Annotated in this window: 201 protein-coding genes, 3 tRNA genes and 2 pseudogenes (1 of these 206 running past the window's edge); 73 read left to right on the top strand and 133 right to left on the bottom strand. The window is 73.0% G+C overall.

The window, feature by feature from the left end; genetic code table 11:
• The 14 genes from KBX63_RS01930 to rimP form a co-directional block, all read right to left on the bottom strand.
• A protein-coding gene (locus KBX63_RS01930; RefSeq protein WP_210907204.1) for a polyribonucleotide nucleotidyltransferase crosses the window boundary here: on the bottom strand, positions 1–747 show its start. The gene continues 1,644 nt to the left of window position 1, outside the view; only the first 747 of its 2,391 coding nucleotides appear in the window; it begins with the start codon at positions 745–747; its stop codon lies beyond the left edge, outside the window.
• A gap of 226 nt (positions 748–973) precedes the next feature.
• Complete coding sequence (gene rpsO, locus KBX63_RS01925) at positions 974–1,243, bottom strand: 30S ribosomal protein S15 (protein ID WP_074317913.1); 270 nt, start codon at positions 1,241–1,243, stop codon at positions 974–976.
• A 199-nt stretch (positions 1,244–1,442) separates the two neighbouring features.
• Positions 1,443–2,372, bottom strand: a complete 930-nt coding sequence (locus tag KBX63_RS01920) for a bifunctional riboflavin kinase/FAD synthetase (RefSeq protein WP_210907197.1) — start codon at positions 2,370–2,372, stop codon at positions 1,443–1,445.
• 145 nt (positions 2,373–2,517) lie between these two features.
• Positions 2,518–3,402 carry a tRNA pseudouridine(55) synthase TruB gene (gene truB, locus KBX63_RS01915; protein WP_210907195.1) on the bottom strand — a complete coding sequence of 295 codons (885 nt, stop codon included), beginning with the start codon at positions 3,400–3,402 and terminating at the stop codon, positions 2,518–2,520.
• Positions 3,403–3,457: 55 nt separating this feature from the next.
• Positions 3,458–4,771: an MATE family efflux transporter gene (locus tag KBX63_RS01910; RefSeq protein ID WP_210907193.1), complete on the bottom strand. Its 1,314-nt coding sequence runs from the start codon at positions 4,769–4,771 to the stop codon at positions 3,458–3,460.
• A gap of 549 nt (positions 4,772–5,320) precedes the next feature.
• Positions 5,321–5,530: a DUF6186 family protein gene (locus KBX63_RS01900; protein ID WP_210907634.1), complete on the bottom strand. Its 210-nt coding sequence runs from the start codon at positions 5,528–5,530 to the stop codon at positions 5,321–5,323.
• Entirely contained in the window at positions 5,530–5,937 is a 408-nt protein-coding gene (locus KBX63_RS01895) for a hypothetical protein (protein ID WP_210907191.1), read from the bottom strand. The genes KBX63_RS01900 and KBX63_RS01895 overlap by 1 nt, the downstream gene beginning before the upstream one ends.
• A gap of 118 nt (positions 5,938–6,055) precedes the next feature.
• Positions 6,056–7,114 carry a bifunctional oligoribonuclease/PAP phosphatase NrnA gene (locus KBX63_RS01890; RefSeq protein ID WP_210907183.1) on the bottom strand — a complete coding sequence of 353 codons (1,059 nt, stop codon included), beginning with the start codon at positions 7,112–7,114 and terminating at the stop codon, positions 6,056–6,058.
• Positions 7,111–7,593, bottom strand: coding sequence for a 30S ribosome-binding factor RbfA (gene rbfA, locus KBX63_RS01885; RefSeq protein ID WP_210907181.1), 483 nt, complete (start codon positions 7,591–7,593; stop codon positions 7,111–7,113). The genes KBX63_RS01890 and rbfA overlap by 4 nt, the downstream gene beginning before the upstream one ends.
• A gap of 126 nt (positions 7,594–7,719) precedes the next feature.
• Positions 7,720–8,016 carry a DUF503 domain-containing protein gene (locus KBX63_RS01880; protein ID WP_210907179.1) on the bottom strand — a complete coding sequence of 99 codons (297 nt, stop codon included), beginning with the start codon at positions 8,014–8,016 and terminating at the stop codon, positions 7,720–7,722.
• Positions 8,017–8,106: 90 nt separating this feature from the next.
• Positions 8,107–11,124, bottom strand: a complete 3,018-nt coding sequence (gene infB, locus KBX63_RS01875) for a translation initiation factor IF-2 (protein ID WP_210907178.1) — start codon at positions 11,122–11,124, stop codon at positions 8,107–8,109.
• A gap of 93 nt (positions 11,125–11,217) precedes the next feature.
• Entirely contained in the window at positions 11,218–11,550 is a 333-nt protein-coding gene (locus KBX63_RS01870; RefSeq protein WP_210907176.1) for a YlxR family protein, read from the bottom strand.
• Between the two features lie 16 nt (positions 11,551–11,566).
• The gene (gene nusA / locus KBX63_RS01865) at positions 11,567–12,610 is read right to left on the bottom strand and encodes a transcription termination factor NusA (RefSeq protein WP_210907173.1); all 1,044 of its coding nucleotides are present in this window, start codon (positions 12,608–12,610) and stop codon (positions 11,567–11,569) included.
• Positions 12,607–13,293, bottom strand: a complete 687-nt coding sequence (rimP, locus tag KBX63_RS01860; RefSeq protein WP_210907171.1) for a ribosome maturation factor RimP — start codon at positions 13,291–13,293, stop codon at positions 12,607–12,609. The genes nusA and rimP overlap by 4 nt, the downstream gene beginning before the upstream one ends.
• 154 nt (positions 13,294–13,447) lie before the next feature.
• On the opposite strand from rimP, the gene KBX63_RS01855 reads away from it, so the two are divergent.
• The 7 genes from KBX63_RS01855 to KBX63_RS01825 all read left to right on the top strand — a co-directional run bounded on the left by KBX63_RS01855 (position 13,448) and on the right by KBX63_RS01825 (position 19,930).
• Entirely contained in the window at positions 13,448–13,975 is a 528-nt protein-coding gene (locus tag KBX63_RS01855) for a ferritin-like domain-containing protein (RefSeq protein WP_247661445.1), read from the top strand.
• The gene (locus KBX63_RS01850) at positions 13,972–14,409 is read left to right on the top strand and encodes a ferritin-like domain-containing protein (RefSeq protein WP_210907168.1); all 438 of its coding nucleotides are present in this window, start codon (positions 13,972–13,974) and stop codon (positions 14,407–14,409) included. Before KBX63_RS01855 ends, KBX63_RS01850 begins: the two co-directional genes overlap by 4 nt.
• Before the next feature lie 52 nt (positions 14,410–14,461).
• Positions 14,462–15,064, top strand: coding sequence for a PadR family transcriptional regulator (locus KBX63_RS01845; RefSeq protein ID WP_210907166.1), 603 nt, complete (start codon positions 14,462–14,464; stop codon positions 15,062–15,064).
• A complete protein-coding gene (locus KBX63_RS01840) occupies positions 15,061–15,795 on the top strand; it encodes an ABC transporter ATP-binding protein (RefSeq protein WP_210907164.1) in 735 nt (244 codons plus the stop codon). The genes KBX63_RS01845 and KBX63_RS01840 overlap by 4 nt, the downstream gene beginning before the upstream one ends.
• Positions 15,792–18,593, top strand: a complete 2,802-nt coding sequence (locus tag KBX63_RS01835) for an FtsX-like permease family protein (RefSeq protein ID WP_210907162.1) — start codon at positions 15,792–15,794, stop codon at positions 18,591–18,593. The genes KBX63_RS01840 and KBX63_RS01835 overlap by 4 nt, the downstream gene beginning before the upstream one ends.
• 64 nt (positions 18,594–18,657) lie before the next feature.
• Positions 18,658–19,158: a nitroreductase/quinone reductase family protein gene (locus KBX63_RS01830; protein WP_210907160.1), complete on the top strand. Its 501-nt coding sequence runs from the start codon at positions 18,658–18,660 to the stop codon at positions 19,156–19,158.
• A 34-nt stretch (positions 19,159–19,192) separates the two neighbouring features.
• Positions 19,193–19,930, top strand: a complete 738-nt coding sequence (locus tag KBX63_RS01825; RefSeq protein WP_210907133.1) for a nucleotidyltransferase domain-containing protein — start codon at positions 19,193–19,195, stop codon at positions 19,928–19,930.
• A 6-nt stretch (positions 19,931–19,936) separates the two neighbouring features.
• Here the strand turns inward: KBX63_RS01825 and KBX63_RS01820 are convergent, their stop codons facing one another.
• Both KBX63_RS01820 and map read right to left on the bottom strand, forming a co-directional pair.
• Positions 19,937–20,650 carry a VIT1/CCC1 transporter family protein gene (locus tag KBX63_RS01820; protein WP_210907131.1) on the bottom strand — a complete coding sequence of 238 codons (714 nt, stop codon included), beginning with the start codon at positions 20,648–20,650 and terminating at the stop codon, positions 19,937–19,939.
• Positions 20,647–21,504 (bottom strand): type I methionyl aminopeptidase, encoded by an 858-nt coding sequence (gene map / locus KBX63_RS01815; protein ID WP_210907129.1) that lies wholly within the window; start codon positions 21,502–21,504, stop codon positions 20,647–20,649. The genes KBX63_RS01820 and map overlap by 4 nt, the downstream gene beginning before the upstream one ends.
• A gap of 95 nt (positions 21,505–21,599) precedes the next feature.
• Here map and KBX63_RS01810 point away from each other — a divergent pair, with 95 nt between their 5' ends.
• On the top strand, positions 21,600–21,914 hold the full coding sequence (locus KBX63_RS01810; protein WP_210907127.1) for an STAS domain-containing protein: 315 nt from the start codon (positions 21,600–21,602) through the stop codon (positions 21,912–21,914).
• A 61-nt stretch (positions 21,915–21,975) separates the two neighbouring features.
• Here the strand turns inward: KBX63_RS01810 and KBX63_RS01805 are convergent, their stop codons facing one another.
• From KBX63_RS01805 to KBX63_RS01780, 6 genes are all read right to left on the bottom strand, one after another.
• Entirely contained in the window at positions 21,976–25,635 is a 3,660-nt protein-coding gene (locus KBX63_RS01805) for a SpoIIE family protein phosphatase (RefSeq protein WP_210907125.1), read from the bottom strand.
• A 189-nt stretch (positions 25,636–25,824) separates the two neighbouring features.
• Positions 25,825–26,376 carry a pyridoxamine 5'-phosphate oxidase family protein gene (locus KBX63_RS01800; protein WP_210907123.1) on the bottom strand — a complete coding sequence of 184 codons (552 nt, stop codon included), beginning with the start codon at positions 26,374–26,376 and terminating at the stop codon, positions 25,825–25,827.
• A gap of 47 nt (positions 26,377–26,423) precedes the next feature.
• Entirely contained in the window at positions 26,424–27,176 is a 753-nt protein-coding gene (locus tag KBX63_RS01795) for a gamma-glutamyl-gamma-aminobutyrate hydrolase family protein (protein ID WP_210907116.1), read from the bottom strand.
• Positions 27,173–27,940 (bottom strand): 3-oxoacyl-ACP reductase, encoded by a 768-nt coding sequence (locus tag KBX63_RS01790; protein ID WP_210907114.1) that lies wholly within the window; start codon positions 27,938–27,940, stop codon positions 27,173–27,175. Before KBX63_RS01790 ends, KBX63_RS01795 begins: the two co-directional genes overlap by 4 nt.
• 5 nt (positions 27,941–27,945) lie before the next feature.
• On the bottom strand, positions 27,946–29,307 hold the full coding sequence (locus KBX63_RS01785; protein ID WP_210907112.1) for an aldehyde dehydrogenase: 1,362 nt from the start codon (positions 29,305–29,307) through the stop codon (positions 27,946–27,948).
• Positions 29,308–29,415: 108 nt separating this feature from the next.
• The gene (locus KBX63_RS01780) at positions 29,416–30,780 is read right to left on the bottom strand and encodes a glutamine synthetase family protein (protein WP_305798319.1); all 1,365 of its coding nucleotides are present in this window, start codon (positions 30,778–30,780) and stop codon (positions 29,416–29,418) included.
• 90 nt (positions 30,781–30,870) lie between these two features.
• On the opposite strand from KBX63_RS01780, the gene KBX63_RS01775 reads away from it, so the two are divergent.
• Positions 30,871–32,013, top strand: a complete 1,143-nt coding sequence (locus tag KBX63_RS01775) for a sorbosone dehydrogenase family protein (RefSeq protein WP_210907104.1) — start codon at positions 30,871–30,873, stop codon at positions 32,011–32,013.
• 18 nt (positions 32,014–32,031) lie between these two features.
• On the opposite strand, the gene KBX63_RS01770 is transcribed toward KBX63_RS01775, so the two are convergent.
• The 5 genes from KBX63_RS01770 to pcaF all read right to left on the bottom strand — a co-directional run bounded on the left by KBX63_RS01770 (position 32,032) and on the right by pcaF (position 38,860).
• On the bottom strand, positions 32,032–33,618 hold the full coding sequence (locus KBX63_RS01770; RefSeq protein ID WP_210907102.1) for an amino acid permease: 1,587 nt from the start codon (positions 33,616–33,618) through the stop codon (positions 32,032–32,034).
• Positions 33,619–34,019: 401 nt separating this feature from the next.
• Positions 34,020–34,520: a DUF456 domain-containing protein gene (locus KBX63_RS01765; protein ID WP_210907100.1), complete on the bottom strand. Its 501-nt coding sequence runs from the start codon at positions 34,518–34,520 to the stop codon at positions 34,020–34,022.
• The gene (locus KBX63_RS01760; protein WP_210907092.1) at positions 34,517–36,685 is read right to left on the bottom strand and encodes a bifunctional diguanylate cyclase/phosphodiesterase; all 2,169 of its coding nucleotides are present in this window, start codon (positions 36,683–36,685) and stop codon (positions 34,517–34,519) included. Before KBX63_RS01760 ends, KBX63_RS01765 begins: the two co-directional genes overlap by 4 nt.
• A gap of 4 nt (positions 36,686–36,689) precedes the next feature.
• Positions 36,690–37,502, bottom strand: coding sequence for an SAM-dependent methyltransferase (locus KBX63_RS01755; RefSeq protein WP_210907075.1), 813 nt, complete (start codon positions 37,500–37,502; stop codon positions 36,690–36,692).
• Positions 37,503–37,654: 152 nt separating this feature from the next.
• On the bottom strand, positions 37,655–38,860 hold the full coding sequence (gene pcaF / locus KBX63_RS01750) for a 3-oxoadipyl-CoA thiolase (RefSeq protein WP_210907073.1): 1,206 nt from the start codon (positions 38,858–38,860) through the stop codon (positions 37,655–37,657).
• Between the two features lie 106 nt (positions 38,861–38,966).
• Between pcaF and KBX63_RS01745 the strand changes: the two genes are divergently transcribed.
• The 4 genes from KBX63_RS01745 (at position 38,967) to KBX63_RS01730 (ending at position 43,284) form a co-directional block, all read left to right on the top strand.
• Positions 38,967–39,932: a glutathione S-transferase family protein gene (locus tag KBX63_RS01745; protein ID WP_210907072.1), complete on the top strand. Its 966-nt coding sequence runs from the start codon at positions 38,967–38,969 to the stop codon at positions 39,930–39,932.
• A complete protein-coding gene (locus KBX63_RS01740) occupies positions 39,925–40,575 on the top strand; it encodes a DUF998 domain-containing protein (RefSeq protein ID WP_210907070.1) in 651 nt (216 codons plus the stop codon). The genes KBX63_RS01745 and KBX63_RS01740 overlap by 8 nt, the downstream gene beginning before the upstream one ends.
• A gap of 270 nt (positions 40,576–40,845) precedes the next feature.
• Positions 40,846–42,150, top strand: a complete 1,305-nt coding sequence (locus KBX63_RS01735) for a dicarboxylate/amino acid:cation symporter (protein WP_210907630.1) — start codon at positions 40,846–40,848, stop codon at positions 42,148–42,150.
• A gap of 66 nt (positions 42,151–42,216) precedes the next feature.
• Positions 42,217–43,284: an NADH:flavin oxidoreductase/NADH oxidase gene (locus KBX63_RS01730; RefSeq protein WP_210907068.1), complete on the top strand. Its 1,068-nt coding sequence runs from the start codon at positions 42,217–42,219 to the stop codon at positions 43,282–43,284.
• 45 nt (positions 43,285–43,329) lie between these two features.
• Here KBX63_RS01730 and KBX63_RS01725 read toward each other — a convergent pair whose 3' ends face one another.
• A complete protein-coding gene (locus tag KBX63_RS01725; protein ID WP_210907066.1) occupies positions 43,330–46,845 on the bottom strand; it encodes an ABC transporter ATP-binding protein/permease in 3,516 nt (1,171 codons plus the stop codon).
• Between the two features lie 1,440 nt (positions 46,846–48,285).
• Between KBX63_RS01725 and KBX63_RS01720 the strand changes: the two genes are divergently transcribed.
• Positions 48,286–48,870 carry a hypothetical protein gene (locus KBX63_RS01720; protein WP_210907064.1) on the top strand — a complete coding sequence of 195 codons (585 nt, stop codon included), beginning with the start codon at positions 48,286–48,288 and terminating at the stop codon, positions 48,868–48,870.
• A 173-nt stretch (positions 48,871–49,043) separates the two neighbouring features.
• On the opposite strand, the gene KBX63_RS01715 is transcribed toward KBX63_RS01720, so the two are convergent.
• Together KBX63_RS01715 and KBX63_RS01710 are read right to left on the bottom strand one after the other, a co-directional pair.
• The gene (locus tag KBX63_RS01715; RefSeq protein WP_210907062.1) at positions 49,044–49,883 is read right to left on the bottom strand and encodes a DUF4081 domain-containing GNAT family N-acetyltransferase; all 840 of its coding nucleotides are present in this window, start codon (positions 49,881–49,883) and stop codon (positions 49,044–49,046) included.
• Between the two features lie 57 nt (positions 49,884–49,940).
• Positions 49,941–51,164, bottom strand: coding sequence for an MFS transporter (locus KBX63_RS01710; RefSeq protein WP_210907060.1), 1,224 nt, complete (start codon positions 51,162–51,164; stop codon positions 49,941–49,943).
• 111 nt (positions 51,165–51,275) lie between these two features.
• Between KBX63_RS01710 and KBX63_RS01705 the strand changes: the two genes are divergently transcribed.
• On the top strand, positions 51,276–51,848 hold the full coding sequence (locus tag KBX63_RS01705; RefSeq protein WP_210907058.1) for a PadR family transcriptional regulator: 573 nt from the start codon (positions 51,276–51,278) through the stop codon (positions 51,846–51,848).
• 116 nt (positions 51,849–51,964) lie between these two features.
• Here KBX63_RS01705 and ispG read toward each other — a convergent pair whose 3' ends face one another.
• The 5 genes from ispG to KBX63_RS01680 all read right to left on the bottom strand — a co-directional run bounded on the left by ispG (position 51,965) and on the right by KBX63_RS01680 (position 60,789).
• Complete coding sequence (gene ispG, locus KBX63_RS01700) at positions 51,965–53,137, bottom strand: flavodoxin-dependent (E)-4-hydroxy-3-methylbut-2-enyl-diphosphate synthase (protein ID WP_210907056.1); 1,173 nt, start codon at positions 53,135–53,137, stop codon at positions 51,965–51,967.
• An 8-nt stretch (positions 53,138–53,145) separates the two neighbouring features.
• On the bottom strand, positions 53,146–54,396 hold the full coding sequence (locus tag KBX63_RS01695; protein ID WP_210907054.1) for an RIP metalloprotease: 1,251 nt from the start codon (positions 54,394–54,396) through the stop codon (positions 53,146–53,148).
• Positions 54,396–55,607: a 1-deoxy-D-xylulose-5-phosphate reductoisomerase gene (gene dxr / locus KBX63_RS01690; RefSeq protein ID WP_210907052.1), complete on the bottom strand. Its 1,212-nt coding sequence runs from the start codon at positions 55,605–55,607 to the stop codon at positions 54,396–54,398. The genes KBX63_RS01695 and dxr overlap by 1 nt, the downstream gene beginning before the upstream one ends.
• Before the next feature lie 223 nt (positions 55,608–55,830).
• A complete protein-coding gene (locus KBX63_RS01685; protein ID WP_210907050.1) occupies positions 55,831–59,802 on the bottom strand; it encodes a CARDB domain-containing protein in 3,972 nt (1,323 codons plus the stop codon).
• Positions 59,803–60,237: 435 nt separating this feature from the next.
• Positions 60,238–60,789 (bottom strand): GNAT family N-acetyltransferase, encoded by a 552-nt coding sequence (locus tag KBX63_RS01680; protein WP_210907048.1) that lies wholly within the window; start codon positions 60,787–60,789, stop codon positions 60,238–60,240.
• Positions 60,790–60,840: 51 nt separating this feature from the next.
• Here KBX63_RS01680 and KBX63_RS01675 point away from each other — a divergent pair, with 51 nt between their 5' ends.
• Positions 60,841–61,698, top strand: a complete 858-nt coding sequence (locus KBX63_RS01675) for a YhjD/YihY/BrkB family envelope integrity protein (protein WP_210907046.1) — start codon at positions 60,841–60,843, stop codon at positions 61,696–61,698.
• On the opposite strand, the gene KBX63_RS01670 is transcribed toward KBX63_RS01675, so the two are convergent.
• The gene (locus KBX63_RS01670) at positions 61,668–62,831 is read right to left on the bottom strand and encodes an alkaline phosphatase PhoX (RefSeq protein ID WP_210907045.1); all 1,164 of its coding nucleotides are present in this window, start codon (positions 62,829–62,831) and stop codon (positions 61,668–61,670) included. The genes KBX63_RS01675 and KBX63_RS01670 overlap by 31 nt on opposite strands.
• A 168-nt stretch (positions 62,832–62,999) precedes the next feature.
• Between KBX63_RS01670 and KBX63_RS01665 the strand changes: the two genes are divergently transcribed.
• A complete protein-coding gene (locus KBX63_RS01665) occupies positions 63,000–64,595 on the top strand; it encodes an NAD(P)/FAD-dependent oxidoreductase (protein WP_210907043.1) in 1,596 nt (531 codons plus the stop codon).
• Here the strand turns inward: KBX63_RS01665 and KBX63_RS01660 are convergent.
• Complete coding sequence (locus KBX63_RS01660; RefSeq protein WP_210907628.1) at positions 64,584–65,228, bottom strand: TMEM175 family protein; 645 nt, start codon at positions 65,226–65,228, stop codon at positions 64,584–64,586. The two genes, KBX63_RS01665 and KBX63_RS01660, sit on opposite strands and share 12 nt — an antisense overlap.
• Before the next feature lie 197 nt (positions 65,229–65,425).
• Entirely contained in the window at positions 65,426–67,006 is a 1,581-nt protein-coding gene (locus KBX63_RS01655; protein WP_210907041.1) for a Rieske 2Fe-2S domain-containing protein, read from the bottom strand.
• A 198-nt stretch (positions 67,007–67,204) separates the two neighbouring features.
• Between KBX63_RS01655 and KBX63_RS01650 the strand changes: the two genes are divergently transcribed.
• Positions 67,205–67,426: a DUF2631 domain-containing protein gene (locus KBX63_RS01650; protein WP_210907039.1), complete on the top strand. Its 222-nt coding sequence runs from the start codon at positions 67,205–67,207 to the stop codon at positions 67,424–67,426.
• A gap of 75 nt (positions 67,427–67,501) precedes the next feature.
• On the opposite strand, the gene KBX63_RS01645 is transcribed toward KBX63_RS01650, so the two are convergent.
• The 8 genes from KBX63_RS01645 to KBX63_RS01610 all read right to left on the bottom strand — a co-directional run bounded on the left by KBX63_RS01645 (position 67,502) and on the right by KBX63_RS01610 (position 76,481).
• Entirely contained in the window at positions 67,502–68,689 is a 1,188-nt protein-coding gene (locus KBX63_RS01645) for a DivIVA domain-containing protein (protein WP_210907037.1), read from the bottom strand.
• Positions 68,690–68,720: 31 nt separating this feature from the next.
• A complete protein-coding gene (gene rlmN / locus KBX63_RS01640) occupies positions 68,721–69,878 on the bottom strand; it encodes a 23S rRNA (adenine(2503)-C(2))-methyltransferase RlmN (protein ID WP_210907035.1) in 1,158 nt (385 codons plus the stop codon).
• A 104-nt stretch (positions 69,879–69,982) separates the two neighbouring features.
• Complete coding sequence (locus KBX63_RS01635) at positions 69,983–71,383, bottom strand: phosphatidate cytidylyltransferase (protein ID WP_210907033.1); 1,401 nt, start codon at positions 71,381–71,383, stop codon at positions 69,983–69,985.
• Positions 71,384–71,677: 294 nt separating this feature from the next.
• Positions 71,678–72,235, bottom strand: a complete 558-nt coding sequence (gene frr, locus KBX63_RS01630) for a ribosome recycling factor (protein WP_203149044.1) — start codon at positions 72,233–72,235, stop codon at positions 71,678–71,680.
• A gap of 83 nt (positions 72,236–72,318) precedes the next feature.
• Positions 72,319–73,086 (bottom strand): UMP kinase, encoded by a 768-nt coding sequence (pyrH, locus tag KBX63_RS01625; protein ID WP_247661444.1) that lies wholly within the window; start codon positions 73,084–73,086, stop codon positions 72,319–72,321.
• A 159-nt stretch (positions 73,087–73,245) separates the two neighbouring features.
• On the bottom strand, positions 73,246–74,073 hold the full coding sequence (gene tsf / locus KBX63_RS01620) for a translation elongation factor Ts (RefSeq protein WP_210907031.1): 828 nt from the start codon (positions 74,071–74,073) through the stop codon (positions 73,246–73,248).
• A 138-nt stretch (positions 74,074–74,211) separates the two neighbouring features.
• Positions 74,212–75,132: a 30S ribosomal protein S2 gene (rpsB, locus tag KBX63_RS01615; protein WP_210907029.1), complete on the bottom strand. Its 921-nt coding sequence runs from the start codon at positions 75,130–75,132 to the stop codon at positions 74,212–74,214.
• A gap of 260 nt (positions 75,133–75,392) precedes the next feature.
• Positions 75,393–76,481 (bottom strand): hypothetical protein, encoded by a 1,089-nt coding sequence (locus KBX63_RS01610; RefSeq protein ID WP_210907027.1) that lies wholly within the window; start codon positions 76,479–76,481, stop codon positions 75,393–75,395.
• Between the two features lie 592 nt (positions 76,482–77,073).
• Here KBX63_RS01610 and KBX63_RS01605 point away from each other — a divergent pair.
• From KBX63_RS01605 to KBX63_RS01585, 5 genes and pseudogenes are all read left to right on the top strand, one after another.
• Positions 77,074–77,433, top strand: a complete 360-nt coding sequence (locus KBX63_RS01605; RefSeq protein ID WP_210907025.1) for a YraN family protein — start codon at positions 77,074–77,076, stop codon at positions 77,431–77,433.
• A 48-nt stretch (positions 77,434–77,481) separates the two neighbouring features.
• Positions 77,482–78,991 (top strand): annotated as a pseudogene (locus KBX63_RS01600) (YifB family Mg chelatase-like AAA ATPase).
• Positions 78,901–80,259 carry a DNA-processing protein DprA gene (dprA, locus tag KBX63_RS01595; RefSeq protein ID WP_247661443.1) on the top strand — a complete coding sequence of 453 codons (1,359 nt, stop codon included), beginning with the start codon at positions 78,901–78,903 and terminating at the stop codon, positions 80,257–80,259. Before KBX63_RS01600 ends, dprA begins: the two are co-directional and overlap by 91 nt.
• A gap of 81 nt (positions 80,260–80,340) precedes the next feature.
• A complete protein-coding gene (locus KBX63_RS01590) occupies positions 80,341–81,441 on the top strand; it encodes a tyrosine recombinase XerC (protein ID WP_210907021.1) in 1,101 nt (366 codons plus the stop codon).
• Positions 81,442–81,565: 124 nt separating this feature from the next.
• Complete coding sequence (locus KBX63_RS01585) at positions 81,566–82,747, top strand: aminotransferase class V-fold PLP-dependent enzyme (RefSeq protein WP_210907019.1); 1,182 nt, start codon at positions 81,566–81,568, stop codon at positions 82,745–82,747.
• On the opposite strand, the gene KBX63_RS01580 is transcribed toward KBX63_RS01585, so the two are convergent.
• A complete protein-coding gene (locus KBX63_RS01580; protein ID WP_247661442.1) occupies positions 82,668–83,348 on the bottom strand; it encodes a murein hydrolase activator EnvC in 681 nt (226 codons plus the stop codon). The two genes, KBX63_RS01585 and KBX63_RS01580, sit on opposite strands and share 80 nt — an antisense overlap.
• A gap of 142 nt (positions 83,349–83,490) precedes the next feature.
• Here KBX63_RS01580 and KBX63_RS01575 point away from each other — a divergent pair, with 142 nt between their 5' ends.
• Together KBX63_RS01575 and KBX63_RS01570 are read left to right on the top strand one after the other, a co-directional pair.
• On the top strand, positions 83,491–84,123 hold the full coding sequence (locus KBX63_RS01575) for a class I SAM-dependent methyltransferase family protein (RefSeq protein WP_210907017.1): 633 nt from the start codon (positions 83,491–83,493) through the stop codon (positions 84,121–84,123).
• A gap of 133 nt (positions 84,124–84,256) precedes the next feature.
• On the top strand, positions 84,257–85,432 hold the full coding sequence (locus KBX63_RS01570; protein ID WP_247661441.1) for a sulfite oxidase: 1,176 nt from the start codon (positions 84,257–84,259) through the stop codon (positions 85,430–85,432).
• Between the two features lie 63 nt (positions 85,433–85,495).
• On the opposite strand, the gene KBX63_RS01565 is transcribed toward KBX63_RS01570, so the two are convergent.
• The 12 genes from KBX63_RS01565 to proS form a co-directional block, all read right to left on the bottom strand.
• Entirely contained in the window at positions 85,496–85,819 is a 324-nt protein-coding gene (locus KBX63_RS01565) for a DUF2469 domain-containing protein (RefSeq protein ID WP_007075222.1), read from the bottom strand.
• Positions 85,816–86,628 carry a ribonuclease HII gene (locus KBX63_RS01560; RefSeq protein ID WP_210907015.1) on the bottom strand — a complete coding sequence of 271 codons (813 nt, stop codon included), beginning with the start codon at positions 86,626–86,628 and terminating at the stop codon, positions 85,816–85,818. Before KBX63_RS01560 ends, KBX63_RS01565 begins: the two co-directional genes overlap by 4 nt.
• Positions 86,622–87,110 carry an NUDIX hydrolase gene (locus tag KBX63_RS01555; RefSeq protein ID WP_210907013.1) on the bottom strand — a complete coding sequence of 163 codons (489 nt, stop codon included), beginning with the start codon at positions 87,108–87,110 and terminating at the stop codon, positions 86,622–86,624. The genes KBX63_RS01560 and KBX63_RS01555 overlap by 7 nt, the downstream gene beginning before the upstream one ends.
• Before the next feature lie 49 nt (positions 87,111–87,159).
• Entirely contained in the window at positions 87,160–87,795 is a 636-nt protein-coding gene (lepB, locus tag KBX63_RS01550) for a signal peptidase I (protein ID WP_210907011.1), read from the bottom strand.
• Between the two features lie 10 nt (positions 87,796–87,805).
• A complete protein-coding gene (lepB, locus tag KBX63_RS01545; RefSeq protein ID WP_210907009.1) occupies positions 87,806–88,675 on the bottom strand; it encodes a signal peptidase I in 870 nt (289 codons plus the stop codon).
• A gap of 181 nt (positions 88,676–88,856) precedes the next feature.
• Complete coding sequence (rplS, locus tag KBX63_RS01540; protein ID WP_074317771.1) at positions 88,857–89,213, bottom strand: 50S ribosomal protein L19; 357 nt, start codon at positions 89,211–89,213, stop codon at positions 88,857–88,859.
• A 142-nt stretch (positions 89,214–89,355) separates the two neighbouring features.
• Positions 89,356–90,129 carry a tRNA (guanosine(37)-N1)-methyltransferase TrmD gene (gene trmD / locus KBX63_RS01535; protein WP_210907007.1) on the bottom strand — a complete coding sequence of 258 codons (774 nt, stop codon included), beginning with the start codon at positions 90,127–90,129 and terminating at the stop codon, positions 89,356–89,358.
• A gap of 15 nt (positions 90,130–90,144) precedes the next feature.
• Positions 90,145–90,696 carry a ribosome maturation factor RimM gene (gene rimM, locus KBX63_RS01530; protein WP_210907005.1) on the bottom strand — a complete coding sequence of 184 codons (552 nt, stop codon included), beginning with the start codon at positions 90,694–90,696 and terminating at the stop codon, positions 90,145–90,147.
• Positions 90,696–90,956 carry an RNA-binding protein gene (locus tag KBX63_RS01525; RefSeq protein ID WP_172862164.1) on the bottom strand — a complete coding sequence of 87 codons (261 nt, stop codon included), beginning with the start codon at positions 90,954–90,956 and terminating at the stop codon, positions 90,696–90,698. The genes rimM and KBX63_RS01525 overlap by 1 nt, the downstream gene beginning before the upstream one ends.
• Positions 90,931–91,434, bottom strand: coding sequence for a 30S ribosomal protein S16 (gene rpsP, locus KBX63_RS01520; RefSeq protein ID WP_210907003.1), 504 nt, complete (start codon positions 91,432–91,434; stop codon positions 90,931–90,933). The genes KBX63_RS01525 and rpsP overlap by 26 nt, the downstream gene beginning before the upstream one ends.
• Positions 91,435–91,676: 242 nt before the next feature.
• The gene (locus KBX63_RS01515; RefSeq protein WP_210907002.1) at positions 91,677–92,324 is read right to left on the bottom strand and encodes a DUF402 domain-containing protein; all 648 of its coding nucleotides are present in this window, start codon (positions 92,322–92,324) and stop codon (positions 91,677–91,679) included.
• A gap of 72 nt (positions 92,325–92,396) precedes the next feature.
• A complete protein-coding gene (gene proS, locus KBX63_RS01510; RefSeq protein WP_210907000.1) occupies positions 92,397–93,803 on the bottom strand; it encodes a proline--tRNA ligase in 1,407 nt (468 codons plus the stop codon).
• 142 nt (positions 93,804–93,945) lie between these two features.
• On the opposite strand from proS, the gene KBX63_RS01505 reads away from it, so the two are divergent.
• A complete protein-coding gene (locus tag KBX63_RS01505) occupies positions 93,946–94,548 on the top strand; it encodes a TetR/AcrR family transcriptional regulator (protein WP_210906998.1) in 603 nt (200 codons plus the stop codon).
• 72 nt (positions 94,549–94,620) lie between these two features.
• On the opposite strand, the gene KBX63_RS01500 is transcribed toward KBX63_RS01505, so the two are convergent.
• Entirely contained in the window at positions 94,621–95,700 is a 1,080-nt protein-coding gene (locus KBX63_RS01500) for an amidohydrolase family protein (protein ID WP_210906996.1), read from the bottom strand.
• A 142-nt stretch (positions 95,701–95,842) separates the two neighbouring features.
• On the opposite strand from KBX63_RS01500, the gene rpsD reads away from it, so the two are divergent.
• The gene (gene rpsD, locus KBX63_RS01495) at positions 95,843–96,454 is read left to right on the top strand and encodes a 30S ribosomal protein S4 (protein WP_210906994.1); all 612 of its coding nucleotides are present in this window, start codon (positions 95,843–95,845) and stop codon (positions 96,452–96,454) included.
• Positions 96,451–96,612, top strand: a complete 162-nt coding sequence (locus KBX63_RS01490) for a hypothetical protein (RefSeq protein ID WP_159451090.1) — start codon at positions 96,451–96,453, stop codon at positions 96,610–96,612. The genes rpsD and KBX63_RS01490 overlap by 4 nt, the downstream gene beginning before the upstream one ends.
• 93 nt (positions 96,613–96,705) lie before the next feature.
• Here KBX63_RS01490 and ffh read toward each other — a convergent pair whose 3' ends face one another.
• From ffh to ftsY, 8 genes are all read right to left on the bottom strand, one after another.
• Positions 96,706–98,274, bottom strand: coding sequence for a signal recognition particle protein (ffh, locus tag KBX63_RS01485; RefSeq protein WP_210906992.1), 1,569 nt, complete (start codon positions 98,272–98,274; stop codon positions 96,706–96,708).
• 171 nt (positions 98,275–98,445) lie between these two features.
• Positions 98,446–99,102, bottom strand: a complete 657-nt coding sequence (locus KBX63_RS01480; protein ID WP_089017283.1) for a response regulator transcription factor — start codon at positions 99,100–99,102, stop codon at positions 98,446–98,448.
• Positions 99,099–100,265 carry a sensor histidine kinase gene (locus tag KBX63_RS01475; protein WP_247661439.1) on the bottom strand — a complete coding sequence of 389 codons (1,167 nt, stop codon included), beginning with the start codon at positions 100,263–100,265 and terminating at the stop codon, positions 99,099–99,101. Before KBX63_RS01475 ends, KBX63_RS01480 begins: the two co-directional genes overlap by 4 nt.
• 566 nt (positions 100,266–100,831) lie before the next feature.
• Positions 100,832–103,108, bottom strand: a complete 2,277-nt coding sequence (locus KBX63_RS01470; protein ID WP_210906988.1) for a [protein-PII] uridylyltransferase — start codon at positions 103,106–103,108, stop codon at positions 100,832–100,834.
• Positions 103,109–103,124: 16 nt separating this feature from the next.
• Positions 103,125–103,463 carry a P-II family nitrogen regulator gene (locus tag KBX63_RS01465; protein WP_174537509.1) on the bottom strand — a complete coding sequence of 113 codons (339 nt, stop codon included), beginning with the start codon at positions 103,461–103,463 and terminating at the stop codon, positions 103,125–103,127.
• 25 nt (positions 103,464–103,488) lie between these two features.
• A complete protein-coding gene (locus KBX63_RS01460; protein WP_210906986.1) occupies positions 103,489–104,901 on the bottom strand; it encodes an ammonium transporter in 1,413 nt (470 codons plus the stop codon).
• A gap of 223 nt (positions 104,902–105,124) precedes the next feature.
• Entirely contained in the window at positions 105,125–105,988 is an 864-nt protein-coding gene (locus KBX63_RS01455) for an aminoglycoside phosphotransferase family protein (RefSeq protein ID WP_172898993.1), read from the bottom strand.
• 6 nt (positions 105,989–105,994) lie between these two features.
• Complete coding sequence (gene ftsY / locus KBX63_RS01450) at positions 105,995–107,185, bottom strand: signal recognition particle-docking protein FtsY (protein WP_210906984.1); 1,191 nt, start codon at positions 107,183–107,185, stop codon at positions 105,995–105,997.
• A gap of 83 nt (positions 107,186–107,268) precedes the next feature.
• Between ftsY and KBX63_RS01445 the strand changes: the two genes are divergently transcribed.
• From KBX63_RS01445 to KBX63_RS01425, 5 genes are all read left to right on the top strand, one after another.
• On the top strand, positions 107,269–108,981 hold the full coding sequence (locus tag KBX63_RS01445) for an alkaline phosphatase D family protein (protein ID WP_210906982.1): 1,713 nt from the start codon (positions 107,269–107,271) through the stop codon (positions 108,979–108,981).
• A gap of 25 nt (positions 108,982–109,006) precedes the next feature.
• Entirely contained in the window at positions 109,007–109,450 is a 444-nt protein-coding gene (locus tag KBX63_RS01440; RefSeq protein ID WP_307871577.1) for a MarR family transcriptional regulator, read from the top strand.
• Between the two features lie 144 nt (positions 109,451–109,594).
• Positions 109,595–111,214 carry an MDR family MFS transporter gene (locus tag KBX63_RS01435; RefSeq protein WP_210906980.1) on the top strand — a complete coding sequence of 540 codons (1,620 nt, stop codon included), beginning with the start codon at positions 109,595–109,597 and terminating at the stop codon, positions 111,212–111,214.
• Between the two features lie 11 nt (positions 111,215–111,225).
• Positions 111,226–111,720, top strand: coding sequence for a universal stress protein (locus KBX63_RS01430; RefSeq protein WP_247661438.1), 495 nt, complete (start codon positions 111,226–111,228; stop codon positions 111,718–111,720).
• A 118-nt stretch (positions 111,721–111,838) separates the two neighbouring features.
• Positions 111,839–112,363 (top strand): DinB family protein, encoded by a 525-nt coding sequence (locus KBX63_RS01425; protein ID WP_210906978.1) that lies wholly within the window; start codon positions 111,839–111,841, stop codon positions 112,361–112,363.
• 91 nt (positions 112,364–112,454) lie between these two features.
• Here the strand turns inward: KBX63_RS01425 and KBX63_RS01420 are convergent, their stop codons facing one another.
• The 3 genes from KBX63_RS01420 to KBX63_RS01410 form a co-directional block, all read right to left on the bottom strand.
• Positions 112,455–113,075, bottom strand: a complete 621-nt coding sequence (locus KBX63_RS01420; RefSeq protein WP_210906976.1) for an HAD family hydrolase — start codon at positions 113,073–113,075, stop codon at positions 112,455–112,457.
• Positions 113,075–116,689, bottom strand: a complete 3,615-nt coding sequence (gene smc, locus KBX63_RS01415) for a chromosome segregation protein SMC (RefSeq protein ID WP_210906974.1) — start codon at positions 116,687–116,689, stop codon at positions 113,075–113,077. Before smc ends, KBX63_RS01420 begins: the two co-directional genes overlap by 1 nt.
• Positions 116,690–117,057: 368 nt before the next feature.
• Complete coding sequence (locus KBX63_RS01410) at positions 117,058–117,252, bottom strand: hypothetical protein (protein ID WP_007456482.1); 195 nt, start codon at positions 117,250–117,252, stop codon at positions 117,058–117,060.
• 371 nt (positions 117,253–117,623) lie between these two features.
• Between KBX63_RS01410 and KBX63_RS01405 the strand changes: the two genes are divergently transcribed.
• The gene (locus KBX63_RS01405; protein WP_374102172.1) at positions 117,624–118,745 is read left to right on the top strand and encodes a CAP domain-containing protein; all 1,122 of its coding nucleotides are present in this window, start codon (positions 117,624–117,626) and stop codon (positions 118,743–118,745) included.
• A 117-nt stretch (positions 118,746–118,862) separates the two neighbouring features.
• Positions 118,863–119,705 carry an endo alpha-1,4 polygalactosaminidase gene (locus KBX63_RS01400; RefSeq protein WP_210906972.1) on the top strand — a complete coding sequence of 281 codons (843 nt, stop codon included), beginning with the start codon at positions 118,863–118,865 and terminating at the stop codon, positions 119,703–119,705.
• Positions 119,706–119,889: 184 nt separating this feature from the next.
• On the opposite strand, the gene KBX63_RS01395 is transcribed toward KBX63_RS01400, so the two are convergent.
• The 9 genes and pseudogenes from KBX63_RS01395 to rsmD all read right to left on the bottom strand — a co-directional run bounded on the left by KBX63_RS01395 (position 119,890) and on the right by rsmD (position 127,986).
• Positions 119,890–122,109 carry an MMPL family transporter gene (locus KBX63_RS01395; RefSeq protein ID WP_210906970.1) on the bottom strand — a complete coding sequence of 740 codons (2,220 nt, stop codon included), beginning with the start codon at positions 122,107–122,109 and terminating at the stop codon, positions 119,890–119,892.
• Between the two features lie 231 nt (positions 122,110–122,340).
• Positions 122,341–123,198 (bottom strand): bifunctional DNA-formamidopyrimidine glycosylase/DNA-(apurinic or apyrimidinic site) lyase, encoded by an 858-nt coding sequence (mutM, locus tag KBX63_RS01390; RefSeq protein WP_210906968.1) that lies wholly within the window; start codon positions 123,196–123,198, stop codon positions 122,341–122,343.
• 304 nt (positions 123,199–123,502) lie between these two features.
• Positions 123,503–124,258 (bottom strand): annotated as a pseudogene (rnc, locus tag KBX63_RS01385) (ribonuclease III); the annotation flags it as partial.
• The gene (locus KBX63_RS01380; RefSeq protein WP_210907609.1) at positions 124,255–125,241 is read right to left on the bottom strand and encodes a phosphate acyltransferase PlsX; all 987 of its coding nucleotides are present in this window, start codon (positions 125,239–125,241) and stop codon (positions 124,255–124,257) included. The pseudogene rnc and the gene KBX63_RS01380, both read right to left, overlap by 4 nt.
• Positions 125,242–125,355: 114 nt before the next feature.
• Positions 125,356–125,529, bottom strand: coding sequence for a 50S ribosomal protein L32 (gene rpmF / locus KBX63_RS01375; RefSeq protein ID WP_074317731.1), 174 nt, complete (start codon positions 125,527–125,529; stop codon positions 125,356–125,358).
• A 5-nt stretch (positions 125,530–125,534) separates the two neighbouring features.
• A complete protein-coding gene (locus KBX63_RS01370; RefSeq protein WP_089017299.1) occupies positions 125,535–126,098 on the bottom strand; it encodes a DUF177 domain-containing protein in 564 nt (187 codons plus the stop codon).
• Between the two features lie 110 nt (positions 126,099–126,208).
• Positions 126,209–126,706: a hypothetical protein gene (locus KBX63_RS01365; protein WP_210906964.1), complete on the bottom strand. Its 498-nt coding sequence runs from the start codon at positions 126,704–126,706 to the stop codon at positions 126,209–126,211.
• 237 nt (positions 126,707–126,943) lie between these two features.
• Positions 126,944–127,426 carry a pantetheine-phosphate adenylyltransferase gene (coaD, locus tag KBX63_RS01360; RefSeq protein WP_210906962.1) on the bottom strand — a complete coding sequence of 161 codons (483 nt, stop codon included), beginning with the start codon at positions 127,424–127,426 and terminating at the stop codon, positions 126,944–126,946.
• The gene (gene rsmD / locus KBX63_RS01355) at positions 127,423–127,986 is read right to left on the bottom strand and encodes a 16S rRNA (guanine(966)-N(2))-methyltransferase RsmD (RefSeq protein WP_210906960.1); all 564 of its coding nucleotides are present in this window, start codon (positions 127,984–127,986) and stop codon (positions 127,423–127,425) included. The genes coaD and rsmD overlap by 4 nt, the downstream gene beginning before the upstream one ends.
• Positions 127,987–128,291: 305 nt before the next feature.
• Here rsmD and KBX63_RS01350 point away from each other — a divergent pair, with 305 nt between their 5' ends.
• Positions 128,292–129,800 (top strand): cell wall anchor protein, encoded by a 1,509-nt coding sequence (locus KBX63_RS01350; RefSeq protein WP_210906959.1) that lies wholly within the window; start codon positions 128,292–128,294, stop codon positions 129,798–129,800.
• A 326-nt stretch (positions 129,801–130,126) separates the two neighbouring features.
• Entirely contained in the window at positions 130,127–131,116 is a 990-nt protein-coding gene (locus tag KBX63_RS01345) for a cell wall anchor protein (RefSeq protein WP_210906957.1), read from the top strand.
• A gap of 273 nt (positions 131,117–131,389) precedes the next feature.
• Here KBX63_RS01345 and recG read toward each other — a convergent pair whose 3' ends face one another.
• On the bottom strand, positions 131,390–133,588 hold the full coding sequence (gene recG, locus KBX63_RS01340; protein ID WP_210906955.1) for an ATP-dependent DNA helicase RecG: 2,199 nt from the start codon (positions 133,586–133,588) through the stop codon (positions 131,390–131,392).
• Entirely contained in the window at positions 133,585–135,198 is a 1,614-nt protein-coding gene (locus KBX63_RS01335; protein ID WP_210906953.1) for a DAK2 domain-containing protein, read from the bottom strand. Before KBX63_RS01335 ends, recG begins: the two co-directional genes overlap by 4 nt.
• Positions 135,199–135,494: 296 nt before the next feature.
• Between KBX63_RS01335 and rpmB the strand changes: the two genes are divergently transcribed.
• Entirely contained in the window at positions 135,495–135,686 is a 192-nt protein-coding gene (gene rpmB / locus KBX63_RS01330) for a 50S ribosomal protein L28 (protein WP_007456456.1), read from the top strand.
• Between the two features lie 178 nt (positions 135,687–135,864).
• The gene (locus KBX63_RS01325) at positions 135,865–137,121 is read left to right on the top strand and encodes an ATP-grasp domain-containing protein (RefSeq protein ID WP_210906952.1); all 1,257 of its coding nucleotides are present in this window, start codon (positions 135,865–135,867) and stop codon (positions 137,119–137,121) included.
• Positions 137,122–137,155: 34 nt separating this feature from the next.
• Here the strand turns inward: KBX63_RS01325 and KBX63_RS01320 are convergent, their stop codons facing one another.
• A complete protein-coding gene (locus tag KBX63_RS01320) occupies positions 137,156–137,617 on the bottom strand; it encodes a GNAT family N-acetyltransferase (protein WP_210906950.1) in 462 nt (153 codons plus the stop codon).
• 29 nt (positions 137,618–137,646) lie between these two features.
• Positions 137,647–138,579: a thiamine-phosphate kinase gene (locus KBX63_RS01315; RefSeq protein ID WP_210907606.1), complete on the bottom strand. Its 933-nt coding sequence runs from the start codon at positions 138,577–138,579 to the stop codon at positions 137,647–137,649.
• Positions 138,580–138,732: 153 nt separating this feature from the next.
• Here KBX63_RS01315 and KBX63_RS01310 point away from each other — a divergent pair, with 153 nt between their 5' ends.
• Positions 138,733–138,966, top strand: a complete 234-nt coding sequence (locus tag KBX63_RS01310; RefSeq protein WP_013284547.1) for an Lrp/AsnC ligand binding domain-containing protein — start codon at positions 138,733–138,735, stop codon at positions 138,964–138,966.
• Positions 138,967–139,653, top strand: a complete 687-nt coding sequence (locus KBX63_RS01305; protein WP_307871576.1) for a DUF3515 family protein — start codon at positions 138,967–138,969, stop codon at positions 139,651–139,653.
• Positions 139,654–139,703: 50 nt separating this feature from the next.
• Here KBX63_RS01305 and KBX63_RS01300 read toward each other — a convergent pair whose 3' ends face one another.
• Complete coding sequence (locus tag KBX63_RS01300) at positions 139,704–140,804, bottom strand: D-alanine--D-alanine ligase family protein (RefSeq protein ID WP_210906946.1); 1,101 nt, start codon at positions 140,802–140,804, stop codon at positions 139,704–139,706.
• 198 nt (positions 140,805–141,002) lie between these two features.
• A complete protein-coding gene (locus KBX63_RS01295) occupies positions 141,003–141,221 on the bottom strand; it encodes a hypothetical protein (protein ID WP_210906944.1) in 219 nt (72 codons plus the stop codon).
• A 276-nt stretch (positions 141,222–141,497) separates the two neighbouring features.
• Between KBX63_RS01295 and KBX63_RS01290 the strand changes: the two genes are divergently transcribed.
• Both KBX63_RS01290 and KBX63_RS01285 read left to right on the top strand, forming a co-directional pair.
• Positions 141,498–142,343: a helix-turn-helix transcriptional regulator gene (locus KBX63_RS01290; RefSeq protein ID WP_210906942.1), complete on the top strand. Its 846-nt coding sequence runs from the start codon at positions 141,498–141,500 to the stop codon at positions 142,341–142,343.
• 5 nt (positions 142,344–142,348) lie between these two features.
• A complete protein-coding gene (locus KBX63_RS01285; protein ID WP_210906940.1) occupies positions 142,349–142,549 on the top strand; it encodes a DUF397 domain-containing protein in 201 nt (66 codons plus the stop codon).
• 58 nt (positions 142,550–142,607) lie between these two features.
• On the opposite strand, the gene KBX63_RS01280 is transcribed toward KBX63_RS01285, so the two are convergent.
• The 5 genes from KBX63_RS01280 to KBX63_RS01260 form a co-directional block, all read right to left on the bottom strand.
• Positions 142,608–143,657 (bottom strand): ROK family protein, encoded by a 1,050-nt coding sequence (locus KBX63_RS01280; protein ID WP_210906938.1) that lies wholly within the window; start codon positions 143,655–143,657, stop codon positions 142,608–142,610.
• Positions 143,658–143,981: 324 nt separating this feature from the next.
• Positions 143,982–144,770, bottom strand: coding sequence for a putative protein N(5)-glutamine methyltransferase (locus KBX63_RS01275; protein ID WP_210906936.1), 789 nt, complete (start codon positions 144,768–144,770; stop codon positions 143,982–143,984).
• Between the two features lie 8 nt (positions 144,771–144,778).
• Positions 144,779–145,897: a cystathionine gamma-lyase gene (locus KBX63_RS01270; RefSeq protein WP_210906934.1), complete on the bottom strand. Its 1,119-nt coding sequence runs from the start codon at positions 145,895–145,897 to the stop codon at positions 144,779–144,781.
• Positions 145,898–145,904: 7 nt separating this feature from the next.
• On the bottom strand, positions 145,905–146,924 hold the full coding sequence (locus KBX63_RS01265; RefSeq protein WP_210906932.1) for an NAD(P)H-dependent glycerol-3-phosphate dehydrogenase: 1,020 nt from the start codon (positions 146,922–146,924) through the stop codon (positions 145,905–145,907).
• Positions 146,921–147,655, bottom strand: coding sequence for a 1-acyl-sn-glycerol-3-phosphate acyltransferase (locus tag KBX63_RS01260; protein WP_210906930.1), 735 nt, complete (start codon positions 147,653–147,655; stop codon positions 146,921–146,923). The genes KBX63_RS01265 and KBX63_RS01260 overlap by 4 nt, the downstream gene beginning before the upstream one ends.
• Before the next feature lie 127 nt (positions 147,656–147,782).
• Between KBX63_RS01260 and cofC the strand changes: the two genes are divergently transcribed.
• From cofC to KBX63_RS01235, 5 genes are read left to right on the top strand one after another with little or no spacing between them, the layout of a single operon-like run.
• Positions 147,783–148,430, top strand: a complete 648-nt coding sequence (gene cofC / locus KBX63_RS01255; protein ID WP_307871575.1) for a 2-phospho-L-lactate guanylyltransferase — start codon at positions 147,783–147,785, stop codon at positions 148,428–148,430.
• Positions 148,431–148,452: 22 nt separating this feature from the next.
• The gene (locus KBX63_RS01250) at positions 148,453–148,650 is read left to right on the top strand and encodes a cold-shock protein (RefSeq protein ID WP_007456426.1); all 198 of its coding nucleotides are present in this window, start codon (positions 148,453–148,455) and stop codon (positions 148,648–148,650) included.
• Between the two features lie 54 nt (positions 148,651–148,704).
• Positions 148,705–151,059 (top strand): RNA degradosome polyphosphate kinase, encoded by a 2,355-nt coding sequence (locus KBX63_RS01245; RefSeq protein WP_210906926.1) that lies wholly within the window; start codon positions 148,705–148,707, stop codon positions 151,057–151,059.
• A gap of 25 nt (positions 151,060–151,084) precedes the next feature.
• Positions 151,085–152,605 (top strand): CYTH and CHAD domain-containing protein, encoded by a 1,521-nt coding sequence (locus tag KBX63_RS01240; RefSeq protein WP_210906924.1) that lies wholly within the window; start codon positions 151,085–151,087, stop codon positions 152,603–152,605.
• Positions 152,593–153,471 (top strand): NUDIX hydrolase, encoded by an 879-nt coding sequence (locus KBX63_RS01235; RefSeq protein WP_210906922.1) that lies wholly within the window; start codon positions 152,593–152,595, stop codon positions 153,469–153,471. Before KBX63_RS01240 ends, KBX63_RS01235 begins: the two co-directional genes overlap by 13 nt.
• A 13-nt stretch (positions 153,472–153,484) precedes the next feature.
• On the opposite strand, the gene KBX63_RS01230 is transcribed toward KBX63_RS01235, so the two are convergent.
• The 4 genes from KBX63_RS01230 to leuC form a co-directional block, all read right to left on the bottom strand.
• Positions 153,485–155,410 (bottom strand): endonuclease/exonuclease/phosphatase family protein, encoded by a 1,926-nt coding sequence (locus tag KBX63_RS01230; protein WP_210906920.1) that lies wholly within the window; start codon positions 155,408–155,410, stop codon positions 153,485–153,487.
• Between the two features lie 138 nt (positions 155,411–155,548).
• Positions 155,549–156,241 carry an HU family DNA-binding protein gene (locus tag KBX63_RS01225; RefSeq protein WP_210906918.1) on the bottom strand — a complete coding sequence of 231 codons (693 nt, stop codon included), beginning with the start codon at positions 156,239–156,241 and terminating at the stop codon, positions 155,549–155,551.
• Positions 156,242–156,413: 172 nt separating this feature from the next.
• Positions 156,414–157,001, bottom strand: coding sequence for a 3-isopropylmalate dehydratase small subunit (leuD, locus tag KBX63_RS01220; RefSeq protein ID WP_210906916.1), 588 nt, complete (start codon positions 156,999–157,001; stop codon positions 156,414–156,416).
• A gap of 14 nt (positions 157,002–157,015) precedes the next feature.
• A complete protein-coding gene (gene leuC / locus KBX63_RS01215; RefSeq protein ID WP_210906914.1) occupies positions 157,016–158,461 on the bottom strand; it encodes a 3-isopropylmalate dehydratase large subunit in 1,446 nt (481 codons plus the stop codon).
• Positions 158,462–158,510: 49 nt separating this feature from the next.
• Between leuC and KBX63_RS01210 the strand changes: the two genes are divergently transcribed.
• The gene (locus KBX63_RS01210; RefSeq protein WP_036374687.1) at positions 158,511–159,197 is read left to right on the top strand and encodes an IclR family transcriptional regulator; all 687 of its coding nucleotides are present in this window, start codon (positions 158,511–158,513) and stop codon (positions 159,195–159,197) included.
• Between the two features lie 183 nt (positions 159,198–159,380).
• Here KBX63_RS01210 and KBX63_RS01205 read toward each other — a convergent pair.
• From KBX63_RS01205 to KBX63_RS01190, 4 genes are all read right to left on the bottom strand, one after another.
• Positions 159,381–159,453, bottom strand: a tRNA-Glu gene (locus KBX63_RS01205).
• A gap of 153 nt (positions 159,454–159,606) precedes the next feature.
• A tRNA-Glu gene (locus KBX63_RS01200) sits at positions 159,607–159,679 on the bottom strand.
• 134 nt (positions 159,680–159,813) lie between these two features.
• Positions 159,814–159,885 (bottom strand) — tRNA-Gln (locus KBX63_RS01195).
• A gap of 108 nt (positions 159,886–159,993) precedes the next feature.
• On the bottom strand, positions 159,994–160,797 hold the full coding sequence (locus KBX63_RS01190; RefSeq protein WP_210906913.1) for a fumarylacetoacetate hydrolase family protein: 804 nt from the start codon (positions 160,795–160,797) through the stop codon (positions 159,994–159,996).
• A gap of 174 nt (positions 160,798–160,971) precedes the next feature.
• Between KBX63_RS01190 and KBX63_RS01185 the strand changes: the two genes are divergently transcribed.
• Both KBX63_RS01185 and KBX63_RS01180 read left to right on the top strand, forming a co-directional pair.
• On the top strand, positions 160,972–162,411 hold the full coding sequence (locus tag KBX63_RS01185; protein ID WP_210906911.1) for a hypothetical protein: 1,440 nt from the start codon (positions 160,972–160,974) through the stop codon (positions 162,409–162,411).
• A gap of 34 nt (positions 162,412–162,445) precedes the next feature.
• Positions 162,446–163,312 (top strand): 3-methyladenine DNA glycosylase, encoded by an 867-nt coding sequence (locus tag KBX63_RS01180; RefSeq protein ID WP_210906909.1) that lies wholly within the window; start codon positions 162,446–162,448, stop codon positions 163,310–163,312.
• A gap of 41 nt (positions 163,313–163,353) precedes the next feature.
• Here the strand turns inward: KBX63_RS01180 and KBX63_RS01175 are convergent, their stop codons facing one another.
• From KBX63_RS01175 to KBX63_RS01165, 3 genes are all read right to left on the bottom strand, one after another.
• The gene (locus KBX63_RS01175) at positions 163,354–163,950 is read right to left on the bottom strand and encodes a TetR family transcriptional regulator (RefSeq protein ID WP_074317675.1); all 597 of its coding nucleotides are present in this window, start codon (positions 163,948–163,950) and stop codon (positions 163,354–163,356) included.
• Positions 163,951–164,023: 73 nt separating this feature from the next.
• Positions 164,024–165,022 carry an aldo/keto reductase gene (locus tag KBX63_RS01170; RefSeq protein ID WP_210906907.1) on the bottom strand — a complete coding sequence of 333 codons (999 nt, stop codon included), beginning with the start codon at positions 165,020–165,022 and terminating at the stop codon, positions 164,024–164,026.
• Between the two features lie 95 nt (positions 165,023–165,117).
• Positions 165,118–166,245: an NAD(P)/FAD-dependent oxidoreductase gene (locus KBX63_RS01165; protein WP_247661437.1), complete on the bottom strand. Its 1,128-nt coding sequence runs from the start codon at positions 166,243–166,245 to the stop codon at positions 165,118–165,120.
• A 24-nt stretch (positions 166,246–166,269) separates the two neighbouring features.
• Here KBX63_RS01165 and KBX63_RS01160 point away from each other — a divergent pair, with 24 nt between their 5' ends.
• The gene (locus KBX63_RS01160) at positions 166,270–166,995 is read left to right on the top strand and encodes a TetR/AcrR family transcriptional regulator (protein WP_247661436.1); all 726 of its coding nucleotides are present in this window, start codon (positions 166,270–166,272) and stop codon (positions 166,993–166,995) included.
• Between the two features lie 43 nt (positions 166,996–167,038).
• Here KBX63_RS01160 and arfB read toward each other — a convergent pair whose 3' ends face one another.
• The 7 genes from arfB to KBX63_RS01125 all read right to left on the bottom strand — a co-directional run bounded on the left by arfB (position 167,039) and on the right by KBX63_RS01125 (position 172,571).
• Positions 167,039–167,464, bottom strand: coding sequence for an alternative ribosome rescue aminoacyl-tRNA hydrolase ArfB (gene arfB, locus KBX63_RS01155; protein ID WP_121654221.1), 426 nt, complete (start codon positions 167,462–167,464; stop codon positions 167,039–167,041).
• Between the two features lie 34 nt (positions 167,465–167,498).
• The gene (locus KBX63_RS01150; protein ID WP_210906905.1) at positions 167,499–167,795 is read right to left on the bottom strand and encodes a hypothetical protein; all 297 of its coding nucleotides are present in this window, start codon (positions 167,793–167,795) and stop codon (positions 167,499–167,501) included.
• 110 nt (positions 167,796–167,905) lie between these two features.
• Entirely contained in the window at positions 167,906–168,766 is an 861-nt protein-coding gene (locus KBX63_RS01145; protein ID WP_210906903.1) for a S1C family serine protease, read from the bottom strand.
• Positions 168,767–168,805: 39 nt separating this feature from the next.
• Positions 168,806–169,765, bottom strand: coding sequence for a VWA domain-containing protein (locus KBX63_RS01140; protein ID WP_210906901.1), 960 nt, complete (start codon positions 169,763–169,765; stop codon positions 168,806–168,808).
• On the bottom strand, positions 169,762–170,787 hold the full coding sequence (locus tag KBX63_RS01135) for a DUF58 domain-containing protein (RefSeq protein ID WP_210906899.1): 1,026 nt from the start codon (positions 170,785–170,787) through the stop codon (positions 169,762–169,764). The genes KBX63_RS01140 and KBX63_RS01135 overlap by 4 nt, the downstream gene beginning before the upstream one ends.
• A complete protein-coding gene (locus tag KBX63_RS01130; RefSeq protein WP_210906897.1) occupies positions 170,784–171,833 on the bottom strand; it encodes a MoxR family ATPase in 1,050 nt (349 codons plus the stop codon). Before KBX63_RS01130 ends, KBX63_RS01135 begins: the two co-directional genes overlap by 4 nt.
• Before the next feature lie 231 nt (positions 171,834–172,064).
• A complete protein-coding gene (locus tag KBX63_RS01125; RefSeq protein ID WP_210906895.1) occupies positions 172,065–172,571 on the bottom strand; it encodes a hypothetical protein in 507 nt (168 codons plus the stop codon).
• Between the two features lie 338 nt (positions 172,572–172,909).
• On the opposite strand from KBX63_RS01125, the gene KBX63_RS01120 reads away from it, so the two are divergent.
• Entirely contained in the window at positions 172,910–173,905 is a 996-nt protein-coding gene (locus tag KBX63_RS01120) for an endonuclease/exonuclease/phosphatase family protein (protein WP_210906892.1), read from the top strand.
• 27 nt (positions 173,906–173,932) lie between these two features.
• Here the strand turns inward: KBX63_RS01120 and cimA are convergent, their stop codons facing one another.
• Positions 173,933–175,594 (bottom strand): citramalate synthase, encoded by a 1,662-nt coding sequence (gene cimA, locus KBX63_RS01115; protein ID WP_247661434.1) that lies wholly within the window; start codon positions 175,592–175,594, stop codon positions 173,933–173,935.
• A 338-nt stretch (positions 175,595–175,932) separates the two neighbouring features.
• Between cimA and KBX63_RS01110 the strand changes: the two genes are divergently transcribed.
• The 4 genes from KBX63_RS01110 to KBX63_RS01095 all read left to right on the top strand — a co-directional run bounded on the left by KBX63_RS01110 (position 175,933) and on the right by KBX63_RS01095 (position 178,422).
• A complete protein-coding gene (locus tag KBX63_RS01110) occupies positions 175,933–176,493 on the top strand; it encodes a peroxiredoxin (RefSeq protein WP_210906891.1) in 561 nt (186 codons plus the stop codon).
• 2 nt (positions 176,494–176,495) lie between these two features.
• Entirely contained in the window at positions 176,496–177,026 is a 531-nt protein-coding gene (locus KBX63_RS01105; RefSeq protein WP_210906889.1) for a carboxymuconolactone decarboxylase family protein, read from the top strand.
• A gap of 137 nt (positions 177,027–177,163) precedes the next feature.
• Positions 177,164–177,622, top strand: coding sequence for a PRC-barrel domain-containing protein (locus tag KBX63_RS01100; RefSeq protein WP_210906887.1), 459 nt, complete (start codon positions 177,164–177,166; stop codon positions 177,620–177,622).
• Positions 177,623–177,678: 56 nt separating this feature from the next.
• A complete protein-coding gene (locus tag KBX63_RS01095) occupies positions 177,679–178,422 on the top strand; it encodes a tyrosine-protein phosphatase (RefSeq protein WP_307871574.1) in 744 nt (247 codons plus the stop codon).
• Positions 178,423–178,610: 188 nt separating this feature from the next.
• Here the strand turns inward: KBX63_RS01095 and KBX63_RS01090 are convergent, their stop codons facing one another.
• Both KBX63_RS01090 and KBX63_RS01085 read right to left on the bottom strand, forming a co-directional pair.
• The gene (locus tag KBX63_RS01090) at positions 178,611–179,708 is read right to left on the bottom strand and encodes a branched-chain amino acid aminotransferase (protein WP_210906884.1); all 1,098 of its coding nucleotides are present in this window, start codon (positions 179,706–179,708) and stop codon (positions 178,611–178,613) included.
• A 168-nt stretch (positions 179,709–179,876) separates the two neighbouring features.
• Positions 179,877–180,908 carry a 3-isopropylmalate dehydrogenase gene (locus KBX63_RS01085; RefSeq protein WP_210906882.1) on the bottom strand — a complete coding sequence of 344 codons (1,032 nt, stop codon included), beginning with the start codon at positions 180,906–180,908 and terminating at the stop codon, positions 179,877–179,879.
• Positions 180,909–181,131: 223 nt separating this feature from the next.
• On the opposite strand from KBX63_RS01085, the gene KBX63_RS01080 reads away from it, so the two are divergent.
• Positions 181,132–181,974, top strand: a complete 843-nt coding sequence (locus tag KBX63_RS01080) for an FAD:protein FMN transferase (protein WP_210906880.1) — start codon at positions 181,132–181,134, stop codon at positions 181,972–181,974.
• Between the two features lie 310 nt (positions 181,975–182,284).
• On the top strand, positions 182,285–182,641 hold the full coding sequence (locus tag KBX63_RS01075) for a hypothetical protein (protein WP_210906878.1): 357 nt from the start codon (positions 182,285–182,287) through the stop codon (positions 182,639–182,641).
• Between the two features lie 82 nt (positions 182,642–182,723).
• Here KBX63_RS01075 and serA read toward each other — a convergent pair whose 3' ends face one another.
• The 5 genes from serA to KBX63_RS01050 all read right to left on the bottom strand — a co-directional run bounded on the left by serA (position 182,724) and on the right by KBX63_RS01050 (position 190,945).
• On the bottom strand, positions 182,724–184,322 hold the full coding sequence (serA, locus tag KBX63_RS01070) for a phosphoglycerate dehydrogenase (RefSeq protein WP_210906876.1): 1,599 nt from the start codon (positions 184,320–184,322) through the stop codon (positions 182,724–182,726).
• A 609-nt stretch (positions 184,323–184,931) separates the two neighbouring features.
• Positions 184,932–185,945 (bottom strand): ketol-acid reductoisomerase, encoded by a 1,014-nt coding sequence (gene ilvC, locus KBX63_RS01065; protein ID WP_210906874.1) that lies wholly within the window; start codon positions 185,943–185,945, stop codon positions 184,932–184,934.
• A gap of 56 nt (positions 185,946–186,001) precedes the next feature.
• Positions 186,002–186,517, bottom strand: coding sequence for an acetolactate synthase small subunit (gene ilvN / locus KBX63_RS01060; RefSeq protein WP_089017348.1), 516 nt, complete (start codon positions 186,515–186,517; stop codon positions 186,002–186,004).
• Positions 186,517–188,403, bottom strand: coding sequence for an acetolactate synthase large subunit (locus KBX63_RS01055; RefSeq protein WP_210906872.1), 1,887 nt, complete (start codon positions 188,401–188,403; stop codon positions 186,517–186,519). The genes ilvN and KBX63_RS01055 overlap by 1 nt, the downstream gene beginning before the upstream one ends.
• A gap of 187 nt (positions 188,404–188,590) precedes the next feature.
• The gene (locus tag KBX63_RS01050) at positions 188,591–190,945 is read right to left on the bottom strand and encodes an EAL domain-containing protein (protein ID WP_247661508.1); all 2,355 of its coding nucleotides are present in this window, start codon (positions 190,943–190,945) and stop codon (positions 188,591–188,593) included.
• 128 nt (positions 190,946–191,073) lie between these two features.
• Here KBX63_RS01050 and ilvD point away from each other — a divergent pair, with 128 nt between their 5' ends.
• Both ilvD and KBX63_RS01040 read left to right on the top strand, forming a co-directional pair.
• Positions 191,074–192,921, top strand: coding sequence for a dihydroxy-acid dehydratase (gene ilvD / locus KBX63_RS01045; protein ID WP_210906868.1), 1,848 nt, complete (start codon positions 191,074–191,076; stop codon positions 192,919–192,921).
• Between the two features lie 229 nt (positions 192,922–193,150).
• Positions 193,151–193,978 (top strand): hypothetical protein, encoded by an 828-nt coding sequence (locus KBX63_RS01040; RefSeq protein WP_210906866.1) that lies wholly within the window; start codon positions 193,151–193,153, stop codon positions 193,976–193,978.
• Positions 193,979–194,055: 77 nt separating this feature from the next.
• Here KBX63_RS01040 and KBX63_RS01035 read toward each other — a convergent pair whose 3' ends face one another.
• On the bottom strand, positions 194,056–195,231 hold the full coding sequence (locus KBX63_RS01035) for an ROK family transcriptional regulator (RefSeq protein ID WP_210906864.1): 1,176 nt from the start codon (positions 195,229–195,231) through the stop codon (positions 194,056–194,058).
• 191 nt (positions 195,232–195,422) lie between these two features.
• Between KBX63_RS01035 and KBX63_RS01030 the strand changes: the two genes are divergently transcribed.
• From KBX63_RS01030 to KBX63_RS01005, 6 genes are read left to right on the top strand one after another with little or no spacing between them, the layout of a single operon-like run.
• Entirely contained in the window at positions 195,423–196,151 is a 729-nt protein-coding gene (locus tag KBX63_RS01030; protein ID WP_210907600.1) for an amino acid ABC transporter ATP-binding protein, read from the top strand.
• 19 nt (positions 196,152–196,170) lie between these two features.
• Positions 196,171–197,139: a glutamate ABC transporter substrate-binding protein gene (locus KBX63_RS01025; protein ID WP_210906863.1), complete on the top strand. Its 969-nt coding sequence runs from the start codon at positions 196,171–196,173 to the stop codon at positions 197,137–197,139.
• A 16-nt stretch (positions 197,140–197,155) separates the two neighbouring features.
• The gene (locus tag KBX63_RS01020) at positions 197,156–197,800 is read left to right on the top strand and encodes an amino acid ABC transporter permease (protein WP_210906861.1); all 645 of its coding nucleotides are present in this window, start codon (positions 197,156–197,158) and stop codon (positions 197,798–197,800) included.
• On the top strand, positions 197,797–198,666 hold the full coding sequence (locus tag KBX63_RS01015; RefSeq protein WP_210906859.1) for an amino acid ABC transporter permease: 870 nt from the start codon (positions 197,797–197,799) through the stop codon (positions 198,664–198,666). Before KBX63_RS01020 ends, KBX63_RS01015 begins: the two co-directional genes overlap by 4 nt.
• Complete coding sequence (locus KBX63_RS01010; protein ID WP_307871573.1) at positions 198,663–199,679, top strand: asparaginase; 1,017 nt, start codon at positions 198,663–198,665, stop codon at positions 199,677–199,679. Before KBX63_RS01015 ends, KBX63_RS01010 begins: the two co-directional genes overlap by 4 nt.
• Positions 199,676–200,419: a copper homeostasis protein CutC gene (locus KBX63_RS01005; protein WP_210906857.1), complete on the top strand. Its 744-nt coding sequence runs from the start codon at positions 199,676–199,678 to the stop codon at positions 200,417–200,419. Before KBX63_RS01010 ends, KBX63_RS01005 begins: the two co-directional genes overlap by 4 nt.
• A gap of 108 nt (positions 200,420–200,527) precedes the next feature.
• Here KBX63_RS01005 and KBX63_RS01000 read toward each other — a convergent pair whose 3' ends face one another.
• The 4 genes from KBX63_RS01000 to KBX63_RS00985 form a co-directional block, all read right to left on the bottom strand.
• Positions 200,528–201,064, bottom strand: coding sequence for a hypothetical protein (locus tag KBX63_RS01000; protein ID WP_210906855.1), 537 nt, complete (start codon positions 201,062–201,064; stop codon positions 200,528–200,530).
• Positions 201,061–202,755 (bottom strand): SulP family inorganic anion transporter, encoded by a 1,695-nt coding sequence (locus KBX63_RS00995; RefSeq protein ID WP_210906853.1) that lies wholly within the window; start codon positions 202,753–202,755, stop codon positions 201,061–201,063. Before KBX63_RS00995 ends, KBX63_RS01000 begins: the two co-directional genes overlap by 4 nt.
• The gene (locus tag KBX63_RS00990; RefSeq protein WP_210906851.1) at positions 202,752–203,090 is read right to left on the bottom strand and encodes a helix-turn-helix transcriptional regulator; all 339 of its coding nucleotides are present in this window, start codon (positions 203,088–203,090) and stop codon (positions 202,752–202,754) included. Before KBX63_RS00990 ends, KBX63_RS00995 begins: the two co-directional genes overlap by 4 nt.
• A gap of 142 nt (positions 203,091–203,232) precedes the next feature.
• Positions 203,233–205,674 (bottom strand): glycoside hydrolase family 2 protein, encoded by a 2,442-nt coding sequence (locus KBX63_RS00985; RefSeq protein WP_210906849.1) that lies wholly within the window; start codon positions 205,672–205,674, stop codon positions 203,233–203,235.
• 348 nt (positions 205,675–206,022) lie between these two features.
• Between KBX63_RS00985 and KBX63_RS00980 the strand changes: the two genes are divergently transcribed.
• A complete protein-coding gene (locus KBX63_RS00980) occupies positions 206,023–207,042 on the top strand; it encodes a LacI family DNA-binding transcriptional regulator (protein ID WP_210906847.1) in 1,020 nt (339 codons plus the stop codon).
• A gap of 23 nt (positions 207,043–207,065) precedes the next feature.
• Here KBX63_RS00980 and KBX63_RS00975 read toward each other — a convergent pair whose 3' ends face one another.
• Positions 207,066–209,660, bottom strand: a complete 2,595-nt coding sequence (locus KBX63_RS00975) for a GGDEF domain-containing phosphodiesterase (RefSeq protein WP_307871572.1) — start codon at positions 209,658–209,660, stop codon at positions 207,066–207,068.
• A 217-nt stretch (positions 209,661–209,877) separates the two neighbouring features.
• Here KBX63_RS00975 and KBX63_RS00970 point away from each other — a divergent pair, with 217 nt between their 5' ends.
• On the top strand, positions 209,878–210,255 hold the full coding sequence (locus KBX63_RS00970; RefSeq protein WP_210906845.1) for a PH domain-containing protein: 378 nt from the start codon (positions 209,878–209,880) through the stop codon (positions 210,253–210,255).
• Positions 210,256–210,267: 12 nt separating this feature from the next.
• On the opposite strand, the gene KBX63_RS00965 is transcribed toward KBX63_RS00970, so the two are convergent.
• A complete protein-coding gene (locus tag KBX63_RS00965; RefSeq protein WP_210906843.1) occupies positions 210,268–211,194 on the bottom strand; it encodes a 2-hydroxyacid dehydrogenase in 927 nt (308 codons plus the stop codon).
• Between the two features lie 180 nt (positions 211,195–211,374).
• Between KBX63_RS00965 and KBX63_RS00960 the strand changes: the two genes are divergently transcribed.
• From KBX63_RS00960 to KBX63_RS00950, 3 genes are all read left to right on the top strand, one after another.
• On the top strand, positions 211,375–213,192 hold the full coding sequence (locus KBX63_RS00960) for a SpoIIE family protein phosphatase (protein WP_210906841.1): 1,818 nt from the start codon (positions 211,375–211,377) through the stop codon (positions 213,190–213,192).
• 92 nt (positions 213,193–213,284) lie between these two features.
• On the top strand, positions 213,285–214,457 hold the full coding sequence (locus tag KBX63_RS00955) for a sorbosone dehydrogenase family protein (RefSeq protein ID WP_210906839.1): 1,173 nt from the start codon (positions 213,285–213,287) through the stop codon (positions 214,455–214,457).
• Between the two features lie 61 nt (positions 214,458–214,518).
• Entirely contained in the window at positions 214,519–216,087 is a 1,569-nt protein-coding gene (locus tag KBX63_RS00950; RefSeq protein WP_210906837.1) for a metallophosphoesterase, read from the top strand.
• A 37-nt stretch (positions 216,088–216,124) separates the two neighbouring features.
• Here the strand turns inward: KBX63_RS00950 and KBX63_RS00945 are convergent, their stop codons facing one another.
• The 6 genes from KBX63_RS00945 to ligA form a co-directional block, all read right to left on the bottom strand.
• Positions 216,125–218,482, bottom strand: a complete 2,358-nt coding sequence (locus KBX63_RS00945; RefSeq protein ID WP_210906835.1) for a transketolase C-terminal domain-containing protein — start codon at positions 218,480–218,482, stop codon at positions 216,125–216,127.
• 132 nt (positions 218,483–218,614) lie between these two features.
• Complete coding sequence (gene gatB, locus KBX63_RS00940; RefSeq protein ID WP_210906833.1) at positions 218,615–220,114, bottom strand: Asp-tRNA(Asn)/Glu-tRNA(Gln) amidotransferase subunit GatB; 1,500 nt, start codon at positions 220,112–220,114, stop codon at positions 218,615–218,617.
• A gap of 13 nt (positions 220,115–220,127) precedes the next feature.
• Positions 220,128–221,603, bottom strand: a complete 1,476-nt coding sequence (gene gatA, locus KBX63_RS00935; RefSeq protein ID WP_210906831.1) for an Asp-tRNA(Asn)/Glu-tRNA(Gln) amidotransferase subunit GatA — start codon at positions 221,601–221,603, stop codon at positions 220,128–220,130.
• Positions 221,600–221,905, bottom strand: coding sequence for an Asp-tRNA(Asn)/Glu-tRNA(Gln) amidotransferase subunit GatC (gene gatC / locus KBX63_RS00930; RefSeq protein WP_210906830.1), 306 nt, complete (start codon positions 221,903–221,905; stop codon positions 221,600–221,602). Before gatC ends, gatA begins: the two co-directional genes overlap by 4 nt.
• A 157-nt stretch (positions 221,906–222,062) precedes the next feature.
• Positions 222,063–224,714 (bottom strand): EAL domain-containing protein, encoded by a 2,652-nt coding sequence (locus KBX63_RS00925; RefSeq protein ID WP_210906828.1) that lies wholly within the window; start codon positions 224,712–224,714, stop codon positions 222,063–222,065.
• A 148-nt stretch (positions 224,715–224,862) separates the two neighbouring features.
• Positions 224,863–226,998 (bottom strand): NAD-dependent DNA ligase LigA, encoded by a 2,136-nt coding sequence (gene ligA / locus KBX63_RS00920; protein WP_210906827.1) that lies wholly within the window; start codon positions 226,996–226,998, stop codon positions 224,863–224,865.
• A 209-nt stretch (positions 226,999–227,207) separates the two neighbouring features.
• Between ligA and KBX63_RS00915 the strand changes: the two genes are divergently transcribed.
• Complete coding sequence (locus KBX63_RS00915) at positions 227,208–227,744, top strand: type II toxin-antitoxin system PemK/MazF family toxin (protein ID WP_210906825.1); 537 nt, start codon at positions 227,208–227,210, stop codon at positions 227,742–227,744.
• 116 nt (positions 227,745–227,860) lie between these two features.
• On the opposite strand, the gene KBX63_RS00910 is transcribed toward KBX63_RS00915, so the two are convergent.
• The 3 genes from KBX63_RS00910 to mnmA all read right to left on the bottom strand — a co-directional run bounded on the left by KBX63_RS00910 (position 227,861) and on the right by mnmA (position 230,406).
• A complete protein-coding gene (locus KBX63_RS00910; RefSeq protein ID WP_210906823.1) occupies positions 227,861–228,226 on the bottom strand; it encodes a VOC family protein in 366 nt (121 codons plus the stop codon).
• 36 nt (positions 228,227–228,262) lie between these two features.
• Positions 228,263–229,267, bottom strand: coding sequence for a methionine synthase (locus KBX63_RS00905; protein WP_210906821.1), 1,005 nt, complete (start codon positions 229,265–229,267; stop codon positions 228,263–228,265).
• Positions 229,268–229,332: 65 nt separating this feature from the next.
• On the bottom strand, positions 229,333–230,406 hold the full coding sequence (gene mnmA / locus KBX63_RS00900; RefSeq protein ID WP_210906819.1) for a tRNA 2-thiouridine(34) synthase MnmA: 1,074 nt from the start codon (positions 230,404–230,406) through the stop codon (positions 229,333–229,335).
• Positions 230,407–230,686 lie beyond the last annotated feature (280 nt).

Genomic DNA, 230,686 nt, shown 5'->3' with positions numbered 1-230,686 from the left:
GGCCAGCTCGCTCTGCGCGCGGCACAGCTCACGGATCGCCGGCTTCGCGGCCTCCAGGCCGCTGGCCACGATCTCCTCGGTCGGTGCGGTCGCACCGGCCGAGATCAGGGCGACGGCGTTCGGCGTGGCCTCGGCCTCGACCATCATGATGGCGACGTCGCCGTCCGGCAGGGTGCGGCCGGCCACGACCATGTCGAAGGTGGCGCGGCCCAGCTCCTCCAGGGTCGGGAAGGCGACCCACTGGCCGTCGATGTGCGCGACCCGGGTCGCCCCGATCGGGCCGGAGAACGGCAGGCCGGAGAGCTTGGTCGACATCGAGGCGGCGTTGATGGCCACCACGTCGTACGGGTGCTGCGGGTCGAGCGCGAGGACGGTCTCGACGACCTGGACCTCGTTGCGCAGGCCCTTGACGAACGACGGGCGCAGCGGCCGGTCGATCAGCCGGCAGGTGAGGATGGCGTCCTCGCTGGGCCGGCCCTCACGGCGGAAGAACGAGCCGGGGATCCGGCCCACGGCGTACATCCGCTCCTCGACGTCGACGGTCAGCGGGAAGAAGTCGAACTGCTCCTTCGGGTGCTTGCCGGCGGTGGTGGCGGAGAGAACGACCGTCTCACCCAGCTGGGCGACGACGGAACCGGCGGCCTGGCGAGCCAGCCGACCGGTGGAGAAGGTGATCTCACGGGTGCCGAAGGACCCGTTGTCGATCACGGCGGTGCGGGATTCGGTGCCGAGGTTGGTCTCGGTCATGTGCTGTAGTGCTCCTTCGCGTCGTGGGCCCCACGACACGGGGAACTGCTCAGCCGGCCGGTCTTCGATCGAAGCGCCCGGGTGGCCGGCATGATGCCGGGATTCCCGGGGGCCACTACCGGAGACCGGTACGCTGACCGGCTCCCTGTCGGGTGGTCGCGCGGCCCGTGTTCTTCAGGTGGGACGCCGATCGGGGGAGCGGCCGGTCGGCCACTCCCCCGTCACGTCACCGGCGCAGGCCGAGCCGCTCGATGAGCGACCGGTAGCGGGCAATGTCCTTCTTCTGGACGTAGTTGAGCAGCCGACGGCGCCGGCCGACCAGCAGCAGCAGCCCACGGCGGCTGTGGTGGTCGTGCTTGTGCACCTTCAGGTGCTCGGTCAGCTCAGCGATCCGCTTGGTGAGGACCGCGACCTGAACCTCCGGCGAACCGGTGTCGCCCTCGGCGGTCGCGTACTCCGCGCGGATCGTGGCCTTGGCTTCCTGGTCGAGCGCCATGTTCTCCCTGTTTCAGTGGGTTGATCAAGTAGGTGTCCGTCGTCCCGATGGACCGGGGACGGACCGGCACCTCGCACCCGCGGCGTCGAGCAGGCACGCGAGGCCCCACGCCGGTCACCCGACGTTTCCGCCAGACTACCAGCACTCAGCGGTAGCACCCGGTCAAGGGCCTCGGCGAGAGCCGCGTCGCTCGGAACGATCAGCCCAGAGCGCGCCGGGTGCGCTCGACGTCCTGTTCCATCTGGGCGATCAACGGCTCGATCGAGTCGTACCGGATCTGCCCCCGCAGGTGCGCCACGAAATCCAGGGCCAGCCGCTCGCCGTAGAGGTCGCCGTCGAAGTCCAGCGCGTACGCCTCCACCCGCCGCTCCCGGCCGGAGAAGGTCGGGTTGGTGCCCACCGACACCGCCGCCATCAGCGGCTCGCGCTGCCCGCGGCGGACCAGCCGGGCCGCGTACACCCCGTCGGCGGGCACCGCCGCGTACCGGTGGCACAGCAGGTTGGCGGTGGGGAAGCCCAGCTCCCGCCCACGCTGGTCACCGCGGACCACCACGCCCTCCAGCCGGTGCGGACGGCCCAGCGCCGCCGCCGCCGCGCCCACGTCGCCCGCGTCGACGCAGGAGCGGATGTACGTCGAGGAGAAGACGGTGCCGTCCTCGGCGACCAGTGGGCCACCCTCCACGCCGAAGCCGAAGGTGCGGCCCAGCCGCTCCAGCAGCGCCACGTCGCCGGCCGCCCGGTGCCCGAAGCGGAAGTTGCTGCCGACCACCACCAGCGCCGCGTGCAGGTGCTCGACCAGGATGTCGTGCACGAACTGCTCGGCGGGCAGCCGGGAGAACTCCGGCGTGAACGGCACCACGCAGAGCACGTCCACGCCGAGCGCCTCGATCAGCTCAGCCTTGCGGGCCGGCTCGGTGAGCACCGCCGGATGCGAGCCGGGGCGGACCACCTCGGCCGGGTGCGGGTCGAAGGTGACCACGACCGACTGCACGCCCAACTCCCGGGCCCGGGCCACGGCGTGCCGGATGGTCGCCTGGTGCCCCTTGTGCACGCCGTCGAAGACGCCGATGGTGACGACCGAACGCCCCCACCCGCCGGGCGCCGCGTCGTACCCCCGCCACCGCTGCATGCCGCTCCTCTCCGTAAGGAGGGGCCCCTTCTTAACGCCTCGTGCATAGGAAGGGCCCCTTGTTAACGCTTGCCGTCGGATCCGCATTAACGCTCGCCGGCGGATCCGCGCCGCCGGGCGCGGGCCGGCGCACCAGCGCCCGCCGTCAGGCTGGGGCGAGCACGATCTCCGCCCGGGCCCGCCCGTCCCGCTCGCTGACGATAGCGATCAGGCCGCCCGCCGGCCCGAAGACGGCGTACGGCCCGGCGAGGCCGGCCGGGTCCAGCGGCCCGCCGTGGGCGAGCACCCGCGCCTCGTCGGGCGTCGCCTCCCGGCGTGGGAAGAACCGGTCGGCCGCCGCGTCGAGCGGCAGGTTGACCACGTCCGGGGCGCGCTGCTCCAGCTCGTCGAGGGTGGCCGCCTCGGCGAGGGTGAAGCCGCCCACCGCGGTCCGACGCAGCGCGGTCAGGTGCCCACCGACTCCGAGCGCCAGGCCCGCGTCCCGGGCGATGGCCCGGATGTACGTGCCGGAGGTGCAGGTGACGTCGATGTCCACGTCCACCACGTCCGCCTCGGTGCGGTGGATCGCCAGCACCTCCAGGTGGGAGATGGTGACCCGCCGCGCCGGCAGCTCGACGCTCTCCCCGTCGCGCACCCGCTTGTACGCCCGCTGACCGTCGATCTTGATGGCGCTGACCGCGCTGGGCACCTGGTCGATCTCGCCGGTCAACGCGGTCAGCGCGTCCCGGATCGCGTCGTCGGTGACCTGACCGGCCGGGGTGGTGGCGATCACGTCGCCCTCGGCGTCGTCGGTGACGGTGGCCTGGCCGAGCCGGATGGTGCCGGTGTAGCTCTTGCCGGCGCCGATCACGTAGGTCAGCAGCCGGGTGGCCCGGCCCACGCCGATCACCAGCACGCCGGTGGCCATCGGGTCGAGGGTGCCGCCGTGCCCGACCCGCCGGGTCTTCGCCAGTCGGCGGATCCGCGCCACCACGTCGTGCGACGTCATGCCGCCGGATTTGTCGACCACGATCAGACCATCGGTGCTCACGTCGGCCAAGCCTGCCAGACGCCCCGGACGCCGGAGTGTCTGGGCGGGCCCTGCCTCAGCGGACGGCGCCGACGACGGCCCAGGCGCCGGTGCGCATTCGCAGCAGCAGGGCGACCAGCCGGATCACCACGAACAGGGTGAGCCCCGCCCAGATGCCGCCCAGCCCCAGGTTGAGCCCGTACGCCAGCCAGATGGCGGGCAGGAAGCCGCCGAGCGCCGCCACGATGGTGAGGTTGCGCAGGTAGCGCACGTCGCCGGCGCCGATCAGCACGCCGTCGAGTGCGAACACCACCCCGGCCAGCGGCTGCATGGCCACGAACCAGGGCCAGGCCACCATGGCCTGCTCGCGTACCCCGGGGTCGGAGCTGAACACCGACGGCACGACGCCGGCGCCGGCGGCGATGAGCAGCGCGAAGCCGACGCCGCAGATACCGCCGAACAGTGCGATCCGTCGGGCCAGCGCCCGGGCGCCCGCCTCGTCGCCAGCCCCGAGTGCGGCGCCCACCAGGGACTGCGCGGCGATGGCCAGCGCGTCGAGCACCAGCGCGGTGAAGAACCAGAGCTGGAGCGCGATCTGGTGGGCGCCGACGGCGGCGGCGCCGAAGCGGGCGGCGACGGCGGTCGCGGAGAGGAAGCTGGCCTGGAACGCCACGCCCCGGATCAGCAGGTCCCGGCTGAGCACCAACTGCTGGCGGATCAGCCGGGGCCGGGGGCGCAGCGACACCCGCTCGGCGACCAGCGCCGCGGCGAAGAGCACCCCGGCGAGCGTCTGCGCGATCACGTTCGCCACGGCGGAACCCACCAGGCCGAGCCCAGCGGGGTAGACCAGCAGCGGGCAGAGCAGTGCGGAGAGCAGGTTGGGGCCGAGCACGAAGACCAGTGGGCGGCGGGTGTCCTGCACTCCGCGCAGCCAGCCGTTGCCGGCGGCGGCGAGCAGCAGGCCGGGGGCGCCGAGCGCCGCGATGCGCAGCCACTGCGCGGCGGCGTCGGCCACCTCGCCACCACCTCCGGCGAGGGTACGTGCGAGCGCACCGCCGCCGAGCTGCATGCCGATGGCGACCAGCAGCCCGACACCGAACGCCAGCCAGGACGACTGGACGCCCTCGGCCACCGCCGCCGCCCGGTCGCCGGCGCCGAAGCGGCGGGCCGAACGCCCGGTGGTGCCGTACGCGACCACGGTGCCGAGCCACGCGGTGAGCGTCATGACCGTGCCGCCGACGGCGAGCGCGGCCAGCGGCACCCGGCCGAGGTGACCGACCACGGCCGTGTCGACCAGCACGTAGAGCGGTTCGGCGGCCAGCACCACGAGGGCGGGCAGGGCGAGGCCGGCGATCCGGCGGGGCGACGCGGCAAGCGTGCTGGTGTCCATCGCCGGCGATCCTGTCACGAGCTCGGTAAGGATCACAAGGACAGCCGGCACTTACCAGCGATGACCGGCGGGGCTACCCGTGGGGCGGGTGCGGGATCAGTGCGTGGCGCGGCCCGGGCGGGACGAGGCCGGTGGGACGGTGACGTCGTGGACGGAGGCCGTCGGCGGCGTCACCGCCGGACGGGTCGGGTCACTGACGGGTGTCCATCGACGTCTGCAGCGCGCGGCGGGCCTGCTCGCGGGCGTCCTCGGTGGTCTCCGGCTTGGGCTTGTTCGGCATGGCGGCGCTCCTTCCAGGGTGCGAGCCACCGGCACGCGGCGGCCCTCACGGGCGGTCGTGCTGAGCGCCCCACGGCGGTCCGGGGTTACCGGAGCAGCCGGCTGGGCGGCATGAGCCCGGGTCGGTCCGACCCTGGAGGGAGGCGGCACGAGGTGTGGCACCACCACCCGTGACCTGCACCGCGACACGGCGCCGGCCGCCTCCCAAGCTATCGTTCAGGTCCACATACTGCTCACGATTCCCGCCATCTGGACAGACCGTGACCCGGCTCAGCGGGCCAGAAAGTGCCAGCCCAGCCACCACCAGAAGCCGAACAGACCGATCCGGCCCACCGGCACCGGGCCGACCTCGTAGCGCATCACGTACGCGCAGACCTCGCCCAGCGTCGGGATCCGCGAGCCCTCCCGCCGGGCCAACCACTCGACCACGCCGAAGAGGGCCAGTGCGATGAGGAAGCCGCCGATCGCGAGCACACGCATCATCGCCGCACCAACCCCCAGAACGCGGCCAGCCAGGCGAACCACACCGCCGACCGGGTCAGGTGATCTTCCAGCAGGGGATCGGCCAGCCGGGAGAAGGTGGGGAAGTCGTCGCCCACCGCCAGCACGAAGGTGACGCCTTCGAAGACCCCGAAGACCACCACCGGCAGCGCCCACCAGGCCGCGCCCGTGCCCAGCCGGCGCGGCGCCGGGCGACGGGGCACCCGGTTGCTCAGACCGAGCCAGATCAGCACCCCGCCGGTGCCGAGGGTGAAGAGGTTGGCCTCGGTGGAGAATGACGCGAACCGGCCACCGACGAGCGACAGGCAGACGAGGACCGGTACGGAGACGGCAGGCCGGTCCCAGGCGCGGGGGGCCTCCACGGTGAGGTCGTGCGGCTGCTCCATCCCGCAATTCTTCCCGGTCTCACCGAACGCGGGAAGACCAACACTCCCCGGAGTTGACCCTGATCTTGCCTGTCGCCGGGCGGCCTTTGCCGTCCCGTACGACAGCGCGGGGGCTCGGTCAGCCGCCGGGGCGGATCAGCGCCGCGTCCAACTGGCCACGGATCGCCTCGACCACCTGCTCGACCGTCCCCCGACCGGTGAACCCGGCCGCGAACCTGTGGCCGCCACCGCCCAGCGCGACCGCCACCCGGCTGACGTCGACCGCGCCCTTGCTGCGCATCGAAACGGCCCACTCGCCGGGCGTGGTCTGCTTCAGCACGCAGCTCACGTCCGCCTCGGCGGTGCACCGCACCGAGTCGATCAACGCCTCCAGCACGTACGGCCGCTGGTCGTGCCGGGCCAGGTCGTCGAGGGTGGCGAAGGTCCACACCAGCCCCCGACCGTCCGCCTCGGCCGGCTCCAGCCGGGCCCGGCCCAGCACCTCGCCGAAGAGCCGGACCGCGCCGAAGGGGCGGGTGTCGAAGACCCGCCGGGAGATGTCACCCGGTGAGATGCCGGTGGCCAGCAGCCGGGCGGCCAGCTGGTGCACCGCCGGGGTGGTCGCCTCGAACCGGAACGAGCCCGTGTCCGTGGTCAGTGCCACGTAGAGGCACTCCGCGATGGCCCGGTCCAGCGGCACACCGAGCCGGGCCAGCAGCTCATCGGCCACCACGGAGGTCGCCGCGGCGGCCGGGTCGACCAGGTTGACCGTGCCGAAGCCGGTGTTCGAGGCGTGGTGGTCGAGCACCAGCGCGGCGCGCGCGGACGACAACCGCCCGACCAGCTCACCGAGGCGCGACTCGCTCGCCGCGTCGAAGCAGATCACCAGGTCCGGGTCGGGATCCGCGGCGCTGGCCGGGACCAGCAGGTCCAGCCCGGGCATCCCCCGGAACGGCTCGGGCACCTCCGGCGGCCCGGGAAAGGTCGCCTGCAGGTGGCGTACGCCGAGCTGACGCAGGCCCAGGCCGAAGCCGAGCATGCTGCCCAGCGCGTCGCCGTCCGGGTTGACGTGGCAGATCAGCAGCACCCGGCCGGTCGGCGGAAGGGCGCGCACCAGCGCCTCGGCCGCCGCCCAGTCCGCCTGGGTGGGGCCGGCACCGACCGCCGTGGCGAGCTGGGAGCCGGCGGTGCCGGTCACCGCGCTTCCCCACCCCGTGGGTTCTCCGGGACCTCGGCGCCCTCGTCGGCTTCGTCCGTGTCCTCGTCGACCCGGTACGGCTGCGCCTCGCCCGCGTACTTCGCCTGAGCGGCGAGCCGCTGCACCTCGGCGTCCGCGTTGCGGGCCGCGGCGAGCAGGTCGTCGATGTGCTTGACCTGGTCCTGCACGTCGTCCAGGACGAAGGTGAGCGTCGGCGAGTGCCGCAGCCCGAGCGCCTTGCCGACGGTGCTGCGCAGCAGCCCCTTAGCGCTCTCCAGCGCCGCCGCCGTGTCCGCCTGGGCCACCGCGTCCCCGAGCACCGTGTAGAAGACCGTCGCGTCGCGCAGGTCTGCGGTGATCCGGGCGTCGGTGATGGTGATCATGCCGAGCCGCGGGTCCTTGATCTGGCTCCGCACCACCGACGCGACCAGCTCACGCACCCGTTCCGCGTGCCGGCGTACCTTGGCCGGATCAGACATCTCGCCACCTCCACGGCGTCCTGCTCCCGGCCGACGCGGCGACCCGCGGGCCGCCGGCCGACCGGCCAACATCTCGAACATTACCTTCGCGACCGGCCGGGTCGCCCGGCACCGCCGGCACCCTGGTCAGTCGTCCTCCGCGCCGTACAACCGGCGCCGGACCGACAGCAGCTCGGCCTCGGGGCGACCGGCCACCAGGCGCTCGCAGGAATCCAGCACCTCGCGGACGTGCGCCGCCTCGGCGGCCACCACGGCCACCGCTATCTGCGCTCGACCGCGCAGGTCGAGCGCTCCCACCTCGGCGGCCGACACCTCGAAACGGCGCAGCGCCGCCACGATCGGCCGTACATATGATCTCTTGGCTTTGAGCGACCGGGAGTCGCCCGGCAGCAGCAGGTCGAAGACCGCGGTTCCGGTGAACATCGCCCCGGACGATACCGCCAACCCGCCCCGCATGATCAAGGGGTTTACGCCGAGTGGCGTAAACCCCTTGATCAGCGTGTCACTGCCGGATCAGGCGCGAACCTTCTCCCGCATCTCGAAGGTCTCGATGATGTCGCCGACCTGGACGTTGTTGTAACCACCCAGGGTCAGACCACACTCGAAGCCCTCGCGGACCTCCGTGGCGTCGTCCTTGAACCGCTTCAGCGAGGTGATCGTGAGGTTGTCCGCCACGACCGTCCCGTCCCGAAGCAGGCGCGCCTTCGCGTTGCGCCGGATGACACCCGACCGGACGATACAACCGGAGATGTTGCCGATCTTGGACGAGCGGAAGACGTCGCGGATCTCCGCGCTGCCCAGCTCGACCTCCTCGTACTCCGGCTTGAGCAGGCCCTTGAGCGCAGCCTCGATCTCCTCGATGGCCTGGTAGATGACGGTGTAGTACCGGATCTCCACGCCCTCGCGGTCGGCTATCTCACGGACCTTGTTCGAGGCCCGCACGTTGAAGCCGATGATCGTGACCGGCTCGGACGAGGCGCTCGCGAGCATGACGTTGCTCTCGGTGATCGCGCCGACGCCCCGGTCGAGGACCTTGAGCTGGACCTCCTCGGGAATGTCGAGGCTGAACAGCGCGTCCTCCAGGGCCTCCACCGAACCGGAGCCATCGCCCTTGAGGATGAGGTTGAGCGACGTCTTCTCGCCCTCCTTGAGCTGCTCCATGAGCGTCTCGAGAGTGGCCCGACCACGGGAGTTGGCGAATGCCGCCGCCCGCCGCCGCGCCTGGCGCTGCTCGGCGATCTGCCGCACCGTACGGTCGTCCGCCGCGGCGAGGAACGTGTCACCCGCGCCGGGCGGCGCGGTCAGACCCAGGACCATGACCGGACGCGCCGGCCCGGCCTCGGCGACCTGGTTGCCGTTCTCGTCGAGCATGGCGCGGACCCGGCCGTGCGCCCCACCGGCGACGATCGAGTCGCCCGCCCGCAGGGTGCCCTTCTGCACCAGCACCGTCGCCACCGCACCGCGGCCCTTGTCCAGGTGCGCCTCGATGGCCACACCCTGCGCCGGCCCGTCGATCGGAGCGGTCAGCTCCAGCGACGCGTCGGCGGTCAGCAGGACAGCCTCGAGCAGCTCCTCGATGCCGATGCCCGGCTTCGCGGCCACGTTGACGAACATGGTCTCGCCGCCGTACTCCTCGGCGACCAGGCCGTACTCGGTCAGCTGCTGGCGAACCTTGTCCGGGTTGGCCTCCGGCTTGTCGACCTTGTTGACCGCGACCACGATCGGCACGTCGGCCGCCTTGGCGTGGTTCAACGCCTCGATCGTCTGCGGCATCACGCCGTCGTCGGCCGCGACCACCAGGATCACGATGTCCGTCACCTGCGCACCACGAGCACGCATGGCGGTGAACGCCTCGTGACCCGGGGTGTCGATGAAGGTCACCGCGCGGTCCACGCCGTCGTGCGGCACGTGGACCTGGTAGGCACCGATGTGCTGGGTGATGCCACCGGCCTCGCCGGCCACGACGTTCGCCTTGCGGATCGCGTCGAGCAGCTTGGTCTTACCGTGGTCGACGTGACCCATGACGGTCACCACCGGCGCACGGCTGACCAGACGCTCCTCGGCCACCTCCGCGTCGAGGTCGATGTTGAACTGCGCGAGCAGCTCGCGGTCCTCGTCCTCCGGGCTGACGATCTGGATGTCGAATCCGAGGTGCTCACCCAGCAGCTGCAGGGTGTCGTCAGAGCAGGACTGGGTCGCGGTGACCATCTCGCCCAGGTTGAACATCTCCTGGACCAGCGAACCCGGGTTGGCGTTGATCTTGTCGGCGAAGTCCGACAGCGAAGCGCCACGGGAGAGCCGGACGACCTGACCCTGACCCCGGGGAGCACCCGAGCTCATGGTCGGGGCCGACAGGTTGTCGAACTCCTGTCTGCGCTGCTTCTTGGACTTGCGACCGCGCGTCGGCCGGCCACCCGGACGCCCGAAGGCACCCGCGGCGCCACCGCCACGGCCACGACCGCCCGCACCCGGACGACCGCCACCACCGGCCGGAGCACCCGGACGGAAACCGCCACCGGGAGCACCGCCACCGCCGCCGGGGCCGCCACGGTAGCCACCGCCACCGCCGGCACCTGCGCCGCCACCGGGGCCGCCGCGGTAACCGCCACCGCCACCGGCGCCACCGCCGGGACCGCCACGGAAACCACCGCCACCGCCACCGGGACGACCTGCGCCACCACCGGGACGGCCTGCGCCGCCACCGGGGCCGGGGCGACCGGCAGCCGGACGCTGGCTCGGCATGGACGCCGGGCTGGGCCGCGGCGGCATGGAAGCCGGGCTCGGCCGCGGCGGCATGCCCGCCGGGGTGTTGGGCCGCGGGCCACCCGCGCCGGCGGCCGGCGGCCGCTGCTGGCCACCCTGGATGCCGAACGGGTTGTTACCGGCGCCGCGCGCCGGCGGGCGACCGCCCGGCCGGGCACCCGGACCGGGAGCCGGCGTGCCCGGACGGGCGGCCGGCGAACCGGGACGGGGCGGCATCGCCGTGGGACCCGGCCGAGGGCCGGGGCCGGGGCGGTTACCGTCGGCCGGAGGCTCCCGGCGGACGTTGTCCCGCTGCTGCTGGCGGGCGGCCTGCGCGGCCTTGACCGCGGCCTCCTGCTCAGCCTTCAGCGCGGCGGCACGCGCCTCTGCGGCCGCCACCTCGATGTCGTGGGCACTCGCCGGCTTGGCGACCGGAGCCGGGGCCGCCGGCTGCGGCGCACCAGGCACCGGACCCTTCGGCTTCGGACCCGGGGCCGGCGCGGCCGGCCGCCGTGGCGGCATCGGCTTGGCCGAGACCCGAGGCGCGCCCGGGGTCGGGGACGGCGTCGGGGTCGAAGCCGGCGCCGGCGCGGGCGCCGACGGGGCGGCCGGCGCCGGAGTACCGGCGGACGCGACGAATGCGTTACGCAGCCGTCGGGCGACGGGCGCCTCGACGGTGCTGGACGCGGACTTCACGAACTCGCCCATTTCCTTCAGCTTGGCGAGAACGGTCTTACTCTCGACCCCGAGCTCTTTTGCAAGCTCGTGTACGCGGGCCTTGCCTGCCACTGCACTCCTCACTCCGAGGTCGTGCGGGCAGTACCCGCAGCGACCTCACTCGTGCACTTGAAGCCTGGTCATTTCAGGGACTTCATCGTGTGCTCATGTCGGTCGTCCTACCTTGCTAGCGACCCTCGCCCGGTCGGGCTGACCGGACGTAGTGGTTGGCGCATCGACGTGCTCCGCCAGCACACCGTGGTCAAGGACCTCGGTGATGCGCAGCGCACGCCCGAAGGCGCGGCGCCGCACCGCCAGCGCGAAGCAGGCCGGATCCGGGTGCATGTTCGCTCCCCGACCCGGCAGCCTGCGGAGCGGATCGGGCCGGAGACTGTGACCAGCCTCGTCCCCGATCGCGACGATCCGCAGCAATTCGCTGGCCGGCGCGCGTTGCCGGCAACCCACACAGGTGCGCTCCGGCTGCACGCGTCGTACCACTGGAGGAAGTCTACCCCTAGCTGCCCGAGATCGCGCCGCCCGGTTCCGGCACGTGATCAGCTGCCCCGCGCACGGCCGGGCTGGTCTGCTCCGCGTCGGACCGGATGTCGATCCGCCAACCGGTCAATCGGGCCGCGAGGCGGGCATTCTGCCCCTCCCGCCCGATGGCGAGAGAGAGCTGGAAGTCCGGAACGGTCACCCGGGCGGCCCGGGCGGCCAGGTCCACCACCTCGACCCGCAGCGCCTTGGCCGGCGACAACGCGTAGCCGACGAAGGTCGCCGGGTCGTCCGACCAGTCGATAATGTCGATCTTCTCACCGTGCAGCTCGCTCATCACCGCGCGCACCCGCTGGCCCATCGGGCCGATACAGGCGCCCTTGGCGTTCACGCCGGGGATGGTGGAGCGTACGGCGATCTTCGTACGGTGACCTGCCTCACGGGCGATCGCGCCGATCTCCACCGTGCCGTCGGCGATCTCCGGCACCTCCAGCGCGAACAGCTTCTTGACCAGCGCCGGGTGCGACCGGGACAGGGTGATCTGCGGTCCGCGCATGCCCTTGGCCACGTGCACCACCACGCAGCGGATCCGCTCGCCGTGCGCGTACCGCTCGCCGGGCACCTGCTCAGACTGCGGCAGCACGCCCTCCAGCTTGCCCAGGTCGACGCTGACAATGCCCTTCTCGATCCGCGTCTCGTGCGCCTGCACCACGCCGGTGACCAGGTCACCCTCGCGGCCGACGTACTCGCCGAAGTGCACCTCGTCGGTGGCCTCCCGCAGCCGCTGGAGGATCACCTGCTTGGCGGTCATGGCGGCGATCCGGCCGAAGTCGTGCGGGGTGTCGTCCCACTCCCGCACCAGGGTGCCGTCCTCGTCCATCTCCTGCGCGTACACCAGGGCGGCGCCGGACTTGCGGTCGATCTCCACCCGGGCATGCGGCTCGGCGCCGTCGGTGTGCCGGTAGGCGGTCAGCAACGCGGTCTCGATCGCCGCGAGAATCGTGTCGAACGGGATCTCCCGCTCGCGCTCGAGTGCGCGCAGCGCCGCGAGGTCGATGTTCACCTCTCCTCGTCCTCCACATCATCTTCGTCGTCGATGTCGTCTGAATCGTCGATCTCGTCAGTCTCGTCCGCGTCGTCGAACTCGTCCGGCTCGCCCAGCTCGGCGAGCCTGGTGAACTCGACCTGCACCCGGCCCGGCCCCAGCTGGGCGTACGCCAGGGAGGCTCGACCGTCGTCGGTCTCCAACTGCACGCCCTCGTCGTCGGCGCCGACCACCCGGCCGGTCAGCTGACGGTCCCCGGCAGGCTGCTCACCGCGCTGGCCGGGCAGCGCGGCCGCGCCCCGGACGGTGACCTTGACCAGCCGCCCCACGTTGCGCCGCCAGTGCCGGGGAAGGGTGAGCGGCCGGTCCACTCCCGGCGAGCTGACCTCCAGCTGGTACTCCCCGGCGACGATGTCGCCGCCGGTCTCCTCGGCGGCGTCCAGCGCGGCCGAGACGGCGCGGGAGACGTCCGCGACGGCGTCCAGGTCGATCCCGCCGTCGGCGTCCACGATCACCCGCACCACGTGCCGCCGGCCGGCCCGGGAGACCGACAGGTCCTCCAGGTCGTAGCCGACGCCGTTGACCACCGGCTCGATCACAGCCCGCAACCGGGTACGCCGCGCGGCGAGATCACCACCGCGGGGGCCCGCGCCGTCGCGGGGTCGACCTGTCGACCTGGTGGCACGGCCACGCTGCGTCATCTCCGCACCCTTTCCCTGGTCGACGGTCCCGCTCGTCCCGCCATGCCGGCACGCCACCGGAGCGGACGCGCCGGTGGCTGCGCAGAGCGTAACGCGCCTGCCCGTCGGCGGGCCGGGCGGCGCACCGACGCCGGTGGCCCCCGGAGCGGCGCGGATGGTGTTGACTTGCCCGGTGGGGATCGGCAGAACGACACAGCGCGACCAGGCATCCGGGCATTCCCGGCGAAAGCTCCTGCGTGCCGGGGTGCTGCTGGCGCTCGGCGGCGCCGCGGTGCCGCTGACCGGCTGTGATCTTTTCGACCGTGACGACGAGCCGGCGCCGCCACCGGACCCGCTGCGGCCCATGGTCGACGAGTCGCTCGGGCTGGCCGCGGCGCACCGGGCGAGCGCCGCGGCGCACCCGGACCTGGCCGACCGGCTCAACCCGATCGCCGAGGCGCACACCGCGCACGCCACCGAGCTGGCCCGGGTGATCGGCGTCGCGGTGCCGTCGGCGCCCGCCGCACACCCGACCATCGCCCCGGCGACCGACCCGGCCGGCGCGCTGGCCGCCCTGCGGGCGCTGGAGAAGACCGGCCAGCGGTCCGCCACCGTCGCTTGCGCCTCCGCCCCGGCGGAACGGGCGGCGCTGCTCGGGTCGATCGTCGCCGCCCGGGCCACCCACCAGGAGGCACTGAAGTGAGGCAACCGTCCGCCGAGGAGGCGCTCGCCACCGCCCTCTCCGCCGAGTACGCGGCCATCTACGCCTACGGGCGGATCGGCGTCCGGCTCACCGGGGCGGCCCGGGACGCCGCGCACCAGGCGGAGGCCGTGCACCGACGCCGGCGTGACGCGCTGGTGGTGCAGCTCAGCACCGCCGGCAGCACCGTGCCGCCGGACCGTGCCGGGTACGCGCTGCCGTTCCCGGTCACCGACCGGGCGAGCGCGTTGCGCCTGGCCGTCGAGGTGGAGGAGCGCACCGCGGCGCACTGGCGGGCCGCGTTGGCCTCCACCACCGGCGCCGACCGGGACCAGGCGCTGGCCGCCCTGGTCGAGTACGCCGTGCGCGCCACGAGGTGGCGGAAGGCCGCCAGGCTCACCCCGCCGACTGTCGCGTTTCCCGGCCGCCCGACCTGAACGGGCTCTCCGCGGTTGCGGAGCGCATACCAGGTATGCATACTCCGTTGCCATGTCCATCCGTCACGGGTTGCTCGCCCTGCTCGAACGCGGCCAGATGTACGGCTACCAGCTGCGCGCCGCGTTCGAGGAGTCGACCGGCTCGACCTGGCCGCTGAACATCGGGCAGGTCTACACCACGCTGTCCCGCCTCGAACGGGACGGTCTGGTGCGCCCGCTGCCGGAGAGCGAGGCCGGCCAACGGCCGTACGAGATCACCGACGCCGGCCGGGCGGACCTGGCGCTGTGGTTCGCCACCCCGGTCAGCCGTACCGACCGTCCCCGTGACGAGCTGGCGATCAAGCTGGCGCTGGCGCTGACCACCCCCGGCGTGGACGTCCGCTCGGTGGTGCAGGCCCAGCGCAGCGCGACGATGCGGGCGTTGCAGGAGTTGACCCGGTTGAAGTACGGCAGCGACCGGCCGGAGGACCTGCCCTGGCGGCTGGTGCTGGACTCGATGGTGTTCCAGGCCGAGGCGGAGGTGCGCTGGCTGGACCACTGCGAAAGCAGTCTGGTGCGGCACCAACCCGGGGCGCCCGGGCCACCCGTGCCGAGACCGGGCGACGCCGGCGCGTCCGACGCGGCGCGGTGGGCCGACGAGGAGGCGCGACGGTGAGCGGAGCGGGCGACGCGGTGCTGGAGCTACGCGCCGTCCACCGCACCCACGGGGCCGGCCCCGCGGCGGTGCACGCCCTGCGCGGCGTCAGCCTGGTCGTCCGGCCGGGTGAACTGGTCGCCGTGATGGGGCCGTCCGGCTCCGGCAAGTCGACGCTGCTGGCCCTCGCCGGCGGGCTGGACCGCCCGACCGGCGGCGAGGTCCGGGTCGAGGGGCAGCCGTTGGGGGCCTTGGACCGCAGAGGACTGGCCCAGCTGCGCCGTCGCCGGATCGGCTACATCTTCCAGCAGCTCAACCTGCTGGGCAGCCTGAGCGCGCTGGAGAACGTCGCGCTCCCGCTGGAGCTCGACGGCACCGGCGGGCGCCGGGCCCGCGCCGCGGCCCTCGCCGCGCTGACCGAGGTGGGCCTGCCGGCGCTGGGCGACCGGTTCCCCGACCAGCTCTCCGGCGGCCAGCAGCAGCGGGTGGCCATCGCCCGGGCGCTGGTCGGCGAGCGGCGACTGGTGCTCGCCGACGAGCCGACCGGGGCGTTGGACTCGCAGACCGGCGAGGCCGTGCTGCACCTGCTGCGCCGCCGGGTCGACGCGGGCGCCGCCGGCGTTCTGGTCACCCACGAGGCGCGGCACGCCGGCTGGGCCGACCGGGTGGTGTTCCTGCGCGACGGGGTGCTGGTCGACACGACGGCGCCGCTGGGCAGCGTCGAGCAGCTGCTGTCCGGCAGCGACCGGTGACCATCCGCCGGGTGCTGCGGGCCCCCGACCGCGCCGATGTCCCGGCGGCCCCGCCGGTCGCGCCACCCGCGCCACCGGGCCGACGTCGGTTCGCCGAGCTGATCGGCTCCTGGCGGGCGGCGCTGCGGATCGCCCGGCGGGAGTCGCGCCGGGCCCCTCGGCGAACCGTCCTGGTGCTCGCGATGATCGCCCTGCCGGTGCTGGTGCTGGCCTTCCTGGCGGCGAGCTACGACATGGCCGACCTGACCCCGCAGGAGCGGATCGACCGCCGGCTCGGTGTCGCCGACGCGGAGCTTCGCTGGCTCGCCGACACCCCCATCGGACAGGACGAGTGGGGCGACAGCTGGTATCCCCGGGACGGTGACCACGCGTCGGGCCGTCGGCTGGCGACCGCCTCCGAGGTGACCGCGCTGCTCCGCCCGGGCAGCCGGGTCACCGAGGTGCGCGCACCCCTCCCGCTGGCGGTGCACGGGCCCGAGCGCGACGAGAACGTGGAAGGGCGGGTCCTGGACCTCACCGACCCGTTGGCCCGGGGGCTGGTGCGGTTCCGGGCCGGACGGGCGCCGCTGCAGCCCGGCGAGGTCGCCGTGAGCCCTGCGGCGCTCCGCCGCCTGGACCTGCGCCTCGGTGGGGCCGTGGCGACCGCCGACGGGGCCAGGGCGTACACCGTGGTCGGGGTGGTCGAATTCCCGGACGATCTCGGCCCGGTGGTGGCGCTGCACCCCGCTGCCATGCCCCGAACCGATCCGGAGCCGAGCAGCACCTGGCTGGTGGACGTGCCCGGCGCCGTCGACCCGGCACTGGTGTCCCGGCTCAACGAACGCGGCGTACTGGTCACCCCACGTCACCCGAGCGGCCCGGCGGTCGAACCGTCCCGGCGCTGGCCCGGGCTCATCGGTCCGGCCGACGCGGCCGACCTGAGCACCGGCGTGCTGATCGCCGGCCTCGGGCTGCTGGAGGTCGTGTTGCTGGTCGGGCCGGCCTTCGCGGTCGGCGTCCGCCGTCGGCGACGTGACCTCGCGCTGGTCGCGGTGGCGGGAGGGGACGCCGCCCAACTTCGTCGGGTCGTCCTCGCCGACGGCGTGGTGCTGGGTGTGCTGGGCGCCGCCGCCGGCCTGCTGCTCGGCGTCGGCGCCGCGTTCGCCGGCCGCCCGCTGGTCGAGCAGTACGTCTTCGGCGCCCGCTTCGGCGGGTACCGCTGCTGGCCGTCGGCACTGGTCCTGCTCGGTGTGGTCGCGGTGCTGGCCGGGGTGCTCGCCGCGCTCGCACCGGCCTGGACCGCCGCCCGGCAGGACGTCATCGCCGGGCTCGCCGGGCGACGCACCCCGCCCCCGCCCCGGGCACGGTGGCTGGTCCTCGGCCTGACCCTGGTGGTCGGCGGGGCGGCGCTCGCGGCGTTCGGGGCCACGCAGACCTCACCGGCGGTGATCCTGACCGGCCTGATCCTCGGCGAGCTGGGCCTGGTCTGCTGCACGCCCACCCTGATCGGCGCGCTCGCCCGCCTCGGCCGGGTGCTGCCACTGGTGCCCCGGATCGCGCTGCGCGACGCCAGCCGCAACCGGGCCGCCGCCGCGCCGGCGATCTGCGCCGTGATGGCGGCGGTGGCCAGCAGCGTCGCGCTCGGCGGCTACCTGGCCAGCGACGGGGCCCGCGACGCGCGCGCCTACCAGCCGATGCTGCCGACCGGTCACGTGCTGGTCAGCCCGTCCGAGCCGACCCGGGACCCCGCGCCCACGCTGGCCCAGGTCACCACGGCGGCCCGCGCGCAGCTGAATGCCGAGGCGGTGGCCCCACTGCACGCCGCGGCCTGCAAACCACCGGCCACCCCCGGCGGCTACTGCTTTGTCGAACCGGAGCTGCCACCGGAGCGGGCCTGCCCCTGGCGACCCGGGGACAGCCTCTCGGAGGGAGAGCGTCGGCAGGCCCGGGCGGACCCGCGCTGTGTGGTCCCGGCCGAGGTCTACTACGGCAGCTACGTGCGGACGCTGGTGGACGACGGCAGCGCACTGCCCCTCCTCACCGGCGCGGGTTCGGCGGAGACCGCCGCCGCCACCGCGGTGCTGCGCGCCGGGGGCGCGGTGGTGACCGACCGACGCTATCTGCACGACGGCCGGGTGACCGTGCGGGTCAACCGGGTGGAGAGCAAGTCGGACAAGACGATCGTCACCACCGGTGAACTGCCCGCGTACGCGCTGAGCGCGGCGGTCGGCCAGCCGAGCCTGCTGCTGTCCCCGCCCGCGGCCCGGCACCTCGGCCTGAGCTGGTCCCCGAGCGGCTGGGTGATAGGCAGCCCGAGCCCGCCGGACGTGCACCGGCAGGAGCGCTTCGCCACCGCCCTGCAGTCCTTCGGGACATTCTCGTTGAGCGTGGAGCAGGGGGCCGCGCCACGCGACAACTCACCGCTGCTCCTGTTGCTCGCGGCGGCGGCCGGGCTGATCACGGTGGGCGCGGCCGGGATAGCCACCGCGCTCGCCGCCGCCGAGGGGCGCGCCGAGCTGTCCACCCTCGCGGCGGTCGGTGCGGCCCCCGCGGTACGCCGGCTGCTGGCGATCTGCCAGGCCGGGATCATCGCCGGCCTCGGCTCGGTGCTCGGCATCGTCGCCGGGCTGGGCACCTCCGCGATCGTGCTGCTCTCGGTCAACCGGCAGTACGCCACCGCCTGGCCGGTGCGCGAGCCGTACCCGTTCCTGGTGCCGTGGCCGGCGCTCGGCGTCCTGGTGCTGGTGCCGGTGGTGGCGATGCTCGGTGCGGGCCTGTTCACCCGCGCCCGGCTGCCGATCGAGCGGCGGCTGGACTGACCGGGGCGCTCCGGCGGGCGTTCGGGGGGTGCCGCCGGGACGCGGCAGCCGCCAGACTGTCGGCGTGTCAGTGCTGGGAACCCTCACCCGTCGAGTCGGTCACCACCGCTGGTTCGGTGCCGCCGCCCGCCTCCTGGTGCCCGCCGACCGGATCGTCGGCCGGCTCACCCGGGGCCGGGTGGTCGCGCTCGGCCTGATCCCGTCCCTGGTGATCACCACGACCGGCCGCCGCTCCGGCAAGCCGCGCAGCAATCCCCTGCTCTACGTGCCCGACGGTGACGCGTACGTGGTGATCGGCTCCAACTGGGGGCAGACCCACCAGCCCGGCTGGGCGATGAACCTGCTCGCCGAGCCGGCCGCCGAGGTGGACGTGAAGGGCCGCCGGGTGCCGGTACGGGCCGAGCCGGCCACCGGCGCGGAACGGGACCGGCTGTGGCAGCTCCTGGTGACCGAGTGGCCGGCGTACCGCACGTATGTGCAGCGGGCCGGCGGCCGGGAGATTCGCATCTTCCGGCTGGTGCCGACCGGGCGCGGCGCGCCGGCTGACCCGCCACGGGCTGGCTAGGCTGGCGCTCAGTCGCGAGGCGAGAGGTGGCTCGGTGAGCGCGAGGGGCGAACAGACCGGTGTCGACCGGGGCCGCGACGATCGACGGTGGACGGTGGCGGAGCAGGTCGCCGAGGCGGTCCGGCGGCGTTTCCCGGCCGACGTGCTCGCGGTCGCGGTGCACGGGCCGCTGGCGCACGGCGACGACGACGGCGGCGGGGACCGCGAGGTGGGAATACTGGTGGTCACCTACCGACCCGGCACCGGCCCGCCACCGGCGACTCGGCGGGTGGACGGCGTGCTGGTCGACCTGACCGTGGCCGCCGCCGAGGACTACCTCGGGCAGGCCCGGGTGCTCTCCCCCCTGTGGCCGCTGACGGCGGACCGGTACGTCACCACCCGGGCGCTGCACGACCCGACCGGCTGGCTGCCGACGCTGCGCGACGAGCACCTCGGTCGGCTGGCCCGGGCCCGGCCGGCGGAGTTCAGCACCGCGGCCCGGCAGGCCTGGTACCGGGGCAGCGCGGCCCACGCCCGGGCCGCCCGGTTGGCCGAGTGGTACGAGACGGACCAGGCGCTGCTGATGCTCGGCGAGGCACGGCTGGCCGCAGCCACGGTGACGGGGCTGCTGAGCCGCACCTACTTCCGCGACCCGGGGGACGCGGTGCGACGCACCGGGCTGGCCGGCGCGGACATGACCGAGGTGGGGTTGGTGCTGGCCCGGCAGGCCGAGGAGCTCACCGCCCGTGGCCGCCCGGTCGACGGCACGGTCGACGAGCTGCTCACCGGCTGACCGGCGTCACAGCCCGCCCTGCACGCCGATCAGCGAGCCGATCAGGTAGGTGGCGGCGGCCGCGGCGGCGCCCAGTACCAGCTGGCGCAACCCGCTGGTCCACCAGGACCGGTTGGTGAACCGGGCCACCACCGCTCCGGCGGCGAACAGACCGAGCCCGCCGACGGCGAGCGCCAGCCAGAGCTCGGTGGCGCCGAACAGGTACGTCAGCAGCGGCACCAGCGCGCCCACGGAGAAGAACAGGAACGAGGAGATCGCGGCCGTCCACGGGCTGGGCTGGTCGTCGGGGTCGACGCCCAGCTCCTCGCGGACGTGCACCCGCAGCGCCTCCTCCGGGTCGCGCCGCACCGCTTCCGCGACCTGGGTGGCCAGGTCCCGCGGCAGGCCGCGGGCCACCCACGCGTCGGCCAGCTCGCGGGCCTCCGCCTCGGGGTGCCGCTCCAGCTCGCGCCGTTCCTTGGCCACCTCGGCGGCGACCTGCTCGTTGGCCGAGCGCACGCTGGTGTACTCGCCGAGTCCCATCGAGATCGCGCCGGCCACCAGGCCGGCGGAGCCGGTCAGCACGATGCTGCGCGGCGAGACCCCGCCGCCGCCGACGCCGGCGATCAGGGCGATGTTGGTGACCAGCCCGTCCATCGCGCCGAAGACGGCCGGGCGCAGCCAGCCGCCGGACACGTCCGCGTGGTGCGCCTCGCGCAGGGCCGCCGGGGTGTCGGTCACGGCAGGGTCAGGATCTCGTGGCCGTCGTCGGTCACCACGATGGTGTGCTCGAACTGCGCCGTCCACTTCCGGTCCTTGGTGACCACGGTCCATCCGTCGTCCCACATGTCGTACTGGTAGGTGCCCAGCGTGATCATCGGCTCGATGGTGAACGTCATCCCCGGTTCCATGATGTCGGTGGGCCGTGGGCTGTCGTAGTGCGGCACGTAGAGCCCGCTGTGGAAGGACTCGCCGATGCCGTGGCCGGTGAAGTCACGGACCACGCCGTAGCCGAACCGCTTGGCGTACGACTCGATGACCCGGCCCACCACGTTGATCTGCCGACCCGGGGCGACCGCGCGGATGCCGCGCATCATCGCCTCGTGGGTCCGCTCGACCAGCTGCCGGGCCTCCTCGCTGACCTCGCCGACGCAGAAGGTGGCGTCGGTGTCGCCGTGCACCCCACCGATGTACGCGGTCACGTCGACGTTGATGATGTCGCCGTCCTTCAGGACGGTGGAGTCCGGGATGCCGTGGCAGATGACCTCGTTGAGGCTGGTGCAACAGGACTTGGGGAAGCCCTTGTAGCCGAGGGTCGACGGGTACGCGTCGTGGTCGCAGAGGAACTCGTGCACCACCCGGTCGATCTCGTCGGTGGTCACGCCCGGCTTGCAGTGCTCACCGGCGAGTTGGGTCGCCTGGGCGGCCAGCCGGCTGGCGATCCGCATCTTCTCGATGGTCTCCGGCGTCTGCACGTGCGAGCCGCGCCACTCCTGGGGGCGCTTCTTGCCCACGTACTCCGGTCGGGGAATGTGGGCGGGCACCGGTCGCATCGGGGAGAGCGTGCCTGGGGTCAGCGGCGGACGGACGGTCATGCGCCAAGCCTATCGCCGGACCCGCTGGTGACCCGCGCCACGGCGGGTCCGGACCGGTTGTTGCCCTGCCAGGTCGGCTGTGCCATGGTGTCTGCGTGGATCAAGGAGGAGCACCACCTGTCTTCTCCGCCAGCGCGGAGACCGACGGTGACCACCTCCACGTGGTGGTGGCCGGCGAGGTCGACATGTCGACGGCCGACACCATGCTCCAGACCGCGCTGCGCGAGCCCGCCGAGCGGATCACCCTCGACCTGAGCGCGGTCACCTTCTTCGACTCGGCCGCCATCCACGCCCTGGTCCGGCTCGCCCAGCAGTTTCCCGGCACCCTCACCGTGCTGCCGTCCCGGCAGGTTCGTCGGGTGCTGGACATCTCCGGTCTGGGCGAGCAGAGCTGGCTGAGCCCGGCCTGAGAGGCGCGCGCTCCGCACCCTCCGTCGGGCACCTGCGGTACGCGGCGACCACCTCGCGTGGTCAGGCCTGCAACTGCCGGCGCAGCGTCACCTCGGTGCCCTCATCGGTACGCCGCACCGACAGGTCACCCAACGCCTTGATCAGAGCCAGCCCGCGCCCCCGGAACCCGGAACCGGTCGACTCCCGCCACCGCCCGCTGTCGCGCACCGTGGCGGTCACCGTGCGGTCCTCGATGGCCACCTCCACGCTGATCAACGGCTCGGCGGGGTGGACCGGGTGCTCGATGGCGTTCGCGGCGGCCTCGGAGACCGCCACGGTCAGGTCGAAGAGGTCCGTCTCGCCGACCCCGTGCGCGACCAGGAAATCCTCCAGGCGCTTGCGCAGCACGCTCAGCCGGGTCGGGTCCGCCGGCAGCCGCAACGCGAAACGGTTCAGCTCGGCCGCCTCCAGGGCGAGCACCGCCACGTCGTCGCGGCGCGGCCGCCCGGCGACCCGCTCGACCACCGCGTCGATCAGGTCCTCCACGTGCTCACCGGGGTTGGCCGCGTCGATGCGCAGCTGGGCCAGCGCGTCGTCGATGCCGAGCTGGCGGTCCTCGATCAGCCCGTCGGTGTAGAGCAGCAGCCGGCTGCCGACGGGCAGCTCCCCCTCGACCGCCCGGTACGTCGTGTCGGGAATGGCGCCGACCGGTGGGCCGAGCGCACGGTCGTGCAGGAACGCCGCGTCGCCGCCGCTGATCAGCAGTGGGGACGGGTGCCCGGCGCTGGCGTACCGCAGCCGGCCGGTACGCGAGCTGAACAGCAGGCAGACCGCGGTCGCGAAGGAGCGGCCCTCGGTGGACGTGACGAGCCGGTTGAGCCGGGTCAGCGACTCACCCGGATCGAAACCCTCCAGGACGTACGCCCGCAGCGCGTTACGCAGCTGCCCCATCGCCGCCGCGGCCCGGACTCCCTTGCCGACGACGTCACCGATGACCAGCACCAGCTCGTCGCCCTCGAGCGCGATCACGTCGTACCAGTCGCCACCGACCTCGAGGTCGGTGGTGCCGGGCAGGTAGCGGCTGGCCACCACCGCGCCGGGCAGCTGGGGCAACGACCGGGGCAGCAGGCTGTGCTGCAACGTGGTGGCGATGCGGTGCTCGGTCTCGTAGAGCTGGGCGTTCTCCAGCCGCACCCCGACCAGCCGGGCCAGCTGGGTCAGTGCGGCCTCGTCGGCCCGCGCGTCGTCGCCGGGCGGCCGCCAGACCCGCAACTCGCCGAGCCGCTCGCCGGCGGTGCCGGTCAGCTGGGCCACGAAGGACGGATCGGCTGCGGCGGCGCCCCCGGCATCCGCCTCGGACCGGGTCCCGCTCGCGGTGACCACCACCCGGGCGGCCTCGGCGAGGTTGAGCGCGTGCCGGGCGGCGACCTGGAGCACGTCGGCGGTGGACCGGGCGGTGTTCACCGCCACGGCGGCGTCGGCCAGCGCCCGGAGCCGCCGGATGATCTGCCCGCGCAGCTGGCCCAGCTCGACGTTGGCCCGGACCCGGGCGATCAGCTCCTGCCCGGAGAACGGCTTGGTGAGGTAGTCGTCGGCGCCGGCGGAGAGGCCGGCGACCGCCTCCGCGGAGCCCGCACGGGCGGAGAGCAGCACGATCGGCACGTGCCGGGTACGCGGGTCCGCGCGCAGCGCGCCGACCAGGCCGAACCCGTCCAGCCGGGGCATCATCACGTCCGCGAGCACCAGGTCGAACCCACCCTCGCGGGCCAGCGGCAGGGCCACCAGCCCATCGCTCGCGGTGACCACCTCCCAGGTCGGGGAGAGCAACCGGGTCACATGCTCGCGCAGGTCCGCGTTGTCGTCGACGACCAGGATCCGGCCGGCCGGGGTGGCCTCCGCCGGCTGGCTGCCGAACTCGGGCGTCGGCTCGGCGCCGGTCCACAACGCGGTCTCCGCCACGTAGAGCCGGGCCTGGTCGGGCTCGGCCGCCGACAGGGGGGCGAATGGCGCCACCCGGTCGGCGGGCAGGTGCGCCGATCCGAACGGGATGCTCACCGTGAACGTGCTGCCCTCGTCGATCCGGCTGGTCAGCCCGACCTCACCGCCGTGCATCTCGACCAGCTCCCGGACCAGCGCCAGGCCGATCCCGGTGCCCTCGTGGGTGCGGGCGCGGACCCCGGGCACCCGGTGGAACCGCTCGAAGACGTGCGGCAGTTCGGCCGGCACGATCCCCACGCCGGTGTCGGTCACCTCCAGCCGGGCGGCGCCCTCGACGGCCCGGACCCGGACCCGGATCTCGCCGTCGAAGGTGAACTTGAGCGCGTTCGACAGCAGATTGAGGACGATCTTCTCCCACATGTCCCGGTCGACGAAGACCGGCGCCGGCAGTGGCGGGCAGTCCACCACCAGTCGCAGCCCGGTCCGGTCGGTGGCCGAGCGGAAGGTGCTGGCCAGCCGGGCGGTGTAGCCGGCCAGGTCGGTGGGCTGGTAGCGGGCGGCCAGCCGACCGGACTCCAGCCGGGAGAAGTCCAGCACGGTGTTGACCAGCTTGAGCAGGCGCAGCGCGTTGCGGTGCATCATGGTGAGGCGGTCGGTGTAGCCGGGGGGCAGCATCGGGTCGGCCAGCAGGTCCTCCAGCGGACCGAGCACCAGCGTCAGCGGGGTCCGGAACTCGTGGCTGACGTTGGCGAAGAAGTTGGTCTTCGCCCGGTCCAGCGCGGCCAGCTCCGCGGCGCGGGCCCGCTCCTGCTCGTACGCCCGCTGCTTGCCCACCGCCCGGGAGATCTGGGCGGCGACCAGGTCGAGGAAGTTTCGGTACTCGTCGTTGAGCGGCAGCCGGCGGGCCACACCGACGACGAGCGCGCCGACCCGCTCGTTGGTCGCCGTGACGGGCAGCACGAGCGCCTGGTCGGCCGCGTCGGCCGGCGGCGGGTCGAGCAGCCCCGCCACGTCGATCGCCGCGGGCACGCCGTCGGCGGCCACCTGGGCGAGCACCTCGGGGTCGACGTCGACGGCGGACCCGCCGGTGCCGTCGGAGCCGGTCAGGGTGAACCGTCCGGCGTCGTCGGTCAGGTAGATCAACGCGAACGGTACGTCGGCCCGGTGCCGACCGAGCACCTCGGCGGCGGTCCGGCCGAGTTCAGCCGCGCTGCCCACCTCGGCCAGCTCGGCGCCCAGCTCGGCCAGCGCCCGCAGCCGGCGCTCGCCGAGAACACGGCCGGTGGTCTCGTTGACGATGCAGAAGACGCCGCTGACCGAGCCGTCGGCGCCGCGGATCGGGTCGTACGAGACGTCGAAGTAGGTCTCTTCGAGGAAGCCGTGCCGGTCCAGCAGGAAGGGGTGGTCCTCGCCCCGGTAGGAGCGCCCGGTGCGCCGTACGCCCTCCAGCAGGGGGCCCAGCACCTCCCAGGTCTCCGCCCAATGCTGCGACGCCGGTTGACCGAGCACGCCGGGGTGCTTGCCACCGATCGTCGGGCGATAGGCGTCGTTGTAGAAGGTGAGCTGGTCGTCACCCCAGAACATGGCGATCTGCGCGCTGGAGGCGAGCATCATGCCGACCGCGTTGGAGAGCGCCGGCGGCCAGGCGCCCGGGGCGCCCACCGGTGTCGAGGACCAGTCGAGGCTGCTCAGTCGCTCGCCCAACTCTCCGCCGGCCGCGAACGCGGACGCCAGCATCGGGGGGAGCTCCGCGCCGGCCGCGAAGGGATCCTCCGCGTCCGCGCCCCCCTGGGCCGAGCTCATACAGCCTCCCGCTCCGGCCGTGCCCCAGCCGTTGATCTCCGCGTACCGTGTCCCGAGCTGTACCCCGGCGGACCAGCGACGTAACACATGACGCCGCCCGGACGCTGGTTGTCTGCGCCGGACCGTCGGGCACCCGACAGTGGGGTGGTAGCAGCGTGGGAGCGACCTCTGGTGGAGCGCCCCGGCGGCTCAGAAGACAGGCAGCCCGTCGATGCTCGCCGCGTTCCTGGTGGCCCGGTAGACCACCAGGTCGTCGGCGGTACGGCGCGCGTGTGAGCTGAGCAACAGGCCGCGTTCCTCGCGGTAGTCCATCAGCGGCACCGCGTACCCGCAGGAGTCGCTGACCCGGTCCACCTCGACAGTGATCACGGCCCGCACGCCATGCACGTCCGGCGGTTCGGGAAAGTCGGCGAGCCGGTCGGCGAACGCCTCCTCGGTCACCACGACGCTGCTGCCCCGGCCGTGCAACCGGACGATCTTCGGCGGCCCGTCGAAGGCACAGAACATCAGCGTGATCCGGCCGTTGTCCCGCAGGTGGGCGATGGTCTCCGCGCCGCTGCCGTGATAGTCCAGGTAGGACACCCGGTGCGGACCGAGGATCACGAAGGTGCCCCGCATGCCCTTCGGCGAGACGTTGACGTGCCCCTCGGCACCCGACGGCGCGGTGGCCACGAAGAAGACCGGCTGGGCCGCGATGAAGTCGCGCAGCCGACCGTCGATCTCCGGATAGACCTTCCCCATGTGCCGATCCTCCCACCGGCCACCACGACCGGTGGGTGCGACGTACGTCACGTCGCATGGGGTCGCACCGACCGCACGGCGTCGTCGGGCGCGCTGACGGGCGGCCCGGACGGTCGCTGGCGGGCGGCCCGGACCAGCGCGGTGATCGGGCGGGGATCCGGTTCGTTCTCCGGATGCCACTGCACACCGAGCACGAACGGCCGGCCCGGATCCTCGACCGCCTCGATCACACCGTCCTCCGCCCAGCCGCTGACCGCGAGCCGCCCGGGGTCGGCAACCGCCTGATGGTGGTACGAGTTGACCCGGTCCACCCCGGCCGACACCGTCGCGGCCAGGCTGCCCGGCGCGAACCGCACCGGGTGCGCGCCGTAGACGCCCGGCGCCGGGCGGTGCGCCTCGTGACCGATCACGTCCGGCAGGTGCTGGTGCAGGGTGCCGCCGTAGGCGACGGCGAGTAGCTGCATCCCCCGGCAGACGCCCAGCACCGGCAGCTCAGCGGTGAGCGCCGCGGCCAGCAGGGTCAGCTCGCCGTCGTCGCGGTCGGGCCGGTCCTCGGTCCTGGGGTCGGGCGGCTGGCCGTACCGCCCCGGGCCGACATCCGCGCCACCGGCCAGCAGCAGCCCGTCCAGGACGGCCAGCACGTCGCCGTCCTCGTCGTCCGGCGGCAGCACCACCGCCCGACCGCCGGCGACGGTCACCGCCCGCACGTACGCCTCGGGCACCAGCACCGCCCGCACGCCCCGCCAGACCGCCCAGTCGGCTGGCTCGACGTACGCGCTGATCCCGATCAGCGGCCTCATAGGGGAGTGACGTACGCGCCGGTGATGCCGCCGTCGACCACGAGCTGCGCGGCGGTCATGAACGAGGCGTCGTCGCTGGCCAGGAACGCCACCGCGGCGGCGATCTCCTCCGGTTGCCCGAACCGGCCCATCGGCACGTGCACCAGCCGGCGGGCGGCCCGCTCGGGGTCGGCGGCGAAGAGTTCCAGCAACAGCGGGGTGGCCACCGGGCCGGGGCAGAGCGCGTTGACCCGGATGCCCTCGCGGGCGAACTGCACGCCCAGCTCCCGCGTCATCGCCAGCACTCCACCCTTGCTCGCGGTGTACGCGATCTGCGACGTCGCCGCGCCCATCAGCGCCACGAACGAGGCCGTGTTGATGATCGAGCCCTTGCCCTGGCGGCGCATGTGCGGGATGGCGTACTTGCAGCAGAGGTAGACGCTCGTGGTGTTGACCCGCAGCACCCGTTCCCAGGCGTCCAGGCCGGTAGCCAGGATGGAGTCGTCGTCCGGCGGGGAGATGCCGGCGTTGTTGAACGCGATGTCGACCCGCCCGTGCCGATCGGCCACCCCGTCGAAGAGGTCGCGCACCGCCGACTCGTCGGCGACGTCGGTGGCCACGAACTCGCCGCCGCACTCCTCGGCGGCCCGCTCGCCGGCCGACGAGTCGATGTCCACGCAGACCACCCGGGCGCCTTCGGCGGCGAACCGCCAGACGGTGGCCAACCCGATGCCGCTGCCCGCTCCGGTGATCACGGCCACCCGGTCCCGCAACCGACCCTGCATAGCCGTCACTCCTCTGTCGCGATGAACAGGTTCTTGACATCGGTGAAGGCGTGCAGCGCGTCCGGACCGAGCTCCCGGCCCAGCCCGGAGCGCTTCATCCCACCGAACGGGGTCCAGTAACGCACCGAGGAGTGCGAGTTGACGCTGAGGTTGCCGGCGTCGACGGCGCGGGCGAGCCGGAGCGCGCGGCCCACGTCCCGGGTCCAGATGGAGCCGGAGAGGCCGTACTCGGTGTCGTTGGCGAGCCGGATCGCGTCGGCCTCGTCGTCGAACGGGAGCACCGACACCACCGGGCCGAAGATCTCCTCCCGCCAGTGCCGGTCGGCCGGCGAGCCGGCCAGCAGCACCGTGGGGGCGTGCCAGAAGCCGGGACCGTCGGGGCAGGAGCCGGTGAACGCCACCCGGGTGGAGGACCCGGCCACGTAGGCGGCGACCCGGTCCCGTTGGCCGGCGGAGATCAGTGGGCCCATCTCGGCGGTGTCCCGGGCCGGGTCCTCCACCCGCACCGCGCGGACCGCCGGTTCGAGAAGTTCCAGGAAGCGGTCGTACACCGGGCGCTGGACCAGGATCCGGGACCGGGCGCAGCAGTCCTGGCCGGCGTTGTCGAACACCGCGCCGGGCGCGGTCGCGGCGGCGCATTCCAGGTCGGCGTCGGCGAACACGATGTTGGCGCTCTTGCCGCCCAGCTCCAGCGTCAGCCGCTTCACCTGGGTCGCGCAGCCGGCCATGATCCGGGTGCCGACCTCGGTGGAGCCGGTGAAGCAGATCTTGCGGACCGCCGGGTGGCTGACGAACCGCTCCCCCACCACCGCGCCCTCGCCTGGGACGACCGTGAACACGTCGTCGGGCAGGCCGGCCTCGCGGGCCAGCTCGGCGAGGCGCAGCGCGGTGAGCGGGGTCAGCTCGGCGGGTTTGAGCACCACGGTGTTACCGGCGGCGAGGGCCGGGACGAACCCCCAGGCGGCGATCGGCATCGGAAAGTTCCACGGCACGATCACCCCGACCACGCCGAGCGGCTCGTGGAAGGTGACGTCCAGCCCGCCGGGCACCGGGATCTGCCGCCCGGTCAGCCGCTCCGGCGCGCCCGCGTAGTAGTCCAGCACGTCCCGGACGTTGCCGGCTTCCCAGCGGGCGTTGCCGATGGTGTGCCCGGAGTTGCGGACCTCCAGTGTGGCGAGCTCGTCCAGGTGCGCGTCGACCACGGCGGCGAACCGTCGCAGCATCCGGGCCCGATCCCCCGGCGCCACCGCCCGCCACGCCTCGAACGCCGCAGCCGCCCGCGAGATCACCGCGTCGACCTCCCCCACCGAGGCCCCCGGCACGTCCCGGAAACTCTCCCCGGAAGCCGGATCCACCACCAGAGTCACGTGTCCCACCCCGAGCCCTGGTCGATCATGGAGTTGTGGTGCCGCACGGAAGCCGCGATCACCCGCATTCCGCCCACCACAAGTCCATGATCGACGCAGTGGATGGGGTCACAGGCGCTCGAAGCCACGGGTCAGCTCCCAGTCGGTCACGGCGGCGTCGAAGGCGGCGATCTCCACCCGGGCCTGGTTGGCGTAGTGGGCGACCACCTCGGGGCCGAAGGCGTCCGCGGCGGCGCTGGAGGACTCCCAGAGGGTCAGGGCGTCCCGCAGGGTGCCGGGCACCCGCTCGGCCTCCGGGTCGTCGTACGCGTTGCCGGTGCACTCCGGGCCCAGCTCCAGCTCCCGCTCGATGCCGTGCAGCGCGCCGGCGACCAGCCCGGCGATCGCCAGGTACGGGTTGACGTCGGCACCGGGAACGCGGTTCTCCACCCGCATGCCCTGCCCGTGCCCGACCACCCGCAGCGCACAGGTACGGTTGTCCACTCCCCAGCGCAGCGCGGTGGGGGCGAACGACCCCGGCTGGTAGCGCTTGTAGGAGTTGATGTTCGGGGCGAAGAGCAGGCTGAACTCCCGCATCGTGGCCAGCAGCCCGGCGAGCACCCGCTGCCCGGTCTCCGACAGGTGGGCGGGCCCGTCGCCGAGCATCGCCGAGGCGCCAGTGGTGTCGCGCAGCGAGAAGTGGATGTGGCAGGAGTTGCCCTCCCGCGCGTTCGGCTTGGCCATGAAGGTGATCGCCATGCCCTCCTGGGCGGCGATCTCCTTGGCCCCGTTCTTGTAGATCACGTGGTGGTCGGCGCAGGCCACCGCCTCGTCGTATCGGAAGGCGATCTCGTGCTGGCCGAGGTTGCACTCACCCTTGGCGCTCTCCGGGGTCAGCCCGGCGCCGGCCATCTCGGTGCGGATCCGGCGCAGCAGCGGCTCCACCCGGGCGGTGCCGAGCAGCGAGTAGTCCACGTTGTACTGGTTGGCCGGGGTGAGGTCGCGGTAGCCGCGCCGCCAGGCGTCCTCGTACGAGTCGCGGAACAGCACGAACTCCAGCTCGGTGCCGGCGTACGCGGTCAGCCCGTGTTCGGCCAGCCGGCCCAGCTGTCGGCGCAGGATCTGCCGGGGGGAGGCGACCACGTCACCGGAGCCGTCCAGCCAGGTCAGGTCGGCCAGCAGCAGCGCGGAGCCCGGCTGCCAGGGCATCCGGCGCAGCGTGCTGAGATCCGGCACCATCGCGAAGTCGCCGTAGCCGCGCTCCCAGCTCGACATCGCGTACCCGTCGACGGTGTTCATGTCGACGTCGACGGCGAGCAGGTAGTTGCACCCCTCGCTGCCGTGCTCGACAACCTGATCGAGGAAGAAGGGCGCGTGGAACCGTTTGCCCTGCAGGCGGCCCTGCATGTCGACCAGGGCCAGCACGACGGTGTCGATCTCATCCGCCTGGACGGCGACCCGCAACTCTTCCAGCGTGAACGGCGTTCTGCTCATCAGCGGGCCTCCATCACAAGGTCTACTGGCAATCCGGATCACCGTCAATGCCCCCGGCGCGATCGGCGGCAAACCACGCGAGGAGCGCTCATGCGTCTTCGAGTCATCCTGGCCGTCGCCGTCCTCGCCGTGGAGCTGGGCACGACGGCGAGCGCCCAGGCGGGCGTGCGGCCGGAGCACGGATCGGTCACCACGTTGGGCTCCGGCGACTTCGACTTCGCTGAGCCGCAGGTCGTCGCGACCGGGCTCGAAGCCCCCTGGGGGCTCGGCTTCCTGCCCGACGGCAGCGCCCTCGTCGCCCAACGCGACCGGGGCACCGTGCTGCGGCTGCGACCGGGCCGCCCACCCGTGCAGGTCGCCCGGATCGCAGGCGTGGTCGCCGGCGGCGAGGCGGGTCTGCTCGGCCTGGCCGTCTCGCCCCGGTACCTGCTGGACCGGTGGGTCTACGTCTGCTTCACCACCGCCTCGGACATCCGGATCGTGCGGTTCCGGCTGAGCGCGCCGCAGTCCCAGCAGGTGATCCTCAGCGGCCTGGCGCGGGCGTCGGTCCACGACGGTGGCCGGATCGCCTTCGGTCCGGACGGGATGCTCTACGCCGGCATCGGCGATGCCGGCGTTCCCGCCAGCGCGCAGAACCTGGCCAGCCGGAACGGCAAGATCCTGCGGATCCGGCCGAACGGCGGCGTTCCGGCCGACAACCCGTTTCCCGGATCGCCGGTGTACAGCTACGGCCACCGCAACGTGCAGGGTCTGACCTGGGACGCGCGCGGCCGACTGTTCGCCACCGAGTTCGGCCAGAACACGTGGGACGAGGTGAACCTCATCGTCCCGGGCGGCAACTACGGCTGGCCGATCGTGGAGGGCCGCAGCACCGACACCCGGTTCCGTGATCCGGTCGTCGTCTGGGCCCCCGCCGAGGCGTCCCCGAGCGGCGCCGCGTTCGCCAACGGCACCCTGTTCGTCGCCGCGCTGCGCGGGGCCCGGCTGTGGGCCGTGCCGGTGAGCCCCTCCGGTCAGGTCGGCACGCCGTCCGCCGAGCTCGTGGGTGCCTACGGCCGTCTCCGTACCGTCGAGAGGGCGCCGGACGGCTCGCTCTGGGTGGCCACCAGCAACCGCGACGGCCGGGGCACGCCGACGGCGGCCGACGACCGCGTCCTCCGCTTCACGACCGGCGAGCGGCAACCACCGCCCGCCGGTCGCGTCGGATTCCACGCCGACCCTGCGCAGCCCTGATCCGCCGGTAGGCGCGGGTCAGCCGGGCCCGTCGACCGGCGCCGGGTCGGGTGCCGGCGCCGGGTCGTCGACGGTACGCACCGGGCCGGCGAACCACTTCCGGGCCGAGGCGTACCACCAGACGGCGACCACCAGCAGCACCCCGCCCACGGCCAGCGGCGCGTAGTTCACCGCCGACCAGGTGAACCCGTCGTTGCCGGGCACCCCGGCGGGCACGATCGGCAGCACGAAGTAGACGGCGATGACCGCGATCTCGATCACCGCGATCCAGCCGAGCAGCTTGTACTTCCGCCCGAGCGTCCACGGCCCGGGGACGAACCGGTCGCCCATCCGCAGGCGCAGCGCGATCGGGATGAGGAAGGACAGGTAGAGCCCGAGCACCGCGACGGAGACCACGGCGTAGAAGGCGACCGGGATGCCGGCTGAGCTCTCGTAGAGCGCCGGCAGGGTGAGCACCAGGCCGGCCAGCGTGGCGCCGATGATCGCGTTGACCGGGGTGCCGTTGCGATCCACCCGGGACCAGAGTCGCCAGCCCGGCACGGCGCGGTCGCGGCTGAACGCGTACGCCATCCGGCTCATCGAGGTCACGCAGCTCATCCCGCAGAAGAACTGCCCGATGGTGGAGATGATGATGACGACCTTGAAGAAGACCGGGGTGAGCGCGGACTCGAAGATCGCGCCGGAGAAGCCGCCGGCGGCGTTGATCGCCTCGACGTCGGTGGCCGCGAAGAGGAACGCCAGCAGCAGGATCCAGCCGCCGATCGCGGAATAGAAGATCGACTGCCAGAGCCCGCGGGCGGCGGCCTGCGAGGCGCCCCGGGTCTCCTCGGAGACGTGCGCGCAGGCGTCGAAGCCGGTGATCGTGTACTGGGTGAGCAGGAAGCCCAGCGGCAGCACGTAGAACCAGAAGGTCAGCCCGCCGGTGTCCCCGTCACCGAAGCCGGAGTTGTTGAACCGCTCGGTGAACACGAACTGGAAGCTCTGGTGGTTGTCCGGAACGAGGACCAGGATGGCCACCACGGCGGCCGCCCCGGCCACGTGCCACCAGACGGAGACGTTCTGCAGCACGTCGATGATCCGGTGCCCGAAGATGTTGATCAGGCCGTGCAACACCAGGATGATCACGAAGAGGAAGAACGCCTGGCGCAGCGTGCCGGCCCAGCCGTCGAAGAGCGCCGACAGGGTGAGGTTGAGGAAGGTCGCGCAGCCGTAGTCGACCGAGGCGGTGACCGCGACCAGGCCGATCAGGTTCAACCAGCCGGTGAACCAGCCGTGCACCGGACGGCCCATGGTCGCGGCCCACCAGTAGATCCCGCCGGCGGTCGGGTACGCCGACACCAGTTCCGCCAGGCAGAAGCCGATGATCAGGATGAACAGCGAGATCAGCGGCCAGCCCCAGGAGATGGCGACCGGTCCGCCGTTGTTCCACGCCTGCCCGAAGGTGGTGAAACAGCCGGCCAGGATCGAGATGATGGAGAACGAGATGGCGAAGTTGGAGAAGCCGCTCCACTTGCGGCGCAGCTCCTGTTTGTAGCCGAGTTCGGCGAGCCGTCGGGCGTCGTCGTCCATCGGGTGCTCGGCGGTCGGCACGGGCGTCGTGGCCACTGCACACCTCCCTGAGGTGATTCCGCGTACGAGTGCGCAAAGTGTCGTCCCGCCGATCAAGGTGGTCAATACGATGACCGTGGGAATCTCACCGTCGCCGCGGCTAATTGCGTTGCCGTGCGGCCGGCCCGCCCGCATCCTTGACCTCGTGACCAGGCCCGCTCGCGACGGGCCGACCCCCGGGCGCTCGGACCGCCCGGCACCGCGGCGGCGCGGGGCACAGCCTCTCTCTCACGTACGGCGCACTCCGCCGTACCCGACAGATGCCCCGCGCCGCCCACTCACCCCGAATGGACCTGAGTAACGCCCTGTTGTTCGTCCGGATCGGCCAACCCGGATCGGCGGGGCGATCGAACGCGGCCGCGCGCCAAGAACGAGGCTCACCGATCCGCGCCTACCCGTCAGGTCAGGAGCAGGCCGGCCACCCAGAGCGTGGCGACCACGAGGCCGGCGCCGAACTCGACCAGCATGGACAGGCCGACGGCCTTGACTGCCTGCTTCGTGGACGGCCACGCCAGCCGGGAGTCGCCCAGCCGCAGCCGCTCCGCGATCCACACCCCGAGGACGAAGCCGAGCACCAATCCGACCACCGGGATCACGAAGAAGCCCACCAGCCCGAGCAGCCCGCCGGCGAGCAGCGACGACGTCGGCACGCCGGTGCGTTTCAGGTTCCGCCCGGGCCAGGCGTACTTGATCACCGTGCCGCCGGCGGCGACGAGCGTCGCGGCGGCGAGCACCGCCCACCGGCCGGCGCCGGCCCCACCGAACAGCGCCCAGACCAGCACACCGCCCCAGCACAGTGGCAGCGCCGGCAGGCCGGGCACCACCACGCCGGCCAAGCCGGCGAGAATGGCCAGCCCGGCGAGCACGGTGACCGCCGCCTCGGTGTCGCTCACGCTCATCGCGTCGCCTCTCCGCCGCGCAGCCGGTCGGTGATCCGATCCGCCGGCGCCGGGCCGCCGAAGTACCGCCCCTGCCCGGTGTCGCACCGCAGCGCCCGCAGCCGCTCCGCCTGCACAGCGGTCTCCACCGCCTCGGCGGTGACCCACAGCTCCAGCGCGTGCGCCAGCCGGACCAGCGCGTCGACGATCCGCTCGTCTCGGTGGTCGGCGACCGCGTCCGTCCCGTCGGCGCGGATGCCCTCGACGAACGGGCCGGCCAGTTTCAGGCAGTGGATCGGCAGCCGCCGCAGGTACGCCAGGTTCGAGTACCCGGTTCCGAAGTCATCCACCGCCAGCCGGACGCCCAGCGCGGCGAGCCGGTGCAGGCTGCGCAGCGGCTCGCCCGCGCTACCCATCACGGCGCTCTCGGTCAGCTCCAGTTGCAGCAGCTCCGCAGGCAGCCCGCTGGTGGCCAGCGCGTCGGCCACCGTCCCCACGATCGCCGGGTCGTCGGCCTGCCGGGCGGCCAGGTTGACGCTGACCACCAACCGGGCGTCGGGGAACTCCCGCCACCACCGCTCGGCGTCGCGGCAGGCCCGCCGCAGCACCCACTCGCCGAGCCGGACGATCAGGCCGGTCTCCTCGGCCAGGCCGATGAACCGGTCCGGCCCGATCAGGCCCAGCTCCGGGTGCTCCCAACGGACCAGCGCCTCCACCGCGAGCATGCTGCCCTCCAGCAGCGACACGATCGGCTGGTAGTGCAGCACGAACTCGCCCCGGTCCAGCGCCGCGGGGAGCCCGGCGACCAGCGCCGACCGGGCGATGTCCCGGGCGCTGCGCTCCGGGTCGTAGACCGCCCACCGGCCCCTGCCCGCCGCCTTGGCCCAGTAGAGCGTGGTGTCGGCGGCCTTCATCAGCTCCGAGGCGGTCGTCGCGGCGGCGGGGCACTCCACGATGCCCACGCTGGCCGACACGGCCAGTTGCTGGTCATCCACGTGCACCGGGGCGGCGACGGCGGCCAACGCGGCCTCCGCCACGGCCACCGCGTCGTCGAGGTCGTCCCCGCCGTCGACCAGGATGACGAACTCGTCGCCACCCATCCGGGCGACCAGGTGGCCGTGGTCGGCCACGCACTCGGCCAGCCGCCGGCCGATCATCACCAACAGCCGGTCGCCGAGGTCGTGACCGAGGCTGTCGTTGATCGCCTTGAAGCCGTCCAGGTCGAGGAAGCACACCCCGACCCGCCGCCCGGGCCCGGCGGTGTCGAGGACCCGGCCCAACGTCTCGAAGAACAGCGTCCGGTTGGGCAGCCCGGTCAGCGGGTCGTGCAACGCCTGGAAGCGCAGCCGCTGCTGGAGTTCGTACCGCTCGGTGATGTCCTCGATCATCGCGACGGTGAACCGGGGCCGGCCGTCGTCGTGCCGGATCAGCGAGACGGCCAGATCCGTCCAGACCACGCTGCCGTCCTTGCGGTGGTAGCGCTTCTCCACCCGCGCCGAATCCTGCTTGCCCTCGGTCAGCTGCTGGTACAGCTCCCACATCCCGGCGGCGTCGTCGGCGTGGAACAACGCCGACACGTTGGTCTCACACAGCTCGGCGATCGAGTAGCCGAGCATGTCGGCGAACGCCTGGTTGACGTCGATGATCCGGCCGTCCACCCCGGCGATGCCGATCCCGATCGCGGCGCCGGTGAAGACCGCCCGGAACCGCGCCTCGCTGTCGCGCAGCGCCTGCTCGACCTCGTCCCGCGCCTGCCAGGCCGACCGGGCGATCCGCTCCTGCTGGCTGAAGGTGCGGTCGCGCAGCGCACGGGCGAACCCGGCGGCCAGGCCGCCCTGCACCGCCGCGATCCGCTCGGTCAGGTCCGCCGGCCCGTCGTCGGCGGCCAGCACCCGGCGGGGGAAATCCTCACCGAGGGCACGCAGTGACCACTCGAGCGCCCGGGGCTCGGTGAGGTGCGCCTCCACCAGGGCCCGCCCGACCTCCTCGGCGGGGCGGGCGGAGAACGGGTCGGCCCGTACCGCCTGAGCCAGCCGGACGGTGTGCACCAGCAGCAGCCGCTCGGTCTCGGCCGCGCTGAGCGGCACGAAACCGAGGCGGCGTACCGCGCGGGCCCAGTCGGCGGCGTAGCCCTGGGCGTCGCCCCGGCCGGCGTCGCCCCCGGTCCGATCCGGGACGGCGGCCACGGGATCAGCCGGCGGGCTGGTCGTACCGGGCGACGCCCCCGAAGGCGCCGAACCGCTCCGGGTGCTCGTCCACATCGGACGGTGAGTCCGGACGCCAGAGCGGCATGTGCACCACGCCCGGTTCGAGGACGGCCCAATCGCCGAAGAAGCCGATGACCTGGGCACGGGAACGCAGGGTAATCTCGGTGTCCGTCCGCGACGAGAGCCGCTGGGCGTCCAGCATCTCCTGCGGCTGGTCCTCGAAGGTGGAGTGGGAGATGACCAGGAAGCTGCCGGGTACGGCGGCGGCCCGCAGGGTGGCCAGGATGTCCTCGGGCCGGTCGGCGTCCGGGATGAAGTGCACGACCCCGGCCAGCAGGATGCCCATCGGACGGCTGAAGTCGATCAGCCCCAGCTGGCGGGTCTCGGCGAGGATCCGCTCCGGGTCACGCAGGTCGGCGTGGATCACCCCGGTCAGGTCGTTGCCGGCGAGCAGTTCGCGACTGTGTGCGACGGCCACCGGATCGATGTCGACGTAGACCACCCGCGCCTTGGGGTTCGCCCCCTGGGCCACCTCGTGCACGTTGCCCACGGTGGGAATGCCGGAGCCGATGTCGAGGAACTGGTCGACGCCGGCGTCGAGCAGAGCCCGCACGGCCCGGCGCAGGAACTCCCGACCGGAGCGCATGGTGGCGGCGAGATTCGGGGTCATGCTGGCGATCTGCTCGGCCAGCCGACGGTCGATCTCGAAGTTGTGCGCCCCGCCCAGGAAATAGTCGTACACCCGGGCCGCGCTCGGCCTGGTCAGATCGATCTCGGTCGGCAGTCCGTCCGGCATCAGCGTGCTCCCCAGTTCATCGCCGCGGCGCGGGACGGCACCGGCGTCGGCGGACACGCGCGACCACCGGTCGACCCGCGGGTCGTGTGGTGTCGACCACTCTAAGCCGCCGACTCCCGCGTCCGGGAGATCCCTTCACGCCCTTTCCGCGCTCAGGCGGCCGACTCCAGCAGCAGCGAGATGCCCTGCCCGACGCCGATGCACATGGTGGCCAGGGCCCGCCGGCCGCCGCGACGGCGCAGCTCCAGGGCGGCCGTCAACGCCAGCCGGGCGCCGCTGGCGCCCAACGGGTGCCCCAACGCGATGGCGCCGCCGTTCGGGTTGACGTGCTCGGCGTCCGCGGGCAGCCCCAGCTCGCGCAGCACCGCCACGGACTGCGCGGCGAACGCCTCGTTCAGCTCCACCACGTCCACCGCGCTCAACTCGACGCCGGCACGACCGAGCAGCTTGCGGGTGGCCGGCACCGGGCCGATCCCCATGATCCGGGGTGGCACGCCGGCAGCCGCCGCGCCGCTGATACGGGCCAGCGGGGTGAGGCCGTACCGGGCCACCGCGGCCTCACCGGCCACCAGCAGCGCGACCGCACCGTCGTTGACGCCGGAGGAGTTGCCGGCGGTCACCGTGCCGCCCTCCCGGAACGGGGTGGGCAGCGCGGCAAGCTTCTCCAGCGAGGTCTCCCGAGGATGCTCGTCGGCCTCGACCAGCCGGGTCTCCCGGCGGCCGGCCGGCACCGAGACCGGCACGATCTCCTCGGCGAACCGGCCGTCGGCCTGCGCCTTGGCCGCGCGCTGCTGCGAGCGGAACGCGAAGGCGTCCTGCTCGGCCCGGCTGACGCCGTACTCCGCGGCCACGTTCTCCGCCGTCTCCGGCATCGAGTCGATCCCCCAGCCGTCCCGCATCAGCGGGTTGACCAGCCGCCAGCCCAGCGTGGTGTCGTACACCTCCGCCGAGCGGGAGTACGCCGACGTCGCCTTCGGCATGACGAACGGCGCCCGGCTCATGCTCTCCACCCCGCCGGCGACCACCAGGTCCGCGTCGCCGGCCACGATCGAACGGGCGGCGGTGGCGAGCGCGTCAAGCCCGGAGCCGCAGAGCCGGTTGACCGTGCTGCCCGGCACGTCCTCGGGCAGGCCGGCCAGCAGCGCCGCCATCCGGGCCACGTTGCGGTTGTCCTCGCCGGCCTGGTTGGCGCAGCCGAGCACCACGTCGTCCACCCGGGCCCAGTCCACCGACGGGTGCCGGGCGACCAGCTCGCGGATCACGTGCGCGGCCAGGTCGTCGGGACGGACGCCGGCCAGCGCGCCGGCGTACCGGCCGATCGGGGTGCGGACACCGGCCACCAGGTATGCCACGGTCATCGCGAGTCCTTCGGGGTGGAGACGGCGGGGGGTGGAGGCGCCCGCGAGGGTCGTGCGGGCTACCAGCCGCCAGGATATCCGCGCCCGCAGCGGATAGGTTGACGGCATGGCTCGGGCCCAGTTCAGCGCAGAGACCAGCGGCGGCGGCGCGTTCGTCCGCCAGCCCAACCGGTTCACCGGCCGGGTCACCCCGGACTCGACCTCCCCGCCCGGCGGTGGCCCGGACGAGCAGGACCGCTGGCCGCTGGAGGCCGGGCGCTACCGACTGATCTGGTGCCGCGCCTGCCCGTGGGCGCACCGGGCCCGGATCGTGCGCGGCCTGCTCGGGCTGGACGACGCGATCTCGCTGGGCACCGTCGACCCCATCCGGGACGAGCGGGGCTGGGCGTTCGCCCTCGACCCGGACGGCTTCGACCCGGTGCTCGGCGTCAGCTTCCTCTCCGAGGCGTACCTGGCCACCGACCCGGACTACACCGGCCGGGTGACCGTGCCGGCGCTGGTCGACACGCTGACCGGCCGGGTGGTCACCAACGACTACCCGCAGCTCACCCTCGACCTCTCCACGCAGTGGCGGTCGCTGCACCGTGCGGGGGCGCCGGACCTCTACCGGGAGGCACTGCGCCCCGAGATGGACGCGCTGATGGCCGAGATCCACACCGACGTCAACAACGGCGTCTACCGGTGCGGCTTCGCCACCTCGCAGGAGGCGTACGACGAGGCGTTCCGGGCGCTCTTCGCCCGGCTGGACGCGCTCTCCGAGCGGCTGTCCGGGCAGCGCTACCTGATGGGCGACGCGATCACCGAGGCCGACGTGCGGCTGTTCACCACGCTGGTCCGCTTCGACGCCGCGTACCACGGGCACTTCAAGTGCAACCGGCACAAGCTGACCGAGATGCCGGTGCTCTGGGCGTACGCCCGGGACCTGTTCCAGACCCCGGGCTTCGGCGAGACGGTGGACTTCGACCACATCAAGCGGCACTACTACGGCACCCACCGGCAGATCAACCCGACCGGCATCGTGCCGCTCGGGCCCGACGAGTCCGGCTGGACCACGCCGCACGGACGTGGCTGAGCCCGGCCGGCCCAGCACCACGACCGCACCGGCAGCCCGGGCGGGCGTCGGGCGCCGGGTCGCCGGGTGGGCCGCCGCCGGCTCAGGGCTGGCCGGTGCGGTCGCGGTGACGGTCGCGATCGCCGCCGGTCCCGGGCCGTGGCTCACCGGGTACGTCAGCGAAGCGGGCATCGCCGACAGCGATCACGCCGCGACGTACCGGATCGGGATCCTCGCACTGGCCGGCTCGCTGCTGCTGCTCGCCGCGGCCCTGCCCCCCGGGGTGCGGGCGGCGCCGGCGCTGCTCGCCGCCGGCGCCCTGTTCACCGCCGCGTCCGGGACGGTGACCTGTTCCGCCGGCTGCCCGCTGCCGCCGTTCGAGCGGGCCACGGTGGCGGACCTGGTGCACGGCGGCGCGAGCATCGCGGCGACCGCGTCGGTGGTCTTCGCGATGGTCGCGCTCGCCGTGTCCGGCCCGGCCGGCCGGCAGGTACGCCGACTGGCCGGCGGAGCCGCCACGCTGAGCCTCCCGCTGTGCGCCTCGGTGGGGCTGGCCATGCTCGTCACCGGTCGGGGCGCCGTGGTGGGCGTGCTGGAGCGGCTGATCCTCGCGCTGGCGGTCCTCTGGGGCCTCACCACCGCGATCGCCCTCGCCCGCCGGTAAGGAAGGGCACCTTATTAACGCCTGTTTTATAGGAAGGGCCCCTTCCTAACAGCTGGTCAGTAGGCATGTAAGGAGCGTCACGCCGATCGTTCCTTGCGACGAGCAGCCATCGGCGTATCGTCGGCTGGCGATGACCAATGTCTGGGACCTCACCGTTCGCCTGTATGTCGATCTCCGACTGCAGGCCAGCGGCATCTGTCCAGCGTAGCTGCGCTCCTTCGCCTACCCCGTTCAGACCAGACCATTGGATAGACCTTCATGCCCTTCGGCCTGCGCAAGATTCCCTTCTCCGTGCAGATCCTGCTCGGCCTCGTGCTCGGCGTGGCGCTCGGCTTCCTGGCCCGCACCAACGACCTGAGCTGGCTGACCAGCACCCTGCACACCGTCGGCGGCCTCTTCGTCCAGCTGCTCAAGCTGGCCGTGCCGCCCCTGGTCTTCACCGCCATCGTGGTCAGCGTGGTCAGCCTCCGCGGCGTGGCCAACGCCGCGCGGCTCGCGCTGAAGACCCTGCTGTGGTTCGGCATCACCGCACTGATCTCGGTCGCCATCGGCATCGGCCTCGGCCTGCTCACCAACCCGGGCAAGGGCGTGACCCTCGACCTGGGCGGGGCGGCACCGCCGAAGAACACCGGCTCGTGGACGGACTTCCTCACCGGCATCGTGCCCACCAACCCGGCCGGGGCGTTCGTCGAGGGCAACGTGCTCCAGATCGTCTTCCTCGCCCTCGTGGTCGGCGCCGCGGCGCTGCTGGTGGGCGACGCCGCCGAGCCGTTCGTGGCGCTGAACCGCTCGCTGCTGGAGATCGTCCAGAAGGCGCTCTGGTGGGTCATCCGGCTCGCCCCGATCGGCACCCTCGGCCTGATCGGCAACGCCGTCGCCTCGTACGGCTGGGACCTGCTGGCCCCCCTCGCGAAGTTCACCACCGCGGTCTACGTCGGCTGCGCCATCGTGCTGTTCGTCGTCTACCCGCTGGTGCTGATCACCGCCGGCCGGCTCAACCCGGTGCGCTTCTTCGCCGGCGCCTGGCCGGCGATCGAGCTGGCCTTCGTGTCCCGCTCCTCGGTGGGCACCATGCCGGTGACCCAGCGCTCGGTCGAGCGGCTCGGCGTGCCCCGCGAGTACGCCTCGTTCGCGGTGCCGTTCGGCGCCACCACGAAGATGGACGGCTGCGCCGCGATCTACCCGGCACTGGCCGCGATCTTCGTGGCGCAGGTGTTCGGCGTGGACCTCGGCATCACCGACTACCTGCTGATCGCCTTCGTCTCGGTGGTCGGCTCGGCAGCCACCGCCGGTCTGACCGGCGCGATCGTGATGCTCACCCTCACCCTGAGCACGCTGGGCCTGCCGCTGGCCGGCGCCGGCCTGCTGCTGGCGATCGACCCGATCCTGGACATGGTCCGGACCGCCACCAACGTGGCCGGGCAGGCGCTGGTGCCGACCGTGGTCGCCGCCCGCGAGGGCACCCTCGACCGGGCCGCGTACGAGGCCGCCGGCCGGCGGGACCTGACCGACCCGGAGCCGGTCGCGGACAGCCGGCCCGAGCGGCGGGACGAGCTGAGCCCCGTCCCCGCCTGACCAGTTCTCACCAACGACGACGGGCCCCTCCCAGGGGCCCGTCGTCGTTTCCGAGAGGATGACGACATGAGCTCCCTGTTCACGCCGCTGGCCCTGCGCGCGGTCACCCTGCCCAACCGGATCGCCATGGCGCCGATGTGCCAGTACACCGCCGGTCCGGACGGTCTGCCCACCGACTGGCACTTGATCCACCTCGGCAGCCGGGCGGTCGGCGGGGTCGGGCTGGTGCTGACCGAGGCGACCGCCGTGCTGCCGGAGGGCCGGATCAGCCCGCAGGACACCGGGCTGTGGTCCGGCGCCCACGTGGACGCGTGGCGGCCGGTGACCGCGTTCGTCGCCGATCACGGGGCGGTGCCGGCGGTCCAGCTCGCGCACGCCGGGTTCAAGGCCTCCACCTATCGACCGTGGGCCCCGAGCCGCGGCGGCGTGCCGGACGCCGAGGGCGGCTGGATGCCGGTCGGCCCCGGGTCCGAACCGTTCGTCGCCGACTACCGGGTACCGACCGCCCTCGACGCGGCCGGCATCGCCGGAGTGGTCGAGGCGTTCGCCACCGCCGCCGAACGCGCCCTGGCCGCCGGCTTCGCGGCCGTGGAGATCCACGCCGCGCACGGTTACCTGCTGCACGAGTTCCTCTCGCCGCTGACCAATCACCGCACCGACTCGTACGGCGGCGACCGGACCGCCCGGATGCGGCTCACCCTGGAGGTGGCCCGCGCGGTGCGCGCCGCGGTCGGCGAGAACGTCCCGGTGCTCACCCGGATCTCCGCCACCGACTGGGTCGAGGGTGGCTGGACGATCGAGGACAGCGTGGTGCTCGCCGGCGAGCTGGCCGGTGTCGGCGTGGACCTGGTCGACGCCTCCTCCGGAGGCGTACACCCGGACGCCCGCATCCCACTCGGCCCCGGCTACCAGGTGCCGCTGGCCGCCCGGATCCGCCGCGAGGCCGGTGTGCCGACCGGCGCGGTCGGCCTGATCGTCGAGCCGGAGCAGGCCGAGCAGATCGTCGCTGGTGGCGAGGCCGACCTGGTGCTGCTCGGCCGGGAGCTGCTGCGCGACCCGTACTGGCCGCGCCGGGCCGCCGCGAAGCTCGGCGTCGCGTACAGCGGACCCGCCCAGTACGCCCGCGCCACCTGATCCCCGCCGGTCGGGCGGCTGACGTGCGGGGCAGCCGCCCGACCGTCACCCGGCCAGGTGCGACCAGTCGCCCTCCAGGTCCCGCCAGGCACCCTGGGCGGCGACCGTGCCGCCGATCAGCACCACCACGTGGTCGGCGCGGACCAGCGCGGCGCGCTTCGCGGTCGAGCCGACCACGGTCACCCCGTGCGCGCGCAGTGCCTGCCACAGCGCCAGCTCGGTGGTGACGTCCAGCGCCGACGACACGTCGTCGGCGACCAGCAGTTCGGTACGCGGCGCCAGCGCCCGGGCCAGCGCCAGCCGCTGGAGCTGGCCGCCGGAGAGCCGGGTGCCCTTGTGCCCGATGAGCAGGCCCAACCCACCACCTGCGGCGGCGAGGTCGTGGTCGAGCTGGGCGGTGCTGACCGCTCCGGCGGCGTCCACCTGGTGGCCGAGCGCGATGTTGTCCGCCACCGTGCCGGAGAGCACCCGGGGCAGCTGGCCGACGTAGCCGACCTGGTTGGGGCGCAGGAACAGCTCCGGCTCGGTGACCGGGTCACCGTTCCAGGACAGCTCGCCGGTGTGGTGCACGATCCCGGCCAACGCCCGCAGCAGCGACGACTTGCCCGAGCCGACCGGCCCGACGACCAGAACCAGCTGCCCGCGTTGCACGGTCAGGTCCACGTCCCGGACGGCGGCCGTGCCGTCGGAGTGCACCACGCCGAAGCCGCGCAGCTCCAGCCGGCGCAGCGGGTGCCGGGGCGGCGGCGTCGGCGCGGGGGCCGTCCCGGCGGCCAGGTCGACCGCGGGCACCCCGGCGGAGTACGCGCCCACCCCGGTCATCGCCACCGTGCGCCGGGTCCAGACCCGCGCGGAGGGCAGCTGGGAGATCAACGACGCGGTGGTCCAGGCGAACCAGCGCGCCGCGCCGAGGGTGGAGACGGCCACCAGCACCGCCCCGGCAGAGAGCTCGCCCGTCAGATAGAGCGCCCACGCGCCGATCGGCAGCAGCCCGCTGGCCACCGACGGCGTGGAGCGCGACCACACCTGCACCGAGATCTCCCGCCGCTGCCGGTCGCTGCGCAGCACGTCCAGATCGGCGAGGTGGCGTAGCACCGCCGCGGTCGCGCCGGCGAGCTTCACCGTCCGCGCCGCGGAGAGCGCGGAGACCAGCGCGGTGGCGAAGGCGGCACGCGCCGCCACCGTCGCGCGGGCGGCACGCTCGAGCTTCGGCCCGAACAACGTCGCGGCCAGCCCGGAGACGACCATCGTGCCGAGGAAGAACAGCGCCGGTACGACGCTGCCGGTGACCGCCGTCATGGCGACCACCAGGACCAGCGCGACGGCCTGGTCCAGCACGTTGTCGGCGAGCTGGACCACCCGCTCGGTGTCACCGCCCTGCGCCACCACCTCGGCCGGGGTGTGCGAGCTGACCCGGCGCGGCCCGGTCTGGCCGTGCACCAGGCGCAGGCTGATCCGCAGCATCTGCCGCACCCACCACTGAGGGAACCAGACGTGGGTGTAGAACGGCAGCGGCAGGGTGACCAGCAGCCCGGCCACGATGCCCAGTGCCGGCAGGTACGGGTTGCCGGTCCCGTCAACCAGGTCGGCCCAGAGCCAGGGCAGCACCGGGCCGTCCAGCCCGAGCAGGGAGAGCCCGAGGAACAGCACGATCGCGGCCAGCCCGTACCGGGGGTCGTTGGTGCAGAGTCGGACGATCTCCCGCAGCGTCCGGGCCGGCGGAACCGGCGGCAGCGGCGGCGGATCGGCACGTTTCGGCTCGACCGGCCCGACCGGCTCGACCGGCGCGGTCACCGGCCCGCTCGGCCAGGCATCGGCCGGGTCGGGGCCGACCAGCAGGTCGGTGCCGGCGCCGGTGCGGCCGGCCGGCACCACCGCGGCGTACGCGGCGGCGTGGCTCGTCGCGAGCAGCTCGGCGAAGCGCGTCGACGTTTCGAGCGGGCCGGCCTCGACCACCGTGCCGTCGGCCAGCACCACCACCTCGTCACAGCGGCGCACGGAGGAGAGCCGGTGCGCGATGACGATGCCGATCCGGTCGCGCAGCAGCCGTTCGGTAGCCCGCTGTACCCGTGCCTCGGTGACCGGGTCCAGCCGTGCGGTGGCCTCGTCGAGGATCACCACGTGCGGGTCGCGGACCAGGATCCGGGCGAACGCCACCAGCTGCTCCTGACCGGCGGAGAGCACGTGCCCGCCCTCCCCCAGCCGGGTCGCCAGCCCTTCCGGCAGTTCGGCGATCCAGCCGGCCAGGCCCAGCTCGTCCAGCGCTCGGGCTGCGGCGTCGAGCAGCTCCGGGTCGAAGAGCGCGACGTTCTCGGCGAGCGTGCCGGCCAGGATCTCGGTGCGCTGCGGCACCAGCGCCACCCAGCGGCGCAGCTGCTCGACGTCGAGGTCGCACAGGTCGGTGCCGCCGAGGAAGACCGTTCCGGGTGGCACGTCGACGGCCCTGGTGAGCACCTTCGCCAGTGTCGACTTGCCCGAACCGGTACGCCCGATCAGCGCGTACGAGCGGCCACGCGCGAAGGTGAGGCTGACCCCGCGCAGCGCGGCCCCCCGGCCGCTCTCCGGCCCGCTCACCTCGTACCCGAACGTCAGGTCGCGGATGCGCAGGTCACCATCGGTCGGGCTGGCCCCGCCGAGGGGCTCCTGCCGGGCCTTCTGGAGCAGCTGCACCCGGGCCCAGGCGCCGAGAGCCTCCTGGAGTTCCGGCACCATCCGGCTGACGTGCTCCGCAGTGGCTCCGAAGGCGAGAGCGAGCAGCCAGATGGCGGTGAGGCGGGCAGCGTCGATCCGGTCGGTGGCCAACGCCCAGGCGCCGCCGAGCACGACCACCCCGATGCCGGCCCGGATCGTGGCGGTGGCGGCCGCGGCAACCCGGGCGGACAGCACCCAGACCAGGCGGCCCCGGGACAGCACGGCGGCGGCCCTGCGGGCGTACAGCCGCAGCACGTACGGCCGGGCCAGACTGGTGCGTACGTCGTCCTGGCCGTGCACCGCCTCCTCCATCACCGCCGCCAGGTCCGACCATGCCTCCTCCTCGGCCATCCGGGCGGGACCGATCCGCGCCGTGGGCCGGCGCAGCCCGACGGCGAGCACCACTGTGAGCAGCAGCATCGCGATCCCGGCCGGCCACCACACGGCCAGCGCCACGACCATCGACAGCAGGCCGACGCAGAGGCCCTGGGCGAGCCGGGTGCCCTGGTTTCGGACCGCCGACGCCACCTGGTAGACGTCCCCGTCGATGCGGTCGAGCAGCTCACCCACCGGGGTGGTCTCCAGGGTGGGCAGGTCCTGCCCGAGCGCGACCCGGCAGAGCCGCCGGCGCACGTCGGCGGACCAGTCGGCGGTCAGGCCGGCCATCAGCAGGCTCACCGCCAGGTCGGTGAGCACCACGGCGACGAGCGCCGCGGCCAGTACGGCGAAGAAGCTGGCCGAGCGATGCACCAGCACCGCTCCGGCCAGCGCCGACGCGCCCGCCTGGCCGGCGGCGCCGAGCATGATCAGGACGACCACGATCGTCAGGCGACGTGGCGAGGTGCCCCACAGATCACGGAGCAGGCGCATCGGTGTCCTCCGGACGTGGGTGGCGGAGAACCCAGCGTGCCTGTCGCGACGTGTCCACTCAACCGATTTACCCGCTCTGAGCAGGGCTTCCGGTCAGGTATGGGCAGCCTGACGCGCGATACCGAGAAGCCCCTCCCGCACGTCCTCGACCGGCCGGTCCGGTCGGAAGATCCAGCCAGTTCACGACCACCAGCAGACCCATGAAGGACAACGCCGAGGGACAGTGGGCACGGCGGTCTCCAACCCGCCGGCGGTCGCCGTCCGTCGTGATCCCTGCGCTGGGTCCGCCAAGCCCATCCCCGGCGGGTTGTTCGGTCCGTTCCGATCTGTGCGATGGGCCTGGCAAGCCCCGATCCCCGGCGGATTGCTCGGTCCGTTCCGATCTGTTCGTGCGCCTGGCAAGCCCGATCCCCGGCAGGTTGTTCAGTCCGTTCCGATCTCTGCGAGGGTCCGGCAAGCCCATCCCGGCGGATTGTTCGGTCCGGTCCAGATCTCTGCCCGGGGTAGGGCAAGCGCGATCCCGGCGGCGATCGCCATCGGTTCCGATCCTCGCGACGTGCGGTGAGTCCCATCCCCGGCGGGTCGTCGCCGGTTCTTCCGGTCCCTGAGCGGGGTTCCGGCAAGCCCCGATCCCGGCGGCGATCCTTGTCCGTCCTGATTCCTGCGCGAGGCGCGGTGTGTCCCGTCCTGTCGGGGCGGTCGTTCGTTCGCGTTGATCACTGCCGCCTGGGCGCGTCTCGCCGGCGGCTGCCGGCCGATGCTCGCGGTGGACGTGGCTCATGCCGACCCTTGCCGGGGCGGTCGGTGGGGTGAGCGTTATACCTGTGAGTCATACATATGCCTCTGAGGTATACCGGTCATCGACCACCTCGCCCTCCGGATCGCCCTGCCCGCGATGGTCGACTCGGTACGCGGATGTCGCGGTGTCCACGGCCCTCGGATGCCCCGATATCGCCGATACCGAGTCGATCAACGCCGGCGGGCGCATCCGACGTCGGAACGGTCGGTGATCTCGTGCCGGGTGTCCGGTATCAGGGGGTTTCTGGGTTGTGACCGGCTGCATCCGTGGGGTGGAATCGTGGCGGGCCGGGGGTCGTTACATACCCTGACGATCGCAGCACCACCGGCCCGCCACCCGCCCCGCGGGTTGGCAGCGCGGCCGGGGTTGGAATGCCCGCAGGTGCGCGGTCGTTGCAGACTCCCGACCGACCGCACCAGCACCCCCGAACGGGGTGCCTGTTGGATGCGCCAGCCCTGGAATGGGCTCGGCCCGGCGGTCGTTACACACAGTTCCGGCGCCACGAGCCTCCCGGCTTGTAGGCCGCCGACCGTGAAGACTTTCCCCCCTTGTGTTGAAAGCGCCGGACGAGGTGCTCGCACCCGCACGCCGTTTCCCCCGTGTGGCGGTGGGTGTCTACCCCCTGAAGGAGCTGACCCCTGATGAACACGATCATTCGTAAGAGCGTGCTGTCGGTTGCTGGTCTCGCGTTCGCCGGTGGTGTCTTCGCCGGTCCGATCGCTCACGCTGGCACTCCGACGGTGGATGCCAAGTCGGTTGCTGTGGTGCAGGCGGACAAGCCCGACATGGGCAAGCTGATCCCGCACGGTACTCAGGGTGCGCAGTCGCGCATCGATCTGAACGACGAGCAGACCGGCAATGTCAAGGCGATCATCGCCGCGACGAAGAAGGCCGGGCTGCCCGAGCGGGCCGCGGTCATCTCGATCGCCACCAGCCTGCAGGAGTCCAAGCTGGAGAACCTGGGTCACCTCGGCGACCGCAACGACCACGACTCGCTGGGCCTGTTCCAGCAGCGCCCCAGCTCGGGTTGGGGCACGCCGGAGCAGATCACCGACCCCGAGTACTCCACCACCGCGTTCCTCAAGGGCCTGAAGCAGGTCGACGGGTGGCAGGACATGGCGTTGACCGACGCCGCGCAGACCGTGCAGGTCTCGGCCTACCCCGACGCCTACGCCCAGTGGGAACAGCAGGCCACCGACCTGGTCGCCCAGCACTGGAACAGCTGACCCACCGCAGCACCACCCGCATGACAGTGACCGCTGGCCGGCACCCCACCCCCGGGGCGTCGGCCAGCGGCATATCCACGACCAGATCTTCTTGGACCCATCCCGAACAACCGGGCGGCCGGCGAGGGGACGGACGGGCGCGCTGACGACGGGCGCGCCGACGACAAGAGCGGTCAGAAGAGGACCGTGGCGAGGGTGCCGACCGGCTGGAAGCCGCAGCGCTCGTACACCCGGCGGGCCGGCAGGTTGAAGTCGTTGACGTACAGGCTGACTGTCGGGGCGACCCGCAGCAGCGCGTCGCGCACCACGGTCGCCATCGCGGAGGTGGCGATCCCGCGGCCCCGCCACTCCGGCGCCACCCAGACGCCCTGGATCTGCGCGGTCCGCTTGGTCACCACGGCCAGTTCGGCCTTGAAGACGACCTTGCCGTCGACGAAGCGGGCGTACGCTCGGCCGGCGCGGACCAGGTCGTTGACCCGCCGGCGGTAGCTGCGCCCGGCGTCCTCGGCCAGCGGGGAGACGCCGACCTCCTCGGTGTACATGGCCACCGCCGCTGGAAAGAGCCGGTCGACCTCACCGGCACGGACCTGGCGTACCTCCGGGTCGACCGGTACGGCCGGCAGCGCGTCGGTGGCGAGCAGCGGCTGGTTGGGCCGGACGTCGCGCGCCGGACCCCAGGTGTCGGAGAGACGGTCCCACAACCCGAGGACGGCGTCAGCCCGGCCGACGATGGAGGAGCAGAGTCGCTCCTCGCCGGCGAGCACTTCGGCGAAGGCGGCCACCGCGGCGTCGGTGGCGAGCACCGGGGTGAGGTTCCCGCCGAGCCAGCAGAGCGATTCGAGGTTGCGCCGTGCGCCGTACCCCAGGATCCGGCCCTCGGCCCGCCACCAGGAGAGCCCGCGCGCGGCGATGCGCTCGGCGACCTGCGCGCCCGCGAACGGGTCCAGGTCGAGCAGTCGCTCGACCGCGCGGCGCTCCGATTCCCCCAGTTGCCGTACCGGCACCGTCAGCACGTGTACCAGCCTGCCAGATCGCACCCCTGCGCCGCCGGCCGAGTGGCGAGGCCGGTCTCAGACGGTCACCGGCTCGTCCGCCGGACTGGTCGACCTGGTCCGGCCGGCCCACCGGACGACCGGGGGCACCAGGGCACCGAGTAGGAGGAACAGCCCACCCAGCACCAGCCAGCCCGGCACACCCCAGCCGAGCGCGAGGGTGGTCACCACCACCGGTGCGAGCATTTTGCCCAGTTCGTAACCCATGCCGTACGCCCCCTGGTACTGCCCCTGCGCGTCCGCTGGCGCGAGCCCGAAGGAGATCCCCCAGCCGGCGGCGGAGTGCCACAGTTCCCCGATCACGTGCACCAGCGCCCCGCAGCCGAGCAGGCCGACAGCGCCCGCCGTGGGGAGCGCACCGCTCGCGGCGAAGAGGACGCAGGCCAGCGCGATGGCCACCCCGGCCCGGCGGACGGCGCGGGCGGCACCCGGCAGGGTGACGGCGCTGCGCGCGGCGCGTACCTGAAGGAGCACCACCAGCACGGTGTTGATCAGCGTCAACGCGGAGATCATCCAGGCGGGCGCGGCGGTGTGCCCGGCGATCCACAGCGGCAGGGCGATGGTGAGCAGGCTGAAGTGCATGGACATCAGCCCGTCGAGCAGGGTGAAGGCGAGGAACGGGCGGTCCCGCAGGGCAATGAGCCGGGGTCCGTGCGGCGGGGCGGCGACCGGCGCGACGGTGGGCAGGCGGACGAAGACCGCCGCAGCGGCCAGCGACGCCGCTGCCGCGGTCAGGATCAGCGCGACGTACCCGGCGCGGGTGTCGGCGGCGATGGCGAAGCCGCCGAGGACGGCGCCGACGGAGATACCGACGTTGGTGGTGGCCCGCAGGTAGGCGCGGGTGTGCACCCGCTGGTCGGCCGGGATCGCGCCGGCGATCAGCGCGCCCCGCGCACCGCGCTCGACCGCGTCGGCGAGCGCCGTGGCGGCGCCCACCAGCAGGAAGGCGGGGAACGACCGGACGGCGATCAGGCCTGCGGTCAGGGTGCCGGCGGCGATCAGCCCGCCGACCTGCGCGCCGCGCGGGCCGAGACGGTCGGCCAGGTACCCGCTCGGCGCGCTGGCCAGCACGCCGACCAGCGCCGAGATGCTCAGCCCGACGCCCACCTGGGTCGCCGACAGGTCGACCGACCGGGTGAGGAAGAGCGCGCTGGCCACCAGCCAGAGGCCCCGCCCGACGGCCTTGACCAGGGTGCCGAGGGTGAGGACCCGGGCGGGGCCGGGCGGCGGGAGCAGGCGCATGCCCGACACCCTAGCAAGACGTACGTACGGTTTGTAAAGTTTCCCTCGTCAGCGATGCATTGCCGATATATCGTTGATGCATCAGCGACAGTACGCAAGGAGGAAGAAGGCATGAGGTTCCATCGACAGCAGCACCCGATGCACGAGGCCCGGATGCGCGGCTTCGGCTTCCCGCCCGGCCCCCACGGCCACGAGCACGGCGGCCCCTGGGGCGGCCGGGGTCGCGGGCGCGGCCGGGGTCGACGCCCCAACGTCCGGGGCGCCGTGCTGGCCCTGCTCACCGAGCGGCCGATGCACGGCTACGAGATGATCCAGGAGATCGACTCCCGCACCGGCGGTGCCTGGCGTCCGAGCCCCGGCTCGATCTACCCCACCCTCCAACTGCTGGAGGACGAGGGGGTGATCGTCGCCAGCACGGAGGAGTCCGGCGGCGGGCGGAAGCGTTTCACGGTCACCGAGGCCGGTCAGGCCGAGGCCACCGAGGCCGCGCAGACCCCACCGTGGGCGGACGTCGCCCAGGGCACGGTGAGCAGTTGGCACGACATCCGGGACTCCGGCGCGCAGGCGATGAACGCACTGCGCCAGGTGATGATGAACGGCACCGACGACCAGCGGGAGCGGGCCGCCCAGGTGCTCGACGAGACCCGGCGCAAGCTGTACGCCATCCTCGCCGAATCGGAGTGACACGGAGCAGCGCCGACCGCCCCCGCAGGGGTTGGTCCGGCACGCCACACGCAGAGAGCGGCCGTTCCCTCAGTGGGGAACGGCCGCTCTCTGCGTGTGGGCGGCGGAGCGGTGGATCAGTGGACGGTGACGGTCGGGCCGGTGACCAGCCCGCGCAGCTCCTCGGGAAGCTCGGCGCCCATCTCGTCGGCGATCCGCAGCGCCTCCTCGATCAGCGTCTCCACGATCTGCGCCTCGGGCACCGTCTTGACGACCTTCCCCTTGACGAAGATCTGGCCCTTGCCGTTGCCGGAGGCGACGCCGAGGTCGGCCTCACGGGCCTCACCCGGGCCGTTGACGACGCAGCCCATCACGGCCACCCGCAGCGGCACCGGCAGCCCTTCCAGACCGGCGGTGACCTCCTCGGCGAGCTTGTAGACGTCCACCTGGGCCCGGCCGCAGGACGGGCAGGAGACGATCTCGAGGCCGCGCTCGCGCAGCCCCAGCGACTCCAGGATCTGGTTGCCGACCTTGATCTCCTCCACCGGCGGGGCGGACAGCGACACCCGGATGGTGTCACCGATCCCCTCGGCGAGCAGGGCGCCGAAGGCGACCGCCGACTTGATCGTGCCCTGGAACGCCGGGCCGGCCTCGGTGACGCCCAGGTGCAGCGGGTAGTCGCACTGCTCGGCCAGCTGCCGGTACGCCCGGATCATCACCACCGGGTCGTTGTGCTTGACCGAGATCTTGATGTCCCGGAAGCCGTGCTCCTCGAACAGCGAGCACTCCCACAGCGCCGACTCGACCAGCGCCTCGGCGGTGGCCTTGCCGTACTTGGCCAGTAGCCGCTTGTCCAGCGAGCCGGCGTTGACGCCGATCCGGATCGGCGTGCCGGCGGCGGAGGCCGCTGCCGCGATCTCCTTGACCTTGTCGTCGAACTGGCGGATGTTGCCCGGGTTGACCCGGACCGCCGCGCAGCCGGCGTCGATCGCGGCGAAGACGTACTTGGGCTGGAAGTGGATGTCGGCGATCACCGGGATCTGCGACTTCTTGGCGATGGCCGGCAGCGCCTCGACGTCGTCCTGGGACGGCACGGCCACCCGGACGATCTGGCAGCCCGACGCGGTCAGCTCGGCGATCTGCTGGAGAGTGGCGTTGATGTCGGAGGTGAGGGTGGTGGTCATCGACTGCACGGACACCGGCGCGCCACCGCCGACCGGCACGGAGCCGACCATGATCTGGCGGCTCGCCCGGCGGGGAGCGAGCGGCGGGGGCGGTACGGCGGGCATACCGAGACTGACAGCGGTCACTTCAGCACTCACCTTGGGAAGAGCGTGATCGGGTTGACGACGTCCGCGGTGATGGTCAGCAGCGTGAACACGCCACCGATCAGGATCACCACGTACGTGAAGGGCATCAGCTTGAGGTAGTCGACCCGTCCGGGGTCGGCACGGCCGATCCGCGCATAGAGCCACGACCTGGCCCGTTCGAACCAGGCGATGGCGATGTGGCCGCCGTCCAGCGGGAGCAGCGGCAGCAGGTTGAAGACGCCGATGAAGAAGTTCAACGAGATGAACAGCGTCACGAACAGCAGCCAGGCCTTGTTGGCGAACGCCTCGCCGCCGAGCCGGCTGGCGCCGACCACGCTGATCGGGGTGTCCACGTCACGCTCGCCGCCGGTGATGGCGGTCCACAGGGCGGGGACCTTCTGCGGCAGCCGCTGCAACGCCTGGACCGTGCCGACGGCCAGTTCGCGGGTGAAGTCGGCCGTTGCGCCGAACGCCGCGACCGGACCGTAGGTCACCCGGGTCGGCGTGGTGGGCACGAGGCCGACGCCGAGTGCGGCGACCGGGGCGACGGTGCCCTTCGGGTCGTCGAGCGGCGGGCGCTGGGTCTGCGCGAGCACGGTGCTCGTCTTCCCTGGCTGCCCGTCGCGGACGTAGTCGATCTGGGCGGTGTCGCCGGGCTTGAGCCCGCGCAGGGCGACCAGCAGCTCGCCGTAGTTGTTGATCGGCGTGCCGTTGACCGAGGTGATCCGGTCACCGTCGCGCAGTTGGGCCTGGGCTGCGGGGCTGGCGACGTCACCTGGGGCGCAGGCGCGGGGGGCGTTCTCCGGGACCACGCAGTCGGACAGCGCGATCACGGCCGGCTCCTGGCGGATCTGCGCCTCGGTGCTGGGGAAGTCGCGGTTGGGCAGGCCCAGCGAGACGGCGGCGATCCAGATGGCGATCAGTGCCAGCGCGAAGTGGGTGATCGAGCCCGCGGACATGACGATCGTCCGCTTCCAGACCGGGTAGCGCCACATCGCCCGCGGCTCGTCGGCCGGGTCGACGTCGTCGTCCTGCGCGGTCATCCCGACGATCTTGCAGAAGCCGCCGAGCGGAATGCCCTTGATGCCGTACTCCGTCTCACCCCGCTTGAACGACCAGAGGGTGGGGCCGAAACCGACGAAGTACTTCGTGACCTTCATCCCGAACGCCTTGGCGGTCAGCATGTGACCCGCCTCGTGCAGGCTCACCGAGACGAGGATGGCCAGGGCGAAGAGCGCCACCCCGAGCAGGTTTGCCATCAAGCTCCTTCCACCGAACCCGCGATGATCTCCTGCGCGTGCGCACGCGCCCACGACTCCGCCGCGAGCACGTCCTCGACGGTACCCGGTTCGCTGAAGTCCGGAGCCTCCTCCAACACCCGTTCGAGGGTGTCGACGATCCCCAGGAACGGCAGCCGACCCGCCACGAACGCCTCGACGCACTCCTCGTTCGCCGCGTTGTAGATCGCCGGGCGGCAGCGGCCGGCCTCCCCGGCGGCCTTGGCCAGCGCGACGGCCGGGAACGCCGCGTCGTCCAGCGGCGCGAACTCCCAGGTGTGCGCGGCCGTCCAGTCGACCGCGGAGGCGGCCCCCGGGACCCGGTCCGGCCAGCCCAGGGCGACCGCGATCGGCAGCCGCATGTCCGGTGGGCTGGCCTGGGCGATCGTCGAGCCGTCGACGAACTCGACCATGGAGTGGATCACTGACGTCGGGTGCACCATCACGGTGATGTCGGCGTAGGGCACGTCGAAGAGTTCGTGTGCCTCGATCACTTCCAGGGCCTTGTTGACCATCGTGGCGGAGTTGATCGTGATGACCTTGCCCATGTTCCACGTCGGGTGTGCGAGCGCCTGCTCGGGCGTGACCTGCGTCAACTCGTCGCGGCTCCGGCCCCGGAAGGGCCCTCCGCTGGCGGTGACGATCAGCCGGCGTACCTCGCCGTGCGAGCCGGAACGCAGGCACTGGGCCAACGCGGTGTGCTCCGAGTCGACCGGGACGATCTGCCCCGGCCGCGTCACCGCGGCCTTGACCAGCGGGCCGCCGGCGACGAGCGACTCCTTGTTTGCGAGGGCGAGGGTACGACCACCGCGCAGAGCGGCCAGCGTCGGCGCGAGCCCGAGCGAGCCGACCACCCCGTTGAGCACGATGTCGCACGGCCACTGCGCCAGCTCGGTCATCGCGTCCGGCCCGGCCACGATCTTGGGAAGCTTGAAGTCGCCGGTGGCCCAGCCGCGCCGGCTCGCCTCGGCGTAGAACGCCAGCTGGAGGTCCTGCGCGGCGGATGCCTTGGCCACCCCGACCGCGTCGACGCCCAGTTCGAGAGCCTGCGCGGCGAGCAACTGGACGTTGCCGCCGCCCGCGCCCAGGGCGACCACCCGGAACCGGTCCGGGTTGCGCCGGACGATGTCGATGGCCTGTGTGCCGATCGAGCCGGTGGACCCGAGCAGGACGAGGTCGCGGGGGGAAGTCACGGCGCCATTGTTCCTCAGGCCCGCTGAGCGCCCGCTGGGAGCCTCAGCCCTCCCCGCCCACCTGCGGATCGGCGACCTCCTCCGGCGCCTCCTCCGATGATCGACTCCAGATCGGCGATGTCGGGGTATCCCCGATACCCGGATACCCCGACATCGCCGAAACCGTGTCGATCAAGCCGCCGGCCGGGCGACCGAGGGCCGCCGGAGCGGCCCTCGGTCGGGACTAGCCGCCGTTGATGACGAACTGCGACCCCGGTTGGATGACGATGTTGCCGTCCGCCGAGTTGGTGATGGTCACGTTGGTCAGCGTGGCGTTGCCGCGGGCACCGCTCATCGCGAGGATGCCGGCGCCGTTGTTCGACTTGTCGATCCGCACGTTGGTGATCGCGACGTTCGGCATGTTGCCGCCGCCGTTCTTGAACTGGATGCCGTCGTAGGTGGAGTCGTGGATCTCGGTGTCCCGGATCGTGACCCCCGTGATGTCTCTCGTGGCGGGGAAGAGGGTGATGGCGCCGAACTCCTGGTCCTCGTTCCAGAACGCGCCACCGGTCCGGTAGAGCCCGTTGTTGGCGATCAGCGTCGTCCCGGAGAAGGGCAGCGGGTCGTGGTCGGTCGCCAGCATGATGCCCGGGTAGTTCGCGGTGTCGTAGATCAGGTTGTTCTCGATCGAGTTGTCATAGCCGCCGTAGATGGCGATGCCGTTCGCCCGCCAGGGCAGCTGGATGGTGTTGTTGACGAAGCGGTTGTCGTGGGCGATGTCCACGTTCCGGTCCTTGACGTACGGGTTGGCCCAGACGGCCAGGGCGTCGTCGCCGGTGGTGCGGAAGGACGAGTTGAACACCCGCGAGTTCCGCGTGCCGTTGCTGAAGTTGATGCCGTCGGCGTAGGTGTTGCGGATCCGCATGCCGCTGAACTCCAGCCCGTCGGCCGGGCCCCAGAGGTCGGGGATGTTGTCGTAGTCGCGACCCACCCAGACACCCACGTTGGCGTGCTCGATCCAGACGTTGCTGATCCTGGTGCCCGTCCCGAACCGGCCGTTCAGACCCACGCCACCCTCGGCGTTGCCGTCACCACCACGGATCCGGCCGGAGCCGAAGATGGCGATGTCCGAGATCTGGGTGTTCTTGTCGATGTCGAACCCGAAGTTGCCCTCGTGCGGGTGGTTGATGCCGCCCACCACGTTCTGCGGCTCGGTCAGCGTGTAGAGCTGCGAGTGCCACATCCCGGCGCCCCGGATCGTGACGTTGCTGATGCCGACCTGGTTGTGCGTACCCCGGTTCAGCGGGTCGTCGGTCAGGATCTTCTGCTCCTGCCGCCACTGCCCCGCCGGGATCCAGACGCAGCCGATGACCCCGTTCTGGTCGTCGGTCACCGCACGCTGGATGGCGGTGGTGTCGTCGAGCCCGTCGTTCGGGACGGCACCATACGCGGTGATCGAGGTGCACCCGGCCGGCTGGCTCGCCGCCGGCGCCACCTGCTCCAGGTCGATCATGTCGATGACGTAGAACGAGGCCGAGTCGCCGGCATCGCGCTGCAACCTGAACCGGGTACCGGCCGGGTAGGACTGCGCCAGCAGGGCGTTCGACTCGTCGAACAGCCGTCGGGCGTCCGCCTGCGGGGTGTTGGTCAGCGCCTCGGGGCCGTCGGTGTTGCCGTAGAGCCAACTGTGCCGCGACGACAGGCTCAGCTTCCGGGAGAAGACGTCGTTGATGTAGAGGCTGATCGTCGCCTCGATGCCGCCACCGCCGGGAGCATCCGGGATGGAGTTGCGCACCACGATGGCGTTGGCGGGGTTGGTCGAGGTGAACTGGACGAACTGTCCGGTGCTGTTCAGCCGTACCGACTTGCGGCCGGAGGACTCGGTCGCGAAGTTGGTGTGACCGAAGGTGCGCAATGGGTCGGCCTCCAGCAGCGTGCCCTGGTACTGGGCGGCCTCCGCCTCGTAGGAGACGTACGGGACCGCCGCCCCACGCCCGACCACGATCGACTGGGAGAACGCGTTGTTGGTCTCGTTGGTCTCGACGACCGTGTTGGTCGCGTCGGCGGTGGCGGTGATGGTGGCGCCGCCACTGGTGGCCGTCCAGCTTCCGGCGACAGCCACGTTGACCGTGGCGCCGGCGGCTATCGAGGCGGTGTTGGTGTTCAGCGTGGTGCTGCCCACCGCCAGGCGGGTGACCGTGGTCGCGCCGGTCGCGGTGGTGCCGCGGTTGCGGACCGCCACGGTGAACGTGACGGATGCCCCGACGGCCGGGTTCGGCGGGTTGGAGGCGATGCTGAGGACCTGCAGGTCGGGACCCGGAGCCTGCGCGACCACCAGCGGCGAGGGTGCGGTGTAGCTGTTGTTGCCGTTGTTCTGCTCGACGATCGTGTTCGTCGGGTCGACCACCGCCGAGACGCTGTAGCTGCCCATCGGCCGGGTTCCGGCGTTGAACGAGACCGTGGTCGAGCCCTCGGCGCTGAGCGCGCCCACCGCGGCGCTACCGACGACCGCGCCGGCCAGGCTGAAGTTGACCGTGGTGGCTCCGGCTGCCGCCGACCCCACGTTCTGGACCACGGCCGAGAGGGTGACCGCAGTGGCCTCGCTCGGCGACACGGGCGACCAGGTCGTCGAGCTGATGACCAGGTCGGGGTTGGGTGCCGGCGTGCCGCACACCTCGAGCTCGGCCACCTGGCCCGACGGGGCCCCACTGTTGGCCGTGAACCGCAACTGCACGTCGGCGGTGGTCGCGGTGACCGGGATGCGCACCACGTTGTTGCCCTGGACGAACTGGTAGCTGGCCGCCGACACCAGATTGGTGTACGCCGACGAGGCCTGGTCGCGACCGAGGATCTGAATCGTCTGCGTACGGGTGCCCCAGGCCGGGTCCGGGTTCAGCTTGACGGTGACGGCCGAGATCGAGTGGTTCGCGCCGAGGGCCACGGTCAGGTTCTGCGGGTAGCTCGCCGCGCCCTCCCAGTACGTCGCGAGCTGCCCGTCGTTCGCCTTCTCGGGGGTGAAGGTGAACGTCGAGCCGCTCGCGGTCATGGTCTTGCCCTGCGCCACGTTCGTGCAGGCGGGGGGCACCGTGCCGGTCCGGGTGACCGTGTTGCTGTTGCCGGACAGGTTGCCCGCGCCGTCGCGGGCGCGGACGTAGTACGACACGGTCGCCGTCGACGGCTGCGTGTCCTGGTACGTGAGGACGGTGCTCAGCGTCGCGATCAGGCTGCCGCCGCGGTAGACGTTGTAGCCGGCCAGACCGCTGCCACCGGAGTCGGTGGAGGCGCCCCAGTTGAGGGTGATCGTGTTGCCCGACGTGCTGTGCGACAACGTGCCGGGGACGCTCGGCGCGGTGGTGTCCCCGCCGCCGGTACGGGTCACCGTGTTGCTGTTGCCCGAGAGGTTGCCCGCGACGTCGCGCGCCCGGACGTGATACGACACGGTCGCCGTGGTCGGCTGCGTGTCGTTGAAGGTGGTCACGTTCGCGACGGACTGGAGGAACGTGCCGTTGCGGTAGATGTCGTAGCCGGCGATGCCGCTGCCACCGGGGTTGTCGGTGGACGCGACCCAGTTGAGAGTGATCGTGGTGCCCGACTGGGTGTACGAGAGGTTCCCCGGCACGCTCGGTGCGGTCGTGTCCGGACCGCCGCCGCCGCTGCCGTACACCTCGAGCTCCGACAGCTGGCCGGCCGGCCAGCCGCTGTTGCCCGTGATGGTGATCCGCACGTGGCGGGTGGTGGTCTGGCTGAAGTTGATCGTGACCGTGCTGCCGCTCGCCGGGTTGAAGGTGTAGGTCTGCGACGCGACCAGGTCGGTGAACGACGAACCGTTGGCGCTGCCCTGCACGCTCAGAGTCTGCGTGCGGGTCGCCCACCCGGAGGTCGGCAGCTTCAGCACGACCTGGTTGACGGCCTGCGACGAGCCGAGATCGACCTGCACCCACTCGGGGAAGGAATTGTTGACGCTCTCCCAGTAGCTGCCCGCGTTGCCGTCGACGACCTTGGACGAGTCGTAGACGTCGGCGTGGCCGCTCTCCTGCGTCGGTCGACCCTGGGCGAGGTTGGTCGCCGCCGGGGCGAAGGCGGTGCTCGACGCGGCTGTCGTGTCGGCTGGGCGGGCGGCGCCTGCCGGGTTCGCGACGGCCGCCGACCCGACGGTGGCGATCACCGTGGCCGCGACTGTCGCCGCCACCATCCTGAACAGATTCGTTCGTCTCATCACTGTCCTGTCGTTCGGGGGACGGTGCCGCGGGGACCACGGCGTGGGCGTGACTCGGCGCGTCGTCAGCCGACGCGTGGGGGCGCGCCGGCTGGTGTGGGAGGTGCCGAAGAGGCGAGGTGGTGGGTGACGGCGGGCTCGGGGGAGAAAAACCGCCAAAGAGGCGGTCCGCCAGAACTTGCGACCCCATGCAAAGAATCAAGCACACCTTTGTCGAGATTTTGCATGACGTTGACCAGATGTTACTGACGTGCTACGAGGGCGTCAACACTTCGACCGGCGTGACTATTGATGACTGCCGGTGCGCGGCCCCGGCTCACCACCAGGTGAGTTCGCCGGCCCCGGGTGCGGGTGGGTGCGATGAAAGGAAGGGCCCCTTGTTAACGCCTGGGGTTAACAAGGGGCCCTTCCTTTCATCGCGGCGGGCGGTTCATCTCAGTCGGTCGGGGCGGTCAGGACGAACGTCTCCAACTCCTCGCCGCCGTACCAGTCGGTGCGCCGGCCCACGTGGGCCATCCCGAGTCGCCGGCAGACCGCCATCGACGGATCGTTGCCCGGCGAGACCACCGCGTAGATCTCCGGCGTGCCGGCCGCGAACTCCCGCGACATGACCGCATTCGCCGCCTCGGTGGCGTAGCCGTGACCCCACGAATCCGGGTGCAGATGCCAGCCCGTCTCGATGTCCCCGGTAAGCCGCGTCTCATCGGGCCCCGGCAGTGGCTTGAGCAACGCCGTGCCCGCCACCAGGCCGGTCCCGCGCACCTCGATTGCCCAGGTGCCGTACCGGCCGCCGTCGGCGGCGTGCCGGTCCTGCCAGATACGCAGCCGCTCGACGGCCTGAGCCGGGTCGGTCATCGGCAGCCCCGGTGACACGGCCAGCCAACGGGTGATCTCCGGACGGGAGTAGATGTCGTAGATCCGGGCCAGGTCGGCCGGATCGTCGGTCCAATCGCGCAGGATCAGGCGTTCGGTGGTGAGAACAGTCATGACCGGCGATCTTAAGGAGTGGCGGACCTGACGACAGGGAAAGGGAGCACGGTGGGCAGCGGATGGCAGCGGACGAAGCGGATCACCCGTGCCGCGTTCCGCCCGCTGCGCGGACGGGACCTGTCACTGCACGCCGCCGCGATCACGTTCTACGGCGCGATCGCGGTGGTGCCGGTGGCCCTGCTGGCGATCTGGCTCACCGCGCTCGTCGCCGGGGCCGACCGGGTACGCCGGCTCACCTCGTACGCCGTGGAAGCGCTGCCCACCGCGATCGGCGCGCCCCGCGCGGTGGCCGCGCTGGTCGACGCCGGGGCGAAGTTGACGCCGCTGCTGGCGCTGGCCTCGCTGCTGCCCGCGTCGCTGTACGGCGAGGGCCTGCGGCGGGCGTTCGTCTCGGTGGCCGCGCCCCGTACCGACGAGCACCTGGTCGGCTGGCGCGGCCGGCTGCTGCTGCTGCCGCTGCTCGCACCGGCCCCCGCGCTGCTGCTGTCGATCCTGCTGGCGCTGCCGCTCACCACCGGCCTGGTCCGGCAGGGCGGCTGGTTCGGGACTCTGGGCGTGGTGCTGTCGTTCCTGGCGGTCTGGCTGGTGCTCACGCCGGTGCTGGTGTGGGTGTTCCGGGTGGTCGGGCCCGCGTCCCCGGACTGGCTCTCCACGCTCGGGATGGGGTCGTTCACCGCGGCGAACCTCTCCGGCTTCATGCACGGCTTCGTGCTCTTCGCCTCGCTCCCGCTGGACCTGGGCGTGCCGTTCGGCGGCTTCGACGAGATCGGCGCCGGCGTCGCCGTGCTCCTCTGGCTCTACGTGTTCCACGTGATCGTCCTGGCGGGTTACTCGGCCACCCTGGTCCTCTCCCGATGGCGGGGCCAGCGCGCCGGTCAGCGGCGGAACAGGCCGGTCACCTCATAGGTGAGGCCGCCGGTGCCGGCGGAGGCGCCGGACGCGCCGCGCTGGGAGGAGAAGTAGAGGCGGGAGCCGTCCGGGGAGAAGGCCGGGCCGGTGATCTCGGAGGAGGACTGCCCGGTGATCCTGAGGAACGGCGCGACAACGGCGTCCGGAGTGATCAGGGCGATTTCCATGTTGCCGCCGTCCTCGGCCACGTAGAGGTCACCGCCGGCGGTGCCGGTGATGTTGTCGACCCCGGTCAGCGGCGCCGCCCCGGCCGGCACGAGCGAGTCGTCGTACGCCAGGTCGAGGCGCTGGTTGACCGCGTCGTACGCCCACACCCGGTTGTCGCCCTTCGTGGTGAACCAGCAGGTGCCCCGGTCGTACCAGCAGCCCTCGCCGCCGTCGAAGTGCTTCGCGGCACCGACCTGCCAGCGGGTGGGGATCGGGAAGCCGTCCCGGTCCGGGACGTCCCGCCAGGTGACCGGGCCGGCGACCTGGCTGGCCGGCGCGCAGAGCACCTGCACCCGTCCGGTGCGCAGATCCCCCCAGGTGTCCGGGACGAACCGGTAGAAGCAGCCGTCCTCCTCGTCCTCGGTCAGGTAGACCACCCTGCGGTCCGGGTCGCAGGCCGCGGCCTCGTGGGTGAACCGGCCCATCCGGGTCCGCTCCTCCCCCGTCCGGCTGCCGTCCGGCCAGGTCTCGAAGACCCGACCCAACGGCACCTCCTCGCAGGACAGCCAGGTGCCCCACGGCGTGGCGCCACCCGCGCAGTTGACGTTGGTACCGCCGAGGATCCGGTACGCCGACACGATGGCGCCGTCCGCCGCGAAGCGGACCGCCGACGCGCCACCCACCAGCGGGATCTCCGAGTTCGACACGTAGATCCAGCCGTCGCCCGCCGCGAAACAGGCGCCGCCGTCCGGCGCCGGGTGCCAGAGGTACGAGGTGCCGGCGACCCACTGGCCGGAGCGGGCGATCACCCGGCTGGTGAAGCCGGCCGGCAACTGGATGCCGTTGGCGTCGGCGGCCAGCAGGTCCCCGTACGGGCCGGGGCCGGGCTGGGCGGGGGCGGCCAGCGCGGCGCCGGCCCAGAGGCTGCCGGAGAAGGCGGCGGCGCTGGCGACGGTTGCGCGCAGGACGGTACGACGGTCCATCGGTTTACCTCCCGGAGTGGTCGATGTCCGACCGACGGTAGGCCCCCAGAGGCATCGATCGCAGCCACTGTCCGGTGAACGGATGATGACGGGTCGTCCGGCCGACCGGTCCGGCACCGGGACGAAGGGGCTGACCCGACTGGGCGGCGCGGACTAGGCTGCCGCGGCATGAGCAGCGAACTTCCCGGCCGCGCCGACGTCGTGATTGTCGGTGCGGGGCACAACGGTCTGGTCTCCGCCATCCTGCTGGCCCGCGCCGGCCTGGACGTCCTGGTGCTGGAGGCCGCCGACGTGATCGGCGGCGCGACCCGCACCGAGAACCCGTTCCCGAAGGTGCCGGGTCTGCGCCACTCCACCGGCTCGTACCTGCTCGGGCTGATGCCGCCGGAGCTGCTCGCCACGCTCGACCTGCGGATCCCGGTGCTGCGCCGGGACCCGCACTACTTCCTGCCCACGCCGGGCGGCCTCGGCTCGCCGTACCTGCTCTTCGGCAGTGACACCGCGGCCACCCGGGCACAGCTCGCCGAGTTCTTCTCCCCCGCCGACGTGGCGGCCGACGACGCGATGCAGGCCGAGCTGGCCGCGCTGCGCGAGGATATCGCCCCGGCCTGGCTCGCCGAGCCGCTGGCGGCCCAGGAGACCGCCGACCGGCACGTCCGTCCGGCGCTGCGGCAGGTCTTCGTCGACCTGGTGCAGGGCTCGGTCGCGGACTACCTGGCCCGGTTCGAGTTCCGCTCCGAGCTGCTGGTCAGCATGTACGCGGTCACCGACGGGCTCTCCGGGCTCAACGCCGGCCCGGACGACCCCGGCACCGGCCACAACTTCCTGGTGCACAACATGTGCCGGCTGCCGGGCTCGGGTGGCACGTGGATGATCGCCGAGGGCGGGATGGGCACCGTGTCGCGCACCTTCGCCGACGCCGCCCGCGCCGCCGGCGCGACCATCCTGACCGGTACGCCGGTGACCGCGGTGACCCTGGACGGCGGCGCGGCGAGCGGTGTCGTGCTCGCCGACGGCCGGCAGATCGCCGCCCAGGTGGTGCTCGGCGCGTGTGACCCGTACCGGCTGATGGACCTGTTGCCCGACGGGGCGCTGCCGGCGCCGCTCGGCGAGCGGATGGCGGCGGTCCGCCGCCCCGGCACCACCCTCAAGCTCAACCTGGCGCTGACCGGGCTGCCCCACTTCTCCTGCCTGCCGGCCGGCGCGCCGAGCCCGTTCGGCTCGACCATCCACCTGCTACCCGGCTCGGCGTCCCTGGTCGGCGGCGACGCGACCCCGCCGATGGCCGCGCTGCGCGCGATGTGGGCGGACGTGCAGGCCGGGCGGCTGCCGGCGGAGCCGACCATCGAGTGGTACCTGCACACCACCGTCGACCCGTCGCTCTCCGACGCCGCCGGGCACCACTCGTCGGCGCTCTTCGTGCAGTCGGTCCCCTACGAACTGGCCGACACCACCTGGGACGCGGCGCTGCCCGGCTACGTCGACCGGCTGATCGGGATCGTCGAGCGGTACGCCCCCGGCACCGCCGAGCTGATCGCCGACGCGGTGCCGCTGCCCCCGCCGGGCATCGAGGCACACTTCGGGATCACCGGCGGGCACATCCACCACGTCGACAACACCGTCTCGTTCGCCGACCGGATGCCCTACGCCACCGGGATCGACGGCGTGTACGCCGGCAGTGCCGGCTGCCACCCGGCTGGCAGCGTGATCGGCGCCGCCGGCCACAACGCCGCCCGCCGCATCCTCGCCGACCTAGGCCGCTGACCCGTCCTTCGCCCGGTTGGCGGACGGTCGGAGGTCCCCGGGGCCCCCGATCAGGTAGAAGCCGACCAGCAGGAGATACGCGCAGAGGCTGAGGATGGGGTCGACGAAGACGACGGCGAAGGCGATCAGGTAGAGCAGGGGCTTCAGCAGTATCCGCCGTGCGACCGCCCGGGCCAGCCGGGGATCCAGGTCGGGGTGGAGCAGCCCGCGCCGGCGGGCCCACCACCAGCTCAGGTTGACGAAGAGCGCCTCACCGAGCACGGTGCCGAGGTATAGGGCGGCGGTCAGCCGCTGCTCGGTGGCACCACCGCGCAGGTTGTCCGACAGCAGGTCGGCGGTGAACGGGATCGTGGCGATGAAGAGCAGCACGAGCAGGTTGAGGACCAGCAGCATCTGGTCGACCCGGACGACGTACCGCCACAGGTTGTGGTGGGCGAGCCAGACCTGCCCGGCGAGCGCGAAGGTGATCACGTACGCCAGGTAGGACGGCCAGGCGTGGGCGAGGGCGTCCGGAAGCTCCCGCCCACTCTCCCGGGCCGGGCCGGTCTGGAGCAGCTCTACGGCCATCACCGTCAGCACGACCCCGAAGACGCCGTCGCTGAACGTTTCCACCCGCGCCGCGTCCCGGGCCATCTCCCGGCCACGCCCGTACCGGTACGCACCCTTCTGCGCGTCCGCCGCCGCCACGCCCGCCCCGCTCTCGGTGTGTCCGGTTGGTGCCGGACTGCGGCGTTCGCCGCTCTCCACTGCATCGTGGCGCATGGAGGGGGCGCGCGGACGCGGATCGGGGCTGCGGCCGGGGCACCACGTCGGGTGCCCCGGCCGGCCGGTCAGCTCAGCGCCTCACCCGCGGGGGCCGGTGTGTCGGCGTCGACGCGGTGGGCGCGGACCTTGTGGCCGACGCTCGTCAGACAGCGTCCGCTGGGCAGGTCGAACCGCCAGCCGTGCAGCTGGCAGGTGAGCTGGTCGCCCTCGACGATGCCGAACCGGGTCAGGTCGGCCTTCAGGTGCGGGCAACGCCGCTGCACCACCCAGTCGCCCAGGGTGATGTCCTCCGCGTCGGTGGTCCGCTCGTGCTCGTCGTACCAGCCCTCGGCGTACTGGAGCCGCTCCTCGGAGAGGCACTTGAAGAACGCGTAGACGAACTCGTTGTACTGGCCGATCCGGGCCGCCGAGAACCGGCAGGACAGGAAGAGCGAGTTGACCCAGTCCACCTCGTCGATGAAGAGCAGGTGCTCGATCAGCGCCCGCTCGGTACGGAACCGGTAGCGGACCTTCTCGTCGGCGTACGGCCGGACCTCCTTGCCCGGGAAGTCCACCACGATCGACTCGACGCTCTCACCGTCGTAGCCCACCAGGTCGAAGCGGACCGGCCCGCCGACGCCCTTGGCCAGGTAGATCGACTCGTCGAGCAGCGGCTCGATGCGGCTCTTCATCTGCCCGAGCACGTCCACCTCGGGGTGCCGCCAGGACGCCTTCTCCGCCTCGATGACGGGCCGCTTGCGCTCCCGCATCTCCTCCAGGTGGGCGACCTTGTTCGCGAAGAACTCGTCGACCGGCACCGGGTGGGTGGTGGTCGCGCCCTCGGTGGTGACCTCGGCGACGCTGCCCGGCAGCAGCACGATCCCGTTGGTGCCGCCGACCTTGGCGTACTCCGCCATGAAGACGGACTGGTCGGGGAAGATGTTGCCCTCGTCGCCGTGGATGTCGTTGAACTGCCACAGCGCGTCGTCGAGGAAGCACGGCGGGCCGGCGATCGGGAAGACGTGCGCCGCCTTCAGGTCGTCGATGTAGCGCCACGTCCGGTCGAACTGCCGGTCGCGCTTCTGCTTGCCGAACGCGGTCTTCGCCGCCTGGGGCAGCTCGTAGACCATCGGATACCAGATCGCGCCGGAGAACTGGAGCAGGTGGGCGTGCACGTTGCCCAGCTCGGCGAAGACGCTCAGGTCGGTGGGTCGGGCGTCGTTCTGGTTGAGCAACCGCACCCCGTCGTACTCCACCCAGAGCGAGGAGTCGCCGATCGGGCCGTCGGTGGGGCTGGTCAACGCCTGAATCATGATCTTCAGCCCGCCGTCCAGCTCGACGACCTGCTCGTTCGGCGCCCTGAGGAACTTCGTGAAGCCCAGCGCCCGCAGCTGGTCCTCCATCTCGGAGGTGGGGAACTCCGGCAGCAGCACGGTCGCCTGCTTCGACACGTACTCCTTCAGGTGCGCCGCGTCGAAGTGGTCCCGGTGCAGGTGGGAGACGTACAGGTAGTCGACCTGGCCCAGGGTCTCCCAGTCGAGCAGGGAATTGTCTGGAAATGGAAACCAGGACGCGAAGTAGGCCGGATTGACCCACGGGTCGCACAGGATGCTGCCCGCGGCCGTGTCGATCCGCATGCTGGCGTGCCCGGTTCCGGTCACTCGCACCGCACAGTCCCCCTCAAACAGACAATCAGGTGTACGCCAAACGCTACCGGAGGGAGTCTGACCGCCGCCTCGCGACGCCGGTAGTGGCGTCCGACCCGGGTGGGCAGGGCCCGATGACCGGGAAACACCCACCGCGCCGCCCCGGGCAGGAGGCGTGCCAGACTAACCGGAGATCCGATCGCGAGGGAAGGACCGACAGTGGCAGGAAGCGAGCCGGTAACGTCGCCAGACCAGCACAAGCCCGGGCACCGTAAGTCCGGGCGGATCGGCGCGGTCCTCACCGCGCTGGCGCTGCTGGCGATGATCTGCGGCAACCACGAGGGCAGGGTCGAGGACATCTGGCTGGTCGGCCTGGCCGCGCTGCTGCTGGTCATCGTGATCGGCGACGCCGTGCTGCGGCGCAACGGTCTGCGCTCCTGACCGACCGCCCGCGGACGACAAACGCCGAGGGCCCGCCCCCACCCGGGGACGGGCCCTCGTCCGTACGCGTCGGGGTCAGCGCCCGAAGAGAATGTCCTGCACGTCCTTGAGCGCGGCGTCGACCTCGGCCTCGAAGTAGCCGCCGGGCACCAGACCGAACCGGAGCGTGTCCAGGTCCTTTGGGTTGACCGGCATCGGGTTGCGGCCCTGCATGCCGCCGAGCAGGGTGTCGAAGAACCGGTCGACCTGGTCCGGGTCGTACCCGCTTCCGAACCGGCGCACCTGGAAGCGACGCCGGATCTGGTCGACCCGGTACAGGTCGCTGCCGGGCGGGCCGGCCATCGGCGGACCGCCCATCGGCGGGCCGGGCACGGCGGGCGGACCGGCCATCGGCGGGCCACCCATGCCCTGCTGCGGCATCGGGGGCGGGCCGGCCGGACCACGGCGCATGTCGCGCAGGTCCCGCTCGGGCATCCGGATCTCGGCGGTCATGTCCGCGCGACCGTGCCGACCGGCCTCGAAGCCGTCGAAGCGCGGCTCCTCGGGCGGGTAGCCACCGGGCGCACGCTGGTCGTCCTGGCCGTACCCGCCGGGCGCACGCTGATCGTCGTACCCGCCGGGCATCCGCTGGTCGTCCTGGCCGTACCCGCCGGGCGCACGCTGATCGTCGTACCCGCCGGGCATCCGCTGGTCGTCCTGGCCGTAGCCACCGGGACCGGCGGGCAGGCCGCGCGGCGGGAGACCGTGCCCGCCCATCGGGCCACCGGGACCCATCGGACCGGGACCGGCCGGGCCGCCCGGGCCACGCGGCGCGTCGTAACCGCCGCGGGGGGCGTCGTACCCACCGGCGAAGGCGCCGGTCGGCTCGTCGTACCGGCCGTAGCGGTCGGGCGGGCCGGCCTGCGCCGGCATCGGCCGGGGCGGCATCGGCTGCGGGACCATGCCCCGGTCGTCGCGCATCGGCGGGCCCATCCGGTCCGGCGGACCCATCCGGGGGTCGCCGCCGCGCCCGGCGGCACCGCGCTCCTCAAGCTCGGCCAGCTGCCGCTCGACCCGGTCCAGGTGCAGGTCGACCTGCCACTCGTCGTAGCCGTTGAACCGGACCCGGAAGACGACGTCGTGGACCTCCTGGGAGGCCACCGGCGCGCCGACCTGCCGGCCGTCGAGCGTCGCCTCGACCCGGTCGAGGAAGGCATCCACCTCGTCGACCTTGTATCCCCGGCGGAGCGCCTTGCGCCGGAAACGCTGACCCTGACTCGCCACTATGTCTCCTGGTCTCGTTCGCCACGCCCGGTCACGCCGGTGCCTCTCCGGCGCGGTCGGTGTTGGTGTCGTTGTCCCCGGCGGCGGCGAGCTGGCCACACGCGCCGTCGATTTCGCGACCTCGGGTGTCCCGAACGGTGGTGGACACCCCGGCGTCGCGCAACCGCCGGACGAACTCCCGCTCAACCGGCTTCGGGCTCGCGTCCCAACGGCTGCCCGGCGTCGGATTGAGCGGGATGAGGTTCACGTGGGCCAACTTGCCGGCCAGCAGCCGCCCGAGCAGGTCAGCTCGCCACGGCTGGTCGTTCACGTCCTTGATCATCGCGTACTCGATCGACACGCGACGGCCCGTCCGGGCGGCGTAGTCCCACGCTGCGTCCAGCACCTCGGCTACCTTCCAGCGCTGGTTTACCGGCACGAGTTCGTCGCGCAGATCATCATCGGGGGCGTGCAACGACAACGCAAGGGTCACTGAGAGGTCTTCGCTGGCCAGTCGGTGGATGGCCGGAACCAGGCCGACCGTGGAAACGGTGATGTGCCGCTGCGACAGGCCGAGCCCCTCGGGAGCCGGGCTGACCAGGCGGCGGATCGCCGCGATCACCCGGGAGTAGTTGGCCAGTGGCTCGCCCATGCCCATGAAGACGACGTGCGACAGCCGCGGCGGAGAGCCGGCGACCGCACCGGAGGCCGCCACCCCGGCCAGGTAAACCGCCTGGTCGACGATCTCGGCGGTGGACAGGTTGCGGGTCAGCCCGGCCTGGCCGGTCGCGCAGAACGGGCAGGCCATGCCGCAGCCCGCCTGGCTGGAGATGCAGACGGTGACCCGGTCCGGGTAACCCATCAGCACGCTCTCCACCAGCGCGCCGTCGTGCAGCCGCCAGAGCGCCTTGCGCGTCGCGCCGTCGTCGCAGGCCAGCTCGCGCACCGGTGTGAGCAGCGTCGGCAGCAACTGGTCGGCCAGCCGGTCACGGGTCGCCGCAGGGAGGTCGGTCATCGCCTGCGGATCGCGGACAAGCCGCCCGAAGTAGTGGGTGGAGACCTGCTTGGCGCGGAACGCCGGCTCTCCCAACCCGCTGACCAGCGCCTGGCGGCCGGCAAGGTCGAGGTCAGCGAGGTGTTGCGGTGGCATGGAGGCCCGGCGTGCGGCGGGGGCGTCCGAGGTGGCGGGGATCAACGGCAGGCTCGTCATGGCTGGTCCAGTGTGTCACGCCTTCGGCGGCAGGTACCCGTCCGGAGGTGTCGAACCGACCCCGACCGCCGGGTCGGGATGACCGGGGCGCCGTGATCCATGCCTCAGTCCACCATCGGCACGAAGATCGCCAGCAGCAGGTACGCCGTCGGCACCGCGAACAGGATCGAGTCCAGCCGGTCCATCAGACCGCCGTGGCCCGGCAGCAGGTTGCTCATGTCCTTGACCCCGAGATCCCGCTTGATCATCGACTCGGCCAGGTCGCCGAGGACCGCCGCGCAGGAGACCGCCAGCCCGAACAGCGCACCCCACCAGGGGGCCAGGTCGAACATCAGCCAGAGCAGCAGGGCGCTGCCCAGCGCCGCCGCGGTGACCGAGCCCGCGAAGCCCTCCCAGGACTTCTTCGGGCTCACCGACGGCGCCATCGGGTGCCGACCGAAGGAGACGCCGGCCGCGTACCCGCCGGTGTCGGAGAGGACCACCGCGATCAACGTGGCCAGGATGCGCAGCGGGCCGTCGTCGGGGGCCGCCGCCAGCAGCGCCGCGAACCCACCGAGGAACGGCACGTAGACGGCGATCAGGGTGGCCGCGGTCAGGTCCCGCTGGAAGCCGCCCGGGCCGTCGCCCAGCCGCCAGATCATGGTGCCCAGGACGGTGACCAGCAGGCCCAGGCTGAGCGCGTCCGGGCCGGCGAACCAGGCCAGACCCACAGTCAGCACGCCACCGGCGATCAGCGGCACCAGCGGCGGGTGGGCGCCGCTGCGCCGGACCGCCCGGGCCATCTCCCAGATGCCGACGGCGATGGCGGCGGCGATCACCGGCAGGAACGCCAACGGGTAGAAGACCAGCGGCACCACGATCAGCGCGCCGAGGCCGAGCCCGACCCCGATGGCCGCCGGCAGGTTGCGGCCGGCCCGCCCGGTGCCCGCCTGCTGGGTGGCCGGTCGGTCGGCACTCGCCCGGCGTCGGCCCTTCGGCCGCTTGCCGGACGGAGGCTCCGACCCGGTCACCGCGTCCTGGTCCGGTGCGAGGTCGGCCCGGATGGGCGCGAGCTGCGCGGTCGGATACCCGGACTCGTCGTCGTAGTCGACCGGACCACCGCGGTCGTCGAAGCGCTGCGGGCCGTCGTGCCGGGTCGGGACGTCGCCGCCGGCGGGCGGTCGGTCGCCGTACCGGCCGACACGGCTCCGGTCGTCGTACCGGTCGGGCTGGTTCCGGTCGTCCTCGTACCGGTCCCGGTCGTCGAAGCGGTCGCGCCGGTCCCGGTCGTCGAAACGGTCCCGGTCATCCGGGCGGGCCGTCCGGCCGCGCTCGTCGTACGGGTCCGGCGGGTACGGGTCGGCGTACGGGCGGGTGCGGGGCTCGGCGTACAGCTCAGGGCCGGCGGCCGGACGACTGTTCCACTGGCCCGCTTCGAGCTCCTGCTCGGGCCAGGGCAGGGCCACCGGCCGCTCCGGCCGGTCCCAGCCGCGAGGCTCGCCACTGTAGGGGTCGGGGTGGCTCATCACGCACCGCGACGCGGCACGAGAACCACCACTTGACGCAAGACCACAAGCATCCCCTACAGGCGCGACTTTGTTCCTCTGGTTGACCGCCCCGACGGTCGGTCGATTCCCGGTGTTCACCGCCCGGTGGTCGGGAATCGTGCCGAGCCTACTGCACCCGCCGTGGACGCGAGGCGGACGATGGCGCCCGCGCGACTCCGCGCTGTCGGCGATGACCACACGGCACGAGGCCCGGCCCCGGATCGGGGTCGGGCCTCGTGGCGGCGTCACGCCGGGCGGGTGCCGGGCCGGGTGTCAGACCTCCAGCAGCTCGGTCTCCTTGTGCTTGACCAGGTCGTCGACGCTGGCCACGTACCGCTGGGTCAGGTCGTCCAGCTCCTTCTCGGCGCGGCGACCGTCGTCCTCGCCGGCCTCGCCGTCCTTGACGATCCGGTCCAGCTCTTCCTTGCCACGGCGGCGGACGTTGCGGATCGCCACCTTGGCCTCCTCGCCCTTGTGCCGGGCCACCTTGATCATGTCGCGGCGGCGCTCCTCGGTCATCTGCGGGAGCAGGATGCGCAACTGGTTGCCCTCGTTGTTCGGGTTCACCCCGAGGTCCGAGTCGCGGATCGCCTTCTCCATCGCGTTGATCTGCGAGTTGTCGTACGGCTTGATGATGGCCATCCGCGGCTCGGGAACCGCGATGGAAGCCATCTGGGTCAGCGGCGTGGGCGTGCCGTAGTAGTCGATGATGACCTTGGAGAACATGGCGGCGTTGGCGCGACCGGTGCGGATGGCGCCGAACTCCTCCTTGGCGTGCTCAACGGCACGCTCCATCTTCTCCTCGGCCTCGAGGAGGGTGTCGTCGATCACCGGTCTCCTCGCCTCCTTCTGTGCTCGTGGTGGGCTCTGCTGAAAGTCGTCAGGACCGCCGCTGCCGTCGCCGTCGGCGGGGCTCAGGCCGTGATCAGGGTGCCGATCTTTTCGCCACCCACCGCGCGGATGATGGTGTCGTCACCCTGCGCGCCGAAGACCAGCATCGGCAGGCCGTTCTCCATACAGAGGCTGAACGCCGCCGCGTCGGCCACCCGCAGGTTGCGGCGCAGCGCCTCGGAGAAGGTGATCGAGTCGAGCTTGCTGGCGGTGGGATCGATCCGCGGGTCGGCGGTGTAGACACCGTCCACGCCGTTCTTGCTCATCAGCACCACGTCGGCCCGGATCTCCAGAGCCCGCTGGGCGGCCACCGTGTCGGTGGAGAAGTACGGCATCCCCGCGCCGGCGCCGAAGATGACCACGCGGCCCTTCTCCAGGTGCCGGATCGCCCGCAGCGGGATGTACGGCTCGGCGACCTGCGCCATGGTGATGGCGCTCTGCACCCGGGTCTCGATGCCTTCCTTCTCCAGGAAGTCCTGCAGGGCGAGGCAGTTCATCACGGTGCCCAGCATGCCCATGTAGTCGGCGCGGGCCCGGTCCATCCCGCGCTTCTGCAGCTCCGCGCCACGGAAGAAGTTGCCGCCGCCGACCACCACGGAGACCTGCACGCCGCGGCGGACCACGGTGGCGATCTGCCGGGCGATGGCCTGGACGACGTCCGGGTCGACGCCGATCGCGCCGCCACCGAACACCTCACCGGAGAGCTTCAGCACCACCCGGCGGGCGCGTCCGGGCGGCGGCGCCGTCGGATCCTCCATCGCCAGCGTCCGGTCACTCACAACCTGCGTCATCCGCCCCGCCCTTCCCCACGCGCACGCCCCGTGCGGCGCGTACCGCGAACCTGCCGCTGCCGACCCTATGTGACGAGGAGGCCGCGGTGCCTGTCACGTACACCGGCGGCCTCCTCGTCGACGTCTCCTGGCCGGGCGCCCGCGGCGCCCGGCGGCGGCTCAGGCCTGGCCGACCTCGAACCGCACGAAGCGGGTGACCTCGATGCCGGCCTCGGCCAGCACCTGCTTCACCGACTTCTTGTTGTCAGTGACGGACGCCTGCTCGATCAGGACGTAGTCCTTGAAGAAGGCGTTCACCCGACCCTCGACGATCTTCGGCAGGGCCGCCTCGGGCTTGTTCTCCTCGCGGGCGGTCTGCTCGGCGATGCGCCGCTCGGACTCGACGACCTCGGCCGGAACCTCGTCCCGGGTGAGGTACTTCGGCCGCATGGCGGCGATCTGCATGGCGACACCACGGGCGTCGGCGTCGCCCGCCTCGTCAGCCTTGCCGGTGTACGACACCAGCACGCCGACGGCCGGCGGCAGGTCCTGCGCCTTGCGGTGCAGGTAGACCGCGGTGGTGCCCTCGACCTTGGCGAACCGGTTGAGCACCAGCTTCTCGCCGATCTTGGCGGACTGCTCCTGGATCAGGTCGGCGACGCTCTTGCCGTCCAGCTCGGTGGCGAGCAGCTCCTCGGCGGTGTTCACGCCGGAGCGCTCGCCGTGCTCGACGAGCCGCTGGGCCAGCGCGATGAACGAATCGGTCTTGGCCACGAAGTCGGTCTCGCAGTTGAGCTCGAGCAGCGCTTGGCCGGAGTGGGCGACCAGGCCGTTGGCGGCCGTCCGGCCGGCCCGCTTGCCGACGTCCTTGGCGCCCTTGACGCGCAGGATCTCGGTGGCCTTGTCGAAGTCGCCCTCGGCCTCGGCCAGCGCCTTCTTGCTGTCCATCATGCCGGCGCCGGTGAGGTCGCGGAGCTTCTTGACGTCCGCGGCGGTGAATTGGGACATGGCTCTCTCTTCGGTGTTGAGACGGCGTGTGGATGGTCAGAGGTGCCGGTTACCCGGATCCGGGCCGATCGTGCCCGGCGTACCGTCGCCGCCCGCCGCCCGTCCGGAAAAACGGACAGCGGGGCAGCGACGGTGCGGTCACTCCGCGGCGGCGGTCGCCGGCTGCTCAGCGGCGGCCGGCTGCTCAGCGGCGGCCGGCTGCTCAGCGGCGGCCTGCTGCTCAGCGGCGGCCTGCGCCGGCTGCTCGGCCGGGGCGGCCGACTCGTCGGCCTTCTTCGGCTGCTCGAGCAGCTCGCGCTCCCACTCGGCCAGCGGCTCGTCGCTGGCGACACCCGGCTCGGGCTTCTCGTCGGTGCCCCGGCGACGGCCGGAACGCGCGATGAGACCGTCCGCGACGGCGGCGGCGACGACCCTGGTCAGCAGCTCGGCCGAGCGGATCGCGTCGTCGTTGCCCGGGATCGGGAAGTCGACCTCGTCCGGGTCGCAGTTGGTGTCGAGCACCGCGATCACCGGGATGCCCAGCTTGCGGGCCTCGTCGACGGCGATGTGCTCCTTCTTGGTGTCGACGATCCAGACCGCGGCCGGCAGCTTCTGCATGTCCCGCAGACCACCCAGCGTGCGGGACAGCTTGATCTTCTCGCGGGAGAGCTGCAGGGTCTCCTTCTTGGTGTACCCGGCGGCGGTGCCGCTCAGGTCACCGAGGGCCTCCAGCTCCTTCATCCGCTGAAGGCGCTTGTACACCGTCTGGAAGTTGGTCAGCATGCCACCAAGCCAGCGGTGGTTGACGTACGGCTGACCGACGCGGGTCGCCTGCTCGGAGATCGCCTCCTGAGCCTGCTTCTTGGTACCGACGAAGAGGATGCTGCCACCCTCGGCGACGGTGCCGCGCACGAACTCGTACGCCTTCTCGATGTAGTCGAGGGTCTGGCGCAGGTCAATGATGTAGATGCCGTTGCGCTCAGTCATGATGAAGCGCTTCATCTTCGGGTTCCAGCGCCGGGTCTGGTGCCCGAAGTGGACACCGCTCTCCAGCAGCTGGCGCATGGTCACGACGGCCATGGTGTGGTACTCCTCAAGATCCCTGGTTGTCACGCCCGGCCGGTGGCCGGGCGTCCTGGCGCCTGGTCGCCGGCCATGGTGTTCCCGACCAAGATCGGGACCAGGGAGGCCGTCGCCCCACGACGATTCGTGGAGAGGGCGCGCGAGGTCGACCGCACGAGGCGGTCGCCAGTTGGCCAGTGTACGCCCCTGCCCGCCCGCCGGGCTGCCGGGTGCGCGCCGCCGCCCGCCTCGGCGGCGCAGCCAGTGGCGAGCAGCGCTCAGCCGGCGGCGAGCGCTGCGGCGACGAAGAGCACCAGGCCGACCGTCAGGTAGGCCGTCGGAGGGCGCAGCCAACCCCGACCGCCGTCGGAGAGCGCCAGCCCGCCGGTTCGTAACCCGTACAACCCCGTTGCGAAGATTGGCAGCCCGACGACCAGGAAGATGCCCACCACCACGTTCCCGGCGGACAGCGGATCGCTGGTCACCCCATCGAGCAGCACCCGCAGCGCCGGGATCTCGAAGATCAGCACCAGCAGGGCGAAGAGCACCGCCAGCGCCGGGCGGCGGGTGCGGTAGACGCCATCGGCCGCTGGCGGGTACACCGGCGGCTCCCCCGCCGGCAGATCACCGCCCCGGGGACCGACGGACGGCATCGGGCCGGTCGGCATCTCCAGCGGGTGCGGCTGGTCGCCGCCACGCGCCGGTTCGACGATCGGGTACCCGCCGAACGGGGCGGGACGAGTCTGGTCGGCGAGCACACCGGCCGGCGGATCGCCGACGGACGTCGCCTCGCGGACGCCGGTCGACGGCATCGCCTCGCGGACGCCGGTCGACGGCATCGGCTCCCGGGCGCCGGTCAGCGGCGAGCCCGTCGACGCCGGATCCCGGGCGGCCCGGCGGCCGGGCAGCTCACCGGAGACCTCCGAGGGGTCGCGATCCGCCCGCCGCGAACGGGCAGCCCGGTAACCATCGGCCTCGGGCTCGACCGCCCCGAACCGTCCGGAGTCGGGCTCCGACGTACCGAAGCGTCCAGCCTGGGCGTCGACGGCGCCGAAGCGCCCGGAGTCCGGTTCGCCGAGCCGGTCGGGCACCACGGCGAACCGGCCGGAGTCGCTCTCGGGCGGCGTCAGGTCGGGCCCGGTCGAGCCGAGCCGGGCCGACTCCCGGCGTCGACCGGCGCCGGTGTCCTCGCCGTAGCGCCCCTCGTCGGCGCCGCGCTGATCGGAAATTCGGGTCTCGTCGTCCCGATACCGCGGTTCGCCCGCACCACGCCACTCCGACTCGCCGGAGCCGCGACCCCGCTCATCGGGGTACCAGCGCGACTCCTGATCTTCCGGAAAGCTCCGTCGTCCGTCCACGTCCGGCACCGTATGCGACGGGCTCCCTCCGCGCCATTTCAGGGCGGCGGAAGGACGGGCGACCTCGAGCGGGAGCGGCGCGGGCCCGGGTCGGGCGGCGCGGGCCCGGCTCGCCGGGCTGGGGACAGCGAGTACCGCAGATCCTCCGCCGGCCCCGTTTTCCCGAGCCGCCCGACCGACGACAACGAAGACCGCTGGTCCGACGTTCCGACTTTCCGACGCAGCGAGGACGCACGCCGGCGCCGTCGCATGATGCGGGAACGACGGCACCCACCCTTGTGAGCGCTATACCTCAGAGTCATAAATATGCTTCTGAGGTATAGCGGGGTTCACGGCGCTCGTGGAGCTAGCGAAGCTGGCGGGGTTGGCCGCGAGCATGGGGCGTTGGGTCCTGGCAGGGGCGGTCGGCCCGGACTGCGGCCCCAATTCAGTGTTGCCGCGACGTCAAGGCCTCGGAGTTTCCTGGTTGGCTCGCGTCCACGAGACCCCGCCCTAGCACAGGGCAGGGTTGATCGTCTGGTCGTCCACAGGACACCCGTCGTCCACAGCCCGCCTTCGCAGGGGTCGCGGCGGTCGGGCCTCGGCGGGCACCGTGCCGGCCATGACGAAGCGGAACCAGGCGGTCGGCGCGTACGGCGAGCGCTGTGCGACCCGGCACCTGATCGGGGCGGGGCTACGCCCGGTCGCCCGAAACTGGCGCTGCCCGGACGGGGAGATCGACATCATCGCCTGGGACGGGCCCGTGCTCGCCTTCTGCGAGGTGAAGACGCGCCGGGGCGACCGCTTCGGCACCCCGGCCGAGGCGGTCGTGCCCGCCAAGGCACGGCGGCTGCGCGGGCTCGCCGCGCGCTGGCTGGCCGAGACCGGGACGACCGCCGAGGAGGTGCGGTTCGACGTGCTCTCGGTGCGGTTGCCCGACGCGGGCCCGGCCCGGGTCGACCACCTCAAGGGCGCGTTCTGAGATGCGCGCTCCAGGCGGTCGGGCGGTTGCCGCAGGCGGTGACGCGCAATGAGTTACGCGAAGGTGCTCTCCGTGGGGCTGGTCGGCGTCACCGGCCATCTTGTCGAGGTGGAGGCCGACCTCGCCGCCGGCCTGCCGGCGGTGGTGATCTCCGGCCTGCCGGACACCGCCCTGCACGAGGCTCGCGACCGGGTCCGGGCCGCCGTGGTCAACTCCGGCCAGCGCTGGCCCAACCGGCGGATCACCCTGAACCTGCTGCCGGCGACGCTGCCGAAGTTCGGTTCGGCGTTCGACCTGGCCATCGCGGCCGCTCTGCTGGGCGGCTCGGGTGAGCTGCCGCTGCTCCCCCTGGAGGGGGTGGTGGTCCTCGGCGAGCTGGGGCTGGACGGGACCGTCCGGCCGGTACGCGGGGTGTTGCCGATGGTCGCGGCCGCCGCCCGGGAGGGAGCCAGTCGGGTGATCGTCCCGGCCGGCAACGCCGCCGAGGCCGCCGTCATCCCAGGGATACGGGTGCGGGCGGTGGACACGCTGCACCGGCTGGTCGCCTTCGTCCGGGACGGCAGCCCGCTGATCGACCCACCGGCCGACAGTCCGGCACCGGTCACCGGCGGCCCGGACCTGGCCGAGGTGGCCGGGCAGCAGTTGGGCAAGCGCGCGCTGGAGGTCGCCGCCGCCGGCGGGCACCACGTGGCGCTGCTCGGCCCGCCGGGCGCCGGCAAGACGATGCTCGCCGAGCGGCTGCCGTCGATCCTGCCCGAGCTGGACGACGACGCGGCCCTCGAGGTGACCGCGCTGCACTCGATCGCCGGTCTGCTGCCACCCGGCGGCCGGTTGCTGCGCCGCCCGCCGCTCCAGGCGCCGCACCACACGGCGACCGTGCCATCGCTGGTCGGCGGCGGTTCGGGGCTGGCCCGGCCCGGCGCGGTGTCGCTGGCCCACCGCGGGGTGCTCTTCCTGGACGAGGCGCCGGAGTTCAGCAAGGGCGCACTGGAGGCGCTGCGCCAGCCGCTGGAGCACGGCCGCCCGCAGCGGGGGCGGCACCGAATATCCCGCCCGGACCCAACTGGTGCTGGCCGCCAATCCGTGTCCGTGCGCCAAGCCCGCCGGGGATGCGCACTGCGAGTGCACCCCGCTCGTCCGCCGTCGTTACCTGGGCCGGCTCTCCGGGCCGTTGCTCGACCGGATCGACGTGCAGGTGCGGCTGATGCCGGTGCGGGCGGCGGAGCTGATGGCGGCGGAGAGCGATGCGGAGTCCTCAGCCACGGTCGCCACGCGGGTGGTGGCGGCTCGTCAGGCGGCGGCCACCCGTTGGGCCGGCCTCGGCCGGAGGCTGAACGCGGAGGTGGACGGCCCGCACCTGCGCCGGCCACCGTGGCGGCTGCCCGCCCGGGACACCGCCGAGCTGCGCGCGCGGCTCGACTCCGGCTCGCTGTCGGCACGCGGCTTCGACCGGGTGATCCGGATGGCATGGACGATCGCGGATCTGGACGGCCGGGACCGGCCGGACCGGGAGGACGTCCGGGAGGCGATTCAACTACGGACGGGGGAGGCGACGTGAGCGCTGAGGAGGAACGCCGGGTGGCGCGGGTGGCGCTGACCTGGCTGGCCGAGCCGGGCACCCGCGCGGTGCACCGGCTGGTCCAGCGGCTGGGCCCGGTGGCGGCGCTGGATCTGCTGCTCGACGGCGGGAGCCCGGACGGCTGGCTGCACACCACCGTCGCCGCCCGGTCGGCCGCCGCCGACGCCCGGGCGGTGGCGGCCGAGGCACTGGACCGGGCAGACCGTCTCGGCGCCCGCTTGGTCACGCCCGACGACGACGAGTGGCCGGCCCGAGTGGCCGGCCTTGCCACGCTCCAACTGCCGGACGTCACCCGCCGGGTGGACGGCGAGACCGCGCCGCCGCTCTGCTTCTGGGTGCGCGGGAGCTGGCCGCTGGGCGAGGCGCTGGAACGCTCGGTGGCCGTGGTCGGGGCGCGGGCGGCCACCGGCTACGGCCAGCACGTCGCCACCGAATTGGGGTACGGGCTGGCCGAGCGGGACTGGACGGTGGTCTCCGGAGGCGCGTTCGGCATCGACGCGGCCGCCCACCGGGGCGCCCTCAACGCCGGGGGGCTGACCGTCGCGGTGCTGGCATGCGGGCTGGATCGGCCGTACCCGATGGGCAACACCGCGCTCTTCGACCAGATCGCCGACACCGGGCTGCTGGTCAGCGAGTGGCCGCCCGGAGCGGAGCCGCTGCGACCCCGGTTCCTGATTCGCAACCGGGTCATCGCCGGTGGCACCCTCGGCACCGTCGTGGTGGAGGCGTCCGCGCGTAGCGGCGCGACGCAGACCGCTCGGCGGGCCATCTACACCGGCCGGGCGGCCATGGTGGTGCCCGGGCCGGTGACCTCGGCGATGTCCGTCGGCGCGCACGAACTCCTCCGCGAGTTCCCGAAGGCCCGCCTCGTCACCGGAGTGGCGCACGTGCTCGAGGAGGTGGGCCGGATCGGCGCCGACCTGGCGCCGCTGGCTCGGGGCCCACAGAGACCGGCCGACGCCCTCGACGACGACGCGCGGTCGCTGCTGGAGGCGCTGCCCCGGCGGGGCGCGCTCGGCGTGGACGGGCTGGCGGCCCGGGCCCGTGTCGACGTGCGCACCGCACTGCGCAAACTGTCCCTCCTGGAGGAGCTGTCCCTGGTGGTCCGCCGCGACGACGGCTACGCCCTCGCCCCGCCCGCCAGACAGAAGCGCGCGACGTCCGCCAGCCCGACACCGACACCGACCTCACCGGCACCGACGACACCGGCACTGTCGCGGCCGGCGGTGGGCGACGCGCGGCCGTAGGCTGGTTGCCGTGCCAGCTGTCCCCGGGGGTGCGCGAGCCCATCGACCGGCCCGCACCATGACGCCGCCGGCCTGGCGGCGATGAGCCGACCCGTCCGGGGCACCCGGGCCATCCACCAGGAGCTTCCGCCAACGCTGCGCGACGCGGTCGACGACTTCGCCGACCACCTGTCCCGGGTCCGCAACCGGTCGGCGCACACCGTCCGCGCGTACGTCACGGATCTGGTCTCGCTGCTCGACCATGCCGTTCGGATGGGCTGTGTCGACCTGGCCGAGCTTGACCTGTCGGTGCTGCGTAGCTGGCTGGCCCGGCAGCGGACGACGGGTGCCGCCCGCACGTCGCTGGCCCGGCGGGCCGCGTCGGCGCGAGCGTTCAGCGCCTGGGCGCATCGCGCCGGCCTGCTCGCCGCCGACGTGGGCGCCGCGCTGGCCAGCCCTCGCGCGCACCGGGAACTGCCCACCGTCCTGCGCGCCGACCAGGCCGCCGCCCTGGTCGAGGCCCCAATCCGGCTACCCTCAGCTTCCGCATCGACCGGGCTGACAACGGCTGAGCCGACACCGGCCAGGCAGACACCGGCAGGGCAGACACCGGCAGGGCAGACACTGGCAGGGCAGACACCGGCAGGGGCAACGCCGGACGCGGCGAAGCCCGGCCCGGCGGAAGGGGCGGCTGCCGCGGCGGTGCCACTGCGGGACCGGGTGCTGCTGGAACTGCTTTACGCCACCGGCGTGCGGATCAGCGAGGCCTGCGGATTGGACATCGGGGACGTCGACCACGGCCGCCGGGTGATCCGGGTGTTCGGCAAGGGCGGTCGGGAGCGCTCGGTGCCGTACGGGGTGCCCGCCCAGCGAGCGCTGGACGACTGGCTGCGCCAGGGCCGCCCGGCGCTGGTTGGCACCAGCTCGGGCGGCGCGCTGCTGCTCGGCGTCCGGGGCGGCCGGCTCAACCCGACCACCGCGCGTCAGATCGTCGGCGGGTACGCCGAAGCCACCGGCCTCCCCCGGACCAGCCCGCACGGGCTGCGCCACTCCGCCGCCACCCACCTCCTGGAAGGCGGTGCTGACCTGCGCGCGGTGCAGGAACTGCTCGGTCACTCGTCGCTGGCCAGCACGCAGATCTACACACACGTCTCGGTGGAGCGGTTGCGCGCTGCCTACCGCCAGGCTCACCCGCGCGCCTGACCCGGGCCAGGCCGCCTCGCACCGGACCGGCCACCCGCCGCCGAGCACAGGAGCGCCCCCGGCGGGCGCCCTACCCGATGAGCGAACCACTCAGGGGTGATCGACCGGCGGTTACGATCATCGGGTGAGCGTCCCGCAGCCCCCCGAGCCGATCCCGGGCGCCCGCCTGCTCTTCTCCCTCGACCCGGCGGTCAGCCACCTCAACCACGGCTCGTTCGGCGCGGTGCCGATCGGCGTGCAGCGAGCCCAACAGCGGCTGCGCGACGAGATGGAGGCCAACCCGCTGCGATTCTTCACCCAGGGGCTGGTCGACCGGATCGCGCACACCCGCCGGCACCTGGCCGGTTTCCTCGGCGCCGACCCGGACGGCAGCGCTCTGGTCGGCAACACCACCACGGGCGTCGCGGTGGTGCTCCAGTCGCTGGGGCTGCAGCCCGGCGACGAGGTGCTCAGCACCGACCACGGGTACGGGGCGGTGAGCCTGGCCATCCAGCGGGAGTGCCGCCGGACCGGGGCGGCCAGCCGGGTCCTGCCGATCCCGCTGGCCGCCACCGACGAGCAGATCGTGCAGACCATCCGCGCGGGCCTGCGCCCGGGGCGGACCCGGCTCCTCGTCGTCGATCAGCTCACCTCGGCCACCGCCCGGCTCTTCCCGGCCGCCGCCATCGTCGGGGTGGCCCGCGAACACGGCGTTCCGGTCCTGGTGGACGCCGCGCACGCGCCGGGCATGCTGCCGACCCCGGTCAGCAGCATCGGCGCCGACTTCTGGGTGGGCAACCTGCACAAGTGGGGGTACGCCCCACGCGGTACCGCCCTGCTCGCGGTGACCGCGCCGTGGCGGGACCGAATCGAGCCGCTGGTGGTCTCGTGGGAGCAGGACGCCGGTTTCCCGGCTCGGGTCGAATGGCAGGCCACCCTGGACTACACCTCGTGGCTGGCCGCCCCGGCTGGCCTGTTCACGCTGCGCAGCCTGGGCGTCGACCGGGTCCGCGAGCACAACGCCGCGCTCGCCGCGTACGGCCAGCGGGTGGTGGGGGACGCGCTGGGGGTGCCTCCCGCCCAGCTGCCCGACCCCGGCGGACCCGCGGTGGCTCTGCGCGTCATTCCACTGCCGACCGGCATGGCCACCACCATCGACGAGGCGCGGGCGCTACAGACCCGCATCGCCGAGCGGCTCGCCGCCGAGGTGGCGGTGATGAGCTGGAACGGTCGAGGGTGGCTGCGACTCACCGGTCAGGTCTACAACGCCGCCGACGAGTACGAACGGCTGGCCGTACGGCTGCCGGCACTGCTCGCCCAGCGCTGACCCCGCCAACCGGGAGCAGGCGCACCGGGCCGAGGCCGAGCAGGGCCAGCGGGTCGAGGTATTCCACTCCCCGGCGCAGGCCCCAGTGCAGGCAGGCCACGGCCGCGCAGCCCGGATGCCCGGGCAGCAGCTCGCCCAGCGGCGCACCGGCGGCGACCGGCTGGCCGGGACGTACCGCCGGTCGCACCGGCTCGTGGGTGGTACGCAGCCCGCCGGCGTGCTCCACGGTGACCACCGGTCGGCCGGCCACCATGCCCGCGAAGAGCACCGTGCCCGGCCCGGCGCTGCGGACCACCGCTCCGGGCGGGGCGGCCAGGTCCACCCCCCGGTGCCCGGCCAGCCACGGCCGGGGCGGCGGGTCGAATCGGCGCACCGGGCGGGGCGGCCCGTCGACCGGCCAGCGGAACCGCCCCGGGCCGGCGTCCGTTGGGGCGGGTGCCACGACCGCGACCGGCACGACCAGCGTCGGCGCGCGACCGGGCAGCACCGCGACCAGCAGCGCCAGGCCGCAGAGCTGGACGGCCAGCGCGAGCGGGAACGCGGCGCAGAGCAGGACGGCGCGGCGGATCGAGACGGCACGCGGGGCGGATGGTGGTCGCATGACGTCAGCCTGCGACCGGGCCTGGACCGCCTGCCACGCTGAGCGGCCGAGCTGTGGACAAGTCGAGGTGCTGTGGACGACCACCCATGCCCTCGATGATCTGCTATGTCGCGGGCCGGCTGACGCTGCCTATGCTGGGCAGATGGCTCGGGACTGGCTCGCCTGGCACGACGACTACGACCAGCCGGGGTCGGCGCTGGCCGCCCGCCTGGCCGAGGTGCAGGGGCAGGTTCGGGCGGCACTGGACCGAGCGCCGACTGGGCCGCTCCGGGTGATCAGCGTCTGCGCCGGTCAGGGTCGGGACCTGATCCCGGTGCTCGCCACCCATCCGCGCCGCGACGACGTGACCGCCCGCCTGGTCGAGTTGGACCCCCGCAACGCCGGGGTGGCCGAGGACGCCGCCCGGGCGACCGGACTCACCGGCGTACAGGTGGTGGTCGGCGACGCGGCGGTGACCGACGCGTACGCCGATCTGGTCCCGGCCGACCTCGTGCTGCTCTGCGGGGTGTTCGGCAACGTGTCGGACGCCCACGTCCGGGCCACCGTGGGGCACACCGCCGCGCTCTGCGCGAGCGGCGGCACGGTGATCTGGACCCGGCATCGCCGCGAGCCCGACCTGGTGCCCACCATCTGTGACTGGTTCGCGCAGGAGGGATTCACGCCGGTCGCGGTAGGTACCCCGGCGGACCGGGTCGGCGTCGGCGTGCACCGTCACCTCGGCCGTCCCCGGCCGCTGCCGCCCAAGGTGACGATGTTCCACTTCCTCCCCCGCTGACCCTGCCCGGCGGCGCCGTCACCCGCGCGGGGTCGAAGGGGCCCGCTCACCGGGCCACGCTCGGACCCGCGCAGAGGGCCTAGGCTGGTCCGCGTGCGAGCGCAGCGCCGCCGTCCGAACCGGGGAGGCCCCTATGACCACTGTCGATGACCGGACACCGGGGTCTCAGCAGGACGACTCGACCCCGCACCTCGAGGCCGGCGGCGCGCCGACGGTGGCCGAGGTGAGCGGCCCGTCCCGGCTCGCCGAGCCGGACGAGGCGATCAGCCCCGAGGAGTTGCAGCTCGCCGCCCGCAACCACGGCATCCCGCTCGAGGCGCTGCGCTACGACGTCACCCCGGCGGGGCTGCACTACCTGCTCACCCACTACGACATCCCGGAGCTGGACCCGGCCACGCACGCGCTGGCCGTCGGCGGCGCGGTGGACCGGCCGCTGACCGTCAGCCTCGCGGAGCTTCGTGAGCGGCCCAGGGTCACCCACCGGGTCACCCTGGAGTGCGCGGGCAACGGTCGGGCCCTGTTGCACCCCCGGCCGGTCAGCCAGCCCTGGCTGGTTGAGGCGGTCGGCAACGCCGAGTGGACCGGCACACCGTTGGCGCCGCTGCTGCGCGAGGCGGGTCTCGGGCCGGACGCGGTCGACGTGGTCTTCACCGGCGCCGATCACGGCGTCGAGCGCGGGGTGGAGCAGGACTACCAGCGCGGGCTGCCGGTCGCCGACGCGCTGCGCGAGGAGGTGCTGCTGGCGTACGAGATGAACGGCGCTCCCCTGCTGCCGCAGCACGGTGCGCCGCTGCGGCTGATCGTGCCGGGCTGGTACGGCATGGCGCACGTGAAGTGGCTCCACTCGGTGGAGGTCCGGACCGAGCCGTTCGAGGGTTACCAGAACGCGGTCGCCTACCGGCTGCGCCGCGACGCCGGCGACCCGGGCGTTCCGGTCACCCGGATCGAGCCACGCGCGCTGGTCCGCCCGCCCGGCTTCCCCGACTTCATGTCCCGCCGCCGGGTGCTCCGGCCGGGGCCGTGCACTCTGGACGGTCGAGCCTGGTCGGGGCACGCGCCGGTGGTTGCCGTGGAGGTGACCATCGACGGCGGGACGAGCTGGACGCTGGCCGAGTTGGACGCCGCGGAGGGCGACTTCGCCTGGCGACGGTGGCGGCACGAGTGGACCGCGACGCCGGGCCGGTACGTGCTCAGCGCGCGGGCGACGGACGCCTCCGGGCGGACCCAGCCGGTCGAGCAGCCGTGGAACCGGGGCGGCTTCGCCAACAACCTGGTGCAGCGGGTAGAGGTCGTGGTGCCGGCCGAGTGACCGGCAGCGAGGGCTACGCCACGGGTGGGGGGCTCGTGGCACCGCCGGGCCGTACGGGCGCGGTCAGCCGCCGAAGCCGGAGTCGGCGGGCAGCGAGATGTCGGGCTTCTCCAGCTCCTCGACGTTGACGTCCTTGAAGGTCATCACCCGGACGTTCTTCACGAAGCGGGCAGGACGGTACATGTCCCACACCCAGGCATCGTGCATCTCGACCTCGAAGTAAACCTCGCCGTCGGAGTTGCGCACGTGTAGGTCGACCTGGTTGGCCAGGTAGAACCGGCGCTCCGTCTCCACCACGTAGGAGAACTGGCGGACAATGTCGCGGTACTCCCGGTAGAGCTGCAGCTCCATCTCGGTCTCGTACTTCTCGAGATCTTCCGCGCTCATCGCACTCCGCCTTCCATGACCACATCTTCCCCCACCGGCGCCGGAGGCCGAAGCTGCTCGCCCAACGCCACGCCGACGGTACTCCCTGACGCCCAGGAGCGCTCCATCGGCTCGTCCGGGCCCGGATGGACGGGCCGCCGGGCGCGCGGCGGCCGGCCGTCGCGGCCGGAGACCGCGGCGACGTTGACGTACGAGAACCGGTGCTCCCGGCACGGCCCGTGCTCCCGCAGCGCCGCGGAGTGCTCCGGGGTGATGTAGCCCTTGTGCTCGGCGAAGCCGTACGCCGGGAACACCCCGTCCAACTCCACCATGATCCGGTCCCGGGTGACCTTGGCGAGCACGCTGGCCGCCGCCACGCAGGCTGCCACCCGGTCACCCTTCCACACCGCCAGCCCCGGCACGCCCAGGCCGTCCACGCCGAAGCCGTCGGTCAGCACGTACTCCGGCCGGGTGGTGAGCGAGGCGAGCGCCCGGCGCATCGCGGACAGGTTGCACACGTGCAACCCCCGGGCGTCGACCTCCTCGGCCGGGATGACCACCACGGCGTACGCCAGCGCGCGGTCGACGACCTCCGCGTACACCCGCTCCCGGCTGGCCGGGGTGAGCAGCTTTGAGTCGGCCAGGCCCTCGATCTCGCCGCGTCGCCCCTCGGGCAGCACCGCCGCGGCGGCGACCAGCGGACCGGCGCACGCGCCCCGGCCGGCCTCGTCGGCGCCGGCGACCTGCCGGAAGCCGCGCCGTTGCAACGCCCGCTCCAGCGCGTACAGCCCGGCCTCCCGGCGCACGACGGTGCGCGGCGGGGTCAGCACGTGGCCTCGTCCCGGTCGACGCCGGCGGTCGGTCGTAGGAGCCTGGTCAGCAGGGCGGGCAGCTCGGCCGGGTAGTACCGCTCATCGGTGGCCGCCAGCTTGTCCGGCGACCACCAGCGGTGACCGGCGATGCTGCGCCGCTCGACGTCGTCGAAACCCGCGGTGTCCACCTGCCACGACGGCACCCGGACCAGGAAGAAGACCTGCTGCTGGCGGTACCACACACCGTCGAACGGGAACTCGGTCGTTTCGGACCAGACCGGCTCGCCCAGTTCGGCGGGGTCGAGCCGCAACCCGGTCTCCTCGGCCAGCTCCCGGGCCGCGCCCGCCGCCGGTGACTCCGCCGGATCCAGCCCACCGCCAATGGTGAACCAGTAGCGGTGCCCGGGGCGGGCCGGGTCGAAGCCGTTGAAGAGCAGGACGCGGCCGGCCGCGTCGACGAGCAGCACGCGTGCGGCGCGTCGAGGGGTGTAGACGGTCACGGCCCCCAGCCTGCCAGACCGGCGGCGGATCGCCCACGCCCCCGTCGGCCTACGGCTTCGGGATGCCGTCGTACTGATCCGGCACGGTCAGCCAGGTGGCCCGGTTGACCGGCCAGAACACGGTGAACGCCCGCCCGACCACCTCGTCCTCTCCGATGGTGGCCTCGGTGATGTTCTGCCCGGACTGCTGCCAGTGCTCCAGCGAGTCGCCCGAGGCGGACCGGTGGTCGCCCATCACCCACAGCCGCCCCTTCGGCACGGTGATGTCGAATTCCTGGTCGGCCGGCTTGTCGCGGACCCCGTCCATCGAGAAGATGTACGGCTCGTCGAGCGACTTGCCGTTGATCACCAGCCGCTCCTCCGGGTCGCAGCAGACCACGTGGTCGCCACCGACGCCGATCACCCGCTTGATGAAGTCCTCACCGTCGGGGTTGCCGCTCCACTCGATCGGCGCCTTGAAGACGATCACCTCGCCGCGGTGCGGTGACCGGAAGTCGTAGACCAGCTTGTTGACCAGCACCCGGTCATCGATCTTGAGAGTGTTCTCCATGGACGGGGAGGGGATGAAGAAGGTCTGCAGCACGAAGGCGCGGACCAGCACCGCGACCAGGATCGCCACACCCAGCAGGATCGGCAGCTCCTTCCAGAAGGAACTGCGGGGCTTGTCGGTCTGCTCGTCAATCACGCCAAGGAGCCTACGTTGCCGGGCCGGACGTCACCGTCCGGAACGCGCGGGAACCCCGCAGCGCGGCCACCAGGGGAAGAAGCAGCAGGACACCGCCCTGCGGGGTCGGTCGGACCGGGGGCGCGCCCGAGGAGGCGGCAGCCGGCCCGGACACGTCGTCGAACGTCGACGGCACCGACAGCGGATCCCACCGGGAGGACGGCCAGACCACCATGAAGGCACGGCCGACCACGTTGTCGATCGGCACCGGGCCCTGGCAGCGCGCGTCCTGGGAGACCAGCCGGTGGTCGCCCATCACGAAGATCTGGCCGGGCGGCACGACGACCTCGTCGAAGCGCCGGGAGCGGCACTCCCCCGGGTTGGGCGGCAGCTCCAGCGGGGAGTCGCGCACCACGTAGGGCTCGTTGAGCGGGGTGCCGTTGACGGTGACCCGGCCCTGGCTGTCGCAACACTTGACCCGGTCGCCGGGGAGGCCGATCACCCGCTTGATGAAGTCCTTCTCACCGGGGCGGCTCACCCCCACCAGGTCGCCGACGGTCCGGGTGAGCTTGCCGGTGAAGCCCGGCGCGGGCGGCTCGTCGACCTGCGGCGCCCAGCGGTCGGTGCCCCGGAAGACCACCACCTCGCCGCGTACCGGGTCGCGGACGTCGTAGACGACCTTGTTGACCAGTACGCGGTCGCCGATCAGGAGGGTGTCCTCCATCGAGCCGGACGGGATGTAGAACGCCTGGAGCAGGAAGGTGCGGATCAGCACCGCGAGGCAGAACGCGACGACCAGCAGCAGCGGGAGCTCCTGCCAGAGCGGCATCTGCCGGCGGGTACGGCGGGCCCGCCGGCGCCACGGATCGACGGTGCCGTCCTCGTCAAGCGTCTGCACCACGCCACTCCCCGGTCCGCAGAAACACCACCGCCCGGGAGCCTCGTCGAGGCCCCACGGGCGGTTGTGGACGGCTGCCCGCCACGTGGGCGGGGCCGCCGCCTCGCTGCGCCCGTACGACCAGGGTAGTGCGGTCCGGTCGGTACGGCATACGCGCAGCTCAGGCGGCGTGGCGAGCGGGAAGTCAGCTGGGCTGCTTCTCCCGCTTCTCCTTGATCTTGGCCTTCTTGCCGCGCAGCTCGCGCAGGTAGTACAGCTTGGCGCGGCGCACGGCACCGCGGGTCACGATCTCGATCCGGTCGATGCCCGGGCCGTTGAGCGGGTAGGTCCGCTCGACGCCGACACCGAAGCTCACCTTGCGGACCGAGAAGGTCTCGCGCAGTCCGTCACCCTGGCGGCGGATGACGACGCCCTGGAAGATCTGGACACGGGACCGGTTGCCCTCGACGACCCGCGCGTGCACCTTGACGGTGTCACCGGCACGGAAGTCGGGAAGGTCGGTCCGCTTCGACTGGGCGTCAAGGGCGTCCAGGATGTTCATCGCTGCGTCCTCGTGAGGCTCACGGCGCACCGTGACTCGGTGCGCGGGTGGGTGATTCTGATCCCCGGGTGGTGGTCGGCGAGCCGACCCGGTCGGGGATCCTCGCAGTCGCCCGCGGGCGCGGACGGATGCGGCAACCCCTCTACTTTGCCACATCCCCCGGCGGCGGCTGAAATCCGGCCCGGTCCAGCGCCGCGATGTCCCGTTTGTCGAGCTGATCGGCGGGCAGCACGGCGAGCAGGTCCGGACGCCGGGCGGCGGTGCGCAGCAGCCCCTCCTCGCGGCGCCAGCGGGCGATCTTTCCGTGGTCGCCGGAGCGGAGCACCTCCGGCACGTCGTGCCCGCGCCAGCTCGGCGGCTTGGTGTAGATCGGCGCTTCGAGCAGCCCATGCGCGTGCGACTCCTCGTCCAGTGAGCCGGCGTTGCCCAGCACACCGGGCAGCAGCCGGGTGACCGCCTCCAGGACGACCAGCACCGCCACCTCGCCGCCGAAGAGCACGTAGTCGCCGAGCGAGACCTCGGTGACCGGCATCCGGGTCGCGGCGTGCGCCAGTACCCGCTGGTCGATCCCCTCGTACCGGCCGCAGGCGAAGAGCAGGTGCGGCTCGGCGGCCAGCTCGTACGCCATGGCCTGGGTGAACGGGACACCGGCCGGCGAGGGCACCATCAGCCGGGGCGGCGGAGCCTCGGCCGGCGCGAGCGCGTCCAGCGCGCCGCCCCACGGCTCCGGGCGCATCACCATGCCCGGACCGCCGCCGTAGGGGGCGTCGTCGACCGTGCGGTGCACGTCGTGGGTCCAGGTCCGCAGATCGTGCACGGCCAACTGGAGTACGCCGTTGGCCCGGGCCCGGCCGATCAGCGACAGGTCCAGAGGGGCGAAGTACTCCGGGAAGATGGACACGATGTCGACGCGCATGCGGGGGTGCTCCACCTAAAGATCGAGCAGTCCGGCCGGCGGGTCGACGATCACACGTCCACCGGCCAGGTCGACCTCCGGAACGATCTCCCGGACGAACGGGATCAACGCGGTACGCCCCTCGGGGCGTCGCAGCACCAGCAGGTCGGAGGAGGCTGCGTGGTCGATCCGGGCCACCTCGCCCAGCCGCTCGCCGGCCGGGGTGACCACGGCCAGCCCGACGAGCTGGTGGTCGTGGAACTCCTCCGGGTCCTCCGGCGGCTCCACGTCGGCGCTGTCCACCACGAGCAGGGTCCCGCGCAGCGCCTCGGCGGTGTTGCGGTCCGGTATCCCGGCGAACGCGACCAGGATCCGGCCCTGGTGGAAGCGGGACTCCTCGATGGTCAGCTCGGTAGGAACCCGGAACGGCACCCCGGGCCCGTCCGCGGGCGGCGGAACCGCCCCAGGCTCGGTGCGCAGCACCGAACCTGGGGCGAACCGTGCTTCGGGCTCGTCGGTCCGCACCTCCACGGTGACCTCACCGCGGACACCGTGCGGCTTGCCGATCCTGCCGACGACGAGCTGCATCAGTACGAGTCGACGATGTCGACGCGTACTCCGCGCCCGCCGATGGAGCCGATCACCTGGCGCAGCGCCTTGGCGGTCCGGCCGGACCGCCCGATCACAGTGCCGAGGTCCTCGGGGTGCACGCGGACTTCCAGCCGCTTGCCCCGACGGGAATCGACCATCCGCACCCGGACGTCGTCCGGGTGGTCGACGATGCCCTTGACCAGGTGCTCCAACGCCGGACGCAGAGGCATGTCAGGCCTGCTCACCGGCGTCGGCAGCGGCAGCCGGGGCCTCGGCCGGAGCCTCGGTCTTCGGCGCCTCAGCCGGAGCCTCGGCCTTCGGAGCCTCGGTCTTCGGCGCCTCAGCGGCCTTGGCAGCCTTCTTGGCCGGCTTGGCCGGGGTCTCCGGGGCGAGCCCGGCGGCGGCCTTCGCCTCAGCCTCGTACGCCGCCTTGCGGTCGGCCCGCTCGGGGGCGACCTTCAGCGGCGGCGGGGCCGGCAGGCCCTTGTACTTCTGCCAGTCACCGGTCAGCTCCAGCAGCCGCTGCACCGCCTCGCTCGGCTGAGCGCCGACGGACAGCCAGTACTGGACCCGCTCCGACTTGACCTCGATGACCGAAGGGTCCTCCTTCGGCTGGTACACCCCGACGAACTCGATCGCCCGGCCGTCACGCTTGGTGCGCGAGTCGGCGATGACAATGCGGTACTGCGGGTTGCGGATCTTACCCATCCGCAGGAGCCGGATCTTTACGGCCACAGTTGTTTCGCTCCTGTTGCGATCTCACCAGCCCGGCACGGGCGGTGTGTATGGGTGAGCGCCGACGGCACAGTGGGGTTGGGCCGGAGACTACTCGGTGGACTGGCGACGCGCCCGGGTTAGAGGGCGCCGGACGCGCGCCGGATACCAGCGACCCATTCTGCCAGATCCGACGCCGATCTCTCGCACCGGACCCGGACACCGCACCCGGCTCGCCCGGACCGGTGACCCGGAACACCCTCTCAGCGCACCGGCGGGCGGTCCCAGCCCAGTGGAAGTTCGTCCGGTACATCCCAGTCGGCCGGAGGCACGAAGTCGCACCAGGTGCCGTCGAACGGGAACTCACCGGCCTCGGCGAGCGCGATCACCCGCTCCCCCTCGGCCCGGACCGCCTTCTCGTCGGTCACCCAGTAGTCGTCCGGGAAGTCGAGGCGCTCGACGAACTCCTCCTCGTCCTTCCACTGCCAGCTACGGTCCGGGCGCACCACCACGTCGAGGTCCTGGTCCACCACGTCGACGCCCGCCACCGGGCCGTCGTCCCAGCGCACGCCGGGCTCCTCCAGGTTGACGTACCAGTGGGCGAACCGGCCCTGCGCGTCCCGGAACCACCAGACGGAGTGCGCCGCACCGGTGGGCAGGAACTTCAGCAGCGGCGGCCCGTTCCAGCGCCCGTGCTCCAGCCGGTACGCCGACGAGATCCACTGCGCGAACGGCATCGCCCGCATCCCCAGCCCCGCCTCGGTCACCTCGTGGGCGACCGGCGAGTCCCGGGCGATCCAGACCAGCAGACCCCGCTCGTCGTCGCTGACCACCCGGCCCGGCCGGACCCACCCGATCCGGCCGCGTCGCACGCTGCGGTGCATGATCAACCGACCCGACTCGAAGCGCACTCCACCACCTCCGGGCTGTTAACAGGGGGCCCTTCCTCTACCGCAGGCGTTAAGAAGGTGCCCTTCCTTACCTCAGTAGGCGCGGGCGAGGATGGCGATCAGGTCGGGCTCGTCCTCGGAGTCCGGCACCGAGCCGTCGGCGCGAAGCAGGCAGCGCACCGTGACGCCCTGGCCGTTCGCGGCGGCCTCGCCGGCCACGCCGACCGCCGACCACGGCACCCGGGCCCAGCCGTTCGCGGCGGCCTCGATCGCCTCGGCCAGGGTGGCCACCTCCACCGTGCGCGACTCGCGGTTGGCCAGCGCCTGGTCGTGCAGCACCTGCTGGTCGGTCTCCAGCGCGGCCAGCACCGCGCCGACCACGTCGGCCACCGGCGTCGGGGACTTCGAGCCGTCGGTGCGACGCACCACCGTCGCGTTGCCCACGGCCAGGTCCCGAGGGCCGACCTCGACGCGTACCGGATAGCCGCGCAGCTCGGCGTCGACGGCCCGGCGGCCGAACGCGGTGTCGGTGCGGTCGTCCAGCGCGACCCGGACACCGGCGTCGCGCAGGCCGTCGCGGAGCTTGGCAGCCGCCTCGGCGACGCCCTCACCGTCCTTGACGATCATGACGTACGCCTGGATCGGGGCCAGCCTCGGCGGCACCCGCAGGCCGTTGTCGTCGCCATGCGCCATGATCAGGCCGCCCAGCATCCGGGTCGAGGTGCCCCAGGAGGTCGTCCAGGCGTGCTCCCGGCCGCCCTCGGCGGACGAGTAGCTGATGTCGAACGCCTTGGCGAAGTTCTGGCCCAGCTCGTGGCTGGTGCCCAGCTGGAGCGCCTTGCCGTCGCCCATCATGCCTTCGCAGGTGTACGTGGCGGTCGCACCGGCGAACCGCTCGCGGGCCGTCTTCAGGCCCACCACCACCGGGATGCCGATCACGTTGACCATCAGGTCCTCGTACGCCTCGTGCAGGATCCGCCGGGCGTACGCCCGGGCGTCCTCGCGGGTGGCGTGCGCGGTGTGCCCCTCCTGCCAGAGGAACTCGCTGGTGCGCAGGAAGATCCGTGGGCGCAGCTCCCACCGAACCACGTTGGCCCACTGGTTGAGCAGCAGCGGCAGGTCCCGGTACGAGTCGATCCACTTGGCCATGAACTCGCCGATCACCGTCTCGCTGGTGGGGCGCACCACCACCGGCTCGGCGAGCTGCTTGCCGCCACCGTGGGTGACCACCGCAAGCTCCGGCGAGAAGCCCTCGACGTGCTGGGCCTCGCGCTTGAGGTAGCTCTCCGGAATGAACAGCGGGAAGTACGCGTTCTCCGCACCCGCCGCCTTGATCCGGGCGTCCATCTCGGCCTGCATCCGTTCCCAGATGGCGTAGCCGGCCGGGCGGATGACCATGGTGCCGCGGACCGGGCCGTTGTCGGCCAGCTTCGCCTTGGCGATCAGGTCCTGGTACCAGCGGGGGAAGTCCTCCGCACGGGGAGTGAGCACGCGTGCCATGACCGCACATCCTATGCGCCGCGCGGCAGCCGCCGCGCCCGGGAGTCGACGCGCCGTCCGCCTGGTCTTCCGCACCCGCTCCCGGCAGCGACTGTATCGGCCCCTGCGCATGCTGACGGGGCGATCGTAGACTTCGACCACCATGACTGCATCGACCGACTCCCCGCGCCAGCGGCTGCGGGACACGATCGTGGACGCCGCCCGCGGGCGGGCCATCGCCGCCGGCTGGGACGCGGTACGCATGGGCGGCGTGGCATCCGCGGCCGGGGTGAGCCGGCAGACCGTCTACAACGAGTTCGGCAGCAAGGCCGGCCTGGCCGAGGCGCTCGCCCGGCGGGAGGTGGACCGCTTCGTCGGCGACGTCCGGGGCGCCCTGGTCGCGCACGGTCCCGACGTCCGGGCCGGCGCGTACGCGGCGATCGCGCACACCCTCGCCGCGGCGGCGGACAACCCACTGGTCAAGGCGATCCTGACCAGTGCCCGGGGCGGCTCGGACGAGCTGCTGCCGTACCTGACCACCCGGGCCGAGGTGGTGCTCACCGAGGCGTCCGGCGCGCTGATCGAGTGGGTCGGCGACCACCTGCCGGAAGCCGACCCCGCCGCGCTGGCCTTCGCCGCCGACACCATCGTCCGCCTGGTGGTCAGCCACATCGTGCTCCCCCGGGGCCCGATCGACCAGACCGCCACGGCCCTGGCCGACCTGGCCGTACGTCTTTTCCTGACGGCCGCCCGCCCACCCCGCTGACCCCACGGACCAGCCCGGCACCGGGCGGGATCTTGCAGCGCTGGCACCGTCCGGGAGCGATCCCGCGCAGCGTCAGCGGATGACGCGACCGCGCAGGATGGTGCGGGACGGGGCGCGGACGACGCGCAGGTCGCGGCGCGGATCCTCGGGGTAGACGGTCAGGTCGGCGAGACCGCCCTCGACGAGACCGGGGAAGCCGAGCCATTCCCGGGCGCCCCAGGAGGCGGCGGCCAGCACGTCGAGCGGCGCCATCCCGGCCCGCTCGTGCAGCAGCAGCATCTCCTCGGCGGCCAGCCCGTGGTCGATGCCGCCGCCGGCGTCGGTGCCCACGTAGATCGGCACGCCCGCCTCGTGCGCGGCACGCACCACCTCGGGAAAGCCGTCGCGCAGCGCCAGCATGTGCTCGGCGTACCCGGGGAACTTGGCCCGCGCCTGCTCGGCGATGCCGCCGAAGGTGGCAATGTTGATCATCGTGGGGACGAGCGCGGTGCCCTGGCGGGCCATCTCGTCGATCAGGTCGAGGCTCAGCCCCGTGCCGTGCTCCACCGAGTCCACCCCGGCCCGCACCATGATCTCCACGGCCGACTCGGAGAAGGTGTGCACCGCGGCGCGTACCCCGGCGTCGTGCGCGGCCCGCACGGCCGCGGTGAGCGTGTCCGCGTCCCAGGCCGGCGCCAGGTCGCCCACGCCGCGGTCGATCCAGTCGCCGACCAGCTTGACCCAGCCGTTGCCGGCCCGCGCCTGGGCCGCGACCGTCGCGGCCACCTCGGCGGCGCCGACCTCCACCCCGATGTCGCGCAGGTAGCGCTTCGGCGGCGCGACGTGCCGGCCGGCGCGGGCCAGTCGCGGCAGGTCCGGCTCGTCGTCCAACTCGGGGTACGGGTACGGCGAGCCGGCGTCCCGGATTGCCAGCACCCCGGCGTCGCGGTCGACGCGGGCCAGCTCGCGGGCCTGGTCGAGGGAGGTGATCGGGGCGCCGCCGCGGGCGATGCCGATGTGGCAGTGCGCGTCGACCAGGCCGGGCAGGACGAAACCGCCGTCGACCACCGTCTCCGCGCCGGGCACCGGTTCGAAGGTGACCCGGTCGCCGACCAGCCACAGGTCCCGGACCTCGTCGTCCGGCAGGAGCACACCGCGCACATGCAGAGCCATGTGCACAGTCCTACCGGATCACCCCCCGCCGTGCCGCGCCGGGCCGGAGCCGGCCGGCCACGGCGGCTTCACCCGAACCGGGTGGGGCCGCCTCACCCGGTAGCGGTGGACGGTGGTCGAACCCGAGGACCAGGGAGGAAAGATGGCTGTCCGGACCAAGGCACGACCCTCGCCGACCGACGAGGTCCCGCTGTATCCGGCGTACGGCCACCTGATGCGCCGCCACCGGCACCCGATCGGCGTACGCGGCGGGCCGCGGCGCGCCCCGCGCGGGTACCAGCTGAGCGACAATGATCAGCGGCAGGTCCGGGCGGCGTACGAGCTGCGCGTGCGGCAGCTGGCCCGCGCGGTGGTGACGGCCGGCCGGCAGCCGGGCGACACGACGGAGAACCTGGTCGGACAGTTGGAACAGCGGATCGACGCGCTGGTACACCGGGCTGGTTTCGCGCCCTCGGTCGACGCGGCGCGGGACCTCGTCGCCCACAACACGTTCACCGTCGACGGTGGCAAGGTCAACCGTTCGTCGTACCTGGTCCAGCCGGGGCAGACAATCGAGGTGCGCGCGGACCGGCAGTGCCGAGCGCCGGTCGCCATCGCCATGGCCGAGCACTCCGAGGGTGACGCACCGCCGTACCTGGAGGTCAGTTCGGAGCGGTTCACCGCGACCCTGACCCGGGAGCCGCAACGGCAGGAGGTGCCCGCGTTGCGGGACATCCCCCTCGCCGTCCACTCGAACGAGGAGGTCGCACGATGAGCATGCCGATTCCGAACGACCGGCGGGTGCCCACCTACCTGCGGCAGAGCGGGCGGCCGGAGCTGACGCCGCGGCAACGGCGTCGCGCCGAGCACAAGGAGGCACGGCGGGAGAGCCTCCTGGGTCAGCGTCCGCCGAAGCGGTCGCGGGAACGGTGACCCGCGGTCGGCCCGGCGGCGCCGGGTGCCGGCCGGCCGACCGGGAGGTCCGAAGGGACCCGGGGGCCGGCGACGCGCGCCGGCCACCCGAGGTCAGCGCTTGCCGTCGCCCTTGCCGAGCTTGTTGAAGTCGATCTTCGGGAGCTTGAAGCCGGGCGGCAGGCCCTGACCGCCGGCCAGGTCGTTGGGGTCCATCCCCGGCGGAAGCTGCGGCATCCCACCCGGGAAGCCGCCGGCGCCAACGCGCGGAGCGGCACCACTCTGCCCGGCACCCCGCGAACGCTGCGAGCCCTTCGCGTTTTTCCGCTTGTTCTTGGGGCTCTTGGTCGCCTTGCGGCGGCCACCGCCGGGCAGGCCCATCATGCCGCCCATCTGCTTCATCATCTTCTGCGCGTCGGCGAAGCGGTTGAGCAGCTGGTTGACGTCCATCACGGTGACCCCGGAGCCGTTGGCGATGCGCGCCCGGCGGGAGCCATTGATGATCTTCGGGTTGGTCCGCTCGCCCGGGGTCATCGACCGGATGATCGCGGTGACCCGGTCGAAGTGGGTGTCGTCAAGATCGGCCAGCTGGTCCTTCATCTGCCCCATGCCGGGCATCATGGCCAGCACGTTGGCGATCGGCCCCATCCGGCGTACCGCGATGAGCTGGTCGAGGAAGTCCTCCAGCGTGAACTGCTCACCGCCCATCAGCTTGGCGGTCATCTTCTCCTTCTGATCCGAGTCGAAGGCCTGCTCGGCCTGCTCGATCAGAGTGAGGACGTCGCCCATGCCGAGGATCCGGCTGGCCATCCGGTCGGGGTGGAAGACGTCGAAGTCCTCCAGCTTCTCGCCGGTGGAGGCGAACAGGATCGGCTGCCCGGTCACCTCGCGCACCGACAGCGCGGCGCCACCACGGGCGTCGCCGTCGAGCTTGGAGAGCACCACGCCGGTGATGCCGACACCGTCACGGAACGCCTCGGCGGTGCGGACGGCGTCCTGACCGACCATCGCGTCGATGACGAAGATGACCTCGTCCGGCTGGACCGCGTCGCGGATGTCGGCGGCCTGCTGCATCATCTCGGCGTCGATGCCCAGCCGGCCGGCCGTGTCGACGATGACGATGTCCCGGGCCGCCCGCTTCGCGTGCTCGATCGACGCGCGGGCCACCTGGACCGGGTCACCGACGCCGTTGCCCGGCTCGGGGGCGTACACCTCGACGCCGGCCCGGCCACCGAGCACCTGGAGCTGCCCGACGGCGTTGGGACGCTGGAGGTCGGCGGCGACCAGCAGCGGCTGGTGCCCCTGGCCCTTGAGCCAGCGGGCCAGCTTGCCGGCGAGGGTGGTCTTACCGGAACCCTGGAGGCCGGCCAGCATGATCACCGTCGGGGACTGCTTGGCGAACTGGAGCCGCCGGCCCTCGCCGCCGAGCACGTTGATCAGCTCTTCGTTGACGATCTTGATGATCTGCTGGGCCGGGTTCAGCGCCTGCGAGACCTCGGAGCTGCGGGCCCGCTCCTTGACGTTCGCGATGAAGCCCTTGACGACCGGCAGCGCGACGTCCGCCTCCAGCAGCGCGAGGCGGATCTCGCGCGCCGTGGCGTCGATGTCGGCGTCGGTGAGCCGCCCCTTGCCGCGGAGCTTGGTGAAGATCCCGGACAGGCGGTCACTCAAGGTGTCAAACACACGAACATCCCGTTTGTCAGTGTTCCGGCGGGCACAACGCGGCCGGCAGTGCGGAGTCCGACCACCGCAAGGGTAGCGGGCCGGCCGCACGGCCGCTGTCGCCCGGCCCGGCGCGCGTCCCGGCCGCCCCGGCCGTGCCCGGCCGCCGCCCCCACGGGGCCGCCGTCGCGGTCATCCGGACACCAGCCCCGACTGGTACGCGAAGACGACGAGCTGGGCCCGGTCCCGGGCTCCCAGCTTGCCCATCGCCCGGCTGACGTGGGTCCGCGCGGTCGCCGGGCTGACCACCAGCCGGGCGGCGATCTCCTCGTTGTTCAGCCCCTCACCGACCAGGCCGACCACCTGGCGCTCCCGATCGGTGAGCGCGTCGAGCCGCGGATGCGGACGGGGCACCCGGGACGGCCGGGTGGCGAACTCCCGCACCACCCGCCGGGTCACCGACGGCGACAGCAACGCCTCCCCCTCGGCGACCAGCCGGATCGCCCGCAGCAGCTCGGCCGGCCGGGTGTCCTTGGTGAGGAACCCGCTCGCCCCGTGCCGCAGCGCGTCGAAGACGTACTCGTCCAGCTCGAAGGTGGTGAGCACCACCACCCGCGTGCCGGCCAGGTCGGGGTCGGCGACGATCCGACGCGTGGCCTCGATCCCGTCGATGCCCGGCATCCGGATGTCCATCAGCACCACGTCCGGCCGTTCCCGGCGGGCCAGCTCCACCGCCCGCAGCCCGTCGGCCGCCTCGCCGGCCAGCGCCAGGTCGTCCTCGCTCTCCACCAGCGCGCGCAGCCCGAGCCGGACCAGGTCCTGGTCGTCGGCGATCAGCACCCGGATCACGCGGACGGCTCCACCGGCAGCCGGGCGTACACCCGGAAACCGCCGTCGGGGCGCGGCCCTACGGCCAGCCGCCCACCCAGCGCGTCGACCCGCTCCCGCATCCCGGCCAGACCGTGCCCCCCGGTCCCGTCGTCGGTGGGATCCAGCCCGTCGCCGGCGGCACCGGCGCCCCGGTCGGTGACCTCGACGGTCAACCCGTCGGCGCGGTAGCCGACCGTCACCTCCGCACTGGCCACCCCGGCATGGCGCAGGACGTTGGTCAACGCCTCCTGCACCACCCGGTACGCGGCCAGGTCCACCGCCGCCGGCACCTCCCGGGGATCACCGACCACCCGCAGCTCGACGCCGAGACCGGCCCCGGCGAGCCGGTCGCGCAGCACTGGGAGCCGGGCCAGGCCGGGCACTGGCCCACGCTCCGCGCCCCGCCGCACCGCGCCCAGGGTGACCCGCAGCTCGTCCAGTGCCTCCCGGCTGGTCCGGCTGATCGCGGTCAGCGCGGTCTCCGCCTGCTCCGGCCGTTTGGGCAGCAGGTGCAGGGCGATCTCCGCCTGCATGCTGATCGCGGCCAGCCCGTGCCCCACCACGTCGTGCACCTCCTGCGCGATGCGCAGCCGCTCCTCGTCGGCCTGCCGCCGGGCCTGCTCCGCGCGGCTGCGCGCCTGCTCGGCACGGCTGCGGGCGACCGCCTCGCGGTTGACCCGCACCACCATCCCCACCGCGAACGGTACGACCGCCCAGGCCGAAGCGGGCAGCACTCCGACCCAGCCCGGCGCCGGGCCCCGGGACCAGAAGACGTGCGCCAGCAGCAGCACGAACGCGCCGCCGGTGGCGAGCGCCGCCGGCCGCACTGGCAGCCGCACCGCCACGGTGTACACCGCGATCAGGAAGGTGAGCAGGATCGGCCCGTACGGGTAGCCGAGCACCAGGTACGTCGTGGTGGCCACGGTGACCGCGGCGAGGGTGGCGACCGGGGCGCGCCGCCGGGCCAGCAGGGCCAGCGCGGCGACCGCGATCAGCACCCGGCAGGCGGCGTCCACCGGCCTCGACTCCGGCTGGTTGTCCCCGGCCAGGCCGGTGGCGAGCAGTCCGAATCCGAGCAGCCCCAGGGCGAGCGCGACGTCAGCGGTCGCCTCCCGCCACCCTCGCTGCCCGCTGCGTCGCATGGCCGTCATTCTGCCCGCGCCGATGCCATCGGGCGTGCGTCCACGAGCGGCACCGCAGCTACGCCCCCGGACGTACCCGCCGGGCCCGCGCCACCCGCCGGGCCCATGCCATCCGCCGGCCGCCGTTCCGCCTTGACGGCACACCTCTGGACGGCGTCCTTCCAAACGGCGCCACGGCGTTCCGCCGGGGGTGAGAGCGGCCGGAAGGCTTCAGCGCGGCCGGGCCGGGGGCGGACACCTCCGCGAGCGTTATGACTCTGGGGCATAAATATGACTCTGAGGTATAACGGCTGTGAGCGAGACGGGCTGGCGCGAGGGTCGAAAGGACGATTGTGCGGCGGCACGCGGCAGCTGGAGAGCGGCGGCGGCCGCGGTGCCGGCCGCAGGCATCACTTCTGGCGGGCAACGTCCACCCCCTGGCTGGGGTTGCTGGGCCGAGCGAGGCGATGAGGTCCCGCGGTGGCCCGGGAGCCGCGCAACGCCGGGCAGCGGGCGTCGGACAGCGCAGCGCCGGGCAGCGGGCAGCGGCCGCGGCTTCGGGGCTTCGGGGCGGATTCGATCGCGGGTCAGACGGCGGCGAGGACCGCCGCCTCCAGGCGCGCCCGGGTGGCGTCGTCCGGCCAGCCGCCGACGAGGTAGAAGGCGTCGACCACGTCGGCGCCGAGGGTGGAAATGCGGGCGGCACGGACCAGGGCACCCGCCTCGTCGAGCGCACAGGTGACCCGGTAGAGCAGCCCGGCGGCGTCGGCGGCGCGCAGCTCCAGCAGCACGGCGTCGGTGGCCGCCTCGCGGTGCCAGACCACCCGGGGGTCCGCGCCACCGCCCCGTGCGGTGAGTGCACGACCGCGCAGCCGCTGGGTGACCGACACGTCGCCGGCGACCGCCCGACGCAGGTCGGCGCGGAGCGGGACCGGGTCCGGCGGTAGGCCGTAGCGTGGCTGCACCCGGCACTCGACCAGGGCCCGGCCGTCGACCGCGGAGGCATCTGCGGAGATCACTTCCAGCCGGTGCAGGGCCAGGCAGCCGGCCACGGTGGCGAGCAGGCCCCGCCGGTCCGCCGCGGCCACCGCCACCCGGTCCCCGGTCAGGTGGACGACCGGCAGAGGCCCGGCCAACAGCGCCGGGTCGGGGGCCGGCGGTTCGGGCAGCACGCCGGTGTCCAGCGCGGTGCGGACCCGGGCGACCAGCTCGGCGACCAGTCGGCCCTTCCAGTCCGACCAGGCCGCCGGCCCGGTGGCCGCCGCGTCCGCGCGGACCAGCGCGTGCAGCAGGTCGAGTGTGCCGGTGTCGCCGACCGCCTCGGCCACCGCTGTGATGGTCACCGGGTCGGTCAGGTCCCGGCGGGTGGCCACGTCGGGCAGCAGCAGGTGCAGCCGGACCAGCGTGCCGATCAGCTCGACCTCCCCGGCGGGCAGACCGATCCGGGTCGCCACCGCCTCGGCCAGCGGCACACCGACCGCGCTGTGATCCCCGGGTAGTCCCTTGCCGATGTCGTGCAGCAGTGCGCCGAGGAGCAGCAGGTCCGGACGATCCACCTCGCGGGAGTGCCGGCTGGCCTCGTGAGCGGCCTGCACCAGGTGCCGGTCGAGGGTGTACCGGTGCACCGGGTTGTGCTGCGGCAGGCTCCGCAGCCGGGCCCACTCGGGCAGCCAGCCGTCGACCAGCCCGTACCGGTCGCAGGTTTCCCAGGCCGGCACCAGGCCTGGACCGGCGCCGAGCAGGGTGATCAGCGCGGCCCGGGCCTCGGCCGGCCAGGGCGCGCGCAGCGGCGGGCAGTACGCCGCCAGCCACTCGCAGGTCGCGCGGGCGATCGGTAGCCGGGTGGCGGCCGCGGCGGCGGCCACCCGTAGCGACAGGCTCGGGTCGGGGCGCGCTCCGATCGCCGTACGGGCGAGCACCAGCTCGCCGTCGTGCTCGACCACGTCCCGGGCCACCGGGCGGCGCACCGGGCGGCCGTTCCCGCCCCGGAAGCGGCCGGAGCGCAGCCGGTCGGCGGCCCGGAAGGCGTCGTCCAGGGCGTGGCTGACCGTGCGGGCGTCCCCGGCGACCCGGCGCAGGAGGGCGTCGCCGTCCTCCAGGGCGAGGAGCGCGGCCACCCCGTCGCGCTCCTGGGCGACCAGCCGGTCAACCCGGCGACCGACCTGCTGGTGCAGGGCGTCCCGGGTGTCCAGCAGACGCAGGTGAGCGGCGCGTACGGCGGGACGCAGCGCGTCGGTGATCCCCGCGGCGGAGATCGCCCGCAACAGCCCCACGTCGCGCAGCCCGCCGGCGGCCTCCTTGAGGTCGCCCTCCAGCAGGAAGGCCAGCTCGCCGTGAGCCTGCCAGCGGGCGGCGGTGACCTCCCGCAGACCGGGCAGCTGGCGGACGGCGGTCCGGCGCCAGTGGTCGGCGGCGGTACGGATCAGCGCGTCGGCCAGCGCGCGGTCGCCGGCCACCAGCCGGGCGTCGAGCAGCCCGAGGGCGACCTTGACGTCGTCCTGGGCCACCGACAGCGCCTCGGCGACGGTCCGCACCGAGTGATCCAGCCGCAGGCCGGCGTCCCAGATCGGGTACCAGAGCGCGGCGGCCAGCTCGTCCGTCCCGGACACTCCGGCGTGCAGCAGCACCAGGTCGAGGTCACCGTAGGGGGCGCACTGTCGCCGGCCCAGCCCACCGACGGCGAGCAGCGCCACGCCCTCACGGGCCGGCAGCAACCCGCGCAGGAAATCGTCGTACGCCGCCGCACGGGCCAGGCGGGCCGGCTCGCCGATCCCCCCGGGTACGCCGACGACCTCGTTGATCAGGCGGCCCGCGTCGCCGTCGCCGGCGTGCCCCAACGCGTTCCGCCTGATCAACGAGGTCATGTCGGTCGTGGCCCGGTCAGAGCGCGTCGAGGCCGCGTTCGCCGGTACGCACCCGGACGACCTCCTCGACACCGGTGACCCAGACCTTGCCGTCGCCGATCTTGCCCGTGCGGGCGGCCCCGACGATGGCGTCTACGATCTTGTCCACGTCGATCTCGTCGGTGAGCACCTCGACCCGGATCTTGGGCAGGAACTCGACCGTGTACTCGGCACCCCGGTAGACCTCGGTGTGCCCCTTCTGCCGCCCGTACCCCTGGACCTCGCTGACGGTCAGCCCGGCCACCCCGAGGGCGTGCAGAGCCTCCTTCACCGCGTCCAGCTGGTACGGCTTGATGACCGCGGTCACCAGCTTCATGTCCAACCCCTCCATCCCAGGAACGTTAACCGGCGACCTTCGCGCTGACCGGCTCGGCGGAATCCGCCTCCGGCTTGGCATCGCTCGTCGCGCCGCCACCGGGGGTGCCGATGCCGGCCATCGCGAACGCGCTGCCCGTGCCGCCGCCCGCCGGGGACAGGTCGTAGCTGCTCTCGGCGTGCTCGGCGATGTCGATGCCCTCCACCTCGGCCTCACCCTTCACGCGGAAGCCGATCGTCTTCTCGATGACGAAGGCGAGCGCCCAGGCGATGGCGAACGACCAGACCGAGACGATCAGACCGGCGAGCGCCTGCCGTCCGAGCTGGGTGACGCCGCCACCGTAGAAGAGGCCGTCGGAGGCGCCCACCACATCGCTGATCGCGGCGTTGACCGAGTTGGTGGCGAAGAGGCCGAGCCAGAGCGAGCCGATCCAGCCGCCGACGAAGTGCACGCCGACCACGTCGAGGGAGTCGTCGTAGCCCAGCTTGTACTTGAGGCTGACGGCGAGCGCACACACGACCCCGGCGACGATGCCGAGCAGGACGGCCGCCCAGGGGGCGATGAAACCACAGGCCGGGGTGATGGCGACCAGGCCGGCGACCGCGCCGGACGAGGCACCGACCATGGTCGGCTTCCGGTCCTTGATCCATTCGACCGCGATCCAGCCGAGCACCGCGGCCGCCGTGGCGAGCTGGGTGTTGATGAAGGCGAGCCCGGCGACCGAGTCGACGGTCAGCTCCGAGCCGGCGTTGAACCCGAACCACCCGAACCACAGCAGGCCGGCGCCGAGCGCGACCAGCGGGATGTTGTGCGGCTTCATGCCCTCACGCGGCCAGCCGAGCCGCTTGCCGAGCACCAGCGCCACGGCCAGGGCGGCCGCACCGGCGTTGATGTGCACCGCGGTGCCACCGGCGAAGTCCAGCGCGTGGATGTCGCCGCCGATGATCCCGCCGCCCCAGACCCAGTGCGCGACCGGGAAGTAGACCAGGGTGGCCCAGCCGAAGGCGAACAGCAGCCAGCCGGCGAACTTGGCCCGGTCGGCGATGGCACCGCTGATCAGCGCGACGGTGATCACCGCGAAGACCATCTGGAACGCCATGAACACGTAGAGCGGAACCCCGATGCCGCTGGGGTTCTCCGCCGTGGCGCCCCAGAGGTCGGTCTCGGCGAGGAAGGTCTTGGTGCCGAGGTACGCGCCCGGGTCGCCCCAGAAGCCGTTCACGTCGGTCCCGAAGGCGACGCTGAAGCCGTAGAACCACCACAGAACAGAGATGAGCCCGATGGCGGAGAAGCTCATCATCATCATGTTGAGTACGCCCTTGGCCCGGTTGAGACCGCCGTAGAACAGCGCCAGTCCGGGGGTCATGAGCAGCACGAGCGCGGTCGAAACCAGCAGCCAAACGGTATTGGCGCCGTCGATCGTCGGTGCTTCAGGCACGCTGGCCTCCTAAAGGTGAAGTTCCCTCCTTCGCGGCTTTCCGGGGCAGCGTCGCCCGTAGGCCGGTTGGGCGGAAGCTTCGCGGCCGGCTGTTTCACCCAGGGTCCCGGGCCGGTTTCCGTTTCGTGACGGGTTGTTTCGTACGTGTCACGAAGTCCGCCGTCCGGCCCGACCCATCGATCGACCCGCCCGCGGATTGGACCGGAGCCGACCGGCCCCGCGCTCAGCGGAGGGCGTTCTCCAGGGCGTGCCGCTCGTAGTCGAGCAGCCGCAGATCACGCATCGGCCGGCGCAGGTGCCCCTTGTGCACGATCCGGACGAACGCCGGCTCCCCGGCGGCGGCCATCCGACGGATCCCCTCGACGTGGTCGACGATGCGCTTGCGGATGGTCCGGATCAGCCGGTGCCGGTCCCGGGGAATCAGCCCGTACGCGTCGGCGAAGAGCCGCAGCCGGCGCGGCCGGTCCGGGCGCTTCCAGCCCAGCGTGATCGAGTCGCGGTCGGCGAAGATCGGCACCCAGGTCCAGGCCGCGTACGCCACGTCGTAGATCCGGGAGCCCGGCGAGGCCAGGTCGAAGTCGATCAGCCCGAGCGTGCCGTCCGGCCGCCAGATCACGTTGTGCGGCGCCGCGTCGTGGTGGCAGATCACCTCCGTGTCCGGAGGCGGGGGCCCGAACGAGCGCCAGACCGCCCCGGGCGGTGGGGTGAAGCCGTACTGCGCGTCGTGGAACATCCGCAGCATGGTGGCCACGGTGACCAGCGCCTCGTCGGTCACCCAGTGCGGGGCGAGCGGGTACTCCCCGCACTCCCCCTCCAGGTACGACAGCACCTCGCGGTTGCGCTCGTCCATGCCGAGCGCCCGGGGGGCGCCGGTGAACCCGACGTACTCCAGGTGCCTCAGCAGGGCGTGCACGGACGGGGTCCACGGCCCGGCGTTGCGGCGGACCGTGTCACCGACCCGGACCACGGTGCTCACGTTGCCGCCGTGCAGCGGGATCTCCTGCGAAGTCACGTACGGTCTCCCGAGGCGCTGCGAGGGGTGGCCGGGGTCGCGCCAGCCCGCGTACGCGCGATCGTCAGTGGTCACCCGAGACTACGCGTCCCGTCCGGCGGCCTCGGTGCCCAGCAACGCGTCGACGAACTGCGCCGGGTCGAACGGGGCCAGATCGTCCTTGCCCTCACCGAGGCCGACGAGCTTCACCGGGATGCCGAGCTTGCGCTGCACGGCGATCACGATGCCACCCTTGGCGGTGCCGTCGAGCTTGGTCAGCACCACGCCGGTCACGTTGACCACCTCGGTGAACACCCGGGCCTGCTCCAGGCCGTTCTGGCCGGTGGTGGCGTCGAGGATCAGGATCGTCTCGTCGATCGGGCCCTGTTTCTCCACCACCCGCTTGACCTTGCCCAGCTCGTCCATCAGGCCGACCTTGTTCTGGAGCCGCCCGGCGGTGTCGATGAGCACGGTGTCCACGCCGGTGTCGATGCCGCGCTTGACCGCGTCGAAGGCGACGCTGGCCGGGTCCGCGGCCTCCGGACCGCGGACGGTCTCCGCGCCGACCCGTGACCCCCAGGTCTCGAGCTGGTCGGCGGCGGCGGCCCGGAAGGTGTCCGCGGCGCCGAGCAGCACGGTGCGGCCGTCGGCCACCAGCACCCGCGCGATCTTGCCGCAGGTGGTGGTCTTGCCGGCGCCGTTGACGCCGACCACCAGCAGCACCGCCGGGACGCCGTCCTTCGGGGCGGTCCGCAGTGACCGGTCCAGGCTCGGGTCGAGCGCGTTGACCAGCTCGGCGGCGAGCAGTGCGCGCAGCTCGAAGGCCGAGCGGGTGCCCAGCACGCGGGTGCGCTCGCGCAGCCGGTCGACGATCTCGCGGGTGGCGTCGACGCCGACGTCGGCGGTGATCAGGCTGTCCTCGATCTCCTCCCAGACGTCCTCGTCGAGGTGGTCGCGGGCGAGCAGGCCGAGCAGCCCCTTGCCGAAGACGTTCTGCGAGCGGGACAGCCGCGAGCGGAGCCGGACCAGTCGCCCGGCGGTCGGCTCGGGCACCTCGACGGCCGGCGCGGGCGCCTCGATCACCGGCGGCGGTTCGACCAGGACACCGGTGGACAGATCGGACTCCGGTGCTTCGACCGGCGGGCCGGCGAGGTCCTCTTCGGCCCGGGTGTCGACCTCGGTGCGCGGCAGCGGGGGCTCGGGCCGCCGCCGCAATCGCGGCACGACCAGCCCGACTGTGCCGGCGATCAGCACACCGAGCAGGACCAGAGCGAGGACGAGATATTCGGCCATGCCGGAATCCTGTCAGATGCCGGCCGCGGCGTCCCAGCCACCGCACCCGGCCGGTGCCGGGAACCGGCGGTAGGCTCGGCCGCATGCCCGCCGCACACCTGCTCATCGGCCCCCTCCTGCGGCGCGTGGTGGGCACCCGGGCGACCATCTGGGTGGAGACGGCGGCGCCCGCTGTGGTCACCGTCCGCACCGCGGACGGCGCCACCGGCACCGCACCGACCTTCTCGGCGTACGACCACCACTACGCGCTCGTGGTGGTGCAGGGGCTCACCCCGGACAGCGCGACCACGTACGAGGTGCTGGTCGACGACGAGGTGGTCTGGCCGGTGCCGAGCAGCGGCTTCCCGCCGAGTGTGATCCGCACCCGGGCGGCCGACGACCTGGACCAGCCGGTCAGTCTGCTCTTCGGCTCGTGCCGGGAGACCACCCAGCACGCCACCACCCGCAAGCTCCCGCCGGACGCGCTGGATGCGTACGCCCGGCGGTTGATGGCCGACCCCGAGGCGAGCGAGTTGCCCGACCTCCTGGTGCTGCTCGGCGACCAGGTCTACGCCGATGTCACCTCGCCGACGGTGCGCCGGCTGTTGCGCCGGCGCCGGCGGCGGCCGAAGGGCGCCCCGGCCGACCAGGTGGTGAGCTTCGACGAGTACACGAAGCTCTACCTGGAGTCCTGGCGGGATCCGGAGATCCGCTGGCTGCTCTCCACCGTGCCGAGCGTGATGATCTTCGACGACCACGAGATCATCGACGACTGGAACACCTCGGCGGGCTGGCGGGCCGAGGTCCGCGAGCAGCCGTGGTGGTCCGAGCGGATCGGCAGCGGGCTCGCCTCCTACTGGGTCTACCAGCACCTGGGCAACCTCTCCCCGGACGACATCGCCGCCGACCCGGTCTTCGCGAAGGTCGCCGCCGCCGAGGACGCCACCGGCGTGCTGCGCGAGTTCGGGCACCGGGTCGACCAGGAGTCCGACCTGGCGCACGACACCGAGCGTTGGCGCGCGGTGCAGTACCAGTGGAGTTACGCGCTGGACCTGGGCCGGACCCGGCTAGTGATGCTGGACAACCGGGGCAGCCGGGTGCTCGACCGGGGCAACCGGGCGATGCTGCCGCCGGGTGAGTGGTCCTGGTTCCTCGACCAGGCGCACGGGGTCTACGACCACCTGGTGGTTGGCGCCTCGCTGCCCTGGCTGCTGCCGCAGGGCATCCACCACATCGAGGCGTGGAACGAGAAGCTCGCCGACTCGCGCCGGCCCTGGGTGGCGAGCGGGGCGGAGAAGCTGCGCCGGGCTCTGGACCTGGAGCACTGGGCGGCCTTCCGGCGCTCCTTCGAGGCGCTCGCGGAGACCTTCGCCCGGATCGGCACCGGCACCCCGAGCCGGTCCGGCGCCCGGGTCGGCGCCGGCCCGGCGTACGCCCCGCCGGCGTCGATCAGCGTGCTGTCCGGGGATGTGCACCACTCGTACGTGGCCCGGGCCCGGTTCGCCGACCGGGCGGTGGTCACTCCGGTGCACCAGCTCACCTGTTCGCCGATCCACAACCAGGTGCCGGCCGGTATCCGTCCGCTGATGCGGCTCGGCTGGTCGGCGGGCCCGGCGGGGGCGACGCGGGCGCTGGCCCGCTCGGCCGGTGTCCGCCGCCCGGGGGTGCGCTGGCGCAAGCTGGCCGGCCCCTACTTCGGCAACGCGGTGGCCACGCTGACCCATCGGGGGCGCGCGGCTGAGGTGACCATCGAGGGCACCACGACGGACGGGCGGCTACGCCCGGTGATGCACCGCCAGCTCTCCGGCAACGGCTGAGCCGGCCCGCCGTAGGCTCTACGCCGTGGACGACGAGCACCTGCCGGAGCCGATCCGGGCGGTCGAGCACGAACTGACGGCCCTGCTGCGTCGTGGTCGGGCGGTCTCCTGGGAGATCGCCCGGGAGGTGCACCCGAACCTCGAACCGAACACCTACGGGCTGCTGCTCTGGCTGCGCCGGAGTGGCTCGATCCGGTTGACCGAGTTGGCGGGACTGCTCGGGGTGGGCAAGGGGACGCTGAGCCGGCAGATCAACGGGCTGGAAGCGCTCGGCCTGGTCAACCGCGACCCCGATCCCAGCGATCGGCGGGCCGCGCAGATCAGCCTCACCGAGGAGGGTCAGCGCCGGTTCGATGTCGCCCGGTCCGCCCGGCTGGGTGAGTTCCTGCGTGCCCTGGACGGCTGGCCGGCCCGGGACGTCGAGGAGTTCGCCCGGCTGCTCGGTCGATTCAACGACTCCTGGATCTGACGCCGACGACGGGGGAATGTCGCTCCCCTCCGACATGTTGTTGCTCTAGGCAACTAAAACATGCGGTTGCTCCAGGCAACTCTCAGGCGGTCGCCGTACGCCAGCGCCGCCGCTCCACCTCGATTCCACGCGGAGGCAGCAACGATGAGCCACGCGACAGCGCCCACCCGGGCGACCGGCGTCGACATGACCCACCGGCAGATCCTGGAGGCCCTCTCCGGTCTGCTGCTGGGCATGTTCGTCGCGATCCTCTCCTCCACGGTCGTCTCGAACGCGCTGCCGCGGATCATCACCGAGCTGCACGGCGGTCAGTCCGCGTACACCTGGGTGGTCACCTCCGCCCTGCTCGCGACCACCGCGACCACCCCCATCTGGGGCAAGCTCGCCGACCTGACCAGCAAGAAGGTCCTGGTCCAGCTCTCCCTGGGGATCTACGTGCTGGGCTCGGTGCTGGCCGGCGCCGCCCAGGGCACCGGTGAGCTGATCGCCTGCCGGGTGGTCCAGGGCATCGGCGCCGGCGGCCTCACCGCGCTGGCCCAGGTGATCATGGCGACCATGATCGCGCCGCGCGAGCGGGGCCGCTACAGCGGCTACCTCGGCGCCGTGATGGCCGTCGGCACCATCGGCGGCCCGCTGATCGGCGGCGTGATCGTCGACACCTCCTGGCTCGGCTGGCGCTGGTGCTTCTACGTCGGCGTGCCGTTCGCCATCGCCGCGCTGGTCGTGCTCCAGAAGACCCTGCACCTGCCGGTCGTGAAGCGGAAGGCGCAGATCGACTGGTGGGGCGCCACGCTGATCACCGCGGCCGTCTCGGTGCTGCTGATCTGGGTCTCGCTCGCCGGCGACCAGTTCGCCTGGACGTCCTGGCAGAGCGCCGTCATGGTGGTCGGCGCCCTGGTGCTCGGCGCGCTGGCGATCCGGGTGGAGACCCGGGCCGCCGAGCCGATGATCCCGCCACGGCTGTTCCGCAACCGCACCATCACCCTGGCCGTCGTCGCCAGCATCGCGGTCGGCGTGGGCCTGTTCGGCGCGTCGGTCTTCCTCGGCCAGTACTTCCAGATCAGCCGTGGCCAGAGCCCCACCATGTCCGGCCTGATGACCCTGCCGATGATCCTCGGTCTGCTGGTCTCTTCCACGCTGAGCGGCCGGATCATCACCCGTACCGGCCGCTGGAAGCGGTTCCTGGTGCTGGGTTCGGCGCTGCTCACCGTCGGCTTCGCACTGATGGGCACGCTCCGGGCGGACACCAGCTTCACCCTGCTCAGCCTCTACATGGCCCTGATCGGCGTCGGCCTGGGCATGACCATGCAGAACCTGGTCCTCGCCGTGCAGAACACCGTCGGCCCGCACGAGCTCGGCGCGGCCAGCTCGGTGGTCGCGTTCTTCCGCAGCCTGGGCGGCGCGATCGGGGTCGCCGCCCTCGGCGCGGTGCTCGCCCACAAGGTCAAGGACTACCTGGCCGAGGGGCTGGCCCAACTCGGCATCCCCGCGTCCAGCTCGGGCAGCGGCGCGATCCTCCCCGACGTGCACACCCTGCCCGGCCCGCTGCGCGCCGTGGTGGTGAGCGCGTACGGCCACGGCGCCGGCGACATCTTCCTGACCGCGGCCCCCTTCGCGCTGATCGCGCTGATCGCTGTGATCTTCATCAAGGAGGTGCCGCTGCGGCAGCACAACGGCTCCCCGGTCGGCGCCGAAGTCGAGCAAGAATCGACCATCGCGGCCGGCGCTGGTGCCGCCGTCATCCGTACCGGCGAGCAGAGGTGAGGTAGGCAGCCATGAGCGTGGGAGCACGTGACCGCGAGGAGTACGGGCCCCGGACCCGCCCGCTGCCCTTCGAACGAGGGACGGACGGGCCCCGGGTGATCATGGTGGGCGTGGACGGCACCCGCACCTCCGAGCGGGCCGGCTCCTACGCCGCCGGCCTGGCCCGCCGGCAGGGCGCCGCGCTGGTGGTGCTCTTCGTCAGCTCGGCGAGCGGGCTGACCGCCCTGGTGCCGGGGATGGACGCCGGCGCCGTGCAGCGCACCCACGACGAGCTGGCCGACGAGCTGCGCCGGGAGTGCCGCCGCGGCGCCGAGGAGCTCGGCCTGCCGGTGACCTTCCTGTGCCGGCGCGGCGACGCGTACGGCGAACTGTGCGCGGCGGCCGACGAGTTCCAGGCCGACATGGTGGTGGTCGGCGCTTCCGAGCAGGCGGGTCACCGGCTGGTCGGCTCGGTCGCCACCCGCCTGGTCCGCACCGGCCGCTGGCCCGTCGTCGTCGTCCCCTAGGCCCGAGGCCCGAAGGAAGGGCACCTTGTCAACGCCTGGAGTGGTACAGGGGCCCCTTCTCAACGCGCCGACGGTAATGCGCTCGCCGGTTGTCGGTGGGGACCGTCAGGATGGCCCGATGACCTGGAGAGCACCTGAGATCGACCGCAAGCCCGAGCCCCACCTCGGTGACGAGCGCACCATGCTCGACGGCTGGCTCGACTACCAACGCGAGACCCTGCTGCTCAAGTGCGCCGGGCTCACCGCCGAGCAACTGAAGATCCCGAGCGTGCAGCCTTCCGGGCTGACCCTGCTCGGCCTGGTCCGGCACCTGGCCGAGGTGGAGCGCTGGTGGTTCCGGATCCGCGCCGCCGGCGAGGACCTGGGCGACCTCTACTGCACCGAGGACAGCCCCGACGGCGACCTGGACGACGTCGCCGACGCCGACGCCGAGCGTGATTTCGCCGTCTACGCTGCCGAAGTCACGGCGGCCCGAGCGACCGCACTCTCCCTGGACCACACCTTCGTGCGTCGCCGCCGCGACGGCGGCGCCGACGAGATGAACGTCCGTTGGGTCTACGTGCACATGATCGAGGAGTACGCCCGGCACAACGGCCACGCCGACCTGATCCGCGAGCGGATCGACGGCGTCACCGGCGACTGACCGGATTGGTCCACCGCAGGTCGGCGATGTGGCGGCATCAGGTCGGTCGGATGCCGCCACATCGGCGATACGGCGACGGAGGGCGGTCTGCTCAGTAGTTCAGCGCGGCCCGCAGGTAGCGCAGGTCGGTGTGGCCGCCCCAGCGGTGCGCCGACAGCCCGGCGGCCCGGGCGCCCCGGACGGCCCAGTCCTCGTCGTCGACGAAGAGCACCCGGGCCGGCGGGGTGGCCAGTGCCACGCAGGCGGCCTGGAAGTACTCCGGGGCCGGCTTGTGCACCCCGAGTGTCGAGGAGTTCACCACCACGTCCAGCTCGCCGGTCAGGCCGAGCGTGGCCAGGTCGGCGTCGAGCAGGTCGGTGGCGTTGGTGGCCAGGCCCACCTTGATCCCGGCGCCGCGTACCTCCCGGACGAAGTCGAGCACTGTGGTGTCCACCTCGCCCCGGTAGCGCTGCCACTGCTCCACCGCCGCCCGGGCCTGGTCCGGGCCGCCGGCCGGCTCGGCCAGCGCGTCCGCCACGCTGCTCACCCAGTCGGCGTGGCTGACCTGGCCGGTGAGCACGGGCTGGAGCCGGCCCCACTGCATGGCGATCTCGGTGAGCACCCCGTCGGCGAGGCCGTACTCCCGCTCCACTCCAGCGGCAACCGCCGGGTCGAACCGGCGCAGTACGCCGTCCAGATCCAGCAGGAGCGCCGTCGCGCGTTCCCGAGCCACTACCCGTTCTCCTCGCCGCGGCTGCGCCGCTGGTCGTCCTCGTCGGCCCGGTTGAGCCGCTGACTGATCACCTGGGTGACCCCGCTGCGCATGGTCACTCCGTAGAGCGCGTCCGCGATCTCCATCGTCCGCTTCTGGTGCGTGATGACGATCAACTGGCTCTTCTCCCGCAACTGTGCCAGCAGCGTGATCAGCCGGCCCAGGTTCACGTCGTCCAGGGCCGCCTCGACCTCGTCCATGATGTAGAACGGGCTGGGCCGGGCGCGGAAGATCGCCACCAGCATGGCCACCGCGGTCAGGGACCGCTCGCCACCGGAGAGCAGGGACAGCCGTTTGATCTTCTTGCCCGGCGGGCGGGCCTCCACCTCGACGCCGGTGGTGAGCAGGTCCTCGGGGTCGGTGAGGATCAGCCGGCCCTCGCCCCCGGGGAAGAGCACGGTGAACACCTGCTCGAACTCCCGCGCGGTGTCCTCGAACGCGCTGGCGAAGACCTCCAGGATCCGCTCGTCCACGTCCTTGACCACGGTGAGCAGGTCCCGCCGGGTGGCCTTGAGGTCCTCCAGCTGCTCGGAGAGGAACTTGTAACGCTCCTCCAGCGCGGCGAACTCCTCCAGCGCGAGCGGGTTGACCTTGCCGAGCAGGGCCAGTTCGCGTTCCGCCTTCGCGGCCCGCTTCTCCTGCACGGGCCGCTCGTAGCGGACCGGCTCGGGCACCGGGAGCCCGTCGCGTTCGGCCGCCGCGACGTCGGCCTGGGTGGGGGGGACGGGCTGGCTGGGCCCGTACTCGGCGACCAGGGTCTCCACGTCCAGCCCGAAGTCCTCAGCGGCCTTCGCCTCCAGCTGCTCGATGCGCAGCCGCTGCTCGGCACGGGCCACCTCGTCCCGGTGCACCTGGCTGGTCAGCCGCTCCAGCTCCGCACCGAACCGCTTGGCGGCCCCGCGTACCTCCTGGAGTTCGGCCTCGCGGGCGGCGCGTTCCCGGGCCACCGCGTCGCGGTGCTCCTCTGCCGCCGCGATCGAGGTGGTGAGCCGGGTGAGCGCCTCCCGGGCGCCGCCGGCGACGGCCCGGGCGATGCCCGCGCCCCGGGTGCGGGCGGCCCGCCGGGCCGCGGCACGCTCCCGGGCGGCCCGCTCCGCCGTGGCCTGCCGGGCCAGCGAGTCGGCCCGGCCGGCGATCGAGGAGACCCGCTCCTCGGCGGTACGCACCGCGAGCCGGACCTCCATCTCGTTCTGCCGCGCCTGCGGCACCATCGCGGCGAGCTGGTCCCGCTCCTCGGTGGAGGGCTCGGCGTCGACCGGGGTCTCCTCGGCCAGCCGCAGTCGCTCCTCCAGCTCGGCCAGCGCGGTGAGGTCCCGCTGCCGGGCCGCCTCGGCGCGGGCCCGGGACTCGCCGAGGCGGTCGGTCTCCGCCTTCGCCGAGCGGGCCGCCGCGCCCAGCTCGGCCAGTCGACGGGCGGCGGCGTTCCGGTGGCTCTCCGCCTCGCGCTTCTCGGCGGCGGCGTGCTGCACCGCCTCCTTGGCGGCGGCCACCTCGGCGCGTGCCTCGACGAGTTGCTCGCGCAGCTCCGCGCCGGCGCGCTCGGCGGCGAGCCGGTTGGTGCGGGCCTCCTCGACGGCCGCCTGCACCTCGATGTAGCTGGGCGCCTTGGCCGACCCGCCGGCCGCCGCGTACGCCCCGACCACGTCGCCGTCGGGGGTGACCGCGCGCAGCTCGGGGTTGCCCGCGACGAGGTCGGCCGCGGCGGCCAGGTCATCGACGAGCACCACGTCGCGCAGCGCCCGGTGCACCGCGGGCCGCAGCTCGGCGGAGCATTCCACCAGGTCGGGCGCCCACCGGGCGCCGTCGGGCACCTTCGGGCGCAGCGCGTCGGCGGAGCCGGTCATGCCGGGGCCGGCCGGGCTGCCCACCAGCAGCCCGGCCCGGCCGGCGTCGGAGATCTTGAGCAGCCGCATGGCCTCGACGGCCTCGTCCACCCCGCTGACCGCGACCGCGTCGGCGAGGCCGCCGAGTGCGGCGGCCAGCGCGGCCTCGTGCCCCGGGGCGACGGTGAGCAGGCCGGCGAGGCTGCCGAGCAGGCCGGGCACCTCGCCGGCGCGGGCAAGCAGCGCGCCTCCACCGTCCTTGCGCCGCAGGCCGAGGGAGAGCGCTTCCTCGCGGGCCTTCCAGGTGGCCGCGTCCTTCTCTGCCGCCCGCTCGGCGTCGGCCAGCGACCGGACGGTGGCCTGCGCCCGGTCCTGCCCGGCGACCGCCTCGGCGTGCCGGGCGTCGAGGTCGGCGTTGTCCCGGTCGGCCTCGGTCGACTGCGCGGCCACCGCGTCCAGGTCGGCCTGGGCCTGCTCGGCGCGACCCAGCGCGTCGGCGTGCGCCACGGCGAGGCGTTCGATCTCCTCGCCGGCGCTGGTGGTCCGGGCCCGGGCCGAGTTGACCTGGCCGGTGAGTCTCGCCATCCCCTCACGCCGGTCGGCGATGGCCTTGGCCGCGGCGACCAGTTCCCGTTCGGCGGCGGCGAGCTGACGTTCCAGCTCCTGGCGGTGCTCCACCGCCTCGGCCAGCCGGATCTGGTCGTCGGTGAGCGCCGCGCGCAGCTCGTCCTCCTGCTCGCGGACCCGCTCGGCCTCGGCCTCCAGCTGGTCCGGGTCGCGACCGGGCCGCTCGTCGTCGCCGGAGGCGCTCAGGTGCCGCAGCCGTTCCCGGGCGAGCTGTTCGATCGACCGGAAGCGTTCCTGCAGGGCGGAGAGTTTGTACCAGGTGTCCTGGGCGGCGGCGAGCAGCGGAGCGTCCTCGGCCAGCGCGGCCTCCAGCTCACCGAGCCGGCCCTGCACCTCGGCGTGCTCGGCCTCGACCTGCTCGCGCCGCTCCCGCAACGCGGTCTCGTCGGCGATCTCCCGGTCGAGGGTCGTGCGCAGGGTGGCCAGGTCGTCGGCGAGCAGCCGCAGCCGGGCATCGCGCAGGTTCGCCTGGATGGCGGCGGCCCGCCGGGCCACCTCCGCCTGCCGGCCCAGCGGCTTGAGTTGGCGGCGCAGCTCGGCGGTGAGGTCGGTGAGCCGGTTGAGATTCACCTGCATCGCGTCGAGCTTGCGCAGCGCCTTTTCCTTGCGCTTGCGGTGCTTGAGGACGCCGGCCGCCTCCTCGATGAACGCCCGGCGATCCTCCGGCTTGGCGTGCAGCATGCCGTCGAGCCGGCCCTGGCCGACGATGATGTGCATCTCCCGGCCGATGCCCGAGTCCGACAGCAGTTCCTGGATGTCGAGCAACCGGCACGAGTTGCCGTTGATCTCGTACTCGCTCTCGCCGGAGCGGAACATCCGGCGGGTGATGGAGACCTCGGTGTACTCGATCGGCAGTGCGCCATCGGTGTTGTCGATGGTGAGGGTGACCTCCGCGCGACCCAGCGGCGCCCGGCCGGCGGTGCCGGCGAAGATGACGTCCTCCATCTTGCCGCCGCGCAGCGCCTTGGCGCCCTGCTCGCCGAGCACCCAGGCGATGGCGTCGACGACGTTGGACTTGCCGGAGCCGTTCGGGCCCACCACGCAGGTGATCCCGGGCTCCAGCTTCAACGTCGTGGCGGAGGCGAAGGACTTGAAGCCCTTCACCGTCAGGCTCTTGAGATACACCTTCTCGATCCTCGTCCGGTGGCCGCCGTACCGTCGCCGGCTGCGCGGACCTGGTGAACCCGCAGACTAACCCGGTGACGGGAGCGGTCGGGCACGCGACCCGCTCCGAAGCGCGCGGGTCGAGAGCGCGGGACGTGAGCGCGAGCCGACTTCGCTGTTGTTCGGCAGGCGGCGAGAAAGACAAACACCGTTCATGATCGGTACGCCGAACGACGCGATTCCGGAATCAACTGGCGCGGTTCCAGCGCCGTCCGGCGCAAGATCATTAATCGTCGGCCGGGAAAGGGGCCGGACAGCGTTGCGCGCCGGCACAGAGGTGACGGCGCGCATTTTTGCGATGGTGCGATTCAGTTTTCCGACCCCGAAGATCAGGTCAGCGCGGGCTCGGCCAGACGAAGCAGGTCGTCCGCCTCCGCCGCAGCCGCCGCGAGCCGATCATTGTCGGCGCGCAGACGCGTGATCTCGAACTCCAGTGCCTGAACCCTGGCACGCAGTCGGGTGACCTCGTCGAGCAGACGCCGGTCGGGCGCTGCACCTACGTGGCCGTAGAGGGCCTTCGCCATGCTGACTCCTTGATATGCGCTGCCGGAAAGGCCGGCCAACGCGCGCCCATTCATACGCGACTGTCATTCCAGCTGTATCTGGGCATGACCGGGCGCGACTGGCGACACCTATATATTGAGCCGCAAACCCCTCCTTCGTCAAGTTCTCGCAGGCCGTAGATCATCTCTACGTCGACCTGTCCACTTGTCGGGGGGCTGCCTCAAGGCACGGACACTCTCTGTCCGGACACCTTTACTGTACGCCTCAATTCCGGGAAGTCCGCACCCTGGCGTCCGACTTCCCCTTAACTCTTCCTTAGCCACGTTGCCGCAGGTCGTGGGCGAGTCGTAGCGTCACCCCGGCCCGCAACCGACCCCGTGGAGGCAGTGCCGTGTACGGCTGGACCGACCCGATGGACCCGAACGGCGCCCCCCGGCGCGCCGAGCGGCCGACCGACGAGCCGGACTGGCTGAGGGACCGCCCGGAACCCCGCTCGGCCTACCTGTTCGGTGACGACGACCCCGACCGGCCCGGCGACGAGTGGGACCGCACGCAGCCCACCGCTCGTTGGCAGTCGGAACCAGCGGCCCCCACCGGGCCCGCCGATGACGCCACCGCCGCCTGGCCGGCGTACGAGCCCGCCTACCAACAGGACGACGAGCCCACCGGCGGCTGGCGCGCCAACGCCCCCGTCGAGGAGACCACCGGCGGCTGGCGAGCCGCTCCGACCGGCGCCGACCGGTCGGGCGAGGGACGGCACCGCTCCCCGCGGCGCTGGCGCCGACCCCTGATGATCGGCGGCGCCGCCGCGGCGGCCACCCTCGTGGTGAGCCTCGGCGTCGGCGCGCTCGCGATGCCCGGCGGGGACGACACGGCCACCGAGCCGACCGCCGTCGACGACACCATCGCCGCCGCGCCGGCGGTGCCGACCGAGCAGCCGGCGGGCGACACCCTGGTCGCGCCCTCCCCGACCGCCGCGCCCAGCTCGGCCCGGCCGAGCCCGACGCCGAGCAAGGCCGTCAAGCCCACCCCGGCGTCGTCGCGCACCACCGCCGCCTCGCGGCGCAGCGTCGCGCGCAGCAGCGCGCCGAGCACCACCACCAGCACGGGCTCCAGCGGCAGCGGCAACGTCAGCGCCCAGGCTCGCGAGGTGGTGGACCTGGTCAACGCCGAACGGGCCAAGGCCGGCTGCAAGGCGCTGAGCATCGACGACAAGCTGATGACCGCCGCCCAGCGGCACAGCCAGGATCAGGCCGATCACCAGAACATGTCGCACACCGGCAGCGACGGCAGCAACGCCGGCGTCCGGCTGGACCGGGTGGGCTACAGCTGGCGCACCTACGGCGAGAACGTGGCATGGAACCAGAAGACCCCCGCCGCCGTGATGGACGCCTGGATGAACAGCTCCGGCCACCGGGCGAACATCCTGAACTGCGCGTTCACGGAGATCGGCGTCGGCATCGCCAACAGCAACGGGCCGTACTGGACCCAGGTCTTCGCGGCGCCGCGCTGACCGCGCGTCGTCCGCGCCCCCGCGCTCGTTTGACCCGGTGAGGTACGCCGGGCCGGAGCGTGGGGGCGGCGTGCCGGTGAGGGCGGCGACGGGCCGCCCGGGACCCGGGAGCTGCCGATGCGGATCCGGCCGCGGCGACGCGCCGTCGTATGCCCGCTGCGCCGAATCGTGTCGGCCTGCGTCGCCCTCGTCCTGGTGGCGCCGGTGTACGGCTGCCGGACCGAGTTCACCCCGCCCGGTGCGCCCACCCGGTGGCCGGCCGACCAGGCCCGCCACTGGCAGTGGCAGTGGCAGCTCCATGGCCCGCTCGACCCGGCGGTGGACGCCGACGTCTTCCTCCTCGACCCGGTGGCCACCACCGCCGCCCAGACCGCCGAGCTGCGCTCCCGGGACCGCCGGCTGATCTGCCAGGTGCACGTCGGCTCGGTCCGCTCGGCCGACCCGGACGCCAGCCGGCTACCGGCCGCCGTACAGGGCTCGCCCGGCCGCCAACCCGGCAGCCGGTGGCTGGATGTCCGGCGGTGGGACACACTCGAGCCGGTGCTGGCCGACCGGTTCCGGCTCTGCCGGGGCAAGGGCTTCGGCGCGGTGGCGCTGGCCGACGCCGACGGCTACGCGCAGCGCAGCGGCTTCCCACTCGACTTCGACGACCAACTGCTGTTCAACCGCCGGCTGGCCGAGCTGGCCCGGTCGCTGGACCTCTCCCCCGGGCTGGTCAACGACGTGCCGCAGCTCGCCGCGCTGGCTCCGGACTTCGACTTCGCGGTCAACGAGGAGTGCGTCCGGCTGGATCAGTGCGCCAAGCTGCTGCCCTTCGCCGACGCCGACAAGCCGGTCTTCCACGTCGAGTACACCGGCTCGACCGACGACTTCTGCGTCACCACCGTCGGCTACGGCTTCGCGTCCATCCGCAAGCAGCGGACGCTGGACGCGTGGCGCGAAGCCTGCGCCCTACCCTGACCCCTCCCCCTCCGCGCCCGCCGGCCCGCCGCCGTCTCCCCCGCCCGCGTCGATCTAGGGGAAATCGCCGTGGACGGAGATCCACTAGCGACAATTCTCCCTAGATCGACGCGGAGGGTGCGGGTCGACGCGGACGGTGTGGGTCGGCGGGCGGGCGCGGTCTTGGGGCCCGGGGAGGGAATGGTCAGGACACCGGCACCAGTTCCGGGGTGGGGGCCGGTGGCTCGGTGGGGGCGGGCGCCGAACGCGGGCGCAGGAAGCGGGGGGCCCACCAGTTGGCGTCGCCGAGCATGGTCATCAGCGCCGGCAGCACCACGCCCCGGATGATCGTGGCGTCCAGCAGGATCGCCGCCGCCAGACCGATGCCGAGCTGCTTCATGTCGATCGTGCTCAGCGTGGCGAAGATCGAGAACACCCCGACCATCACGATCGCCGCACTGGTCACCACGCCGGCCGACGACGTGATCCCGTACGCCACCGCGTCCCGGTTGGGCATCCCGGCCCGGATCCCCTCGCGGATCCGGCTGACCACGAAGACGTGGTAGTCCATGGAGAGGCCGAAGAGCACCACGAAGAGGAACAGCGGCAGCCAGGACACGATCGCGCCCATCGAGGTGAAGCCGAGCGGCCTCGCCGCCCAGTCGCCCTGGAAGACCAGCACCAGCAGCCCGTACGCGGCGCCGGCGGAGAGCAGGTTCAGCGCGATCGCGCTGGCCGCCACCACCACCGACCGGAAGGTGAGCACCATGACCAGGAAGGTGAGCACCAGGACGAAGCCCATCACCAGCGGCAGCTTGTCCCGGACGTGCTGCGCGTAGTCCTCGCTGTCGGCCACGCTGCCGCCGACCGCGTACTCGATGCCGGGGATGCCCCGCAGCTCGGCCGGGACCAGGTCCTCGCGCAGCTTCTCCAGCGACCGCACCGACCGGTCGTCCCGGCTGGCGTACGGGGTGGCGACGTCCAGCACCGACACCCGCCGGTCGGCCGACACCTCGATCTTCGGGCCGTCGGCCTCGGTGGGGGCGAACAGCGGATCGCCGGCCGCCTGGGTGGCCAGGTCGGTGAGCGCCGCGCGGACCCGGTCGGCCTGCTCGGCCGGCGCCCGGACGGCCACCACGTGGTTGGTGCCGGTGCTCGGGAAGGCGGCGGTGAGGCGGTCGTACGCCTGCATCGCCGGGGTGGTGCGCGGCAGGTCCTCCATGCCGGGAAACTTCAGCTTCATGCCGAGTGCCGGCGCGGCCAGCGCGAGCAGCAGCCCGACGGAGATGACCAGGGTCGGCACCGGGGCGCGCAGCGCGGGCCGGAGCACCGCTGGCCAGAGCCGGGGCGAGCGGGGCTCGCCGTGCCGGCCGGCGCGCGGTGCGGTCAGTCGCCAGAGCAGCGGCACCCGGGGCCGGTCGACCCAACGACCGAGCTTGGCCAGCAGGGCGGGCAGCACGGTCAGCGAGCCGACCACCGCGACCGCGACCACCAGGATCGAGCCGACGGCCAGCGACGAGAAGACCACGTCGCCAGCGAGCAGCAGGCCGGCCATGGAGATGATCACGGCGAAGCCGGAGACCACCACGGCGTGCCCGGAGGTCTCCGCCGCGATCTCCACCGCGTCCAGCCCGGAGCGGCCCTTGGCGCGTTCCTCCCGCTCCCGACGGACGTAGAACAGCGAGTAGTCGACCCCGACCGCCATGCCGATCAGCAGGATCACGGGGGCTGTGGTGTCGGTGGCCGGCACGAGGTGCGAGGCGAGGGTGGACAGACCCATCGCGGCGGCGACCGAGGAGAGCGCCAGCAACACCGGCACGCTGGCCGCGATCAGCGCGCCGAACGCGACGATCAGGATCGCCAGGGTGACCGGCAGGCTGAGCAGCTCGGCGCGCTTGAAGTCCTTGCCCAGGGTCTCGTCGAGGGCCTGCCCGATGGACGGCCCGCCGACCTGCTCGACGCGTAGCTGCGGGTGCCCCTCCTGAACGGTGGCGGTGGCGTCACGAAGCGGCTGCACCCGGTCGGACGCGGTACCCGCGTCGCCGGACATGGTGATCGGCAGCAGCAGCGCCGAGCCGTCCCGCGCGGCGACCGGCGGGCCGATCTCAGCGACGCCGGTGACCGTGCGCAGCCGGACCGCCGCGTCGTCCGCCGCCGCCTTCGCCGCCGCCGCGTCCAGCGCGCCACCCCGCGACGTGATCAGGACGTTCTCCACGGCCGCGTCGTCGAAGGCGCCGGCATCCACGATCAGGCTGGCGCGTCCCGCCTCGCCGATCGCCTGGTCGTTGCTGGTGGCCTCGTTGAGGCCGGCGGCGTTGCCACCGAGGAAGCACACCGCCACGAACACGGCCCACAGCGCTATCGCCCGCCACGGGTGCTCGGCGCTCCACCGCGCCATCCGCACCGTCACCGGTCTTGTCCCCATCTCGGGTCCCCCTGTCACGTCAACCCCCTGTCAACGGTGCTGACGCTAGGGGCGTGACGAGGCGGTCACATCGGGGGTCTGCCCCGGCCGTCCCCGGAGCCGGTCCACAGAGGTCGGCGGGACCGCTCGGGCGGTGCGGCGGGCATCATCCCGCGATTCGGACAACCGCCCGGGTCCAGCCCGGAGAGGTCGGCCACGACCCGTCGGCACCGACCCCGAACCACCTCCGGGTCATCCCTGAAGGGAACCCCGGGGCCGGGGCTGGCAGCGTGGGCAGCTGTACGAGGAGCGGTTCATGAACGCCTCCCGGCGGACCGGCGCACCACACCGCCGGCACGGCTCACCCTCGCGGCCGTAGACGTTCAGCGCCCGGTCGAAGTAGCCGCTCTCACCGTTGACGTTGACGTAGAGGGCGTCGAAGCTGGTGCCCCCTTCCTTGATCGCCTCAGCGAGCACGTCGCGGACGTGGCCGAGCAGGCGCAGCGCCGCCGGGCCGGTCAGCGCGTCGGTCGGACGGGTGCCGTGCAGCCCGGCGCGCCAGAGCGCCTCGTCGGCGTAGATGTTGCCCACACCCGAGATCAGGGTCTGGTCGAGCAGGGCCCGTTTCACCTCGGTGCGGCGGCGGCGCAGCGCGGCGACGAACGCCGCGTCGGAGAACTCCGGGTCCATCGGGTCGCGGGCGATGTGCGCGATCTCCGCGGGCAGGTCGGCGCCACCCTCGCTGACCGAGAGCCCGCCGAACGTGCGCTGGTCGACGAAGCGCAGCTCCGGCCCGTCGTCGGCGAACCGGAACCGCACCCGCAGGTGGGTCTCGTCGGGCGTGCCGGGCGGCTGGAGCAGCAGCTGGCCGGACATGCCGAGGTGCCCGATCACCGCGTCGCCGCTGTCCAGGGGCAGCCACAGGTACTTGCCGCGGCGGCGGACGTCCAGCACGGTCCGGCCGGCGAGCACGTCGGCGAAGTGCGCGCCGCCGGGGACGTGCCGGCGGACCGCGCGGGGGTGGCGGACCTCCACCGAGGCGATCCGGCGGCCGATGACCCACTGGGCCAGCCCCTGCCGGACGGTCTCCACCTCGGGCAGCTCAGGCACGTCGCAGGCCCGTCCCGCGGTCACCGGCGGCGGCGCCGGTCGCGTCAGCCGTGGCCGAGTCGGCGGCGGCCCGGGTGCCGTTGGCGCCGCCGGCGGTCGGACGAGCGCCGTTAACCGGGGCCTGCTCGACCCCGGTCGGGGCCTCCTTCTCGGCGACGTCGGCCGGCATGGCCTGCGCCAGGTGGTCGGCCTGCTCGGTCTGGGCCGCCCGCTCGGCCCGTTCCATCGGCCCGACCGGCTCATCCAGGTCGGCCGAGCCGCCCCGGTCGGTCCGCCCGTTCGCGCCAGCCTGGCCGCCCTGACCAGCCTGGCCGCCCTGACCAGCCTGGCCGCCCTGGCCGTCCTGGCCGTCCTGATCGGCGAGCGTGCGCCAGGCCGCCTCGGCGGCGCGCTGCTCGGCCTCCTTCTTGCTGCGCCCCTCGGCGCCGCCGTACCGGTTGCCGGCCACCACCACCCAGGCGGTGAACGTCTTGAGGTGGTCCGGGCCGGTTCCCTCGATCCGGTATTCCGGCACACCGAGCCCCTGCGCCGCGGTCAACTCCTGGAGGCTGGTCTTCCAGTCCAGGGCCGCGCCCCGGCCGGCCGACTCCGCCATCAGCGGATCGAAGAGCCGGTGGATGACGATCCCGGCGGTGTCCAGCCCGTACTGGAGGTAGATCGCGCCGAGCAGCGCCTCCAGGGTGTCGGCGAGGATGCTCGCCTTGTCCCGACCGCCGGTGGTCTCCTCGCCCTTGCCGAGCAGCAGGTACGCGCCGAGGCCGTCCGGGCCCAGACCACGGGCCACGTCGGCGAGGGCGCGCATGTTGACCACGCTGGCCCGCAGCTTGGCCAGCTGCCCCTCGGGCAGGTCCGGGTGGTTGTGGAAGAGCGCCGTGGTGATCACCACGCCGAGCACCGAGTCACCGAGGAACTCCAGCCGCTCGTTGGTGGGCAGACCGCCGTTCTCGTACGCGTACGAGCGGTGCGTCAGCGCGCGTTGCAGCAGGTCCGGGTCCAGGCTCACGCCGAACGCGGCTTCCAGGTGACCGACGGACGCCCGCCGCCGCTTGTCGTTGCTCATGATGTGCGTACCTCGGTGTCGGTGGAGCGGTCGGTGCGGTGCGTCGCGGCGTCGCCGTCGAGCAACGCGGAGACCAGGTCGGTGGCACGCCGCCGCCACAGGTGGGCGGCGAGGGCGATGCCGGAGGCGACGTCGGCGGCGCGAGCGGAGCCGTGGCAGACGACCACCGTCCCGGCTACGCCGAGCAGGGCGGCGGCACGGGGGGCGCCACCACCGACGGGCGGGCCGCCGGCCATCGCGTACGCGCCCTCGATCGCCTTGAGCAGCACGTTACCGGTGAAGCCGTCGGTGACCACCACATCGGCGCGCGCGCCGAAGGCCACGTCGTACCCCTCGACCAGCCCGACGTAGCGCGCCCCTGGAGGCAGCGGCTCGACGGCGAGCAGCGGATCGGTGGCCCGACGGACCCGGTCGCCCTTACCGGCCTCGGTGCCGACCGAGAGCAGGCCGACACGGGGCTCGGCGATCGAGTGTGCCACCGCGGCGTACGCGGCGCCGAGCACGGCGTGCCGGGCGAGGGTGGCCGGGCGGGGCTCCAGCGAGCCGCCGACGTCGAGCAGCACGACCAGCCCGGCGACCGCGGGCAGGGTGGCGACGAGGGCGGGTTGACGGATCTCGGGCCAGCGGCCGAGGCCGAGCACCGCAGCGGTGACGGTGGCGCCGGTGGCGCCGGCGGAGACGAGGGCGTCGGCGGTGCCGTCGCGGACGGCGGTGACAGCGGCCCGCACGGTGCTCTCCGCGCGGGCGGCACTGGGATGGTCGGCCATGCCGACGGCGTCGCGGACCGGCCGTACCGTGATCCGGGCGCGTTGGGCCGGATCGAGGGCAGCGATCAGCCCGTCGGCGACCTCGGCCGGGCCGACGAGAAGGAGATGCAGGTCAGGGTCGGCGCGCACGGCCCGCAGAGCGCCGTCAACCACGACGGCGGGAGCGTCGTCCCCGCCGAGGAGGTCAACGGCGATCCGCGCGGTGCCCGGCTCCACCGGAACGTCGACCGGAGTGGGCCGGCCGGCATCGGAGGGAGCCGGGGCACCGGGCGAATGCCAGGGTGCGCGCGCCGCCCGACCCGGGGTCGGGGGCGTCACTCGGCGTCCAGGTCAGACCTCGATGACCTGGCGGCCGTTGTAGGTGCCGCAGACGGAGCAGGCGGCGTGCGGCAGCTTCGGGGACTTGCACTGCGGGCACGCGACGGTCGCGACCACGGTCGCCTTCCAGTTCGCCCGGCGGGACCGGGTGTTGCTGCGCGACATCTTGCGCTTCGGGACGGCCACGGTTCTTACTCCTCTGTACGGGTCAGTTGCGACAGGCCCACCCAACGCGGGTCGATCTGCTGGTGACTGTGGTCGGCCGGCAGATCGTCCCAGTGCGTCCCGCATTCGGGGCACAGTCCTGGGCAGTCCTCCCGGCAGAGCGGGTTGGTCGGCAGCGTGAGCACCAACGCGTCCCGCAGCGCCGGCTCCAGGTCGATCAGATCGCCCTGCATCCGGCCCACCTCGTCCTCTTCGGTCGTGGCGTCCGTGGTGCTGTTCTCGTACGCGTACAGCTCCTGGATCGTCACGGCCATCGAGTCGTTGATCTCGCGCAGGCAGCGCCCGCACTCGCCCCGGACGGGACCGGTGATGGTCCCGGAGACGAGCACGCCCTCGGACACCGACTCCAGCCTCAGGTCGAGGTCGAGGTCCGCGCCCTCCGGAACGCCGATCAACTCCACACCGAGGTCCGCCGGTGCCGGCACGACCCGCTGGACGGTACGCAACGCGCCAGGCCGGCGCGGCAGGTCCCTCGTGTCGAGGACCAGCGGCGACCTGGGGTCGAGTGTCGATGGCGAGTGTTTGGGCATAGTCAGACTCCGGCCGGTGTGAGGCCGACAAAAAAGGTTACCTGGGTGACCGCCGGACCGTCGAACCGGGGGCGACGCCCGCCTAAGAATGTCGGCTGATGAGGTGCCGCTCAGAAGGGTAGCGGGCGTTCGGCCTCATCCCCACCGAAGGTGCCGATCTCCCGCAGCGCGTGCATCTTGTCGCGGCCGCGCTCTATCGAGGCGAGCGCCCTGGTCAGGAACTGCTCGAAGTTGGCCAGCGCGGTGTCGACGTAGTCGTCGACCTCCTCACGCAGGCGCTGTGCCTCGGCCCGGGCCTCGGCGATGATCCGGGCCCCCTCGTGCTCGGCCGAGACGGTGATCTCGTTCACCGAGACGAGGCGGGCGTGTTCCGCCTCACCCTCGCTGATGATCCGGTCCGCCTCGCGCTTGCCGGCTTCCATGATTTTGTCGCGCTCGTCGAGCAGCGCGGCGGCGCGACGCAGGTCGGCGGGGAGGTCGGCGCGCATCTCGTCGAGCGCCGCGATCATCTCACCCCGGTCGACCATGCAGTTGTTGCGCGACATCGGGACGGAGCGGGCCTGCTCCACCATGGCGATCAGTTCGTCGATGCGATCGAGCGGGTCCACCGGTACCTCACTCCTGTCGTTCGTCGGCCGACCTCCATGATGCGGGCTACGGCCGGTTCCCCGCTCTACCAATCATGTCGTGCCCGCCCCACACCTGCCCGATCCACCCCGACCCGGCGCGTCGCGGCACCGTCACACGGCGCGACCGAGCCGGCGAAGGGCCTCAATGATCTTGCACGTGCCGTCCGGCAACTGTCACAAAGGCCACGATCTTGGGACCGCGGCGACGCCGGAGCGTCAGGGGCGGGGGCCGAGGCGGGACTGGAGGGCTTCGCGGACCAGGTCGGGGACGTGGGCGGAGATGTCGCCGCCCCACTTGGCCACGTCCTTGACCAGACTGGAGGAGAGGAACGAGTAGAGCGGGTTGGTCGGCATGAACAGCGTCTCGACGCCGGCCAGCCCGATGTTCATCTGGGCCATCTGCAGCTCGTAGTCGAAGTCGCTGACCGCCCGCAGGCCCTTGATCAACACGCTCGCCTGCTGGGCCCGGCAGAAGTCGACCAGCAGCCCCCGGAACGACTCGACCCGCACGTTGCCGTACGAGGCGGTCACCTCGCGGAGCATGTCGATCCGCTCCTCGACGGTGAAGAGACCACTCTTCGACTGGTTTATCAGCACGCCGACGATCACCTCGTCGAAGAGCCGACTGGCTCGGCCGATGATGTCGAGGTGTCCGTTGGTGACCGGATCGAACGAGCCGGGGCACACCGCACGTCTCATGATCGGCGACCGTACCAAAGCGTGGTCTCGCCGTAACGGCGACTGCGCTCGGCCGTGATCCCGTCCACCCACTCGACCGGCCCGGTGCGGCTGGACCGCTCCACCACCACCAGGGCGTCGCTCGCCAGCCAGCCGCCGTCGACCAGCGTGGTCAGCAGCGCGGTGATCTCCGCGTCCGGCACCGCGTACGGCGGGTCGGCGAAGACGACGTCGTACGGCCCGCCGTCCGGGCCGGCGGCGAGCACGGTCGCCACCTTCCCGGTCACCAGGCGGACGGCGGGGCCGGCCCGCAGTGCCGCCACGTTCTCGCGGATCACCCGTGCAGCCCGAGCGTCGGACTCGACCAGCAGAACGTGCCGGGCACCCCGGGAGAGCGCCTCCAGCCCGACCGCGCCGGAGCCGGCGTACAGGTCGGCGAAGCGGGCACCGTCGAGATCGGCCTCGGCTTGGACTGCGCTGAACAGCGCCTCCCGGACCCGGTCGGAGGTGGGTCGGGTGCCGGCGCCGGGGGGCGCGGCGATCCGCCGGCCGCCGAGCGTCCCGGCCACGATCCGGGTCACCGTCTCCTCCTGCTCATGACCCCGACGCTACGCGAGCCGACGAAGGCCGCGACCGACACCGCCCGTATCAACCGGGCAACCACATGATCACGGCTCGTATATCGATGATCTCATGTTCATAACATCAGTCTTAGCGAATCCTGAGCGCTGTATCACTCGCGGCGATCTCGCTAGGGTCTGCCCGGTGCCGACGGCAACCCGCCGGCCCACGGCTCGGGAGCGCGCCCCCGCATCCGGACGTGCAGTGACCGTCCACTGTCGCTTCCGTGCCACGCCCCTAACGCTTCAGCACTCCAGGAGTACCCGTGATCCGTCCCAAGCTGTCGCTACGGCGACCGCTGGCCGTCCTGGGAGCCGCCCTCATCGGCGTCACCGGGGTCGTCGCGGTGGCCACCCCAGCCAGCGCACACCACACCACGATCACCGCAACCGCCGACTGCGACCAGCTCACCGGCGAGCGAGTGATCACGTGGAAGGTCGAGAACAGCGAGCGCGACAAGGCCGTGACGCTCAAGAAGGTGACCGCCGAGCCGGGCACCCCGGTGACCGTGCCCGTTGAGGGCGCCACCGCGGTGTCGCTGGAGGGTTCCGTCATCCCCAAGGGCGATTCCGTGACGGCCGTCCAGCGGGTGCCCGGCGACACCGCCAGCGCCAAGCTCATCGTGTTCGGCAAGTGGAAGAAGAACGGGCAGGAGGCCACCAACGACGGCGGCATCAACCTCGCCGCCGACAAGTCCTGCGCCCCGGCTCCGAAGTGCGTCGACGCCGACCAGGCCAAGTACAGCCACACCTTCGACGGTCCGAAGGGCACCGCCACCGTCAAGCTCGACGGTGAGCTGCCGCTCTGCGGCGAGAGCAAGCAGTGGTTCACGCTGGTGTCGTACTTCGCGCCGCGGCCGCAGTTCGCCACCCCGCAGTACGTCTACGGCACGCCGGACAGCGACTGGGTCGGCGGCACCCAGACCGAGATCAAGCTGAACGTCGAGATCCCGGACTGCCACACCCAGGTCGACCTGATCTGGGGCGACGGCGAGCAGGTCATCGACCCGCTGGTCGAGGGCGGCAAGCGGTACGGCGACAAGAAGCTGGGCTCCGCGGGCGCGCCGGGCAACCGGTCCAGCGGGCCGCAGGGCTGGTACAACGGCGGCGACAAGAGCTGCACCACCCCGGCCGCGACCTTCGCCTCCAAGTGCGACGGCACGGTGGCCGTCTCGCTGAGCAACGACGGCAAGACCAGCAAGTACCCGGTCGAGTTCGAGGTCAAGGGCGAGAACGGCTGGTCCAAGAAGGTCTCCGTCGAGGCCGGTAAGGCCGACACCAGCATCGTGGTGCCCGCCGCCGACGCCGGCAAGATCGAGGTGCTGGTCGACGGCAAGGTGATCGAGAACGGCACGTACTCGTGGCAGCGTCCCGAGGACTGCCCCCTGCCGGCCGTGACCACCGAGGCCGACTGCAAGAACTTCACGCTCACCGTGACCAACCCCAAGGGCGGGCTCCCGGTCAAGGCCATGTTCACCTACGGCGACAAGACCGAGACCCGGACGGTCGCGGCCGGCGAGTCGGAGAAGGTGACCTTCAAGGCCAGTAAGGCCGAGTCGGCGCTCGTCTCGCTGCCTGAACTGGACCTCGAGATGGAGGCGGTATACACGCCGGAGCAGGACTGCGGCGGCGGGGGTGCCGGCGGCGAGGAGCCGGGCCTCCCGGTCACCGGCGCGGCGGCGGGCGGCATCGCCGCCGGCGCGGTCGCCCTGCTGATCGCGGGCGCGGTGCTCTTCGTCATCGCACGGCGGCGTCGGGTGACCTTCACCGCCTGACCTGAACAGCTCACGGGCGCGTCGACCATCCGGTCGGCGCGCCCTTGGCGTCTGTCCGGGTCCATTGCGGAGCGACGTCCGGGCCAGGGCCGCAGGTGAGCGGTCCGCTACCGTGCGACCATCAATGATCACAAGTCGACGACATTGCCTGATGGCAATGATCTGAACGCCTCACATCCATGACCCGTCAGTACAGTCACCCTCTGTCCCCGCTTCGCCGCGGGCACACCCCCACGTCGCGCGACGCCGGTGAGTAGGCGACCCCTCGGTCGCGCCGCCTCCCGGCCTCTCGCCACGTGACCCGTAACCCCTCACCAGGAGCAGGCGTGAACCCTCCCAAGTCTCCGTTCCGGCGCGTGGCGGCCATCGCCGCCGGTGCGCTGATCGGCATCGCTGGCGTCGCGACGGTCGCCACCCCGGCCTTCGCCCACCACTCGACCATCTCCGGCACCGCCTGTGAGACGAACGAGGACGGCGTGTACCGCGTCCAGTGGACCGTGGTGAACAGCGAGGACGACCTCGACGCCACGATCACCGAGGTGTGGACCCCGTCCAACACCTACGTCAACGGTATCCCGGCCGGCCGCGAGCTGCCGAAGTCGACGGACGGCAAGGTCGTCGGCGTGCAGTACACCGCCAAGGGTGCGGCGCTCGACCTGAAGATCACCGCCGAGTGGACGCGCGACGGTCGACTGCACACCAACACGGCCACCGGCACCGCCGTGCTGGACGAGACCTGCGCCGCGGAACCGCCGACCGCCACCCCGACGCCGGGGGCGCCGACGCCGACGCCGACCGTGACGCCGAGCGCCGGGCCCTCCAGCCCGGCCCCGACGACCCCGGCTCCCACCACCCCGGCCCCCACCACTGCGGTGCCGACCCCGCAGCCGAGCGAGCCCACCGGCCCGCTGGTGCCGGAGGAGCCCAACGCCCCGGTCTTCGAAATCATCTTCGACTGTGACGCCCTGGTCATCTCCGCCGACAACCCGGCGGACGGCGTCGCCGCGACCATCGTGCTCACCACCGAGAAGGGCGTGAGCAAGAAGCTGGAGCTGACCCCGGGCAAGAAGACCGAGGTCTCCTTCGACGCGTACGAGGGGCTGACCGTCACCCCGAGCATCGACGGTGAGGAGGCCGACCCGGCCGACGCCGTGAAGTGGGCCAAGCCGGCCGACTGTGGCGAGGGCGAGGGCGGCGGCCTGCCGCTCACCGGCGCGAACACCACCATGATCGCGGGTGGCGCCGTCGTCCTGCTGGCCGCCGGCGCGGGCCTCTTCATGATGGCCCGCCGTCGCCGGCTCCGGTTCACCGCCTGAACCGAACCGCGCTGAACCCGAGGGCGCGTCGACCATCCGGTCGACGCGCCCTCGGGCGTTTCCGCCCGCGCCCACGCGCACCGAGACCTGAACCGAGCCCATCACGTTCTGGTTTCGGCCTCGAATGGTTCCGCCACTCGGGACAACCCCACCGCATTGCCGCCATTACCGTCAGTGAGTGAACCGGCCCGACTGGCGCCCGCATGGCGGTCGACCCCATGCAGCTCGAACCGCCGTCTGCTGAGCATCAAGTGATCAGGGTCGAATGAAACGTCAGCCCTTTTCCAGGTACTCGGCGCGGTCCTCGTCGACCAGGGCGGTGACCGACGCGGCAAGCGCCGGATGCCGGGTCAGCTCCGGGTCCTTCTCGACCAGGGCGATCGCCTCGGCGCGCGCGTCGCGGATCAGGTCGGCGTCGCGCAGCAGGGACAGCAGCCGCAGGTGTGAGCGGTGCCCGGACTGGGTGGCACCCAGCACGTCGCCCTCGCGGCGCTGCTCCAGATCCAGCTCGGCGAGCTTGAAGCCGTCGCCCGTGGAGGCGACCGCGTCCAGCCGTTCCCGCGCCGGCGACCCCTCGGCCGCCTCGCTGACCAGCAGGCAGAGCCCTGCCGCAGCCCCCCGGCCGACCCGACCGCGCAGCTGGTGCAGTTGGGAGACACCGAAGCGGTCGGCGTCCAGCACGATCATCACGGTCGCGTTGGGCACGTCCACGCCGACCTCGACGACGGTGGTGGCCACCAGCACGTCCAGGTCGCCGGCGGCGAAGGAGCGCATCACCGCGTCCTTCTCGTCGGCCGGCAGCCGGCCGTGCAGCACCCCGATCCGCAGCCCGTGCAGCGGCCCCTCCGCCAGCAGCGGGGCCACCTCGGTCACGGCCAGCGGCGGCCGGCGGCCGTTGTCGTCCACCGGCGGCGGCTCCTCGTCGCTGACCGGCCCCTCGCCAATTCTTGGGCAGACCACGTACGCCTGGTGGCCGGCGGCCACCTCCTCACGCAGCCGGCGCCAGGCCCGGTCCAGGAAGGCCGGCTTCTCCGCGGCCGGCACCACGTGCGAGGCGATCGGCGAGCGCCCCCGGGGCAGCTGGGAGAGGGTGGAGACCTCCAGGTCGCCGTAGACGGTCATCGCCACCGTGCGCGGGATCGGGGTGGCCGTCATCACCAGCACGTGCGGCGGCTGCTCGGCCTTGGCCCGCAGCGCGTCGCGCTGCTCCACCCCGAAGCGGTGCTGCTCGTCGACCACCACCAGGCCGAGGTCGGCGAAGTCCACTCCCTCGTAGAGCAGCGCGTGGGTGCCGAGCACGATGCCGGCGGCGCCGGAGGCCACCTCGCCGAGCGCCCGGCGGCGAGCGGCCGCGCCCAGCGAGCCGGTGACCAGCTCCACGCGAGTGGCATGCTCGGCGGAATCCAGCTCGCCGGCCCGCCCCAGCGGGCCGAGCAGGTCGAGCATGCCGCGGTGGTGCTGTGCGGCCAGCACCTCGGTGGGCGCCAGCAGCGCCGCCTGGCCGCCCGCGTCCACCACCTGGAGCATCGCCCGCAGCGCCACCACCGTCTTGCCCGAGCCCACCTCGCCCTGCAACAACCGGTGCATCGGGTGCGGGGCGGACAGGTCGGTGGCGATCTCCACGCCGACGTCAAGCTGACCTGCGGTCAGCTCGTACGGCAGCCGCGCGTCGAAGGCGTCCAGCAGCCCGCCGGGACGCGCCGGGCGGGGGCGGGCCGGCCAGTCGGCGGCCCGGTGCTTGCGCTGCACCAGGGTCAGCTGGACGGCGAACGCCTCGTCCCACTTGAGCCGATGTCGCGCCCGGTAGAGGTCCTCCTTGCTGCCCGGCCGGTGGATCTCCCGCAGCGCGGTGCCCAGCCCGACCAGGTTGCGGCTGGCCCGCACCGTGGCCGGCACCGGATCCTCCGGCGGGGTGAAGGTGTCCAGCACCACCCGCACGCAGCGGGCGATCACCCAGGTCGGCACCGCCGCCGCGGCCGGGTAGACGGGGATCAGCGCGCCGGCGAACTCCTCGATCTCGTCGCTGACCGCCGCCTCGCCGTCGCCGCCCTCGCCGAGCAGGACGTACTCCGGGCCGTTGAGCTGACGCTTGCCCCGGAACTCGGTGACCTTCCCGGCGAACAAACCCCACCGGCCCGGACGCAGCTCCCGCTCGCGCCACGCCTGGTTGCCGAAGAACGTCAGCGTCAGCAGCCCCCCGGAGCCGTCGCCGACGGTCACCTCCAGCAGGTTGCCCCGGCGTTGGCGCATCGGGCGCACCGCGGTGCGCTGCACCTGCGCCAGCACGGTGACCTGCTCGCCGACGTCCAGCGAGCGGATGTCGGTGTGCTCGCCACGCTCGTCGTAGCGGCGCGGGAAGTGGTAGACGAGATCACCCGCGGTGTGCAGGTCGAGGTGGGCGGCCAGCGCCTTGGCCGTCTTGTCCCCCACCAGCTTCTTCAGCGGGGTGTCCACCGTGGCCGGTTCGCTCATTCGACTCCCACCAGGAGCGGATAATTCGGCTGGCCGCCCGGGTACGCCTGCACCTCGACGAACGGCCAGCGCCGCGCGACGTGCGCGCGGACGGCATCGGTGAGCCCGGCCGGCGCGTCCACCCCGGCCAGCAGGGTGACCAGCTCCCCACCCCCGCCGAGCATGCGGTCGACCACCGCCGCGCAGGTGTCGGTCAGGTCGGCGCCGATCAGGTGCACCTCCCCCTCGACCAGCGCCAGCACGTCACCGGGACGGCACGGCCCGGCGACGGTCAGCGCCTCCCGGCTGGCGTGGCAGACCTCGGCGTAGCGGCAGGCACCCGCGGCCTCGGCCATCGCGATCACGTCGTCCTCGAAGCGGCGGGTGCCGTCGCGGACCGCGAGGGCGGCCAGCGCCTGCACCGGCGAGCGTGTCGGCACCACGCTCACCTTGATGCCGTAGCGGTGTGCCTCACGGGCCGCCGCGCTCGCCACCGCCTCGGTGTCGGGGTCGTTTGGCAGCACCACCACCCGTGCCGCGCCGGTGCTGCGCACCGCGTCGAGCAGCTCCCCGGTGGACGGGTTGCCCGGCACCACGGTGGCTCCCTCCGCGGCGAACAGCCCGGCGATCCCGACGCCGGTGGCCACCACCACGGCGGCACGGCCGTCCGCCGCCGGGCCGGGGGACGGCTCCGGTTGGTCGGCGAAGCGGGTCACCGAGATCCGGTACGGGCGGCCGGCGGCGACCCCCGCCTCGACCGCCGCGCCGACGTCGTTGACGTGGACGTGCACGTTCCAGGTGCTCTCCGGCTCACGGCCGTCGCCGACGACGACCAGGGAATCCCCCAGCGCCTCCAGCGCCCGGCGCATCCCGGTCACCGCCTCGGCCGGGGCGTCGAGCAGGAACTGCACCTCGTAGGCGTACTCCTCGGAGCCGGTCTCCCGGGCGATCGTGGCGGCCGGCCGGGCGGCGCGCGGCGCCGGCGCGGCGCGCACGGCGATCTCCCCCGTGAGCACCTCGACCAGGGCGTCGAGCAGCACGCAGAGGCCCCGGCCGCCCGCGTCGACCACACCGGCGCGGGCCAGGGCCGGCAGCTGCTCCGGGGTGTGGGCCAGCGCCTCGGCCGCCGCCCGCGCGGCGGCCCGGGCCACCGACGGCAGGTCGTCGCTGTCCGCCCGCTCGGCTGCGGCGGCGGCCGCGCCGACCACGGTGAGCAGGGTGCCCTCCACCGGCCGGGCGACCGCGGTGTACGCGGCAACGGTGGCGCCCCGCAGCGCGGCGGCCAGCTCCCGGCCGCGTACGGCCGGCACCGTGGCGGCCGCGTCGGCGAAGCCGCGCAGGATCTGCGAGAGGATCACACCGGAGTTGCCGCGCGCGCCGAGCAGAGCGCCCTGGGCCATCAGCCGCAACGCGTGCCCGTGCGCGGTCGGCCCGCTGTCCGGGAGCGTGTCCAGGTTCATGGCCAGGGCCTGCTGGGCCGAGGTGAGGGTGAGCACCAGGTTGGTGCCGGTGTCGCCGTCGGGCACCGGATAGACGTTGAGCTCGTCGATCTCGCCCTGGTGGCGCTTCAGCGCGGTCAACCCGGTCGCACACCACCGGCGGACCGCGGCGGCGTCGAGGGTGTCCAGCACGGCCAGAAGCCTACTGGCGCACGCCGACAGCCGTCGGACTCGTCCGGCGTGTCCGTTCGCCCCGGCTCCGGCGCTGAACCCGGCTCGGGCGGCCGGGACGGGGACCTCGGGTATCGTTGCCGCCGGACCGGCCCACCACCCGGCGGACGGGCGCACCAGCACCTGCCGGCCGGGCCACGGGCGGTCGCCCGACCGGGCCGGTTGGCCGGGTCGGCGGGTCATCGGGTAACCTGACCAGGTTGCCCGGGCAGCGCCTGCCGGCGACCTCATGAACGTTTCAATCCCAGGAGTATCCCGTGGCTAGCGTGTGCGACGTCTGTGGCAAGGGACCGGGCTTCGGCCACAACGTGTCCCACTCGCACCGGCGGACCAACCGCCGCTGGAACCCGAACATCCAGTCGGTGCGTACCCCGGCCGGTGGCGGCAACACCAAGAAGTTGCAGGTCTGCACCTCGTGCATCAAGGCCGGCAAGGTCACCCGCGCCTGACGCGGTAGCACCCACCTTCTCGTACGGCTCAGCCGGCGGACCCCTGCGGTCCGCCGGCTCTGTCGTGTCCGCGCCAGGTCGCTGACGGCTACGCGACGCGGCCGCCTGCCCGGCCGCCCGCCCGGTTAAGGTCTCGCTGCGCCGGACGTCCGGTCCGGCCCGGGCGAAGGGGTGACGGGTGCAGCTGGACCTGAGCCGGGACGAGATGGTCATGATGGGCTCCGCGCTGGATCTGCTGCGCGGGCTCGGCGATCTGCTGCCCGCCGGCAGCGTGGTCGTGGTCGAGGAACCCGACCTCATCCGCCGCCGCGACCTTGAGCGGCGCTGCGCCGCGCTGCCGTTCGTCTCCCGGCTGGTGGCGGCCGAGTACCAGACCGGCCTGGACCCGGCGGCGCTGCTGGCCCGGGAACCGGGGCTGGCCGCCGCGCGGCTGGTGGTGCCCGGCCAGGAGTACGGCGTGCTCGCCGCGGCCCGGCTGGCCGAAGCGCTCGGCCTGCCCGGCGCCGGCGTGAAGGCCGCCGAGATCTTCACCGACAAGCACCGGATGCGGTTGCTCGCCGCGGCGGCCGGCCTGACCAACCCGGCGTTCACGGTGGTCGCCACGGCCGCCGAAGCGACCGAGTTCGCCCACCGGCAGGGCGGGCGCTGCGTGCTGAAGCCCACCCGCCGCGCCGGCAGCCTCGGCGTGCAGATCGTCACCGACCCGGCGCTGGTCGCCGCCGCCTGGGCCGCCAGCGCCGATCCGGAGACGCCTCCCGACGCCATCGCCCACGGCCTACCCACCGCGGTCCTCGCCGAGCAGGTGCTGATCGGCACCGAGCACAGCGTGGAGCTGCTGATCGCCGACGGCGAGGTGCGCTTCGGCAACGTCACCGACAAGCGGGTGCTGACCGGTGGGCGGCCGGTGGAGACCGGGCACACCGTGCCGTCCGCCCTGCCCGAGGACGCCCGACGGGAGCTGCTCGACGTGGCCACCCGGCTGGCCGGCGCCGCCGGCTTCCGTACCGGCGTGCTGCACAGCGAGTGGATCCGCACCGTCGACGGCCCGGCGCTGGTGGAATGCGCCGCCCGGCTCCCCGGCGACCTCATCACCGTACTGATCTCGGTCGCCTACGAGTGCGGGTTCGTCGCCGCGTACCTGCGCACGCTCCGGGGGGAACGCCCGGCGCTGCCGGCCGGGCCGAGCGGCGCGGCGGCGGTGGAGTTCCTGCTCGCTCCGCCCGGCACCGTCACCGCCGTGGAGGGGGTACGAGCGGCCAGCCAGGTACCCGGCGTGCTGGACGTCGGGGTGGGCGTGGCGGTGGGCGACCGGGTCGCCGAGGTCACCTCGTCGGTGCGGCGCAGCGGCCAGGTGCTGGCCTGGGGCGCCGACCCGGCGGAGGCGACCGGGGCGGTCGCCCGAGCCGCCGCGCAGATCCGGATCACCACGGCCTGAACGCCGGCCACCGGCGGTCGGCGACTGCCCGGCTTCAGAGGGTGCGGCCGAAGGAGACGCAGCCCTCCTCGTCCTTGTAGAAGCCGAAGTTCGGGATCTGCTCATAGCCGGCGGAGGTGTACATGGCGATCGCCTCGGGCTGCCTGTCCCCGCACTCCAGGACCATCCGCTTGCGGCCCCGCTCACGGGCCGAGCGCTCGACGGCCGCCAGCACCGTCCGGGCCACGCCCCGCCCACGGGCCGCCGGGGCGGTGTACATCCGCTTCAGCTCCGCGGTGTCCGCGCCGTGGCTGCGCCAACCGCCACAGCCGACCGGGTCGCCGGCCAGGTAGGCGACGAGGAACGCGCCGTCCGGCGGCTCGAACTCGGCCACGTCCACCGGGGTGTCGTCGCCGGTGCCGCCGTAGCGTGCGCCGAGGTCGGCCAGCGCGTCGCGGATCAACTGCTGCGCCACCGGCGCGTCGAACCGCGCCACCCGGATCTCGATCTCACTCACGGCATCCAGGGTACGGCCGGCGCGAGGCCTCACCGGAAGTGGTCCCAGCCGCGCGGCCCTTCGTAGGGCGCGCCGTCGACGGTGACCCCGGTACCGGCCGTGACCAGGCCGATCGGCAGCCAGTCCGCCGGCAACGCCACCGCCGGGGGGAAGGTCGCGGCCAACGCGTGGTCCTCGCCACCGGCCAGGAGCCAGGTGTACGGGTCGACGCCGAGCGCCTGTGCGGCGTCGGCCATCTGCCGGGGCACCTCGAACGCGTCCCGGCGCACGTCGATCGCCACCCCGCTGGCCGCCGCCACGTGCCCGAGGTCGGCGAGCAGCCCATCCGACACGTCGATCATCGAGGTGGCGCCGAGACGGGCGGCCTGCGGTCCGGCCGGGTACGGCACCTGCGGCCGTCGGTACGCGTCGACCAGCAGCCGGGGGGTGCGGAAGCCGCGGGTGAGCACGGTCAGGCCGGCTGCCGCGTACCCGGTGCGGCCGGCCAGGGCCAGCACGTCACCGGGGCGGGCGCCGGAGCGCACCACGGGCGGGCGGCCGCCGAGGTCGCCCAGCGCGGTGACCGCGATGGTCAGGGTGGGGCTGGACGACATGTCCCCGCCGACCACGCTCGCGCCGACCGTGGCCGCCTCCGCGGCCAGCCCGTCGGCCAACTCCTCGGCCCAGCTGGTCTCCAGGTCCGCCGGCATGCAGAGGGCGACCAGCAGGGCGGTCGGGGTGGCGCCCATCGCCGCGATGTCGGCCAGGTTGGCCGCCGCGGCCCGATGCCCGACGTCCCGGGCCGAGCACCAGTCCCGCCGGAAGTGCCGCCCGTCGACCAGCACGTCGGTGGAGGCGGCGACCCGGGCGTCCGGGGCGGCCACCACCGCCGCGTCGTCCCCTGGGCCGAGCAGGGTCGTCGGTCCGAGCGGCAGGCGGGCGGTGATCCGCCCGATCAACCCGAACTCGCCGATCCCGCCCACGCTGGCGACACCGCCGGCGTTCCGTCCGTTCTGCCCGGCACCGCCGCGCTCGCTCACTGCTGCTCCTTGACCACCGATAGGGATCAGACCTGGTCCGTAAGGTAGTTTCACCCTTCGGGCCGCCCCTGGGCGGCGACGGACGGAGGTCGAGTCGTGGTACAGGCGTACATCCTCATCCAGACCGAGGTCGGCCGCGCACGTGACGTGGCCGGTCTCATCGCGGACCTTGCCGGCGTGGTACGCGTCGACGCCGTCACCGGGCCGTACGACGTGGTCGTCCTCACCGAGGCGAACACCGTCGACGAGCTCGGCAAACTCATCGTCAGCAAGGTGCAGATGGTGCCTGGCATCACTCGCACCCTCACGTGTTCGGTGGTGCGGCTGTAAGTGGACGAGATGGCTACCTCCTCCGCCGCTCGGAACGACGACCAGCTCGCCGGGACGCGCGACGGTGCGCCCGAGCCGGCTGACGGTATCCGTGAGCCGGCCGACCCGGCCGCCGACGCGCCGGCTGGCCGGGACCGGACGCTCCGCGGCGCGGCCCTGCTGGCCACGTTGATCGCGTTGCCGGTCACGCTGCTGGTGGCCGTGCTGGCCTTCACCAAGCTCTCCCCGGCGGAGCCGGCCGCCACGCCGAGCCCCACCGCCGCCCGGGTGCAGTCCACCGCTCCGGTCGAGATGGCCGCCCCGGCGCTGGCCGCCCGCCCGGCCACGGTCTGCCGTGCCCTGCTCTCCCAGCTGCCGCCGACCATCCGCGACCTGGCCCAGCGCCCGGTCACCGCCGGTCCGGAGCAAAACGCCGCGTACGGCGACCCCGCCCTCACCGTGGCCTGCGGCGGCACCGAGCCGACCGTCCCGGCCACCGACGAGGTCTGGACGGTCAACCGGGTCTGCTGGCACTCGGTCGAGCAGGGCGACGCGACCGTGCTCACCACGGTCGACCGGGAGACGCCGGTGACGGTGCGCATCCCACGCTCCTACGAGCAGCCGTTGCAGTGGGTGGCACCGGTCTCCAGCGCGGTCGTCGCCTCGGTGCCCTCCGGCGGCGCCGTTCCCGCCGGCTGCCGGGCCTGACCCGACCCGCGTTCCGCTGGGCGTGGTGCCGCGGGCCGGCGTCGGGTGGCTCAGTGCAGGCCGACGCCGCGCCGCTGGGCGGTGCGGATCAGGCGGTTGACCAGCTTCGGATACTCCAGGCCGGAGGCCGCCCACATGCGCGGGAACATCGACGTCGGCGTGAACCCGGGCATGGTGTTGATCTCGTTGAGGTAGACGTCCAGCTCGGGGGTGACGAAGAAGTCGGCACGGGCCAGACCGGCGCAGTCCAGCGCGGTGAACGCGCGGACGGCGTACTCCTGCACCTGGCGGGTCACCTTCTCCGGCAGCCCGGCCGGAATGTCGTACTCGCAGGAGTCGTCGAGGTACTTCGCCTCGAAGTCGTAGAAGTCGTGGTCGGCGACGACGCGCACCTCGGCCAGCACGGACGCCTCGGGCGCGCCACCGGCCTCCCCCTCCAGCACACCGCACTCGATCTCGCGGCCGACGACCGCGGCCTCGATGATGACCTTCGGGTCGAACTGCCGGGCGGTGACGACCGCCGCGTCCAGCTGCGCCCAGTCGGTGACCCGGGTGATGCCGAACGACGAGCCGGCCCGGGACGGCTTCACGAAGACCGGCAGGCCGAGCCGCTCCTTGTCCTGGTCGCTGAGCGTCATCCCGTTGCGCAGCACCGCGTACGGGCCGACCGGGATGCCCTCGACCGCGCAGAGCTTCTTGGTGAACTCCTTGTCCATGGCGGCGGCGGAGGCGAACACGTTCGCCCCGACGTAGGGGATGCCGGCCATCTCCAGCATTCCCTGGATGGTGCCGTCCTCGCCGTACGTGCCGTGCAGCACCGGGAAGACCACGTCCACGTCGGCCAGCGCGCGGGGGCCCTCGGTCGGGTCGAGCACCATCAGCCCGTTGCCGGTCGGGTCGGCACGCAGCACGATGTCCGCGCCGGACTCCGCGGTGATCTCGGGCAGCTGGCGGGCGTTGATCGCGAGCTGCGCGGGGTCACCACTGGTCAGCACCCACTGGCCGGCCCGGGTGATGCCCACCGGCACCACCTCGTACTCGTCGGGGTCGAGCGCGCCGAACACGCTGCCGGCGCTGACGCAGGAGATGCCGTGCTCCGGGCTGCGGCCGCCGAAGACGATCGCCACGCGGGTCTTGCCTGGGGTGGTCACTCCGGTCACCTCTTCGTACGCGACTGCGGCTGGTCGTGCTCGCCGGTGGCGCTCACCCGGTTGACCTTACTGTGCGTGGCGGTAGGGCGAAGCGATACCCGGTGAGCCGCGGCACGACACGGCATTCGGTCAGCAGAGGATATACGGTGCGTGACGGGATGTTGTTCGGCGGGCGGGGTGCCGGCCGGTGCTGGTGCGTCAGTCCCGGGCGTGCCGGCGACCGACCGCGATCACCTTCACCCGCTGGCGGCCGGCCCGCACCATGCCCAGGGCCATGAACGCCCCGGCGATCCGGTCGGCGGCCTCCCGGCTGCTGGCGCCGACCACCTGCCGGCGTCGCTCGGGCGCGGTCCGCTCGTTGCGCTCGACGCCCTCCACGGCACGCACGTCGGTGAGCACCACCAGGAAGCGGGTCATCGTCGGCCGTCCGGGTGTACGGCGGGGGGCTCCGGACCGGTGCGCACGTCGTCTCCTTCCGGCGGGCCGGGATGGCGGCGGCACGCGACGATCGGGTACGGGGGAGAAACCCGATCGCCGCGCGCCCCATCCCCTCCGGTCGCTCACCACCACCGTCGCCACGACAACCGGCAGTGAGGACGCGATAACAGATTGACACGTGTACAGGCGTGAATGCAACTCTCATCGACGTTCTCTCATGCAGACGTTCCCACAAATGTGTGCGACCATCGATGCATGGCCCCGAAGACCGCCCGCGCCCGCCGGCTCGGTATCGCCCTGCGCCACCATCGGGAAGCCTGCGGGCTGACGCTCGAGACCGCCGCGGATGAGATCAACAGCACCCGCAGCACGCTCTCCCGGTACGAGAACGCGCAGACACTGATCAGCCCGGCCACCGTGCGCGCCCTGCTCACCTCGTACGGGGTGGGCGCCGACGAGGTGGCCGCGGCGGTGCAGCTCGCCAAGGACGCCCGCAAGCCAGGCTGGTGGGTGTCGTACTCGTACCTGCTGGACCCACGCACCATCGATTTCATCGCCCTGGAGGCCGAGGCCACCGCCATCGCCAACTTCGAGCCCTCGGTGGTGCCCGGCCTGCTGCAGACCGCCGACTACATCCGCGGCGTGATGCGCGGCGGCCCGCACACGCTCGGCGACGACCTGGTGGAGCAACGGGTCAAGGTTCGCCTCGACCGGCAACAGCGGCTCACCGGCGACGACCCGCCCATCCTCGACGCGATCATCGACGAGGGCGCGCTGCTACGCCCGGTCGGCGACCAATCGGTGATGGACGGGCAACTGCGCCATCTGGTCAAGATGGCCGAGCTACCGAACATCTCCGTCCAGGTGATCCCGCTCTCCGCCGGCTACCACCGGGGCACCCGGGGCTCGCTGCACATCCTGGAGTTCGCCGACCCGGAGGACCCGATCATCGCCTCGGTGGAGACCGTCGCCGGCCAGATGATCCTCGACCGGGCCGGCGAGACGCGTACCTGCACCAAGATCATGGAGCATCTGCGGAGCGTGGCGCTCAGCCCGGCCGACAGCCGCAAGCAGCTCCTGTCACTCCTGAAGGGACGGTAGGACCGATGACACCGACGATCACGGCGGCGCTGGCCGCGGCGGCATGGCGCAAGAGCAGCCGCAGCGGCGACCAGGGTGCCTGTGTGGAGGTGGCCGCGATCCCCCGACTGGTCGCCGTCCGCGACTCCAAGGACCCGGCCGGCCCGGCCCTGCTGTTCCCGCCGGCCGCCTGGACCGCCTTCGCCCAGGCCCCGCCGCGCCGCTGAGCGGACGAGGCGGACCGGCGCGGGCTCAGGCTCGCGCAGAGAGCCCAGGCTCGGCGGCTCAGGCGACCAGCGGGCCGGGCTCCGGCACGGCGCGCAGTGCCTCCAGGGCCGCGATCGCCACGCCCCGCGCGCCGGCCATGTCCCGCTCCGGCACCAGGGCGAAGGTGGCCACCGCCGCCTGCTCCTCGCGGAGCACGGTGTGCTCGCGCACCGTCGCCAGGAACCAGTCGCGGAACTCCGGCGCCGCCTCCACCACCCCGCCGCCGACGAAGTACGCGTGCGGGTCGGTGAAGTTGGCCGCCACGGTGAACAGCCGGCCCAGCGCCACCGCCTGCTGGGTGAAGAGGTCCCGGGCCAGCGCGTCCCCCCGCTCGCCGTAGCCGCGGACCAGCTTCGCCGCGCGGGCGACCGGCTCGGCGGCGAGCGGGTGGTCGGGGTACCGGGTCAGCCAGTACGGCAGCAGGTTGCGTTCGATGCCGGTCAGCGAGGCGACGCTCTCGACGTCCCCGGTGAAGCCGCACGCGCAGGTGGGCTCCGGCTGCTTCGGGCCGAGCAGCCCGGTCAGCGGGATGTGCACGTGACCCAGCTCCCCGGCCATCCCGGCCGCGCCGGCGATCACACGGCCGCCCTCGACCACACCGCCGCCGAGGCCGGTGCCGACGATCGCGGAGACCGACGACCGGTTCATCGCCTCGGCGCCGAAGTACACGTGGTGTGCGTAGAGCGCGGCCGCGTTGCCGTCGTTGTGGTAGACCACCGGCAGGCCCAGCCGCCGCTCCAGCGCGCCCCGCACGTCGAAGCCACGCCAGGCCGGCTGGGAGAAGTTGGTCGAGCCGCGCGACGAGATGACGCCGGCGGCGCTCGCCGGGCCCGGAGTGTCCAGCCCGACCGCCCGGACCAGCTCACGTGGCACGCCGGTCTGCGCCAGGGCCCCGTCCAGCGCCCGGGCCAGCGCCTCGATGGCGGCGTCCGGCCCGGCCCGCACCTCGCTGGGGATCTCCAGCAGACCATCCACCAGGAACCGGCCGCCCACCGTCAGCACGGTGGCGTTGTTGCTGGTCCCGCCGTTGTCCAGCCCGACGACCACCGGCACCCCTGCGCTGCCCACCGAAACCGCCTCTCGCCGTCATGAGTGTGAGCCGAGGCTAGTGCCAACACCTCTTCCCCGCCACGCCCGCCTCCGCCGCCAGGTTTCCTTGATGCCCGGGTTGCCGTCCCGGTACCCGCGAGTTGCTGTCGCGCGGCCTTTGCTCTGCTTCAACCGGCGCGACACCGACGGCATCTTTCTGTTGCGCCCGTTGAAGCAGAGCAAAGGACAAACAAGTGGTACGGCCAGCCCATGGACCTCGGTGAGGGCTGGCCGGTGCGATGGGCTGCGCGACGCGGCGTGCCCGGGGCGCGGCGGCGGTCAGTGGGCCCGTGGCGAGGGGGTTCAGGCGGGGCGGCGGGCGGTCACGGCCGTGGCGTCCAGGTCCTCGTCGTGCCGCACGCTCGGCACCAGCCCGGCGGCACTGAACGCGTCGCAGAGCGCGTCCACCTGAGTGACGCCGGCCTCGACCACCAGGTGTCCACCGGGGGCCAGCCAGATGGCGGCGTCGACACCCACCCGGCGCAGCACGGTGAGCCCGTCCGGTCCGCCGTCGAGGGCCACCGGGGCCTCGTGCAGCCGCGCCTCGGCGGGCATCAACGCCACCGCGGCGGTCGGCACGTACGGGGCGTTGGCGACGACCAGGTTCAGCCGGCCCCGCCAGTGCGGGGGCAACGGCGCGAACAGGTCACCCTCGAACACCTCGGCGGACAGCCCGGTGAGGTTGCCGCGGGCGCACGCCACGGCCGCCGGGTCGATGTCGGCGGCGGCCAGCCAGCGCGGCGCGAGCCGGTGCGCCAACGCGACGGTGGTGGCCCCGGAGCCGCAGCAGAGGTCGACCACGGCCGGCGCCGGGCCGGTCAGCGCGGCCGCCGCCTCGACCAGCAGGGCGGTCCGGCCCCGCGGCACGAAGACGCCCGCGGCGACGGCGATCCGCAGACCGCAGAACTCCGCCCAGCCGAGCAGGTGCTCCAGCGGTTCACCGGCCACCCGGCGCTCGGTCAGGTCGGCCAGCGCCGCCGGGGTGTCGGCGGCGGCCAGCAGCAGGTCGGCCTCGTCCTCGGCGTAGACGCAGCCGGCGGTCCGCAGCCGGTGCACGAGGGCCGGCCGGTCGGTGGGGAACGATGCTGCCATGGGCTAGCTCAGGCCGGCCCGGCGGCGTCCAGCGCGGCGGCGATGTCGGCCACCAGGTCGGCCGTGTCCTCCACCCCGCAGGAGAGCCGAACGAAGCCGGGGGCGGTGTCGTCGCCCCACTGCGCCCGCCGGTCCGCCGTGGTGTGCAGGCCGCCGAAGGAGGTGGCCGCCACCACCAGCCGGGCGGCCTCAACGAAGCGACTCACCCGGTCGGCGTCGCCCAGGTCGAACGAGAGCACCCCGGGCATCCGGCGCATCTGGGCCGAGGCCACCGGGTACGCGGCGTCGTCGGTGCGCCCCGGCCAGCGCAGGCCGGTCACGTCCGGCCGGCCGGCGAGCAGATCGGCGACCGCGGCGGCGTTCGCGCTCTGCCGGGCCAGCCGCAGGTCGAGCGTGCCCAGCGAGCGGTGGGCCAACCAGGCATCGAACGCGCCCGGCACCGAGCCGGTGGTGGTACGCCAGCGCGTCACCGCCTCGATCAGCTCGGCGGACCGGCTGGCCAGGTAGCCCAGCAGCAGGTCGGAGTGGCCGGTGAGCGCCTTCGTGCCCGAGGCGACCACCAGGTCGGCGCCGAGATCCAGCGGACGCTGGCCGAGCGGGGTCGCCGTGGTGTTGTCCACCGCGAGCAGCGCGCCGGCGGCGTGCGCCCGTTCCGCCAGGGCGGCCACGTCGACCACGTCCAGGCCCGGGTTGGCCGGGGTCTCCACCAGCACCAGCCGAACGCCCTCCAGCGACGGGTACGGCCCGACGGTCGGGACGAGGAGCACGCGGACGCCGATCGCCTCCAGCACATCGGTGGCGAACGCCCGGACCGGGAAGTATCCGTCGGTGGGCAGCACCACGGTGTCCCCCGGGCGCAGCAGGGTGAGCAGCATGCCCGTGATGGCCGCCTGACCGGTGGCGAAGACCCGGCAGTCGCCGCCCTCCAGTTCACCCACGGCCGCCTCCAGCAGCCGCCGCGTGGGGTTGTCGGGGCGACCGTAGCCGTTCGGCGAGCCGGCCGGGCCCTGCCACGGGTCGAGGTGGTACGGCGCGGCGAAGACCGGCCCGGGCAGGAAGGGATCACCTGGCGCCGGCTCGGGCAGCCCGGCGTGCACGCAGCGGGTGCCGTCTCCCAGATCGCTCATCGGGTCCTCACTCGTACGACTCGGGTTTGGCTGTCCGGCTCATCAGGGTGTCCACGGCGAGGCGGGGATCCATCCCCTCGTGGCAGATCCGCTCGACCTGCTCGGTGATCGGCATCTCGACACCGTGCGCCCGCGCCAGGTCACGGATCGCCAGGCAGCTCTTCACGCCCTCGGCGGTCTGCCGGGTCGCGGCCTGGGCCTGCTCCAGCGTCTCGCCCCGGCCCAGATGCTCACCGAAGGTGCGGTTCCGGGCCAGCGGGGACGAGCAGGAGGCGACCAGGTCGCCCATGCCCGCCAGGCCCGCGAAGGTGATCGGATCCGCGCCGAGCGCCACACCCAGGCGGGCCGTCTCGGCCAGCCCGCGGGTCATCAACATGGCCCGGGTGTTGTCGCCGAAGCCCATCGCGGTGGCGATGCCGTACGACAGGGCGATCACGTTCTTGACCGCCCCGCCCAGCTCGCAGCCGATCACGTCGTCGTTGGTGTACGGGCGCAGGTAGGGCGTCCGGATCGACGCCTGCACGAGCGCGGTGCGGTGGCTGTTCGTCCCGGCGACCACGGTGGCGGCCGGCTGCTCGGCGGCGATCTCCGGGGCCAGGTTCGGGCCGGAGACCACGACCACGCGGTCCGCGGCCACGCCGGCGGTCTCCACGATGACCTCGCTCATCCGCCTGGTGGTGCCGAGCTCGATGCCCTTCATCAGCGACACCAGGGTGGCGTCCGGGTGCAGGTGCCCGGCCCACTCGGCGAGGTTGCCGCGCAGGGTCTGCGACGGCACGGCCAGCACCACCACCTCGGCGCCGGTGATCGCCTCGACCGCGTCGTGGGTGGCGGTGACCCGGGCCGGCAGCAACAGGTCCGGCAGGTACTCCGGGTTGCGCCGCTCGGTGCGGATGCTCTCCGCCACCGACGCGCGGCGCGCCCACACCGTCACGTCCCGCCCCGCGTCGGCCAGGATCTTGGCGAACGCGGTGCCCCAGGAACCGGCGCCGAGCACCGCGACGTGCCCGCCGGTTCGCTCGCTCACGCGACACCACCCTGCTGACGCTCGGCGGACGGTCGGGCCGGTCGTTCCCAGAGCGGCGGCGGCGTGCCGCCACGGATCTCGGCGAGCATGTCGCGCAGCCGCAGCATGATGGCGTCCGTCATCTCTTCCAGGGTGGCTCGGGTCGGCTGGGCGTCCGCCCACCGGCTCAGGTCGACCGGTTCGCCGGCGACCACGGTCACCGGGATCCGCGGACGCAGGTTGATCCGGGTGGTCCGCGGGTCGAAGATCCGCTCCGGCCCCCACATGACCAGCGGCACCACGGGAGCACCGGTGGCCAGCGCCAGCCGGGCGGCGCCGGTCTTGGCCTTCATCGGCCACAACTCCGGCTGCCGGGTGGTGGTGCCCTCCGGGTAGATCACCACCGCGCCGCCCTCGTCGAGCGCCGCGACCAGCGCGTCCAGCGAGCGGACCGCGTCCACGGTGTTCCGCTCGACCGGGATCTGCCGGCACCGGTGCAGGATCCAGCCGATCACCGGCACCCGGAACACGCTGGCCTTGCCCAGGTACCGCGGCCACCGCCCGGAGTCGAAGATGAAGTGCGCGGAGACCAGCGGGTCGGCGTGCGAGATGTGGTTCGCGACGATGATGACGCCGCCGTCCCGGCCGAGGTGCTCCATGCCGCGCCAGGTGCGCCGGGTCCAGACGGTCATCACCGGCTTGACCAGCGCCACGGCGAACCGTTGCCAGAACCCCAGCCTCCGCCGTACCACTGTGCCTCCTCGTCGCGCCCCGACCCCGCCGCGAACCCCGTCCGCGACACCCGCAGCGGAAATCATGCCTGCTCGCCCCCGGTACGGCCAGCGAGGGTCCCGCCGTCCGGCTGGCAGGATTGCCGACGTGAGTCAGTCGGGGTGGGCCGTGGTGGTGCCGGTGAAGCGTCTGACCGCAGCGAAGAGCCGGCTGCGGGGCGCGCTGCCCGGCGTACCGCACGAGGAGCTGGCGCTGGCGCTGGCGGCGGACACGCTCCGCGCGGTGCTGGCCTGCCCGACGGTCGCCGAGGTTCTGGTGGTGACCGACGACGCCCGGGTGGCGGCTGCGGCGCGGGCCGCCGGCGCACGGGTGCTACCTGACGAGCCGGACGCCGGTCTGAACGCCGCCTTCCGGCACGGCGCGGCGGGCGTGCCCGCGGGGTGGGTGGGCGGGCTCACCGCCGACCTGCCGGCGCTGCGCCCGGCCGAGCTGGCCGGCGCGCTGCTCGCGGCGCAGACCGGCCGAGCGGGGGTACGCCGGTTCGTGCCGGACGCACCGGGCGGCGGCACGGTGCTGCTCACGGCGCCGCCGGGCATCCCCCTGGACCCACGCTTCGGAGTGGGCTCGGCGGCGGCGCACGCGGCGAGCGGGGCGCTGCCCCTGACCGGGGACTGGCCCAGCCTGCGCCGGGACGTGGACACCGCCGCGGACCTGGCCGCCGCAGCCCGGCTCGGGCTGGGGCCGCACACCGCCGCGCTGCTCGCCGCCGGCTGCCCGGCCCGCTCCGCGGGCTGACCCGCCGGTGTACGGTGCCAGCATGCAAGGCACGGTGGCCAGCTACGACGCGGCGACGCGCAGCGGCGTTCTGCTGCTCGACGACGGCACCGAGCTGCGCTTCCCCGCCCGGGCCTTCGACGCCTCCGGGCTGCGGCTGCTCCGGCTCGGCCAGCGGGTCCGCATCGACACCGATCCCGACGGCGAGGTCGTCCGGGTGACATTACCGACGATGAACTGACCCGACGGAGCCAAGTTCATTTTGCGTTAACCGGGATCGGGTGATTATGAGCGGGTGAGCACCCCTCGCGAGCACCCGGCCAGCCCGCCCGCCACCGACCCCGCCACGCCCCGCAACGGCGCCCCCACCCGTGGCGCCGACGGCCGGTTCCGCCCTTCTCGGGCCGAACGCGCCGGCGCCGCCCGCGCCGACACGCTCGCCGACGATCCGGCCGCGGCCTCCTCCGGGCTGGACGAGGTCATCGACCCCGTCGTCCCGTCCGCCCCGGCCGAGGACCGGGCCGGCGGAGCCGGGCCGATCCCGGCGGCGGACGCCGCGCCCGGCGACGAGCCGCCCGCTCCCACGCCGCTGCCGGAGGACCGGTTCCTCAACCGGGAGCTGTCCTGGCTCGACTTCAACGCCCGGGTGCTCACGCTCGCCGAGGACCAGCGCACCCCACTGCTGGAACGGGCCAAGTTCCTCGCCATCTTCGCCAGCAACCTCGACGAGTTCTACATGGTGCGGATCGCGGGACTGAAGCGACGGCTCTCCGCCGGCCTTCCGGTACGCGGCGGCGACCGGCTGCCCCTGCGTACCCAGCTGGAGCTGATCGCCGAGCGGACCGCCGAGCTGGTCGCCCGGCACGCCGCCTGCTTCGTCGACGACGTGCTGCCCAAGCTGGCCGACGAGGGCATCCGCATACTGCGCTGGGGCGAGCTGGGCGACGTCGAGCGGGAGCGGCTGCGCACCTACTTCCGGGAGCACATCTTCCCGGTGCTGACCCCGCTCGCCGTGGACCCTGCGCACCCGTTCCCGTACATCTCCGGGCGGTCACTGAACCTGGCGGTGGCGGTCCGCGACCCGGACGGCGGTTCCGAGCTGTTCGCCCGGGTGAAGGTGCCCAACAACGTTCCCCGCTTCGTACGGGTGGACCGGGACCAGCCGGGCGTGCGGATGGTGCCGGTGGAGGACCTGATCTCGGTGCACCTGGGGCAGCTGTTCAGCGGCATGCAGGTGGTCGAGTGCCATCTCTTCCGGGTCACCCGTAACGCCGAGGTGGAGGTCGACGAGGACCGCGACGAGGACCTGCTCCAGGCCCTGGAACGGGAGCTGGCGCGGCGCCGGTTCGGGCCACCGGTCCGGCTGGAGGTGGCCGCGTCCATCTCCGATCACATGCTGGACCTGCTCGTCCGGGAACTGGACATGGACGACCAGGACGTGCTGCGGGTGCCCGGGCTGCTGGACCTCTCCGCGCTCTGGCAGGTCTACGGCGAGGCGGACCGGCCGGACCTCAAGGACCCGCCGTTCGTGCCGGCCACCCACCCCCGGCTCGCCGAGGGTGAGGTGCCACGCAGCGTCTTCTCCACCCTGCGCGACGGGGACATCCTGGTGCACCACCCGTACCACTCGTTCGCCACCAGCGTGCAGCGCTTCATCGAGCAGGCCGCCGCCGACCCGGACGTGCTGGCCATCAAGCAGACCCTCTACCGCACCAGCGGCGACTCGCCGATCGTCGACGCGCTGGTCGACGCGGCCGCAGCCGGCAAGCAGGTGGTGGTGCTGGTGGAGGTGAAGGCCCGCTTCGACGAGGTGGCCAACATCGGCTGGGCCCGCACCCTGGAACGCGCCGGCTGCCACGTCGTGTACGGCCTGGTCGGCCTGAAGACGCACTGCAAGACCGCGCTGGTGGTCCGGCAGGAGGGCAACCAGATCCGCCGCTACTGCCACATCGGCACCGGCAACTACCACCCGAAGACCGCGCGGCTGTACGAGGACTTCGGCATGCTCACCGCCGACCCGGAGATCGGCGCCGATCTCACCGACCTGTTCAACGTGCTCACCGGCTACAGCCGGCAGACCGCGTACCGGCGGCTGCTGGTCGCCCCGCAGGGCATTCGCAGCGGCCTGATCGAGCGGATCGAGCGGGAGATCTCGCATGTCCGGCTGGGCATGCCCGGCCTCGTCCAGTTCAAGGTCAACTCGCTGGTCGACGAGGGGGTGACCGACGCGCTGTACCGGGCCTCCCAGGCCGGCGTACACGTCGACCTGCTCATCCGGGGCATGTGCACGCTGCGCCCGGGGGTGCCGGGGCTGTCGGAGAACATCCGCGTCCGTTCGATCCTCGGCCGGTTCCTGGAGCACTCCCGCATCTTCCGGTTCGGCAACAACGGCAACGCCGAGTTCTGGATGGGCTCGGCGGACCTGATGCACCGCAACCTGGACCGGCGGGTGGAGGCGCTGGTGCAGGTGAGCGACCCGGTGGCCCGAGCCGAGCTGGACCAGGTGCTGAACCTGGCGATGAGCCCCGATGTGGACGCGTTCGAACTGGCCGGGGACGGCTGTTGGAGCCGGCGTTCCGGCGGCGACGAGGCGTCCCGGCAGCATCTCCAGGAACTGCTGCTGCGCCGCGTCGGTGGCACCGCCGGCTGACCGGGTCGCGGCATAGGCTGACCTGATGGTGGAGGAGGAGCAGAAGCACGAGGTGGACGACGCCTACGTGCTGCCGGACCTGTCCACCACCTCCCCGGCCGGTGGCCGGGTCCGCGCGCTGCCGCCGGTGACGTTGGTCGCCCGCTACCTCGACACCGTCGACCTGCGGCTTGCCCGGGCCGGCGCCTCACTGCGCCACCGCCGGGGCGACGATCTGCCCTGGACGGTGAAGCTGCCCACGTCGACGCCCGGCGTCCGGCACGAGATCTCCCGCCCGGGGCCGGTCGGGCAGCCGCCGCCGGAGCTGGTGGAGCTGGTCACCGCCCTGCACCGGGGCGCGCCGCTGGCGCCGGTGACGGTGCTGCGGACCGTCCGGCACGCCCACGAGGTGTGCGACAGCGCCGGCACGGTGCTCGCCGAGGTGGTGGACGACCGGGTGACCGTGCTCGACGACGCCGGCGCCACCACCGGCACCTTCCGCGAGCTGGAGGTGGAGCTCAAGGCCGGCGACCGCAAACTGCTGGACCGGATCGGCGCGGTGCTGCGAAAGGCCGGCGCGCGGGGCGGAGCGTTCGTTCCGAAGCACGTGCGGGCGCTGGACGCGGCGGCGCGGGCCGAGCCGGATCTGGTCGCGCCGGCCGGGCTGCCGGCCGACCCGAGCGCCGGAGACGTGGTGACCGAGGCGATCCGCAAGGAGGTACGCCGCCTGCTGGCACACGACCCGCTGGTGCGGCTGCACGCACCGGGCGGCGACGGTGACAGCGCCGTCCACCAGATGCGGGTCGCCTGCCGGCGGCTCCGCACCGACCTGCGCACCTTCGCGCCGCTGGTACGCCGGAGCTGGTCCCGCCCACTGCGGGCCGAGCTGCGCTGGCTGGCCGCGGTGCTCGGCGCGGCCCGCGACGCCGAGGTGCTGCGCAACCGGCTGCGGCGCACCGCGACCGCCGACCCGCTCAGCCCGCTCGACCCGGGCGCGGTGGACCGGCTGGACGAGGCGCTCGCCGAACAGCAACGGCTGGCGCTCGCCGCGGTCCACGAGGCGCTGCGCTCCGCGCGCTACCTGGCGCTGGTGGACGCCCTGGTGCTGGCCGCCCGCGCCCCCCGGCTCACCCGCCGGGCGGCCGCCCCGTCGGAGCGGGCGCTGCCCGGGCTGGTGGCGCGCCCCTGGCGACAACTGACCGGGCCGGACGGCGTCGACGCCCTCGACCCGCTGGCGCCGGACGACCGCTGGCACGCCGTGCGCAGGGACGGCAAGCAGGCCCGGTACGCGGTCAACGCGGTGGCCCCGGCCCTCGGCAGGGCTCCGCGCCGGCTGTCCCGCGCGCTGGCCGGGGTACAGGACGTGCTGGGCGAGCACCAGGACGCCGCCGTCGCCGCGGACACCTGGCTGGCCCTCGCCGCCGGCCGCCCGGACGACCACGAGCTGGCGGTCACCGCCGGTCGGCTGGCCGAACGGGAACGCGAGACGGTACGCCGAATGCGTGCCCGCTTCCCCGCCGCCTGGCACCGGGCCACCCGGCGACGGCGGACCCGATGGCTGCCGTGACCGGCATCCGGGCGGCCGGTGGGGTGGCGTGGCGACCGTCCGCCGACGGTGTGCAGGTCTGCGTCGTGCACCGTCCACGCTACGGGGACTGGACGCTGCCGAAGGGCAAGCTGGAGCCGGGCGAGCACCCGTTGGTCGCGGCGGTACGCGAGGTGGCCGAGGAGTCCGACGTGCAGGGCGTGCCGCAGGTGCGGCTGCCGTCGGTCCGTTACCGCAGCGAGGGCCAGCCGAAGCTGGTCGACTACTGGTCGATGCTCGCGGTGGGCGTCGGCGGCTTCCAGCCCGGCACCGAGGTGGACGACGTGCGCTGGCTCGCCGTGGACGACGCGATCCGGTTGGTCAGCTACCCGCACGACGCCGAGGTGCTGGGCGCGTTCGCCGCGCTGCCGCCGGTGACCGGGACGGTCGCGGTGCTACGGCACGGGCACGCCGGCAAACGGGCCACCTGGACGGGCCCGGACACCGGCCGGCCGCTGGACGCCGAGGGATGGGCCCAGGCGTACGCGCTGGCCGGGCTGATCGCCCTGGTCCGGCCGGCCCGTCTGGTGTCGGCCTCGCCGCGCCGCTGCGTGCAGACCCTGGACCCGGCTGCCGCGCTACTCGACCTGCCGATCGAGATCTGCGGCGATCTGGACGAGCCGCAGCCGGGCCAGCAGCTCGACGAGCAGGTCCTGGCCACCGCCGCCCGGCTACTGGAGCTGGCCAGCGCCGGCGGGCAGGCGGCGGTGTGCAGCCAGGGCAAGGTGCTGCCGGGGGCGTTGGCACAGCTGACCGGCCGCGCCGACGAGGACTTCATCACCCCGAAGGGCAGCGGCTGGCTGCTCGCCTTCACCGCCGACCGGCTGCTCGCCGCCGACCGCCTGTAGCCGCCGCAAGCGGTCATCGGCGCGGAAGGGTGAGGGTGACCGCCACGGGCAGGTGGTCGCTGGCCGTGCCGGGCGGCGCGACCGGGTCGGTGGGGGTCAGGCCGGGCGAGACGAAGACGTGGTCGATCTGCTGGCGCGGGTCGTCGGCGGGGCTGGTCGCGAGCGGGCGGGCGGCCGCCAGCGCGTCGACCAGACCGGTGGCGGTGAACTGCCCGAACGCCTCGTCACCGGGCTCTGTGTTCAGGTCGCCGGCCACCACCAGCGGTCGGCCGGCCGCGTACCCGGTGGCGAAGTCGGCGACCGCGCGAGCCTGGACCACCGGCCCCCGACCGGGCGGCGGTTGCAGATGGGTGCTGACCACGGCGGTGCGTACGCCCTCGCCGAGGTCCAGGGTGACGGCGAGGGCCTGCGCACCGGTGGGTGCCCCGACGGCGGGCAGCGGCAGGGTCCGCGGATCGGTCACCGGCCAACGGCTGAGCACCGCGTCGCCCCAGACGGGGTCGGCGGCCGGCCCGAAGACGTACGGCATGCCGAGCCGGTCGGACAGCAGGTCCAGCGTGTCGTGACCGCCGTTGAGCAGCCAGCCCCGGTCCACCTCGCTGAGCAGCACCACGTCCGGCCGCTGCCGGTCGATCACGTCGGCCAGCGCGGCCAGGTCGAACCGGCCGTCCAGCCCGAAGCCCATCCGGATGTTGTACGCCACCACGGTCAGCCGGTCCGGTGGGCCGTTGCGGTTGCTGGTGGCCGGCACCTCGTCGGCCAGCAGCGGCGCCAGCAGGGCCAGCGCGGTGACAGCGGCCGTGGTCCGCAGCGGCGGCAACGGCGCCCGGATCGGGCGGCCGGCGGGACGGGCGGCCAGGGCCACGACGGCGACCAGCCCGGCGACCACCACCGGCACCGCACCGTTGGGGTAGCCGAGGTCGTAGGCGGAGTAGTAGCCGACGGCGCCCAACGCGAAGACGAGCATGCCGCCGGCGGTCGCGTACCCCCGGCGGCCCGCCGTGCGCGCGCTGTCCTGGGCGCCGCCCACGCCTTCGACACGGCCGGCGTCGTCGCCGGTGTCGGGCCGGTCGCCGGCGTCGTCGGCGAGGGCGAGGCAGGCGCCGAGACCGACGGCGGCGAGCAGGACGGCCGGGAGCAGCAGGTCGCCCCGGTCGAGGGCGAACAGCAGCGCACCGGCCAGCAACGCCGCCGGCCCGAGCGCCCGGCCCCACCGCCGGGGCGGACCGGTCAGCGCGGCCAACAGGAATCCGGCGACCGCCACCGGCACCGGTGCCAGCCCGAACAGCGGCGAGCGGGCCACGCCGTCCCCGGCGACGAGGTACGAGGTTCCGCTCAGCGCCAGGGCCGGTGCGAGCGCCACCATCCCGGCCAGCAGCAGTGCCGGCCCGGCCAGCAGCCAGGCGTGGGCGCCCCCGGGACCGGCAGGCAGGGTCGGCAGCGCCGTGCCGAGCAGGAACAGTGTCACCGCCACGGCGCTGAGCAGCCAGGCCACCCAGTCGCCCCGCCAGATCAGGTCGTACGTGTCCAGCACCGCGTGTACGGCCGCGTTGGCCGCCAACCCCAGCGCCAGCCCCGGCACCGGTCGGTCGGTGTCCGCGGCAACGCTGACCAGCCAGACCAACCCGGCCAACAGCCCGGCGGTGGCCAGCCAGAGCTGCGTACGCCCGCTCGGGGCGGCGGTGAGCGCGAGCCGGGCGGCGGCCAGCACAACGGCGGCGGCGACGGTGACCGGGCGGGCGCCCACCCTGCGGACCAGCGCTGGTGCGGCCAGCGCGAGCACGAACCAGCCGAGGGCGAACGCGCCCATCAGCTCGGCCGGGGTGGACGCGGCCTGGCCGAAGATGGTGATGATGCCGGGCAGCCAGACCCGCAGCACGTCGATGAGCAGGATGACGCCCAGCGCGAGCCATCCGGTGGTGAGCTGGCGGTAGCGCACCGGCGCCCTCTTCCCGTCGGCGGGCCGGCAAGGGGGGCCGGCACGGCGATTCTGCGCGTGCCGGCCGGCCCGGTCAACGGTCCGGCTACGCCGAAAGGGCGCCCACCACACGGGTGGACGCCCTTTCGTGCAGGTCGGTCAGCGCTTGCTGGCCGCCTTCTTGGCCGGGGCCTTCTTCGCCGGGGCCTTCTTGGCCGCCGCGCTCTTGCTCGCCGCCGTGGTGGTCTTCTTCGCCGCGGTGGACCTGGTCGCCGCGGCGCTCTTCTTCGCCGGAGCGGTCTTCTTGCTGGCGGCCGTCTTGGTCGCCGTCGTGCTCTTGCCCGCCTTGGCCGGGGCGGCCTTCTTGCCGGCCGCCTTGGTGGCCGCGGCGGTCTTGCCCGCCTTGGCCGGGGCGGTCTTCTTGCCGGCCGCCTTGGTGGCCGCGGTGGCCCTGGTGCCCGCCGCCTTGGTGCCCGCCGCCTTGGTGCCCGCCGCCTTGGTGCCCGCCGCCTTGGTGCCCGCCGCCTTGGCGGCGGTGGCGGCGGCCTTCTTCGCCGCCGCCGTGGCCTTCGGCACCTTGCCGCTGGCCACCATCTCCTTGAACCCGGCGCCGGCACGGAAGGTGGGGACAGATGTCTTCTTGACCTTCACCGCCTCGCCGGTACGCGGGTTGCGCGCTGTTCGGGCGCCACGCACACGCTTTTCGAAGGCTCCGAATCCGGTGATCGCCACCTTCTCGCCCTTGGTAACCGCCGCCTGGACCTCAGTGAGGACCGCGTCGAGCGCGGCCGTCGCCGTTTTCCGGTCCCCCAGGCGAACGGCGAGCGCCTCGATGAGCTCGGCCTTGTTCACGACTTCCTCCCGATTGTGCAACTGACTCGACGCGAGCCATTCTGCGCGCACGGTATGCCCTGTGCTGCCGGGACACAAACATTCGGTAGAAAAAAGCCCTTGTGTCGTAACGGATTCACCCCCACCGGTTGGACCGATGGGGGCGGAATCCGGTGTGCGATCGGGCGTACGGCTATGCCACCGAGGGCAGGAACGACAGTCGGCCCGCCTCGTAGGCGTCGATGTCGGCGGCGTGCCGGAGGGTGAGTCCAATGTCGTCCAGGCCCTCCAGCAACCGCCACCTGCTGAAGTCATCCAGCGGAAACGGCCAGCTGGTGTCCCCGGCGCGGAGCTGGCGGGCCGTCAGGTCGACGGTCACCGGGGTGCCTGGATCCGCCTCGACCAGGTCCCACAATGCTTCGACGGCTCTCAATTCCAACTCGACCGGCAGCAGACCCTCCTTGAGTGCGTTGCCGCGGAAGATGTCGCCGAAGCGCGGGGCCACGACAGCGCGAAAGCCCCAGTCCCGCAGCGCCCAGACGGCGTGCTCGCGGGAGGACCCGGTGCCGAACTCCGGACCGGCGATGAGGATCGACGCCCCGGAATACGATTGATCGTTGAGCACGAATGCCGGATCTTCCCGCCAGGCACTGAACAGACCGTCGGCGAAGCCCGTGCGAGTCACCCGCTTGAGGTACACGGCCGGGATGATCTGATCGGTGTCCACGTTGGAGCGCCGCAGCGGCACGGCGGTGCCGGTGTGGGTGGTGAACCTGTCCATCTCGTCGGTCCCTTCTACAGGTCTGCGGGGGCGGCCAGCCGACCGACCACGGCGGTGGCGGCGGCGACCGGCGGGGAGACCAGGTGGGTACGACCGCCCCGGCCCTGACGGCCCTCGAAGTTGCGGTTGGAGGTGGAGGCGGAGCGCTCGCCCGGCTTCAGCGTGTCGGGGTTCATCCCCAGGCACATCGAGCAGCCGGCGAACCGCCACTCGGCGCCGGCGTCGACGAAGACCTTGTCCAGCCCCTCGACCTCGGCGGCCTCGCGCACGGCGGCGGAGCCGGGCACCACGAGCATCCGGACGCCGTCGGCGACCGTGTGGCCGCGCAGCACGTCCGCGGCGGCCCGCAGGTCCTCCAGCCGGCCGTTGGTGCAGGAGCCCACGAAGACCACGTCGATGGGCAGCTCACGCAGCGGGGTGCCGGGGCGCAGGTCCATGTACTCCAGCGCGCGGCGGGCCGCGGCACGCTCGGAGTCGGTGGCGAACTCCGCCGGGTCCGGCACCGGCGCGCTCAGCGGCGCGCCCTGACCGGGGTTGGTGCCCCAGGTGACGAACGGGGTGATCTGGCTGGCGTCCAGGGTCACCTCGGCGTCGAAGCGCGCGCCCTCGTCGGTGGGCAGCGTCCGCCACCACTTGACCGCCGCGTCCCAGTCGGCGCCCTGCGGCGCGTTCGGCCGACCCTTGAGGTACGCGAAGGTGGTCTCGTCCGGCGCGATCATGCCGGCCTTGGCGCCCCACTCGATGGACATGTTGGCGATGGTCATCCGCCCCTCCATCGAGAGGGCGCGGATGGCCTCGCCGCGGTACTCGACGATGTGCCCGCGACCACCGCCGGTGCCGACCTGGGCGATCAGCGCGAGCACCAGGTCCTTGGCGGTCACGCCGGGCGCGAGCCGGCCGGTGACGTTCACGGCCATGGTCTTCGGCCGGCTCTGCGGCAGCGTCTGGGTGGCCAGCACGTGCTCCACCTCGCTGGTGCCGATGCCGAAGGCGAGCGCGCCGAACGCGCCGTGGGTGGCGGTGTGCGAGTCGCCGCAGACGATGGTCATGCCCGGCTGGGTGAGCCCGAGCTGCGGGCCGATCACGTGCACGATGCCCTGGTTGTCGTCGCCGAGCGGGTGCAGCCGCACGCCGAACTCGGCGCAGTTGCGGCGCAGCGTCTCGATCTGCGTCCGCGACGTCGGGTCCGCGATGGTGAGCAGGTCACCGCGGCGGGACCGGAACGCCGGATCGGCGTACCCGGTCGGGGTGTTGTGATCCTCGGTCGCGAGCGTCAGGTCGGTACGGCGCACCCGGCGCCCGGCGAGCCGCAGCCCGTCGAACGCCTGCGGGCTGGTCACCTCGTGCAGCAGGTGCAGGTCGATGAAGAGCAGGTCCGGCTCACCAGCGGCGGACCGTACGACGTGCGCGTCCCAGACCTTCTCGGCCAGGGTCCTCGGCTCAGGAGTGACTCCCACCATCTGGACATCCTAAATTCTGGGAGGTAAGTTTCGGCTTGTGGGACACAGTATGAGCGGTGTCGGCGTTCTCGACAAGGCGGTGGTCATCCTGGCCGCCTGTGTCGACGGCGCCAGCCTGGCCGAACTCGTTGAGCGCACGAAGCTGCCCCGGGCCACCGCGCACCGGCTGGCGCAGGCCCTGGAGATTCACCGGATGCTGGTCCGGGACACCCAGGGCCGCTGGCGCCCAGGCCCGCGGCTGGGCGAGCTGGCCAACGCCGCGCCGGACGTCCTGCTGACCGCCGCCGAACCGCTGCTGGCCGCGCTGCGCGACGCCACCGGCGAGAGCGCACAGCTCTACCTGCGCCGCGCCGACGAGCGGATCTGCGTGGCGGCGGCGGAGCGTGCCAGCGGCCTGCGGGACACCGTTCCGGTCGGGTCGGTGCTGCCGATGACCGCCGGTTCCGCGGCCCAGATCCTGCTCGCCTGGGAGCCACCGGAGGCGGTGATGCCACTGCTGCCGCGCAGCAAGTTCACCGGCCGCACCCTGGCCGAGGTACGGCGCCGTGGCTGGGCGCAGAGCGTCGCCGAGCGGGAGGCCGGTGTGGCGAGCGTCTCCGCCCCGATCCGGGACCGCACCGGTCGGGTGATCGCCGCCGTCAGCATCTCCGGCCCGATCGAGCGCCTCGGCCGCCGCCCCGGCGAACGCCACGCCATGGCCGTCGTGCGAGCGGGCCAACGCCTCTCCGGCCTCTGATCGCCCAACACCCTTCGCCGGCCGGCCCCGGCCCCGGCCCTAGTGATCATGAAGTTAGCGTCACCGGCACCGGCGTGTCGCGCCGCCAACTTCATGATCACCGGAAGTCGGCGGGGTCGCCTGGGGAATCCGGGTTGGGACATGGGAAAGGCCCGTCTCGCTGTGCGAGACGGGCCTTGGTTGTAGCCCCGACCGGATTCGAACCGGCGCTACCGCCTTGAGAGGGCGGCGTCCTGGGCCGCTAGACGACGGGGCCAGAACTTTCCTGCTTCACCGCCCTGGCGAGCGGTGCGGCTGTAGTCTAGCGGCACCGTACCCCGGGGGCAGCACGGGGTGCGGGCCCCACGGGGCACGCGAGGCGGACACGAAACAGCCCGCCTCACCAGGTGAGACGGGCTGTGCGCTGTTGTAGCCCCGACCGGATTCGAACCGGCGCTACCGCCTTGAGAGGGCGGCGTCCTGGGCCACTAGACGACGGGGCCAGAACCACTTCTGCTCCTCCACCCTGGCGGGCGGAGGAGCTGCACTCTACCAGAGACCACTCTCCGCCCCGCGAGGGACGGAGCCGAACTCCGTCAGAATCCAGCGTCCGGGATTCTCGCGAATCCCAGCTGCGCTGGGGTACCAGGACTCGAACCTAGACTAACTGAACCAGAATCAGTCGGGCTGCCAATTACCCCATACCCCATTGGCCCCTTGCGGCGCCGGGAGTGAACATTACCCTCCCGGTGCCGGCAGGCCAAATCCGATCCCCCCGAACCGCTCGTGAGCTGCGGAAACAGGGGCATCGGACGGATCAGGCGACGGGGATCACCGAGTTGGTGAGCTCGCCGATGCCCTCGATCCGCACGGTGACCGTATCCCCCTCGACGAGCGGGCTAACCCCTGCCGGCGTGCCGGTGAGCACCACGTCGCCGGGCAGCAGCGTCATCACGTGCGAGATGTACGACACCAGGCCGGGCACGTCGAAGACCATGTCCTTCGTCCGGCCGAGCTGGCGTACCTCCATCTCCTCCGGGTTACGGCCCACCTCACACCGGATCTCCAGGTCGGAGACGTCCAGCCCGGTGGTGATCCACGGACCGATCGGGCAGAACGAGTCGAAGCCCTTGGCCCGGGTCCACTGCCCGTCCGAGCGCTGGAGGTCACGGGCGGTGACGTCGTTGGCGCAGGTGTAGCCGAAGATGGCGCGTTCGGCGGCGGCCCGGTCGGCCCGGCGCGCCCCCGGCGCCCCGATCACCACCGCCAGCTCCGCCTCGTGCTCCACCTGCTTGGAGAAGATCGGCAGCCGGATCGCGTCCCGGGGACCGATCACCGAGGTGGACGGCTTGAGGAAGAGCAACGGCTCCTTGGGCACCTCGGTGCCGTGCTCGGCGGCGTGGTCGGCGTAGTTGCGACCCACGCAGACCACCTTGCTGGGCAGGATCGGCGAGAGCAGACGGACGTCGGAGAGGGCCCAGCGGGCCCCACTGAAGGAGAGCTTGCCGAACGGGTGGCCTTCGATCTCGGCGATGGTCAGGGCCTGCGGCCCAGCCTCCGCCTCGCCCTCGACGACCCCGAACGACATTCCCTTGGCATGAGCGAAACGAGCGATACGCACCTGGCCAATCTAGCCCCGGCGACGGGTTTACCGGCCAGGACCGGCTGCCGGGTGTGCTCAAACCGTCAGAGCGCGGCACCTTACCCGAGGCGACGACGGCCCGGGCCGGCTTCCCGACTTCGTACCCGCACGGAGGCGGCCCGCCCCTAGCGTCGGCTCCGGAGGTTCGTTCGTATGCCTGCATCGACACGACACCACAGAGCCCTCGCAGTGCTCGTGCACTGCCTCGGCATCCTCGCCGCCGTACCGGCCCTGCCGGCGGCGGACCCGGAGGCGGCGGCCACGCCACGACCACCGGCCGTCACACCACAACCAACGGCGGCCACACCACGACCGGCGGCGGCCACGCCGGCACCGGTCACCGGCACGCCACCGACGGTGGCGGTGGCCGCGCGGGCACCCGCCGCGGCGAGCCCGGAGCCCACCCCACCATCGGCTCCGCCAGCGGTGGCGCCACCCTCGCGGACACCGGCCAAGGCCATCCCGCCACCGGTCACGGTGGCCGTCGCGCCGGAGAGCAGCCCCGCGCCGCGGTACCGGATCCACGTCCGCAACGTGGGCAACTCGCCGGTCGACACCACGGTGCGACAGGAGCTGCCACCCGGCGCCTCGGCCACCTCGATCAGCTCCGGCGGGCGGGCCACCCGCGCCGGCGGGTCCGCCGCCGAGGTGACCTGGCGGTTGAGGCTGCCCGCGCACAGCACCACCACGCTGGGGACGGCGCTCGCGGCGACCGCGCCGGGCCAACCGTTGACCGCGCCGGCCTGCGCGTTCACCAGCGACGGCAGCCGGCCGTACGACTGCGCCACAGCCACCTGGCAGGCGGCGGCGACACCGGCGGCCCAGGTCACCGAGGCGCCGCCCTGGCGGCAGATCCCGGTGCTGCTGGCCGGGCTGGCCGTCCTGCTGCTGCTCTGCGCCGGCGCGTTCTGGGTGTGGCGTCGCCAGCGTCGGCGTCGGGTGACGGCCGCCGCCCTGGCCACGAGCGGCGCGCCCGACGACGGACGCGGGACGGTCTATCCGCGTCCGTCCGCCCCCAGTCCGGCGACGCGGCGGCGTACTCCGCCGGTCTGGTTGCTGGTCGGCGCGGCGGTGGTCGTGCTGGCCGGCGTGCTCGGCGCCGCCGGCTGGACGGCGACCCGTCGGGTCGCGGCGATCGACACCCAGAAGCAGCCGACCAGCGGCGCGTGGATGGGCACGGCGGTCTCCGGCCCGGTCGGCGTGCCGCTGCGCGAGTCGGCGTTCGAGTTCACCGTGTACCGGATGTCCTGCGGTACGGCCGGCGCCGCTCGGCCGGCCGACGGCGGCGGCACGGCACCGGCCGGCGGACGGCGCTGCCAGGCCACCGTCGGTGTGCGCAACGTCACCGGCGATCAGCAGCCCTGGCACGGCCAGCTGCAACGGGCCTACCTGTCCGGCGGGCGCTGGGTGAGCACCGACGAGCCGGCGACCCGGGCGGCCAACCTGGGTCGGGACGTCTTCGCCGATCCCGTGGCGGCGGGCAGTCGGGTGGTGCTCCCGCTGGTCTTCACGGTCGACGGGCGGGACCCGCCCCGGCAGCTGGAGCTGCGCAGCGGGGTGTTCTCCGCCGGGGTGCGGGTGGACATGCCCTGACCGGCGGGCGGGCGGCGGTCGTACCCTGGGGTCCGTGACCGCCGCCCTCGCCCCCGCCGTGCTCGACGTGGCGGCCTGGCAGGCCCGCCGCCGGGCCCACGAGGAGCGGGTGGATGCCTGGCTGACCCCGCACCTGGCCCGCCGACGCCGCGGCGAGCGGCACCCGGTGGCGGACTTCCTGTTCACCTACTACTCGCACCGTCCGGCCCAGCTGCGCCGCTGGCACCCGGGCGCCGGGGTCGACCTGCGTGGCGCGGATCCGGCCGAGTTCGGCCGGGACTACCGCGCCACCGACGTCGGGGTCACCCTCGACACCGAGGCGGTACGCGCACGACGAGGCGACTCGATCGGCTGGATCCGCTCGCTGCTGACGGCCACCGCCGGGCGGACGCCGCAGTTCGGCTGCTTCGGAATGCACGAGTGGGCGATGGTCTACCGGCAGACCCGCGAGGAGCTGCGGCACAACGCCTGGCCGTTGCGTCTGGACCCGGAGCGGACCGCCGCGATCGTCGAGGAGCGGGGGGTGCGGTGCAGTCACTTCGACGCGTTCCGGTTCTTCACGCCGCCGGCCCGGCCGTTGAATGTGCTCAGCCCGACCCGGGAGACACAGCATGCGCACGAGCAACCGGGCTGCTTGCACGCCAACATGGACCTCTACAAGTGGGCGTACAAGCTGTCGCCGTTGCTGCCCTCGGAGCTCGTCGCGGACTGCTTCGAGCTGGCCCGGGAGATCCGCACCCTGGACATGCGGGCCTCCCCGTACGACCTGGCGGCGCTCGGTCACCCGCCGGTACGGGTGGAGACGCCGGAGGGCCGGGCGGAGTACGCCGCCGCGCAACGCGGCTTCGCCGACCGGGCCGCCGTGCTCCGCGACCGGCTGCTCGCCGCCGTGTCAGCGTGACCTGCTCGCCACCGTGCCAGCCTGACCGGCGGGCGACCGACTCAGCTCGCCGGGCGGGTACGCAGGCCGTCGATGAGCAGCGCGACCACCGCTGCCATGTCGTCGTCGAGGCCCGGCTCGCTCCACTCGGTGCGGTGGGACGGGTGGTGGAACCGGGCGGTGGCCTGCAACAGCGCCCGGCCGGCCACCGCCGGGTCGGGCACGCTGAACTCGCCGGCCGCCACCCCGTCCGCGACGATCAGGCTGAGCTGGCCGGCGAGGACCTCCAGGTGATTGGCGACCGCGCCCTCGGAGAGCGTGGCGAGCTGATGGAAGTTGTCGAACAGCTCCGGGTCCTCGCGGGCCATCCGGCGCTTGGTGCCGCTCAGCTCGGCCAGCCAACGGCGTAGCCGCTGCGGGGCCGGGCCGGGACCGGTGGCCACCTCGATCAGCGGGGTGGAGACCCGGGCCAGCCAGCGTTCGGCGACGGCCTCGCGCAGCGCGGCCTTGCTGGCGAAGTGCCGGTAGACGCTGCCGTGGCTGACGCCCAGCGCGCGGGCGACGTCCAGCACGGTGGCCTTGGCCGGCCCGTACCGGCGCAGGACCTCCTCGGCGGTGTCGAGGATGCGGTCGGCCGTCAGGGCGGTGGCGTCGCTCATTCCTCCAGCCTCCCTGACCGTGCGGACGGCCGTGGCGCGGCCCCCGGGCGGTGGTCGCGCCACGGCGCGGTGATCATTCCCGCTCGCTGTCCAGGTGCGCCATCTGCGCCTCGTCGTAGCGGCTGCCGGCGGCCGCGCCGGCCGGGACCGCGGCCTCGATCGCGGCCAGGTCCGCCTCGGTCAGGCTGATCGCCGCGGCGCCCAGCGCCTCGGTCAGCCGGTCCCGGCGGCGGGCGCCGATCAGGGGCACGATGGTCTCGCCCTGGGCGAGCACCCAGGCGATGGCGATCTGCGCCACCGTGACGCTGCGGGCCTCGGCGATGGCGCGCAGCGCGTCCACCAGGGCGAGGTTGCGGTCCAGGTTGGCGCCGGCGAACCGGGGCAGGTGGCTGCGGAAGTCGGTGCCGGCGGTCTCTCGTCGCGCCGTCCAGTGGCCGCTGATCAGGCCGCGGGAGAGCACCCCGTAGGCGGTGATCCCGACGCCCAGCTCGCGGGCCGTCGGCAGGATCTCGGCCTCGGGGTCGCGGCTGATCAGCGAGTACTCGATCTGGAGGTCGGTGATGGGGTGCACGGCGTGCGCCCGGCGCAGCGTCTCGGCGCTCACCTCGGACAGGCCGATGTGCCGGACGTGGCCGGCCTTGACCAGCTCGGCCAGGGTGCCCACCACGTCCTCCACCGGCACGTCCGGCGAAAGTCGGGCGGGGCGGTAGATGTCGACGTGGTCGGTGCCGAGCCGGCGCAGGGTGTACGCGAGGAAGTTCTTGATCGCGGCGGGTCGGACGTCGATGCCGTTCCAGCCACCCTCGATGTCGCGCAGGGCGCCGAACTTGACGCTGATGAGGGCGTCGTCCCGGTTGCGGCCGCGCAGCGCCTCGCGCAGCAGCAGCTCGTTGTGCCCCATGCCGTAGAAGTCGCCGGTGTCGAGCAGGGTGACGCCGGCGTCGAGCGCGGCGTGGATGGTGGCGATGCTCTCGGCCTCGTCGGCGGCGCCGTAGAGGTCGGACATGCCCATCAGGCCGAGCCCGAGTGCGGAGACGGTGGGGCCGGTGGTGCCAAGGGTGCGGGTGTCCATGGGTCTTCCTCTCCTGGGGTGACCCGTTGAGCGTACATCCTTTGACTGACAGATTCCAGATTCTGTCAGTCAAAGGATGGGCACGTCGCCTGTTGTCAGTCCGCGGATGCCGGCTCGGTGGGCCGTGGGGTGAAGAAGCGGACGACCTGGTCGGCTGCGGTGGCGGACAGCATCATTGCCTGGACCCGTGCGGACATCTCGGCGATCGGGTGGATTCTGGTGAACATCGCCTCCTCGTAGGTCTGGATCGCCGAGTCGGGGTCGGCGGGGCCGGCGGCGAGTTCGGCGGCGAGTTCGGCGGCGTCGAGCATGGCTTGGTTGGCGCCCTCGCCGACCGGCGGCATGAGGTGCGCGGCGTCACCGATGAGGGTGATGCCCGGTTGGTGGGCCCAGCGTGTACCGGTGGGCATCGCCTCGATCCTGCGTGGGGTCGGCGGACTGCCGGCTTCGATGAGCGCGGTAAGGCTGGGGTCCCAGCCGTCGAACATGTCGAGCAGAGCGCGCTTGCTGCGGTAGGCGTCCATGTTGCGATCGTCCGGGGGTAGGGAGATCCCAACCCGGATGCTGCCGTCGCCGAGGCGTTGCGCTGCCAGGACCTGGTTCACGCCGATGCACCAGAGGTTCCCGGGGCCGACCAGCTCGGCGAGATCCGGGTGACGCCGGTCCGCGTCGCTGATGCTCAGCTCCACCAAGGTGGCCACGTGCGAGAGTCTCGTGTCGGTCAGCAGCGACCGGACGACCGAGCGTGCGCCGTCCGCGCCGATGAGGACGTCGCAGTCGGCGCTGTGGCCGCCGTCGAACGTCAGCCCGAACCCTCCGTCGGGTCGTGGCGTCGCCGCGACGAGCCGGTGATGCCACGCGACCGCGTCGCCGGGGAGCGAATCAAGCAGAAGGTCACGCAGTGCGCTGCGGTCGATCTCGGGGCGTCCGGAGAATGAGCCGGGTTGTGGCTTGTGGTGCACGAGGGTGCGTCCGGCCGGGTCGAGGATGCGATGTTCCTCGCCCTCCGGCCGCGCCTCGGACCGGAACCGGCCGGTGAGGCCCGCATCGGCCAGGGCCTGCTGCCCGGACTCCGGGTGCAGGTCGAGCATTCCGCCCTGTGATCGCGCGGATCGGCTCGCCTCGCGTTCGTACACGACCGCGTCGATGTCGTGCCGGTGCAGGATTTGGGCCAGCGTCAGGCCGCCGAGGCCACCACCGGCGATCGCAATTCGCAACATCATCTCCGTTACCGTACGCTGTCTCATATGGATACGCCGTACGGTAACGCACCACTGCCCGTCTGGGAACGGCCCGAGCCTCAGCCGCGGGCGGCGCCGGTGCCGCTGAGCCGCGCGAAGATCGCCGCCACGGCGATCCGGATCGCCGACGCACACGGCCTCGACGGGCTATCGGTACGCAAGATCGCCAAAGAGCTCGGTGTCGGTCCGATGCGGCTCTACGACTACGTGATCAACAGATCCGAGCTGCTTGATCTGATGGTCGACGCCGTGTATGCCCAGATCGCCAAGGCCGGCCAGCAATCCGAGTGGCGCTCCACGCTACTGGCCATCGTTCACCGGACCCGCGATGCCGCTCTTGATCATGAATGGTTCGCCGACCTGCTCGGCGGAAGGCCACACCTGGGACCGCACGCGCTCGCCGTGGGCGAATCGACCGCGGCGGCGCTCAGCCAGGCCCCCGGCGTGCGCGGTATCGACGATCTTCAGCGGGCCTTGGGCGCCCTCAACGCGTTCATCGTCGGAGCGCTCCGCAGAGAGATCACCGAGCGACGCACCGCCCGCTCCACCGGCACCGACGTGTCCGCCTGGCAGGCCGCCCTCGGGCCCTACCTGACACGCATGCTCGAAACAGGCCGCTACCCCACGGTTGCCCGGCTCGTCATCGACGGCGCCCACCTCAACGCCGAGGAGACCTTCCACCACAACCTGATCACCATCTTGGACGGCTTCACCACCCGTCCCCACACGTGACCCAGTGCTCGCAGGCCAGTACCGGCCGAAAACGCACCATCGGCTACTCGCCGTCGACGCGGCGGTCGCGCTTGCGCTGGGACTGGCGCTTCTTCTCGGCCAGCCGGCGCTCCTTGGCCCCCCGGGACGGGCGCGTCGCGCGGCGCGGCGGAGGCGGAGGCGCCGCGGCCTCGCGCAGCAGCGCGGCCATCCGCTCACGGGCCGCTTCCCGGTTGGCCAGCTGCGCCCGGTGCTCACTGGCCGCGATCGTCAGCACCCCGTCGACCAGGCGGTTGGCCAGCCGGGCCAGCGCCCGGGACCGGACCGACTCGGGCACCGCCGGCGAGTTGGCCAGGTCATAGCTCAGCTCGACCCGGGAGTCGGCGGTGTTCACGCCCTGCCCACCGGGCCCGGACGAGCGGGAGAAGCGCTCCCGCAGCTCCCCGGCGGGGACGACCCACCGGTCGGTCACCCGCAGTCCGTCGTCCACGCCCCGAGGCTAACCCGCACCGCCGCTCCTGGGGTCACCGGTGCGGCGGTTCACTCTGCGTCGCCGACGGGCTGGGCGCCGGGCCCGCGGTCTCATCGTCCGAGCCGACCGCTGCGTACGCCGCCGCGCCGATCAGCAGCAGCGCGATCACCCCGGCCTTGGTGGCGACCGCCCGGATCAGCAGCCACGCGCTGCGGCGGGCACCCGGCACCGACTTCTTGACGGTCTGGTAGTCACTCCACCCGCGCCGCGCGCGGGTGTACGCCGACCCCACTGCAATTCCTATGACCAGGCCCACCAGCAGGAGGACCACGAGAAGAGGACGCTCCACCTCCGCCAGTATCCATACCGAGCGTGATATTTCCATGGCCCGATGCTCTCGGGCCGGATATCCGACAGTGGCGGCGATCCCACGGGCCGCCGCCGGGCTGTCCGGGCAGCTCAGCCGCCCTTGCCGATGATCGTGTCGGCGGTCTGCTGCACCTGCTCGATCGGGATGGCGAAGCCGATGCCGATCGAGCCATTGCCATCGATGGTGGCGATCGCGGTGTTCACCCCGACCACCTCTCCACGGGCGTTGACCAACGGCCCGCCCGAGTTGCCGGGGTTGATCGACGCGTCGGTCTGCACCGCGCTGTGCCGGTTGTTGCCCAACCGCACCTGACGGTCCAACGCGCTGACGATGCCCGCGGTGACCGTCCCGGACAGGCCGAGCGGCGAGCCCACCGCGAGCACCGGCTCACCGACCCGGGTGGCACCCGGCTTGGCCAGCGGCAACGGGGCGAGCCCGGCCGACGCGGGCACCTTCAGCACCGCCAGGTCGCTGCGCGGCTCGCGGCCGACCACCTCGGCGGCGTACCGGCGACCGTCGGGAAGCTCCACCGTCACCGGTCCGCCGCCCCCCTTCGCCAGGATGTGGTCGTTGGTGATGAGGTGCTGCTGGTCGTCGACCGCGAAACCCGAACCGGTCGCGGACGAGCCGTTCGCGCCGCCGGCGAGCACCGACACCACTCCGGGCACGGTCCGCTCGGCGGCGGTGACCAGCTCCGCCGGCACCGGGGCGGCGGACGCCGCGGCCTCGCCCGGAGCGCCGTCCCGGCCGGCCACCACGCCACCGGCCACGGCACCCGAGACGGCGGAGAGCACCACCACCGCCAGCGCCGCGAGCAGTCGGCCCGGTCGCCGCCCGCCGGGGTCCCGCCCGGTACCGGGCGCGTCCCAGATCCCGCGGCCGTCCGGGTCGAGTTCCGGCGAGATGAACCAGGGACCGCGCGGTTCGCCCAGTCCGGTCTGCACTGCCATGCGTACTCCTCACGGTCGAAGTCCGTTGCGCGCGGCGGGTCAGGGAAGGCGGGAGAACCAGCGCATCGAGCCTGCGGCGGCACCCATCGCGAAGACCAGGCCGAGGCCGATGAACCGGGCCGAGACGTCCTGCCGTTCGGTGCGGTAGCCGACCGAGCTGCCGATGTCGTCGTAGACGGCCCGCAACTCCTCGGTGGTGCTGGCCTCGTGGAACATCCCGCCGGTCTCGTCGGCGACCGCTTTGAGGGTCTGCCCGTCGACCGGCACCTGGATCGGCCGCCCGCCCCGGTCCACGAAGCCGGACGGGGTGCCGAAGGAGATGGCGTGCACCGGCACCTCCGCCGCCACCGCGTCCGCCGCCGCCTCCATCGGGTCCATCCCGGAGGTGTTCGCCCCGTCGGAGAGCAGGATGATCCGGGCCGGCGGGGTCTCCGTGGCGGCCTGGCTGTCCAGGCCCTTGACCGCGCCGAGCGAGGTGTTGATGGCCTCGCCGATAGCGGTGCCCTGCACGCCGGTCACCCCCTCGGCGAGCCGGCCGATCCCGTCCTCCAGAGCCTCCCGGTCGGTGCCGGGCGGCACCAGCACGGCCGCGCTGCCGGCGAACGCGACCAGACCGACGTTGAACTCGTCGGGCAGGCCGTCGACGAAGCGCCGCGCCGCCTGCTTCGCCGCGGCCAGCCGGTCCGGGTCGACGTCGGTGGCGAGCATGGAGGTGGACACGTCCACCGCCACCATCACCGTGGCGCGTTCCCGGGGCACCTGGACCTCGGCGGTGGGCCGGGCGAAGCCGACCACGAGCAGCGCCAGCATGGCCAGGAACAGGCCGGCGGGGACGTGCCGGCGCCACGCCGGCCGCTCCGGCGCCACCCGGTCCAGCAGTCGCAGGTTGGTGAAGCGGACCGCGTACCGGCTGCGTCGGCGCTGCATCACCAGGTACGCGACGACCAGGGCGAGCACGCCGAGCAGCAGCCAGAGTCGCAGTGGCGACTGCCAGATCACGCGGCACCTCCCCGGACGACTCCGGCCGGCGCGGCGGCCATCCGGCGCTGGGCGTGCACGTGCCGGACGATGTCCACGCTCCAGTCGCGGTCGGTGCGCAGCGCCAGGTGGGTGGCCCCGCTGCGCCGCAGCGCCTGGTGGACCTGGTCACGCTGGGCGGTGGCGGCCGCGGCGTACCGCTCCCGCAGCCGACGGTCCGATGTGCACACCTCGCGCCGGCGGCCGGTCTCCGGGTCGACCAGCGTGATCAGGCCGACGTCCGGCAGCTCCAGCTCACGCGGGTCGGTCACCTCGATCGCCAGCACCTGGTGCCGGACGGCCAGCCGACGCAGGGTCCGCTCCCAGGGCGGTGGTTCGTCGGGGTCGTCGGGTAGGCCGTCGAGGAAATCGGAGACCACCACGACCAGACCGCGCCGGTTGGCGGCCCGGTGCAGGGCGTCGAGCCCGTCCACCAGCTCCGGCGGCCCGACCGGCACCGACACCCCGACCGACGGCCCGGGCCGGTCGTCGGGTGCGGTGGCGCGGGGAGCGGCCAGCAAGGCGCGGAGGAGACCGAGCAGATGGGTACGCCCGCTGCGGGCCGGGAAGCGCCGGACCCCGTCGGCGCGCAGCACCTGGGCCCCGATGCGGTTGCCGACGCCGGCGGTCAGGAAGCCGATCGCGGCGACCGCGGCCACCGCCAGCTCCCGCTTGTCCAGCTCGGCGGTGCCGAACTCCATGCTGGCGCTGGCGTCGACCAGCAGCCAGGTGGTCAGTTCCCGATCGGCGTCGACCTGCCGGACGTGCGGCACGGCGGTGCGGGCGGTCACCGCCCAGTCCATCCGGCGGACCTCGTCCTCGCCCGGCCGGTACTCGCGACTACCGGCGGGTTCGCTGCCCGGCCCGGGCAGCAGGCCGCGGTACTGGCCGTGCAGCAGGCCGTTCAGCCGGCGGGTGACGGTCAGCTCCAGGCGGCGCAGCCGCCGGTCCGGAGCCAGCTCGGCGAGGCCGGGATCGGCCGGCGCGGCGACGACGCGCCTCATGCCGCCGCCAGGTCGGGGGCCTGCTGCGGGTGAGCGTTGGCCAGTCGGGGCGGTGGCACGGCCTCCACCAGCCGGCGAACCACCCCCTCGGCCGAGACCCCGTCGGCCACCGCGTCGAAGGAGAGCACCAGCCGGTGGGCGAGGACGTCCACCGCCAACTCCCGGACGTCCTCGGGCAGCACGTACTCCCGCCCGCGCAGCAGAGCCCGGGCTCGGGCGGCCGCGACCAGGCCGAGGGTCGCCCGCGGGCTGGCCCCGTACGCCAGCAGCGGCGCGATCTCGGGTAGCCCGAACCGGCCCGGGTCGCGGGTGGCGAGGATGAGCCGGACCACGTACTCGGCCAACGCGTGGTGGACGAAGACCCGCTCGGCGTGGGCCTGGAGATCCCGCAGCCGTTCCGCGTCGAGCACCTGACGCGGGCTCGGCCGGTCGGTGCTCATCCGGTAGAGGATCGCCAGCTCGTCGGCGTCGCTCGGGTAGTCCACCACCACTTTCATCAGGAACCGGTCGCGCTGCGCCTCCGGGAGCTGGTAGACCCCCTCGGACTCGATCGGGTTCTGGGTGGCGAGCACCAGGAACGGCGTCGGGACCGGCCAGCTGCGCCCACCGATGGAGACCTGCCGCTCCGCCATCGCCTCCAGCAGCGCCGACTGGACCTTGGCGGGGGCCCGGTTGATCTCGTCGGCCAGCACGAGGTTGGCCATGATCGGGCCCAGCTCGATGTCGAAGGTCTCCTTGGAGGCCCGGTAGATCCGGGTGCCGACGATGTCGGAGGGGACCAGGTCCGGTGTGAACTGGATGCGGGAGAAGGAGCCGCCAACCACGGTGGCGAGGGTCTGCGCGGCCAGCGTCTTGGCCACGCCGGGGACCCCCTCGAGGAGGCAGTGCCCGTTGGCGACCAGAGCGATGAGCAGGCGTTCGACGAGCCGATCCTGCCCGACGATCACGCGTTTGACCTCGAAGAGGGTCTGTTCCAGCTCGACGCCGGTCGGCTCGGGTTCGACCGGGCTGGGCATGCTGGCCAGGGTGTCCGAGATGTCCGTCACGGTGCTTGCTTCCCGGGGCGACGGCCCGGCAAACGTCGGATTATCAGCGCCGAAGTGCCCGATGGCGCCCCCGCCGGGGATGAACTGTCCGGTCGGGTGACAAGCACCCTCGACGGCACGACCCACGCGTACGGCGGCAGAACGGGTGCATGGCGAAGCCGCCGGGGGATCCGGCGGCTTCGTCGGGACAACCGGGGCGCCGGCCCTTGACCAGGGCCGGCCCCCGGACCGTCAGGAGGTGTGGACGACCAGGTGGAAGCCCAGGTCGATCGGAGTACCCGCCGAGTTGCGGGTCTGCACGAAGACCGCGTTCGGCGTGCCCAGCCGAGCTGCGACCGAGATCTCGCCGGGCGGCGGGACGCAGCAGGCGTCAGCCCGCCCGATGGTGGCCACGAAGACGGCGTTCGTCACGGTGTAGGCGAACTGGACCTCGTACTGGCCGGCGCCGTACTTGATCACGGTGCCGGTGCCGCGCGCCCTGGTGCCGTTGGCGTTGACGACCACGATGGTGGTGCGGGCGACGAGTGTTGTCGCACCTGACTTCAGCGCGGCCTTCGCCTTGCGTGCGGACTCCGCCGTCACCGGCGGCTGGGCGTTCGTGCCGCGCGCCGCCGGCTGGACGGTCTCCGCCGGCGCCTTCGCGGTCGGCTGGGCGACGGCGATCCCGCCCCCGGCCAGGCTCAGCCCCAGGACAGCGAAGGTGATCGCCGCCGCCTTACGTCGGAAAGATGTGCTCATGACAGGTCCCCCTTGTGTGACCGTGCGAATTCGGCCGACCCGCGGGGCGGGACGGATGACTGCCTGTAATAGGTGGACGACGACAATGAGACCGGAGGAAGCATTCTCACGCGCACCTGGTGAGGTTGATTTCTCAACGATCCACGTCCGGCCTGAGCTGGGATTACTACTCAGAGTTGCGTCGTTTAGGCCAGATGGAACGTAGCACCGGAAAAAGCCGAACGTCAATAGTTGATCTCGCTTTATCGGGCTGTCGGCCAACCGTCAGATAATTGTGAAATGTGAGCGCATCACCATTCACGAAATCGGATCGGGGAGTTTCCGTTAAGCTGGCCGCCATGATCGTCGACGCCGCGCCCGCGCCGCCCCGACGCCGCGCCGACCGGATCGGCACGGCGCTCTGCTGGCTGACGGTCGTACCGACGACCGCCTGGGCCGCCGCCCGGCTGGCCGGCCTGGACCGGGGGCCGCTGGTGCAGGCGCTCGCCTTCACCCCGTACGTCGCGGGCTGGAGCGTGCTGGCCCTGACCCTCGCACTCGCCCTACGGCGCTGGTGGCCCGCGGCGGTCGCGGCGCTGGCCGCGGTGGCGCTGCTCGGCGTGGTCGCACCCCGGGCTCTGGCCTCTCCGCAACCGGCGGCAGGCGGGCCCACCGTACGGCTGCTCACCGCCAACCTGCTCGCCGGCTCCGCCGACGCGCCGACACTGGTCGAGCTGGTCCGGCGGCACCGGGTGGACGTGCTCACCGTGCAGGAGTTCACCCCCGACGCGCAGGCCGCCCTGGACCGGCTCGGTCTCGACCGGCTGCTGCCCCACCGGCAGCTCAACGCGCAGATCGGCACGCCCGGCTCCGGGCTCTACTCGCGCTGGCCGATCACCGACGCCGGCATCCGGCACAACCGCGGCGGTTGGGGCTTCAGCCAGGCGTACGGCACACTCGCCGTCCCCGGCGCGCCCCCGGTCCGCGTCGAGTCGGCCCATCCCTCGGCGCCGTACGCGCTGGACCAGGTCGACGCCTGGCGTGGCGACCTGACCGCCCAGCCACCGGCCACTCCGGACGGTGGCCTGCGGATCCTCGCCGGGGACTTCAACGCCACCCTCGACCACGGCCCGCTGCGGGCCCTGCTGGGCACCGGCTACGTCGACGCCGCCGACGCCACCGGGGCGGGGCTGACCGGCACCTGGGGCCCGTACGACGGCGACCTGATCCCGCCGGTCACCATCGACCACGTGCTGGTCGATCGTCGGATCGCCGCCCAGGCCGTGACCGTGCACGACCTACCCGGCACCGATCACCGTCCCGTACTGGCCACCCTCCGCCTCCCCGCCGCCTGACCCCGCCACCGAGCGCCGCGCCGATCCTCAGCGCCCGCCCGGCGTCCCGTGCGCGCCGGCCGGAGTGTCAGCAGGGGGCCCTTCCTCTACCGGAGGCGTTGACAAGGTGCCCTTCCTTACGCCCAGGCCGTAGGTGAGGGCGTCGACTAGGGCGTGCCAGCTGGCCTCGACCACGTTGGGGTGCACGCCCACGGTGGTCCAGTCCCGGCCGCCGCCGTCGGCGGTCTCCAGCAGCACCCGGGTGACCGCGCCGGTGCCGTGGCTGCCCTCCAGGATGCGCACCTTGTAGTCGGCCAGCTCGAAGTCGCGCAGCTGCGGGTAGTGCCGGGCCAGCCCCACCCGCAGTGCCTCGTCCAGCGCGTTGACCGGACCGTTGCCCTCGGCGGTGGCGATCACCCGCTCACCCCGTACCCGGATCTTGACGGTCGCCTCGGAGACGACCGCGCCGTCCTCGCGGTGCTCGACCAGCACCCGGTACGACTCCAGAGTGAACGGACGGGCCGGGCCGCCCTCCGGCAACTCGGAGCGGACCAGCAGCTCGAAGGAGGCGTCCGCGGCCTCGAAGGACCAGCCGCCGGCCTCCAACTCCTTGACCCGGTTGGTGACCCGGGTCAGCGCCTCCGGCCGGCCGGCCAGGTCCAGGCCGAGCTCACGACTCTTGAGCTCGACGCTGGCCCGGCCGGCCATCTCCGTTACCAGGATCCGCATGTCGTTGCCCACCACCGACGGGTCCACGTGGTTGTAGAGCAACGGGTCGACCTTGATCGCACTCGCGTGCAGCCCCGCCTTGTGGGCGAAGGCGGCGGCACCGACATAGGCCTGGTGGGTGTCGGGGGCGATGTTGGCGATCTCGGCGATGGCGTGCGAGGCCCGCACCATCTGCGCCAGGCAGCCCTCCGGTAGGACGGGCATGCCCAGCTTGAGTTCAAGGTTCGCGACCACCGCGAAGAGGTCGGCGTTGCCGGGGCGCTCGCCGTACCCGTTGGCGGTGCCCTGAACGTGGCGGACGCCCGCCTCGACCGCGGCGACCGTGTTGGCCACCGCGCAGGCGGTGTCGTTCTGCGCGTGCATGCCGAGCAGGCCCGCGTCGATTCCCAGCCGGTCGGTCAGGTCGGCGATCACGGCGGTCACCTGGGACGGCAGCATGCCGCCGTTGGTGTCGCAGAGCACCATCCGCTCGGCGCCGGCGGCCAACGCGGTCTGCACCACGGCCGCGCCGTGAGCCGGGTCGTGCCGGTAGCCGTCGAAGAAGTGCTCGCCGTCGACGAAGACCCGACGGCCCTCGCCGACGAGGTGGCTCACGGTGTCGTGGATCATCGCCAGGTTCTCCGCGCCGGTGGTGCGCAACGCGCGCTCGACGTGCCGGGTGTCGGCCTTCGCGACCAGCGCCACCGCCGGGGTCTGCGCGTCCAGCAGGCCGCGTACCTGGGGGTCGTCGGCGACCGCCACGCCGGCCTTGCGGGTCGCGCCGAACGCGACCAGCACGCCGTGCCGCAGGTCCAGTTCGGTGCGTGCCCGGCGGAAGAACTCGGTGTCCTTGGGCACCGCGCCCGGCCAGCCGCCCTCGATGAAGCCGACGCCGAACTCGTCGAGCAGCCGGGCCACCGCCAGCTTGTCGACCACCGAGTAGGTGAGCCCCTCGCGCTGGGCACCGTCGCGCAACGTCGTGTCGTAGACCTGGAACGTCATCAGGATCCTTTCTCGGAGCAACAAAAAGACCCCCCGCGGATGCGGGAGGTCTGCGCGCTCGGCGGAGGGAGGGCCGGCGCGCTAGGTCGCAATAATCAGGGCGGTGCTGGTCACGATCGCTACTCTGCCACCGCTCCCCTGGTTTTGGGAGGAACAATCCACATGGCGGGACGGTGACTCACTGTTGCATACGCCAGCCCTCGTCCAGTCTCGGGCACAACCCGCCGCTCGTGATCGGCTTCACAAGTCACCTGCCCGCTCAGCGGCGAAAACTCGCCTACGGAAGCATCTGGAACCGATCCAGTTACCGGCCACTGTGCCGCTCCCAAGGAGGACCCTTGCTCACTGTCGGTGACCGCTTCCCCGAGTACGAACTCACCGCCTGCGTGTCACTGGACGCCGACAAGGCGTTCGAGACGCTCAACCACAAGTCCCACGAGGGCAAGTGGCGGGTCGTCTTCTTCTGGCCGAAGGACTTCACCTTCATCTGCCCGACGGAGATCGCCGAGTTCGGCCGGCTCAACGGCGAGTTCGCCGACCGGGACGCGCAGGTCCTGGGAGCGTCGGTGGACAACGAGTACGTCCACTACGCGTGGCGCAAGGACCACCCCGACCTGCGGGACCTGCCCTTCCCGATGCTCAGCGACATCAAGCGCGAACTGGCCGCCGCCTGCGGCGTGCTCGGCGAGGACGGCGTGGCCCAGCGCGCCACGTTCATCATCGACCCCAACAACGAGATCCAGTTCGCCATGGTCACCGCCGGTTCGGTCGGCCGCAACGTCTCCGAGGTGCTGCGGGTGCTGGACGCGCTGCAGACCGACGAGCTGTGCCCGTGCAACTGGAACAAGGGCGGCGAGACCCTCGACGCCAACGCGCTCCTCGCCGGCGCCGGAGCCTGACCATGGGTCTGGACGCGATCAAGGCGGCCCTGCCCGAGTACGCCAAGGACATCAAGCTCAACCTTGGCTCCACCGTCGGCACCTCGACGCTGACCCCGGTCCAGGCCTGGGGCACCGCGCTGGCCTGCGCGGTGACCGCCCGCAACCCGGTGGTGCTGCGCGAGATCGCCGCCGAGGCGCTCGGACACCTCACGCCGGAGGGCGTCGAGGCGGCCAAGGGCGCCGCGGCCATCATGGCGATGAACAACATCTACTACCGGGCCAAGCACCTCATCGGCGACGAGCAGTACGCCTCGATGCCGGCCCGACTGCGGATGCAGATCATCGCCCGCCCGGGGGTGGACAAGGGCGACTTCGAACTCTGGTGCCTCGCCGTGTCGGCGATCACCGGCTGCGGAGTGTGCCTCGAGTCGCACGAGAAGGCGCTGCGCGGCAGCGGCTACACCCGGGAGCAGGTGCACGAGGCGCTGCGGATCTCCGCCGTGGTGCACGCTGCGGCGGTCACCCTGGACGCCGAGGCCGCGCTGGCCTGAGCAGGTACGCCCCGACGGGCCGACGCCGCACTGCGGCGTCGGCCCGTCGCCGTTTCCGGCCCCCGGCGGCCGGGTAGCTCCTGCGGGGACGCACTCACCTACGCCGCGAGCATCGGCGACAGTCAGGAGTGAACGGCATGGACAGGATCGACCCGCACGCGACGCACGCCGCGCCGGAGCCGCTGCGCGGAGGCGACCAGGGCACCGTGCCCGGCGGCGCCCCGGCCGGCGCCTTCGACCCCTGGCGCTACCGGGACCAGGCCGGGGTGACCGACGCCGACCTGGTCGGCTACAAGGTCGAGGCCACCGACGGTGGGATCGGAAAGATCGACAGCGCCAGCCACGAGGTTGACGGCAGCTACCTGGTGGTCGACACCGGCCCGTGGATCTTCGGCAAGAAGGTGATGCTGCCGGCCGGCACGGTCAACCAGGTCGACCACGACCAGCGCATCGTCTCCGTGGACCGGACCCGCGACCAGATCAAGGCCGCCCCGGAGTACGACGAGACCAGCCACAGCGACCCGAACTACCGGAACCAGCTGGGTGGCTACTACGACGAGACGTACGGCGCGCTCCCGCCCGGCACCGGGCGGTAGCCGATCGGACCCGACGGCCGGTGGGGCTCTGTCCCACCGGCCGTTACCGTGTCAGCGTGGACGCCATCGAGGACAACCGACACATCTCGCTGCCCGTGACCTTCAACTTCCGCGACGTCGGCGGCTACCCCGGCCACGACGGCCGCACCGTACGCCGGGGGCGGCTCTACCGCTCCGACTCACTGCACCGATTGGACGAGCAGGATCAGGACGCGTTCGCCGCGATCGGCATCCGCACCGTCATCGACCTGCGCCGCCCGACCGAGGTGGCCAGGGACGGCCGGGTGCCTGCCTACCAGGGGCTGACCTACCGGCACATCCACCCGGAGCACGCGGACTGGGCCGAGCGACCGCACGAGGAGGGTGTCAGCCTGGCCCGCTATCTCGCGGACCGCTACGCCGACCTGGCGCAGACCGGCACGGCCGGGCTGGCCGAGGCGGTCGGGCTGATCGCGGACTCCGCGAACGCCCCCATCGTGGTGCACTGCGTGGCGGGCAAGGACCGCACCGGCATCGTCTGCGCGTTGACCCTCGCCGTCCTGGGCGTCGACGACGCCGACATCGTCGCCGACTACGCACTCAGCGCCGAGGCGTCGGCCCGGTTCGGCGCCTGGCTGGCCGCCACCACCCCGGGCGGGGTGGACGACGTGCCGGCGCCGTTCCTGGCCTCGCCCGCCGAGGCGATGGAGCTGTTCCTCGCCGAACTGCGCGCGGGGCACGGCTCGGTCGAGGGGTACCTACGCCACGCCGGGGTGACCGAAGCGCAGCTCGCCGCCCTCCGCCACCACCTGCTCGACTAGCCCCCGCCCCCGCCGCCGTCCCTCCCCGCCTCCGGCCTCGTCCCTCCCCGCCCCTGACCTCGTCGATCTAGGGCAGATCGCTGTCAGTGGATCTCCATAGACGACGATATGCCCTAGATCGACGGCGGTGGGCGGGCGGCGCGGGCAGGCGGGCGGCGCGGGCGGGCGGCGCGGGGAAGCGGTGGGCGTCAGAGGACCCGGCGCACCCAGCCTTGCGGGTCGTCGGCCTTGCCACGCTGGATGTCGACGAGCTGCTGACGCAGCGCCATGGTGACCCGACCCGGCTCGCCGCCACCGATCAGGAACTCGCCGTCGGGGAAGCGGACCCCGCCGATCGGGGTGATCACCGCGGCGGTGCCGCAGGCGAAGACCTCGCGGAGCCGGCCGCTGGCCGCGTCGGCCTGCCAGTCGGCGAAGGTGACCGGCCGCTCCTCGACCCGGTGCCCGGCCGCGCCGGCCAGCGTGAGGACCGCGTCCCGGGTGATGCCCGGCAGGATCGTGCCGGTCAACGGCGGGGTGACCACCGTGTCGTCGTCGTAGACGAAGAAGACGTTCATGCCGCCCAGCTCGTCGACGAAGCGGCGCTCCACCGCGTCCAGGAAGACCACCTGGTCGCAGCCGGCCTCGATGGCCTCGGCCTGGGCCGCCAACGACGCGGCGTAGTTGCCGCCGCACTTGGCGGCGCCGGTGCCGCCCGGCGCAGCCCGGGTGTAGTCCGGCGAAACCCAGACGGTGACCGGCTTGACCCCGCCGCTGAAGTACGCCCCGACCGGCGAGGCGATCACCATGTAGAGGTACTCGTTGGCCGGACGGACTCCGAGGAAGACCTCGCTGGCGAACATGAACGGCCGCAGGTAGAGACTGCCGTCCGCACCGGTCGGGATCCACTCCCGGTCGACCTCGATGAGCTTGTGCAGCGAGTCGATGAAGACCTCGGGCGGCAGCGCCGGCATCGCCATCCGCTGCGCGGAGGCGACGAACCGGGCGGCGTTGGCGTCCGGCCGGAACATGGTCACGCCGCCGTCGGCGGTCCGGTACGCCTTCAGACCCTCGAAGATCTCCTGCGCGTAGTGCAGCACCGCGCTGGCCGGGTCCATCGGGATCGGCGCGCGCGCCTCCACCCGGGCGTCGTACCAGCCCTTGCCGTCGGCGTACCGGACGGTGACCATGTGGTCGGTGAACACCCGGCCGAACCCGGGGTTGACCAGCAGGGCGGCCCGGTCGGTGGCGGATACCGGCGCGGGATTCGGACGGATCTCGAAGTCGAGCTTGTCACCACCGCTCATCGCGCTGACCTCCCTGCGGGACAACGGCATGCGGGATCGCACACCGACATGGCTGTGCCAGAAACTTACCCCGAACGGTCGTTCAGCGGGTAGCGCCGCCCGGGGCATGGAAAACCCCGGATGGTCCCTCGCTGACCGACCGGCGTGCGGCCGTCGCTCCGGGGCGGGTCAGGCTACGGCGTGGGCGGCGAGCCGGTCGCCGACCTCGGCGGTACGCAGCGCCACGCCCGGCGTCCGGCCGGCCAGTTCGGCGGCGACCGCCGCGTTGACCCGGGCCGCGGCCTCGGTGTGCCCGAGCTGCTCCAGCAGCAGCGCGGCGGAGAGCACCGCGGCGACCGGGTCGGCGACGCCCTGCCCGGCAATGTCCGGCGCCGAACCGTGCACCGGCTCGAACATCGAGGGGTACGCCCCCTCGGGGTTGATGCAGCCGCTCGCGGCCAAGCCGATCCCACCGGTGACCGCGGCGGCGATGTCGGTGAGGATGTCGCCGAACAGGTTGTCGGTGACCACCACGTCGTAGCGCTGCGGCTGGGTGACCAGGAACATCGCGGCCGCGTCGACGTGCTGGTACTCGGTGGCGACGTCGGGGTGCTCGGCGGCGACCGCGTCGAAGGCCCGCGCCCAGAGCGACCCGGCGTGGGTGAGCACGTTGGTCTTGTGCACCAGGGTGACCTTGCGCCGCTCCCGGCGGCCGGCCCGGGCGAACGCGTCGCGGATCACCCGCTCCACGCCGTGCCGGGTGTTCAGGCTCTCCTCGGTGGCGACCTCGGCGGGCGTGTCGCGGTGCAGCGAGCCGCCGGCGCCGGCGTAGAGCCCCTCGGTGCCCTCACGCACCACCACGAGGTCGACCTCGCCCGGCTTCACGTTGCCCAACGGGCCGGCGACCCCGGGCCAGAGCCGGGACGGGCGCAGGTTGACGTACTGGTCGAAGGCGAACCGGAGCTTGAGCAGCAGCCCTCGCTCCAGCACACCGGGCGGGACCGTCGGGTCACCGACCGCGCCGAGCAGGATCGCGTCGTGGCCGGCCAGCTCCGCCAGCACCGAGTCGGGCAGCACCTCTCCGGTACGGTGCCAGCGGGCCGCGCCGAGGTCGTATTCGGTGGCCTGCACGCCGGGCAGCACGGCGTCGAGGACCTTGCGGGCCTGTGCGACCACCTCGGGCCCGATGCCGTCCCCGGCCACCACCGCGATCCGCGCCATGCCCGCACTCCTCTGTTCGACTGCACCGTCGCCGCAACGGTACGTCTCCGTCCCGCCTCCCGGTACGGAGCTTCCATGATGTGGGACGCACGGATACACAGCACCCTCTCAGGCGGGACTCATGTGGCGGTCATCTCCGCTGCCTAGCGTGGGGTCAGCGGGTCACGGGGCCCGCGACCGGGGGTCGCCGACGACGCGAGCCCAACTGCGAGGGGGCAGTGAGATGCGCATCGACGAGCAGCCGCGGACCCGCTGGCCGGAGCCGTCGACGTTCCGGAACCGCCGGCCGGATCTCCGGCTCGGCAGCCGGCGGCAGCGGGTCGACCCGGCGGCCGCCAGTCAGGGCCGGATCGCGGTGCGGCACACCGTACGCACCCCGACCGCCGAGTACACCCTGCTGCTCAACGCTCCCGAGTGGCTCGGCCGCCGGGGCGTCGGCGAGGCGCTGCGGGACAGCATCGCGGAGCTACGCGCCATCGACCTCACCTACGGCCCGAACCGACCGGAGAGCCTGGTCTCCAGGCTGCGCCGGGGAGAGATCAGTCCCGACTCGTATCCTCCGCTGGCCGACCTGGTGGACCGCTGCACGGCGATGCGCGCCGCCACCGACGGGTGGTTCGACGCCTGGGCGGTGCCCGGCGGCTTCGACCCGGGCGGCCTGCTCGGCGGCTGGGCGGTGGAGCGCGCGGCAGCCCGCCTGCGCGCCGCGGGCGTCGACGACTACGCCGTGCTCACCGGCGCCGACCTGGTGGTCCGCGGCCGCGCGCCGCACGGTGGGCCGTGGCGGGTGGCGGTGCACCACCCGACCGCACCCGAACGCGCGCCGCTGGTGCTGGAGATGACCGCCGGCGCGGTCGGCACCTCGGGGGTGACCGGACGAAAGGGGCACGTGGTGGACCCGCACACCGGCGAGCCGGCAAACCAGCTCGTCGCCGCCACGGTCGTCGGCCCCGACCTGACGATCGCCGACGCCTACGCCACGGCGCTCTACGCCGCTGGACCCACCGGCCTGGCCTGGTTCCGCGGCGGCTCCGACTATCGCGCGCTCTTCGCCCACCGGCGCTGAACGGGACATCGCCTGCGATCGGCCCCCACGGTCTCGGCAACGGCCGTGGGGGCCGGTCAGCGACGAGTGCGCGTGGCTCGCACAATCGAGGGGTGCGGACCGGTCGGGGCCGGACGTCGACCGCGCCACCCGAAGACGGGCCGACGCCGCGAACTCGGCCAGTGACCGCAGTCGGTACGCTAGCGAATCGACGCAACTCGACGCAAGAGTCTCCACAGCGGACCGTCGCGGGCGGAGCGTGGCAGATCAGCGATTGGCCTGCGGCGAGGCAGTTTCGACATGGTGAACAACGGATGGCACGCTGTCCGCCGTGAGTTTCGATCTGAGCGTGTGGGCCCTGGAGGACGGGGCGACGCCCGAGGACGTGCGGGCCGCGGTCGAGGGTTGCCGGCAGGGGCGGCACGTGGACCGTTACCCGGACCCTCGAGTGGTGGCCTTCTACCGGGCGGTCATCGCCTCCTACCCGGACCGGCACCCCGGCCCGGACAGCCCGTGGGCGGTGGCGCCACTGCATGCCGCCCACGACCATGTCGAGCTGAACCTGCATCCGACCTGCGCGGACCAGGTGCTGCTGGACATCGAGCGGCTGGCCGGCGAGCACGGGCTGATGCTCTTCGACCCGCAGGACGGCTCGGTCTACCCGCCCCCGGCCCGGCTGCCCGGCTGATCCGGCCGGGCGGCAGGACACCCCACCCGGGGTACGACAAGGGGCCCAGCGGATCGCCGGGCCCCCCGTGGTGCTGCCGTGACTACTCGTCGCGCAGGTCCGCGGCGCTGGCCGCCGTCGCGCCGATCGAGTCGGCCGCCGAGGTGAGCAGGTCCGCGCCGAGCGCCTGGTCGACGGTGAGCGTCATCAGCGTCTCGCCACCCGCCTCGCGCCGGGCCACCTGCATCGCGGCGATGTTGATGCCCGACTCGCCGAGCAGGGTGCCGACGGTGCCGACGACGCCGGGCCGGTCGGCGTAGCGCAGGAAGAGCAGGATGCCCTCCGCGCCGATCTCCACGTCGAAGCCGTCCACCTCGGTCAGCTTCAGGACGTCGCGAACTCCCGAATGGGTGACCGTGCCGGAGACGCTGACCGTCCGGCCGTCCGGCAGCGCGCCACGCACCGTGACCAGGGTGGGCTGCTCCGCCGTCTCGGCCAGGCTGGCCAGGGTGACCTCGACACCGCGCTCGGCGGCCAGGTGCGGGGCGTTGACGTAGGTGACCTGCTCCTCAACGACCGAGCTGAACAGGCCCTTGGTGGCGGCGAGCTTGAGCACCGACACGTCGTGACTGACGATCTCGCCGCGGACCTCGACCGTGACGTTGGCGGCGACCCCGCCGGCGACTGCGGTGAACGCGCGGCCGAGCTTCTCGGCCAGCGGGAGCAGCGGCCGCACGTCCTCGGCGACCACGCCACCGGCCTGCACGTTGACCGCGTCCGGGACGAACTCGCCCTGCAACGCCAGCTTCACGCTCCTGGCCACCGCCAGGCCGGCCTTGTCCTGCGCCTCGTGCGTGGAGGCACCCAGGTGCGGGGTGGCCACCACGTTGTCGAAGGCGAACAGCGGCGAGGAGGTGCAGGGCTCCTTGGAGTACACGTCAACGCCGGCGCCGGCGACGCGGCCCTCGGCGATGGCGTCCGCGAGCGCCTGCTCGTCGACCAGACCACCGCGGGCGGCGTTGACGATGCGCACGCCCGGCTTGACGATCGCCAGCTCCTTCTCACCGATCAGGCCCACCGTCTCGGGGGTCTTCGGCAGGTGGATGGAGATGAAGTCGCTCTCCCGCAGCAGCTCCTCCAGCCCGACCAGGCGCACGCCGAGCTGCGCCGCCCGGGCCGGCTGGATGTACGGGTCGTACGCGATCAGCCGGGTGCCGAACGCGGCGATACGCTGCGCGAAGAGCACCCCGATGCGGCCCAGCCCGACCACGCCGACCGTCTTGCCCTGCACCTCGACGCCGGTGTACTTCGACCGCTTCCACTCCCCCACCTTGAGCGCGGCGCTGGCGCTCGCGGTGTTGCGGGCCACGGCGAGGAGCAGCGCGACAGCCTGCTCCGCGGCGGAGACGATGTTCGAGGTGGGCGCGTTGACGACCATGACGCCCCGCGCGGTGGCGGCCGGCACCTCGACGTTGTCCAGCCCGACGCCCGCCCGGGCGACCACCTTGAGGCGCGGCGCGGCGGCGATCGCCTCGGCGTCGATCTGGGTCGCGCTGCGCACGATGACGGCGTCGGCCTCGGAGAGCGCCGAGAGCAGGGCCGGACGGTCGGTGCCGTCGACGTGACGGACGTCGAAGTCGTGGGCGAGCACCTCGATGGCGGCGGGGGCGAGTTCTTCGGCGATCAGTACGACAGGATTCATCGGTCCTCGTAGAGGTCGTGTTTACGATCGGCCGGGGCGGCAAGGCGCCGCACTGCGCCCTGCGCTGATCCGTGCCGTGGCCGTCAGGTGCCTGCTGCGCACCTACCCGCGATCGTAGGGGCCCCGCTGGTCGGCATGTTCCGGTCTCTGGGGTGAGGGCCCTCACACGCCGGGTCGGACGCCGGACATCGTCCGTTCGCCCGGTCGTCACGGTTGCGCGGCCGACGACGAACGAGGGCAGCGGCCCTCCGGGAGGTGCCGCTCCGGGCCGCTGGTCTCGCGGCGTCGCGCCGCCGGCCGCCCATCCGCCGGGCCGGGCGGGCCGGGCGGGTCGCACACTCTTGACCGATATACCTGTGAGTCATAGATATGACCCACAGGTATATCGCCTCAACAGACATGTCACGGCGGCCGACGACACCGGCTCGGTGCTCAGCGCAGGTTGGCGAGGACACCCTGGCGCGGCTGACGCAAGTCGATCTCTGCGGGATCGGCGGAAGCTGGCCGAGGCGTTGGTCACCCGGTCCCAGCAAGTGAGCACCGACGATATGGACACGCGGGGGACCGTCCGGCCGTTTCTGGACGGCCGGACGGTCCCCCGCGGCGACGTCAGGCGGTCTCGGTGATCGGGCGGTCGACCCAGCTCATCATCCCGCGCAGCTTCCGGCCGGTCTCCTCGATCGGGTGCGCCGCCCCCTCGGCCTGCCACTTGGTGAAGTTGGGCCGGCCCGCCTCGTCCTCGGCAACCCACTCGCGGGCGAACTCGCCGGACTGGATCTCCCCGAGGATCTTGCGCATCTCGTCCTTGACCCGGGAGTCGATGACCCGCGGGCCGCGGGAGAGGTCGCCGTACTCGGCGGTGTCGGAGATGCTGTACCGCATCTTCGCGATGCCGCCCTCGTACATCAGGTCGACGATCAGCTTCAGCTCGTGCAGGCACTCGAAGTAGGCCACCTCGGGGGCGTAGCCCGCCTCGGTGAGCACCTCGAAACCGGTCTGCACCAGCGCCGCCGCGCCGCCGCACAGCACCGCCTGCTCACCGAAGAGGTCGGTCTCGGTCTCCTCGGTGAAGGTGGTCCGGATCGCGCCGGCGCGGGTGCCGCCGATCCCCTTGGCGTACGCGAGGGCGAGCGCGAGCGCGTTACCGCTGGCGTCCTGCTCGACGGCGACCAGACAGGGCACGCCCTTGCCGTCGGCGTACTGGCGACGGACCAGGTGGCCGGGGCCCTTCGGGGCGACCATCGCCACGTCCACCTCGGCCGGCGGCTTGATCAGCCCGTACCGGATGTTGAAGCCGTGGCCGAACAAGATCGCCTTGCCCGGGACGAGGTTCGGGGCGATCGACTCGGTGTACAGGGCACGCTGGGCAGTGTCCGGCGCGAGCACCATGATCACATCAGCCTCGGCGGCGGCCTGCGCCGGCGTGACGACCCGCAGGCCCTGCTCCTCGGCCTTGGGGCGACTCTTCGAGCCTTCCGGCAGACCGATCACCACGTCGACGCCGGAGTCGCGCAGCGACAGCGCGTGGGCGTGGCCCTGGCTGCCGTAGCCGATCACCGCGACCTTCTTGGCCTGGATCAGGCCGAGGTCGGCATCGTCGTCGTAGTACACCTCAACGCTCATGAGACTTCCCTTTCGTACGACGGCCGGGGCGGCCCGTCGTGGTCTGTGCGGATGGGTCAGGCGGCCCGCAGCGCGGGACCGGCGGTGATCGAACGCGAGCCGCGACCGATCGCCACGAGCCCGGACTGGACCATTTCCTTGATGCCGAAGGGCTCGAGGTCGCGCAGCAGCGCGTCGAGCTTGTCCGGGGTGCCGGTGGCCTCGATCGTCAGCGTGTCCGGTGCCACGTCGACCACCCGGGCACGGAACAGGTTGACCGTCTCCAGCACCTGGGTACGCGCGGACCGGTCGGCCCGAACCTTCACCAGCAGCAGCTCCCGGGCGACCGAGACCTGCGGGTCCAGCTCGACGATCTTGAGCACGTTCACCAGCTTGTTGAGCTGCTTGGTGACCTGTTCCAGCGGGGACGACTCCGCGTTGACCACGATGGTGATCCGGGAGACGTCCGGGTTCTCGGTCTCACCGACGGCGAGGCTGTCGATGTTGAATCCGCGCCGGGAGAACAGGCCGGAGACCCGGGCGAGCACGCCGGGCTTGTTCTCCACGAGGACGGACAGGGTGTGCATGGTCATCAGATGTCATCCTCGTCGAAGACCGGGCGGACGCCGCGGGCGAACATGATCTCGTCGTTGCTGGTGCCGGCGGCGACCATCGGCCAGACCATGGCGTCCTTGCCGACCACGAAGTCGATCACCACCGGGGCGTCGTTGATCTCCATGGCGGCGGCGATGGTCTTGTCCACGTCGTCGGCGTTCTCGCAGCGCAGCCCGATGCAGCCCAGCGCCTCGGCGAGCTTCACGAAGTCGGGGATGCGGTGCTTGTGGGTGCCGAGGTCGGTGTTGGAGTAACGCTCGTTGTAGAACAGCGTCTGCCACTGCCGGACCATGCCGAGGTTGCCGTTGTTGATCACGGCGATCTTGACCGGGATGCCCTCCAGCGCGCAGGTGGCCAGCTCCTGGTTGGTCATCTGGAAGCAGCCGTCACCATCCACCGCCCAGACCACCGTGTCCGGCTTGCCGACCTTGGCGCCCATCGCCGCCGGCACCGCGTAGCCCATCGTGCCGAGGCCACCGGAGTTCAACCACGTGTGCGGCTTCTCGTAGGAGATGAACTGCGAGGCCCACATCTGGTGCTGGCCCACCCCGGCCACGTAGATCGCGTCCGGCCCGACGATCTCGCCCAGCCGCTTGATCACGTACTGCGGGGACAGCGTGCCGTCGGCCGGCTCGTCGTAGCCCAGCGGGTAGCGGTTGCGCAGGTCGTCGAGCTGGGTCCACCAGTCGCCCAGGTCACTGCCGTGCCCGGCCGACCGCTCGACGGTCACCGCCGCGATCAGCTCGTCGATGACGTGCCGGGCGTCGCCGACGATCGGCACGTCCGCGTGCCGGTTCTTGCCGATTTCCGCGGGGTCGATGTCGGCGTGCACCACCATCGCGTCCGGGGCGAACGAGTCGAGCTTGCCGGTGACCCGGTCGTCGAACCGCGCACCCAGCGCGACGATCAGATCCGCCTTCTGCAGGCCGTAGACCGCGGCCACGGTGCCGTGCATGCCGGGCATCCCCAGGTGCTGCGGATGCGAGTCGGGGAACGCGCCGAGCGCCATCAGCGTGGTGACCACCGGGATGCCGGTCAGCTCGGCCAGCCGGCGCAGCCCGTCCGTGGCACCGGCCTTGAGCACGCCGCCACCCACGTAGAGCACCGGCCGGCGGGCGCCGGCCATCAGCCGGGCCGCCTCCCGGATCTGCTTGCCGTGCGGGTGCAGGGTGGGCCGGTAGCCGGGCAGGTCCAGGGTGGGCGGCCAGGCGAAGGTGGTCGACGCCTGGAGCACGTCCTTGGGGATGTCGACCAGCACCGGGCCGGGCCGGCCGGTGCTGGCCAGGTGGAACGCCTCGGCCAGCACCTGCGGGATCTCCTCGGGGGTCTGCACGAGGAAGTTGTGCTTGGTGATCGGCAGGGTGATGCCCTGGATGTCCGCCTCCTGGAAGGCGTCGGTGCCGATCGACGGGCGGGCCACCTGGCCGGTGATCGCCACCATCGCCACGGAGTCCATGTACGCGTCGGCGATCGGGGTGACCAGGTTGGTCGCGCCCGGGCCGGAGGTGGCGATACAGACGCCCACCTTGCCGGTGGCCTGCGCGTACCCGGTCGCCGCGTGACCGGCGCCCTGCTCGTGGCGGACCAGGATGTGCCGGACGGTGGAGTCGTAGAGCGGGTCGTACGCCGGCAGGATCGCGCCGCCCGGAATGCCGAAGACGACGTCGACGTCGAGCGCCTCAAGGGACCGCACGAGCGAGCCGGCACCGGAGACCTGCGCCGGAGCGGGTGTCCGTACCGCCGGGACGGCCGGGGTGGCCGCGGCGCGCGCGGCGGCGGCGGGGTCGACGTCGCCGGCCGGCTCGGCGGCCGCACGGGAGCGCCGGGCGGTGTGGGCGAGGGTCTCGGGCGTGGGTCTCGTCATGGCGGTTCTGGCCTTCGGCTGGAATGGCTGGGGCTTGTCAAGCGATGCGACGCGGGCGGGGCCCGCCCCGACAGGTTCCGATGGCAATAAAAACGGCCCTCGTGCAGATGCACGGGGCCAGCGCACTCTCGATGAGGGAGAGTGCGCTCAGGTAAGTACTCGCAGCGACCGGTACGACGACATGTGGCTAAGCCTGACGCATCTCACGCGATGAGTCAACTGATCCCACATGTTGGTTAACGGAGCGCGGCGCGTTGGGCGGCGACGCGCCCTCGGCGACCGGGATGACCTGCCCGGACCCGCGCGGAACCCGGCGTGGCGCGGGCAGCGGGGCGGGCCGCGCACCCGGCGAGGTGGCCGCCTCCAACATCGCCTCCAGGTGCTCGGCCGGCACGCCCCAGCCGAAGAGCGCGCCCTGGCCGAACCGGCAGCCGGCGGCCACCACCGCGGCCAGCTCGGTGGGGGTGGTCACCCCCTCGGCGATCACCTCCAGCCCCAGCTGGTGGCCCAGTCGCATGACGATGTCGACCATCGGCGCGAACGCCGGACCGTCCGCGCCGACCGGGCGGACCGGCTCGTGCTCGGCGACCAGGCTGTGGTCGATCTTCAGGATGTCGATCGGCAGCCGGCGCAGCTGCCCCAGCGAGGAGTAGCCGGCGCCGAAGTCGTCCAACGCGATCCGGACACCGGTCAGCCGCAGCGCGGTCAGCCGCCGGATCAGCTCGTCGAGGTCGGTGGCGACCGCGTGCTCGGTGACCTCCAGCACCAGCCGCTGCGGCGGCACGTGGTGGGCGCGCAGCGCCTCGGCGACCTGTACCACGTACTCCGGGGCGTGCAGCTCGCGCGGGGAGACGTTCACCGAGACCCAGACGTCGTGCCCGTCGGCCAGCCAGCGGGAGAGCTGATAGCAGGCCTGGTGCAGCACCCAGGCGCCGAGGGTGGCGATCATGCCGCACTCCTCGGCCAGCGGGATGAACTCGTCCGGGCGGACGTTGCCCAGCTCGGGGTGGTGCCAGCGGAGCAGCGCCTCGGCGCCGACCGGCCGCACCGACGGCAGCGAGGCCACCGGCTGGAAGGCCAGCCGCAGCTCGTCGCGGTCGATCGCGCCGCGCAGCTCGTGCTCCAGTGTCGTACGCCGGCGCAGCAACTGGTCGTACGTGGCGTCGTAGCGCTCGATCCGGTTCTTGCCGCGCTGCTTGGCGTAGCGCAGCGCCAGGTCGGCATGGCGCAGCAGCAACTCCACGTCCGGCTCGCCGGCCCACCCGGCCACCCCGATGCTCACCGACAGGAAGACGGGCCCTTCCGGCTGGTCGTACGGCCGGTTGAGCACCCCGAGCAGCCGCTCGGCGACCCGATCCGCGTCGGCGGGCCGACCCGCCATGAGCACGGCGAACTCGTCGCCGCCGAGCCGGGCCGCCACGTCGCCGGGGCGCAGGTTGCCGCGCAGCCGCCGGCCCACCTCGGCCAGCACGGCGTCGCCCACGTCGTGGCCGCGCATGTCGTTGACGTTCTTGAAGCCGTCCAGGTCCAGACCGAGCAGCACGCACGGGGTGCCCGCCGCGGCGCTGTCGTGCAGCGCGCGCAGCAACCCGCGCCGGTTGGCCAGCGCGGTCAGCGGATCGGTGTGCGCCAGCTCGCGGAAGTGGGCCTCCCGCTCGGCCAGCCGGCCGGCGTAGTTCCGGACGTCATTGAGGGTGAGGTACTGCCGGGCCACCAGGGCGAAGCCCTCCACGCTGCCGGCGACGATGCCCGCCGCGGTGAACCGGCCGTCCTGAAGGAGGTGGTACATCGCCGAGGCGGCCATCGCCAGCATCGGGGCGATCGCGTACTCGCCGTCGCGACCGATCAGGTCCAGGTCGACCTGACCCGGCCGGTCGGCGCGGTGCACCGCGAGCGCGACGGTCAGCAGACCGGCGGCGAGCACCGCCGCGCCGGTCAGCGCCATGCTCGGCCCGGCCTGACAGAGCCCGGCGGCGAGACCCAACCCGCCGCATGTCACGGCGCTGATGCCCGCGCCGAGTGCGGCCAGCCGCCGACGCGGGGCGGCGGCGCGGAAGACGACGATCACGCAGAGCCCGGCGCCGAGCGCGGCGCTCACCGTGGCCAGCAGGATCGCCGGGCACGCCATCGGGGTGGCGGCGCCGAGCAGCCGGGTGGGCTCGGAGAAGAGCACCCAACCGACGAACCAGAGCGCGGCGGCCATGATCAACCCGTCCAGGGCGAGCCGGGCGGTTCCCGCCGCGGTGGCGGCCACACCGGGCAGCCGGAGCAGGCCGGCGGCGAAGGCAAGCCCACTCACCGCCGTGCCGATCGCCACCGCCGTGGCCCACCCGGTGCGCTGCCCCTGCTCGTACGCCCAGTGCTCGCCGGTGGCGAGCACGGTCGCCACCCCGACCAGGAGGCTGAACAGGGCGGCGCCGGCGGCAACCGCGAGCAGTACGTGCGCCGGGCGGCGGGGCCCGGTGCGCCGCCGGGCGACCACGGTCAGCAGTGCGGCGGCGGCAGCGGCGACGAGCCCGCTCAGCGCCGCCACAGCGACCATGCCCGGGGGGAAGTGCACGCACTCAAGAGTGCCGGATGAGCGCTCGTCGTGGGGACCGGGTGTGCATCTGTTGGGACACGGCGCCCGCTCGGGACAGCCGGCGCGCTGGCGGTGTCATGCTGGTACGCATGCCTGAGCTGCGGTCGAGGACCTCCACACACGGTCGGACGATGGCCGGCGCCCGGGCCCTGTGGCGGGCCACCGGGATGACCGACGACGATTTCGGCAAGCCGATCGTCGCCATCGCCAACAGTTTCACCCAGTTCGTGCCGGGTCACGTGCACCTCAAGGACATGGGCGGCCTCGTCGCCGACGCGGTGGCCGAGGCCGGCGGGGTGGGGCGGGAGTTCAACACCATCGCGGTCGACGACGGCATCGCGATGGGCCACGGCGGGATGCTCTACTCGCTGCCCAGCCGAGAGCTGATCGCCGACGCGGTGGAGTACATGGTCAACGCGCACTGCGCGGACGCCCTGGTCTGCATCTCGAACTGCGACAAGATCACTCCCGGCATGCTGCTGGCCGCGCTGCGGCTCAACATCCCGACCGTCTTCGTCTCCGGTGGCCCGATGGAGGCCGGCAAGACGATGGCGATCGAAGGCGTCGTGCACAGCAAGATCGACCTGATCGACGCGATGATCGCCTCCTCGAACGAGGCGGTGACCGACGAGCAGCTCGGCGAGATCGAGCGCTCCGCCTGCCCCACCTGCGGCTCGTGCTCCGGGATGTTCACCGCCAACTCGATGAACTGCCTCACCGAGGCGATCGGGCTGGCGCTGCCCGGCAACGGCTCGACGCTGGCCACCCACGCCGCGCGCCGGTCGCTCTTCGTCGAGGCCGGCCGCACCGTCGTGGGGATCGCCAAGCGCTGGTACGACGGCGACGACGACTCGGTGCTGCCCCGCACGGTCGCCTCCAAGGCCGCGTTCGAGAACGCGGTCGCCCTGGACGTGGCGATGGGTGGCTCCACCAACACGGTGCTGCACCTGCTCGCCGCCGCGCGCGAGGCCGAGATGGACTTCGGCGTCGCCGACATCGACGCGATCTCCCGGCGGGTGCCCTGCCTGGCCAAGGTCGCACCGAACTCGCCGATGTACCACATGGAGGACGTGCACCGGGCCGGCGGAATCCCGGCGATCCTCGGCGAACTGGATCGTGCCGGGCAGCTCAACCGGGACGTGCACGCCGTGCACTCCCCCTCGCTGGCGCAGTGGCTCACCGACTGGGACGTGCGCGGCGGCTCGCCGACGCCGACGGCGGTCGAGTTGTTCCACGCCGCGCCGGGCGGGGTGCGCACCACCGAGCCGTTCTCCACCACCAACCGGTGGTCGTCGCTGGACACCGACGCGGCTGGCGGCTGCATCCGGGACCGCGGGCACGCGTACTCCGCCGACGGCGGGCTGGCCATCCTGCACGGCAACCTGGCGCCCGAGGGCAGCGTGGTGAAGACCGCCGGAGTGCCGGACGACTGCCTGACCTTCCGTGGCCCGGCGAAGGTCTACGAGTCGCAGGACGACGCGGTGACCGCGATCCTCGCCAAGCAGGTGGTCGCCGGGGACGTCGTGGTGATCCGGTACGAGGGGCCCAAGGGCGGCCCCGGCATGCAGGAGATGCTCTACCCCACCTCGTTCCTCAAGGGCCGCGGGCTGGGCCGCTCCTGTGCGCTGCTCACCGACGGCCGTTTCTCCGGTGGCACCTCCGGCCTCTCCATCGGGCACGTCTCCCCCGAGGCGGCCTCCGGCGGGCTGATCGCCCTGGTCCGCGACGGCGACGAGGTCGTCATCGACATCCCCAGTCGGTCGATCGAGCTGAACGTGCCCGCCGAGGAGCTGCAGGCGCGACGGGTGGCCGAGGAGAAGCGCGACAAGCCGTACACCCCGACCGACCGGCAGCGGCCGGTGTCGGCGGCGCTGCGCGCGTACGCCTCGATGGCCACCTCGGCCAGCGACGGCGCCTACCGCCGCGTCCCGGAGTGAGTCGCAGCCTGCCGGTGACTGAGCTGCCACGCAGCTCGCCCGCGTGATCAACACGAGATCAGCGATATCGGGGCGTCCCGCCTGCCTGGACACCGCGATATCAGCGATCCCGTGTCGATCACCGCGCCAACGGCGGAAAGGTGTTACCCCGAGGCTGACCGCGTGGGCTAGCGTGTCGTCGGTCTATTGGGGAGATCCCCAAAATCCTTCGGGGGAAAGAAGCCTTCACGTGTCACTTTGGAAGAAGACCGCGGTTGTGGCGGTCTCGGCGGTCACCGCGCTCGCTGTCTCCGCCTGCGGCGCTACGTCCGGCTCGTCCGAGGCGCCGAAGCAGCCCAGCGTCCTGGAGCTGCTCGCCAGCGATCTCAAGGGGTCGTTGCAGAAGACGATCGACGCCACGGACAAGACCGAGTCGATGACCGTGACGATGAAGGGCACGGCGGGCGGCCAGAAGATCTCGATGCAGGGTGTCCTGGACCTGGGTGACCCGCTCAAGGCCGAGATGACGACGGCGGGCCCGGACGGCACTCCGACCACCGTCCGGATGATCGGTGCCGTGATGTACGTCGAGATTCCGGCGAAAGACCGCGAGAACACGGGCGGGAAGCGCTGGATGAAGATGGACCTGGCCGCCGTGGGCGAGCAGGCGGGGATGGACCTCTCCAAGCAGTTCGAGGACGTTGACCCGACCAAGCAGGTCAAGACCCTGCTCGCCACGGAGGGTGCGACGGTCGTCGGCCAGGAGACGGTGAACGGGGCGGCTACCGTCCACTACACCGTCACCGCCCCTGTCGCCACCTACCTGGGGCAGGTCGACGCCGAGCTGCGGGCGGGTGTCGAGAAGCAGTACGCCAAGCTGGGCGTCAAGGAGATCAAGGTCGACCTCTGGGTCGACGAGCAGTACCGGCCGCGCCGCGTGGGCATGCTCATGGGCACGATGGGCGACATGACGGTCGACTACACCGACTACGGCAAGGCGGTGACCATCGAGACGCCGCCGCCGGCGGAGACCGCCGACTTCGCCGAGATGCTGAAGGGCCTGACCGCCGGTAGCTGACCAGAGCCAGGTTGCTGCCCGGCCGGCGAGGAGACTCACCGGCCGGGCAGTGCCGTTCCAGGAGCCGGACAGGTGGGTCAGCTGGTCGCCACGACGTGGTCGATCACCAGGTGGGCGGCGCCCGTGATGCCGACGTCCTGGCCGGTGGTGACCCGCTCGATGAGCAGGGTCTGGGTGGCCAGCGGCAGGCACCGCTCGTAGAGGGTGGCCCGCACGCTGGCCAGCAGTGGTTCGCAGTCGGCGAGCCGGCCGCCGATGGCCACCACCTGCGGGTTGAAGAAGTTGACCACCACGGCCAGGATCTCGCCGATGGCCCGGCCGGCCTGCCGGGCCAGGGCGGTGGCATGCCGGTCGCCGTCGTCGATCAGGCGGATCACGCCGGTCAGGTCCGAGACGGGCACGCCCTGGTCGCGTAGCGCGGTGACCAGGGCGGCGCCGCTGGCCACCGCCTCCAGGCAACCGGCGTTGCCGCAGGTGCACGGCGGTGCGGGATCGGCGACCACCCGGCAGTGGCTGATGTCCCCGGCCGATCCCTGCGCGCCCCGGTGCAGCCGTCCACTGGAGATCACTCCGGAGCCGATCCCGGTGCCGGCCTTGATGTAGACGGCGTGGTCCAGCTCGGGGTGGGCCGTGCGGTGCGCACCGAGCGCCATCAGGTTGGCGTCATTGTCGACGATGACCGGCACCTCGACCCGGTCGGCGCAGAAGGCGGCGACGTCGAAGCCGTTCCAGCCCGGCATCCGCGACGGGCTGACGATCCGCCCGGTGGCGTGCTGCACCGGGCCGGGGATGCCGATGCCGATGCCTCGCAGCACACTCGCCGCCGACGCGCCGCCGGTCTTTTCCGGCGCGGCCGCCAGCGCGGAGACCTCGGCCAGCAACCCGCCGAGCACGGCCTCCGGACCGTCCTCGATGGACACCGATCGGGTGCGCGCCTGGACGACCCGGCCGGAGAGATCCAGCGTGCCGAGGCGCGCGTGGTGTGCGCCCAGGTCGATGGCGCCGACCACGGCGCCGCCGGTGGGCACGGCGAGCTGGCGCGGCCGTCGGCCACCCCGGGACCGGCCGGCGCCGGTCTCCTCCAGCAGCCCCTGGTTGATCAGCGCCTCCACCCGCTGGGAGACCGTCGACGGAGACAGCCCGGAGAGCCGGGCCAGGTCGGCCCGACTGACGGCCGCACCACTGGCCACCCACCGCAGCAGCTCCCGGGGGCCGCTCCGGAGAGCGTCGCGCGGCGCGTCGTCAATCGTCACGTCAGGTTCATAGCACCCGAAGTTTGTTCCGGCAACCTGTTGACTTCGTTTGCTGTCTACCTTTAGATGACGCTGTTGCTTCGATCTGAAGCAAACTTGGTTTTGCTCTCGAAGAAAGTAGGCGTGTGGTGGCACCGACGACGGCGTCCGACCTCGCCGGCCGGCCCGGGACGACAGGGCCGGACCGGCCGATGGTGTCGGTCCGTGGCCTGCACAAGTGGTTCGGTCCGCTGCACGTGCTCAAGGACATCGACCTCACGGTGGCCGCCGGCGAGGTGGTCGTCGTGGTGGGGCCGTCCGGCTCCGGCAAGTCGACCCTGTGCCGCTGCCTCAACCGGCTGGAGACGGCCGGGCAGGGCAGCATCGAGGTCGACGGAGAGCCGCTGCCCGCCGAGGGCCGCGCGCTCGCCCGGCTGCGCGCCGACGTCGGCATGGTCTTTCAGTCCTTCAACCTCTTCGGGCACAGGACGGTGCTGGACAACGTCACCCTCGGCCCGACCCGGGTGCGCCGCGTCCCCCGGCCCGAGGCGCGCCAGCAGGCGATGGCGCTGCTGGAGCGGGTGGGCATCGCCGACAAGGCGGACCACTTCCCGGCCCAGCTCTCCGGCGGGCAGCAGCAGCGCGCCGCCATCGCCCGGGCACTGGCCATGCGGCCGAAGGTGCTGCTCTTCGACGAACCGACCTCGGCCCTCGACCCGGAGATGGTCAACGAGGTGCTCGACGTGATGGTCTCCCTCGCCGCCGAGGGCATGACCATGATCGTGGTGACCCACGAGATGGGTTTCGCCCGCCGTGCCGCCGACCGCGTCGTCTTCATGGACGACGGCCGGATCGTCGAGTCCGGCGCCCCCGACGACTTCTTCGCAGCCCCGCGCACCGAGCGGGCCCGCGACTTCCTGTCCAAGATCCTCCAGCACTAGCCCCCAACGGGAGGGTGTCATGTCAATTCTCAAGATGAGCCACACCAGGCGGCGCTCGCTCGGCCTCACCGCCACGGCGGTGGCGGTGGCCCTCGCCGCCGCGGGCTGCGGCGGCGACGGTGGCAACACGCCACCGGCCCTGCCCGGCAACCCCGGCCTGGGCGGCGATGGCGTGGTCGCCCAGTCGGTGTACGACGCCGCCCCGGTGGCCACCGACGCGGACATCCCGGCGGGCTCCACCATGGACGCGATCCGCAAGCGCGGCCACCTGATCGTCGGCGGCTCCCTGGACGCCCCGCTGCTCTCCCAGCAGAACCCGGTCAGCGGCACCATCGAAGGCTTCGACGCAGACATGGCCAAGCTGCTGGCGAAGTACATCATCGGCAAGCCCGAGGTGAAGACCACGACCATCGGCACCCAGACCCGGGAGGCGATGCTCCAGGCCAAGTCGGTGGACGCGGTCTTCCAGACGTACACCATCACCCCGCAGCGGGCCACCCAGGTCGCCTTCGCCGGGCCGTACCTCACCTCCGGCCTGGCGGTCGGGGTCCGCAAGGACGACACCTCGATCAAGAGCGTCAAGGACCTCGCCGGAAAGACCGTCATCGTCGGGGCGAACACCCCCGCGGTCACCGCGCTGCCCAGCGCCGCCCCCGGTTCCAAGCAGGTCGCGTTCGGCACCGACCCGCAGGCGGTGCAGGCGCTGCTGCAGAACCGCGGCGAGGCGTACGTGCAGGACTTCACCCTGCTCGCCTCGAACGCCAAGGCAAACCCCGGCATGAAGGTGGTCGGCGAGCCGTTCACCACCGAGGCGTACGGCATCGGACTGAACCGGGAAGACGCGCAGTTCAAGGAGTTCGTCAACAACTGGCTGAAGAAGATCCAGGCCGACGGCACCTGGGCGAAGGTCTGGGAGGGCACGCTCGGCTCGGTGGTCGAGGGCGGGGCGCCCACCCCGCCGGTCATCGGTTCCGCCGACGGTTCCTGAGCAGCCTCCCGCGCCGATGGACGCCCTCACCGCCCACCTGAGCCAACTCGGCCACGGCCTGGTCACGACGGTCGAACTGACCGTCGTGACCACCGTCGGGGCGATGCTGCTGGGCATCGTCGTGGCCACCCTGCGAATCGCACCCGTCGCGCTGCTACGCGCCATCGGCACGGCGTACGTCGAGGTGCTCCAGAACCTGCCGCTGCTGGCGCTGCTGGTGCTCTTCGTCTTCGCGCTGCCGACCATCGGCATCTCGTTCCCGCTGTTCACGTCCGCCGCCATCGTCATCGCCGCCTACGAGGGGGCGTACCTGGCCGAGGCGATCCGGGCCGGGATCAACACGGTCGGCGTCGGTCAGGCCGAGGCCGCCCGCGCGATCGGGCTCACCTTCGGCCAGTCCCTGCGGCACGTGATCCTGCCGCAGGGACTGAGGGCGGTGATCCAGCCGATCGGCAACATCTGCATCGCGCTGCTGATGAACACCTCGCTGGCCGCAGCCGTCGGGGTGGTCGAGCTGACCCAGGCGGCCAACAACGTGAACCTCGTCGAGGCCCAGCCGATCGCCGTGTTCACCGGCGCGGGCCTCGCCTACATGCTGCTGGCGCTGATCATCGGTCAGGTCACCGGCCTGCTCGAGCGAAGGCTGGCGATCGTCCGATGAACCAGACCAGACAGATCCTCTTCGACGAGCCCGGCCCCCGCGCCCGAAGGCGGATCAGGATCGCCACCGTGCTCGGCGCGGTCGTCCTGGCCGGCGCCGTCGTCGCCGCGGTGCACCAGTTCGCCAGCCACGGCGAACTCGCCGCTGAGCGTTGGCAGCCGTTCACCACCTGGCCGATCTGGCGGTACCTGCTCACCGGCCTCTGGGCCACCCTGCGCGCCGCCGCCGCGACCGCCGTGCTCAGCGCCGCGCTCGGGCTGCTGCTGGCGCTCGGTCGGCTGTCGACGCGTCGGCCGCTCCGCTGGGCGGCCGGCGCGTACGTGGAGATCTTCCGGACCGTGCCCGCGCTGCTGCTGATCTACGTGACGCTGTTCGCCCTGCCGCAGTACGGGCTGAACTTCCCGCTGTTCTGGAAGCTCGTGGTGCCGCTGGTGGTCTCCAACTCGGCGGCGTTCGCGGAGATCTTCCGGGCCGGCATCCTGGCCCTGGACCGGGGGCAGACCGAGGCCGGCCTCGCGGTCGGGCTGCGCCGGGGGCAGGTCATGGCGCTGGTGGTGCTGCCACAGGCGCTGGTCCAGCTCGCCCCTTCCCTGGTCAGCCAACTGGTCGGGCTGCTCAAGGACACCTCGCTCGGCTTCGTGGTCAGCTACACCGAGCTGCTCTACAGCGGGCAGGTGCTCTCGTCGTACACCCACCTGCTGATCCAGACGTTCCTGGTGGTGGCGCTGATCTACCTGGTGGTCAACGCCTCGCTGTCGAAGTTCGCCCGCGTGCTCCAGGCCCGCAACGGCCGCCTCAGCGGCCGGCGCGGACGACGTACCGCGGACCTGCCGCCACCGCTCATCGAAGGGAACACGCCCCGGTGACCATTCCCCGCTACGCCGAACTGGCCCGGGTCGTCCGCAACGGCTTCGTCGAGAGCCGGCACCACGGCAGCGTCGTGGTGCTCGACCCGGACGGGGCGGTCGCCCTCGAAGCCGGCGTGCCCGACGAACCGGTGCTCCCCCGCTCCACCCTCAAGCCGGTGCAGGCGCTGGCGTGCCGCGTCGCGGCGACCGCCGGGACGGGCGATGCCGACCCGCTGACCGGTCCGGCACTGGCCCTCGCCGCCGGCAGCCACACCGGCGACGACCGGCACGTCGAGGTGGTCCGGACGATGCTCGCCGACGCGGGCCTGAACGAGGACGCGCTCGGCTGCCCGGTGGACTGGCCGGAGGACGAGCCAACCCGGGAGCGGCTGATCCGTGCCGGCGGACAGCGTGAGCGGATCCGGATGAACTGTTCGGGCAAGCACGCCGCGATGCTCGTCGCCTGCGTCGCCCGGTCCTGGAGCACGCACGACTACCTCGATCCCGACCACCCGCTCCAGCGGGAGACGGCAGCCACCATCGCCCGGCTCGCCCACACTCCGATCGCGCACCGCGCCGTCGACGGCTGCGGCGCTCCGCTGTTCGGCCTGCCGCTGACCGGCCTGGCCCGCACGTTCCAGGCGCTGGTCACCGCGCCCGCCGGCAGTCACGAGGCGCGGGTCGCCCAGGCCATGCGCCAGCACCCGGAGTATGTGGGCGGCTGGCACGGGCACCCCAACACCGACCTGATGCGGGCGCTGCCCGGCGTTCTCGCCAAGGGTGGGGCCGAGGGCGTGCTCGCGGTGGCCGCTCCGGATGGCCACGCGGTGGCGGTGAAGGTGGTCGACGGCTCACCCCGAGCCACCACCGCCATCGTCCTCGCCGCCCTGGACGCCGTGGGTGTACCGGTCGGCGGGGCCGACGCGCTGCGCCGGGTGCCGGTGCTCGGCGGCGGCGAACCGGTCGGCGCCGTCACCGCCGTCATCGATTGGACCCGGGCACCCTCTCGCACCGAAAAGGAAGAGTCATGAGCACATTCGAGATCTGCATCGACAGCGTCGAGGGGGCGGTCGCCGCCGAGGAGGCCGGCGCCGACCGGGTGGAGCTGTGCTCCGCGCTCTTCGACGGCGGGTTGACGCCCAGCCTGGGCACGATCGAGACGACCCTGCGCAGCGTCACCCGAATCCGGGTGCACGTGATCGTCCGGCCGCGGGCGGGCGACTTCATCTACTCGCCGCTGGAAATCGAGGCGATGGAGCGGGACGTGCGGGCCGCGGTGGCGGCCGGCGCGCACGGCATCGTGATCGGTGCGCTGACCGCCGAGGGTGACGTCGACGTGCCGACGACCCGTCGGCTGATCGCCGCCGCCGGTGGCGCCAGCATCACCTTCCACCGCGCGTTCGACATGACCCGCAACCCGTACGCGGCCCTGGAGCAGCTGGTCGAGCTGGGAGTGCACCGGGTGCTCACCTCGGGTCAGGAGGTCAGCGTGCTGGAGGGTGCTCCGCTCATCGCCGACCTGGTGCGCCGGGCCGCCGGGCGGATCGTCATCATGCCGGGCGGCGGGATCACCCCGCGCAACATCGCCCGGATCGTCGAGGCGACCGGCGCCGACGAGTACCACTTCGCGGCCCTGGTCAGCTCGGACAGCCCGGCGGTGCACCGCAACCCGGCGCCACTGATGGGTGGCACCCTCAACCGGCCCGAGTACGAGCGGTCGGGCACGTCGGGGGCCCTGGTCGGCCAGGTGCTCGCCGCCGCGCGGGCCTGACCCTCTGTTGAGCGGCGGGTCTGGAGGAGACTCCTTCGGACCCACCGCTCGCCCCCCGTCAGCGGATGGGCCACGCCGTGCCGTGACCCGGCCCGACGACAGCCGGCGTCAGTAGCCCACCAGGGCGATGAGCAGGGAGGACACCGCGGCGACCAGGAGCACGCCGCCGGTGCCGAGCCCGACCATCGCACTCACCGCCACGGCGCGGGCGCGGGCGACCGGGACCGCCGCGACCGCCGTCACGGTGACCAGGGCTGCGACCAGATGGATCAACGGGTACTCGATCAGCGCCGCCACCGGGAAAAGGTGCACGCCCACGACGAGGGCGACCCAGGCGGCGATCAGCTTCCGGCGCCCCAGCAGGGCGAGCAGCCCGGCGCCGACCGCGGCGACGCCGAACTCGACGCCGACGACGAGGCCGAAGGTGGGGCTGGTGTCGGCGTCGAACGCCGTACCGTCCGACCAGTGACTCCAGGCGAGCAGGGCCCCGGCGGCGGCCGTGAGCAGCGAGAGAACCGAACCGACGATGAGCACCGGCCGCCACGGCTTCAGGGGCGCCTCCTGCGCCCAGCCGAACCAGCTGGAGGCGAAGAAGCCGAAGACGAACGCCGTCGCCGCCGCGTCTCGGACATGTTCGGTGATCATTTCCTGCTCCCCGGGATGCGCGGGTCGTCCGCCGCGGAGAGCGCAGCCGCGCGGGCGTGCCGGATCGCGGCCGGGGTGTCCGGGAAGACCAGCCCCTCGCGGCGTAGGTCGTCGGCCACTCCGAGGGTGGCGAGGACCTGGTCGTGGGCGGGGGTGATGCCGGAGAGCAGCACGGTGATCCCGCGTCCGCGTAGTCGTCGGATCGCGTCGCCGAGGACCTGCGCGCCGGTGGCGTCCATGGTGGTCACCCGGGACATCCGCAGGATGACGACGCGGACGTCGGCGACCTCGGAGAGTTCGAGCAGGAAGGTGTGGGCCGCAGCGAAGAAGAGCGGCCCGTCCAGCCGGTACGCGACGATGTGCTCGGTGAGCAGCGCGTACTCCTCGGCGCTGTGTTCCCCGTGGTCGAGGGGCACCTGTTCCAGCCGGGCGCTGCGGGCCACCGCGCGCAGGGCGAGCACCACGGCGACGCCGACGCCGACCGCGACGGCGGTGACCAGGTCCCAGATCACGGTGACGGCGAAGGTGAGCACCAGCACGACCGCATCGCCCCGGGTGGCCCGGGCCAACGCCCACAGCGAGCCAGCCTCCACCATGCGGACCGTGGTGGCCAGCAGCACCCCGGCCAGGGCGGCGAGCGGGATCCGGCCGACCAGCGGCGCGGCGGCCAGCACGATCGCCGCGAGGGCGACGGCATGGGTGAGGGCCGCCAGCTTCGAGGCCGCACCGGCGCGGACGTTGACCGCCGTACGGGCGATGGCGGCGGTCGCCGGGATGCCGCCGAAGAGCGGGGCGGCGAGGTTGGCCAGCCCCTGACCGAACAGTTCCCGGTCCGGGTCGTGCCGTTCACCGACGGTCATGCCGTCGGCGACGGTGGCGGAGAGCAGGCTCTCCAGCGCGGCGAGCGCGGCGACCGCGAGCGCGCTGGGCAGCAGCACGCCGAACGCGTCGAGGTCGAGGAAGCCGAGCGAGGGCGCGGGCAGGCCTTGGGGCAGCGCGCCGATCCGGACCAGGTCGACCGGGAGGACCTCGACGAGGACGGTGGCGGCCCCCACGCCGAGCAACGAGAACGGCAGGCCGGGCCGCCACCGGGCGCCCAGCAGCATCAGCGCCGCGACGGCGAGGGCCACCGCGAGCGCGGCCGGCCGTGGGTGTACGACGAAACGGGCGACCGCGTCGGCGGCGACGGCCCAGACCTTCTCGCCGTGCGCGTCGGTGACGCCGAGCGCTGCTGGCACCTGTTGCAGGGCGATGACCACGGCGATGCCGGCGGTGAAACCCTCCAGCACGGGGGTGGGCAGGTAGCGGACGTACCGGCCCAGGCGGGCCACGGCGAGCGCGATCAGCACCAGGCCGGCCATCGCCCCGACCATGAGCACCCCGGTGGCGCCGAACTGCTGCACCACCGGCACCAGCACCACGGTCATCGCCCCGGTCGGCCCGGAGACCTGGAGGTTGGAGCCGCCGAAGACGGCGGCCACCGCGCCGGCGATCACGGCGGTGATCAGCCCGGCCTGGGCGCCCAGCCCGGAGGTGACCCCGAACGCCAGCGCCAGCGGCAGCGCCACCACCGCAACGGTGAGCCCGGCCAGCAGGTCCCGGCGCGGTGAACGGTGGACGGCCGCCCAGTCGGCTCGGCCCGGCAGCAGCCCGAGGAGCCGCTCGCGGGCGATTGGAATGACGCCGCTCACCCGTGCTCGCCGGTGGCGCGCAGTTCGTCGAGGAGGCCGTCCCGGTCGGTGAGGACCGCGCCGAGGATCCGCCGCCCGGCGGCCAGCAGGTCGGCGACGTCCGGGGTGCTGAGCGCGTACATGACGAGGGGACCGTCCCGGTGTGAGGTGACCATCCCGGCGCGGCGCAGCACGGCGAGCTGCTGGGAGAGGTTGGACGCCTCGACCTCGATCACGGCGAGCAGGTCGCGGACCGGCTTCGGGCCGTCCTGGAGCAGTTCGAGGACCCGGATGCGCACCGGGTGCCCGAGGGTGCGGAAGAGTTCCGCCTTCGCCTGGTACAGCGGGACCGACATGAACACCCTCCCCGATTGATACGAAGACTTTAGCACTTGAAGAAGTCTTCAATCGCTGGGCGCGAGCGCGCGGCAGTCCGCCCACGTCGTCGTCAACAAGGAGCCCCTCCTCCACGGAGGCGTCGAGAAGGGGCCCTTGTTTTCAGATGTCGTTGACGCAGCGCAGCACCGGGCGAGCGGTCAGCGCATTCTCGTCCAGAGGGGCGTCGGCACGCACCGTGAGGGTGACCGACTCGCCTGGCAGCAGGGTGACCAGCGCCTCGTCCACGGACGCCGACGGGTCCAGTCGGTCCGGGAAGAGGGTCAGGTCGCGCAGCACCGTACGGGCGGTGACCCGGACCCGCTGCCCGCCGTCGACCGGCTCGACCGTCGCGTCCCACGCCGCCGCCGGCCAGTCGACGTCCCGGTCCTCGGCGAAGAACCAGAGCGCCCGTTCGGCGCTCTCCCCCGCCTCGGCGACCAGCAACTCCCGCCGGGCCTCTTCCGGCCGGGCCAGCTCCGCCGACAGCGCCAGCGTCACCGCCGAGTACGCGGGGACGTCCAGCTCCATCGTGGTCTTCGCCCGGGGCTCGCCAGCGAGGGTCAGCCGGGTCACCGACGCCGACGCCCGCCAGGGCGTGCCACCGTCGTTCACCGCGACCAGCGCCAGGCCGCCGTCGCGGGGCTGGACGGTGAGCAGCCGGTCGGCGTACGCGCGGCGTAGCGCGTACCACAGGGGTTTGCGCCGGCCGTCGCCGTCGACGGCCGACCAGGAGGTTACCGGCCAGCAGTCGTTGAGCTGCCAGACGATGGTGCCGGCGCAGACGTTCCGGTGGGAGCGGAAGTGCTCCACCCCGAGCTGGATCGCCCGGGCCTGGTTGAGCTGGGTCAGGTAGTGCCAGTCGTCGAAGTCCGCCGGAGCGGGCAGGTGCGCGTCCAGGCCTCGCTGGAGTTTGGCGTCCCCGCCGGCGGCCTTCTGGTGGTGCGCCATGCCCGGTGAGTCGTGGGCGAGGGGCTCGTCGCTCAGTGCCCGGCGCAGCGTGGCGTACGCCGGCGGGCCCTGGTAGCCGAACTCGGCGACGAAGCGCGGCACGTACTCCCGGTACTTCGTGTAGTCGTCGGTGTTCCACACGTCCCAGATGTGCGTGGTGCCGTGCGCCGGATCGTTGGGGTGGATCTCCTCGGTACCCGACCAGGGGCTGCCCGGCCAGTACGGGCGGGTCGGGTCCAGTTCACCGACGATGCGGGGCAGTACGTCCAGGTAGTAGCCACGCCCCCAGGTGCGCCCGGCCAGCGGCTCCTGCCAGTCCCAGTCGTGCCAGCCCCAGATGTTCTCGTTGTTGCCGGTCCAGAGCACCAGCGACGGGTGGGGCGCCAGCCGGGTGACCTGTTCGGCGGCCTCGGCGGCCACCTCGCTGCCGAACGGCTCCTCCTCCGGGTACGCGGCGCAGGCGAACAGGAAGTCCTGCTGGACCAGCAGCCCCCGCTCGTCGGCGAGGTCGTAGAAGTCCGCCGACTCGTACCGGCCTCCGCCCCAGACCCGCAGCAGGTTGATGTTGGCCGCGGCGGCCTGGTCGAAGCGCCCGGCCAGCCGTTCCCGGGTGACCCGGTTGGGGAACGCGTCGTCCGGGATCCAGTTGACGCCGCGTACGAAGACCGGCACGTCGTTGACCGACAGCGCGAACGAGGTGCCGTGCTCGTCGGGGCTGGTGTCCAGCCGGACCGAGCGGAAGCCGATCCGCCGGGACCAGGTGTCCAGGGTGTCGCCGTCCGGCGCGTGCAGGGTCACCTCCAGCGGGTGGCGCGCCTGCTCGCCGTACCCCCGGGGCCACCACAGCGCGGGCTCGCGGACGGCGAGGGTCAGCACGGCCGTGCGCTGCCCGGCCGGGACGACCACCTCGGCGCGGACGCCGGCCACGGCGGCGCGGACGGTCAGCGGGACGTCCGCGACCCGCTCGACCTCGACGTGCACCTCGACCCGGCCGTCACGACCGTCCACGGTGACCAGCGGGCGGACGGTGGCCAGCCGGGCGGTCGACCAGGCGTGCAGGCCGATCTCCTGCCAGATGCCGGCGGTGACCAGGGTCGGGCCCCAGTCCCAGCCGAAGTTGCAGGCCATCTTGCGGATGAAGTGGAACGGCTCCGGGTAGGCGTTGGGCCGGTCGCCGAGCCGCTTCTGCTGCGCCTCGGCGTACCGGTAGGCGGAGTCGAACGTGACCACCAGGTCGTTGTCGCCGTCCCGCAGCAGCGGGCGGACGTCGAACCGGTAGCCCCGGTGCATGTTCTCGGTACGGCCGACCTCGACACCGTTGACGGTGAGGGTGGCGACGGTGTCCAGGCCGGCGCAGACCAGGTCGACCCGGTCGTGGTCGCCCGGCGGGCGGCGAAAGCTCGTCCGGTAGCTCCAGTCGGTGCGCCCGATCCAGGCCAGCGCCACCTCGTTGTCGTCAAGGTAGGGGTCGGGGATCAGGCCGGCGTCGAGCAGGTCGGTGTGCACGCAGCCGGGCACGGTGGCCGGCACGGACCGGTCGGCGATCTCCGCCGGGACCTGCGCTCCGGGTGCCGCCCGCAGGGTCCAGCCGTCGTGGAGTGCCTGTCGGCTCAAGATTTCACCGCACCTTCCATGATTCCGCGGACGATCTGGCGTCCACCGAGCAGGTGGGAACACTCGTCGGCATCGAGAAGCGTTGACTGAACCGGATAAGTGAGGCCACCGTACGGGCCGGTTCCAGGGGTGTCAACGGCTTGCTGCGGCGCGCTCGAGCACGCTGAACCGTGCAAGCACGCCGCATCCGGCGGCCGATTCGATCGTGGACGTTCGGTCGTCTTCCGCCGGCACCGGTTGCGCTAGGTTGAGGCCGCCGACACACCCTGCGGCACACTGACCGGCCGAGTGGTCGTGCCGGCAGCCAGAATCCCGGCCCCTGGGGGCGGAGAGTGAAGGAGCACGCCGGTGAAGCGGCCGACCATCGCCGACGTCGCCCGACGCGCCGGGGTGTCCAAGGGCGCCGTGTCGTACGCGCTGAACGGGCAGCCCGGCGTCTCCGAGGCCACCCGGCAGCGCATCCTGGCCATCGCCGCCGAGATCGGGTTCAGCCCGAGCAGCGCCGCCCGGGCACTCTCCGGCGCCACGGCCGAGGCGGTCGGCCTGGCCCTGTGCCGGCCGGCCCGGATACTGGGCATCGAGCCGTTCTTCATGGAGCTGATCAGCGGCGTCGAGGCCGAACTCTCCGCGCGCTCGTACGCGCTGACCCTTCAGGTGGTGGTCGACCAGGACGCCGAGATCGCGGTCTACCGGCGCTGGTGGGGCGAGCGCCGGGTGGACGGCGTGCTCGTCTGCGACCTGCGCACCGAGGACCGCCGCATCCCCGCTCTCGAACAGCTCCAGCTACCTGCGGTGGTGATCGGCGGGCCGGGCGGCACCGGCGACCTGGCCAGCGTCTGGTCCGACGACGCGGCCGCGCTGACCGAGGCGGCGGAGTACCTGGTCGCGCTCGGGCACCGTCGCATCGCCCGGGTCGGTGGGCTGCCCGACCTGCGGCACACCGAGATCCGTACCGAGGCCTTCGCGGCGGTGTGCCGGCGGCTCGGCCTGGTCGACGCGGTAACCGTCTGGTCCGACTACACCGGCGAGGAGGGCGGCCGGGCCACCCGCCGCCTGCTCAGCTCCGCGCAACGGCCCACCGCGGTCATCTACGACAACGACGTGATGGCCATCGCCGGGCTCTCCGTGGCGCAGGAGATGGGGCTCACCGTGCCGGGTGATCTGTCCATCGTGGCCTGGGACGACTCGCCGCTCTGCCGGCTGGTGCACCCGCCGCTGACCGCGTTGGGCCGCGACATCCCCGCGTACGGCGCGCACGCCGCCCGGCAGCTCCTCGCGGTCATCGCCGGGCAGCCCACGACCCGGGTCCAGGACGAGACGCCGCACCTCACCCCGCGTGGCAGCACCGCGCCGCCGCGGGACAGGTGAACCGGTTCACCCGAGGTGAGTGGTCAGCGGGACGTCGAGGGAAACTCCTCGAAGTACGCCTCGACCCGCTCGGCGGTCGCCGGCCGGGCCAGCGCGAAGCCCTGCCCGTACCGGCAGCCGGCCCGGTGCGCCCCCTCGACCTGGCTCGGTGACTCCAGCTCCTCGGCGACGATCTCCACCCCCAGCCGCTCGCCGACGTTGACCACCACGTCGATCAGCGGCGGCTGCCCGTCCGGTCGGGCGCCCACCAGCTCCGGGCCCACCTTGAGCAGGTCGATCGGCAGGCGGCGCAGCTGGGCCAGCGAGGCGTGTTCGGCCCGGAAGTCGTCCAGCGCGGTGCGGACACCCAGCGACCGAAGGCCGGCCAGCCGGGCCACCACGGTGGGTAGGTCGCCGCCGATCCTCGGCTCGGCCACCTCCACCACCAGCCGCTCCGGCGACACCCCGTACGCGGCCAGCACGGCCGCGGCACGCTGCACGAAGTCGGGCGTGGTCAACTCCCGGGTGGTGACGTTGACCGCCATCCACAGCTCCCGGGTGCCCGCCGACCAGTCGGCCAACTGGCGGCAGGCCCGGTCCAGCACCCACCACTCCAGCTCGCCGACCAGGTCCAGGTCCTCAGCGACCGGCAGCAGCTCGGCCGGGAGCACCGTGCCGAGCACCGGGCTGCGCCACCGCAGCAGCGCCTCGGCGCCCACCGGCTGCCGGCCGCCCAGGTCGAGCACGGGCTGGTAGACCAGATCCAGCTCGCCACGCGCCACCGCACCCGGCAGCTCCCGTTCCAGGTCGAGCCGGCGGACCAGCTGCTCCTCGAGGAACGCGTCGTACCACTCGACCCGGTCCCGGCCCAGCTGCACGGCCCGCCGGCGGGCCAGCTCGGCCTGGCGGAGCACGTCCGCCGGCCCGGCGCCGCTCACCTCGGCCAGCCCGATGCTCGCCTGCACCCGCAGCACCGACCCGGCCAGCCGGTAGGGCGGGGCGAGCGCCGTCAGCAGCCGGGTGCCCAACGCGTACGCCAGCACCGGGCCGACGGCGGTGACCACCGCGAAGCCGGCACCCGCGCAACCGGTGACCAGGTCGCCGGGGGCGACGACCGCGCGGGCCCGGCGGACCGCCTCGGCCAGCACGTCCTCCCTGGCCGCCGGGCCGATCCCGTCCGCGCCGTGCAGTTCGACCAGCAGCAGCGCGCCGGCCGGCGCCGGCACGTCGCCGATCGCGGCGAGGGCATCCAGCAGGGCAGCGCGGTCGCCCGGACCGCCGCCGCCCGCCGGCACGGACCGCGGGCTGAGCGCCGACCACGACACCTCGCCGTCGGGCGGCCAGGTCGAGCCGATGCCGTTCGAGCCGGCCGGCCCGTCGTCGGGCGCACCCGCCCGACGGTCCGGCGCGCCGAGCCAGCGTGACTGGGTCGCGCGGCGGTGCCGGACGGCCCGGCCGGCACGCCGACGGTGTGCGGCACGGCGGTCGGGGCTTGCCGTGTCACCGGCGCGGAGCAGCTCGCGCAGCACCAGTGGTGGCACCGCGGCCACGGCCAGCAGCACGCTCATCCGGTCCGGCGAACGGCCGGCGCCCAGGTGCAGGCCCGCCGCCAGCAGCAGCAACGCCGCCGGGAGCACCGAGCGGGGCCAGGCGGCGGGCTCACCCGCCGCCTCCACGCCGACGGCATCCATCGCGTCACCCGCGCCGAGCGCGGTGAGCAGCATCCCGAACACCAGCGGCGGTACGGCCAGCAGGGCCGCCCGACCGGCCGGCGCGGGCGGCAGGGTGGCCAGCAGCGCCAGCCCGACCAGGGTGAGCAGCACTCCACCCCGGCAGATCGCGGCGCCCGAGCGGCGATGCGGGCCGGTGAACGCACTGAGCGCGGCCATGCCCAGCCCGCCGAGCCCCAGCGCCGCGACCAGCCGGGCGGGCCCCGGCAGGAGGTCGCGGGGCAACAGCAGCCAGGCGGCCAGGGCCAGCCCCACGGCCGGGCCGGTCGCCTCGATCAGGTGACGCAGCCGGACCCGGGCCGATGGCCGTGTCCGGCCGGGGAGCCGGCGCAGTCCGGACGCGGACAGGGCTGTCGCGACCAGCAGCCCGATCAGCGCGGCGGTCCGGTGCCCGGTGTCGGCCAGCGGCAGCACGGCGGCGGTGAGGCCGGCCGCGACCACCGCCGCGTCGAGCAGCACGCCCGCCGCACGCCGGGCCGCGCGCCGCCGGGCGGCTCGCCCGGCCGGACGTGCCGCTGGCATCCCGCCGGTCGCATCCACGTCCGACACGGGCGGCGTGGGCACCGACGGCATCGTGGCGGCCGAACCGACCGCGATCGGCCCACCGGGCGGTGGATCGGTGCGCCAGGGTTCGGCAGTCGACGGGTCGGTGGGCGTCACCTCGCTGGGCGACGCATCGGTGGGCGACGCATCGGTGGGCGACGCATCGGTGGGGCGGCGGGTCGCCAGCCGGGAGAGCCGCACCCCGGCGAGCGTGGCGCCCGCACCACCGGCCAGCGCGATCACCACCGAGGTCGGGACCAGGTCAGCGGCACCGGCGAGGACGAGCAGCGCCACCGCCGCGGACACGGCGGCCTCCGGTGCCGCCCGGCGGGGCACGAGGAGGCGGAACGGGTACGCGAGGAGCACGGCGGTCGCCTTCGTGAGGGGGCACGGGGGCGGTGCGGCGGTGAGGGCCACCGGACGTTGCGGGTCCGCTGCCCAACAATCGAGAACGAACGGCGGCCAGATCGGTTACGCGTCGGTCACCCGGAGGAGCCAGTGACCCGTGTCACTGTACGGCCTGCGGCCCGCCCGGGCACCGCCCGCCGCGAGCCGGACTGGCCGGTGGTGGGATCATCAGAGGGTGAGTACGCCCGACACCGTCCGTTTCCGGTACAACCAAGCCATCCTGGTGGCCGCGGTCATCGCCTTCATCGGCGCCCTGCCGCTGGCCAACGCCCGGGCGTACCTGCTGCCGGTGCTGCTCGTCCCGCTCGCCGTCGGGGTGTGGGCCTGGCGGGCCGGCACCGACGCCGACGCCCGGGAGCTGCGCCTGCGGGCGCTGACGGGGCAGCGCCGGATCGGCTGGGACCGGGTCGTCGAGCTGGCCACCGACCCGCGCGGGCGGGCGGTCGCCCGACTCGACGACGGCCAGCAGGTCCTCCTGCCGGCGGTACGCGGCGCGGACCTGCCCCGGCTGGTCTCCGCCACCGGCCAGGAGCTTCCCGACGCGGCCGGCTGAGACCCGACCCCGTCAGTACCCGTCGACCACCGTGTTGATCAGCGGCTGACCGGTGGCGAACCGCCGCACCTGATCGCCGACCAGCCGGTAGGCCCGCGGCAGCAGCCCCCGCACCGACCCCGCCACGTGCGGGGTGAGCAGCACGTTCGGCATCGTCCAGAGCGGAGAGTCGGCGGGCAGCGGCTCCGGGTCGGTGACGTCCAGCGCCGCCGCGATCCGGCCGGTGCCCAGTTCGGCGACGAGCGCCTCGGTACGGGCCACCGGCCCCCGGGCCGCGTTGACCAGCAGCGCCCCGTCCGGCATCGCGGCGAGGAACTCCTTGTCGATCAGGCCACGGGTCTGGTCGGTGAGCGGCACCAGCACCACCACCACGTCGGCCTCGGGCAGCAGCCGGGGCAGCTCGTCGACGCCGTGCACCCCCTGCTCGGGCCGGGCGGTCCGCGCGACCAGGGTGAAGCTGACCTGGAACGGGGCGAGCCGGTCCCGCACCGCGGTGCCGATCGACCCGGCCCCGACGATGAGCACCCGCTTGCCGGTCAGCTCGTCGGTCGGGGCCATCTCGTGGAACGCCCACCGCCGGTCGGCCTGCGCCCGGACGAAGGCCGGGAACGCCCGCAGCTGGGCCAGGATCGCGGTGACGACCCACTCGGCGGTGGACGGGTCGTGCACGCCCCGGGCGTCGCACAGCGTGACCCCCGCCGGCATCCGACCGGCCCAGGCGTCCGCCCCGGCGGAGAGCAGCTGCACCGCCGCCAGATCGGGCAGCTCGTGCAGCAGGGCGGTCGCGTCCGAGCCGGCCAGGAACGGCGGCACCCAGAACCGCACGTCGGCCACTGCCGAGGGCAGCCGGTCGGCGTGCTCGACGACCTCCACCGCCACGTCCGGGGGCAGCTCGCCCACGAGGTTCAGGCCGGCCTGGTGCGGGATCCATACCTTCACGTCCGCCGACGATAGCCTCCGGCGCGGTGGACGGTGCGGGCACGGCGGCAAACGGGGATCGGAGGTGGCGACGCCGGCGGCGAGCGAGCCTCGGCACACCGATGTTCAGACCGGGCGCGGGCGAGGTATAACGAGGGGTCGGAGCGCAGTTCGGCCTCCACCCCGGCAGACAGGTTCGCGATGACCGACGGCTCCCCCGCCCGCCCCCGGCGCGCGATCGCCCCACCCCCGGCGCTCAGCGACCTGGCACGGCTGCGGGCGCTCGCCGAAACCGGGCTGAACGCCACCCCGGACGAGGCGTTCGAGCGGTTCGCCCGGCTGGTCAGTGACCTGCTGGACGTTCCGGTCGCGCTGGTCTCCCTGGTCTCCGCCGACCGGCAGTTCTTCCCGGGCGCGGTCGGGTTGCCCGAGCCCTGGGCGGAGCGCCGGCACACCCCGTTGAGCCACTCGTTCTGCCAGCACGTGGTGGACATCGAGGTGCCCATGGTGCTGCCGGACGCCCGGCTCTATCCCCGGGTACGCGACAACCTGGCCATCGACGACCTCGGCGTGGTCGCGTACGCGGGGATGCCGCTGACCGACCTCGCCGGCCGGGTGCTCGGCTCGCTCTGCGCCATCGACAGCAAACCGCGGGTCTGGACCGCCCGGCAGTTGCAGACGCTTGCCGACCTGGCTGCCGCCTGCTCGTCGGAGCTGCGGCTGCGGATCGCGCTGGACGGCGCGCAGGAGGACCGCCGGCGGGTCGTGCAGGCGCACGAACGGCTGGAACTGCTCGCCGGGGTGAGCGAGACGCTGGCCGGCACGCTGGACGTGGGCACGGCGCTACGCCGGCTCGCGGCCACCATGGTGCCGCTGCTCGCCGACTGGTGCCTGCTCACCCTGGTCGGGCCGACCGGCCTGCCCCGCGAGGTGGTCGCGGTGCACCGCGATCCGGCCCGGACGGAGGACGTCGACCGCTTCGCCAAGCTGCTACGTACCGGGCTGAGCCCGGAGTCGATCATCCGGGCGGTGCTGCGGACCGGCCAGCCCCGGCTCGGCGGCGTGGCGTCGCTGGCCGACGTGACGCGGGGGACCACGAACCCGGAGATGGCGTCGATCGCCGCCCGTCTGGGCATCGCCTCCTACCTGAGCGTGCCGGTGCGGGCCGTCGGCGGCACCGTGCTGGGCGCGATCACCCTCGTGAACGATTCCCGACGCCAGCAGTTCGACGACCGCGACCTGCTCACCGCGGTGGACATCGGCCGCCGGGCCGGACAGGCGATCGGCAACAGCTCGATGTACGGCGAGCAGCGGCACGTCGCCGAGGTCCTGCAGCACAGCATGCTGCCGCGGCTGCCGGTCGTACCGGAGCTGGAGCTGGCGGCCCGCTACCAGCCGGCGGCCGATCGGGTGGCCGTGGGCGGCGACTGGTACGACGCCTTCGTCCAACCCGACGGGGATCTGATCGCCGCGATCGGGGACGTCGCCGGGCACGACATCGAGGCCGCGGCGACCATGGGTCAGCTGCGCAACCTGGTGCGCGGCAACGCGTTCGGCCGGCCCGACACGGTCGGCGAGCTGATGACCCACCTGGACGGCGCGATGCGCGGCCTGCGGCTGCCGATCCCGGCCACCGCGACGCTGGTCCGGATCTGTCCCGAGCGCTCCGGCACCCGGGAGATGACGTGGTGCAACGCCGGGCACCCGCCGGCCCTGCTGGTCCGCGCCGGCGGGGCGGTGGAGATCCTCGAAGCGCCACCGGAGCCGCTGCTCGGCCTGGCTCGCCCGTCGCGGCGAACCAGCCGGTCGACCAGCCTGGCCGCCGGCGACACCCTGCTGCTCTACACCGACGGGCTGATCGAACGGCGGGACCGGTCCATCGACGACGGGCTGGCCGAGCTGGTGACCCGGCTGGCCGGCACCGACACGCTGCCCCTCGACAAGCTGTGCGACCTGCTGCTCAGCTCGATCCGGCACCGTGAGGACGACACCGCGCTGCTGGCCGTACGGGCCCGCTGAACGGTCCACCCGGGATCACCGGTCCCACCACCGGCGGCCGGTCGGATCCCGTCGGGCCCGGCCGAGGCGGCCGGCGGGCTACGCTGGGCCGGGTGAGCGCCCGTCCCCCGTACTCTCGCATCCGCCGCCTCCGCGCGGCCGTCGCGGCGTCCTGCGCGGCCCTGCTCCTCACCGCCGGTTGCAGTTTCGGCGAGCCGGAGCCGGACCCTGCCGGTGAGCCGCCCAACCTGCCGACCCCGTCGGCGTCGGCCAGCCCTGGCGGCGCCGGCCAGCAGGCGGTGGCGACCGTGCTCGCCAAGGGCCTGCGGGTGCCCTGGGCCATCGCCTTCCTGCCGGACGGCGGGGCGCTGGTCACCGAGCGGGACACCGGCCGGATCCTCCAGGTCGGCCCCGAGTCCGGGCCGGACGGGCTCCGGATCCGCGTGGTGCAGACGATCACCGACGTGGCGGCGGCGGGCGAGGGTGGCCTCCTCGGCATCGCCGTCTCCCCCGGCTACGACCGGGACCGGACGCTCTTCGTCTACTACACCACCGAGCAGGACAACCGGGTCGTCCGGTTGCAACTCGGCGGGCAGCCCACCCCGATCCTCACCGGCATCCCGAAAGCCAACGTGCACAACGGCGGCGGGCTGGGTTTCGGCCCCGACGGGCAGCTCTACGTCAGCACGGGGGACGCCGGGCAGCGCCCGAATTCCCAGGACGTGAAGAGCCTCGGCGGCAAGATCCTGCGGGTCACCCCGGACGGCAAGCCCGCGACGGGCAATCCGTACCCCGGCTCCCCGGTCTGGTCCCTGGGGCATCGCAACGTGCAGGGCTTCGCCTGGGACGCCGCCAAACGGATGTACGCCGTCGAGTTCGGCCAGAACACCTGGGATGAGATCAACCAGATCACCAAGGGTGGCAACTACGGCTGGCCGGAGGTCGAGGGGCGGGCCGGCGACAGGCGGTACACGGACCCGATCACCCAGTGGGCGACCTCGGACGCGTCCTGCTCCGGCCTGGCCGCCACGGATCGGCTGCTGGTCACCGGCTGCCTGCGCGGCAAGCGGCTCTGGGTGATGGAGCTGACCGACACCGGCACGTTGCTCGGGCAGCCGAGCGAGCTGCTCACCAACCGGTACGGCCGGCTGCGAGCGGTGGCCGCCGCACCGGACGGGTCCCTCTGGGTGAGCACCTCCAACCACGACGGGCGGGGCGACCCGGCGGCCGACGACGACCGTCTCCTGCGGGTGGTCTTCGCCGGTGGCGACGGCGGTCGCAGCTGATTCACGTCACCATCCGTTCAGGTTTGCCAAGATCCTCCGACGGGCAGGTCAGACTCTCAGCATGGACGGGCAGCACGACGAGCAGCACGACGACGCCGGTGACCGGGACGAGCCGGTGACCGGCGCTGCGCCGCGTCGGTCGGCGGGACGGCCGGCCGGCCGTCCCGGTCCCCTGCGCCGCACCGGAGTCATCCTCGCCGTGCTCGCCGTGGCCCTGGCCGGAGCGGTGCTCGGGGTGCTCGCCGGCGGCCGGGTGGACACCGACATCGGGCCGTTCCGGGCCAACCTCACCCTCACCCCAGCCAGCGCCGGCGGCACCACCGTCGACGTGCCGCCACTCGGCGCGCTCCTGCTCGACAGCCACGACGGGCCGACGCACCTCACCGTGCGACTCGGCGCACTGGACCAGGGGCGCACCGAGGCGCTGATCGACGACCCGGCCAGCATCAGCCGGGCCAGCCAAAGCGCCGTCGAGGACGTCCGGTCCGGGGTGATGCGGCTCGGCCTGCGAACCCTCGCCTCGGCGGTGCTGGTCACCCTGATCCTGGCCGGGCTGGCCTTCCGCGACGTGCGGCGCACCGCCTGGGCGGGCGGGCTGGCCCTCCTGGTCACCGCCGGCAGCCTCGGCACAGCCGCAGCCACCCTGCGCCCGCAGGCGATCGAGGAGCCACGCTACGAGGGCCTGCTGGTCAACGCGCCGGCCATCGTCGGTGACGCCCGCCGGATCGCCAACGACTACACCAAGTACGCCGAGCAGCTGCAACGCATCGTCGGCAACGTCAGCCAGCTCTACACCACGGTGTCGGCGCTGCCGGTGTACGAGCCGGCCCCGGGCACCACCCGGGTGCTGCACGTCTCCGACATGCACCTCAACCCGACCGGCTGGCAGCTGATCCGGACGGTGGTGGAGCAGTTCGACATCGACGTGGTGATCGACACCGGGGACATCACCGACTGGGGCAGCGAGCCGGAGGCGTCCTTCGTCGGCTCGATCGGCCTGCTGAAGAAGCCGTACGTCTTCATCCGGGGCAACCACGACTCCGGCCGCACCGGGGCCGCGGTGGCCCGCCAACCGAACGCGATCGTGCTGAACAACTCGACGACCACGGTCGCCGGGCTGACCATCGCCGGCATCGGCGACCCGCGCTTCACCCCGGACAAGAACACGTCCCCGGCCGGCAGCGGGCTGACCCAGCAGGTGGCCGACCAGGTCATCGGAGCCGGCGAGAAGCTGGCCGCCACAGTGCGCCGCTCACCGCGGCCGGTGAACATCGCGCTGGTGCACGACCCGGCGTCGGCCGGGCCGCTCGCCGGCACCTGCCCGCTGGTGCTGGCTGGGCACACCCACGCCCGGCAGGTCTCCAAGCTGCCCCAGGCACTCGGGCAGCAGCCCACCGCGCTGATGGTGGAGGGCTCCACCGGCGGCGCCGGGCTGCGCGGCCTGGAGGGTGAGAAGCCGACGCCGCTGTCGATGAGCGTGCTCTACTTCGACCAGCAGAAGATGCTCCAGGCGTACGACGACATCACCGTCGGCGGCACCGGGCAGGCCCAGGTGAACCTGGAACGGCACGTGGTGGACGGTCCGACCGCCGGGCCGTCCCCCTCGGTCACTCCCACCCCGACCCGCTGAATGCGGGCCGGGGGCCGCACCGTCGGGGAATCGGGGGTCAGCGCAGGGCGAGGGCGGCCAGGGCGGCGTTGACGATGCTGCCGGGCAGCAGGTCGTGCAGCTCGTACAGCTCGGCCACCGTGCCGGACTGACCGAACTCGTCCACCCCGAGGGGCACCGCCGGCGCGCCGAGCGCCGATCCGAGCCAGGCCATCGCGTGCGACGCGGCGTCGTGCACGGTCACCACCGGAACCCGGTCGGCGAACGCGGACCGCAGCGCACCCGGCACACTCGGCACCGTCGCCGTCCGTACGCCCTGGCGCAGGGTGCGCTGCCAGGCCCGGTAGAGCCGGTCCAGCGAGGTCACGTCCACCACGTGCGCGGCGATGCCCTCCTCGGCCAGCTCCGCGGCGGCGGCCAGCACCTCGGGCAGCACCGCGCCGGAGGCGGCCAGCTGCACCACCGGGGCGTCGGCCAGGTGCGGGTACGCCTGGTGCGCGTCGACCAGCCGGTACGCCCCGGCCACCACCTGCCGGCGCAGCACCGCGTCGCCGAGCCGCGCCCGGGCCGCCTCGAACGGCGCCTGGTCCAGCGGCCGGGTGCTCAGCCGGAAGTAGTACGCCCCGTCCTCGGCCGGCGCGGCGGTGGCGGCCGGGGCCGACCCGCCGGCGATCTGCCCGAGCGCGTCGCAGAGCAGCCAGTCCAGGCTGGTCGCGTACGCGGGCTCGACGAAGGTCACCCCGGGCAGCTCCAGCCCGACGGAGGCGGTGATGGTGGACTGGTGCGCGCCGCCCTCCGGGGCCAGGGTGATGCCCGACGGGGTACCGGCCACCACGAACCGGGAGCCGGAGTAGGTGCCGTACAGGAACGCGTCCAGGCCCCGCAGCACGAACGGGTCGTAGACCGTGCCCACCGGCAGCAGCGGCTGCCCGGACAGGTCCCAGGACAGGCCGAGCTGGCCGAGCAGCAGGAACAGGTTCATCTCCGAGATGCCCAGCTCGATGTGCTGCCCCGCGGGACTCTCCGTCCAGCGCAGCATCCGGTCCTCGGTCCAGGAGCGCTGCTCGGTGGGGGCGAACACCCCGGTCTTGTTGATGAACCCGGCGAGGTTGGTGGAGGTGGCCACGTCCGGTGCCGTCGTCACCAGGTAGCGGCCGACCTCCCGGTCCCGGGCCAGATCCACCAGCACCCGGCCGAAGACCTCCTGCGTGGAGATCGGCTTGTTGGCGCGTACGACCGTGCTCTCCGGGACGGTGACCCCCAGCGCCCGCTCGCGGGGCGCGCGGGACAGCGTCTCCCGGCGGGCGCCGGCCCGGATGCCGGCGGGTGACGCCGGGTCGAGCCGGTCCCACTCGGTCTCCCGGGTCAGCCCCTGCGCGGCGCGCAACACGTCGACCTGCTCGGTGCTGAGCAGCGCCGAATGGTTACGCGGGTTGCCGGCGATGGGCAACCCCCACCCCTTGACCGTGTACGCGAAGACGACGCTGGGCCGGTCGGTGACCGCGTCGCACTGGGCGTACGCGTCGAGCATCGCCTGGAGGTCGTGCCCGCCGAGGTCGGTGACGAGCGGGCCCAGCTCCTCGTCTTCGATGTCGGCGATCAACTCGGCGATGCCGGACGGTGCACCGTCCAGGAACTGCTTGCGCAGCACCGGGCCGGCCAACCCGAACAGCGACTGGTACTGCTCGTTGGGCATCGCGTCGATCCAGTCGCGCAGCGCCTCGCCGCCCGGCCGGGCGTACGCCTCGGCGAGCCGACGGCCGTACTTGACCTCCACCACGTGCCAGCCGGCCGCCTCGAACTGGCCGCGCCACTGGTTGATCCGGATGCCGGGCACCACCCGGTCCAGCGACTGACGGTTGAAGTCGACCAGCCACATGACGTTGCCCAGGCCGGTGGTGGCCGGGTCGGCGACCGCCTCCCAGATGTTGCCCTCGTCCAGCTCGGCGTCGCCGATCAGCGCGACGAACCGGGAGTGCGGGCGGGCGCCGAAGTGCGCGTCGACGTAACGCCGGGTGGCGGCGGCGAAGAGCGGCGCCGCCGCGCCGAGACCGACCGAGCCGGTGGAGAAATCCACCTCGTCGGGGTCCTTGGTGCGCGACGGGTACGACTGGAGGCCGCCCCGGGCCCGCAGCCGCGGCAGGTACGAGCGATCCAGGTTGCCGAGCAGGTACTGGATGGCGTGGAACACCGGGGAGGCGTGCGGCTTGACCGCCACCCGGTCCTCGGCGTCCAGGTGCGCGAACCAGAGCGCGGTCATCGCGGTGACCAGTGAGGCGCTGGACGCCTGGTGCCCGCCGACCTTCACCCCGTCGCCGGTGACCCGGTCGTGGTTGGCGGCGTCCACGATCCGGGTGGCGAGCCAGAGCACCCGCCGCTGGATCTCGTCGAGGACATCGAGGTCGTGGTCGTTCACGGTGACTCCATCCGGGCGTCGCCGTTGACGCCCTCGCGAGGGGTGTGGATCGCTCCGCTCGAGGCGGCAGTGGGTGTTAGGAAGGGCCCCTTCTTATCGCCTGGTGCATAAGAAGGGGCCCTTCCCAACCGCTCAGCCCTGGACGCCGAGGCGCTCCAGAACCAGCTCGCGGACGGTCTTCGCGTCGGCCTGGCCGCGCGTGGTCTTCATGACCGCGCCGACCAGCGCGCCGGCCGCCGCGACCTTGCCGCTACGGATCTTGTCGGCGATGCCGGGGTTGGCGGCGATCGCCTCGTCCACCGCGGCGGTGAGCGCGCCGGTGTCCGACACGACCTCCAGGCCGCGGTTGGTCATGATCTCGGTGGGCGAGCCCTCGCCGTCGACCACGCCTTCCAGCACCGTGCGGGCCATCTTGTCGTTGAGCTTTCCGGCGTCGACCAGGCCCTGCAACTCGGCGACCTGCCCAGGGGTGGCGCCGATGTCGGCCAGCTCCACGCCGCTCTCGTTGGCCCGGCGGGACAGCTCGCCGAGCCACCACTTACGGGCGGCGGCCGGCGTGGTGCCGGCGGCGACGGTCGCCTCGATCAGCTCGACCGCACCGGCGTTCAGCACCGACTGCATGTCCAGGTCGGACAGCCCCCACTGCTGCTGGAGCCGGCGCCGGTGCACCCGGGGCAGCTCCGGCAGGGCGGCCTTCAGCTCGGCGACCCAGGCCGGGTCCGGGGCGATCGGCACCAGGTCCGGCTCCGGGAAGTACCGGTAGTCGGTCGCGGTCTCCTTGGAGCGCCCCGGCGTGGTGTCGCCGGTGTCCTCGTGGAAGTGCCGGGTCTCCTGCGTGATCCGGACGCCGGCGTCCAGCACCGAGGCCTGCCGCAGCATCTCCGAGCGGACCGCCCGCTCCACCGAGCGCAGCGAGTTGACGTTCTTGGTCTCGGTGCGGGTGCCCCACTCCTGCCCCGGCAGGTTGAGCGAGGTGTTCACGTCGCAACGCAGCGAACCCTCCTCCATCCGCACGTCCGAGACACCGAGGGTGCGGATCACGTCCCGCAGCTCGGTGACGTACGCCCGGGCCACGTCGGGGGCGAGCGCGCCGGTGCCCGGAATGGGCCTGGTGACGATCTCGACCAGCGGAATGCCGGCCCGGTTGTAGTCGACCAGCGACTTGGTCGCGCCGTGGATGCGGCCGGTGGCGCCACCGACGTGCAGCGTCTTGCCGGTGTCCTCCTCCAGGTGCACCCGCTCGATCTCGATCCGCACCGTCTCGCCGTTGACCTCGACGTCCAGGTAGCCGTCGACGCAGATCGGCTCGTCGTACTGGCTGATCTGGAAGTTCTTCGGCATGTCCGGGTAGAAGTAGTTCTTCCGGGCGAACCGGCACCACTCGGCAATGGAGCAGTTCAGCGCCAGGCCGATCCGGATGATCGCCTCGATGGCCGCCTTGTTGGCCACTGGCAGCGACCCGGGCAGGCCCAGGCAGACCGGGCAGACCCGGGTGTTCGGCTCGCCACCGAAGTCGGTGGGGCAGCCGCAGAACATCTTGGTGTTCGTGCCCAGCTCGACGTGGGTCTCCAGGCCGATCACCGGTTCGTAGCGCGCGACGACCTCGTCGTACGCGGGCAGCGTCGTCGTCATCTGGGCTCCTGCCTCACAGTGCCGGTGGGGTGAACGTGCCGACCGCGGACTCCAGCGCGGCGGCGACCCGGTACATCCGGTCGTCGGCCATCGTCGGGGCCATCACCTGCAGGCCGACGGGCAGCCCCTCGGAGAGGCCGCAGGGCACCGAGATGCCCGGCCCGCCGTACAGGTTGGTCGGGATGGTGAACAGGTCGGCCAGGTACATCTGGTACGGGTCGGCGGTGCGCGCGCCCATCGGGAACGCCACGGACGGGGTGGTCGGCGAGATCAGCGCGTCGACCCGCTCGAACGCGGCGGTGAAGTCCCGCGTGATCAGCGTCCGGACCTTCTGCGCCTGCCCGTAGTACGCGTCGTAGTAACCCGACGACAGCGCGTACGTACCGATCATGATCCGGCGCTTGACCTCCGGGCCGAAGCCGGCCTCCCGGGTGAGCGACATGACCTCCTCCAGTGACCGGTTGCCGTCGTCGCCGACCCGCAGGCCGAACCGGACGCCGTCGAACCGGGCCAGGTTGGAGGAGCACTCGCTCGGCGCGATCAGGTAGTACGCGGGCAGCGCGTAGGCGAAGGTCGGGCAGGACACCTCGACGATCTCCGCACCCAGCTTGGCCAGGGCGTCCACCGCCTCGCGGAACGCGGCCATCACGCCCGGCTCGGCGCCCTCGCCGACGAACTCGCTGACGATGCCGAGCCGCACGCCGGTCAGGTCACCGGTCGCGCCGAGCTTCGCCGCGGCCACCACGTCCGGCATCGGCTGCGGGATCGAGGTCGAGTCGCGCGGGTCGTGCCCGCCGATCACCTGGTGCAGCAGGGCCGCGTCGAGCACCGTACGGGCGCACGGGCCGGGGGTGTCCAGCGACGAGGAGAACGCGACCAGCCCGTAGCGGGAGGTGCCGCCGTAGGTGGGCTTCGCTCCGACGGTGCCGGTGACCGCGCCGGGCTGGCGGATCGAGCCGCCGGTGTCCGAACCGATCGCCAGCGGCGCCTCGTACGCGGCCAGCGCGGCGGCGCTGCCGCCACCCGAGCCGCCCGGGATCCGGCTCAGGTCCCACGGGTTGTGCGTCGCGCCGTACGCCGAGTATTCGGTGGAGGAGCCCATCGCGAACTCGTCCATGTTCGTCTTGCCGAGCATCACCGTGCCGGCCTCGCGCAGCCGCTGCACGATCGTCGCGTCGTACGGCGGGCGCCAGCCCTCCAGGATCTTCGACCCCACGGTGGTCGGCACGCCCTTGGTGGCGAGCACGTCCTTCACCGCGACCGGCACGCCGGCCAGCGGGCCCAGCTCCTCGCCGGCGGCCCGGCGCTCGTCGACGGCGCGGGCGGCGGCCAGCGCGCCGTCGGTGTCCACGTGCAGGAAGGCGTGTACCCGGTCGTCGACCGCGGCGATCCGGTCCAGGTGGGCGCGGGTCACCTCGACGGCGGAGGTCTCGCCGCCGGCGACCAGGGCAGCGATCTCCGTCGCGGTCATTCTGGTCAGGTCGCTCATGAGGCCACATCCTCGGTCAGGATCCGCGGTACGCGGAACCGCTGGTCCTCGACGTCGGGTGCGCCCGACAGCGCCTCCTGCGGGGTCAGGCACGGCGTGACCACGTCCTCGCGGAAGATGTTGGTCAGCGGCACCGAGTGCGAGGTCGGCGGGATGTCCGCCGCGGCGACCTCGCCGACCTGAGCGACCGCCTGGAGGATCACGTCGAGCTGGCCGGCGAACGTGTCCAGCTCCTCCTCGGTGACGGCGAGCCGCGACAGGCGCGCCAGGTGCGCGACCTCCTCGCGGGAGATGGCGGCCATCCGTGCCCCCTTCTGATGTCCTGCTGGTCGGGCGGTGTGCCGGCCGCGCGACGGATGGAGCGTGACGCGCGGTGACCGCAGCGAGTCTATTGTTCCGCTCCGGTGCCGCGTCCCCGACTCCCCCTCCGCCGGCCCGTGTGCCGCGTCGGCGGGCGGGTCAGCGGGTGGGACGACGCCCGCCGTCCGGCTCCGGGCCGCCGGTCGGGCGGACCGGCCGGTACCGGGCCAGCCAGGTGACCAGCTCCTCGGCGGGCATCGGTCGGGCGTAGAACCAGCCCTGCGCGGCGTCGCAGCCGGCGGCGTGCAGCATCCGCCAGGTCCGCTCGTCCTCCACGCCCTCGGCGACCACCCGCAGCCCCAGCGCGCCGGCCAGCTCGATCATCGACCGGACGATCGCCGCGTCGTCTGCGTCGTCGGCCATGCCGAGCACGAACGATCGATCCACCTTCACCTCGGACAGCGGTAGCCGGCGCAGGTGTTGCAGCGAGGAATATCCGGTGCCGAAGTCGTCCAGCGCGATGGCCACCCCGATCCGGTGCAGCCGGGAGATCGTGGCCAGCACCCGGCGAGGGTCGGCCATCAGGGCACCCTCGGTGATCTCCAGTTGCAGCCGCTCGGCCGGAACCCCGTATCGGGTCAGCCGGTCGGCGATCTGGTCGGCGATCTCGCCGGTGTGCAGGTCACGCACACTGACGTTCAGTGCCGCCCGCAGCCCGATGCCGGCCGCCGACCACTTGGCGAGCTGCTCCACCACGTCGTCGACCACCCGCCGGGTGAGCAGTCGCATCACCGCGCTCTGCTCGGCGACCCGGATCAGCTCCTCCGGGTCGACCATCCCGCGCCGCGGGTGCCGCCAGCGCAGCAGCGCCTCGACGCCGACCACCTCGCCGGTCGCGATGGCGATCTGCGGCTGGTAGTACATGGTGATCTCGCCGGCGTCGTCGGCCGGCTCATCGCCGGACTGTGCCCACCCGGTCGGCCCGAGCGCCTCGTCCGGGATGCCCGGCCCGACGTCGCGTCCCGGACCGGTGCCGCCGCCGGCCAGCGCGGGCACGGCGCCTCCGTTCGGCGATCGCCGTCCGTTCCCGCCCCCGGCGCGCCGGTCCCGGCCCGGACGCGGGTGGGCGCCGGTGACCGTGGAACGGGTGTTCCGGCCACGGATCGGGTCGGCGCCGGTGGCGATCCGGTTGATCAACTCGTCGGCGTGCACCAGCTCGGTGCCCGGCCGGCGGCGGCGACCCCACCAGCTGCCGCCGGACGGCGGGAGCGCGGCGACCGCCGGCGACGCGCCCGCGTGCGGCGCGGCCTCGGTGGCGCGCAGGTCACCGCTGGGCAGCGCCGCACCATCCCCGCCGCGCACCTCCGCCGCCGCGCCGAGGGGTACGTCGGCCGCCCGCTCGGCGCCACCCGGCTCGGCCGTCCCGGCGTGCCCGTCCCCGTCGGCCGGTCCCGTCGACCGGGCCTGTCCCGCCGGTTCGGCGTCCAGCGGGTCGTCGACTGACGGGCCGGACTCCAGCACCCGGCGCAGATCGGCGAGGAGGCCGAGCCGCTCGGCGGAGTTGTGATCGGATTCCGGCGCGTAGACGGCGACCGTGTCGTTGCGGTGCTTGGCGTCGTACATCGCCACGTCGGCGTGGCGCATCAGGGTGGCGAAGTCCTCGCCGTGCTCCGGGAAGAGGGCGATCCCGATCGAGCCGCCAACGTCCAGCGGTAGCCCGTCCAGCGGCACCGGCTCGGCCAGCGCCGCGACCACCCAGTCGGCCAGGTCCCGCGCCTGACTCGCGTCGGTCAGCCCGGTCATCACGATGGCGAACTCGTCCCCGCCGAGCCGGGCGATCATCTGCGGGCGGGGCTCCACGTCGGTGAGTCTGGCGCTGACCTCGACGAGCAGCCGGTCGCCCACGGCGTGCCCGAGCGCGTCGTTGACGTTCTTGAAGCGGTCCAGGTCGATCAGCAGCAGCGCCAGGTGCCCGTCGGGTTCGCCGCGAGCGGTCCGCTCGGCGTGCAGGTGCACCTGCTCCGCCACCTCGGCCAGCAGGGCCTTGCGGTTGGGCAGCCCGGTGAGCGGGTCCGCGGCGGCGAGGTGCTGCTGCTCGACGGTCAGCCGCGCCATCCGATACACGGCGAAGAGGGGCACCAGCACCAGCGGGATCAGCGCCGCGCTGACCCGCGCGGCGGCGACCAGCACCGGGGAGAGCAGCAGCAGCGAGCCGGTGGAGAGCAGTTCGAAACCGAGGCCCTGCCGTACGGTGGGCCACCACCGGTCGCCGAAGCGCAGTCGTACCGCCCAGCTGACCAGCCCGTAGTTGACCACGAACCAGGCCACCGTGGCGCCGCCGACGGCGACCACGTCCGTCCAGTGCAACCGACCGCCGGAGAAGACGATGCCCGGCCCGAGCTGGAGGATCCCGTACGCCGCGGCGAGGGCGCAGGCGTACTGGCCGACGTTGAACGCCGTCCGCCACGCCGCGTGCCGCATCCGCCAGCCCGAGACGACGACGCCCACCGCCTGCACCGCCACCGCCGGGCCGAGCCCCCAGCCGAGCAGGATCGCGAAGGTGAAGCAGGTGGACGGGAAGACCGCGGAGGACTGCCGGCGCCCCGGAGGCACGAACGGGCGGGCGTCGCAGACCAGCGCGAGCGCGGCCATCGTCCAGAACGCCACCGGCAGCCGGGACAGCTCGTCCGGGAGTGTCGCGAGTGGACCGGCAGCGGTCAACGCGGCGACCGCCAGGATGCTGACGATGAAGGCGGTGAATGGCGCCACCTGTCCGGGCGGGACGGAGTTGCGCGGGTCGGCGACCTCCATCACACCTCCCGACCGACGGTCGGCGTGCCCGTGTGCACGCCGTGACCCAATGAAACGCCCTCAGCCCCGGGTTTCCCGGTATGACAGTCACGAATCGGTCGTAGTCGTAATTAAGTTGGTATGCGCGGCCAGCGGCCGCCGGAGCCGGTCAGCCCTCCAGCCGGGCGACGTCCCGCGCGGCATCCGGACCCGCGTCCAGCAGCACCCGGAACCCGTCCTCGTCGAGCACCGGCACCTTGAGGCTGGCCGCCTTGTCGGCCTTGGACCCCGGGTTGTCCCCCACCACCACGAAGCTCGTCTTCTTGGAGACCGACCCGCTGACCTTGCCCCCGCGGCTCTGCACGGCCTCGGCGGCCTGGTCCCGCGAGAAGCCGGCGAGCGTGCCGGTCACCACCACGGTCAGCCCCTCCAGCGGGCGCGGCCCCTCGTCGACGGCCTCCTCGGCCATCCGTACGCCCGCCTCGGCCCACTTGCGGACCACGTCGCGGTGCCAGTCCACGGCGAACCACTCCCGGATGCTGGCCGCGATCGTCGGACCGACCCCGTCGACCGAGGAGAGCTCCTCCTCGCTGGCCGCGTCGATGGCCTCCATGGAGCGGAAGTGCCGGGCCAGCGCCTGGGCCGCGGTCGGGCCGACGTGCCGGATGGAGAGCGCCACCAGCACCCGCCACAGGTCGCGCTCCCGGGCCACCGCCAGATTGTCCAGCAGCTTGACCGCGTTGCTGCCGAGGCTGCCGTCCTTGTTGACGAAGAACGGGGACCGGGACAGCTGCTCGGCGTCGAGCTGGAAGAGGTCCCCCTCGTCGGTGATGATCTCCGCGTCCAGTAGTGCCGCCGCGCCCTTGTAGCCGAGCACCTCGATGTCGAACGCGCCGCGGCCGGCGAGGTGGAACACCCGTTCGCGGAGCTGGGCGGGGCAGCTGCGGGTGTTGGGGCAACGAATGTCGACGTCGCCCTCCTTGGCCGGTGCGAGCGGGGTGCCGCAGGCCGGGCAGGTGGTCGGCATGACGAACGGCCGGGCGTCGGCTGGGCGCAGGTCGACCACCGGGCCGAGCACCTCGGGAATCACGTCGCCGGCCTTGCGCAGCACCACCGTGTCGCCGATCAGCACACCCTTGCGCTCCACCTCACGGGCGTTGTGCAGGGTGGCGAGCGCGACGGTGGAGCCGGCCACCCGCACCGGTTCGAGCACGGCAAACGGGGTGACCCGCCCGGTGCGCCCGACGTTGACGTCGATGTCGAGCAGCTTGGTGGTGACCTCCTCCGGCGGGTACTTGAAGGCGATCGCCCAGCGTGGGGCGCGGCTGGTCGACCCGAGCCGGCCCTGGATGGACACCGGGTCGACCTTGACCACCACGCCGTCGATCTCGTGCTCGACGTCGTGCCGGTGCTCGGCGTAGTAGGCGATGTACTCGGCCACGCCGGCCAGATCCGGCACCACCCGCCACCGGTCACTCGTCGGCAGGCCCCACGCCTTCAGCGCCGCGTACGACTCCGACTGGGCGGTGGGCTGGAAGCCGCGGCGGGCGCCGATGCCGTGCACCACCAGACGCAGCGGCCGGGAGGCGGTGATCCGTGGGTCCTTCTGCCGCAGGCTGCCGGCGGCGGCGTTGCGGGGATTGGCGAAGGGCGCCTTGCCCTGCTCCACCAGACCCGCGTTGAGGTCGGCGAACGCGGCGATCGGGAAGTAGATCTCGCCCCGGACCTCCAGCAGCCCGGGAATGTCGGGGAACTCGGCGGACGGGGTGAGCTGGCTGGGCACGTCCCGGATGCTGCGCACGTTGGCGGTGACGTCCTCGCCGGTGCGGCCGTCACCCCGGGTGGCCGCCCGGACCAGCCGGCCATCCTCGTACGTCAGGTTGATCGCCAACCCGTCGACCTTCAGCTCGCAGAGGTAGGGCGCCGGGCCTCCCGCGTCCCGCTCGACCCGCTCAGCCCAGGCGGCCAGTTCCTCGTCGGCGAAGGCATTGTCCAGCGAGAGCATCCGCTCGGCGTGGGTGACCGGGGTGAAGTCGGTGGAGAAGGTGCCGCCCACCCGTTGGGTCGGTGAATCCGGCGTGCGCAGCGCCGGGAACTCATCCTCCAGCGCTTCCAGCTCGCGCAGCTGCTGGTCGAACTCGGCGTCGGCGATGGTCGGCGCGTCCAGCACGTAGTAGCGGTACTGATGCTCGGTCAGCTCGCGGCTGAGCGTGGCGTGCCGCTCCCGAGCCTGGGGCGTCGGCTCGGCGCCGGCCGCCGCCTCCTGCGCCGGGCTGACCTGCTGACCGATCTGCTCCTCGGACACACCGCCACCTTCGGACACGCCTGCGACCTCCCTGATCACGCTACTCCGGCACCGTATCGGCCCGGTGGGACAAACGGTCGCCCACCCGCGCCCCGCGTTCCCGTGATCACGACCGGTGGTGTGTGGTTGGCGGGCGGCGAGGTGACCGGCGTGCGAGGATCGCCGGACGACGGGGGCGGGCGGGCCGCCGGACGACGGCGGAGGTACCGATGCCCGAGGCCCTGCTCTGGGCGGTGGCGATCCTGCTGGCGGTGGCGGCCGGCTGGGCGTGGAACGGCTGGCGGCACCGGGCGGCGAACCGGCGCTCGGGCAACCGGCCGGGCTCGACCCGCACCGTCGGACGTCGCCCCGCGCCGCCGCGACCCCGCGCCGCCGGCCGAACGGCCACCGGGCCCCGGTCGCGCGACGCCGACCCGGGGGCGGGCACGCCGGCGCCGGGCGAGATCTGGTGGGCCGACGTGCCGTACGCCGACGGCAGCGGGTCGAAGGTGCGGCCGTGTCTGGTGCTGCGCGCCGACTCCCGGGGCGTCGACGTACTGAAGATCACCAGCCAGGACAAGAGCGACCGGGACGACCACGTCCGCATTCCCACCCGGGACTGGGACCCCGGCGCCGAGCACGACAGCTACCTGAGCCTCACCGAGCCGACCCGGATCAGCTCGGCCGCCTTCGCCGACCGCGCCGGCAACTGCGACGCCGACCTGTGGCGGTCGGTCCGCAGCCTGCACCACCTGCCCACCCGCTGACCGTCCTCCGCCCGCGACTGACCGTAGGCAAGGCCGAACAGCGAGCCAGACGCGCGCAGCGGAGGGTCGTGGGCCACGGCGACCATGATGCCGGGCCACCGTGACCCACGCCGGGGTCAGTCCCAGCAGAGGCAGAACGGGTGGCCGGCAGGGTCGGCGTAGACCCGGAAGCCCTCGCCCTCGCCGGGCAGCCGGCGGGCGCCCAGCGCGAGCGCCGCCTTCTCGGCGGCCTCGATGTCGTCCACCGTCACGTCCAGGTGGAACTGCTGCGGGCGCTCCGGATCGGGCCACGCCGGCGGACGCAGGTTGAGCGCCCGCTGGAACGCCAGGCGCGGCTGGTGGCCGGGCGGGCCGCCCAGCACCACCCACTCGTCATCGGAGTCGCCCTCGACCAGGGGCACACCGAGCAGCTCCGCGTAGAACGCCGCCAACGCCTGCGGATCCGGGCAGTCGATCACCACTGTACGTAGCTGTCCAATCATGACCGTCATCCTGCCCACCGGGTACGACAGGAAACCTCAGTCCTCGGCGAGCCGCCGGCCGGCGTCCCGGCACGCGGCCAGCACCACCCGGGTGTACTCCGGGCCGGCCCCGGCCAGCCCGCAGGCCGGGGTGACCACCACCTGCTGGGCGAGCTGCCGGCGAGGGAAGCCGAGCCGGTCCCAGAGCTGGCGCACCCGGTCGGCCACCTGCGCGGAGGTCGGCGCCTGGCCGGTCGACGGCGGCCGGGTCGGCACGGCCCCGGCCAGCAACCCGAGGCCGGCGTCGATCGCCTCGCCCAGCGGGTCCAGCTCCGTGAGCAGGTCCAGGTCGAGTGCCACCCCGGCGGCACCCGTCGAACGGATCAACTCCAGCGGCACGTCCGGGGCGCAGCAGTGCACCACGGTCGGCACGCCGGCCGCCTCGACGACGGTGCGCAGCAGCGCCGCCGCGTCCGGCGACTCCACCGCCCGGTACGCGCCCAGTCCGCTCTCGGTGGGCACCCGCCCGGCCAGCACGGTCGGCAGCGACGGCTCGTCCAGCTGGAGCAGCACCGAGGCGCGGGGCAGTCGCCGGGCGACCGCCGCCACGTGCGCGCGCAGCCCCTCGGCGAGGGAGCCGGTCAGGTCGCGGACCGCGCCGGGGTCGCGCAGCAGCCGGCCGCCGATCGGCAGCTCCAGGGCGGCGGCCAGAGTGAGGGGGCCGGCCGCCTGCACCTTGATCGGCCCGGCATAACCCTCGGCCTGCTCGGCGAGCTGGTCCAGGTCGCGTTCCATCAGGTCGCGGGCCCGGCGCAGGTCGCGGCCCGGACGCGGGGCGACCCGCCAGCGCCCGGTGTACAGCTCGACGGGCAGCTCGACCAGCAGCCCGGCACTGCGACCGATCAGGTCGGCGCCGGGACCACGGGCCGGCAGCTCGGGAAGGTGGGGCAGCGCGGGAAGCTCGCCGAGGACCACCCGCTGGGCCTCGGCGATGTCGGTGCCGGGCAGCGAACCGATGCCGGTCGCGGCGCCGGCCGGCCAGGGCCACACCTGATCTGTCACGGCGGAAGGGTATCCGGTACGCCCGGTCGGCCGGGCCGCGACGGCCACGACGGTGGTGTGCCGGGTCAGCCGGTGATGGTGGCGGAGCCGAGGACCACGTCGCCGGCCGGGTCCGGCCGGTACGCCACCACGGCCTGGCCGGCGGCGACGCCGCGTACCGGCCGGCGCAGCTCGGCGTGGAGGGTGGCGCCGTCGAGGGCCACGGTGGCCGGCACGACGTCGCCGTGCGCGCGCAGCTGCACCTCGCACTCGACCGGCGCATCCGGGCGCGGGCCACCGGTCCAGACCGGCCGTGCGGCACGCACCTCGGACACCTCCAGCGCCTCGGCCGGGCCGACCGTCACCGTGTTGGTCTTGGGGGTGATGGAAAGCACGTAGCGCGGCCGGCCGTCCGGGGCGGGCCGGTCCAGGTGGAGCCCGCGACGCTGGCCCACCGTGTACGCGTACGCGCCGGTGTGGCTGCCGACCACCGCGCCGGTGCTCGCGTCCACCACGTCGCCGGGCGCCTCGCCGAGCCGGCCGGCCAGGAAGCCGCGGGTGTCGCCGTCGGCGATGAAGCAGATGTCGTGCGAGTCCGGCTTGTCGGCCACCGCCAGGCCACGCTCGGCAGCCTCCGCGCGGACCTGCGCCTTGGTCGAGTCGCCGAGCGGGAAGATCGACCGGTCCAGCTGCTCGCGGGTGAGCACGGCCAGCACGTACGACTGGTCCTTGGCCACGTCGACGCTGCGGCGGAGCAGCCCGTCCGGTCCGACGCGGGCGTGGTGGCCGGTGACCACCGCGTCGAAGCCCAGGGCCACCGCCCGGTCCAGCACCGCGGCGAACTTGATCTTCTCGTTGCAACGCAGGCAGGGATTCGGTGTACGACCGGCCGCGTACTCGGCGACGAAGTCGTCCACCACGTCCTCGTGGAACCGGTCGGCCATGTCCCAGACGTAGAACGGGATGCCGATCACGTCGGCGGCCCGCCGGGCGTCCCGAGAGTCCTCCAGCGTGCAGCAGCCGCGCGCCCCGGTCCGGTAGGTCTGCGGATTGCGGGCCAGCGCCAAATGCACCCCGGTCACGTCGTGCCCGGCCGCCACCGCCCGCGCCGCCGCCACGGCCGAGTCAACCCCGCCCGACATTGCCGCCAACACCCTCACCAGCTGACTCCCTTCCCTCCTCCAGCCTATCCACCCCGTCCCGCGACCCCCCGCGCCCGCACCCCCGGCCGCCCGCCGCTACCCACCGCCACCTCCCGCCGACCCTGCGCCGACCGCGCGCCGGCCTCGCCGATCCCGCATCGGCCGCGCCGACCGCGCGGATCCCGCGCCGATCTAGGGCGAATCGTCGTGATTAGAGATCACTCCACGACGGTTTGCCCTAGATCGACGGGGCCGCAGGGCGGGCGGGGCCGCAGGGCGGGGCCGCGGGGCGGGGGCG

The organism is Micromonospora sp. U21 (genome assembly GCF_018070045.1).
Taxonomy (GTDB): Bacteria; Actinomycetota; Actinomycetes; order Mycobacteriales; family Micromonosporaceae; genus Micromonospora.
Note: the sequence above shows the minus strand (reverse complement) of the source record. Positions and strands in the feature narration are given on the sequence as shown.

Bases quoted from the DNA above. Each gene is read 5' to 3' on its own strand.
- rpsO (WP_074317913.1), bottom strand. From the start codon at position 1,243: ATGGCGCTCGACCAGGAAGCCAAGGCCACGATCCGCGCGGAGTACGCG.
- KBX63_RS01920 (WP_210907197.1), bottom strand. From the start codon at position 2,372: ATGCAGCGGTGGCGGGGGTACGACGCGGCGCCCGGCGGGTGGGGGCGT.
- KBX63_RS01910 (WP_210907193.1), bottom strand. From the start codon at position 4,771: ATGGACACCAGCACGCTTGCCGCGTCGCCCCGCCGGATCGCCGGCCTC.
- KBX63_RS01900 (WP_210907634.1), bottom strand. From the start codon at position 5,530: ATGCGTGTGCTCGCGATCGGCGGCTTCCTCATCGCACTGGCCCTCTTC.
- KBX63_RS01895 (WP_210907191.1), bottom strand. From the start codon at position 5,937: ATGGAGCAGCCGCACGACCTCACCGTGGAGGCCCCCCGCGCCTGGGAC.
- rbfA (WP_210907181.1), bottom strand. From the start codon at position 7,593: ATGTCTGATCCGGCCAAGGTACGCCGGCACGCGGAACGGGTGCGTGAG.
- KBX63_RS01880 (WP_210907179.1), bottom strand. From the start codon at position 8,016: ATGTTCACCGGAACCGCGGTCTTCGACCTGCTGCTGCCGGGCGACTCC.
- rimP (WP_210907171.1), bottom strand. From the start codon at position 13,293: ATGACGCAGCGTGGCCGTGCCACCAGGTCGACAGGTCGACCCCGCGAC.
- KBX63_RS01855 (WP_247661445.1), top strand. From the start codon at position 13,448: ATGGTGTTGACTTGCCCGGTGGGGATCGGCAGAACGACACAGCGCGAC.
- KBX63_RS01845 (WP_210907166.1), top strand. From the start codon at position 14,462: ATGTCCATCCGTCACGGGTTGCTCGCCCTGCTCGAACGCGGCCAGATG.
- map (WP_210907129.1), bottom strand. From the start codon at position 21,504: ATGACCGTCCGTCCGCCGCTGACCCCAGGCACGCTCTCCCCGATGCGA.
- KBX63_RS01805 (WP_210907125.1), bottom strand. From the start codon at position 25,635: ATGAGCTCGGCCCAGGGGGGCGCGGACGCGGAGGATCCCTTCGCGGCC.
- KBX63_RS01800 (WP_210907123.1), bottom strand. From the start codon at position 26,376: ATGGGGAAGGTCTATCCGGAGATCGACGGTCGGCTGCGCGACTTCATC.
- KBX63_RS01795 (WP_210907116.1), bottom strand. From the start codon at position 27,176: ATGAGGCCGCTGATCGGGATCAGCGCGTACGTCGAGCCAGCCGACTGG.
- KBX63_RS01790 (WP_210907114.1), bottom strand. From the start codon at position 27,940: ATGCAGGGTCGGTTGCGGGACCGGGTGGCCGTGATCACCGGAGCGGGC.
- KBX63_RS01780 (WP_305798319.1), bottom strand. From the start codon at position 30,780: ATGAGCAGAACGCCGTTCACGCTGGAAGAGTTGCGGGTCGCCGTCCAG.
- KBX63_RS01775 (WP_210907104.1), top strand. From the start codon at position 30,871: ATGCGTCTTCGAGTCATCCTGGCCGTCGCCGTCCTCGCCGTGGAGCTG.
- KBX63_RS01765 (WP_210907100.1), bottom strand. From the start codon at position 34,520: ATGAGCGTGAGCGACACCGAGGCGGCGGTCACCGTGCTCGCCGGGCTG.
- KBX63_RS01755 (WP_210907075.1), bottom strand. From the start codon at position 37,502: ATGCCGGACGGACTGCCGACCGAGATCGATCTGACCAGGCCGAGCGCG.
- pcaF (WP_210907073.1), bottom strand. From the start codon at position 38,860: ATGACCGTGGCATACCTGGTGGCCGGTGTCCGCACCCCGATCGGCCGG.
- KBX63_RS01745 (WP_210907072.1), top strand. From the start codon at position 38,967: ATGGCTCGGGCCCAGTTCAGCGCAGAGACCAGCGGCGGCGGCGCGTTC.
- KBX63_RS01730 (WP_210907068.1), top strand. From the start codon at position 42,217: ATGAGCTCCCTGTTCACGCCGCTGGCCCTGCGCGCGGTCACCCTGCCC.
- KBX63_RS01725 (WP_210907066.1), bottom strand. From the start codon at position 46,845: ATGCGCCTGCTCCGTGATCTGTGGGGCACCTCGCCACGTCGCCTGACG.
- KBX63_RS01720 (WP_210907064.1), top strand. From the start codon at position 48,286: ATGAACACGATCATTCGTAAGAGCGTGCTGTCGGTTGCTGGTCTCGCG.
- KBX63_RS01710 (WP_210907060.1), bottom strand. From the start codon at position 51,164: ATGCGCCTGCTCCCGCCGCCCGGCCCCGCCCGGGTCCTCACCCTCGGC.
- KBX63_RS01705 (WP_210907058.1), top strand. From the start codon at position 51,276: ATGAGGTTCCATCGACAGCAGCACCCGATGCACGAGGCCCGGATGCGC.
- KBX63_RS01695 (WP_210907054.1), bottom strand. From the start codon at position 54,396: ATGGCAAACCTGCTCGGGGTGGCGCTCTTCGCCCTGGCCATCCTCGTC.
- KBX63_RS01685 (WP_210907050.1), bottom strand. From the start codon at position 59,802: ATGAGACGAACGAATCTGTTCAGGATGGTGGCGGCGACAGTCGCGGCC.
- KBX63_RS01680 (WP_210907048.1), bottom strand. From the start codon at position 60,789: ATGACTGTTCTCACCACCGAACGCCTGATCCTGCGCGATTGGACCGAC.
- KBX63_RS01670 (WP_210907045.1), bottom strand. From the start codon at position 62,831: ATGGACCGTCGTACCGTCCTGCGCGCAACCGTCGCCAGCGCCGCCGCC.
- KBX63_RS01665 (WP_210907043.1), top strand. From the start codon at position 63,000: ATGAGCAGCGAACTTCCCGGCCGCGCCGACGTCGTGATTGTCGGTGCG.
- KBX63_RS01660 (WP_210907628.1), bottom strand. From the start codon at position 65,228: ATGGCCCGGGACGCGGCGCGGGTGGAAACGTTCAGCGACGGCGTCTTC.
- rlmN (WP_210907035.1), bottom strand. From the start codon at position 69,878: ATGACGAGCCTGCCGTTGATCCCCGCCACCTCGGACGCCCCCGCCGCA.
- KBX63_RS01635 (WP_210907033.1), bottom strand. From the start codon at position 71,383: ATGAGCCACCCCGACCCCTACAGTGGCGAGCCTCGCGGCTGGGACCGG.
- pyrH (WP_247661444.1), bottom strand. From the start codon at position 73,086: ATGACGCAGGTTGTGAGTGACCGGACGCTGGCGATGGAGGATCCGACG.
- tsf (WP_210907031.1), bottom strand. From the start codon at position 74,073: ATGTCCCAATTCACCGCCGCGGACGTCAAGAAGCTCCGCGACCTCACC.
- rpsB (WP_210907029.1), bottom strand. From the start codon at position 75,132: ATGGCCGTCGTGACCATGCGCCAGCTGCTGGAGAGCGGTGTCCACTTC.
- KBX63_RS01605 (WP_210907025.1), top strand. From the start codon at position 77,074: ATGACGAAGCGGAACCAGGCGGTCGGCGCGTACGGCGAGCGCTGTGCG.
- dprA (WP_247661443.1), top strand. From the start codon at position 78,901: ATGGACGATCGCGGATCTGGACGGCCGGGACCGGCCGGACCGGGAGGA.
- KBX63_RS01590 (WP_210907021.1), top strand. From the start codon at position 80,341: ATGAGCCGACCCGTCCGGGGCACCCGGGCCATCCACCAGGAGCTTCCG.
- KBX63_RS01580 (WP_247661442.1), bottom strand. From the start codon at position 83,348: ATGCGACCACCATCCGCCCCGCGTGCCGTCTCGATCCGCCGCGCCGTC.
- KBX63_RS01575 (WP_210907017.1), top strand. From the start codon at position 83,491: ATGGCTCGGGACTGGCTCGCCTGGCACGACGACTACGACCAGCCGGGG.
- KBX63_RS01570 (WP_247661441.1), top strand. From the start codon at position 84,257: ATGACCACTGTCGATGACCGGACACCGGGGTCTCAGCAGGACGACTCG.
- KBX63_RS01565 (WP_007075222.1), bottom strand. From the start codon at position 85,819: ATGAGCGCGGAAGATCTCGAGAAGTACGAGACCGAGATGGAGCTGCAG.
- rplS (WP_074317771.1), bottom strand. From the start codon at position 89,213: ATGAACATCCTGGACGCCCTTGACGCCCAGTCGAAGCGGACCGACCTT.
- trmD (WP_210907007.1), bottom strand. From the start codon at position 90,129: ATGCGCGTCGACATCGTGTCCATCTTCCCGGAGTACTTCGCCCCTCTG.
- rimM (WP_210907005.1), bottom strand. From the start codon at position 90,696: ATGCAGCTCGTCGTCGGCAGGATCGGCAAGCCGCACGGTGTCCGCGGT.
- proS (WP_210907000.1), bottom strand. From the start codon at position 93,803: ATGGCACGCGTGCTCACTCCCCGTGCGGAGGACTTCCCCCGCTGGTAC.
- KBX63_RS01505 (WP_210906998.1), top strand. From the start codon at position 93,946: ATGACTGCATCGACCGACTCCCCGCGCCAGCGGCTGCGGGACACGATC.
- KBX63_RS01500 (WP_210906996.1), bottom strand. From the start codon at position 95,700: ATGGCTCTGCATGTGCGCGGTGTGCTCCTGCCGGACGACGAGGTCCGG.
- rpsD (WP_210906994.1), top strand. From the start codon at position 95,843: ATGGCTGTCCGGACCAAGGCACGACCCTCGCCGACCGACGAGGTCCCG.
- KBX63_RS01490 (WP_159451090.1), top strand. From the start codon at position 96,451: ATGAGCATGCCGATTCCGAACGACCGGCGGGTGCCCACCTACCTGCGG.
- KBX63_RS01475 (WP_247661439.1), bottom strand. From the start codon at position 100,265: ATGCGACGCAGCGGGCAGCGAGGGTGGCGGGAGGCGACCGCTGACGTC.
- KBX63_RS01470 (WP_210906988.1), bottom strand. From the start codon at position 103,108: ATGACCTCGTTGATCAGGCGGAACGCGTTGGGGCACGCCGGCGACGGC.
- KBX63_RS01465 (WP_174537509.1), bottom strand. From the start codon at position 103,463: ATGAAGCTGGTGACCGCGGTCATCAAGCCGTACCAGCTGGACGCGGTG.
- ftsY (WP_210906984.1), bottom strand. From the start codon at position 107,185: ATGGCCGAATATCTCGTCCTCGCTCTGGTCCTGCTCGGTGTGCTGATC.
- KBX63_RS01445 (WP_210906982.1), top strand. From the start codon at position 107,269: ATGCCCGCCGCACACCTGCTCATCGGCCCCCTCCTGCGGCGCGTGGTG.
- KBX63_RS01435 (WP_210906980.1), top strand. From the start codon at position 109,595: ATGAGCCACGCGACAGCGCCCACCCGGGCGACCGGCGTCGACATGACC.
- KBX63_RS01430 (WP_247661438.1), top strand. From the start codon at position 111,226: ATGAGCGTGGGAGCACGTGACCGCGAGGAGTACGGGCCCCGGACCCGC.
- KBX63_RS01425 (WP_210906978.1), top strand. From the start codon at position 111,839: ATGACCTGGAGAGCACCTGAGATCGACCGCAAGCCCGAGCCCCACCTC.
- KBX63_RS01410 (WP_007456482.1), bottom strand. From the start codon at position 117,252: ATGGCGAAGGCCCTCTACGGCCACGTAGGTGCAGCGCCCGACCGGCGT.
- KBX63_RS01400 (WP_210906972.1), top strand. From the start codon at position 118,863: ATGCGGATCCGGCCGCGGCGACGCGCCGTCGTATGCCCGCTGCGCCGA.
- KBX63_RS01395 (WP_210906970.1), bottom strand. From the start codon at position 122,109: ATGGGGACAAGACCGGTGACGGTGCGGATGGCGCGGTGGAGCGCCGAG.
- KBX63_RS01370 (WP_089017299.1), bottom strand. From the start codon at position 126,098: ATGCCCAAACACTCGCCATCGACACTCGACCCCAGGTCGCCGCTGGTC.
- coaD (WP_210906962.1), bottom strand. From the start codon at position 127,426: ATGAGACGTGCGGTGTGCCCCGGCTCGTTCGATCCGGTCACCAACGGA.
- recG (WP_210906955.1), bottom strand. From the start codon at position 133,588: ATGAGCGAACCGGCCACGGTGGACACCCCGCTGAAGAAGCTGGTGGGG.
- KBX63_RS01295 (WP_210906944.1), bottom strand. From the start codon at position 141,221: ATGACCCGCTTCCTGGTGGTGCTCACCGACGTGCGTGCCGTGGAGGGC.
- KBX63_RS01290 (WP_210906942.1), top strand. From the start codon at position 141,498: ATGGCCCCGAAGACCGCCCGCGCCCGCCGGCTCGGTATCGCCCTGCGC.
- KBX63_RS01285 (WP_210906940.1), top strand. From the start codon at position 142,349: ATGACACCGACGATCACGGCGGCGCTGGCCGCGGCGGCATGGCGCAAG.
- KBX63_RS01275 (WP_210906936.1), bottom strand. From the start codon at position 144,770: ATGGCAGCATCGTTCCCCACCGACCGGCCGGCCCTCGTGCACCGGCTG.
- KBX63_RS01270 (WP_210906934.1), bottom strand. From the start codon at position 145,897: ATGAGCGATCTGGGAGACGGCACCCGCTGCGTGCACGCCGGGCTGCCC.
- KBX63_RS01250 (WP_007456426.1), top strand. From the start codon at position 148,453: ATGCAAGGCACGGTGGCCAGCTACGACGCGGCGACGCGCAGCGGCGTT.
- KBX63_RS01240 (WP_210906924.1), top strand. From the start codon at position 151,085: ATGGTGGAGGAGGAGCAGAAGCACGAGGTGGACGACGCCTACGTGCTG.
- KBX63_RS01235 (WP_210906922.1), top strand. From the start codon at position 152,593: ATGGCTGCCGTGACCGGCATCCGGGCGGCCGGTGGGGTGGCGTGGCGA.
- leuD (WP_210906916.1), bottom strand. From the start codon at position 157,001: ATGGACAGGTTCACCACCCACACCGGCACCGCCGTGCCGCTGCGGCGC.
- leuC (WP_210906914.1), bottom strand. From the start codon at position 158,461: ATGGTGGGAGTCACTCCTGAGCCGAGGACCCTGGCCGAGAAGGTCTGG.
- KBX63_RS01210 (WP_036374687.1), top strand. From the start codon at position 158,511: ATGAGCGGTGTCGGCGTTCTCGACAAGGCGGTGGTCATCCTGGCCGCC.
- KBX63_RS01185 (WP_210906911.1), top strand. From the start codon at position 160,972: ATGCCTGCATCGACACGACACCACAGAGCCCTCGCAGTGCTCGTGCAC.
- KBX63_RS01175 (WP_074317675.1), bottom strand. From the start codon at position 163,950: ATGAGCGACGCCACCGCCCTGACGGCCGACCGCATCCTCGACACCGCC.
- KBX63_RS01170 (WP_210906907.1), bottom strand. From the start codon at position 165,022: ATGGACACCCGCACCCTTGGCACCACCGGCCCCACCGTCTCCGCACTC.
- KBX63_RS01165 (WP_247661437.1), bottom strand. From the start codon at position 166,245: ATGATGTTGCGAATTGCGATCGCCGGTGGTGGCCTCGGCGGCCTGACG.
- KBX63_RS01160 (WP_247661436.1), top strand. From the start codon at position 166,270: ATGGATACGCCGTACGGTAACGCACCACTGCCCGTCTGGGAACGGCCC.
- KBX63_RS01145 (WP_210906903.1), bottom strand. From the start codon at position 168,766: ATGGCAGTGCAGACCGGACTGGGCGAACCGCGCGGTCCCTGGTTCATC.
- KBX63_RS01135 (WP_210906899.1), bottom strand. From the start codon at position 170,787: ATGAGGCGCGTCGTCGCCGCGCCGGCCGATCCCGGCCTCGCCGAGCTG.
- KBX63_RS01125 (WP_210906895.1), bottom strand. From the start codon at position 172,571: ATGAGCACATCTTTCCGACGTAAGGCGGCGGCGATCACCTTCGCTGTC.
- KBX63_RS01120 (WP_210906892.1), top strand. From the start codon at position 172,910: ATGATCGTCGACGCCGCGCCCGCGCCGCCCCGACGCCGCGCCGACCGG.
- cimA (WP_247661434.1), bottom strand. From the start codon at position 175,594: ATGACGTTCCAGGTCTACGACACGACGTTGCGCGACGGTGCCCAGCGC.
- KBX63_RS01105 (WP_210906889.1), top strand. From the start codon at position 176,496: ATGGGTCTGGACGCGATCAAGGCGGCCCTGCCCGAGTACGCCAAGGAC.
- KBX63_RS01100 (WP_210906887.1), top strand. From the start codon at position 177,164: ATGGACAGGATCGACCCGCACGCGACGCACGCCGCGCCGGAGCCGCTG.
- KBX63_RS01090 (WP_210906884.1), bottom strand. From the start codon at position 179,708: ATGAGCGGTGGTGACAAGCTCGACTTCGAGATCCGTCCGAATCCCGCG.
- KBX63_RS01085 (WP_210906882.1), bottom strand. From the start codon at position 180,908: ATGGCGCGGATCGCGGTGGTGGCCGGGGACGGCATCGGGCCCGAGGTG.
- KBX63_RS01080 (WP_210906880.1), top strand. From the start codon at position 181,132: ATGCGCATCGACGAGCAGCCGCGGACCCGCTGGCCGGAGCCGTCGACG.
- serA (WP_210906876.1), bottom strand. From the start codon at position 184,322: ATGAATCCTGTCGTACTGATCGCCGAAGAACTCGCCCCCGCCGCCATC.
- ilvC (WP_210906874.1), bottom strand. From the start codon at position 185,945: ATGAGCGTTGAGGTGTACTACGACGACGATGCCGACCTCGGCCTGATC.
- ilvN (WP_089017348.1), bottom strand. From the start codon at position 186,517: ATGACCATGCACACCCTGTCCGTCCTCGTGGAGAACAAGCCCGGCGTG.
- KBX63_RS01055 (WP_210906872.1), bottom strand. From the start codon at position 188,403: ATGACGAGACCCACGCCCGAGACCCTCGCCCACACCGCCCGGCGCTCC.
- KBX63_RS01050 (WP_247661508.1), bottom strand. From the start codon at position 190,945: ATGGTCGCTGTGGCGGCGCTGAGCGGGCTCGTCGCCGCTGCCGCCGCC.
- ilvD (WP_210906868.1), top strand. From the start codon at position 191,074: ATGCCTGAGCTGCGGTCGAGGACCTCCACACACGGTCGGACGATGGCC.
- KBX63_RS01030 (WP_210907600.1), top strand. From the start codon at position 195,423: ATGGTGTCGGTCCGTGGCCTGCACAAGTGGTTCGGTCCGCTGCACGTG.
- KBX63_RS01025 (WP_210906863.1), top strand. From the start codon at position 196,171: ATGTCAATTCTCAAGATGAGCCACACCAGGCGGCGCTCGCTCGGCCTC.
- KBX63_RS01020 (WP_210906861.1), top strand. From the start codon at position 197,156: ATGGACGCCCTCACCGCCCACCTGAGCCAACTCGGCCACGGCCTGGTC.
- KBX63_RS01015 (WP_210906859.1), top strand. From the start codon at position 197,797: ATGAACCAGACCAGACAGATCCTCTTCGACGAGCCCGGCCCCCGCGCC.
- KBX63_RS01005 (WP_210906857.1), top strand. From the start codon at position 199,676: ATGAGCACATTCGAGATCTGCATCGACAGCGTCGAGGGGGCGGTCGCC.
- KBX63_RS01000 (WP_210906855.1), bottom strand. From the start codon at position 201,064: ATGATCACCGAACATGTCCGAGACGCGGCGGCGACGGCGTTCGTCTTC.
- KBX63_RS00990 (WP_210906851.1), bottom strand. From the start codon at position 203,090: ATGTCGGTCCCGCTGTACCAGGCGAAGGCGGAACTCTTCCGCACCCTC.
- KBX63_RS00960 (WP_210906841.1), top strand. From the start codon at position 211,375: ATGACCGACGGCTCCCCCGCCCGCCCCCGGCGCGCGATCGCCCCACCC.
- KBX63_RS00950 (WP_210906837.1), top strand. From the start codon at position 214,519: ATGGACGGGCAGCACGACGAGCAGCACGACGACGCCGGTGACCGGGAC.
- gatB (WP_210906833.1), bottom strand. From the start codon at position 220,114: ATGACGACGACGCTGCCCGCGTACGACGAGGTCGTCGCGCGCTACGAA.
- gatA (WP_210906831.1), bottom strand. From the start codon at position 221,603: ATGAGCGACCTGACCAGAATGACCGCGACGGAGATCGCTGCCCTGGTC.
- gatC (WP_210906830.1), bottom strand. From the start codon at position 221,905: ATGGCCGCCATCTCCCGCGAGGAGGTCGCGCACCTGGCGCGCCTGTCG.
- KBX63_RS00925 (WP_210906828.1), bottom strand. From the start codon at position 224,714: ATGGAGGTCGCCGACCCGCGCAACTCCGTCCCGCCCGGACAGGTGGCG.
- KBX63_RS00915 (WP_210906825.1), top strand. From the start codon at position 227,208: ATGCCCGAGGCCCTGCTCTGGGCGGTGGCGATCCTGCTGGCGGTGGCG.
- KBX63_RS00910 (WP_210906823.1), bottom strand. From the start codon at position 228,226: ATGATTGGACAGCTACGTACAGTGGTGATCGACTGCCCGGATCCGCAG.